At 69.2% G+C, this 227,478-nt stretch carries 193 protein-coding genes, 1 tRNA gene and 1 pseudogene (2 of these 195 cut by a window edge); 83 read left to right on the top strand and 112 right to left on the bottom strand.

Features of this window, described 5'->3' with window-relative positions; translation table 11 throughout:
- Positions 1 to 191: the start of a DNA mismatch repair protein MutS gene (gene mutS, locus V8J36_RS04200; protein WP_336466188.1), read on the bottom strand. 2,434 nt of this gene lie to the left of the window's left edge; only the first 191 of its 2,625 coding nucleotides appear in the window; it begins with the start codon at positions 189 to 191; the stop codon falls past the left edge of the window.
- Positions 192 to 409: 218 nt separating this feature from the next.
- Between mutS and V8J36_RS04195 the strand changes: the two genes are divergently transcribed.
- Positions 410 to 1,129, top strand: coding sequence for a VPLPA-CTERM sorting domain-containing protein (locus tag V8J36_RS04195; protein ID WP_336465985.1), 720 nt, complete (start codon positions 410 to 412; stop codon positions 1,127 to 1,129).
- Between the two features lie 24 nt (positions 1,130 to 1,153).
- Here V8J36_RS04195 and V8J36_RS04190 read toward each other — a convergent pair whose 3' ends face one another.
- A complete protein-coding gene (locus tag V8J36_RS04190) occupies positions 1,154 to 1,990 on the bottom strand; it encodes a hypothetical protein (RefSeq protein WP_336465984.1) in 837 nt (278 codons plus the stop codon).
- Positions 1,991 to 2,106: 116 nt separating this feature from the next.
- Between V8J36_RS04190 and V8J36_RS04185 the strand changes: the two genes are divergently transcribed.
- Complete coding sequence (locus tag V8J36_RS04185) at positions 2,107 to 3,210, top strand: GNAT family N-acetyltransferase (protein WP_336465983.1); 1,104 nt, start codon at positions 2,107 to 2,109, stop codon at positions 3,208 to 3,210.
- On the opposite strand, the gene V8J36_RS04180 is transcribed toward V8J36_RS04185, so the two are convergent.
- Entirely contained in the window at positions 3,200 to 4,492 is a 1,293-nt protein-coding gene (locus V8J36_RS04180) for a polysaccharide biosynthesis/export family protein (RefSeq protein ID WP_336465982.1), read from the bottom strand. The two genes, V8J36_RS04185 and V8J36_RS04180, sit on opposite strands and share 11 nt — an antisense overlap.
- A gap of 116 nt (positions 4,493 to 4,608) precedes the next feature.
- Between V8J36_RS04180 and V8J36_RS04175 the strand changes: the two genes are divergently transcribed.
- From V8J36_RS04175 to V8J36_RS04165, 3 genes are read left to right on the top strand one after another with little or no spacing between them, the layout of a single operon-like run.
- Positions 4,609 to 6,036, top strand: coding sequence for a hypothetical protein (locus V8J36_RS04175; RefSeq protein ID WP_336465981.1), 1,428 nt, complete (start codon positions 4,609 to 4,611; stop codon positions 6,034 to 6,036).
- Positions 6,029 to 6,256, top strand: coding sequence for a hypothetical protein (locus V8J36_RS04170; RefSeq protein WP_336465980.1), 228 nt, complete (start codon positions 6,029 to 6,031; stop codon positions 6,254 to 6,256). Before V8J36_RS04175 ends, V8J36_RS04170 begins: the two co-directional genes overlap by 8 nt.
- A gap of 8 nt (positions 6,257 to 6,264) precedes the next feature.
- On the top strand, positions 6,265 to 6,519 hold the full coding sequence (locus V8J36_RS04165; protein ID WP_336465979.1) for a hypothetical protein: 255 nt from the start codon (positions 6,265 to 6,267) through the stop codon (positions 6,517 to 6,519).
- On the opposite strand, the gene V8J36_RS04160 is transcribed toward V8J36_RS04165, so the two are convergent.
- From V8J36_RS04160 to V8J36_RS04135, 6 genes are read right to left on the bottom strand one after another with little or no spacing between them, the layout of a single operon-like run.
- Positions 6,485 to 7,915: a hypothetical protein gene (locus tag V8J36_RS04160; RefSeq protein WP_336465978.1), complete on the bottom strand. Its 1,431-nt coding sequence runs from the start codon at positions 7,913 to 7,915 to the stop codon at positions 6,485 to 6,487. The genes V8J36_RS04165 and V8J36_RS04160 overlap by 35 nt on opposite strands.
- On the bottom strand, positions 7,912 to 8,928 hold the full coding sequence (locus tag V8J36_RS04155; protein WP_336465977.1) for a glycosyltransferase family 2 protein: 1,017 nt from the start codon (positions 8,926 to 8,928) through the stop codon (positions 7,912 to 7,914). The genes V8J36_RS04160 and V8J36_RS04155 overlap by 4 nt, the downstream gene beginning before the upstream one ends.
- Positions 8,925 to 10,025: a glycosyltransferase family 4 protein gene (locus tag V8J36_RS04150; RefSeq protein WP_336465976.1), complete on the bottom strand. Its 1,101-nt coding sequence runs from the start codon at positions 10,023 to 10,025 to the stop codon at positions 8,925 to 8,927. Before V8J36_RS04150 ends, V8J36_RS04155 begins: the two co-directional genes overlap by 4 nt.
- A 4-nt stretch (positions 10,026 to 10,029) precedes the next feature.
- Positions 10,030 to 11,313 (bottom strand): glycosyltransferase family 4 protein, encoded by a 1,284-nt coding sequence (locus tag V8J36_RS04145; protein WP_336465975.1) that lies wholly within the window; start codon positions 11,311 to 11,313, stop codon positions 10,030 to 10,032.
- 1 nt (position 11,314) lies between these two features.
- Positions 11,315 to 12,460: a glycosyltransferase family 4 protein gene (locus tag V8J36_RS04140; protein ID WP_336465974.1), complete on the bottom strand. Its 1,146-nt coding sequence runs from the start codon at positions 12,458 to 12,460 to the stop codon at positions 11,315 to 11,317.
- Positions 12,457 to 13,371, bottom strand: coding sequence for a PIG-L deacetylase family protein (locus tag V8J36_RS04135; protein ID WP_336465973.1), 915 nt, complete (start codon positions 13,369 to 13,371; stop codon positions 12,457 to 12,459). The genes V8J36_RS04140 and V8J36_RS04135 overlap by 4 nt, the downstream gene beginning before the upstream one ends.
- Before the next feature lie 27 nt (positions 13,372 to 13,398).
- Here V8J36_RS04135 and V8J36_RS04130 point away from each other — a divergent pair, with 27 nt between their 5' ends.
- Positions 13,399 to 14,085: a sugar transferase gene (locus V8J36_RS04130; protein ID WP_336465972.1), complete on the top strand. Its 687-nt coding sequence runs from the start codon at positions 13,399 to 13,401 to the stop codon at positions 14,083 to 14,085.
- Positions 14,086 to 14,096: 11 nt separating this feature from the next.
- Here the strand turns inward: V8J36_RS04130 and V8J36_RS04125 are convergent, their stop codons facing one another.
- Positions 14,097 to 14,951 (bottom strand): hypothetical protein, encoded by an 855-nt coding sequence (locus tag V8J36_RS04125; protein ID WP_336465971.1) that lies wholly within the window; start codon positions 14,949 to 14,951, stop codon positions 14,097 to 14,099.
- 32 nt (positions 14,952 to 14,983) lie between these two features.
- Here V8J36_RS04125 and V8J36_RS04120 point away from each other — a divergent pair, with 32 nt between their 5' ends.
- Positions 14,984 to 16,075, top strand: coding sequence for a cellulase family glycosylhydrolase (locus V8J36_RS04120; RefSeq protein ID WP_336465970.1), 1,092 nt, complete (start codon positions 14,984 to 14,986; stop codon positions 16,073 to 16,075).
- Here the strand turns inward: V8J36_RS04120 and V8J36_RS04115 are convergent.
- From V8J36_RS04115 to V8J36_RS04090, 6 genes are read right to left on the bottom strand one after another with little or no spacing between them, the layout of a single operon-like run.
- Positions 16,057 to 17,334: a GNAT family N-acetyltransferase gene (locus tag V8J36_RS04115; RefSeq protein ID WP_336465969.1), complete on the bottom strand. Its 1,278-nt coding sequence runs from the start codon at positions 17,332 to 17,334 to the stop codon at positions 16,057 to 16,059. The two genes, V8J36_RS04120 and V8J36_RS04115, sit on opposite strands and share 19 nt — an antisense overlap.
- Entirely contained in the window at positions 17,331 to 18,548 is a 1,218-nt protein-coding gene (locus V8J36_RS04110; RefSeq protein ID WP_336465968.1) for a GNAT family N-acetyltransferase, read from the bottom strand. Before V8J36_RS04110 ends, V8J36_RS04115 begins: the two co-directional genes overlap by 4 nt.
- Positions 18,545 to 19,675 (bottom strand): GNAT family N-acetyltransferase, encoded by a 1,131-nt coding sequence (locus V8J36_RS04105; RefSeq protein ID WP_336465967.1) that lies wholly within the window; start codon positions 19,673 to 19,675, stop codon positions 18,545 to 18,547. Before V8J36_RS04105 ends, V8J36_RS04110 begins: the two co-directional genes overlap by 4 nt.
- Entirely contained in the window at positions 19,668 to 20,984 is a 1,317-nt protein-coding gene (locus V8J36_RS04100; protein WP_336465966.1) for a lipopolysaccharide biosynthesis protein, read from the bottom strand. Before V8J36_RS04100 ends, V8J36_RS04105 begins: the two co-directional genes overlap by 8 nt.
- Positions 20,981 to 22,963: an SDR family NAD(P)-dependent oxidoreductase gene (locus V8J36_RS04095; RefSeq protein WP_336465965.1), complete on the bottom strand. Its 1,983-nt coding sequence runs from the start codon at positions 22,961 to 22,963 to the stop codon at positions 20,981 to 20,983. Before V8J36_RS04095 ends, V8J36_RS04100 begins: the two co-directional genes overlap by 4 nt.
- 29 nt (positions 22,964 to 22,992) lie before the next feature.
- Entirely contained in the window at positions 22,993 to 24,039 is a 1,047-nt protein-coding gene (locus V8J36_RS04090; RefSeq protein WP_336465964.1) for a UDP-glucuronic acid decarboxylase family protein, read from the bottom strand.
- 385 nt (positions 24,040 to 24,424) lie between these two features.
- Here V8J36_RS04090 and V8J36_RS04085 point away from each other — a divergent pair, with 385 nt between their 5' ends.
- The 4 genes from V8J36_RS04085 to deoC all read left to right on the top strand — a co-directional run bounded on the left by V8J36_RS04085 (position 24,425) and on the right by deoC (position 29,291).
- Positions 24,425 to 26,689: an NADP-dependent malic enzyme gene (locus tag V8J36_RS04085; protein ID WP_336465963.1), complete on the top strand. Its 2,265-nt coding sequence runs from the start codon at positions 24,425 to 24,427 to the stop codon at positions 26,687 to 26,689.
- A gap of 72 nt (positions 26,690 to 26,761) precedes the next feature.
- Positions 26,762 to 27,664 (top strand): PfkB family carbohydrate kinase, encoded by a 903-nt coding sequence (locus V8J36_RS04080; RefSeq protein ID WP_336465962.1) that lies wholly within the window; start codon positions 26,762 to 26,764, stop codon positions 27,662 to 27,664.
- Positions 27,665 to 27,758: 94 nt separating this feature from the next.
- Entirely contained in the window at positions 27,759 to 28,475 is a 717-nt protein-coding gene (locus tag V8J36_RS04075) for an HAD family hydrolase (RefSeq protein ID WP_336465961.1), read from the top strand.
- 90 nt (positions 28,476 to 28,565) lie between these two features.
- Positions 28,566 to 29,291: a deoxyribose-phosphate aldolase gene (deoC, locus tag V8J36_RS04070; protein WP_336465960.1), complete on the top strand. Its 726-nt coding sequence runs from the start codon at positions 28,566 to 28,568 to the stop codon at positions 29,289 to 29,291.
- Here deoC and V8J36_RS04065 read toward each other — a convergent pair.
- Genes V8J36_RS04065 through V8J36_RS04035 form a run of 7 tightly spaced genes read right to left on the bottom strand, consistent with a single transcriptional unit; the run spans position 29,285 to position 37,435 of the window.
- A complete protein-coding gene (locus V8J36_RS04065) occupies positions 29,285 to 30,247 on the bottom strand; it encodes an ABC transporter ATP-binding protein (RefSeq protein ID WP_336465959.1) in 963 nt (320 codons plus the stop codon). The genes deoC and V8J36_RS04065 overlap by 7 nt on opposite strands.
- Positions 30,244 to 31,209 carry an ABC transporter ATP-binding protein gene (locus tag V8J36_RS04060; protein ID WP_336465958.1) on the bottom strand — a complete coding sequence of 322 codons (966 nt, stop codon included), beginning with the start codon at positions 31,207 to 31,209 and terminating at the stop codon, positions 30,244 to 30,246. Before V8J36_RS04060 ends, V8J36_RS04065 begins: the two co-directional genes overlap by 4 nt.
- Positions 31,206 to 32,687: a chlorohydrolase family protein gene (locus tag V8J36_RS04055; protein ID WP_336465957.1), complete on the bottom strand. Its 1,482-nt coding sequence runs from the start codon at positions 32,685 to 32,687 to the stop codon at positions 31,206 to 31,208. Before V8J36_RS04055 ends, V8J36_RS04060 begins: the two co-directional genes overlap by 4 nt.
- Entirely contained in the window at positions 32,684 to 33,874 is a 1,191-nt protein-coding gene (locus tag V8J36_RS04050; RefSeq protein WP_336465956.1) for an amidohydrolase family protein, read from the bottom strand. The genes V8J36_RS04055 and V8J36_RS04050 overlap by 4 nt, the downstream gene beginning before the upstream one ends.
- Positions 33,875 to 33,883: 9 nt before the next feature.
- A complete protein-coding gene (locus V8J36_RS04045; RefSeq protein WP_336465955.1) occupies positions 33,884 to 34,852 on the bottom strand; it encodes an ABC transporter permease in 969 nt (322 codons plus the stop codon).
- Positions 34,853 to 34,861: 9 nt separating this feature from the next.
- Positions 34,862 to 35,827, bottom strand: coding sequence for an ABC transporter permease (locus tag V8J36_RS04040; protein ID WP_336465954.1), 966 nt, complete (start codon positions 35,825 to 35,827; stop codon positions 34,862 to 34,864).
- Between the two features lie 54 nt (positions 35,828 to 35,881).
- Entirely contained in the window at positions 35,882 to 37,435 is a 1,554-nt protein-coding gene (locus V8J36_RS04035; protein WP_336465953.1) for an ABC transporter substrate-binding protein, read from the bottom strand.
- A gap of 254 nt (positions 37,436 to 37,689) precedes the next feature.
- Between V8J36_RS04035 and V8J36_RS04030 the strand changes: the two genes are divergently transcribed.
- Both V8J36_RS04030 and V8J36_RS04025 read left to right on the top strand, forming a co-directional pair.
- Complete coding sequence (locus V8J36_RS04030; RefSeq protein WP_336465952.1) at positions 37,690 to 38,382, top strand: GntR family transcriptional regulator; 693 nt, start codon at positions 37,690 to 37,692, stop codon at positions 38,380 to 38,382.
- A 35-nt stretch (positions 38,383 to 38,417) separates the two neighbouring features.
- Positions 38,418 to 39,083: a flavin reductase family protein gene (locus V8J36_RS04025; protein WP_336465951.1), complete on the top strand. Its 666-nt coding sequence runs from the start codon at positions 38,418 to 38,420 to the stop codon at positions 39,081 to 39,083.
- Between the two features lie 96 nt (positions 39,084 to 39,179).
- On the opposite strand, the gene V8J36_RS04020 is transcribed toward V8J36_RS04025, so the two are convergent.
- The 4 genes from V8J36_RS04020 to V8J36_RS04005 all read right to left on the bottom strand — a co-directional run bounded on the left by V8J36_RS04020 (position 39,180) and on the right by V8J36_RS04005 (position 42,622).
- Positions 39,180 to 39,563: a hypothetical protein gene (locus V8J36_RS04020; RefSeq protein WP_336465950.1), complete on the bottom strand. Its 384-nt coding sequence runs from the start codon at positions 39,561 to 39,563 to the stop codon at positions 39,180 to 39,182.
- A gap of 175 nt (positions 39,564 to 39,738) precedes the next feature.
- The gene (locus V8J36_RS04015) at positions 39,739 to 40,119 is read right to left on the bottom strand and encodes a hypothetical protein (RefSeq protein WP_336465949.1); all 381 of its coding nucleotides are present in this window, start codon (positions 40,117 to 40,119) and stop codon (positions 39,739 to 39,741) included.
- Between the two features lie 242 nt (positions 40,120 to 40,361).
- Entirely contained in the window at positions 40,362 to 41,585 is a 1,224-nt protein-coding gene (locus V8J36_RS04010; protein ID WP_336465948.1) for an argininosuccinate synthase, read from the bottom strand.
- 122 nt (positions 41,586 to 41,707) lie between these two features.
- Positions 41,708 to 42,622, bottom strand: a complete 915-nt coding sequence (locus V8J36_RS04005) for a hypothetical protein (RefSeq protein WP_336465947.1) — start codon at positions 42,620 to 42,622, stop codon at positions 41,708 to 41,710.
- 145 nt (positions 42,623 to 42,767) lie between these two features.
- On the opposite strand from V8J36_RS04005, the gene ilvA reads away from it, so the two are divergent.
- On the top strand, positions 42,768 to 44,015 hold the full coding sequence (gene ilvA, locus V8J36_RS04000; protein ID WP_336465946.1) for a threonine ammonia-lyase IlvA: 1,248 nt from the start codon (positions 42,768 to 42,770) through the stop codon (positions 44,013 to 44,015).
- A gap of 23 nt (positions 44,016 to 44,038) precedes the next feature.
- Here ilvA and V8J36_RS03995 read toward each other — a convergent pair whose 3' ends face one another.
- On the bottom strand, positions 44,039 to 44,374 hold the full coding sequence (locus tag V8J36_RS03995) for an Hpt domain-containing protein (protein ID WP_336465945.1): 336 nt from the start codon (positions 44,372 to 44,374) through the stop codon (positions 44,039 to 44,041).
- Between the two features lie 226 nt (positions 44,375 to 44,600).
- Between V8J36_RS03995 and V8J36_RS03990 the strand changes: the two genes are divergently transcribed.
- Positions 44,601 to 45,872, top strand: a complete 1,272-nt coding sequence (locus tag V8J36_RS03990) for a PP2C family protein-serine/threonine phosphatase (protein ID WP_336465944.1) — start codon at positions 44,601 to 44,603, stop codon at positions 45,870 to 45,872.
- A 184-nt stretch (positions 45,873 to 46,056) separates the two neighbouring features.
- Here V8J36_RS03990 and V8J36_RS03985 read toward each other — a convergent pair whose 3' ends face one another.
- Positions 46,057 to 46,500 carry an NUDIX hydrolase gene (locus V8J36_RS03985; protein WP_336465943.1) on the bottom strand — a complete coding sequence of 148 codons (444 nt, stop codon included), beginning with the start codon at positions 46,498 to 46,500 and terminating at the stop codon, positions 46,057 to 46,059.
- Between the two features lie 137 nt (positions 46,501 to 46,637).
- Here V8J36_RS03985 and hslO point away from each other — a divergent pair, with 137 nt between their 5' ends.
- From hslO to V8J36_RS03950, 7 genes are all read left to right on the top strand, one after another.
- On the top strand, positions 46,638 to 47,642 hold the full coding sequence (gene hslO / locus V8J36_RS03980; protein ID WP_336465942.1) for an Hsp33 family molecular chaperone HslO: 1,005 nt from the start codon (positions 46,638 to 46,640) through the stop codon (positions 47,640 to 47,642).
- Positions 47,635 to 48,276 carry a CoA pyrophosphatase gene (locus tag V8J36_RS03975; protein WP_442902455.1) on the top strand — a complete coding sequence of 214 codons (642 nt, stop codon included), beginning with the start codon at positions 47,635 to 47,637 and terminating at the stop codon, positions 48,274 to 48,276. The genes hslO and V8J36_RS03975 overlap by 8 nt, the downstream gene beginning before the upstream one ends.
- On the top strand, positions 48,260 to 49,396 hold the full coding sequence (locus V8J36_RS03970) for a CCA tRNA nucleotidyltransferase (RefSeq protein WP_336465941.1): 1,137 nt from the start codon (positions 48,260 to 48,262) through the stop codon (positions 49,394 to 49,396). Before V8J36_RS03975 ends, V8J36_RS03970 begins: the two co-directional genes overlap by 17 nt.
- Before the next feature lie 162 nt (positions 49,397 to 49,558).
- Positions 49,559 to 51,409, top strand: a complete 1,851-nt coding sequence (locus tag V8J36_RS03965; RefSeq protein ID WP_336465940.1) for an ABC transporter ATP-binding protein — start codon at positions 49,559 to 49,561, stop codon at positions 51,407 to 51,409.
- Positions 51,406 to 53,259, top strand: coding sequence for an ABC transporter ATP-binding protein (locus tag V8J36_RS03960; protein WP_336465939.1), 1,854 nt, complete (start codon positions 51,406 to 51,408; stop codon positions 53,257 to 53,259). Before V8J36_RS03965 ends, V8J36_RS03960 begins: the two co-directional genes overlap by 4 nt.
- 4 nt (positions 53,260 to 53,263) lie before the next feature.
- On the top strand, positions 53,264 to 54,493 hold the full coding sequence (locus V8J36_RS03955) for a class I SAM-dependent RNA methyltransferase (RefSeq protein ID WP_336465938.1): 1,230 nt from the start codon (positions 53,264 to 53,266) through the stop codon (positions 54,491 to 54,493).
- Positions 54,494 to 54,603: 110 nt separating this feature from the next.
- Positions 54,604 to 55,104, top strand: a complete 501-nt coding sequence (locus V8J36_RS03950; protein WP_336465937.1) for a L,D-transpeptidase family protein — start codon at positions 54,604 to 54,606, stop codon at positions 55,102 to 55,104.
- Between the two features lie 172 nt (positions 55,105 to 55,276).
- On the opposite strand, the gene V8J36_RS03945 is transcribed toward V8J36_RS03950, so the two are convergent.
- On the bottom strand, positions 55,277 to 55,795 hold the full coding sequence (locus V8J36_RS03945) for a CAP domain-containing protein (protein WP_336465936.1): 519 nt from the start codon (positions 55,793 to 55,795) through the stop codon (positions 55,277 to 55,279).
- Between the two features lie 279 nt (positions 55,796 to 56,074).
- Here V8J36_RS03945 and V8J36_RS03940 point away from each other — a divergent pair, with 279 nt between their 5' ends.
- A complete protein-coding gene (locus tag V8J36_RS03940) occupies positions 56,075 to 56,728 on the top strand; it encodes a L,D-transpeptidase (protein ID WP_336465935.1) in 654 nt (217 codons plus the stop codon).
- Between the two features lie 146 nt (positions 56,729 to 56,874).
- Positions 56,875 to 57,057: a hypothetical protein gene (locus V8J36_RS03935; RefSeq protein ID WP_336465934.1), complete on the top strand. Its 183-nt coding sequence runs from the start codon at positions 56,875 to 56,877 to the stop codon at positions 57,055 to 57,057.
- Between the two features lie 179 nt (positions 57,058 to 57,236).
- On the opposite strand, the gene hemH is transcribed toward V8J36_RS03935, so the two are convergent.
- Positions 57,237 to 58,301, bottom strand: coding sequence for a ferrochelatase (gene hemH / locus V8J36_RS03930; protein ID WP_336465933.1), 1,065 nt, complete (start codon positions 58,299 to 58,301; stop codon positions 57,237 to 57,239).
- Between the two features lie 132 nt (positions 58,302 to 58,433).
- On the opposite strand from hemH, the gene otsB reads away from it, so the two are divergent.
- Together otsB and V8J36_RS03920 are read left to right on the top strand one after the other, a co-directional pair.
- A complete protein-coding gene (otsB, locus tag V8J36_RS03925; RefSeq protein WP_336465932.1) occupies positions 58,434 to 59,180 on the top strand; it encodes a trehalose-phosphatase in 747 nt (248 codons plus the stop codon).
- Positions 59,181 to 59,194: 14 nt separating this feature from the next.
- Positions 59,195 to 60,592 carry an alpha,alpha-trehalose-phosphate synthase (UDP-forming) gene (locus V8J36_RS03920; protein ID WP_336465931.1) on the top strand — a complete coding sequence of 466 codons (1,398 nt, stop codon included), beginning with the start codon at positions 59,195 to 59,197 and terminating at the stop codon, positions 60,590 to 60,592.
- A 248-nt stretch (positions 60,593 to 60,840) separates the two neighbouring features.
- Here the strand turns inward: V8J36_RS03920 and V8J36_RS03915 are convergent, their stop codons facing one another.
- Positions 60,841 to 61,671 carry a methyltransferase domain-containing protein gene (locus V8J36_RS03915; RefSeq protein WP_336465930.1) on the bottom strand — a complete coding sequence of 277 codons (831 nt, stop codon included), beginning with the start codon at positions 61,669 to 61,671 and terminating at the stop codon, positions 60,841 to 60,843.
- On the opposite strand from V8J36_RS03915, the gene V8J36_RS03910 reads away from it, so the two are divergent.
- The 3 genes from V8J36_RS03910 to V8J36_RS03900 are packed head-to-tail and all read left to right on the top strand — an operon-like array spanning position 61,670 to position 63,212.
- Positions 61,670 to 62,428, top strand: a complete 759-nt coding sequence (locus V8J36_RS03910) for a ComF family protein (protein WP_336465929.1) — start codon at positions 61,670 to 61,672, stop codon at positions 62,426 to 62,428. The two genes, V8J36_RS03915 and V8J36_RS03910, sit on opposite strands and share 2 nt — an antisense overlap.
- A 34-nt stretch (positions 62,429 to 62,462) precedes the next feature.
- On the top strand, positions 62,463 to 62,735 hold the full coding sequence (gene grxC, locus V8J36_RS03905) for a glutaredoxin 3 (RefSeq protein WP_336465928.1): 273 nt from the start codon (positions 62,463 to 62,465) through the stop codon (positions 62,733 to 62,735).
- Between the two features lie 21 nt (positions 62,736 to 62,756).
- Positions 62,757 to 63,212 (top strand): MarR family winged helix-turn-helix transcriptional regulator, encoded by a 456-nt coding sequence (locus V8J36_RS03900; RefSeq protein ID WP_336465927.1) that lies wholly within the window; start codon positions 62,757 to 62,759, stop codon positions 63,210 to 63,212.
- 129 nt (positions 63,213 to 63,341) lie between these two features.
- On the opposite strand, the gene ubiG is transcribed toward V8J36_RS03900, so the two are convergent.
- A complete protein-coding gene (ubiG, locus tag V8J36_RS03895) occupies positions 63,342 to 64,094 on the bottom strand; it encodes a bifunctional 2-polyprenyl-6-hydroxyphenol methylase/3-demethylubiquinol 3-O-methyltransferase UbiG (RefSeq protein WP_442902454.1) in 753 nt (250 codons plus the stop codon).
- Between the two features lie 77 nt (positions 64,095 to 64,171).
- Here ubiG and pip point away from each other — a divergent pair, with 77 nt between their 5' ends.
- The 4 genes from pip (at position 64,172) to V8J36_RS03875 (ending at position 68,351) form a co-directional block, all read left to right on the top strand.
- The gene (pip, locus tag V8J36_RS03890) at positions 64,172 to 65,152 is read left to right on the top strand and encodes a prolyl aminopeptidase (RefSeq protein ID WP_336465926.1); all 981 of its coding nucleotides are present in this window, start codon (positions 64,172 to 64,174) and stop codon (positions 65,150 to 65,152) included.
- A 129-nt stretch (positions 65,153 to 65,281) separates the two neighbouring features.
- Positions 65,282 to 66,610 (top strand): hypothetical protein, encoded by a 1,329-nt coding sequence (locus tag V8J36_RS03885; protein ID WP_336465925.1) that lies wholly within the window; start codon positions 65,282 to 65,284, stop codon positions 66,608 to 66,610.
- The gene (locus tag V8J36_RS03880; RefSeq protein ID WP_336465924.1) at positions 66,607 to 67,386 is read left to right on the top strand and encodes a hypothetical protein; all 780 of its coding nucleotides are present in this window, start codon (positions 66,607 to 66,609) and stop codon (positions 67,384 to 67,386) included. Before V8J36_RS03885 ends, V8J36_RS03880 begins: the two co-directional genes overlap by 4 nt.
- Before the next feature lie 53 nt (positions 67,387 to 67,439).
- Complete coding sequence (locus tag V8J36_RS03875) at positions 67,440 to 68,351, top strand: ketopantoate reductase family protein (protein WP_336465923.1); 912 nt, start codon at positions 67,440 to 67,442, stop codon at positions 68,349 to 68,351.
- 21 nt (positions 68,352 to 68,372) lie between these two features.
- Here the strand turns inward: V8J36_RS03875 and V8J36_RS03870 are convergent, their stop codons facing one another.
- Positions 68,373 to 70,682 carry a xanthine dehydrogenase family protein molybdopterin-binding subunit gene (locus tag V8J36_RS03870; RefSeq protein ID WP_336465922.1) on the bottom strand — a complete coding sequence of 770 codons (2,310 nt, stop codon included), beginning with the start codon at positions 70,680 to 70,682 and terminating at the stop codon, positions 68,373 to 68,375.
- Between the two features lie 171 nt (positions 70,683 to 70,853).
- Positions 70,854 to 71,399, bottom strand: a complete 546-nt coding sequence (locus V8J36_RS03865; protein WP_336465921.1) for a MarR family winged helix-turn-helix transcriptional regulator — start codon at positions 71,397 to 71,399, stop codon at positions 70,854 to 70,856.
- A 117-nt stretch (positions 71,400 to 71,516) separates the two neighbouring features.
- Between V8J36_RS03865 and V8J36_RS03860 the strand changes: the two genes are divergently transcribed.
- Positions 71,517 to 73,064 carry an MDR family MFS transporter gene (locus V8J36_RS03860; RefSeq protein ID WP_336465920.1) on the top strand — a complete coding sequence of 516 codons (1,548 nt, stop codon included), beginning with the start codon at positions 71,517 to 71,519 and terminating at the stop codon, positions 73,062 to 73,064.
- 42 nt (positions 73,065 to 73,106) lie between these two features.
- On the opposite strand, the gene V8J36_RS03855 is transcribed toward V8J36_RS03860, so the two are convergent.
- Complete coding sequence (locus V8J36_RS03855; RefSeq protein ID WP_336465919.1) at positions 73,107 to 75,395, bottom strand: arginine/lysine/ornithine decarboxylase; 2,289 nt, start codon at positions 75,393 to 75,395, stop codon at positions 73,107 to 73,109.
- 264 nt (positions 75,396 to 75,659) lie between these two features.
- Positions 75,660 to 75,744 (bottom strand) — tRNA-Leu (locus V8J36_RS03850).
- A gap of 184 nt (positions 75,745 to 75,928) precedes the next feature.
- On the opposite strand from V8J36_RS03850, the gene V8J36_RS03845 reads away from it, so the two are divergent.
- From V8J36_RS03845 to V8J36_RS03815, 7 genes are all read left to right on the top strand, one after another.
- The gene (locus V8J36_RS03845) at positions 75,929 to 76,912 is read left to right on the top strand and encodes a complex I NDUFA9 subunit family protein (protein WP_336465918.1); all 984 of its coding nucleotides are present in this window, start codon (positions 75,929 to 75,931) and stop codon (positions 76,910 to 76,912) included.
- A gap of 84 nt (positions 76,913 to 76,996) precedes the next feature.
- Entirely contained in the window at positions 76,997 to 77,800 is an 804-nt protein-coding gene (locus V8J36_RS03840; protein ID WP_336465917.1) for an undecaprenyl-diphosphate phosphatase, read from the top strand.
- A gap of 156 nt (positions 77,801 to 77,956) precedes the next feature.
- The gene (locus V8J36_RS03835; protein ID WP_336465916.1) at positions 77,957 to 79,393 is read left to right on the top strand and encodes an NAD(P)-dependent oxidoreductase; all 1,437 of its coding nucleotides are present in this window, start codon (positions 77,957 to 77,959) and stop codon (positions 79,391 to 79,393) included.
- A gap of 126 nt (positions 79,394 to 79,519) precedes the next feature.
- The gene (locus V8J36_RS03830) at positions 79,520 to 80,266 is read left to right on the top strand and encodes a hypothetical protein (protein ID WP_336465915.1); all 747 of its coding nucleotides are present in this window, start codon (positions 79,520 to 79,522) and stop codon (positions 80,264 to 80,266) included.
- Positions 80,253 to 84,791 (top strand): glutamate synthase large subunit, encoded by a 4,539-nt coding sequence (gene gltB / locus V8J36_RS03825; RefSeq protein WP_336465914.1) that lies wholly within the window; start codon positions 80,253 to 80,255, stop codon positions 84,789 to 84,791. The genes V8J36_RS03830 and gltB overlap by 14 nt, the downstream gene beginning before the upstream one ends.
- Positions 84,792 to 85,113: 322 nt before the next feature.
- A complete protein-coding gene (locus tag V8J36_RS03820; RefSeq protein WP_336465913.1) occupies positions 85,114 to 86,223 on the top strand; it encodes a glycosyltransferase family 2 protein in 1,110 nt (369 codons plus the stop codon).
- 44 nt (positions 86,224 to 86,267) lie between these two features.
- On the top strand, positions 86,268 to 87,530 hold the full coding sequence (locus tag V8J36_RS03815) for a polysaccharide biosynthesis/export family protein (protein ID WP_336466185.1): 1,263 nt from the start codon (positions 86,268 to 86,270) through the stop codon (positions 87,528 to 87,530).
- On the opposite strand, the gene V8J36_RS03810 is transcribed toward V8J36_RS03815, so the two are convergent.
- Positions 87,531 to 88,979 (bottom strand): lipopolysaccharide biosynthesis protein, encoded by a 1,449-nt coding sequence (locus V8J36_RS03810; RefSeq protein WP_336465912.1) that lies wholly within the window; start codon positions 88,977 to 88,979, stop codon positions 87,531 to 87,533.
- A 600-nt stretch (positions 88,980 to 89,579) separates the two neighbouring features.
- On the opposite strand from V8J36_RS03810, the gene V8J36_RS03805 reads away from it, so the two are divergent.
- From V8J36_RS03805 to V8J36_RS03780, 6 genes are all read left to right on the top strand, one after another.
- Positions 89,580 to 90,317 carry a sugar transferase gene (locus V8J36_RS03805; protein ID WP_336465911.1) on the top strand — a complete coding sequence of 246 codons (738 nt, stop codon included), beginning with the start codon at positions 89,580 to 89,582 and terminating at the stop codon, positions 90,315 to 90,317.
- A 48-nt stretch (positions 90,318 to 90,365) separates the two neighbouring features.
- Complete coding sequence (locus V8J36_RS03800) at positions 90,366 to 91,775, top strand: hypothetical protein (protein WP_336465910.1); 1,410 nt, start codon at positions 90,366 to 90,368, stop codon at positions 91,773 to 91,775.
- On the top strand, positions 91,772 to 93,769 hold the full coding sequence (locus V8J36_RS03795; protein ID WP_336465909.1) for a glycosyltransferase: 1,998 nt from the start codon (positions 91,772 to 91,774) through the stop codon (positions 93,767 to 93,769). Before V8J36_RS03800 ends, V8J36_RS03795 begins: the two co-directional genes overlap by 4 nt.
- On the top strand, positions 93,766 to 95,391 hold the full coding sequence (locus V8J36_RS03790) for a hypothetical protein (RefSeq protein WP_336465908.1): 1,626 nt from the start codon (positions 93,766 to 93,768) through the stop codon (positions 95,389 to 95,391). The genes V8J36_RS03795 and V8J36_RS03790 overlap by 4 nt, the downstream gene beginning before the upstream one ends.
- Positions 95,392 to 95,428: 37 nt before the next feature.
- Positions 95,429 to 96,670, top strand: coding sequence for a glycosyltransferase (locus V8J36_RS03785; RefSeq protein WP_336465907.1), 1,242 nt, complete (start codon positions 95,429 to 95,431; stop codon positions 96,668 to 96,670).
- Positions 96,671 to 96,773: 103 nt separating this feature from the next.
- Positions 96,774 to 97,685 carry a glycoside hydrolase family 16 protein gene (locus V8J36_RS03780; RefSeq protein ID WP_336465906.1) on the top strand — a complete coding sequence of 304 codons (912 nt, stop codon included), beginning with the start codon at positions 96,774 to 96,776 and terminating at the stop codon, positions 97,683 to 97,685.
- Between the two features lie 272 nt (positions 97,686 to 97,957).
- Here V8J36_RS03780 and V8J36_RS03775 read toward each other — a convergent pair.
- The 4 genes and pseudogenes from V8J36_RS03775 to V8J36_RS03760 all read right to left on the bottom strand — a co-directional run.
- Positions 97,958 to 98,251, bottom strand: a pseudogene (locus tag V8J36_RS03775) (transposase); the annotation flags it as partial.
- Positions 98,252 to 98,375: 124 nt separating this feature from the next.
- The gene (locus V8J36_RS03770) at positions 98,376 to 98,630 is read right to left on the bottom strand and encodes a hypothetical protein (RefSeq protein ID WP_336465905.1); all 255 of its coding nucleotides are present in this window, start codon (positions 98,628 to 98,630) and stop codon (positions 98,376 to 98,378) included.
- Positions 98,631 to 98,867: 237 nt separating this feature from the next.
- Positions 98,868 to 100,268, bottom strand: a complete 1,401-nt coding sequence (locus V8J36_RS03765) for a mannose-1-phosphate guanylyltransferase/mannose-6-phosphate isomerase (protein WP_336465904.1) — start codon at positions 100,266 to 100,268, stop codon at positions 98,868 to 98,870.
- A 108-nt stretch (positions 100,269 to 100,376) separates the two neighbouring features.
- A complete protein-coding gene (locus V8J36_RS03760) occupies positions 100,377 to 101,756 on the bottom strand; it encodes a phosphomannomutase (protein ID WP_336465903.1) in 1,380 nt (459 codons plus the stop codon).
- Between the two features lie 351 nt (positions 101,757 to 102,107).
- Between V8J36_RS03760 and V8J36_RS03755 the strand changes: the two genes are divergently transcribed.
- Positions 102,108 to 102,668 (top strand): DUF4202 domain-containing protein, encoded by a 561-nt coding sequence (locus V8J36_RS03755; RefSeq protein ID WP_336465902.1) that lies wholly within the window; start codon positions 102,108 to 102,110, stop codon positions 102,666 to 102,668.
- Positions 102,669 to 102,798: 130 nt separating this feature from the next.
- On the opposite strand, the gene V8J36_RS03750 is transcribed toward V8J36_RS03755, so the two are convergent.
- Both V8J36_RS03750 and V8J36_RS03745 read right to left on the bottom strand, forming a co-directional pair.
- Entirely contained in the window at positions 102,799 to 103,629 is an 831-nt protein-coding gene (locus V8J36_RS03750) for a 3'(2'),5'-bisphosphate nucleotidase CysQ (RefSeq protein WP_336465901.1), read from the bottom strand.
- Positions 103,616 to 104,962, bottom strand: coding sequence for a TldD/PmbA family protein (locus V8J36_RS03745; protein WP_336465900.1), 1,347 nt, complete (start codon positions 104,960 to 104,962; stop codon positions 103,616 to 103,618). Before V8J36_RS03745 ends, V8J36_RS03750 begins: the two co-directional genes overlap by 14 nt.
- Before the next feature lie 148 nt (positions 104,963 to 105,110).
- Here V8J36_RS03745 and V8J36_RS03740 point away from each other — a divergent pair, with 148 nt between their 5' ends.
- The gene (locus V8J36_RS03740) at positions 105,111 to 105,755 is read left to right on the top strand and encodes a glutathione S-transferase family protein (RefSeq protein ID WP_336465899.1); all 645 of its coding nucleotides are present in this window, start codon (positions 105,111 to 105,113) and stop codon (positions 105,753 to 105,755) included.
- Positions 105,756 to 105,909: 154 nt separating this feature from the next.
- On the opposite strand, the gene V8J36_RS03735 is transcribed toward V8J36_RS03740, so the two are convergent.
- The 6 genes from V8J36_RS03735 to V8J36_RS03710 are packed head-to-tail and all read right to left on the bottom strand — an operon-like array spanning position 105,910 to position 117,210.
- Positions 105,910 to 107,541, bottom strand: a complete 1,632-nt coding sequence (locus V8J36_RS03735) for an alpha-D-glucose phosphate-specific phosphoglucomutase (RefSeq protein ID WP_336465898.1) — start codon at positions 107,539 to 107,541, stop codon at positions 105,910 to 105,912.
- Between the two features lie 45 nt (positions 107,542 to 107,586).
- A complete protein-coding gene (gene glgX / locus V8J36_RS03730) occupies positions 107,587 to 109,737 on the bottom strand; it encodes a glycogen debranching protein GlgX (protein ID WP_442902453.1) in 2,151 nt (716 codons plus the stop codon).
- The gene (glgA, locus tag V8J36_RS03725; protein ID WP_336465897.1) at positions 109,734 to 111,212 is read right to left on the bottom strand and encodes a glycogen synthase GlgA; all 1,479 of its coding nucleotides are present in this window, start codon (positions 111,210 to 111,212) and stop codon (positions 109,734 to 109,736) included. The genes glgX and glgA overlap by 4 nt, the downstream gene beginning before the upstream one ends.
- Before the next feature lie 44 nt (positions 111,213 to 111,256).
- Positions 111,257 to 112,531: a glucose-1-phosphate adenylyltransferase gene (gene glgC, locus V8J36_RS03720; protein ID WP_336465896.1), complete on the bottom strand. Its 1,275-nt coding sequence runs from the start codon at positions 112,529 to 112,531 to the stop codon at positions 111,257 to 111,259.
- 24 nt (positions 112,532 to 112,555) lie between these two features.
- Positions 112,556 to 114,748 (bottom strand): 1,4-alpha-glucan branching protein GlgB, encoded by a 2,193-nt coding sequence (gene glgB, locus V8J36_RS03715; RefSeq protein ID WP_336465895.1) that lies wholly within the window; start codon positions 114,746 to 114,748, stop codon positions 112,556 to 112,558.
- 50 nt (positions 114,749 to 114,798) lie between these two features.
- A complete protein-coding gene (locus V8J36_RS03710; protein ID WP_336465894.1) occupies positions 114,799 to 117,210 on the bottom strand; it encodes a glycogen/starch/alpha-glucan phosphorylase in 2,412 nt (803 codons plus the stop codon).
- Positions 117,211 to 117,494: 284 nt separating this feature from the next.
- Here V8J36_RS03710 and V8J36_RS03705 point away from each other — a divergent pair, with 284 nt between their 5' ends.
- Entirely contained in the window at positions 117,495 to 119,093 is a 1,599-nt protein-coding gene (locus V8J36_RS03705; RefSeq protein WP_336465893.1) for an alpha-amylase family glycosyl hydrolase, read from the top strand.
- 106 nt (positions 119,094 to 119,199) lie between these two features.
- Here V8J36_RS03705 and V8J36_RS03700 read toward each other — a convergent pair whose 3' ends face one another.
- A complete protein-coding gene (locus V8J36_RS03700; RefSeq protein ID WP_336465892.1) occupies positions 119,200 to 120,714 on the bottom strand; it encodes a hypothetical protein in 1,515 nt (504 codons plus the stop codon).
- Positions 120,715 to 120,883: 169 nt separating this feature from the next.
- Here V8J36_RS03700 and V8J36_RS03695 point away from each other — a divergent pair, with 169 nt between their 5' ends.
- Complete coding sequence (locus V8J36_RS03695; protein ID WP_336465891.1) at positions 120,884 to 121,495, top strand: enoyl-CoA hydratase/isomerase family protein; 612 nt, start codon at positions 120,884 to 120,886, stop codon at positions 121,493 to 121,495.
- A gap of 165 nt (positions 121,496 to 121,660) precedes the next feature.
- Here V8J36_RS03695 and V8J36_RS03690 read toward each other — a convergent pair whose 3' ends face one another.
- A complete protein-coding gene (locus V8J36_RS03690; protein WP_336465890.1) occupies positions 121,661 to 121,963 on the bottom strand; it encodes an HNH endonuclease in 303 nt (100 codons plus the stop codon).
- Between the two features lie 60 nt (positions 121,964 to 122,023).
- Here V8J36_RS03690 and V8J36_RS03685 point away from each other — a divergent pair, with 60 nt between their 5' ends.
- Complete coding sequence (locus tag V8J36_RS03685) at positions 122,024 to 123,202, top strand: TIGR03862 family flavoprotein (RefSeq protein ID WP_336465889.1); 1,179 nt, start codon at positions 122,024 to 122,026, stop codon at positions 123,200 to 123,202.
- On the opposite strand, the gene alaE is transcribed toward V8J36_RS03685, so the two are convergent.
- The 8 genes from alaE to V8J36_RS03645 all read right to left on the bottom strand — a co-directional run bounded on the left by alaE (position 123,179) and on the right by V8J36_RS03645 (position 133,286).
- A complete protein-coding gene (gene alaE / locus V8J36_RS03680) occupies positions 123,179 to 123,640 on the bottom strand; it encodes an L-alanine exporter AlaE (RefSeq protein ID WP_336465888.1) in 462 nt (153 codons plus the stop codon). The genes V8J36_RS03685 and alaE overlap by 24 nt on opposite strands.
- Positions 123,641 to 123,677: 37 nt before the next feature.
- Positions 123,678 to 124,694, bottom strand: coding sequence for an LLM class flavin-dependent oxidoreductase (locus tag V8J36_RS03675; protein WP_336465887.1), 1,017 nt, complete (start codon positions 124,692 to 124,694; stop codon positions 123,678 to 123,680).
- A 796-nt stretch (positions 124,695 to 125,490) separates the two neighbouring features.
- Positions 125,491 to 125,943 (bottom strand): lytic transglycosylase domain-containing protein, encoded by a 453-nt coding sequence (locus tag V8J36_RS03670; protein ID WP_336465886.1) that lies wholly within the window; start codon positions 125,941 to 125,943, stop codon positions 125,491 to 125,493.
- 174 nt (positions 125,944 to 126,117) lie between these two features.
- A complete protein-coding gene (gene holA / locus V8J36_RS03665; RefSeq protein WP_336465885.1) occupies positions 126,118 to 127,140 on the bottom strand; it encodes a DNA polymerase III subunit delta in 1,023 nt (340 codons plus the stop codon).
- Positions 127,137 to 127,646, bottom strand: a complete 510-nt coding sequence (gene lptE / locus V8J36_RS03660; protein WP_336465884.1) for an LPS assembly lipoprotein LptE — start codon at positions 127,644 to 127,646, stop codon at positions 127,137 to 127,139. Before lptE ends, holA begins: the two co-directional genes overlap by 4 nt.
- Positions 127,633 to 130,194, bottom strand: coding sequence for a leucine--tRNA ligase (gene leuS / locus V8J36_RS03655; RefSeq protein WP_336465883.1), 2,562 nt, complete (start codon positions 130,192 to 130,194; stop codon positions 127,633 to 127,635). The genes lptE and leuS overlap by 14 nt, the downstream gene beginning before the upstream one ends.
- 226 nt (positions 130,195 to 130,420) lie before the next feature.
- Entirely contained in the window at positions 130,421 to 132,604 is a 2,184-nt protein-coding gene (locus V8J36_RS03650; RefSeq protein ID WP_336465882.1) for an esterase-like activity of phytase family protein, read from the bottom strand.
- Between the two features lie 160 nt (positions 132,605 to 132,764).
- Positions 132,765 to 133,286 carry a DUF3576 domain-containing protein gene (locus tag V8J36_RS03645; RefSeq protein ID WP_336465881.1) on the bottom strand — a complete coding sequence of 174 codons (522 nt, stop codon included), beginning with the start codon at positions 133,284 to 133,286 and terminating at the stop codon, positions 132,765 to 132,767.
- 508 nt (positions 133,287 to 133,794) lie between these two features.
- On the opposite strand from V8J36_RS03645, the gene V8J36_RS03640 reads away from it, so the two are divergent.
- From V8J36_RS03640 to V8J36_RS03625, 4 genes are all read left to right on the top strand, one after another.
- Entirely contained in the window at positions 133,795 to 134,790 is a 996-nt protein-coding gene (locus tag V8J36_RS03640; RefSeq protein ID WP_336465880.1) for a porin, read from the top strand.
- A 130-nt stretch (positions 134,791 to 134,920) separates the two neighbouring features.
- The gene (locus tag V8J36_RS03635) at positions 134,921 to 137,068 is read left to right on the top strand and encodes a tetratricopeptide repeat-containing sulfotransferase family protein (RefSeq protein WP_336465879.1); all 2,148 of its coding nucleotides are present in this window, start codon (positions 134,921 to 134,923) and stop codon (positions 137,066 to 137,068) included.
- A 4-nt stretch (positions 137,069 to 137,072) separates the two neighbouring features.
- Positions 137,073 to 137,741 carry a YggS family pyridoxal phosphate-dependent enzyme gene (locus V8J36_RS03630; RefSeq protein ID WP_336465878.1) on the top strand — a complete coding sequence of 223 codons (669 nt, stop codon included), beginning with the start codon at positions 137,073 to 137,075 and terminating at the stop codon, positions 137,739 to 137,741.
- A gap of 6 nt (positions 137,742 to 137,747) precedes the next feature.
- A complete protein-coding gene (locus V8J36_RS03625) occupies positions 137,748 to 138,653 on the top strand; it encodes an AEC family transporter (RefSeq protein ID WP_336465877.1) in 906 nt (301 codons plus the stop codon).
- A 94-nt stretch (positions 138,654 to 138,747) separates the two neighbouring features.
- Here the strand turns inward: V8J36_RS03625 and V8J36_RS03620 are convergent, their stop codons facing one another.
- On the bottom strand, positions 138,748 to 139,263 hold the full coding sequence (locus V8J36_RS03620) for a L,D-transpeptidase family protein (RefSeq protein WP_336465876.1): 516 nt from the start codon (positions 139,261 to 139,263) through the stop codon (positions 138,748 to 138,750).
- Complete coding sequence (gene ribA / locus V8J36_RS03615) at positions 139,260 to 140,351, bottom strand: GTP cyclohydrolase II (protein ID WP_336465875.1); 1,092 nt, start codon at positions 140,349 to 140,351, stop codon at positions 139,260 to 139,262. Before ribA ends, V8J36_RS03620 begins: the two co-directional genes overlap by 4 nt.
- Before the next feature lie 184 nt (positions 140,352 to 140,535).
- Between ribA and V8J36_RS03610 the strand changes: the two genes are divergently transcribed.
- Complete coding sequence (locus tag V8J36_RS03610; protein ID WP_336465874.1) at positions 140,536 to 141,222, top strand: response regulator transcription factor; 687 nt, start codon at positions 140,536 to 140,538, stop codon at positions 141,220 to 141,222.
- A 364-nt stretch (positions 141,223 to 141,586) separates the two neighbouring features.
- Here V8J36_RS03610 and V8J36_RS03605 read toward each other — a convergent pair whose 3' ends face one another.
- The 9 genes from V8J36_RS03605 to V8J36_RS03565 all read right to left on the bottom strand — a co-directional run bounded on the left by V8J36_RS03605 (position 141,587) and on the right by V8J36_RS03565 (position 154,123).
- Positions 141,587 to 144,937, bottom strand: coding sequence for an error-prone DNA polymerase (locus V8J36_RS03605; RefSeq protein ID WP_336465873.1), 3,351 nt, complete (start codon positions 144,935 to 144,937; stop codon positions 141,587 to 141,589).
- On the bottom strand, positions 144,934 to 146,430 hold the full coding sequence (locus tag V8J36_RS03600) for a Y-family DNA polymerase (protein ID WP_336465872.1): 1,497 nt from the start codon (positions 146,428 to 146,430) through the stop codon (positions 144,934 to 144,936). The genes V8J36_RS03605 and V8J36_RS03600 overlap by 4 nt, the downstream gene beginning before the upstream one ends.
- The gene (locus V8J36_RS03595) at positions 146,345 to 146,926 is read right to left on the bottom strand and encodes an ImuA family protein (RefSeq protein WP_336465871.1); all 582 of its coding nucleotides are present in this window, start codon (positions 146,924 to 146,926) and stop codon (positions 146,345 to 146,347) included. The genes V8J36_RS03600 and V8J36_RS03595 overlap by 86 nt, the downstream gene beginning before the upstream one ends.
- 866 nt (positions 146,927 to 147,792) lie before the next feature.
- Entirely contained in the window at positions 147,793 to 149,145 is a 1,353-nt protein-coding gene (locus tag V8J36_RS03590) for a cytochrome c (protein WP_336465870.1), read from the bottom strand.
- Positions 149,146 to 149,156: 11 nt separating this feature from the next.
- Entirely contained in the window at positions 149,157 to 150,926 is a 1,770-nt protein-coding gene (locus V8J36_RS03585) for a GMC family oxidoreductase (protein WP_336465869.1), read from the bottom strand.
- Between the two features lie 3 nt (positions 150,927 to 150,929).
- Positions 150,930 to 151,631 carry a gluconate 2-dehydrogenase subunit 3 family protein gene (locus tag V8J36_RS03580; RefSeq protein ID WP_336465868.1) on the bottom strand — a complete coding sequence of 234 codons (702 nt, stop codon included), beginning with the start codon at positions 151,629 to 151,631 and terminating at the stop codon, positions 150,930 to 150,932.
- Positions 151,632 to 152,009: 378 nt separating this feature from the next.
- On the bottom strand, positions 152,010 to 152,405 hold the full coding sequence (locus V8J36_RS03575; RefSeq protein ID WP_336465867.1) for a (R)-mandelonitrile lyase: 396 nt from the start codon (positions 152,403 to 152,405) through the stop codon (positions 152,010 to 152,012).
- Between the two features lie 4 nt (positions 152,406 to 152,409).
- A complete protein-coding gene (locus V8J36_RS03570) occupies positions 152,410 to 153,066 on the bottom strand; it encodes a peroxiredoxin (RefSeq protein WP_336465866.1) in 657 nt (218 codons plus the stop codon).
- Between the two features lie 148 nt (positions 153,067 to 153,214).
- Positions 153,215 to 154,123: a glycosyltransferase family 92 protein gene (locus tag V8J36_RS03565; protein ID WP_336465865.1), complete on the bottom strand. Its 909-nt coding sequence runs from the start codon at positions 154,121 to 154,123 to the stop codon at positions 153,215 to 153,217.
- Between the two features lie 174 nt (positions 154,124 to 154,297).
- On the opposite strand from V8J36_RS03565, the gene V8J36_RS03560 reads away from it, so the two are divergent.
- Together V8J36_RS03560 and V8J36_RS03555 are read left to right on the top strand one after the other, a co-directional pair.
- Positions 154,298 to 155,737: an aldehyde dehydrogenase family protein gene (locus V8J36_RS03560; protein WP_336465864.1), complete on the top strand. Its 1,440-nt coding sequence runs from the start codon at positions 154,298 to 154,300 to the stop codon at positions 155,735 to 155,737.
- 2 nt (positions 155,738 to 155,739) lie between these two features.
- A complete protein-coding gene (locus V8J36_RS03555; RefSeq protein ID WP_336465863.1) occupies positions 155,740 to 156,489 on the top strand; it encodes a metallophosphoesterase family protein in 750 nt (249 codons plus the stop codon).
- 123 nt (positions 156,490 to 156,612) lie between these two features.
- Here V8J36_RS03555 and V8J36_RS03550 read toward each other — a convergent pair whose 3' ends face one another.
- The 5 genes from V8J36_RS03550 to V8J36_RS03530 form a co-directional block, all read right to left on the bottom strand.
- On the bottom strand, positions 156,613 to 157,269 hold the full coding sequence (locus V8J36_RS03550; protein WP_336465862.1) for a pseudouridine synthase: 657 nt from the start codon (positions 157,267 to 157,269) through the stop codon (positions 156,613 to 156,615).
- Between the two features lie 27 nt (positions 157,270 to 157,296).
- Positions 157,297 to 157,905 carry a LysE family translocator gene (locus tag V8J36_RS03545; protein WP_336465861.1) on the bottom strand — a complete coding sequence of 203 codons (609 nt, stop codon included), beginning with the start codon at positions 157,903 to 157,905 and terminating at the stop codon, positions 157,297 to 157,299.
- 4 nt (positions 157,906 to 157,909) lie between these two features.
- Positions 157,910 to 158,731, bottom strand: a complete 822-nt coding sequence (locus tag V8J36_RS03540) for a GFA family protein (protein WP_336465860.1) — start codon at positions 158,729 to 158,731, stop codon at positions 157,910 to 157,912.
- Positions 158,709 to 159,161, bottom strand: a complete 453-nt coding sequence (locus V8J36_RS03535; RefSeq protein ID WP_336465859.1) for a GAF domain-containing protein — start codon at positions 159,159 to 159,161, stop codon at positions 158,709 to 158,711. The genes V8J36_RS03540 and V8J36_RS03535 overlap by 23 nt, the downstream gene beginning before the upstream one ends.
- Positions 159,162 to 159,366: 205 nt before the next feature.
- Positions 159,367 to 160,545: an acetyl-CoA C-acyltransferase gene (locus tag V8J36_RS03530; protein ID WP_336465858.1), complete on the bottom strand. Its 1,179-nt coding sequence runs from the start codon at positions 160,543 to 160,545 to the stop codon at positions 159,367 to 159,369.
- A gap of 161 nt (positions 160,546 to 160,706) precedes the next feature.
- Between V8J36_RS03530 and V8J36_RS03525 the strand changes: the two genes are divergently transcribed.
- Both V8J36_RS03525 and V8J36_RS03520 read left to right on the top strand, forming a co-directional pair.
- On the top strand, positions 160,707 to 161,312 hold the full coding sequence (locus V8J36_RS03525; protein ID WP_336465857.1) for an STAS domain-containing protein: 606 nt from the start codon (positions 160,707 to 160,709) through the stop codon (positions 161,310 to 161,312).
- Complete coding sequence (locus V8J36_RS03520; protein WP_336465856.1) at positions 161,309 to 161,779, top strand: ATP-binding protein; 471 nt, start codon at positions 161,309 to 161,311, stop codon at positions 161,777 to 161,779. The genes V8J36_RS03525 and V8J36_RS03520 overlap by 4 nt, the downstream gene beginning before the upstream one ends.
- 474 nt (positions 161,780 to 162,253) lie before the next feature.
- On the opposite strand, the gene hspQ is transcribed toward V8J36_RS03520, so the two are convergent.
- Complete coding sequence (gene hspQ, locus V8J36_RS03515; protein ID WP_336465855.1) at positions 162,254 to 162,580, bottom strand: heat shock protein HspQ; 327 nt, start codon at positions 162,578 to 162,580, stop codon at positions 162,254 to 162,256.
- A 190-nt stretch (positions 162,581 to 162,770) separates the two neighbouring features.
- On the opposite strand from hspQ, the gene V8J36_RS03510 reads away from it, so the two are divergent.
- Positions 162,771 to 163,346: a transglycosylase SLT domain-containing protein gene (locus tag V8J36_RS03510; RefSeq protein WP_336465854.1), complete on the top strand. Its 576-nt coding sequence runs from the start codon at positions 162,771 to 162,773 to the stop codon at positions 163,344 to 163,346.
- 59 nt (positions 163,347 to 163,405) lie between these two features.
- Here the strand turns inward: V8J36_RS03510 and V8J36_RS03505 are convergent, their stop codons facing one another.
- The 4 genes from V8J36_RS03505 to V8J36_RS03490 all read right to left on the bottom strand — a co-directional run bounded on the left by V8J36_RS03505 (position 163,406) and on the right by V8J36_RS03490 (position 170,121).
- On the bottom strand, positions 163,406 to 164,011 hold the full coding sequence (locus tag V8J36_RS03505; protein ID WP_336465853.1) for a LolA family protein: 606 nt from the start codon (positions 164,009 to 164,011) through the stop codon (positions 163,406 to 163,408).
- Between the two features lie 162 nt (positions 164,012 to 164,173).
- Positions 164,174 to 167,467: a DNA translocase FtsK gene (locus V8J36_RS03500; protein WP_336465852.1), complete on the bottom strand. Its 3,294-nt coding sequence runs from the start codon at positions 167,465 to 167,467 to the stop codon at positions 164,174 to 164,176.
- 10 nt (positions 167,468 to 167,477) lie between these two features.
- A complete protein-coding gene (locus V8J36_RS03495) occupies positions 167,478 to 168,671 on the bottom strand; it encodes an aminotransferase class I/II-fold pyridoxal phosphate-dependent enzyme (RefSeq protein WP_336465851.1) in 1,194 nt (397 codons plus the stop codon).
- A 121-nt stretch (positions 168,672 to 168,792) separates the two neighbouring features.
- Positions 168,793 to 170,121: an amidase gene (locus V8J36_RS03490; protein ID WP_336465850.1), complete on the bottom strand. Its 1,329-nt coding sequence runs from the start codon at positions 170,119 to 170,121 to the stop codon at positions 168,793 to 168,795.
- Positions 170,122 to 170,208: 87 nt separating this feature from the next.
- Between V8J36_RS03490 and V8J36_RS03485 the strand changes: the two genes are divergently transcribed.
- Positions 170,209 to 171,441 carry a UbiH/UbiF/VisC/COQ6 family ubiquinone biosynthesis hydroxylase gene (locus tag V8J36_RS03485; RefSeq protein ID WP_336465849.1) on the top strand — a complete coding sequence of 411 codons (1,233 nt, stop codon included), beginning with the start codon at positions 170,209 to 170,211 and terminating at the stop codon, positions 171,439 to 171,441.
- A 25-nt stretch (positions 171,442 to 171,466) separates the two neighbouring features.
- Here the strand turns inward: V8J36_RS03485 and V8J36_RS03480 are convergent, their stop codons facing one another.
- The 6 genes from V8J36_RS03480 to V8J36_RS03455 form a co-directional block, all read right to left on the bottom strand.
- A complete protein-coding gene (locus V8J36_RS03480) occupies positions 171,467 to 171,649 on the bottom strand; it encodes a Trm112 family protein (RefSeq protein ID WP_336465848.1) in 183 nt (60 codons plus the stop codon).
- The gene (locus tag V8J36_RS03475; RefSeq protein ID WP_336465847.1) at positions 171,646 to 172,323 is read right to left on the bottom strand and encodes an LON peptidase substrate-binding domain-containing protein; all 678 of its coding nucleotides are present in this window, start codon (positions 172,321 to 172,323) and stop codon (positions 171,646 to 171,648) included. The genes V8J36_RS03480 and V8J36_RS03475 overlap by 4 nt, the downstream gene beginning before the upstream one ends.
- Before the next feature lie 37 nt (positions 172,324 to 172,360).
- On the bottom strand, positions 172,361 to 173,269 hold the full coding sequence (locus V8J36_RS03470; protein ID WP_336466183.1) for a tetratricopeptide repeat protein: 909 nt from the start codon (positions 173,267 to 173,269) through the stop codon (positions 172,361 to 172,363).
- An 84-nt stretch (positions 173,270 to 173,353) separates the two neighbouring features.
- Entirely contained in the window at positions 173,354 to 174,361 is a 1,008-nt protein-coding gene (locus V8J36_RS03465) for a tetratricopeptide repeat protein (protein WP_336465846.1), read from the bottom strand.
- On the bottom strand, positions 174,358 to 174,891 hold the full coding sequence (locus tag V8J36_RS03460) for a hypothetical protein (protein WP_336465845.1): 534 nt from the start codon (positions 174,889 to 174,891) through the stop codon (positions 174,358 to 174,360). Before V8J36_RS03460 ends, V8J36_RS03465 begins: the two co-directional genes overlap by 4 nt.
- A gap of 133 nt (positions 174,892 to 175,024) precedes the next feature.
- Positions 175,025 to 175,813 (bottom strand): exodeoxyribonuclease III, encoded by a 789-nt coding sequence (locus V8J36_RS03455; protein ID WP_336465844.1) that lies wholly within the window; start codon positions 175,811 to 175,813, stop codon positions 175,025 to 175,027.
- Between the two features lie 213 nt (positions 175,814 to 176,026).
- On the opposite strand from V8J36_RS03455, the gene V8J36_RS03450 reads away from it, so the two are divergent.
- Positions 176,027 to 176,581: a hypothetical protein gene (locus V8J36_RS03450; RefSeq protein WP_336465843.1), complete on the top strand. Its 555-nt coding sequence runs from the start codon at positions 176,027 to 176,029 to the stop codon at positions 176,579 to 176,581.
- A 561-nt stretch (positions 176,582 to 177,142) separates the two neighbouring features.
- Here V8J36_RS03450 and V8J36_RS03445 read toward each other — a convergent pair.
- The 7 genes from V8J36_RS03445 to V8J36_RS03415 form a co-directional block, all read right to left on the bottom strand.
- Positions 177,143 to 178,126, bottom strand: coding sequence for an ATP-binding protein (locus V8J36_RS03445; RefSeq protein ID WP_336465842.1), 984 nt, complete (start codon positions 178,124 to 178,126; stop codon positions 177,143 to 177,145).
- Complete coding sequence (locus V8J36_RS03440) at positions 178,123 to 180,486, bottom strand: transposase family protein (protein WP_336465841.1); 2,364 nt, start codon at positions 180,484 to 180,486, stop codon at positions 178,123 to 178,125. Before V8J36_RS03440 ends, V8J36_RS03445 begins: the two co-directional genes overlap by 4 nt.
- Entirely contained in the window at positions 180,483 to 181,226 is a 744-nt protein-coding gene (locus tag V8J36_RS03435; RefSeq protein WP_336465840.1) for a hypothetical protein, read from the bottom strand. The genes V8J36_RS03440 and V8J36_RS03435 overlap by 4 nt, the downstream gene beginning before the upstream one ends.
- 481 nt (positions 181,227 to 181,707) lie before the next feature.
- Entirely contained in the window at positions 181,708 to 182,265 is a 558-nt protein-coding gene (locus tag V8J36_RS03430; protein WP_336465839.1) for a transposase, read from the bottom strand.
- A 638-nt stretch (positions 182,266 to 182,903) separates the two neighbouring features.
- A complete protein-coding gene (locus V8J36_RS03425; protein WP_336465838.1) occupies positions 182,904 to 183,416 on the bottom strand; it encodes a CYTH domain-containing protein in 513 nt (170 codons plus the stop codon).
- Between the two features lie 261 nt (positions 183,417 to 183,677).
- A complete protein-coding gene (locus V8J36_RS03420) occupies positions 183,678 to 184,895 on the bottom strand; it encodes a Zn-dependent hydrolase (protein ID WP_336465837.1) in 1,218 nt (405 codons plus the stop codon).
- Complete coding sequence (locus tag V8J36_RS03415; RefSeq protein WP_336465836.1) at positions 184,892 to 186,100, bottom strand: diaminopropionate ammonia-lyase; 1,209 nt, start codon at positions 186,098 to 186,100, stop codon at positions 184,892 to 184,894. The genes V8J36_RS03420 and V8J36_RS03415 overlap by 4 nt, the downstream gene beginning before the upstream one ends.
- A 95-nt stretch (positions 186,101 to 186,195) precedes the next feature.
- Here V8J36_RS03415 and V8J36_RS03410 point away from each other — a divergent pair, with 95 nt between their 5' ends.
- Positions 186,196 to 186,657 (top strand): Lrp/AsnC family transcriptional regulator, encoded by a 462-nt coding sequence (locus V8J36_RS03410; protein WP_336465835.1) that lies wholly within the window; start codon positions 186,196 to 186,198, stop codon positions 186,655 to 186,657.
- A 140-nt stretch (positions 186,658 to 186,797) separates the two neighbouring features.
- Here V8J36_RS03410 and V8J36_RS03405 read toward each other — a convergent pair whose 3' ends face one another.
- The 3 genes from V8J36_RS03405 to V8J36_RS03395 are packed head-to-tail and all read right to left on the bottom strand — an operon-like array spanning position 186,798 to position 189,750.
- Complete coding sequence (locus tag V8J36_RS03405; RefSeq protein WP_336465834.1) at positions 186,798 to 187,892, bottom strand: flavin monoamine oxidase family protein; 1,095 nt, start codon at positions 187,890 to 187,892, stop codon at positions 186,798 to 186,800.
- Positions 187,893 to 187,915: 23 nt separating this feature from the next.
- Positions 187,916 to 188,596 (bottom strand): cupin domain-containing protein, encoded by a 681-nt coding sequence (locus tag V8J36_RS03400; protein ID WP_336465833.1) that lies wholly within the window; start codon positions 188,594 to 188,596, stop codon positions 187,916 to 187,918.
- Complete coding sequence (locus V8J36_RS03395) at positions 188,590 to 189,750, bottom strand: alcohol dehydrogenase catalytic domain-containing protein (RefSeq protein WP_336465832.1); 1,161 nt, start codon at positions 189,748 to 189,750, stop codon at positions 188,590 to 188,592. The genes V8J36_RS03400 and V8J36_RS03395 overlap by 7 nt, the downstream gene beginning before the upstream one ends.
- Between V8J36_RS03395 and V8J36_RS03390 the strand changes: the two genes are divergently transcribed.
- On the top strand, positions 189,709 to 190,596 hold the full coding sequence (locus V8J36_RS03390; protein WP_336465831.1) for a LysR family transcriptional regulator: 888 nt from the start codon (positions 189,709 to 189,711) through the stop codon (positions 190,594 to 190,596). The genes V8J36_RS03395 and V8J36_RS03390 overlap by 42 nt on opposite strands.
- Positions 190,597 to 190,599: 3 nt before the next feature.
- Here V8J36_RS03390 and V8J36_RS03385 read toward each other — a convergent pair whose 3' ends face one another.
- The 4 genes from V8J36_RS03385 to dsbD form a co-directional block, all read right to left on the bottom strand.
- A complete protein-coding gene (locus V8J36_RS03385; RefSeq protein WP_336465830.1) occupies positions 190,600 to 191,796 on the bottom strand; it encodes an MFS transporter in 1,197 nt (398 codons plus the stop codon).
- A gap of 147 nt (positions 191,797 to 191,943) precedes the next feature.
- Positions 191,944 to 192,570: a DsbA family protein gene (locus tag V8J36_RS03380; RefSeq protein ID WP_336465829.1), complete on the bottom strand. Its 627-nt coding sequence runs from the start codon at positions 192,568 to 192,570 to the stop codon at positions 191,944 to 191,946.
- Positions 192,567 to 193,322: a L,D-transpeptidase gene (locus tag V8J36_RS03375; protein WP_336465828.1), complete on the bottom strand. Its 756-nt coding sequence runs from the start codon at positions 193,320 to 193,322 to the stop codon at positions 192,567 to 192,569. The genes V8J36_RS03380 and V8J36_RS03375 overlap by 4 nt, the downstream gene beginning before the upstream one ends.
- Positions 193,319 to 195,088 carry a protein-disulfide reductase DsbD gene (dsbD, locus tag V8J36_RS03370; RefSeq protein WP_336465827.1) on the bottom strand — a complete coding sequence of 590 codons (1,770 nt, stop codon included), beginning with the start codon at positions 195,086 to 195,088 and terminating at the stop codon, positions 193,319 to 193,321. The genes V8J36_RS03375 and dsbD overlap by 4 nt, the downstream gene beginning before the upstream one ends.
- A gap of 96 nt (positions 195,089 to 195,184) precedes the next feature.
- Here dsbD and V8J36_RS03365 point away from each other — a divergent pair, with 96 nt between their 5' ends.
- A complete protein-coding gene (locus tag V8J36_RS03365) occupies positions 195,185 to 195,850 on the top strand; it encodes a response regulator (protein WP_336465826.1) in 666 nt (221 codons plus the stop codon).
- A complete protein-coding gene (locus V8J36_RS03360; RefSeq protein ID WP_336465825.1) occupies positions 195,847 to 197,202 on the top strand; it encodes an ATP-binding protein in 1,356 nt (451 codons plus the stop codon). The genes V8J36_RS03365 and V8J36_RS03360 overlap by 4 nt, the downstream gene beginning before the upstream one ends.
- Before the next feature lie 287 nt (positions 197,203 to 197,489).
- On the opposite strand, the gene V8J36_RS03355 is transcribed toward V8J36_RS03360, so the two are convergent.
- The gene (locus V8J36_RS03355; RefSeq protein ID WP_336465824.1) at positions 197,490 to 198,395 is read right to left on the bottom strand and encodes a LysR family transcriptional regulator; all 906 of its coding nucleotides are present in this window, start codon (positions 198,393 to 198,395) and stop codon (positions 197,490 to 197,492) included.
- 116 nt (positions 198,396 to 198,511) lie between these two features.
- On the opposite strand from V8J36_RS03355, the gene V8J36_RS03350 reads away from it, so the two are divergent.
- The gene (locus tag V8J36_RS03350) at positions 198,512 to 199,444 is read left to right on the top strand and encodes an alpha/beta hydrolase (RefSeq protein WP_336465823.1); all 933 of its coding nucleotides are present in this window, start codon (positions 198,512 to 198,514) and stop codon (positions 199,442 to 199,444) included.
- A complete protein-coding gene (locus tag V8J36_RS03345) occupies positions 199,392 to 200,486 on the top strand; it encodes an alpha/beta hydrolase (RefSeq protein ID WP_442902461.1) in 1,095 nt (364 codons plus the stop codon). The genes V8J36_RS03350 and V8J36_RS03345 overlap by 53 nt, the downstream gene beginning before the upstream one ends.
- Before the next feature lie 882 nt (positions 200,487 to 201,368).
- On the opposite strand, the gene V8J36_RS03340 is transcribed toward V8J36_RS03345, so the two are convergent.
- From V8J36_RS03340 to V8J36_RS03310, 7 genes are all read right to left on the bottom strand, one after another.
- On the bottom strand, positions 201,369 to 202,286 hold the full coding sequence (locus tag V8J36_RS03340; RefSeq protein ID WP_336465821.1) for a dihydrodipicolinate synthase family protein: 918 nt from the start codon (positions 202,284 to 202,286) through the stop codon (positions 201,369 to 201,371).
- Between the two features lie 23 nt (positions 202,287 to 202,309).
- The gene (locus V8J36_RS03335; RefSeq protein ID WP_336465820.1) at positions 202,310 to 203,302 is read right to left on the bottom strand and encodes an ABC transporter substrate-binding protein; all 993 of its coding nucleotides are present in this window, start codon (positions 203,300 to 203,302) and stop codon (positions 202,310 to 202,312) included.
- 64 nt (positions 203,303 to 203,366) lie between these two features.
- On the bottom strand, positions 203,367 to 204,221 hold the full coding sequence (locus tag V8J36_RS03330) for an ABC transporter permease (RefSeq protein ID WP_336465819.1): 855 nt from the start codon (positions 204,219 to 204,221) through the stop codon (positions 203,367 to 203,369).
- Position 204,222: 1 nt separating this feature from the next.
- Positions 204,223 to 205,032 carry an ABC transporter ATP-binding protein gene (locus V8J36_RS03325; protein ID WP_336465818.1) on the bottom strand — a complete coding sequence of 270 codons (810 nt, stop codon included), beginning with the start codon at positions 205,030 to 205,032 and terminating at the stop codon, positions 204,223 to 204,225.
- Positions 205,033 to 205,056: 24 nt separating this feature from the next.
- Positions 205,057 to 206,286, bottom strand: a complete 1,230-nt coding sequence (locus V8J36_RS03320) for an enolase C-terminal domain-like protein (RefSeq protein ID WP_336465817.1) — start codon at positions 206,284 to 206,286, stop codon at positions 205,057 to 205,059.
- Between the two features lie 42 nt (positions 206,287 to 206,328).
- Positions 206,329 to 207,867 carry a UxaA family hydrolase gene (locus tag V8J36_RS03315; protein WP_336465816.1) on the bottom strand — a complete coding sequence of 513 codons (1,539 nt, stop codon included), beginning with the start codon at positions 207,865 to 207,867 and terminating at the stop codon, positions 206,329 to 206,331.
- A gap of 97 nt (positions 207,868 to 207,964) precedes the next feature.
- Positions 207,965 to 208,873, bottom strand: a complete 909-nt coding sequence (locus V8J36_RS03310; RefSeq protein ID WP_336465815.1) for a LysR family transcriptional regulator — start codon at positions 208,871 to 208,873, stop codon at positions 207,965 to 207,967.
- A 160-nt stretch (positions 208,874 to 209,033) separates the two neighbouring features.
- On the opposite strand from V8J36_RS03310, the gene V8J36_RS03305 reads away from it, so the two are divergent.
- The 7 genes from V8J36_RS03305 to V8J36_RS03275 are packed head-to-tail and all read left to right on the top strand — an operon-like array spanning position 209,034 to position 217,093.
- Entirely contained in the window at positions 209,034 to 210,554 is a 1,521-nt protein-coding gene (locus V8J36_RS03305) for an ABC transporter substrate-binding protein (protein WP_336465814.1), read from the top strand.
- 60 nt (positions 210,555 to 210,614) lie between these two features.
- Positions 210,615 to 211,526 carry an ABC transporter permease gene (locus V8J36_RS03300; protein ID WP_336465813.1) on the top strand — a complete coding sequence of 304 codons (912 nt, stop codon included), beginning with the start codon at positions 210,615 to 210,617 and terminating at the stop codon, positions 211,524 to 211,526.
- A complete protein-coding gene (locus tag V8J36_RS03295; RefSeq protein ID WP_336465812.1) occupies positions 211,523 to 212,437 on the top strand; it encodes an ABC transporter permease in 915 nt (304 codons plus the stop codon). Before V8J36_RS03300 ends, V8J36_RS03295 begins: the two co-directional genes overlap by 4 nt.
- Positions 212,434 to 214,086: an ABC transporter ATP-binding protein gene (locus V8J36_RS03290; RefSeq protein WP_336466182.1), complete on the top strand. Its 1,653-nt coding sequence runs from the start codon at positions 212,434 to 212,436 to the stop codon at positions 214,084 to 214,086. Before V8J36_RS03295 ends, V8J36_RS03290 begins: the two co-directional genes overlap by 4 nt.
- 9 nt (positions 214,087 to 214,095) lie before the next feature.
- Positions 214,096 to 215,160: an Ldh family oxidoreductase gene (locus V8J36_RS03285; RefSeq protein ID WP_336465811.1), complete on the top strand. Its 1,065-nt coding sequence runs from the start codon at positions 214,096 to 214,098 to the stop codon at positions 215,158 to 215,160.
- Positions 215,157 to 216,692 (top strand): aldehyde dehydrogenase (NADP(+)), encoded by a 1,536-nt coding sequence (locus V8J36_RS03280; RefSeq protein WP_336465810.1) that lies wholly within the window; start codon positions 215,157 to 215,159, stop codon positions 216,690 to 216,692. The genes V8J36_RS03285 and V8J36_RS03280 overlap by 4 nt, the downstream gene beginning before the upstream one ends.
- A 59-nt stretch (positions 216,693 to 216,751) precedes the next feature.
- On the top strand, positions 216,752 to 217,093 hold the full coding sequence (locus tag V8J36_RS03275) for an SDR family NAD(P)-dependent oxidoreductase (protein ID WP_336465809.1): 342 nt from the start codon (positions 216,752 to 216,754) through the stop codon (positions 217,091 to 217,093).
- On the opposite strand, the gene V8J36_RS03270 is transcribed toward V8J36_RS03275, so the two are convergent.
- Positions 217,065 to 218,267 (bottom strand): IS256 family transposase, encoded by a 1,203-nt coding sequence (locus tag V8J36_RS03270; protein ID WP_336465808.1) that lies wholly within the window; start codon positions 218,265 to 218,267, stop codon positions 217,065 to 217,067. The two genes, V8J36_RS03275 and V8J36_RS03270, sit on opposite strands and share 29 nt — an antisense overlap.
- Between V8J36_RS03270 and V8J36_RS03265 the strand changes: the two genes are divergently transcribed.
- The 5 genes from V8J36_RS03265 (at position 218,211) to V8J36_RS03245 (ending at position 224,401) form a co-directional block, all read left to right on the top strand.
- Positions 218,211 to 218,924: an SDR family oxidoreductase gene (locus V8J36_RS03265; protein WP_336466181.1), complete on the top strand. Its 714-nt coding sequence runs from the start codon at positions 218,211 to 218,213 to the stop codon at positions 218,922 to 218,924. The genes V8J36_RS03270 and V8J36_RS03265 overlap by 57 nt on opposite strands.
- Before the next feature lie 580 nt (positions 218,925 to 219,504).
- Positions 219,505 to 220,161: a gluconate 2-dehydrogenase subunit 3 family protein gene (locus V8J36_RS03260; RefSeq protein WP_336465807.1), complete on the top strand. Its 657-nt coding sequence runs from the start codon at positions 219,505 to 219,507 to the stop codon at positions 220,159 to 220,161.
- 39 nt (positions 220,162 to 220,200) lie between these two features.
- On the top strand, positions 220,201 to 221,973 hold the full coding sequence (locus V8J36_RS03255) for a GMC family oxidoreductase (protein ID WP_336465806.1): 1,773 nt from the start codon (positions 220,201 to 220,203) through the stop codon (positions 221,971 to 221,973).
- A 3-nt stretch (positions 221,974 to 221,976) separates the two neighbouring features.
- The gene (locus tag V8J36_RS03250; protein WP_336465805.1) at positions 221,977 to 223,299 is read left to right on the top strand and encodes a c-type cytochrome; all 1,323 of its coding nucleotides are present in this window, start codon (positions 221,977 to 221,979) and stop codon (positions 223,297 to 223,299) included.
- A gap of 73 nt (positions 223,300 to 223,372) precedes the next feature.
- A complete protein-coding gene (locus tag V8J36_RS03245; RefSeq protein WP_336465804.1) occupies positions 223,373 to 224,401 on the top strand; it encodes a LacI family DNA-binding transcriptional regulator in 1,029 nt (342 codons plus the stop codon).
- 76 nt (positions 224,402 to 224,477) lie between these two features.
- Here the strand turns inward: V8J36_RS03245 and V8J36_RS03240 are convergent, their stop codons facing one another.
- Together V8J36_RS03240 and V8J36_RS03235 are read right to left on the bottom strand one after the other, a co-directional pair.
- Positions 224,478 to 225,833: an amidohydrolase family protein gene (locus V8J36_RS03240; protein WP_336465803.1), complete on the bottom strand. Its 1,356-nt coding sequence runs from the start codon at positions 225,831 to 225,833 to the stop codon at positions 224,478 to 224,480.
- Positions 225,834 to 226,072: 239 nt separating this feature from the next.
- The gene (locus V8J36_RS03235; protein WP_336465802.1) at positions 226,073 to 226,561 is read right to left on the bottom strand and encodes a fasciclin domain-containing protein; all 489 of its coding nucleotides are present in this window, start codon (positions 226,559 to 226,561) and stop codon (positions 226,073 to 226,075) included.
- A 107-nt stretch (positions 226,562 to 226,668) separates the two neighbouring features.
- On the opposite strand from V8J36_RS03235, the gene V8J36_RS03230 reads away from it, so the two are divergent.
- A protein-coding gene (locus V8J36_RS03230) for a LysR family transcriptional regulator (RefSeq protein ID WP_336465801.1) crosses the window boundary here: on the top strand, positions 226,669 to 227,478 show its 5' portion. Its footprint extends 108 nt past the window's final position; the window shows 810 of its 918 coding nt (coding positions 1-810); its start codon is at positions 226,669 to 226,671; its stop codon lies off the right edge, out of view.

The raw sequence follows: 227,478 nt of genomic DNA, 5'->3' as shown, positions 1-227,478 counted from the left end.
GCGGCGTGGACCGGCACGCCGCACATCGGGATGTCCTGCCCCAGATGCTGGCCGCGCTTGGTCAGCGAGATGTCAAGCGCGGCCGAGGCGGCGACGGCATCATCGAAGAACATCTCGTAGAAATCGCCCATCCGGTAGAAGAGCAGCGCCCCCGCATTCGCGGACTTGATTTCCAGATACTGCGCCATCATCGGCGTGACGGTTCCGTCGGCCACGTCGGTCCCCTTGCTGATCGGACCCGGACCCTAGCCGAGCGGGGCCGCCGGCGAAACCCCGGGACCTGCGCAGGGGAATTGCGGGAAATGCGAAGTCGTCATACCATCCCGGCGTGTGGCTGCCGCCTGGGTTGAGTCGGACTTTCCATTTGCAAGTCCGTGGCTGTCCGCGCCTTTTGAACAGGAGATAGTCCATGGGCTTGACGACGAAAGGCCTTCTCGGGTTCGCGCTTGCCATCGCGACGACCCTTCCCGCACAGGCTGCGGTGATCAGCTTCCTGCCCGGTGATCTTGCCCCCCTCAGCGCCCCCGGCGTCCCGGATGGCGTGGTCGGAGCGTTTTCGCAGAACGGCGTGTCGGGGCAGGTGGCGGGCCTTGCCGCGTGCATGGCCGATGTCACGCTCTTCGGCCTGACCGGCCCGGCCTGCACGCCGGCCTATACCGAGTCCCCTGACGGGCTCGGCGTCACCTACCAGTCGCTGCTGCCCGACATCTTCCTGCCCGACGACGACGATCCGGCGCTGGACGGGCTGATCCCAGAGGCGCTGTTGTTCCATTTCGACAAGGTCGTCCGCGTCGTCTCGGTGACCTTCGGGCTGTGGACCCCGGGCACCGATCAGGCCTTCGTCGGCGCCGCTGTCGCGCCGGGCGGGGCGCTGACCGACAACGGCGACGGCACCGCGACCTATGTCTTCGGACCCGGTGTGCTGCTTGACCTCTTCGCGGTGATCGCGGGCCCCGATCCGCTGACCTGCCTGCAGGAGGTCGGCAACATCTGCGTCCTGACCGGCCCGATGAGCTTCACCGTCGCCTCGATCGAGGTCGCGCCTGTGCCGCTGCCGGCGGCGGGGCTGCTGCTGCTGGGCGGGCTCGGCGGCCTGGCCGCGCTGTCGCGCCGGCGCCGCACCGGTTGAGAGTCGAGCGGGGCGCGGGCTGCCTCAGCCCCGCTCTGCCCGTTCGGCCTGCAGGAACATCGCCAGCGCCGCCATGGCGAGCGAGGTCGTGTGCTGGTTCGACTGGCCCGGCGGCGGCACGTTGCGCCCCCGCCAGCCGCCGTCTTGGCGCTGCGCCGCGACCAGCCGCGCCATCCAGGCAGGAGAGACCAGATCGTGCCGCCCCAGCCATTCCAGCACGAAGATCCGTTCCGCGAACAGGTCGCCGGCATAGCTGGTCGCGCGGTTGGCGCGGGCGACCGGCGCGACCTCGGGCGCGATCATCGCCTCGATCCCCGGATCGGTGCAGCCCGCGCGGCGCATCAGCAATCCGGCGACGATGATATGGGTCGAGCCATAGCCGCCGCCGTCGCTCAGCGCCCGCAGGTAGCGCATCAGATGGGCGGGATCGCCGCCAAGGTCGATGTTGGCGGCGTCGATCATCATCAGCTCGATCACCTGATAGGGGCGCGTCGCGACGATGTCGGGCAGGTGGCGATGGGCCTCGGGGTCATAGCTCCGGTCGACACAGCGCAGGCCCGGGTCCCAGTAGCGTTCGCGATACCGCGCGGTGCGATCCCTGACGAATTCCAGCCGGGCATCGCCGCTTTGCGAATGGGCCTGATCCAGCACCAGCAGCGCCGACATCGACAGGTCGAAATGGTCGGCGAACCACGCGGCGCCGCGCCCGACCGCGGCCTCCATCGCGGCCTGCGCCGCTGCCGGATCGGCGCGATAGGCGGCCTCCAGCGCGCGGTTCCGGCCCTCGGCGAAGCGGCGGTCGAGCCGGTGCGTGGCGGATTGCGCAACGCGCGCGGCAAGACGTGCGGCGAGCGAGCTCACGATGCGGGCCTGCTGGAAAACGGCTTTTCCACGGACTGCGGCTCCGGAAATGCGCGACTGCAATGCGACAAGGGTAGCAGCGCCTCCGGCCGTGCGACAAGCGAAGGTTGCAGGCGATGCTGAGCCTGTCGCGCCGCCCCGATGCCGCGGTCTCGGTCACGCTGCACCGGCCCGATGCGCTGCCGCCGAAGCTGCACCGGGCCTGGGCTGACGCGGCCGCGGCGCAAGGTGCGGCGCTGCCCTATTGCGGGCCGGACTATGTCGGCGCGGTGCTGGCCGCCTATCATGCTGACCCCGCGACGCGCGTGCTGGCCGCATGGCGCGGCGACACACTTGCCGGGCTGCTGCCGCTGGTCGCGCGCGGCCACCGCCGCCTTGGCCTGCCGCTGCGCGAGATGGGGCTGCCGCGCAATCCGAACACGATCAATTCCGATCCGCTGGCCGGCCCGCCCGGCCCGGCCCGGTCCGAGGTGCTGGCCGCGCTGCTGCGCGCGGGCTTCGCGGCCGGGGCAGAGACGCTGATGCTCGACCACCTGCCCGCGGGACTGGGCAGCGCCTTTGCCGATGCGGCGGCGACGCTGGGCGCGGGGACCGATCCCGTCACCCCCTCGCGGCACCTGCATTACGCCCGGCTCGACGGGGGATGGGATGGCTACCTGGCCACCCGCTCGGGCAACCATCGCTGGCAGATCCGCAAGGCGCTCAAGGGCGCGGGGGCCCTGCAGGTGCAGCGGCTCGACCGCCGCGCGGCGCTTCGTGACGCGCTCGACGACTGGTTCGCGGTCGAGGCGCGCAGCTGGCAGGGCACGGCCGGCGCCGGTGCGGCGATGACCGCGGCCGACCGCGGCTTCCACCGCAGTCTGGTCGAGACGCTGCCCGACGCGGCCTTGGGCGAGCTGTGGCTGGTGCGCGACGCGACGGGGCGCGCGCTTGCCGCGCTGCGCATGCTGGCCGGGCCGCGGGGGCGCTCGGTCCACACGATGCATTTCGACGCGGCCGCCCGTGCGGCGGCGCCCGGCCTGCTGGCATTCGCCGCGATGATGCGCGCGGCGGCCGAAGACGCTTTGCCCGAGGTCGACTTCCACGGCCGCACCGCCTTTTTCGAGCGCTGGGCGACGGGGGCGCGGGCGCATGAAAGCCTGCGGATCTATCGCCCGGGGCCGAAGGGGGCGCTGGCCCGGCACGGGCGGCTGGTGCTGCGCCGGCTGGTCACTCGCTGACCACCCGCACCACCAGCGTGTCGCCGGGGCTCAGCGCGGTATCGGCCCCGGCCTCGACCGGGCCGGTGCCGTCGCGCAGCAGCTCGTAGCTGACCAGCGGCGGCAGGTCCTTGCCGGCCGGGGCCGGATCGGTGCCAAGATAGGCGCGGGCGATCCCGGCGCTGCGGTCGGCCTCGCGCAGCCGCAGCGTGGTCTCCTGCAGCGACCGCTGCGCCTCGGCCAGCGTCGCCGCGGCCTCGGCACGCAACCCGCTCGCGAAGCCCGCCAGCGCCCGCGCCTGCGTCTCGCGCGCGATCTCGGTGTCGGTCCGCTCGGACAGCAGGTCCAGAAGGCTTGCCTGCAGCTGCGCATAGCTGGTCTGGGCCGCGTCGACGTCGGGCGCCCGCGCCAGCCCGTCGCGGCCCAGCTTCAGCATCACCTCAAGCCGCGCGTTCGACCGCGACAGGGTCTCTTCCAGCAGGTTCCGCTGGGTTTCCAGCGTCGCGAGCTTGCCGTCGAGCGCCCCCAGCTCGGCCCGGTTGCCGGCGTCATCGGCCAGCGCCAGCGCCATGCGGTCGCGCAGGATCAGCTCTTCGGTCGCGCGCAGCGCGTCGGGCACCTCGAGGTCGAACAGGATCAGCGGCACCCGCCGCGCCACCACCGCCGCGAAGCTGGCGGGGTCGAGCGCGGCCGGCCCGCCCTCGTCGAAGGCCTCGCGGTTCAGCGCCCCCTCGGCCGAGGGCACGCTGCCCCCGAAGCGCAGGTCGATGAACTCGAGCTCGGCGCGAAGCCGCGCGATCCGCGCCAGCAGGCCGTCGCGGGCGACATGCAGCGCCCCCGCCCGCTCGACCGCCGAGGTCGCCTGCAGATAGGTGCCGAACTCGTCGGGCGGCAGCCGACCCTCGCCCCCCGACAGCGCCAGCGCCTGCCGCACCGTCAGGCCCGGCCGCCAGCCATAGGCGCCCGGGGTCGCGACATCGCCGGTCACGAAGACGTCGCGCCAGCGCGCCACCTCGACGAACAGCGCGTCGCCGGTCATCTGCCCCGAGGCGACCAGCGCCCCGCGCAGCGCCTCGGCCAGCGCCTCGGGCGTCAGCCCCGCCGCCGGCACGCGACCGATCGGCGGCACCAGCAGCCGCCCCTCGGCGTCGATGGCGCGTTGCAGCGACAGGTCGGGGCGGGCGAAGGCCGTGACCTCGACCAGATCGCCCGGGCCCAGCAGCATCCCGTCGGCGCGGGCCGGCGCGGCGGCGCAAAGCGCGATCAGGGCAGGGAGGGCAAGCAGGCGGCACGGTCGTGTCACGGACGGTCCCCCGGGGAGAATCCCGTTTTCAACTTACTGTTGTTCCAGCATACTGGTGGCGGTTTCGTTTTACAGCATTTCCTCAACCGCAGGCATTCCTCCGAGGCAGCGCGATCTTGGACGTTCCGCTTCATCAGCACTGGCATGACATCTACCTCAAGCGCTGGCTGATCGTCCTGACGGCGGTGGTCGCGGCCGCGGTCGCCTGGGGGGCCAGCGCCGTCCTGACCCCGGTCTACGAGGCGAAGACGACCTTCTACCTCGCCTCGACCGCGGTGCCCGCCAGCTTCTCGACCACCGCGCCCGAGGCGCCGCAGCCGCCGCTGCTGCCGATGCCGGAAGAAAAGGCCGCCTCGATCGACATCGGCATCCTGCGCGGGACAGAGATGATGGGCCGGCTCGCCGCCGCCACCGGCAGCGCGCGCGACGCGCTGGTGCGGGCGATCGACGTGACGGTGTCGAAGGAATTCATGGTCGATTTCTACGTCCGCGACCCTGATCCGGAACGCGCGGCAGAGATCGCGAACCTGGTGCCCGACCTCTATCGCGGCTTCCACGAAGAGCAGATGCGCCGCGGTGCCGCCGCCGTGGCCGAAGCGTTGGGCACCGAACTTGCCGGCCTTCAGGCGGAACGTGACCGCCTGCGCGGCGCGCTCGCGCAGGCGCGTTCCGACAGCCTGTCGGCCGCCGATGCCGCGGCGCTGGGCGCGCGCGAACGCGACCGCGATGCCGCGCGCGAGGCGCTGGCCGCGCTCGATGCCGATCAGGCCCGCCAGCAGGCGCGGATCGCGGCGATCGGTCAGGCCCTGGCGCAGGAGGCGGCGCTTTACCGGGACGAGCAGACCGCCGACACCACCCCCGCGCTCGACGCGATGCAGCAGCGGGTACTCGATCTGCGGGTGCAGCTTGCCTCGGCCAGCGCAGCGAGCCCCGCCGGGCCGCAGCGCGCGACGCTGGAACAGGAGATCGCCGCGACCGAGGCGGCGATCGCCGACGAACGCCGCCGCCTGCGCGACGCAGGTGCGAAGCCGCAGGGATCGCTGCATGAAGCGCTGCGCCTCGATCTGGCGCGGGCGCTGGCCGATCAGGCCGCCTCGGCTGCCGGCCGCCCCGCCGCCGCCGCCCGGGTGTCCGAGGCCGACGCCCGTTTCGACGCGGTTCTGGCCGCACTCGCCCTGACCGATGCCGATGCGGCCGCGCTTGCGGCGGTCGAGGCGCGGCTCGCCGCCACCCGCCAAAGCCTCGACGCCGCGCGCCTGCAGGCCGCGCATGTCGCGGCGCCGCTGGTGGTGGTCTCGCCGGCACTGGCGCCACCGCGCGCCGCCTTCCCGTTGCCGGTGCTGAACACCGCCGTGGCGGCGCTGACCGGGATGATCCTCGGCGCCTATTACGCGCTCTGGCTCGCCCATGCCGAGCGTGGTGCCGAGGCGCGGCGCACGCAGGTCACGCCGCTGCCCTTCTTCACCCGCGACGAGCGGCTGGCCCTGATCCGGGGCGGGGCGGCGGGCCTGCGCGAGGGCAGCGGAGAGCCGCCACATGGATGACGAATTCGGCGCGCTCGAAGGGACTCTGCGGCGTCGCACCGCGCGCGGCCGCGCCGCCATCGAGGCCGAGCTGTTTCCGCGCCGCACCAGCCGCGCCCGGTTGCGGCGGGCGCTGATGCAGGCGGCGGGCGCGGTGGCGGTCGGGACCTTCGCCGCCGGGGTCTCGGTCTTTCTCGCGGTGGTCATCCTGAACTTCATCTTCCACTACGCGCCCGGCTGATCCCTGCCATGCCCCCGGACCCCATCCCCCCGCCCGAGATCGACGTCATCCTGCGCCAGGCCCTGCGCCGCGAGGCGATCGAGGCGCGGGCGCAGGGCCTGATCCTGCGCGACGGTCGCTGGATCCCCGCGCGCGAGGACCGGGCGCGGGGGCTCGCCCGCGGGGCGGGCGTGACGCTGGCGCTGGTCGAGACCGCGGCGGTCTGCCTGGCGCTGACACTTGCGGGGCTCATGGCCTTCGTGGTGCTGGCGGCGATCGTCTGAGCGCCGCGCCGCCGCCCGGCCGCGCCAGCACCGCCGCCTGCGCCAGCGTCAGCATGATCCAGAGATTGCTCTGTTCCAGGTTCGGCTCGCTCTGGGCCAGCATCAGCAGCGACAGCAGCGTGACCAGCATCAGCTTCGGCCAGGGGCCGCCCCCTGCCGGCGGGTGCAGCATCCGCATCGCCAGATCCAGCGTCAGCCGCACCCAGATCCCGATGAAGATCAGCGGCGCCAGCAGCCCCAGCTCGGTCGCGGCCTGCCCGAACAGGTTGTGGACCGGGCGGTGCCAGAAGTTGCCGTTCGACTCGCCGAAGCCGCGCAGCCCGGTCCCGACCAGAGGCGAGCGCCCGACCTGCTCCAGCCCCAGCTGGAACAGGGTCTTGCGCTGGTCCACGCCCTTGGCGATGCCGGCGTCCCCGAAGCTCAGGTCGTAGACGATCTGCAGGACCCCGGTGAAATACGCGACCGCCACCAGCGCCAGCCCGGCCAGCGCCAGGTGGATCGACAGCCGCGGCCAGCGCAGGAAGGGGAACAGCGCCACCACCAGCGCGCCGGCGAAGATCCCGCCGAAGTTCAGCGACACGCCCAGCCCCAGCCCGATCAGCACCACCGCCGCCAGATCGCGCCAGCGCCAGGCGCGCGCCCATCGCCACAGGGCGAAGGGCAGGGCGCAGACCATGAACGACGAATAATGCTGGGCGGTGATGCACAGGCCCGAGGCGCGCATCACGAAGCCCAGCGGTGTCGGCTTGAAGGCGGTGATCGGCGGGTCGATCAGGGTGAAGTAGAAGATCCCGAAATAGGCCAGCCCGAACTGCACCAGCCCGATCACCGCGCTGGCCGTCGCGACCAGCACCAGCACGGTGAAGGCCCGCTCGAGCGCCGCCTCGTCGCGCAGCAGGTCGGCCAGGATCACCACCAGCAGCACCACCCGGAACATCGAGAACTGGCCGACGAACCACGGCACCGGCCGCGCGACCGGCAGATGGGCGAAGGCCAGGATGAACAGCGCCCCCGCCGCGAAGAACAGCGGCGTCAGCCGCAGGTCGCGCCCGGCGTCCGGCGCGATCGCGCCCGCCCAGACCGCGCCCATCCCCAGCAGCGTGAAGTCGAAGATGTCGAGCGGCCCGGCCCCCAGCCCGTTCAGCTGGCTCGCGGCCAGGATGAGGACCGTGAAGCTTGTCGCGAAGCCCGCGCGCCGCGCCAGCCGCCAGGCCAGCGTCAGCGCCAGCCCCAGCGCCAGCAGCAGTGGCGTCAGCCGCCAGGGCAGGGCGCGCACCGGGTCGGGCAGGCGCAGCCAGTCCGACAGCGGCGGATCGGCCACGACCAGCGCCGCGGCCAGCAGCGGCAGGCCGATCCAGCCCGCGCGGGCGAGGACGGGCGGCGCCGCGCGGATCATTCCGCCGCGGCCCGTGCCGGCGGGGCGGCCGTCCGGTGCCGTCGCCCCAGCCGCAGTTGCACAAGCGCCAGCAGGATCACCGCCGCCCTGAGCAGCACGAAGGCGGCCCCCACCGCCAGACCGGGCCCATAGCCGATCAGGCTGCGCTCGGCCCGCGCCGTGGCGCGCACCAGCGGCCAGCCTAGCGCGACCGCCGACGCCAGCAGCGCCGCGACCAGAAGCGGGCCCACGGGGGGCAGCGCCAGCGCGGGCAGGGCCAGCGCCAGGGCCAGCGCCACGCAGGCGAATTGCAGCTTCAGGCTCAGCGGCGTCCAGCTGTCGCGCCGCATCTTGGCCGGAAACAGCGCGAAGACCCGCAGCCGCCCCAGCGCACGCTGGTGCTTGGCACGCAGGAACTGGCCCCATGTCCGCTGATGGGCATGGGCGACAGGCACGCGGTCGGTGAAGGCGATCCGGTGCCCGGCGGCGGTCAGCCGATAGGCGAATTCCACGTCCTCGGCGGTGCGCAGCCGCGCGTCGAAGCCGCCCAGTGCCCGGAACACCTCGGCCCGCACCCCGCAGGCCGGCGCGGCGATGAAATCGACCCCCCCGGTCGCGGCCGCCATCCCACGATAGCGGTCCTCGACCTCAAGCTGCACGAGCCGCGGCACCACCCCGTCATTCGCGGCGCGGATCGTGCCCATCACCGCGTCGAACCGCCCGGTGACGGCCGCGGCCATCCGCTCGATCCAGTCGGGCGGCGGCACGCAATCGCTGTCGAGGAACAGCAGAAGCGCGCCCCCGGCCGCCTCGGCCCCGCGGTTGCGCGCCGCCGCCGGCCCGGCATTGGCCTGCGTCACCAGCCGCACCGGGGCGGCGACCAGCGCCGGCCCGCCGTCGGTCGAGCCGTCGTCGACGACGATCACCTCGACCCGGCGCGCGGTGCGCTGCGCCGCCAGCGCCGCCAGCACCGCGGGCAGCGTTTCGCGGTCGTTGTAAAGCGGCAGGATCACAGAGACATCGGGCGCGCTCATGCCACGGCCTCGCGCAACAGGGCCGCGGTCGCCCGCCCGGCCTCGGCCCAGTCGAAGGCGGCAAGGCGGCGATAGCCCGCCTCGCGAAGCCGCGCCGCCAGCGCGTCATCGGCCGCCAGCCGTTCCAGCGCCGCGCGCAGCCCGGCCACGTCGCCCGGCTCGACCAGCAGCCCGGCCTCGCCCACCACTTCGGGCAGCGCGGTGGCGCGGGCGGCGATCACCGGCGCGCCATGCGCCATCGCCTCGAGCAGCACCAGCCCGAAGCCCTCGGCCTCGGAGGGGAAGACGAAGGCCCGGCAGCTGGAATAGAGCCTTTCGACCTCGGGCCCCGGCAGGAAGCCCGGCAGGCTGACCCGGTCGGCGGCCGCGGCTCCCTCCAGCAGCGCGCGGATCGCGGGCGCGGCATTGCCGGGCGGGCCTGCGATCACCAGCCGGCAGCCGCGCCGCGCCAGCGCCTCGCTGCCGGTGAAGGCCCGGATCAGGGTCTCGACCCCCTTGGTCCGTTCAAGCTTGCCGACAAACAGGAACAGCGGCGGGCCTTCGCCAGTCGCTGAGGCCGCGCGCGGGCGCGGCGCGGGCCCGCCCTCGTGGATCACTCGCAGCCGGGCGGGCGCGGCCCCGGCCAGGCGCACGGCATCCCCGGCGGTGAAGCCCGAGACCGCGACGATCCGGTCGGCCCGCGCCAGCGCGCGGCGGATCACCAGCCGCAGCGCCGCCGCCTTGGCGCGGCCGAACTTCTCGGGCGTGCGGAACTGCAGCAGGTCATGCGCGGTCAGCACCGTGGGGCTGCGCAGGCCCGGCGTCCAGATCAGGTTCGGCAGGAAGGTCACGTCGGGGGCCAGCGCATTGGCGAAGCGCACGAAGCCGCTGGCCTGCCACAGCAGCCGTGGCAGCGGCCGGCGCGGCGCGGCCAGCACCCGAAGCGCCAGCCGCGGCCCATGGTCCAGCGCCGCCAGCGCCTTTTGCCAAGGCGCATGCACCAGCGTCACCCGCAGCCCGGGATCGGCCTCGAGCATCTGCGGCAGCAGCTGCATCAGGTAGACATCCGGGCCCCGCGGCAGGGCGTTGTCGTTGATCGCGTTCACCAGCACATGCATCGCCTCAGCCCTCCGCCAGCCCGACCGGCCCCGCCGCCCGCAGGTGCGGCTCGGCGCCGAGCGGGGCGCCGATCCGCTCCCATTCGGCGGCCATCACCCGCGCCCAGTCATGCCCGCGCGCCACTTCGGGTCCGCGGGCCGAGGCCGCGGCATAGCCCCCGGCGTCCGCCAGCAGCGCCTGAACCGCGGCCGCGATCCCCTCGGGCGTGCAGGGCGCCAGCCGGCCGGTGCCGGTCGCGGCGACCAGATCGCCGGCCTCCGACCCTTCCAGCGCCAGCACCGGCAGGCCTGCGGCGAAGTATTCCAGCACCTTCAGCGGCGCGGCGTGGCAGCGCAGCGGCACCGGGCGGAACACGGCAAAGCCGATCCCGGCCCGGTCCAGCACGCCGGGCACCTCGTCGCGGGCGATCTCGCCGGGCCAGTCGATGCGCAGATGCGGGGTCGCCGCCGCCGTGATCAGACCGCGCAGCCGGGCGGCATAGCCGGGCTCCGCCGGGCCGATCAGCGTCAGCCGGAGACCCGCAGGCGGCGGCGCGATCCGGGGCAGGGCGGCCAGCAGGTCCTCGATCCCCGACCAGGGCGCAAGCTGGCCCAGATGCAGCAGGTGCGGCTCCGGCAGCGCGCGCAGGCGGGGCCGGAACCGCGCGGCATCGACCCCGGTCGGCGACAGCGCCACCCGCGCGCCCGGCACATCGGCAAAGCGCGCCGCCAGCCGCGCGCCGATCGACAGCGTCAGGTCGGCCCGCGCCGCCGCATGCCGCTCGATCCGCGCGGCCCACAGGCGGCGCGGGGCGGTCGCCATGAAACCGGGCTCGTAATCGCGGTCGACATAGACCAGCCGCCCGATCCGCCCGGCACGGCGCAGCGGCAGCGCCGCCGTCACCGCCCAGGGCCCGAAAGCCTCGCAGAGCGCGGGCCCCAGCCGGGGGGCGAGCGCCCGCGCCGCCGCCCGCCGCAGCGCAAGGATCGTGGCGATGTCGCGCAGGACCCCGAGCCCGTCCAGACCCAGCGCCAGCGCCGCCGCACCGCGCCGCCGAACCGCGGTCAGGTCCCGCGCCAGACCCTCGCGCGGGGTCAGGGGCGGCGTCACCCCGACATAGGTCACGCCCGCCCGCGTCTCGATCCGCGGCGGCGCTCCGGCCAACGCCGAACCCCCCTCCAGCCCGCGGCGGCGATAGACGACCACCAGCCGCTCGACCCGCGACGCCAGCGCGGCGATCGCGTGATGCTCGCGGTTGTTCTGCCGCGAGGCGATGTCGAGCGTGGTCAGGATCAGGGCCTGCCGCATTTCAGGCGACCCTCCGGTGCGGGCCGATCAGGCTTTGGAACAGGGTCTGAAGCGCCTCGGCCGCCACGCCCGGGTCGTGGTTGGCGGCGACCAGCGCCTGTCCCGCGCGCCCCAGCCGGTCGGCCAGCGCGGGGTCGTCCAGCAGCCGGTCGATCGCCGTCGCCAGCGCCTGCGGGCTCCAGCCGCCCGGGACCAGTCCGGTCTCGCCGTCCCGCAGCCAGTCGGCGGCGCCGCCGGCCGGATAGCCGATCACCGGCCGCGCCAGCGCCAGCGCCTCCAGCCCCGACAGCCCCAGCCCCTCGGGCACGCGCGAGGGGAACAGCACCGCCCGCGCGCCGGCCATCTGCCGCGCGACCTCGGACGGCGGCTGCCGCCCGGCCAGCCGCACCCGCCCGGGCGGCAGCGCCGCGGCGCGCGCCCGCAGCGCCTCGCGCGCCGGTCCGTCGCCCAGCAGCAGCAGCCGCGCGGCCGGCGCGCGCAGCCGCGCCATCACCTCGACCGCCAGCACCGCGCCCTTCTCGCGGTCCAGAAGCCCGGCATAGACCAGCAGCGGCGGGCAGGCCGAGGCCGGGACGGGCGCAAGCCCCGGCGCCTCGACCGGCAGCGGCAGCAGGGCGATCCGCCCGGGCGGGAAGCCCGCCTCGGCCGCCAGCCCGGCAAGGAACCGGCTTGGCGCGATCAGGCAGGCGGCGCTGGCGCAGATCTCGGACCAGACCGCCGCGCGCACCGGCGCCAGCCAGCGCCGCCGCAGCCGCGCGGCCAGCCCCTCGCCCCGCGGCGGCAGGAAGGGCGAGACATCGTGCAGGCTGACCGCCAGCGGCGCCAGCGCCGCCGCCCGCCGGATCAACTCGGGCGAAAGGCTGGCGAAGCCGAGGTGCAGATGGATCAGCGCGGCCCCTGCCGCCGCCCGCTCCAGCGCCGCCATCACCGGCGCATCCGGCGCAAGGCGTGGCGCCACGGTCACCGGGGCAAGAGTTTCGGCCGGATCGGCTGGCCCGCCGGCATGGCTGCCCGGACGCAGCAGCCGCAACCGCGTCACCGTCCAGCCCCGCGCCGACAGCGCCGCCGCCTGCAGGCTCACGACCCGGCCGACGCCGCCGTCGCGCGGGCCCTTGTCGGTGATCTGCAACAGCCGCGCGCCGGTCATGGCCGCAACCCCTCGGCCATCGCGGCATAGGCGGCCAGCGTGCAGCGGTGATAGGCTTCGGCCGGCACCGGACGGCCCCCCGCCGCGCCGCGATAGGCCGCCAGCCCGCGCGCCGCGGTCAGGTAGTCGGTGCTGGCCAGCTGGCTTTCATGCGCCGCGATCGCCTGCCATTTCCGCGCCGCGACGGCCGAGATGTCGAACAGCGCATTGGCGGGCAGCGGGCTCCAGACCTCGTAGGCCAGCACCGGCAGCGTCTCTGGCAGGCGCGCGGCCCGCGCCGCCAAGACGAGGATCCGGGCGGTGGCGGCATGGTCGGCATGGCGGTCGGCGGGGAAGGGGGCCAGCACCAGATCGGGGGGGCGGGCGCGCCACAGCGCGGCCAGCGCCCCGGCCAGCCGCGGCTCGTCCCCCGACAATGCCCCGTCGGTGCCGTCGAGCCAGGCCGCCGCCGCCCCCAGAGCCGCCAGCGCCCGTCCGGCCTCGGCCCGGCGCCGGTCGCGGGTGAGGGCCACAAGCCGGGCCCGCGCGCGGCCGTCCAGCGCCGGGTCGCGCAGCGCCGGGTTGCCGGCGCCCCCCTCGGTCAGCAGCACGACCTCGGCCTGCCGGCCCGCCGCGGTCCAGGCCGCGACCAGCCCGCCGGGGCCGATGCTCTCGTCGTCGGGATGGGGTGCCAGCACCGCCATCCGCGCGCCCTCGGGCAGGTCGATCCAGGGCAGCGGGGCGAAGCGTTCGAAGGCCTGCACCCCCAGCAGCAGGCGCAAAGGGTCGCGGATCCAGCCCGGCCGCAGCCGCGCCACCAGCCGGTCGCGCAGAAGTGCCGCCCACCCGCGCTCTTGCGCGAATCGGCTGTCGGGATCAGCCTGCCCGCCATTCAGAAAGACCCTATTCCAGTTCTTTTCGCCGTCGGGCACTGCCCGGCCTTTTCCCGGGGGCACGTGATGTCCTACCTGATTTGCACCTTCGGTCCCGATGTCGCGGACCGCGCCGATTTCGATTTCGTCTCGCGAGATGCGCCCGCGGGACCGGCCTGGGCCCTGCGCGCCGTCGTCGAGCAGATGGCCGCCGTCGCCCTGCTGATCCTGCTGCTGCCGTTCTTCGTGGCGATCACCCTCGCCATCCGGATCGAGACGCCGGGCCCCGCCCTGTTCCGCCAGCCCCGCTTCGGGCGCGACCGGCGCAGCTTCGAGGTGCTGAAGTTCCGCACCATGTGCCGCGAGGGCTGCGACCGCAGCGGCGCCGGCCAGACCGCCGACCGCGACCCGCGCATCACCCGGGTCGGCACCTTCCTGCGGCGCAGCTCGCTGGACGAACTGCCGCAGCTGATCAACGTCATCCGCGGCGAGATGAGCCTTGTCGGCCCCCGCGCGCACCCCTGCGGCATGGAGGTCTGCGGGCGGCTCTGCGACGAGGTCGATCCCCGCTACCACGCCCGCCATGTCGTGCGCCCCGGCATCACCGGCTGGGCGCAGATCAACGGCTCGCGCGGGGCGGTCAAAAGCCCCGAGGCGCTGCGCCACCGCGTCGATCTCGACCTCGACTATGTCGCGCGCTGGTCGCCGCTGCTGGATCTGTGGATCCTCGTGCGGACGCTCGCCGTGGCGATCCATCCCGATGCCGGGGGCTGAGGGGGCGCGGCTCATGGTCCGGGCACTCCCCAGCCCGGGCGCAGATGCCCGCGGCGCGCGGCCAGGAATTCGGCCAGCGCCGCCAGTGCCACGGCGACGGTGTGTTGGTTCGACAGGCCGACGGGCGGCATGTTCCAGCTGGCCCAGCCGCCGTCCGGGCGCTGGGCATCCAGCAGGCGCAGGATCCAGGAAGGGGGTATCAGCGCATGACGGTCGATCCACTGCAGGACCATGATCCGTTCGGCGAAGATGTCGTCGGCCCGCGGGCTGGTGGCGTTGCGGGCAAGGATCGCGGGCAGCGTCGCCTCGATCGCCGCGCGGACCCTGTCCGCGGGCGCACCGCCGTTCATCAGCAGGACCAGCCCGCCGACGATGATGTGGGTGGTGCCGTAGAACCCCTCGTCGTCGAACGCCACCAGCCGTTGCAGGATGTCGGGCTGCGCCCGCACCCCGGCCCAGACCGCGTCCAGCATCAGAAGCTCGACCGGGTGATAGGGCCGCACCTCCATCACGTCGGGCAGATGCGCGTGACGCGGGTCAGCGGGATCGTAGCCCGGCAGCACCACCCGGGTGGCGGGGTCGCGCAGGGTCGCGACATAGCGTTCCAGCTGCGGCACGACATAGCCGAAGCGGCTGTCGCCGGTGCGCTGCAGCGTGCGCTGGGCACAAAGCAGCACCGACATCGACACATCGCGCTGCGGTGCGATCCAGGCCACGCCACGGTCGATCGCGGCATCGACCCGCGCCAGCCAGGCCTGCGGATCGGCGGCGAAAGCGGCCTCGAGCCGGCGGTTGCGCGGCGGCACCACCACCCGGTCCAGCCGCAACCGGGCCGAGATCAGCGCGCGTTTCATCAGCGGCGGCATCGCGCGCTCCTTCCTGCCACGGGGGATGCGCCATGCGTCGACTGACACCCGGCCCGATCCGCCTTCTGCGCGGGGCCGCGCTGACGCTGGGCCTTCTGATCGGCGCGGTCCTGCTGTCGGCGCTGATCATCGAGGCGCTGCAGCCCCGCCGCGCCATCGCCGCCACCCCGGACGAGGCGGTGCGTGCCGCGACCGCCACCTGCCGCCCGGGCGGCACCGCCCCGGCGCGGGGTGTGCTCGGCCTCAGCGATCCCCATGCCGACGAACCGGGGGTGATCGACCTGATCGCCGCGACCGGCGTGCGCTGGGTCCGGGCCGAGCTGTACTGGAGCGAGATCGAGCCTGTCGCCGGCGGCGGCTACCGCTGGGGGCGCTATGACGCGATGATCCGCGCCTATGCCGCGCGCGGGATCCGGGTGCAGGCGATCCTGACCTATGTGCCGCCGGCCTATCTGGGCAAGCCGCAACGGATGGACGCGGCCTTCCAGGCCTTCGCCGCGGCGGCGGTCCGGCGCTATGGCGCGATGGGTGTGCATCACTGGGAGGTGTTCAACGAGCCGAATCTGCCCGGCTACGGCTGGCTGACCCGCCGCTTCGACACCCGCGAGAACCTGCCCGACTATGCGCTGCTGCTGGCGCGGGCCAACCGCGCCGTGCGCGAGAACGATCCGCGCGGGGTGGTGATCCTGGGCGGGCTCGCCTCGGACCAGCACCGCGGCCTGCCGATCGAAGAGACGATGCAAAGGCTCTATGACCTTGGCGTCGCGCCCTGCTTCGACGTGATGGCCTTCCATCCCTATGGCTACCAGGGCCGCTTCCCCGAGGCGCGGGCGCGGGTCGACGCGGTGCTCCGGGCCCATGGCGACACCGGCAAGCCGGTCTGGTTCAACGAATACGGCTGGACGGAACAGGCGGCGATGGACCTGTCGCGCAACCCCGATGCGGGCTCGAACCCGATGCTGGCGGCGCTCGAGCAGGGATCGCGGGCGGCAGAGGCCTTCTTCTGGTTCTCGGCCCGCGACTACAGCGCCAAGCGCGGCACACCGGCATTCGGCCTTGCGACCGCCGACCTCGTGCGCCGCCCGAGTTTCCAGACCTTCCGCCATCACGTCACCGGCCAGTGATCGGCGGCAGAGGCGCTGGCAGACGCGCCGGCGGGCGCTTCGGCCGGCGTCCCGGCCGGGTCGCCGCCGGAACGTGCCCGGCAGATCCGCGCGTAAAGCCGGCCGCGCAGGGTCGGCAGGAAGGCCACGACGTTGCACAGGGTCGATTCCTGGTCGCACAGCGGCCGCAGCCAGTCCTGCGTCGCGTTCATGTCGAAGCGGGTGATCCCGGCGCCGGCGGCCCAGTCGATGACCTCGGTCAGCAGCAGAAGGCCCGGGCTCGCCTCGGGCAGGGCGCCGGTGTGGAAGGTGGCGAAGCCGGTCAGCCGGTCGCGGTGGCGCAGCGCGACCAGCGCGGCCACCGCCTGCCCGTCCGGGGTCTCGCACAGGGCGGTGACCGGGGCGATGGCGGGGCCGGCCAGCAGCGCCTGCAGGAAGCGCGCCTGCGGGCCGGCATGGGGCACGGTGATCCGCCCGCTTGGGCCCGGCTCCGCCTTCCAGCTGGCGGCGGCGACCTCGGCCAGCCGGGGCAGGGCCGCCAGCGCCGCGTCGGGGTCGGACAATACCCGGAACCGCAGCCCGGCCTCGGTCGCCGCCCGCCGCGCGCGTTGCACCCGGCGGCGGAAATTGCGGCTCTGCGCGGCCAGCAGCGCCTCGAAGGGCTGCGGATGCGCCAGCACCAGCAGCGGCCGGTCCAGCCGGTGCAGGAAGGGCTGCAGCCCCGCGCCCGCCAGCGCGCGCAGCCAGCCCGCGGCCTCGGGCCCCTCTTCGCAGGGCAGCACGATCTGGTCGATGCCGCGGTGGCGCGCCATCAGCAGCGCCAGCGCCCCCTGCACCGCACGCCGGTCCTCGGGAAGCGTCAGCAGCGTCGGCCGGATCGAGGCCGCGCGCCAGGACACCGGCGTCGACAGCTGGCGCACCGGGAACAGCCGCCGCGTGCCCGGCGCCAGATCCGCGTCATAGGGCGCGTAGTCGATGCGCGGCAGCAACGCCGGGCCGCGCCAGTTCGTCGCCTGCATCAGCGCGGTCGCCCCGATCAGCCGCGGCCCGCGCCAGACCAGCGCCGCCCCGCCCCGCACCCGCCCGCCGTGCCCGCCGTGCCCGAGCCTGCCGTGTTCCCGCCCGTCCGCGACCGTCGCCGACCAGGCGGCGGCATGGTCGGGGGCGCTGAACACGGCCGCCCCGGGCGCGGTGCGCCACAGCTGGCGCCACTCGGCACCGTGGCGCTGCAGCGCCTCGGACAGGGGCAGGATCTCTGCCAGAAGCGGCGGGCCGTTCATCGCAGGCGCCGGCAGCGCAGGGCCACCGCCTCCATCAGCCGACCCCAGACCCCGTGCGAGAACAGGACGGCGTTCACCACCTCTGTCCGCTCGTTGGCGACATGGCGCACCCAGGGCGCGGTGGCGTTCAGGTCGTAGCGCAGCGCGCCCCGCGCGACCGCAAGGTCGATCGAGCGCCCCAGCAGCAGCAATCCCGGCGAGCAGCGGTCGTAGCGCCCGTCCCAGAAGGTCAGCAGCGCGGTGACCGTTCCGCCGGCCTGCAGCAGCAGCAGCACGTTGCAGGGCCCCTCGGGCCCCTCGGCGATGCCCAGCACCGGCTGGCCCTTCAGCAGGGGCGAGGTGAACAGCCCCTCGACATAGGCCTGCTGGCGCGCGTCATAGGGGATGTTCAGCGGGTTTCCGGCGCGTCCCGCGGCCTTCCAGCTGGCCTCGGCGATGCGGCGGATCAGCGGGAACTCGGCCGCGACCGCGGCGCTGCCCTCGATGAAGCGGAAGCCGACGCCCATCTCGGATGCGAAGCGTTCGGCCCGGCGCAGGTTCTGGCGCACCTTCATCGGCTGGCCGGCGTACAGCGCGCTGAACGGCCGGACCGGGGCCACGTTCTGCACCACGCGGTCCAGCGCCTGCCGGTGCAGCCGGTGGCCGCGCCGCGCGAAAGCCGCCTGCCACAGCGCGAACTCGTCCGGCATCGCGGCCGACAGCACCGCCACGTCCCAGCCGCGCTCTGCCAGGATCGCGCCCGCCACCGCGTCGATCGCGGGGCCAAGGTCCTCGGGGCGGCAGAGCGGCGCGCCCCATGCCAGCGTCGCCGGCATCGAGGTCGCCGCCGCCACTTGCCGCAACGGGAACAGTCGCCGCGCCCCCGGTCCCAGCAGCCGACCGTCCGCCGGGTCGTAATCGAAGCGCGGCGCCATCGCCGGGCCGCGCCGGACCCGGTCGCGCATCAGCGCGAAGACCGCGCGCAGCCGGCCGGCGGGGTCGCGCACGGTGATCAGCGGGCTCGAGTCCGGGCGGCGCAACTGGCGCAGCCAGACGTCGTGCGCGGCCGGCAGCAGGGACCAGTTCGGGGCGGCGACGGCATCGGCCAGCGCCTGCCATTCGGCATGGACGGCGGCGATCGAAGCAGCCCCGCGCAGCGTCTCGGCGCGGAAGCCCTGCGCCGCTGTGCGCGCCGGGGCGTCGGTCATCGCGCCCTCGAGTGCGATCATGCTCATGCTCGTCCTCCCCTCAGCATCGCGGCGGCGCGCACCGCCGCCCCGGCCAGCGCCCCGGCCGCGCCCTCTGCCGGCAGCAGCACCCGCTGCAGCGCGATCCGCTCGGCCCAGATCCGGGCGATCATGGCGTTGTCCGGCGCGGTGCAGCTGTCGACCGCGGCCAGCCGGGGCTCGTCATGGAAGGCCGCGACCGCGTCCAGCTCCAGCAGCACCCCGGGCGAAAAGGCGGCCAGCGTCTCGTCATGCGCTACCTTGAAGGCGAAGCCCTGCCGCCCCGAGACGAGGTTGCACTGCAGCGCCACCGGCCGTCCCTCCAGCCACAGGCCGATCATCCGCAACCGCCCCAGCCGCGCCGCCCCGGTCGCCATCGCCCGGAAAAACCGCTCGCCCGCCGCGCAAGAGGCCAGCGCGGTGCCGGCCCGGCCCTTCCACCCGGCGAGCTCGAGCCGAAGGAAGGCGTCGATCCAGGGCCCCGGGTCCTCGGTCGCGGCCAGCCGGCGCAACTCGAGCGCGCCCTGTTCCGCCAGCCGCCGCCGCAGCCGCCGCCAGTCCTTGCGCGCCCCGGCCGAGGCGCTGGCGGCCAGATAGGCCGCGGCGCCCGCCGGATGCGGCACCAGCGCCGCGCGGGTCAGCGAGGACAGCCGAACCGCGCCCGGCGGCAGCGGCAGCGCCGCGGGCAGGTCGTGCAGCACCAGCGCCCGCGCCCCCTGCGCCGCGCAATGCCGGCCAAGCGCCGCCCAGACCCGCGCCGCCTGTCCGGGCGCGATCAGCGGCGCGCCGAGGAAGGCCTGCCCGTGGCGCCAGCCCTCGAGATGCGCCAGCGGCAGGCCGGCCAGCCGCGCGCGCGGGCGCAGCGCCACCAGCCCCTGCAGCGCGCCACTCCCTGGCGCATGCAGCACGGCCAGCGACGCGCCCTCTGCCGCGCCCCAGGCCTGCAATGCAGGGCCAAGGAACCAGGGCTCGAGAAAGGGATTGACGACCTCGGCCCGGTCGGCCAGCGCCTGCCACGGGCCGGCCAGCGCGGCCGGGTCGTCGATCACCGCGACCTCCAGCCGCGCCTCCGCGCGCCGGGCGGGGGCGGCCTGTGCCGTGCTGGAGGTGCGGCTGTCGCGGATCACCTCAGGCATCGGCGATCCCTCCGGCCGACCCGCACGGCAACCCGCCCGCCGCACCGCCAATCGACCCGCGCGCCCGGCGCAGCGCCGCCAGGATCACGCCCGTGATCAACGCCATCGCCACCAGCCGCCCGAAGATGTCGGCCAGCCCCATGCCGACCCCGCCCATCGCCGGCACCAGCGCCGCCGCCGCCGCCAGCTTCAGCGCCATCTGCAGCCCCGCCGCCAGCGCGATGATCCGCGCCGCCCCGATCGACAGCAGCATCAGCATCAGCGGCGCGCCGACCAGCGTCATCACCGAGCCGAGGAACAGCACCGCGAAGACCCCGGCCGCCGCGGCATAGTCGGGGCCGAAGACCAGCCCCAGCACCGGATGCGCCAGCGGCCAGGCCAACAGCGGCACCAGCAGCAGCGGCCCCGCCGCCCGCGCCGCCGCGCGCAGGAACCCCGCCACCTCGCCCGCCGCGCCGAAGCGCGACACGGTCGGCAGCAGCGTCGTCACCAGCGTCTGGGTGAAGATCCCCATCCCCACGCAGAGCTGCGCGGCCAGCGCGAAGCGCCCGGCCTCGGCCGCGTCGGACAGCCAGCCCACCAGCCAGACGTCGTAGCGCCCCGCCAGCATCGCCAGCGCCGCCACCATCAGCCAGCCGTTCACCGCCATCAGCCGCCGCATCGGCGCCGCGACCGGGGCGGCGGCGCGCAGGAAAGACCAGTCGGTCAGCCAGACGCCCAGCGCGCAGCTCGCCACGGCCGCCAGTCCCAGCGCCATCGCCGCCAGCCGCGGGTCGGGCCCCGCGACCAGCAGCACCGCGCCGACCAGCCCCAGCCGCAGCAGGTTCTTCGACAGGCTCAGCACCGACAGGGTCGCGAAGGCCTCGGCCGCGGTCAGCCGCGCCTGCGTGAAGCCGTACAGCCCGGCCACCGCCGCCGCCGGCCCCGCCAGCAGGATCGGCCCGGCCAGCGCGCCATCCCCGGTCATCGCCACCGACAGCGGATGCGCCAGCGCCGCCACCGCCAGCGCATAGGCCGCGCCGAAGCCCAGCTTCAGCAAGAACCCCGCCTTCAGCACCGCCGCATCCGGCACGCCCCCGCGCCCCTCGCGCGCGGCGACGTTGATCATCCCGGTGTTCACCGTGGCGTCGAGGAACATCTGCCCGCCGTCGATCACCGCCAGCACCGCCAGCACCAGCGCCAGCCCCTCGGGCGGCAGGGCGCGCGCCAGCACGAACAGCAGCACCAGCCCCAGCCCGGCCGAGGCGGCATTGCCCAGCATCACCTGGCCGCCGCCGCGCCACAGCCTGCGGGGGGCGGCGCCGCTCATGCCTGCCGCCCCAGCGCGGCAAGGATGCGGTCGATCTGCGCCACCGTCCCCACCGGCAGCATCACCGACGCGCCGCCGTTGAACTTGTAGGGCGGCACCACGATGCCCTCCTGCTTCAGCGCCTCGAGCGCGGCGTCGAAGCCCTTGGGAGTCGCCGCGAAGACATAAGGCGCCTGACTCGGGATATGCGCGATCCCCAGCGCGGCCAGCCCCGCCTGCAGATGCGCGCGCGCCGCCGTCGCCGCGGCATGGACCCGGTCGCGGTGCGCATGGTCGCGCAGCGCGGCCTCGGCCGCGACGGCCGAGACATGGGGCAGCATGAAGATCTGTTCCGACCGGCGGATCAGCCCGGCCAGCTCGGGCGCGGCATAGGCATAGCCCACGCGCATCCCCGCCAGCGCATGGAACTTCGAAAAGGTGCGCAGCCCGATCACCGAGCGTCCCGACTGCCGCACCAGCGCCGGCACGTCGGCCATCGCCGGGTCGTCGGCGAATTCGGCATAGGCCTCGTCGATCATCACCGGCAGCGTCTCTGGCAGGGCCGCGAGGAACTCGGCCAGCTCGGCATGGCGCAGCACCACGCCCTCGGGGTTCGAGGGGCTGATCAGGTAGACCAGCCGCGTGCGCGGGGTGATCGCGGCCAGCATCCGGTCAAGCCCGTGGCCCGGCGCCCGCCCGGACCCGCCGCGTTCGAAGGGCACCAGCCGCTGGCGGATGCCGTGACGCTCGCAGGTCACGTTGAAGCCGAACCAGCCCGGCCCGCTCGAAACGATCTCTTCGCCCGGCGCGGCGAACAGCGACAGGATCCGCGCGATCAGCTCCCACGACCCGGGGCCCAGCGCGAAATGGTCGGGGGTCAGCCCGTGTTCCTCGGCCAGCGCGCCGCGCAGCGACAGGTAGCGCTCTTCGGGATAGAAGTTCGGCGGATGCGCGGTCAGGCTCTCGACCACCGCGGCGATCGCACGGGGCGAGGTGCCCTGCTGGTTCTCGGCCCGGTCCAGCAGCACCAGCGCCTGCGGATCGCGCGCCACGACCTGCCCGCCCAGCGTCAGCTCTGGATAGAGGATCGGCTGGCGGATCGCGGCCACGCCGGCCAGCCGCGCCTCGGCCCCGGCATCGACAAGGAAGCGCGCCGCCGACAGGCTGCGCCCGTGCAGCTGCGCCGCCGGCCCGGTCGCGGCGAATTCGAAGGCGGGCAGGATCGTCTCGACCGGCGGCAGCAGCTCGGTCGAGGCCCAGTCGGCCGCCCGCTTGCGCTCGGTCTGCACCGCGGGAAGGATCAGCCCGGTCACCACCACCTCTGCCCCCGGCAGGTCCGAGGCCGCGTGCCGGGTGAAGGCCTCGAGCGCGGCCTTCGAGGTCGAATAGGGCACCATCTTCGGATAGCTGCCCTCGGTCGCGATCGACGAGACGTTCAGGATCCGCCCCGGATGGGCATTGGCGCGGAACCAGCGCAGCGCGGCATTGGCGCACAGCAGCGGCCCCTCCAGATTGGCGGCCATCGTGCCCAGCAGATCCCCGGCCGCGGTCTCGCCGATCGGCGCATGCGGCCCGGCGATCGCGGCGTTGTTGATCAGGATGTCGAGCCGGCCCTGCGTGGCGACGGTCTCGGCCACCAGCCGCTCGGCGCCCTCGGGGGTGGCCACGTCGGCCAGCACGCCCTGCGCGGTGACGCCCTCGCGCGCCAGCAGCGCCAGCGCCTGTCCCAGCGCCTCGGGGCGGCGGGCGTTGACCACGACCCGCGCGCCCAGCGCGCCGAAGCGCCGCGCCACCGCCAGCCCGACACCCTGCGTGCCGCCGGTGATCACCACCACCTTGTCGGCCAGCCCCGGCGCGGCCCCGGCCACCACCGGCAGCGCCGCCAGCAGCCGCTCGGTCTGCGAGGGGGTTCGCAATTCGCGCATCACCCGCCGCGCGACATGGATCGAACGGGCCAGAAGCTGGCGGGACCGATGGGTCAGGACAGGGGCGCTGAGCATGGCCGGGGTTCCTTGCAAGGGACGGGCGGTCAGGCGCCGACGAGGCCGGGGGCCGGGCCGGGCAGCCGTGGCCCGCGTCGCGGGGGCAGCGGTCCGGCGGCGCTGCAGCGCGCCGCGGTCTGCGCGGGCGCACGCGGGGCGCAGAGCGCGCGGAAATGCTCCATCGTGCGGCGCAGTCCCTCGTCCAGCGTCACCCGCGGGCGCCAGCCCAGATGCGCCACCGCCAGCGAGATGTCGGGCCGCCGCCGCGTGGGATCGTCCTGCGGCAGCGCCCGGTGCTCGATCAGCGCGGGCAGCCCGCTCAGACCCGCGATCCGCTCGGCCAGCTCGGCGATCGTGACCTCCTCGGGATTGCCGAGGTTGCAGGGCCGGCGCATTCCGGGCCCCGCCTCCATCAGCGCGACAAGGCCGCGGACCAGATCCTCGACATAGCAGAAGGACCGCGTCTGCCGGCCGTCGCCATACAGGGTGATCGGCTCGCCGCGCAGGGCCTGCACCGCGAAGTTCGAGATCACCCGCCCGTCGTCGACCGCCATCCGCGGCCCGTAGGTGTTGAAGATCCGCGCGATCCGGATATCGACGCCATGCATCCGGGCATAGTCGTGGAACAGCGCCTCGGCCGCGCGCTTGCCCTCGTCGTAGCAGGCCCGCGGCCCGAAGGAACTGACCGATCCGCGATAGGTCTCGGTCTGCGGATGCACCTCGGGATCGCCGTAGATCTCCGAGGTCGAGGCCTGCAGCACCCGCGCCCCGCAGCGCCGCGCGAGGTCGAGCACGTTCAGCGCGCCCAGAAAGCTGGTGCGCAGCGTCCGCACCGGGTCGCGCTGGTACTGCACCGGGCTGGCCGGACAGGCGAGGTTGTAGATCTGCGCCACCGGGCCGATCGCGGCCAGCGGCTCTTCGACATCGCCGGCCAGCACCTCGATCCGGTCGTTGCCCAGCATCGCCGACAGGTTGCCAAGGCTGCCGGTCTGCAGGTTGTCCAGCGCGATCACGTGATGGCCCTGATCCAGCAGGACCTGGCAGAGATGGGATCCGATGAATCCACAACCTCCGGTAACTAGAATGCGTGCCATGCCAATATCCGTCCCGCACCAGGAACGGATCGCCACGGCCGTCCGCCGTGACCGGATCCGCCTCCGGCGCCCCTTGAAATAACGGCGAAGGGGCCCCGCACCCCCCCGGAAAGTCCATTAACCAACGAATCGGAACCTGTGGGCCAAAGGTAACACGCGGTTGCGTTTACTGCACCATTCGAGAAGCCCAGTTTCTCCCGTGGGTTGCGCCTCGGCGGCGCCGGACCCCCGGCCGGGGCCGGCCGCGGCCGGGCTGCGGTCGGGCGGTGATCGGGCTGCCGAGCGGGCGCGGGGCGCCGCAGCGCGGCGGGGGAAAACGTTGCCCGCTTCCGGCATCTTGGCTAAGCAGCGCAGGCTTGCTTGACCCCCGGACACCGAGGCCCCGATGTCGAAGACCCGTATCACCCCCGAAGAGGCGCTTGCCTATCACCTCGAGCCGACGCCGGGGAAATACGACATCGTCGCCTCGACGCCGATGGCGACCCAGCGCGACCTCAGCCTCGCCTATTCGCCCGGTGTCGCCGTCCCGGTCGAGGCGATCGCCCGCGACCCTGGCCTCGCCTATGACTACACCGTCAAGGGCAACATGGTCGCCGTGATCTCGAACGGCACCGCGATCCTCGGGCTCGGCAACCTCGGCGCGCTGGCCTCGAAACCGGTGATGGAGGGCAAGGCGGTGCTCTTCAAGCGCTTCGCCGACGTGAACGCCATCGACATCGAACTGGCCTCGGAAGACCCCGAAGAGATCATCCGCGCCGTGAAGCTGATGGAGCCGACCTTCGGCGGCATCAACCTTGAAGACATCAAGGCGCCCGAGTGCTTCATCATCGAGCAGCGCCTGAAAGAGACGATGGACATCCCCGTCTTCCACGACGACCAGCACGGCACCGCCGTGATCTGCGCCGCGGGGCTGCTGAACGCGCTCGAAATGACCGGCAAGAAGATCGGCGACGTGAAGATCGTGCTGAACGGCGCCGGCGCCGCCGGCATCGCCTGCCTCGAGCTGCTGAAATCGATGGGCGCCAAGCACGACAACTGCCTGATGTGCGACACCAAGGGCGTGATCTACCAGGGTCGCACCGAGGGCATGAACCAGTGGAAATCGGCCCATGCCGCCCGGACCGAGGCCCGCACGCTGGAAGAGGCGATGCGCGGCGCCGACGTGTTCCTGGGCGTCTCGGCCAAGGGGGCGGTGACGCAGGACATGGTGAAATCCATGGCCGACAACCCGGTGATCTTCGCCATGGCGAACCCGGACCCCGAGATCACCCCCGAAGAGGCCCACGAGGTGCGTCCCGACGCCATCGTCGCCACCGGCCGCTCGGACTATCCGAACCAGGTCAACAACGTGCTGGGCTTCCCCTACCTGTTCCGCGGCGCGCTCGACATCCATGCCCGCGCGATCAACGACGAGATGAAGATCGCCTGCGCCCAGGCGCTGGCGGCGCTCGCGCGCGAGGACGTGCCCGACGAGGTCGCGGTGGCCTATGGCCGCAAGCTGTCGTTCGGGCGCGACTACATCATCCCCACCCCCTTCGACCCGCGGCTGATCTACACGGTGCCGCCCGCCGTCGCGAAGGCGGGGATGGCCACCGGCGTCGCCCGCCGCCCGATCATCGACATGGAGGCCTACACGCAAAGTCTGCGCGAGCGGATGGACCCGACCGCCTCGATCCTGCAGGCGATCCATGCCCGCGCCCGCTCGGCGCAAAGCCGGATGATCTTCGCCGAGGGCGATGACCCGCGCGTCCTGCGCGCGGCCGTGGCCTGGGCCCGCGGCGGCATGGGCAAGGCGATCGTCGTCGGCCGCGAGGCGGATGTGAAGCAGAAGCTGGAAGCCGCGGGCCTGGGCGACGCCTGGCGCGAGATCGAGGTGGTGAACGCCGCCAACACCCGGCATTTCGAGACCTACAAGTCCTTCCTCTACACCCGCCTGCAGCGCCGCGGCTTCGACGCGCAGGACATCCACCGCCTGGCCGCCCGCGACCGCCACGTCTTCGCGGCGCTGATGCTGGCCCATGGCCACGGCGACGCGATGCTGACCGGGGCGACCCGGAAATCGGCGCATGTGCTGGAACTGATCAACCACGTCTTCGACGCCGATGCGGCGGCCCATGCCGTGGGCATCACCGCGCTTCTGCACCGTGGCAAGGTCGTGCTGATCGGCGACACGCTGGTGCAGGAATGGCCCGAGGCCGCAGACCTCGCCGACATCGCCGAGGCTGGCGCCAAGGTCGCGCGCGGGCTGGGGCTTGACCCGCGGGTGGCCTTCGTCAGCTTCTCGACCTTCGGGCATCCGGTCTCGGAACGCGCGACCAAGATGCTCGAGGCGCCTAAGGTGCTCGACGCGCGCGGCGTCGATTTCGAATACGACGGCGAGATGACCGTCGACGTGGCGCTGAACCCCGAACAGCAGGCGATGTACCCGTTCTGCCGCCTGTCGGGCCCGGCCAACGTGCTGGTGGTGCCGGCGCGGCACTCGGCCTCGATCTCGGTCAAGCTGATGCAGGAAATGGCGGGGGCGACCGTCATCGGGCCGATCCTCGTGGGGACCGAGAAGCCGATCCAGATCTGCTCGACCGTCTCGACGGTGAACGACATCCTGAACATGGCGGCGATCGCGGCCTGCCGGATCGGTCAGGCGAAGTGACGGAAGCCGGGGGGCGTGCACGCCCCCCGGACCCCCCTGCGGATATTTGGACCAATGAGAAAGACCTGAGGCATGGCGATCTGGAACCTTGGCTCGATCAACATCGACCATGTCTATCGCGTGCGGCACCTGCCGCAGCCGGGCGAGACGCTGACCGCCGACAGCCATTCCATGGGGCAGGGCGGCAAGGGCGCGAACCAGGCGGTCGCGGCGGCGCGGGCCGGCGCGAATGTCACGCATCTGGGGGCGGTCGGGCGCGACGGGCTCTGGACGCTCGAGCGGCTGGCGGCGGCGGGGGTCGAGACCGGCCGCGTCGCGGTGCTGGACCTGCCGACGGGCCATGCCAACATCTATGTCGATGACGCGGCCGAGAACGTGATCGTCATCCTGCGCGGCGCGAACTGGGGCTTCGCGATCGACGCGGTCGCGGCGGCGCTGGCCGAGGCGGGCCCGGGCGACACGCTGCTGCTGCAGAACGAGACCGCGCATCAGGTCGCGGCGGCGCGACTGGCCCGCGCGCGGGGGATGCGCGTGGTCTATTCCGCCGCGCCCTTCGAACTGGCGGCGGTCGAGGCGATCCTGCCCTTCGTCACCACGCTGGCGCTGAACGCGGGCGAGGCGGCAGAACTGACGCGGGCGCTGGGCTGCCCGCTCGAGACGGTGCCGGTGCCGGAACTGCTGATCACCCGCGGCGCCGAGGGCGCGGAACTGATCGACACCGCCACCGGTGCGCGGCTGGCGCAGCCCGCGTTCCGCGTCGTGCCGGTCGACACCACCGGGGCGGGCGACTGCTTCGCGGGCAGTTTCGCCGCCACGCGCGACCTTGGCGCCGCGCCGGCCGAGGCGCTGCGCTTCGCCGCCGCCGCCGCCGCGATCCAGGTCACCCGGCCCGGCGCCGGCGACGCGATGCCCGCGCGCGACGAGGTCCTTGCCTTCCTCGCGGAACAGGCTGGCAGCGGCGCCACGGATCGCTAGTCTCGCCTCGAACGCGCCCTCCGAACGCGCGCCCGGTCTGCACGGGGGGTGTACGGGGGGTGTACGCAGGGCACCGGGCAATATTGGGGGAAACATGCGGATCGCGATGTGGTCGGGGCCACGCAACCTGTCGACGGCGATGATGTACAGCTTCGCCGCCCGCGGCGACTGCGCCGTCTGGGACGAGCCCTTCTATGCCGCCTATCTGGACCGCAGCGGCATCGACCACCCGATGCGGGACGAGATCCTCGCCGCCCATGACCGCGACCCGGACAGCGTCGCCGCCGCCTGCGCCGGTCCCGCGCCGGGGGGTGCGGCGCATTTCTACCAGAAGCACATGACGCTGCACATGATCCCGGGGCTCGACCGCGGCTTCATGGCCGAGTGCGAGAATGTCTTCCTGATCCGCCATCCCGCGCGGGTGGTGGCGAGCTATGCCAAGAAGCGCGAGGGGCCGACGCTCGAAGACATCGGTTTCGTGCAGCAGGCGGCGCTTTTCGACGAGGTCGCGGACCGGCTGGGCCGTGCGCCGCTGGTGGTCGACAGCGCCGACATCCGCGCCAACCCTTCGGAAACGCTGGAAAAGCTGTGCACGGCGCTGGGCATCGGTTTCACGGGAAACATGCTGCGCTGGCCGGCCGGGCCCAAGGCCTACGACGGGGTCTGGGCCCCGCACTGGTACGGCGCGGTGCATGGCTCGACCGGGTTCGAGGCGGCCGAGGGCCCGCTGCCGGAGCTGTCCCCCGACTATGCCGCGCTGGCTGCGGCGGCATTGCCGCATTACCAGCGGCTGGCCGCCCACCGCCTGTGACCGCCCCTTCACCCTGACCTCGCGCCATGCTGGCCTTGCGGCCCGCGACATGGGACAATGGGATCAATGACCTCGGGGGAGGACCCAGCCATGACCGACACCACCACCATCGCCCTGATCGGTGCCATCGACCTGACCAACCTCGAAACCGGCGCGCCGTCCGAGGCGATCGAGGCGCTCTGCGTCAAGGCGAACCGTTTCGGCACCGCCGCGGTCTGCGTCTATCCCGAGCATGTCGCGCTGGCCCGCCGCCTGCTGGAGGACAGCGGGGTCAAGGTCGCGACAGTGCTCAATTTTCCGACCGGCCGGGCCAGCCTGCAGCAGGTGCTGGACGAGGCCGCCCATGCCGTGAAACTGGGGGCCGAGGAGCTGGATCTGGTGGTGCCCTATGCGCTGCCGCACCCCGCGCGGGCGACCGAGGCGATGGTGGCCGCGATCAAGGCCGCCCATCCCGAGCTGCCGCTGAAGGCGATCCTTGAGACCGGCGAGATGGAGAGTGACGAGCGCCGCGCGCTGGCCCGCGCCGCCATCGCCGGCGGTGCCGATTTCCTGAAGACCTCGACCGGCAAGACCCCGCACGGCGCCTCGCCCGAGGCGGCGGCGGACCTGCTGGCAGAGATCGCGGCGGCGGATCGCGACCTCGGGCTCAAGGTCTCGGGCGGGATTCGCGACCGCGCCGCGGCGCTGGGCTATCTGGCGCAGGCCCGTGCCGCCTTCGGGCCCGAAAACGCCGGGCCCGACATGTTCCGCATCGGCTGCTCGGGCCTTCTCGATGCGCTGGTGGGCGAGGCGGGCGCGGCCAGCGGCAGCTACTGAGCCAGCAGGCAGGCCACGCGGCCGCCGTCGGCCCGCGGGGTCAGGGCCGGACGCTCCAGCTTGCAGCGCGCCACGGCCTGCGGGCAGCGGGTGTGGAAGGCGCAGCCCGGGGGCGGGTTCAGCGGGCTCGGCGGCTCGCCGCCCGAGGGCGCGCGGTCGCGCTTCGGGGCGCGCAGGTCCGGGATCGTGTCCAGCAGCAGCCGCGTGTAGGGGTGCTGAGGATCGGCGAACAGGTCCTCGGTCGCCGCTTCCTCGACGATCCGGCCCAGATACATCACCGCGATCCGGTCGGCCATGTGCCGCACCACGCTGAGATCGTGGCTGATGAACAGGTAGGTCAGCCCCAGCTGGTCCTGCAGCCGGCGCATCAGGTTCAGGATCTGCGCCTGCACGGAAACATCCAGCGCCGAGGTCGGCTCGTCGCAGACAAGGAATTCGGGCTCTGACGCCAGCGCCCGCGCGATCGAGATCCGCTGTCGCTGCCCGCCCGAGAATTCATGCGGGAAACGCCGCGCGTCGTCTGGCGAGAGGCCGACGGTGGTCAGCAGCTCCGACACCCGTGCGGCGGTCGCGGCCTCGCCCGAGCGCAGGCGGAATTCGCGGATCGGCTCGGCGATGATGTCGCCGACCTTCCAGCGCGGATTGAGGCTGGCATGCGGGTCCTGAAAGATCATCTGCGCCATCATCGGCCGGCCGTCGCGGCCCGGGGCGAAGGTGATCGCGCCCTCGGTCGGCGGGTAGAGGCCGGTCACCAACCGCGCCACGGTCGACTTGCCGCAGCCGGATTCGCCCACCAGCGCCAGCGTGCGGCCCTTCGGAACGGTGAAGGTCACCTCCTGCACCGCGCGCAGGGTCCGGCGCGGCTTGCGCTCGATCATCCGGTTCAACCACGGGTCCGAGACGTCGAAGACCCGGGTCAGGGCATCGACCTCGACCGCGTTATCAAGGCTTCTCATGCGGCTTCTCCTTCCAGAAGGATGCAGGCGGCGCCGGCAGGGCCGAGGCGGGGCTTGGTCAGGGCACAGGCGGCGGTGGCCTGCGGGCAGCGCGGCGCGAAGGCGCAGCCGGGCGGGATCGCGTTCAGCCGCGGCATCGCACCGTCGATCTGCGCCAGCCGCTCGACCCGCGCACCCAGCGCGGGGATCGAGCCCATCAGGCCGCGCGTATAGGGGTGCTTGGGCGCGCGCAGCACCTCGTCCACCGGGCCGATCTCGACCAGACGGCCGGCATACATCACCGCGACGCGGTCGGCGGTCTCGGCGATGACGCCCATGTCATGGGTCACCAGCATCACGCCCGCGCCCTGCTCCTTGCAGATCCGGCGCAGAAGCGCGGTGATCTGCGCCTGGATCGAGACGTCGAGCGCGGTGGTGGGTTCGTCGGCGATGATCAGCCGCGGATTGCCGGCCAGCGCCAGCGCGATCACCACCCGCTGCCGCATCCCGCCCGAGAACTGGTGCGGGTAATGGTCGATCCGTTCGTCGGCGCCGGGAATGCCGACCTGCTTCAGCAGCTCGATGGCGCGGGTGCGGGCGGCGCGGCGGTCGAGCGGGGAATGCAGGCGGATCGTCTCGACCAGCTGCCGGCCGATCGAGAACAGCGGGTTCAGCGAGGTCAGCGGGTCCTGGAAGATCGCGCCGACGGTGCGGCCGCGGACCTGCGCCATCTCGCGCTCCGACAGTCCGTCGGTGCGCTGGCCGGCGATGCGGATCTCGCCGCCCGCGACGCGCCCCGGGGGCTCCAGCAGGCCCAGCACCGCCATGCCGGTCATCGACTTGCCGGCGCCGGATTCGCCGACCACGCCCAGGATCTCGCCGGGCCGGATCGAGAGCGAGACGGCGTCGAGCGCGGTCAGCGTGCCGCGGCGGGTCGGAAATTCGACCGTGAGGTCGCGGATCTCGAGCACGGGGTCGGTCATGGCGTCTCCTCCATCTGGCGCTGGGCGAGGGGGTAGGCGGGGGGGAAGATCTCTTCGACCGGGGGGTGGCCGAAGGTGCGCTCGGGGTATTGCGCGACCAGCCGGTCGAATTGTGCCTGCGCCTGCGCGCGGGCGGCGGGCAGGTCGATCCCGGCAACGGCGCCGTCGCGCATGACAAGGCGGCCGTCGACGAGGGTGGCGCGGGTGATCCGGCCGGTGGCGCCCCAGATCAGGGTCTGCACCGGGTCGATGCGCGGCGCGACGCGGGTGTCGGCCATGTCGAAGACCGCGAGATCGGCCTTGGCGCCGGGCGCGATGCGGCCGAGGTCGGGGCGCTTGAGGGCATCGGCCCCGGCCAGCGTCGCCGCGTTCAGGAAATCTGCGGCCGAGGCGCTGCCGCCCGCGATCCGGTCGGCGATCAGCCCGGTCGCGAGGTTCAGCACCATGTCGGCGGGGGCGGTGTCGGTGCCCATGCCGATGCGGATCCCCATCGCGCGGAGCGACGAGAACGAGCGCAGCACCGATCCGTGCCGGCCCGAGACCAGCGGGCAATGCGCCACCGTCACCCCGTTCGCGGCATAGCGCGCGAGGTCCTCGGGCGTGGCCACGGTCGCATGGGGCGCGATCAGCCGGTCGGACAGCAGCCCCATCCGGTCCAGCCATTCCGGCGCGGTCACCCCGTGCAGGCGGCGGACGGTCTGCAGCTCCATCTCGCCCTGCGCCATGTGCAGCCGCACGGGCAGGTCGAGGTCGCGCGCCCTGTCCATCGTGCGGCGGAGCAGCGTCTCGGTGCAGGTTTCGACCCGGTCGGGCGCGAAGAGGCCCGAGATCAGGCCATCAGCGCGGCCGTGGATGCGGGCGGCGAAGGCGGCGGCGGCCTCGAACTCGGCCAGCCCGCGCGGCTCGTCGAATTCGGGATGCATCCGGCCCTCGGCGTCCAGCCGCACGCCGCCGGTGCGATAGGCGGGGCCCAGCCAGACGCGCAGGCCAAGGTCTTCGGCGGCCTCTGCGGCGGCGTCGAATTCGGGCACCGTCTCGCCCCAGGCGCGGTAGAAGAGCGAGGCGATGGGCAGCGCCGAGGTGATGCCGTTCAGCAGAAGCTGCGCGAAGGCGAAGCGCTTCTGGAAGGCCAGCTCCTCGGGCGCATACATCTCGCGGCCCGCGTAGTCATGCGGCCAGACCCGGCCCTTGCGCCAGCCGGGCTGGTTGTCGAGGCCCAGGACCGTCGTGTCCAGATCCGACAGCGCGTCGAGATCGATAAGGCCCGGCGTCACCAGCACCTCGCCCAGATCGAATCGCGCCGCGACCGCGCCTTCGAACCGCGGGCCGGTCCAGAGCACCCGGTCACGCTCGATGACCACCTCGCCGTTCTCCAGCAGCCGGCGGCCTTCGGGCCGGTCGACGACGATCCAGCGCGCGGCCAGCGCCCAGCGGCCCTCGGGCCGCCGGCCAAGGGGAAGGTCCTGCCAGCGCGTCACGGGATCACCCGCAGCGTCGCGCCGTCGCGGGCGGTGACGCGGCCGCCGGCGACGACCAGCTTGCGGGGCGCGCGGGTGACGATGGCCTCGGCCAGCGTCTCGCCCTCGAGCAGCACGAGGTCTCCGCGCCCGCCGACCTCGAGCGCGTGACCGGCGACGTCGATCGCCCCGGCGCCGCCGGTGGTGCAGATCTGCAGGGCCAGCGCCAGCTCGTCATCCCGGCGCAGGTTGTTGCGCATGCCAAGGAACATGCAGCGTTCCAGCATGTCGCCGTCGCCATAGGGGCCCCAGGTGTCGCGGAACCCGTCGTTGCCCGCACCCATCCGCACGCCCGCCGGGATCAGCCGGCGCACCAGCGGCACATCGCGCGAGGCGGGGGCGGTGGTCAGGATCGGCACGTCAAGCTCGGCGCATGTGTCGATCAGGCCCTGCGTGCGCTCGAAATCGGCGAAGCCCAGGCAGAAGGCGTGGCTGACCGCGACCTTGCCCTGCATGCCCAGCGCGCGGATGCGCTCGAAGATCATCTCCATCGAGAAGGCGCCCATCTCGCCGGGCTCGTGCAGGTGGATGTCGATGCGCTTGCCGTGCTTTTCGGCCAGCCCGAAGACGGTATCCAGATGGCCCTTCGGATCGCGCTCCATCGCGCAGGGGTCGATGCCGCCGATCAGGTCCGCGCCCATCGCCAGCGCCTGATCCAGCAGCCTGTCGGTGCCGGCGCGCGTCATCTGGCCCGATTGCGGGAAGGCGACGATCTGGATCTCGACCTCGCCGGCAAGCTCTTCGCGGGTGCGCATCACGCCTTCGACCGCAGCAAGGCCCTGTTCGGTGTCGACATCGACATGGCTGCGGATCAGCGTGGTGCCGAAGGCCATCGACTGCAGCACCTGCCGCATCGACTGGGTGTAGGGATCAAGACCGTAGGCCTTCTTCACCGCGCGTTCGTTGGTGATCTTGTCGATCAGCCGCGGCCCGACCTCGTTCACATACCAGGGCCAGCCCAGCAGCGACTTGTCGACATGGGTATGGGCATCGACGAGGCCGGGGATCGCGATGCGGCCGTCCGCATCCTCGACCGTGGCGCCGGGGGCGGTCAGGCCCGCGCCCATCGCGGTGATGCGGCCGTCCTCGATCAGGATGTCGGTCGGCGCGAGGCCGAGGGGACGGCAGTTGCGGATGATCAGGGTCATGGGTCGGTCTCAGCGAAGTTTCGGGTTGAGGGCGTCGCGCAGCCAGTCGCCGATCAGGTTGATCGACACGACCAGAAGGCAGAGCTGCACGGCGGGGAAGACGACGATCCACCATGTGCCCGAGAAGAGATACTGGTTGCCGATGCGGATCAGCGTCCCGAGCGAGGGCTGTTCGGGCGGCATGCCCACGCCAAGGAACGACAGCGTCGCCTCGATCAGGATGCCAAGGCCGAAGTTCAGCGTCGCCGCGACCAGCAGCGGCGTGGTGCAGTTGGGCAGGATGTGGCGCAGCATGATCCGCCGCCCCGGCACCCGCAGCAGCCGCGCGGCCTGCACGTATTCCTTGTTGCGCTCGACCATGCATTGCGCGCGCACGGTGCGGGCATATTGCACCCAGGCCGAAAGCGAGATCGCCAGCACGATGACGGCAGAGGCGCCGGCCTCGCGCCAGTCGGCGGGAAGCGCGTTGCGGGCGATGGCCGAGACGAGGATCGCGATCAGCATGGTGGGCATCGACAGCAGGATGTCGCCCACCCGCATCAGCGCGCCATCGGCCCAGCCGCCGTAATAGCCCGCGACCAGCCCCAGCGCCGCGCCGACCGCCAGCGAGACCGCCACCGAGGCCGCGCCGATCAGGATCGACGAGCGCGAGCCATAGAGGATCGCCGACAGCATGTCGCGGCCCTGCAGGTCGGTGCCCAGCAGATAGGGCCATTGGCCGCCCTCCTGCCAGATCGGCGGCAGTTCCGCGTTCCACAGCTCGAGCGCGGCGAGGTCGTAGGGGTTCTGCGGCGAGATCAGCGGCGCGAGGATCGCGCCCAGCAGCAGCAGCGCCAGCAGCACCGCCGCGACCATGGCCGAGGGCGTGCGGGTGAAGCTGTACCACAGGTCGCTGTCGCGCAGCCGGGCCAGGCGCGAGGGGCGCTTCGGGGCGGCTTGGATGGCCGGGGACTCGGGGCGGGTGTCGGTCATGGACATGGGGCCTCCTCAGGCGGCGCGCAGCCTTGGGTCGATCAGCGCATAGGCGAGGTCGACGACGGTGTTCAGGGCGACGAAGATGAAGGAGACGATGCAGAGGTAGGCCGCCATCACCGGGATGTCGACGAAGGTGATCGCCTGCATGAAGAGCATGCCCATGCCCGGCCACTGGAAGACGGTTTCGGTCACCAGCGCGAAGGCGATCAGGTTGCCGACCTGCATCGCGGTCATCGTCACCACCGGCATCAGGCAGTTCTTCAGCGCGTGGCGGAAGTGCAGCGCGCGGGCCGGCACGCCGCGGGCGCGGGCGAACTTGATGAAGTCGGTGCGCAGGGTTTCCAGCATCTCTGCCCGCACGAGGCGCATCACCAGCGTGATCTGGAACAGCGACAGCGAGACCGCCGGCAGCACCAGCGCCGCCCGCCCCGATCGGGTCAGAAGCCCCGTCGACCACCAGCCAAGCTGCACCGTGTCGCCGCGCCCATAGCCGGGCAGCCAGCCGAGGCTGACCGAGAACACGAGGATCAGCAGGATGCCGACGATGAACGAGAGCAGCGAGACGCCGATGATCGAGGTGGTCTGCAGCGCCTCTGCCCACCATCGCCCGCGGCCGATGGCGGTGAAGACGCCCAGCGGGATGCCGACGACCAGCGAGATGATCGTGGCGATCAGCACCAGCTCGAAGGTGGCGGGGAAGCGCTCGCCGATCAGGCCGATGACCTCCTGCTGGTTGCGCCACGAGATGCCGAAATCGCCCTGCACTGCGCGGGTGACGAAGCGGGCATATTGCTCGACGAAGCTCGCGTTCAGGCCAAGGCGCTCGCGCAGCTCGGCGCGTTCCACCTGCGTGGCGCTTTCGTTCATCATCATCTCGACCGGGTCGCCGAGGAAACGGAAGACCATGAAGGCCAGGAAGGCGACGGCCAGCATCACGAGGACCGCGTTGCCGATGCGCTTGATCAGGAAGACGAGCATCGCTGGGGCTCCTAAGGCGGGAGAGGCCGGCCCCGGGCGGGGCCGGCGGGGCGCTTACTTCGTGGCGAGCCAGAGCCGCGGCAGGTTGTCGGCCATCAGCGGCAGATGCTCGACCTTCGACGAGGTCGCCCAGGTCAGCGGCTGCTGGTGCAGCGGGATCATCAGCACGTGGTCCTTGGCGATCTTCAGCGCCTCGGCGTTCATCGCCTGCCGCTTGCCGTTGTCGAGCTCGGTCGCCGAGGCCTCGACCACCTTGTCGAACTCGGCATCCGACCAGCCGCCCCAGTTGAAGATCCCGAAGGTGCCGCCCTTGCTGTGCAGGACTTGGCTGGTCAGCGAATAAGTGTCGAGCATCGGCAGCGTCGCCCAGCCCAGCGTGTAGACATCGACCTTGCCGCCCGAGCGCTTCGGCGTCTGCACCGCGCGCGGCCCCTGGTCGAGCCGCGGCTTCAGGCCGATCCGGCTCCACATCGAGGCGATGGCCTGGCAGATCTGCTCTTCGTTCACCAGCGTGTCGGCGCAGTTGAAGTCGAAGGTCATCCCCTCGGCCCCGGCCTCTTTCAGCAGCGCCTTCGCGGTCTCGGGGTCGGCCTTGGCGGGGGTGTCGAGCGCCGCGTCATAGCCCGGGATCTGCGGGGCGACGAGGGTGCCCGCGTTGCGGGACTTGCCGCGCATCACCTTCTTCTGGATCAGGTCGAGGTCGATCGCCATCTGCAGCGCCTGACGCACGCGGATGTCCTGCATCGGGTTCGGGCTGCCGTCGATCAACGTGTCGCGCTGCGAGAAGCCCAGCATGACCGTGCGCAGGTCGGTGCCCTCCAGCAGCTTCACGTCGGGCGAGGCTTCCAGCCGCGGGATGTCCTGCACCGGGGCCTTGTCGGTGAAGTCGATGTCGCCCGCCAGCAGCGCCGCGACCCGGGTCGCGTCCGAGGCGATCGGCGTGAACTCGATCCGGTCGATGTTGTGCTTCGGCGTGTCCCACCAGCCGTCGTATTTCACGAACACCGTGCTGGCGTCGGGGGTGCGGCTTTCGATCTTGAACGGGCCGGTGCCGTTCTCGTGGTAGGTGGCATAGCCCTCGACACCCGAGCCGACATCGGTCGGCGCCTCGGCGTTGTTGGCTTTCAGCCAGCCCGCGTCGAAGACGTAGATCGTGGTCAGGTCGTTCAGCAGCAGCGGATAGTTGGCCGAGACCTCGATCTCGATCGTGTGCTCGTCGACGATCTTCGCGCCCTTGTAGGCGGGGATGTTGCCCTTCAGCGGCGATTTCGGATCGCTGGCGCGGGTGAGCGAGGCGAGGACATCCTCGGCGGTGAAGGTGGCGCCGTCGTGGAAGGTCACGCCCTCGCGCAGGTGGAAGCGCCAGGTGGTGGGCGAGACGATTTCCCAGCTGGTCGCCAGCGCCGGCTCGATCTTAAGGTCGCCGTCATAGCGCACCAGCCCTTCATAGGCGTGGTTGAGCACGCCCAGCGTGAAGCTGTCGCCATAGCTGTAGGGGTCGAGCGAGCCCATGTCGCGCGATGCGCCCCAGCGGAAGGTGTTTTCGGCGAGCGCGGGCGAGGCCGCCAGCAGCGCCGAGGCGAGAAGCAGGGATCCGGTCTTGGTCATGTTCGTCAACTTCCCTCAGGAGTGCATGCAAAATGTTTGGGCGGTGAATGCATTCCGGTGGGGGATTCTGGGTCCGGAACGCGAAATGGCTTGCCGTCCCGGCCGATTTTCCCCGTTAAACTGGCAAAACCGGCCGATGCGTCCAAGTGATGCAGAATCACGAATGCAATATCAAGACAAAATTGCATGCAGTCTTGACGGTCGATTGTTCGCCTACTACTAAAGGACGCAGAAACGGCGACCGGATACGCCCGATGTCCACGAACACCACCAGAAGCGACGCGATCTATGCCTCCCTGCGGCGCGCGATTCTCGAGCAGGCGCTGAAGCCCGGCGTGAAGCTGCCCGAGGATTCGATCGGCGACACCTTCGGGGTCAGCCGCACCTCGGCGCGCAACGCGCTGGTGCGCCTGGCCGGCGACGGGCTGGTCGAGATGCGCCCGAACCGCGGCGCCGCGGTCGCCATGCCCAGCTTCGAAGAGGCCGAAGACATCTTCTCGCTGCGCCGCTGCCTCGAGCGCGAAGTGATCGAGCGGCTGTGCAAGCGCATGTCGAAGGATGCCATCGATGCGCTGGAAAGCCATGTGAAGGAGGAAGAGCGGGCGGTGCGCGCTTCGTCGCCGCGATCGATCCGGCTGGCGGGCGAGTTCCACATCCTGCTGGCAGAGCTGACCGGCTCGGCCGAGCTGACCGGTTTCGTCGGTCGCATCGTGTCGCGGTCGTCGCTGATCCTTGCCCGGTTTGGCCGCCCGCATTCGGCGGAATGCGGCATCGATGAACACCGCAGCCTGATCGCCGCGCTGAAGGCGCAGGACCGCACCCGCGCGGTCTCGATCATGGATGCCCATCTGCACGCGGTCGAGGACCGCGCCAATTCCGACGACAGCGGCAGAGAGCCCGACGTGGGCGCGATCCTGTCCCGCTATCTTTCGCCCACCGACCAGTAGTTCCGCGCATCGCCCCGCCCGAGGAGGGCTTCCCCATGCAGATCCGTCTCGACCCGCCGCCGGCGGCCGGTTTCACGCGCTTCGATTTCGCCGAGCTGACCCCGCGCGAGCGCTACAAGCTGCTGATCGGTGCCGTCGTGCCGCGGCCCATCGCCTGGGTGACCACGCTCTCGCCCGAGGGGCGGGTCAATGCCGCGCCCTTCAGCTTCTTCAACGTCCTGTCTTCCGACCCGGCGATCCTGGCGCTGGGGGTCGAGAACCACGGGGACGGCACCTTCAAGGACACTGGCCGCAACATCCGGATGACCGGCGAATTCACGGTGAACATCGTCGATCACGCCTGTCTCGAGGCGATGAACGCGACCGCCGTCCCGTTCCCGCCCGAGGTGGACGAACTGGCCGAGGCGGGGCTGACCGCCGCGCCGGGGGTGAAGGTCGCCTGTCCGTTCATCGCCGAGGCACCGGTGGCGCTGGAGTGCCGCCAGCATGTGACGCTCAACATCGGCAGCAACGGGCGCGAGATCGTGCTGGGCGAGGTGCTGGCGATGCATGTGCGCGCGTCGATCGTGAACGAGCGTATGCATATCGACCCGGCCGGGCTCGACGCGCTGGGGCGGATGGGCGGGCACGGTTACAGCCGCTCGAACGAGACCTTCGATCTGAAGACCATGTCGCTGGACGAGTGGCGCGCCCGCGCCTGACGAACCCACGGGCCAGACACGACGAAGGGCGGCCCCGCGGGGCCGCCCTTCTGCATCGCATCGTCACCCCGGGGAGTTGGGTGCGCCCGCCGCGGGTCAGCGGCGGCCGGTGACGAAGGCGGTGTCCTTGAGCACGATCGGGCCCTTGCCATAGGTGGCCGAGGTCACGAACGACACGACGTGGTTGCTGTTGTCGAGGGCGACATACAGGCGGTGGGCGTCGCCGGTGCCTTCCTTGGCGAAGCCGCGGACGGTGCCGATCTGCTCGCCGGCCGAATTGACCACGGCGCGGCCGTGCAGCCCGGGATTGCTGGCCTCGAAATCGGTCGAGGCGCGCGAGGCGACGGCGTTCGAGCGCGGGGCGAAGGGAATCGGGTCGTCGCCGGCGCTGAAGTCGAGCGCGAAGGCCGAGCCGGCCGACAGCGACAGCGCGGCGAGGGCGGCAAGGGCGGGGGCGGTGCGGTTGAAACGTGCGGACATGATGTCTTCCTTTGGGGATATGTCGGCAGCCCTTCGGGATCGGCGTCCGTCATCGGCGCCGGGGGCTGCGGTGGTTGAAAGCGGACCCTTTTCCGGTGGCGGGCCGCAAACGGCCATTGCCTGGGGCAGAAGGGGGGGCACCGGGGCGTCGACCGCCCGCGGCGCCTGCGGGCCGTCAGCGGCGGCCGGTCACGAAGGCGTTGTCCTTCAGCACGATCGGACCCTTGCCATAGGTGGCCGAGGTCACGAACGAGATCACGTCCCGGCTGTTGTCCAGCTGGACATAGATCCGCTGCGCGTCGCCGGTGCCTTCCTTGGCGAAGCCTTTGACGTGGCCGATGGTCTGGCCGGCGCCGTTCACCACGGCGCGGTTGTCGATGCCGGGGACGCCGGCATGGTAGTCGACGTCAAGGCGGGTCGCGACGCTCGACCGCGGGGCGAAGGGGATGGGGTCGTCGCCGGCGCTGAAGTCGAGTGCGAAGGCCGAGCCGGCCGACAGGGCGACGGCGGCGATGCCGGTCAGGACCGGGAGGGTGCGGGTGATGCGAGCGGACATGGTATGCTCCAATGCGTCTGAGGCTCTGTGTCTGGCGGGGCGGCGCCAGCTGGCGTCGTCATTGTTCCGTGACACTGATCTAGGCGCTTGATGGGCAGACAAAACTGTCCGAACTGAACGGTTCAGTGTGCGAAAATGCACCGACGGCAAACCGCTGTGCAGATGCCGGGAAACCGGCGCACGAAAAGGAAGGGCCGGTCCCTGCGGACCGGCCCCTGACTTCAGAACCGCTCGAAAGGCGCTTACTTGACGCGGGCGTTGCGCGTCGCGATCAGCTTCAGGCGCAGGGCGTTCAGGTGGATGAAGCCCGCAGCATCGCGCTGGTCATAGGCGCCGGCGTCTTCTTCGAAGGTCACGTGCTTCTCGGAATAGAGCGAGTGATCCGACCAGCGGGCGACGGTGCGCGCTGCGCCCTTGTAGAGCTTCAGCCGGACGGTGCCGGTGACATGCTCTTGCGTCTTGTCGATCAGCGCCTGCAGCGCCTCGCGTTCGGGGCTGAACCAGAAGCCGTTGTAGATCAGCTCGGCATAGCGCGGCATGATCGAGTCCTTGAGGTGACCCGAGCCGCTGTCGAGGGTGATCTGCTCGATCCCGCGGTGGGCTTCCAGCAGGATCGTGCCGCCGGGGGTCTCGTAGACGCCGCGCGACTTCATGCCGACGAAGCGGTTTTCCACGAAGTCGAGCAGGCCGATGCCATGCTTGCCGCCCAGCTCGTTGAGCTTGGTCAGGATCGTGGCCGGGCTCATCGCCTCGCCGTTGATCGCGACGGCGTCGCCCTTCTCGAAGGTCACTTCGATGAATTCGGCCTCGTTCGGGGCATCCTCCACCGCGACGATGCGCTGGGCGACATAGTCGGGGGCTTCCTCGGCCGGATTCTCCAGCACGGTGCCTTCCGACGAGGTGTGCAGCAGGTTCGCGTCGACCGAGAACGGGGCCTCGCCGCGCTTGTTCTTCGCGATCGGGATCTGGTTGGCTTCCGCGAATTCGATCAGCTTGGTGCGCGAGGTCAGATCCCAGAGCCGCCAGGGGGCGATGGTCTTGATCGAGGGGTCGAGGGCGGCGACGCCCAGCTCGAACCGCACCTGGTCGTTGCCCTTGCCTGTCGCGCCGTGGGCGACGGCGTCGGCACCCGACTTCTGCGCGATCTCGACGAGGTATTTCGAGATCAGCGGCCGCGCGATCGAGGTGCCAAGCAGGTAGAGCCCTTCATAAACTGCGTTCGCCCGGAACATCGGGAAGACGAAGTCGCGCACGAACTCTTCGCGCAGGTCGACGATGTGGATGTTCTCGGGCTTGATGCCCAGAAGCTCGGCCTTGGCGCGGGCCGGTTCCAGCTCTTCGCCCTGGCCGAGGTCGGCGGTGAAGGTCACGACCTCGCAGCCGTATTCGGTCTGCAGCCATTTCAGGATGATCGAGGTATCGAGGCCACCCGAATAGGCGAGCACGACTTTCTTGGGCGCGGACATCGGCGGCTCCGTCTGGGCAAGGTCAACTGACCCGCCCGCTTAGTGCCTTTTCGCCAATGGGACAAGGCTCGCGAGCGGGGAAGGCGCCGGCAAATTGTATCCGGCGCAATCCCTCGCCGGGGTTACAGCCCCAGCGCCGTGCGCAGTTCGTCCATCGCCTCGTCCGACAGGATGCGCCCGCCGGTCGCTTCCATCAGCGCCGCCTGCTCCTGCGCCTCGAGCGCGCTCACGTCGCCCGAGAGCGCGGCGTATTCCGCCTGCTCTGCCGAAAGCGCGGACTGCGCCTCGGCAAGATCTGCGGTGGCGGCCTCGACCTCGGCGGCGTGGGCCTGTGCTTCCTCCATCTCCTCCGCGAGGCTGGCGGCAGAGCTGTCGTAGTTCGGCGCCGCCGCGTCGAGCGCGTCGATATCGGCCTGAATCACTGCCGCCGAGCGCCCGGCGTAATCGGTGGTCAGGGCATCGAGATCGGCCAGTGCCGCGTCATAGCCGGCCTGTGCCGCGGCAAGCTCGGCCTCGGCCTCCTGCGACGTGGCAAGGCTGGCCGAGGTCGCCAGCGCCGCGGCGCGATAGGCGGCGATGCGCCCGACGCGGCTGTTCGGGGCGGCATTGGCCAGCGCGGTCGGGCTGGCATGCATCGCGTTCAGCCCCTTCAACTCGGACGCGACCTTGCCCTTGGCGCCCTTGGTCTTGCCGGTCTCTTCGACGGTTCCACTCGCGGTGCTGCTGACCTCGACCGCGTTCCTGACGGCGTCTCTGGCCGCGGCACGTTCGGCCTTTTCGGCGGATTTCGAGGCTTTCTCGGCCCCGCGATCGGCACTCTTGTCCGACCCTTTGCCCGATCCTTTATCCGACCCCTTGTCGGAGCCTTTCTCCGACCCTTTGTCCGATCCCTTGTCGCTTCCGCCATCCTTGTCGCCCTTGTCGCCTTTGTCGGCGAAGGCGGGGGTGGCAGCGAAGGGCGACAGGCTTCCCTTTCCCGGGGCCATCAGCGCTGCGGCGAGGCTCAGGGACAGGGTCAGGCGAAGCGCATGGTTCATGATGGGATCCTCCGCATCGGTTTGTGCCTCAATGCCGGGGGAAGATGGCGTAACTATGCCCGGACCGGGATCGCCGCCTTGCTTGACATGACCCGATTATCGTGGCGCTTGGCGACAATTCTCAGCGCCGGGAGCCAGACAGACCATGACCGACGTCCTTTCCGCGGCACGCGCCGCCACCGAGGCGCTGCGCGACCTGTTCGATCCGACGCCGCTGCAACTGAACGACTACCTCTCGCAGAAATACGGGGCCGAGATCTGGCTGAAGCGCGAGGACCTGACGCCGGTGCGCAGCTACAAGCTGCGCGGCGCCTTCACCGCGATGCGCAAGATCCGCGCCGCCGACCCCGCGGCCGACCATTTCGTCTGCGCCAGCGCGGGCAACCATGCGCAGGGCATGGCCTATGCCTGCCGGCATTTCGGCGTGAAGGGCACGATCTTCATGCCGGTGACCACGCCGCAGCAGAAGATCGACAAGACGCGCACCTTCGGCGGCGCCGGCGTCACGATCAAGCTGACCGGCGACTATTTCGACCAGACGCTGGCCGCCGCGCAGGCCTTCTGTGCCGAAGCGGCCGCGCGGTTCCTGGCGCCCTTCGACGATGCCGACGTGATCGAGGGCCAGTCTTCGGTCGCGGTCGAACTGCTCGACCAGCTGGGCCGCGCGCCGGATCTGGTGGTGCTGCCGGTCGGTGGTGGCGGGCTGTCGGCCGGGGTGACCGGCTATCTGCGGCAGGCCGCGCCGGACACCGCCTTCCGCTTCGTCGAACCGGCCGGGGGCGCCAGCCTGAAGGCCGCGCTGAGCGCGGGCCAGCCGGTGACGCTGCCGCGGGTGGACAGTTTCGTGGACGGCGCCGCCGTGGCGCGGATCGGCGCCCTGCCGTTCGCGCGGCTGGCCGGCACCTCGCCCGGACATGTGCTGCTGGCGCCCGAGGACCGGATCTGCACCACGATGCTGAAGATGCTGAACGTCGAGGGCATCGTGCTGGAGCCGGCTGGCGCGCTGTCGGTCGACGCGCTGGCGGACCTTGCCGAGGAGATCCGCGGCAAGACCGTGGTCTGCGTGACCTCGGGCGGCAATTTCGACTTCGAGCGCCTGCCCGAGGTAAAGGAGCGCGCCCAGCGCTTCGCCGGGCTGAAGAAATACTACATCCTGCGCATGCCGCAGCGCCCCGGCGCCCTGCGCGAGTTCCTGGCGATGCTGGGCCCCGAGGATGACATCGCCCGCTTCGAATACCTGAAGAAATCGGCGCGCAACTTCGGTTCCGTGCTCATCGGGATCGAGACGTCGGAGCCGGGCAACTTCGCCCGGCTGACCGATCAGCTCGACGCCGCGGGCTTTAGCTACCGCGACATCACCGAGGATGCCCTGCTGGCCGAATTCCTGATCTGACGCCGCATCCGAAGCCGGGCCGCTCAGGCGGCGGCGGTGATCCAGTCGGGGCCGAGCCCGGTCAGGAAGGCCGCGCGCGACTCGGCCCAGATCCGGCGCACGTCGCCCAGATCCACGGCCATCGGCGCGCCGCGCGCGGCCTGCCGCTCGCCCTCCTGGCAGATGTCGGCCAGCGCGGCGAAGCCGATGTTCCAGGCACTGCCCTTGAGGAAATGGAAATCATCCTCGCGCCGCTCGGGGCGGTTCGGGCAGCGGTCGAGAAGACCCTCGACCTCTTCCAGAAACAGCTCCGTCACCTCGCGGAATCCCTCTGCGCCGAGTTCTGAGCGCAGCTCTTCGACCCGATCCCAATCGATCATCGAAAACCCCTTCAACCGGCGCCCCCACGCCGTCTTCGACCCTAGCGTCGGCGGTTGAAGACCGGGTTAAGCGATACCGGGCTGCGGCGCGGGATTTCGAAAGGAATGCTTCACCTTGCCGGGCGAAGATCGCACCGGCTGAAGATCGAGCCGGGCAAGGATGGCCTGTGCAATCCCGGGCCATGGCAGACAGAGGCAGGCGGGGGGCAGGGGCATCGCGGGCACCATGGGGCAGGGCACGGCGGGGGCCGCCCCCGAACCGGCGGCAGATGCCCTGCCGGATCTTGCCGCGGGGGGGCGGGGCGGGCGCGCCGATACCGTGCGCCGGGTGCTGGTCGTCGACGACAGTAGGATGCAGCGGCGCTTCATCGCCCGCCTGCTGGCCCCGCACGGCTTCACCGTGGACGAGGCCGGCTCGATGGGCGAGGCGCTGAAGATCGCCGCCGCGACCGCGCCCGATCTTGTCCTGTCGTCCTGGATGATGCCCGATGGCGACGGGCTGACGCTGTGCGGCCGGCTTCGGCAGGCGGGGTCGGGATACCTGTATTTCATCCTGATGAGCTCTCGGGTCGAGAAGCACCAGATCTCGGCCGGGCTCGAGGCCGGGGCGGACGACTTCCTGACCAAGCCCGTGCATGTGCAGGAACTACTGGCCCGTATCGCCGCCGGAGCGCGGGTCATCGACATGGAGCGGCGGCTGCGGCGCAAGGCGCGGGTCATCGCCGAGACGCTGGCCGACCTGCGCCGCGCGCAGGAGGCGATGGAGCGTGACCTGCAGGCCGCCCGCCGCCTGCAGGAGCGGCTGCTGCCCGAACGCTTCCGCGACTTCGGCGGGACCGAGGTGTCGCTGCTGCTGCGCCCCGCCGGCCATCTGGGCGGCGACCTCGTCGGGTTCTTCCCGATCACGGCGCGGCGGATCGGGCTGTTCTCGCTGGATGTCTCGGGACATGGGGTCGCCTCGGCGCTGGTTGCGGCGCAGCTGGCGGGACGGCTCTCGGCCGGCGCGCCGGAACGCAATCTCGCACTGGTCGAGACCGAGCTTGGCATTCACGACGGCCGTCCCCCGGCCGAGGTGGCGACGCTGCTGAACCGGCTGATGCTGGACGAGTTCGGCGGCGAAAGCTACGCGACGCTGCTTTACGCCGATGCCGATCTGGTCACGGGGCAGGTGCGCTTCGTGCAGGCCGGCCATCCGCATCCGCTGTGGCTGCGCGCCAGCGGCGAGGTGCTGGCGCTGGGCGCGGGCGGCTTTCCCATCGGGCTGGTCGAGGGCGCGGACTATGCCGAGGCGACGGTGACGCTGGCGCCCGGAGACCGGCTGCTGCTGCTGTCGGATGGGCTGGCCGAGGCGGTCGACGACCTGCGCTGGCTGGGCACCGCGCCCGGCCCGCAGTTCCTCGCGGCGCTGGGCGAGGGCGTCGCAGGGCGGCCGGCGGCCGAGGATGACGACGTCTCGGCGGTGCTGATCGACTTCCGCCGTCCCAAGCCCGAGGGATGAGGTGCTGCCCGGCCCGCGCACCCGCGGGTCTCGAGCCGACCGGTCGAATGCCGGCGTTCGCGCGGATCGCGCGGTGCCGGTTGCGGCGCGCCGCGGAAGCGGCCGCCTGACGCGACACGGCACTTGAGAAACGACGGGGCCGCGGCTGGCGCGACAGGCCGTGCGGGCGCAGGCTGGCGAAGCGTCAGCCCAGCCCGAGCGCCCGGATCAGGAACATCCTGTCGCCGTCGTTGCCCACCGCCGCGATCGCGTCACCGGGGCGCATCCAGACCGCCTCGTGCCCGGCCTCGGTCGGCGGGCCGCGGCGCAGCACCGGGCGGGCGAGGTAGACGGTGCAGAGCTTCTCGGCCCATCGGTCGTACTCGGGCATGTAGGTGAAGCGGCGGAACGCCCCGAGCCGCCGCTCGACCGCCGCCGACCAGCCGGTTTCCTCGTAGATCTCGCGGGTCAGGGCGGGGATCGGCTGCTCGCCGGGGTCGATGCCGCCGCCCGGCAGCTGGAATTCCGGCACCGGCGCGGACTGGTGGGTCAGCAGCACCATCCCCTCGCGCAGCAGCACCGCATAGGCACCCGGCCTGCGGCGATAGGTCTGGTCCGCGCGCGGCGGCTCTCCGATGCGCCTGATCATGAGACCCCCTTGGTTCCCCGATTGCCCCTGCCTATATGGTCGCGGTATGCCAAGGCCCGGATGCCGAGGAAACCCCCCTTGATCCCCGATTGCCCGCGCGCGCCCCTTGGTGCCGCAGCCCCCGGGAAGGAATTGCCATGACCACGCTGTCGCAGATCGCCTGGGACGATACCGTCCTGCCCTTCCAGCTTGACCGGAGCGACATTCGCGGCCGGGTCGCGCGCCTTGACGGCGTGCTCGAGAAGGTGCTGTCCCAGCACGCCTATCCCCCGGCCATCGAGGCGCTGGTCGCCGAGGCCGCGCTGCTGACCGCGCTGATCGGCCAGACCGTCAAGCTGCGCTGGAAACTGTCGCTGCAGATCCGCGGCGACGGCCCGGTCCGCATCATCGCCACCGACTATTACGGCCCCGAAGCCGAGGGCGAACCCGCGCGGATCCGTGGCTGGGCCAGCTTCGACGAGACCCGGCTGGCCGAGGCGGCGAATCCCTTCGACCTGATCGGCAAGGGCTATTTCGCGATCCTGATCGACCAGGGCTCGGGCATGCAGCCCTATCAGGGCATCACGCCGATCGCCGGCGGCTCGCTGTCCTCCTGCGCGGAGACCTATTTCGCGCAGTCCGAGCAGCTGCCGACGCGCTTCGCGCTCAGCTACGGCCGCTCGACCCTGCCGGGTCAGGCCGAGCGCTGGCGCGCGGGCGGGGTGATGTTGCAGCACATGCCCAAGGCCTCGCCCTTCGTGGCGTCCGAGGGCGGCACCGGCGAGGGCGGGCTTCTGGCCGCGAACGACATCCTCGACGGCGACGAGGGCGAGAACTGGACCCGCGCCAACCTGCTTCTGGACACGGTCGAGGATCTGGAACTGATCGGCCCGACGGTGCAGCCCACCGATCTTCTGGTCCGGCTCTTCCACGAAGAGGCGCCGCGGGTCTATGACGCGCAGCCGGTCGAGTTCGGCTGCACCTGCTCGGACGAGAAGGTGCGGCAGTCGCTGTCGATCTATTCGGCCAAGGACATCGGCCACATGACGACGGACGAAGGCATCGTCACCGCCGACTGCCAGTTCTGCGGCGCGCATTACGAGTTCGACCCGCAGACGCTGGGCTTCGAGGCGGTGAAGACCCCCGATGGCGACGATGCCTGACACGTCCGGCCCGCGCGTCCGGTTCACCGAGGCCGCCCTGCGCGCCGCGGTGGCGGGCGCGCGCGCCGATGCCGCGGGCTCTTCCGATTACGATATGACGGCGGGGCTCGCGCCCCCGGCCAACCGCAAGCTGCGGCCCGCGGGCGTGCTCGCGGCCTTCCGCGACGGCCCCGCGGGGCCCGAGGTGCTGCTGACCAAGCGCTCGTCGCGGCTGAAGCACCACCCGGGCCAGATCGCGTTTCCGGGCGGCAAGGTCGACCCGTCGGATGCCGACCCGGTCGCCGCCGCCCTGCGCGAGGCCCGCGAAGAGATCGGCCTGCCGACGCCCGCGGTCGAACTGCTGGGCACGATGCCCGCGCATGAGACAGTGACAGGCTTTCTCTGCACCCCCGTCTTCGGCTGGATCGACGCGCCCTTCCGCCCCGCGCCCGAAGCCGGCGAGGTGGCCGAGGTCTTCGCGGTGCCGCTGTCGCATGTCGCGGACTTGTCGCGCTACCGGCTGGAACGTCGCCGCTGGCTCGGGGAATGGCGGGCCTATTGGGCGGTGCCTTACGGGCCATATTACATCTGGGGCGCCACGGCGCGGATGCTGCGGGCGCTGGCGCTGCGGATGAATGATGCGGATCGCGGCTGAGATCCTCGCGCGCCCCGGGCTCATGCCGGTGATGGCGGCGCTGGCGGCGGGCGGCCACCGGGCGCTGCTGGTCGGCGGCTGCGTGCGCAACGCGCTGCTGGGCGAGCCGGTCACCGACATAGACATCGCCACCGACGCGCTGCCCGAGTCGGTGATCGCCTGCGCGCAAGCGGCGGGCCTGAAGCCGGTGCCGACAGGCATCGAGCATGGCACGATCACCGTCGTCGCCGCCGGCGCCCCGCACGAGGTCACCACCTTCCGCCGCGATGTGGAAACCCATGGCCGCCATGCCACCGTCGCCTTCTCGACCGACGTGGCCGAGGACGCGGCGCGGCGCGATTTCACGATGAACGCGCTCTATGCCGAGGCTGACGGCACCGTTCTCGACCCGCTTGGCGGCTTGGCCGACCTCAGCGCGCGCCGCCTGCGCTTCGTGGGCCGGGCCGAGGACCGGATCCGCGAGGATTATCTGCGCATCCTGCGCTTCTTCCGCTTCCACGCCTGGTACGCCGATCCCGAGGGCGGGATCGACCCCGAAGGCCTCGCCGCCTGCGCCGCGCAGTCGGAAGGCATCGCGACCCTGTCGCGCGAGCGCATAGGCGCCGAGATGAAGAAGCTGCTCTCTGCCGCCGATCCCGCCCCGGCGCTGGCCGCGATGGCGCAGGCCGGCTGCCTCGCCCCGGCGCTGCCCGGCGCCGATCCGCGCGCGCTGCCGCTGCTTGTCGCTTTTTCGCCCGAACGCGACCCGATCCTGCGCCTTGCGGCGCTGGGTGGTGAGGACCCGGTGCGGGACCTGCGCCTGTCGAAGGCCGAAGCTCGCCGCCTTGCCGCCCTGCGCGAGGCCGCGACCGGCCTCGAGAGCCCCGCGGTCCTCGGCTGGCGCCTCGGCGCGCAAGATGCCGCCGGCGCCCTCGCCCTGCGCGCCGCGCTGCTCGAAATGCCGCCCGAAGACGCCGGCGCCGAGATCGCGCGCGGCGCCGCCGCCACCCTCCCGGTCTCCGCCGCCGACTATGCGGCCCGTGGCCTCGCCGGTCCGGCGCTGGGTCAGGCGCTGAAAGACGCCGAGGCCCGCTGGAGCGCCTCGAACCTGACCGCCACGCGCGATGACCTGCTGACCTGAGCCATTCTCATTGGCCCAAATATCCCGGGGGAGTCGCGCGTCCCGCGCGACGGGGGCAGCGCCCCCGCCACCGGAGGTTTTCCTTTCCCGCCCGCCCGCCTATATCGAAGGCGCGTCCCGCCCGGCCCCCGATCCCTTTCGCGTCCCCAATCCGGCAGACCGATGTTCCGCTTCTTCGAAACCCTCGTCGACCCGTTCCAGCCCTATGCCGAGACCGACGCCCCCTCGCGCCGGCTCTGGCCGTTCATCCTGACCCATGCCCGCCCGTTCCGCGGCGTCTTCGTCGCCACGGGCCTGCTGTCGATGGTCGCGGCCTTCATCGACGTGGGCATGATCTGGTACGTCGGCCGGGTCGTCGACCTGCTGGCCGAGGGCCGCCCGGCCGAGGTGCTGGCCGCGCACGGGCTCGAATTCCTTGCGGTCGCCGCCTTCGTCCTGCTGATCCGCCCGTTCCTCGTCGTCGGCACCGTGGCGCTGCTGCACAACACGATCCTGCCGAACTTCGCCACGCTGGTGCGCTGGCGGGCGCACCGCCACGTGCTGCGCCAGCCGGTCGGCTGGTTCGAGAACGACTTCGCGGGCCGCATCGCCAACCGGATCATGCAGGCGCCCACCGCCGCCGGCGACGCGGTGTTCCAGACCTTCGACGCCGTGGCCTTCGCGGTCACAACCGTGCTCGGCTCGCTGGTGATGCTGGCCGGCACCGACCCGCGGCTGGTGATCCCGGTGCTGGTCTGGCTCGGCGCCTATCTCGCGCTGATGCGCTGGACGATCCGCCGCGCGGGACCGGCCGCGCAGGCTTCGTCCGACGCGCGCTCGGCGATCACCGGGCGGGTGGTGGACAGCTATTCCAACATCCATTCCGTCAAGCTCTTCGCCCATCACGACCGCGAACTGGCCTATGCCCGCGAGGCGATAGAGACCGCGCGCGAAAAGGTGCAGGTCGAGATGCGGATCATCACCCGCATGGACCTGGTGCTGACCGCGATGAACGGCGCGATGATCGTGGGCGTGATCGCGCTCGCGATCTGGTTCTGGACGCAGGGCTCTGCCACCGTCGGGCTGGTGGCCGCCGCCGCGGCGCTGGTCTTGCGGCTGAACAACCTGACCTACTGGATCATGTGGGCGACGACGAACCTCGTGAACGCGCTCGGCACCGTGGCCGAGGGGATGGAGACGATCACCGCCCCCGTCACCCTGACCGACGCGCGCGGCGCCAAGGCTCTGGCCCTGACGCGGGGCGAGATCGCGGTGAAGGGCGTCACCCATCACTACGGCCGCCGCCGCGGCGGGCTCGAGGCGCTGGACCTGACCATCGCGGCGGGCGAGCGCGTGGGCATCGTCGGGCGGTCGGGCGCGGGGAAATCGACCCTCGTCAAGCTGATGCTGCGCTTCTACGACGCCGAGGCCGGCCGGATCGAGATCGACGGGCAGGACATCGCCCGGGTAACGCAGGACAGCCTGCGCAGCGCGATCGGGATGGTCCAGCAGGACAGCTCTCTGCTGCACCGCACCGTGCGCGAGAACATCCTTTACGGCCGCCCCGACGCGACTGAGGCCGAGATTATCGCCGCCGCGACGCGGGCCGAGGCGCATGACTTCATCCTGACCCTGCAGGACCAGCACGGCAACCGCGGCTATGACGCGCAGGTGGGCGAGCGCGGCGTGAAGCTGTCGGGCGGCCAGCGCCAGCGCATCGCGCTCGCCCGCGTCATCCTGAAGGACGCGCCGATCCTGATCCTGGACGAGGCGACCTCGGCCTTGGACAGCGAGGCCGAGGCCGCGATCCAGCAGACGCTCTATGGCGTGATGCAGGGCAAGACGGTGCTGGCTATCGCGCACCGGCTCTCGACCATCGCCGCGATGGACCGCATCGTGGTGATGGAGGAGGGCCGCATCGCCGAGATCGGCACCCATGACCAGCTTCTGGCCGCCGGCGGTCTTTACGCCGGCTTCTGGGGCCGCCAGTCCGGCGGCTTCCTCGGCACCGACGAAGACGAGACATCCGCATGAAGCATCCCGCGACCTTCATCGACGCGTTCCAACCGGCAGAGGGCCCGCCGCCCGCCACGCTGGGGCGCTTCTTCGCCTGGTGCCTGTCCGGCGCCTGGCCGGCGCTGACTTGGGGCGCGGTCTTCTCGGCCGCGGCCGGCACGCTCGAGATCATCTCGGCGACGATCCTCGGCTGGGTGATCGACGCGGTGATCGCGACCCCGGTGGGCGAGGCGTTCAGCGCCCATGGCTCGCTGCTGCTGGGGGCGCTGGTCTATTTCCTGATCCTGCGCCCGGCGGTCTTCGGGCTGAACTCGGCCTCGAACGCGCTGGTGGTGCAGCCGAACATCCTGCCCCTGGTGCTGTCGCGCCTGCACCGCTGGACGATGGGCCAGTCTGTCACCTTCTTCGACAACGACTTCGCCGGCCGCATCGCCCAGAAGCAGATGCAGACCGCGCGGGCGGTCACCGATGTTGCCTCGGAATTCGTCAACACCGTCTGCTTCGCGCTGGCCTCGGTCGTGGGCTCGGCGATCTTCCTGATCGCCATTGACGGCTGGATCGCGGTCGCGCTCCTGGCCTGGCTCGCGGTCTATCTCACGATGATCCGCTGGTTCATGCCGCGCGTCCGCAAGCGCTCGGCCGCGCGTGCCTCGGCCCGCGCGATGGTGACGGGGCAGGTCGTCGACACGATCACCAACATCAAGACCGTCAAGCTTTTCGCCCATTCCGAGCACGAGGACCGCGCCGCGCTGGCCGCGATGGCGGGCTTCCGCGACCGGGCGATGGATTTCGGCTGGGTCTCGGCTGGGTTCCGCGGCTCGCTGATGCTGGTGTCGGGCCTGCTGCCGGTGATCCTGATCGGCGGCACGATCTGGCTCTGGAACCAGGGCGTCGCCACCGCGGGCGAGATCGCGGCCTCGGGCACCATCGCGATCCGCATCGCGCAGATGACCGGTTGGGTGTCGATGTCGCTGATGAACATGTATGGCTCGGTCGGCGAGGTCGAGGACGGGATGAACACCCTCTCGCCGCAGCACAGCCTGACCGATGCGGCGGATGCGGGCAGCCTTGCGGTGCCGCGGGGCGAGGTCGCCTTCGACCATGTCACCTTCGCCTACGGGCGCGAGGAGGGCGGGCTGTCCGACATCGACCTGACCATCGCCCCGGGCGAGCGGCTGGGGATCGTCGGTGCCTCGGGCGCGGGCAAGTCGACGCTCGTCTCGGTGCTGCTCAGGCTTTACGACGTTGAACAGGGCGCGATCCGCATCGATGGGACCGACATCCGCGGCGTGACGCAGGAAAGCCTGCGCCGCCAGATCGGCATGGTCACGCAGGAAACCGCGATGTTCAACCGCTCGGCCCGCGACAACATCATGTACGGCAACCCGCTGGCGACCGAGGATCAGATGATCGCCGCCGCCCGGGCCGCCGAGGCGCATGAGTTCATCCTCGGGCTCAGGGACCACGCGGGCCGCAAGGGCTACGAGGCGCATCTGGGCGAGCGCGGCGTGAAGCTGTCCGGCGGGCAGCGCCAGCGGATCGCGCTGGCGCGGGCCTTCCTGAAGGACGCGCCGATCCTCGTGCTGGACGAAGCGACCTCTGCGCTGGATTCCGAGGTCGAGGCCTCGATCCAGGAGGCGCTGACCCGGGTGATGGAGGGCAAGACGGTGCTGGCCATCGCCCACCGGCTGTCGACCATCGCCGAGATGGACCGGATCGTGGTGCTGGACCGTGGCCGGATCGTCGAGCAGGGCACCCATGCCGAGCTGCTGGCGCAAAATGGCCTTTACGCGCGCTACTGGAACCGGCAATCGGGCGGCTTCATCGGCACCGAGGACGAGGATGCCGAGCCTTCAGCCGCCGAGTGAACCCATGACCGTCACCATCGACCGCCTTTCGCTGCATGCCGAGGGCATCGCCCGCACCGAGGCCGGGCCGCTCTATGTCCCCGGCGCGCTGCCGGGCGAGGTCGTCGACGGCGCGGTCGAGGGCGGCCGGATCGCCACGCCGAAGATCGTCACGCCCTCGGCCGACCGGGTGAGGGCGCCCTGTCCGCATTACCGCGCCTGCGGGGGCTGTTCGTTGCAGCACGCCTCGGACCCCTTCGTCGCCGGCTGGAAGCGGCAGGTGGTCGAGGTGGCGCTGGCCGGGCAGGGGCTGCAGGCCCCGGTGCTGGAGACGATCACCTCGCCCGCCCGCTCGCGCCGCCGCGCGACCTTCGCCGGCCGGCGCACCAAGACCGGGGCGCTCGTCGGCTTCCACGCCCGCGCCTCGGACACGGTGGTCGAGATCCCGAACTGCCTGCTGCTCGACCCCGCGCTGATCGCGGCGCTTCCGGTGCTGCGCGAGATCGTGCTGGCGGGCGGCTCGCGCAAGGGCGGGCTCGACCTGACGCTGACGGTGACCGAGGGCGGGCTCGATCTTGCCGTCACCGGTGGCAAGCCGATGGACCCGGCGCTGTTCCAGTCGCTCTCGGCCGTGGCCGAGACCGCCGACCTCGCCCGCCTTACCTGGGAGGGCGAGACCGTCGCCGGTCGCCGCCCGCCGGCGCAGCGCTTCGGGGCGGGGCTGGTCGAGCCGCCCGCCGGTGGCTTCCTGCAGGCCACCCGCGCCGGCGAGGCCGCGCTGGTGGCCGAGGTCCTGAAGATCACCCAAGGCGCCGACCGCATCGCCGACCTCTTCGCCGGGGCCGGCACCTTCACCCTGCCGCTCGCCGCCGGGGCCGAGGTCCATGCCGTCGAATCCGATGCCGCGGCCCTTGCCGCGCTCGACCGCGGCTGGCGCCGGGCCCCCGGTCTGAAGCGCGTCAGCACCGAGACCCGCGACCTCTTCCGCCGCCCGCTGCTGCCCGACGAGCTGAACCGCTACGATGCCATCGTCATCGACCCGCCCCGCGCCGGGGCCGAGGCGCAATCGGCCGAGCTCGCCGCCGCGACGGTGCCGGTGATCGCCTATGTCTCCTGCAACCCGGTGACCTTCGCCCGCGACGCGGCGCGGCTGGTGGCGGCGGGCTACACGCTCGAGCAGGTGCAGGTCGTCGACCAGTTCCGCTGGTCGGCGCATGTCGAGCTGGTGGCGCGCTTCCGCAACAGCCGGCGATGACGCTTGCGTGAGCGCCGACGCAGCGTCTAGGCGAAATTTACCTGTCGGTGTATCTGCTCGGGCAAAAGACCTCCCACGATAAATCCTCCCCCGAGCAGTTACGGTAGACGATGCGCATGATCGCGGTATGCATGTTGATGGCGAGCCTCGGCCTCGTGTCGGGCTGTGGCGACTCGAAGTTCAAGACCTATCGCGGTCCCGACGTGACGGGCATCTACGTCGACAAGTCCGATCGCAAGATGTTCCTGATGCACGGGACGCAGGCGCTGAAGGTCTACAACGTCTCGCTGGGCAAGCAGCCTGTCGGCCACAAGGAATTCGAGGGCGACGGCAAGACGCCCGAGGGCACCTACCTGATCGACCGCCGCAAGCCCGACAGCCCCTTCCACCTGTCGATCGGCATCTCCTATCCGAACGTGATGGACGCGGACTTCGCCCATGCGCAGGGCAAGGAGCCGGGCGGCGCGATCGTGATCCACGGCGTCGGCCGTGCGCGGCCGCCGAAGGATCTCTGGGACTGGACCGACGGCTGCATCGCCGTCACCGACGAAGAGATGGAAGACGTCTACGCGATGGTCCGCAACGGCACGCCGATCACCATCGTCCCCTGAGGCGCCGCGCGTCTTCGGCTTGGCGAAAATACTCCGGGGGAGCCGCCGGAGGCGGCGGGGGCGGAGCCCCCTCTTCCCGGCTTTCGCACTGGCAAAAATATCCCGGGGGTGAGCGGGCAGGGCCCGCGAGGGGGCAGCGCCCCCTCATCCGTCCGGCATCATCGCGCGCCGCTCAGTTCCCGGTGACCATCGTCCACCAGATCTTGCCGTTCGGCTCCTGGTACCAGGACAGGCCCACGGCGCGTGCGTTCGGGTCGGTGACGACGCGCGCGGTGTTCGCATCCTCCATCCAGGCCGACAGCGTTTCCAGCTCGGTCTCGTAGCTTTCCGAGATGTTCTCGCCCTGCGCGATGCCCGGATAACCGGTGCGGCGCACCCGCTCGACCGGGGACGAGCCGTCCGAGCCGAAGTGCCAGGGCCGGTTCTGCACCGCCATGTCGCGCGCATGGGTCGCGGCGGCGGCGGTCAGCTGGGCATCCAGCACCATCGGCGCCGCGCCGCGGGCCTGCCGCAGGGCGTTCACCGCGTCGAGGAAGCGGTACTGGATCACGCTCTCCTGCCCGGCGGCGATCTTGTAGACGCGCGGCAGCGGCTTGCCGTCGGCGCCGAGCTTCACGGGCGTGCCGCCACAGGCGGCCAGCGCCAGGGCAGAGACGAGCAGGGCAGAGGTGGTGAGGCGGCGGGTGATCATGGCAGGGGCATCGCATCAGGGGCGCACTGGCGCGCAGCCATACAGGCCCCGCGCGCCGGGATCAAACCCCCATCGGGCCCCTTGCGGGTCTCGGGCGGGTCTAGGGCGGGCCGCAGGCGATCACCCGCGCGCGATTACGCGTGCGTGAGTTGTCGCAGGACCGGCTTTCCGGTAGGGAAGGGCCCATTCGGCCGAAGACCGCCCGGTCCCCGGCCCAAGGCGCGCCCGCAGAAATCCGCGCGTCCCCCGAGAGACAGGTCAGTCCAGGAGAACCCGATCATGGCGCAAGGTCCGCGTCACCCCTTTGCCCCCAGCAGTCCTGTTGCCGGCAGCCCTGTGGCCAGCCGCCGCACCTTCCTGTCGACGGCCGCCGCCGCGCTGGCCACGGGCCTTGCCGCGCCGGCGCTGGCGCAGTCGAACCCGATGGCGAACTCGACGGTGATGGAAGCCGCCGTGCAGCCCGGCGCCCGCCGCAATGCCTCGGCCTTCCGCACCCTGCGCTGGCAGGACTATTTCTCGAACACCAAGAACGGCGTGATCCTTGTCGATATCGACAGCCGCGCGCTGCACTACTGGTCCGAGGATGAAAGCATCTATCGCCTTTACCCGACCTCGGTCCCGGCGACGGACGAGCTGACCCGCAAGGGCCAGACCTCGGTCACGCAGAAGGTCACCGCGCCGCCGTGGCGCCCGACCCCCTCGATGCGCGAGCGCTATCCCGACTGGCCGGAGTTCGTGGCGGGCGGCGATCCGATGAACCCGCTCGGTCCCTATGCGCTGTACCTGTCGTGGCAGTATTACCGCATCCACGGCACGCATGACACGCGCAAGATCGGCCGCCGGTCGTCGAACGGCTGCATCGGACTTTATAATCAACATATCACGGAACTTTTCGGCTTCGCGAAAGTAGGCACGCAGGTGTTGCTAATTTGACGACATCTGGCGGCCGTCTGCCGCCCCGCGCTGAGGATGCCGTTGCAAATCACGCGGGAACTTGGTTAGACGGTTTCACGAGGTACAGACTTGAGAGCCTTTGCCGTCCTCACAAAATTCGGCCAAGGGCGTAACTGGAGGTTACTATGAAGAAACTCGCGCTCGCCGCTGCCCTGTCGGTTGCTGCTTCCTCGGCCTTCGCCGGCGGCTATGTTGAGCCCGTCGTCGAGCCGGAAGTCATCGTCGAAGACACCTCGTCCTCGTCGGCCGGCATCGTTGTTCCGCTGCTGCTGCTGGTTCTCGTCGCTGCCGTTGTGGCCGCTGACTGATCCAGACCGCAAGGTCATAGGAAAAGGCGGCAGGGTGACCTGCCGCCTTTTTCATATTCGGGCCAAGGGTTTGGCCCTCGAATGATTGGCCCTCGACCAGAGTGACGCCCCGGCACTCGCCGCGTCCGGGCGACCCGGGACCGAAGCCCCGGATCCGTCCCGCGCCGCGTGCCGCGCCCTCAGGCGATCCAGCCCGCCAGCCCCTGCGCGATCTCCTCCATCAGCGCCGCGATATGCGCGTCGTCGTCGTTCAGGCAGGGGATGTAGGTGAAGCGCTCGCCACCCGCGTGCTCGAAGGCCTCACGGATCTCGCCGTTGATCTCCTCCAGCGTCTCGATGCAATCGGCCGAGAAGGCCGGCGAGATCACGGCAATGTGTTTGACGCCCTGCTTCGCCAGTTCGGCCACGTGCTCGACGGTGTAGGGGCGCAGCCATTCCTCGGGACCGAAGACCGACTGGAAGGTCGTGTCGATCCGCTCGGGGCCCCAGCCCAGCCGCTCGCGCAGCAGGCGCGAGGTCTTCTGGCACTGGCAATGGTAGGGATCGCCCTCCATCAGATAGCGCTTCGGCATCCCGTGATACGAGGCGACGAGCTTCGCCGGCTGGTCGTCAAGCGCCGCGAAGGCCCGCTCGACCGAGCCCGCCAGCGCATCGATATAGCGCGGCGAGGCGAAATATTCGGGCGCGGTGCGCGCCGCGGGCTGGCGCTTCTGTTTCATCAGGGCGCGGAAGAAGGCGTCGTTCGCCGTGGCGCTCGTGGCCCCCGCGTATTGGGGATAGAGCGGCAGGAACAGGATCTTCTCGCAGCCGGCTTTCACCATTCGGTCCACCACCGACTGGGTCGAGGGATTGCCGTAGCGCATGCAGAACTCGACCTGCACCCCGGCGCCCCAGCGGGCCTCGCAGGCGGCGCGCAGCTTGGCGGTCTGCGCCTTGGTGATGGTCATCAGCGGGCTCTCGCCCAGATCGTGGTTCCAGATCGACTTGTAGTTCGCCCCTGACGAGAACGGGCGCTTGGTCAGCACGATCGCCTGCAGGATCGGCTGCCATTTCCAGCTAGGGTAATCGATCACCCGCTTGTCCGAGAGGAATTCGTTCAGGTAGCGCCGCATCGACCAGTAATCGTAATTGTCCGGCGTGCCGAGATTGGCGATCAGCACCCCGATCTTCGGCCGCGTCACCGCCGGGTGATCGGCCGGGGCATGGGCGGGTCTCGCTGCTGCGCTGCTCGTGCTGGCGTCCATCGTCCTGTTCCCCATCGTTCTGTGCGGACCTCTGCCCACCACCGGGCGGCGGCGGAACCGAGGCCGAGATAAACCGTTTTGTCACGGGGTCAAAGGCGACGATGCGCCACCCCGGCTTCCTCGGAAAGAGACATGATCCGGCATACCGACACAACGCCCGACGTCCCGGCGCCGCCGCGGCTCGACCCTGCGCGCCATGCGCTGCTGCTCGATTTCGACGGCACGCTGGTCGAGATCGCGCCGCGCCCCGACGCGATCCTCGTGCCGCCCGCACTGGGCCCCTTGCTCGACGCGCTGTCGCGCCGGCTGGACGGGGCGCTAGCCATCGTCTCGGGCCGCAGTCTGGCGGAAATCGAGCGATTCCTGCCGGCCTTCGACGGCCCCGTCATCGGCTCGCACGGGGCCGAGACGCGCGGGCTGCCGAGGCTGCCCGGCGGCGCGGGCCCGCGCGATCTAGCCGCGCTGCATGCCCGCTTCGCCGGTTTCGCGGCAGAGCATGACCTGCTGGCAGAGCCGAAGCCCCATGGCGCGGCCCTGCATTTCCGTGCCCGGCCCGAGGCCGAGCCCGAGGTGCGCGCCTTCGTCGAGGCGGTGCTGGCCGGGGAACCGGGGCTTGAGCTGCAGCCGGCGAAGATGGCCTTCGAACTGCGCCCCAAGGGCGCGACCAAGGACGCCGCGCTGGCCGCCGTCGCGCATCTGCCGCCACTGGCGGGCCGGCTGCCGGTCTTTCTGGGCGACGACGCCACCGACGAGCCCGCCATCGCCTGGGCGGCGCGCGCGGGCGGGTTCGGCGTGAAGATCGGCTGCGGCGAGTCCGTCGCGGCGCATCGCCTGTCCGGCCCGGCCGAGGTGCTGGGCTGGCTGGCCGAGCAGTGTTGAGGGAGGGGACCGAAATGGACGGAAGCGGGGGCTTGGGGCGCGGGCGGCTGATCTGCCTGTCGAACAGGATACCGACCGGGGCAGAGCCCTCGGGCGGGTTGGTGGTGGCGCTGGCCGACGTGCTGGAACGCTCGGGCGGGATCTGGATCGGCGCCGCGCCTGAAACCACCGACCAGCCCGAGGACGACCTGACAGAGATCGAGGGCGGCGCCTTCCGCCGCCTCGCTTTCCGCCTGACCGCGGCCGAGCAGGAAGGCTATTACGCCGGCTTCTCGAATTCCGTGCTTTGGCCGGTGTTCCACGACCGCGCCGACCTGATGGAATTCCGCCGCGAGGATCACGAGACCTACCGCGCCGTCAACCGCCGCATCGCGCGCATCGTCGCCAAGGTGCTGCGGCGCGAGGACCGCATCTGGATCCACGACTACCACCTGCTGCCCCTGGCGGCCGAGCTGCGCCGGCTGGGCGTCGAGAACCCGATCGGCTTCTTCCTGCACACGCCGTTCCCGACCGCGCTGGCGTTGCAGTCCATGCCGCAGGGCAACGAGATCTGCGGCTGGCTGATGGCCCATGACCTCGTAGGGCTGCAGGCGCAGCGCGACTGCGTCCATGCCCGCGGCGCGCTGACCCGCCTTGCCGGGGCCGAAGAGCTTGAAGAGGGTCTCTATGCGCTCGACGGGCGCCGGATGCGCCTCGCGGCCTTCCCGATCGGCATCGACACCGCTGATTTCACGCGGCTGGCCGGGCAGGCCTTCGACCGCCTGCCGCCGGGGATCGTCAAGCCGCCGCGCCAGCTGATGATCGGCGTCGACCGGCTGGACTATTCCAAGGGCCTGCCGAACCGCTTCCGCGCCTTCCGCCATTTCCTCGACCTGCAGGAGGATTGGCACCGTAGGGTGTCGCTGCTGCAGATCGCCCCGCCGACCCGCGAGGGGGTGAAGGCCTATGACGACATCCGCGAAGAGCTGGAAGGCCTTGCCGGCAAGGTCAACGGTGCCTTTGCCGACATCACCTGGACACCGATCCGCTACATCCACCGCCCGGTCCCGCGCGAGACGCTCGCCGGGCTCTACCGCGCCTCGCATATCGCGCTGGTGACGCCGCTGATGGACGGGATGAACCTTGTCGCCAAGGAATTCGTCGCGGCGCAGGACCCCGAGGACCCGGGCGTGCTGATCCTGTCGCGCTTTGCGGGCGCTGCCGAGCAGATGCCGGAAGCGCTGATCGTCAACCCGCATGACGAGGGCGAGATCGCGGCCCAGATCCTGACCGCGCTGACCATGCCGCGGTCAGAGCGCCGCCGTCGCCACGCCGCGCTGATGGAGGGGCTGGGCGCGCAGGACGTGCACTGGTGGTCCGACGCCTTCCTGACCGCGCTGACCGGGGCCTCGGCCGCGCGGGTCGGGCGCTAGCCGCGCCGCCGCCCGTGCAGGCTGCCGCCCGCGGCGGACGGGCAGGGGCGAGGCCGGGGCGCGCGAAGTGGATGCGCCCGGCCGATCGGCTTTTACAGGGCGCCACCCGCGACACTGACGCAGGCAGGTCTTCGGTCGCGCAGCTTCGTGCGGAACGCAGACCGCTTGCCGCACTTCGGGGCGGCCGCGTGCGAGATCGCGGCCAGCGGCGCCAGTGGAACGGGCGCGCTGACGCGATCATCGGCGCACTAGGCTCCGCCGGGCAGCTTCGTCTCGGGCACCTTCAGCGCATCGGCCAACCGCTGCTTGGCCGAGCCGGGGCGCAGCGGCTGCTGCTGGCTGTCATGCGGCGCCCAGCCGGTGAGGAAGATCAGCTCGAAGGTCGCGCGCAGCCGACCCTCGGGTGTGGCGAAGGCGCGGGCATAGGCCTCGGCGAAGGCGGCCAGCATCGCACGGCTCATCGGCCGGCGCAGGCGGGCGGCCAGCGCATTCGTCTCGCCCATGCCGCGCAGGTCGCGGATCAGCCCGGACAGGTCGCGGTACTCGATGGTCTGCACGGCGCTGTCGGCCACCGGCAGCGCCAGCCCCGCGCGCTGCAGAAGCGCGCCGAGGTCGCGGATCTCGCCCATCGGCAGCACGCGCGGCGACAGCCCGCCCGCCACCGCGATCTCGGCCTCGGCCAGAGCGCTGCGCGCCTCGTTCAGGGTGCGGCCGCCGAACATCACCCCCAGGAACAGCCCGTCCGGCGCCAGCGCCCGCCGGCACTGGATCAGCTGGCCCACCGGATCCTCGGCCCAGTGCAGGCCCATGGCATGGATCACCAGATCCTGCGCACCCTCCTGCAGGTCCAGCACCTCTGCATCCGGGATCACCCGCACCCCCGGCAGGATCGCCTGCCACGGCCCGGCGAAGGGCGCGACCACGACCGGCGCCATAAACGTCCTGTTAACCTCGGCCAGCCTTTCCTCGATCTCGGCGGCGGCGGTCTCGTGCAGGAACAGTTCGGGCCCGGCGCGGCGGGCGCGGGCGCGATGGGCCAGAAGGGCGGCGCGGTCGGTGAGGGCAGGGGGGCTCGACATGGTCGCGGACACTAGCCTCATGCGCGCGCAGGGGAAAGCGCTGGCGCGGCGGGCGCTGCGGCTGGCCTTCCCGCCGGCCTGCGCCGGCTGCGGCACGCCCGTGGCGGACGAGGGCGCGCTCTGCGGCAGCTGCTGGCAAGAGACGGTGTTCCTGACCGGCCTCGTCTGCGACCTGTGCGGCGCCGCGCTGCCCGGCACCTCCGACCGCGCCGAGCAGTGCGACGACTGCCGCCGGATCCCACGGCCCTGGGCGCGCGGACGGGCAGCGCTGGGCTATGCCGGGCGCGGGCGCGACTTGGCGATGCAGCTGAAACACGGCGACCGGCTCGAGCTGGTGCCGATGCTCGCCGGCTGGATGGCGCAGGCGGCGGCACCGCTGATCCTGCCCGGGATGGTCGCGGTGCCGATCCCCCTGCACTGGCGCCGTCTGCTGCGCCGCCGCTTCAACCAGTCGGCCCTGCTCGCCCAGGGGGTGGCGCGCAGGCTGCATCTGCCCTGCTGCCCCGACGCGCTCCTGCGCTCGCGCGCCACCCCCAGCCAGGAGGGCCGCTCGCCCGACGAGCGATTCGCCAACCTCGCCGCGGCGATCGCCCCGCACCCGCGCCGCCAGTCCGCGATCGCCGGCCGCCCGGTGCTGCTGATCGACGACGTGATGACCTCGGGCGCGACCTTCGCCAGCGCGACCGAGGCGCTGGGCCGGGCCGGCGCCGGCCCGGTGCATGTGCTGTCGCTGGCCCGCGTTGCGAAGGACGGCTGAAAGACTATAGTCCCGGGGTCGAAAGGAACCCCGCATGCCTGCTGCCGCCCGTGTCGAGATCTACACCACCCCCTGGTGCCCCTACTGCCTCTCCGCCAAGCGGCTGCTGACCGGCAAGGGGGTGCTGTTCGAGGAAACCGACGTCTCGGGCGACCCGGCGCTGCGCCGCGCGATGACCGAGCGCGCGGGGGGCCGCACCTCGGTTCCGCAGATCTTCATCGACGGGCTGCATGTCGGCGGCTCGGACGACATCCATGCGCTGGATCATGCCGGCAAGCTCGACGCGCTCCTGGGGCTCGGCGCGTGAGCGCGCGGCAGGACGGCTGAGATGGCCACTCCCGTCGATCCGGGCGCCGATCCCCTGGCCGCGGCGCTTTTTGCCGAGGTGTTCATGGCGGACCAGCTTGCCCGCACCGTCGTGTCCAAGGCGCTGCCGAAGGGCATGGAGATCTCGCATTTCTCGGTGCTGAACCACCTCGCCCGCGCGCAGGAGGAACGCACCCCCGCGCAGCTCGCCCGCACCTTCCACGTCACCCGCGGCGCGATGACCAACACGCTCTCGAAGCTCGAATGGGCCGGCCACATCCACATTCGCCCCGACTGGGACGATGCACGACGCAAGTTCGTGGCGATCAGCCCCGCCGGCCGCGCCGCCCGCGACGCGGCCCTGGCCGCCCTCTCGCCGGTGATCGGCGAAGTGGTGAAGGCCGTGGGCGTCGAGAAGGTCCGTGCCGTCCTGCCGGTGCTGCGCGAGCTGCGCCTCCGCCTCGGCGCCGAGGACTGACCGCCCCATCGACTTTGACAAAATATCCCGGGGGTGAGGGCGCAGCGCCCCCTGTCTTCCCGCTTTCGCATTGGCGAAAATATCCCGGGGGAGTCCCGGCACGGGACGGGGGCAGCGCCCCCTCTGCCCTCACCGCGGCCGCAGGCTCGCGGTCACGTAGTTCACCGACAGGTCGCGCTCCGACAGCGACCAGCTCCAGCTCACCGGGTTGAACACCATGCCCTGCCGGTCGACCGGCTCCATCCCCGCCCCGCGCAGAAGCCCGTAAAGCTCTTCCGGAGTGATGAACTTCTGCCAGTCATGGGTGCCCTTCGGCAGCCAGCGCATAACCCATTCCGCGCCGATGATCGCCATCAGGAACGACTTCGAATTGCGGTTCAGGGTCGAGCACAGCATCAGCCCGCCCGGTTTCAGCAGGTCGTGGCAGGCCCGCAGGTACGAAGGCGGATCGGCCACATGCTCGACCACCTCCATGTTCAGCACCACGTCGAACCGCTCGCCCGCCGCCGCCAGCGCCTCGGCGGTGGTGTGGCGGTAGTCGATCGCCAGACCCGACTGATCGGCATGGATCCGCGCCACCGGAATGTTGCGCTCGGCCGCGTCGGCGCCCACGACCTCGGCCCCCAGCCGCGCCATCGGCTCGGACAGAAGGCCGCCGCCGCAGCCGATGTCCAGCACCCGCAGCCCCGCGAAGGGCGCGGGCGCCGACAGGTCGCGCCCGAACTCGCCCGCGATCTGCGTGGTGATGTAGTCCAACCGGCAGGGGTTCATCAGGTGCAGAGGCTTGAACTTGCCATGCGGATTCCACCAGTCGGCCGCCATCGCCTCGAACTTCGCGACCTCTGCCGGATCGACCGTCGACATGGGGCTGGCATCGGACATGAGGGGCTCCTTCGGTGGCGCGGCCCCGGCGCCTGATCGGGTGGCGGGGCGGATCGTTTCGGTTATATAGTCCGCTCATGGACAGGAACGCAGGCCAAAAGCGCAGCGGGATCCCCCCGCTCTATCAGGCGACCGAACCCTTCGACCAGCGCATGCTCGCGGTCGGAGAAGGTCACACGCTTTACGTCGAACAATGCGGTCTCCGGGACGGGATCCCGGTGATCGTGCTGCACGGCGGCCCGGGTGGCGGCTGCTCGCCGGCGATGCGGCGCTATTTCGACCCGAGCACGTTCCGCGCCGTCCTCTTCGACCAGCGCGGCTGCGGCCGCTCGCGGCCCCATGCCTCGGTCGAGGCCAACACCACCTGGCATCTCGTCCGCGACATCGAGACGATCCGCCAGACGCTGGGCATCGACCGCTGGATCGTCTTCGGCGGCAGCTGGGGCGCGACGCTCGCGCTGGCCTATGCGCAAAGCCACCCGGAACGGGTGATGCATCTCGTGCTGCGCGGCGTCTTCCTCGCGCAGCGCTCCGAACTCGACTGGTTCTACGGCGGCGGCGCCGGGGCCTTCTGGCCGGATCTCTGGCGCGATTTCTGCCGCCCGATCCCCGAGGACGAGCGCGGCGACATGATCGGCGCGTATCACCGCCGGCTGTTCTCGGGCGACTACGGATCCGAGGCACGCCACGGCCGGATCTGGGCCAACTGGGAAAACGCGCTGGCCGCGATCGAGCATGACGGCCCACTGGGCGAGGCCGCCTCGGACTATGCCCGCGCCTTCGCCCGGATCGAGAACCACTATTTCCACAATGGCGCCTTCATGGACAGCGACGGGCAGCTTCTGAAGAACCGCCACCGCATCGAAGAGATCCCCGCCGACATCGTGCAGGGCCGCTACGACATGATCTGCCCGCCGGTCTCGGCCCACCGGCTTGCCGATGGCTGGGCGCGGGCGGAGCTGCGCATGGTGCCGATGGCCGGGCATGCGCTGTCGGAACCCGGCATCAGCGCCGAGCTGGTGCGGATCATGGACGGTCTCGCCCAAATCCACGGCTGAAATCGCTGACATTTGCGCGAGCGCGGGCGCTTCGGGGCCCCTGCTATGTCCTGCGACGATTGTGCGGCTTTAATGATTCCTTAAGTTCCCTCGGTCCGGCGCTGGGGCCGGACCCCCGGGGAACCACCCATGACGAGTGACGGACAAACGACCGCACCAAGCCGCAGCGAGGCGCGCGGCCTGTCCCATGCCCGCGAGATCGAGGGCCACCTGACCGCGCTCGACAGCTTCGCGCCGATGGCGCTGGGCGTCCTTTCGGTCGCCTCGGGGATCTACACCTACCTCGGCGTGCGCTCGCAGCTCGACGGCACCGGCGGCATGACCTTCTTCGCCGCCGTCGCCTATTCGCTGGCGGTCTCGGTCGCGATCTTCGTGTTCTGGAGCTACATGGTCCGGCTGGTGCCCGCGATGCGCTCGGCCCGCGACCGGCTGGGGATGCTGCTGACCATGGGCCTCGGCTCGGCGGCGATCATCGCCATGTCCAGCTGGCTGAACGCCGCGGCGCTGGCCGGCGCGGCGGCGGTAGAGCAGCACCTGGCCGAGACGGTGCAGGACTACCAGACCGAGCTTGAACTGGCGAACCGCGTCGCCGTCGCCGGCCAGTCGCTGCAGCTCGACGTCGCCCGCGCGCGGCAGAGCTTTCAGGACCTCTCCGCGCAGGAGGCCACGGGCGATCTGTCGGGGACCGCGGGCCGGGGCGCGGTGTTCCGGGTGCTGACCCAGAAGGCCGACGAGCTGTCGGGGCTGGAAAGCCAGATCGAAGGGCAGGGGCCGCAGATCACCGCCGCTTTTGAGGAGGGCAACGCGATCCTCAGCCGCATGCGCGAACTAACCGCGGGGGCGGGCGACGTCAACGAACGCTCGGTGCGCTTCGCCGAGGAATCGGTGCGCCTCGCCGGTCTGATCGCGCAGCTGCGCCAGCTGTCGGTGGCGCCGCTCGTGGACCGGGCGGCGCAGGACCTGTCCGCCTCGGTGGTGCTGCCGGCTCTGGACGGCTCGACCGAGGCGATCCGCTCGGGCCAGCAGACGACCATCGATTCGGTTCTGGGCCTGCTGAAGCAGCGCGCCGACACGCTGCGCGCCGCAGCGCAGGCGGTGATGGCGATGCCGGTGCCGGAAGAGACCACCTATCAGCCGATCTCGACCGCCGAGGCCGTGCTGCGTTATGCGGGCGACTTCATCCCCAGCTGGGCGGGCGCCATCGCTATCGACCTGCTGCCGGCGGTGCTGGTCTTCATGATGATGGTCGCGCAATCGGCGATCCGTGCGCATCGCGATCCGATCGACCCGCGCGAGACGATGACGCTGGCCGAACTGCGCGCCGCGATGGCCGCGCTGCGCGAGATCGAGGGCGCGGGCGCCCCGCCGCCCGCGTCGCCACAGCCGCCGGGCGACAGGCTGCAGCCCGAGACGCCGGACAATGTCGCCTCGCTCGACCGCGGGCAGCGCCGGCCATGACGGCGCTCGCCCGGGGCTGGACGCAGGCCCGCGTGCTCAAGGCGATGCTCGGCCTGCAGATCGCGCTGGCGGGCGTCATCGTCGCGGGCGACGTGATGACCGCCTATCCGGGCCTTCTGCCCGGCGGCGACCCGGCACCGGCGACCGAGGTGCCGGTGCGCCCCGGCGACCAGACGCGGCGCTTCAGCCCCCGCCTGTTGCCCACCGACCGCCCCGCCGGCCCGGGCTTTCCGCGCCGCGACGCGGTGCCAAGCCGGCTGAGCTTCGAGCGCGCGACCATCGCCGGTGTCCCCGACACGCTGCTGCTGACGGGCGCGATCGAGCCCGGCGACGCCGCCCGCTTCACGCGCGAGCTCGAGGGCTGGGCCACGCCCCCCGCGGCGGTGGCGCTGCACAGCCCCGGCGGCTCGGTCAGCGACGCGCTCGAGATCGGGCGCGCGATCCGCGCCGCGGGCCTGCCGACGGTGATGGCGGCGGGGGCCTCGTGCTTTTCGGCCTGTCCCTACATCCTTGCCGGCGGCACCGAGCGGCGCGTGGACCGCGCGGCGCGCGTCGGCGTGCACCAGCACTATTTCGGCGAGAACAGCCTGATGCCGGCCTTCACCGCGGTGTCCGACGTACAGGCGGGGCAGGCCGAGGTGATGGGCTACCTGCACGACATGGGCATCGACCCGATGGTGATGTCGAAGGCGCTGGCGACGCCGCCCGACGACATCTACATCCTGCTGCCCGAGGAGCTGACCGACTGGCGCGTGGCCACCCAACTGGTCGAGTGAGCTTGCCTTCGCCGCCCCCGCGCGCCAGCCTGCCGCCAACCAAGGAGGCTGGCATGGCGAAGATCGCGGTGATGGGGGCAGGGGCCGTCGGCTGCTACTACGGGGGCATGCTGGCGCTGGCCGGCGAGGCGGTGACGCTGATCGGGCGCCCGGGGCTGGTCGCGCAGGTCCGCCGCGAAGGGCTGATCTTCGAGAAGGGCGGCGAGACGCGTCTGCTCCCGATGGCCGCGACCGAGGGGCCCGAGGGCGTGGCCGGGGCCGAGATCGTGCTGTTCTGCGTGAAAAGCGCCGATACCGAAGCCGCCGGGCAGGCGATGCTGCCGCATCTGGCGCCGGGCGCGGTGGTGCTGAGCCTGCAGAATGGCATCTCGAACGCGGAACGCCTGTCGGCAGTGCTGGGCCGGCCGGTGATCCCGGCGGTGGTCTATGTCGCAAGCCAGATGGGCGGCGCGGGCCATGTCGTTCACCACGGCCGGGGCGAGCTGGTCCTGGGCGAGGAGCCGGGCGCGGACGGGGCGGCGGCGGTGCTGAATGCCGCCGGCATCGGGACCGAGGTTTCGGCCGGGGCCGCGGTGGCGATGTGGACCAAGCTGGTGATCAACTGCGCCTTCAACGCGCTCTCCGCCTCGACCCTGCAGCCCTATGGCCGCATCGGGGCCGAGCCCGGCGCACTCGAGACCATGCGCGCGATCGTCGCCGAATGCCGCGCCGTGGCCGGTGCCGAGGGGATCGCGCTGCCCGACACGCTCGAGGCGCAGGTCGAGGCGATCACCCGCTCGATGGCCGGTCAGATCTCGTCGACCGCGCAGGACGTGACCCTGCGCAAGCCGACCGAGATCGCCTTCCTGAACGGCGAGATCGTCGCGCGCGGCGACCGGGCCGGGGTGCCGGTGCCCCTGAACCGCGCGCTGAGCGTGATCGTGCGCCTGATCGAGGCGCGCTACCGCGAGCCTCAAACTTCCTGATCGGGTCGCGCTACCGCGCCCTCAGGCCTCCTGCGCGGCGGCCTGCAGCGCCTCCCAGACGCGCAGCGGCGTCGCGGGCATCGCGAAATCGCGCACGCCCCGGCCCGCCAGCGCGTCGCAGACCGCGTTCATGCCCGCGGCAAGCCCGCCCACCGATCCGGCCTCGCCCACGCCCTTCACCCCCAGCGGGTTCAGCGCGGTCGGCACCGATTCGAAACCGGTGCGATAGACCGGCAGGTCGGTCGCGCGCGGCATCGCGTAATCCATGAAGCTGCCCGACAGCACCTGCCCGTCGTCCGACAGCCGCACCTCTTCCGCCAGCACCTGGCCAAGCGCCTGCGCGATCCCGCCGTGCAGCTGCCCCTCGGCCAGTTGCGGGTTCAGCACGCGGCCCACGTCCTCGACCGCGGAATACGAGCAGATCGCGACCTGCCCGGTCTCGGGGTCGATCTCGACCTCGCAGACATGGCAGCCATTCGGGAAGGTGGCCTGCTCGGGCTTGAAGCTGCCCCGCGCCAGCAGCGGCGTGCCGCGCCCGGCGGCCAGCCGGCCAAGCTCGGCCAGCGTCATCGAGCGGTTCGAGCCGGGCAGGCGGAAGGTGCCCTCGTCGAACTCGAGCGTCTCGGGCGCTGCGTCCATCTCGGCCGCGGCCAGCGCGCGGGCGGTGGCGATCAGCCCGGTCGAGGCCTCGAGCACGGCCGAGCCCGCGACCAGCGTGCCACTCGACCCGCCCATGCCGCGGCCCTCGGGCAGCAGGTCGGTGTCGCCCTGCACGAAGATCGCGCCCTCGGTCGGCAGGCCCAGCCGCTCGGCCGCCAGCCGGATCAGCGTCGTGGCCATGCCCTGCCCGGCCGAGAAGCTGCCGCCGCCGACGCGCAGCCGCCCCTCGCCGTCGATCTCGATCAGCGCGTGGTCGCGGCCGGGGGTGTTGTAGGGGCCGCCCGCCGTCTCGATGCAGAAGGCAACGCCCAGCCCGCGCAAGAGGCCCTTCGCCTCTGACGCCAAGCGGCGGGCCGGGAAGCCCGCGACACCGGCCTGCGCGAGGCCCGCGTCCAGCACGCGGGCGAAGTCGCCGCTGTCGTAGTCGAAGAGGAACGGCGATTTCCACGGCATCGCCGCGGCGGGGATCAGGTTGCGGCGGCGCAGTTCGACCGGGTCGATGCCGGTCTGGCGCGCGGCCAGATCCACGAGACGCTCCATGACGAAGGTGGCCTCGGGCCGGCCCGCGCCACGATAGGCCGCGACCGGGACAGAGTTCGACAGCACGCCCGTCACCGCGCCGAAGATCACCGGCGTGGTATAGGGGCCGGCGACGCCGCCGAAGTTCAGCACCGGCGGCAGCGAGCGGGCGCTGGCATAGGCGCCGATATCGGCCTGAAGCTCGACCGACAGCGCGGTGAAGCGCCCTTCGGCATCAAGGCCCAGCGCGGCCTCAACGTCGAGATCGCGCCCGGCTTCGTCCGACAGGAAGCTGTCGGCGCGGTCGGCCTGCCAGCGCACGGGGCGGCCAAGGCGGCGGGCGGCCCAGAACAGCACCATCTCTTCGCGCAGCGGGCCGGCCTTCATGCCGAAGCTGCCGCCGACATGGCCGGTGCGGACGCGGATCTGCTCGGCGGGCAGGCCGAAGGCCGCAGCCAGTGATCCGCGCAGGCCCTGCGGCGCCTGATGCGAGGGGAACAGCTCCCACCGCCCGTCGGGCAGCGGCGCGGCGGTGGCCGCGCGCGGCTCCATCGGAACGGCGGTCACCCGGGTGACGCGGGTCTGCATGCGCACGACATGCGCGCTTTCGGCCAGCGCGGCATCGACCCCGGCCCTGTCGCCCGCGGCCCAGCGATAGCCGATGTTGCCGGGTCGCCCGTCATGGACAAGGGCCGCGCCCTCGGCCAAAGCCGCCGCGGTGCCGATCACCGCCGCGCGGTCGATCCAGTCGAGGCCGATCGCCTCGGCCGCGTCCATCGCCTCGGCCCGGGTGGTGGCGACGACGATGGCCAGCGGCTCGCCGACGAAGCGGATATTGCCGGCGGCCAGCAGCGGGCGCGGGGTGCTTTCCCAGACCTCGCCCTCGGGGCCGGTCAGGGCCATGGGAACCTGCACCGGGCCCACGCCATCCGCGGCCAGATCCTCGGCGGTGAACACGGCCGCAACGCCGGGCATCTCGCGCGCGGCGTCAGCGTCGATCGACAGCCCCTCGGCGGCGGCGACCATGCTGCGCAGGAAGACCGCGTGCAGCGCGTCGCCGGCAGGAAGGTCTGCCGCGTAAAGCCCGGTGCCCTGCACCAGCGGGCCATCCTCGAGCGCCCGCCCCAGCGGTGCCGATCCCGGTGCTGCCATCATCGCCTCCTGTGGTCTGTCCGGCGGGGCCCTTGGAAAAAGGGGGGAACAGCCCGCGTGCCGGCGCGCGCACCCTGACGCCGCGGCACGGCGGGTGCAAGGCCGCGGGGCGGGAAATGGTGTCGCGGGTACAATGCTGTCCGAGGGTCGTGCTGGCGGCTGGCGAAGCCGTCAGGCGGCGCCGCGGCGGGGGCTTTCTGCAACGTCGTCTCGCCCTGCCTCCGCCTGCCCTGCCTCCGCCTGCCCGGACAACCGCTGTTCCCAGCGTTCCGTGAAGCGGGCGAAGAGCGTGGCAAAGGCCGCGACTTCGTCGGGCGCCCAGTCCGCGGTGATCTCGGAGATCACCTCGTGCTTCACGCGGCGGATCTCGGCCACGAGCCTTTCGGCGAATTCGGTGCGGTGCAGGACGCTGCGCCGGGCATCGGCCTGCGAGGCCGCGCGGCACAGAAGCCCCTTGTCCACCAGATCGCTGACCAGCCGGCTTGCCCGGCTGGGGTCGACGCGCAGCCCGCGGGCGACATCGCCCACCGTCACCTCGTTGCCCTCTCCGGCGCCTGCCGGCGGCACGAGGCCCAGCACGTCCAGCACCGACAGCTCGAGCCCCGGCGCGACATTTGCCAGCGCCGCGCGCCCGATCAGCCGGCGTCCGATCAGCAGCCGCAGCCGCCCCATCGTCGCCGAGATGTCGTCGGTCAGCGCCTCGCGTGCCTCGTCCATCGGTTTCCGTTCCGTCCAGTTGTGTGCCATTGACAAATACATGACTTTGGCACAGATATGCAATCATCCGGTCGCGCCAGCCCGCCCTCCGGCCCATCCCCTTCGAAAGATGCGCAGATGACGTTCGGAGACTCCAGCGAAACCCCGTCTGGCCTGACGCGGCAGCGCCGCCTTGCCGTGTTCTGCTTCCTGATGGTGAGCATGTTCATGGCCACGCTCGACAACCAGATCGTCTCGACCGCGCTGCCGACGATCGTGGGCGAGTTCGGCGCGATCGAGCGCTTCGGCTGGATCGGCTCTGCCTACCTTCTGGCAATGAGTGCGACGATGCCGCTTTACGGCAAGCTTGGCGACATGTTCGGGCGCAAATACGTGATGATGGCGGCGGTGACGATCTTCACGCTGGGCTCGCTGGCCTGCGGGATGGCCTGGTCGATGGAAAGCCTGATCGCGGCGCGGGTGCTGCAGGGCCTGGGCGGCGGCGGGATCATGGTGTCGATCTTCGCGGTCAATGCCGACCTCTTCGCGCCGCGCGAGCGGGCGCGGTACCAGAGCTTCTCGAGCCTCGTGATCATGGCCTCGGGCAGCGTCGGGCCGTTCATCGGCGGCACACTGAGCGAGGCCTTCGGCTGGCGGTCGATCTTCCTCGTGAACCTGCCGGTGGGCATCCTCGCGCTGAGCGGGCTGTTCCTGCTGCTGCCGTACCGCCGGCCGGACCGGACGCCGAAGATCGACGTGGCGGGAGCGGCGCTGCTGGCGCTGGCGATCTCCTGCGTCGTGCTTTTCGCGGATGCCGGGCAGGTGCTGGGCGGCTACTTCAGCCCGGCGGGGCTGGGGCTGATCGTGCTGGCGGCGGTGTCGGTGGGACTGTGGATCCGGGTCGAGCGGCGCGCGGCCGAACCGATCGTGCCGCTGGCGCTGTTCCGCGATCCGACCTTCCCGCTGATGCTGCTGGTGGCGATGTGTTCGGGCGGGGTGGCGATCGGGATGGTCAATTACCACGTGCTGTTCCTGCAGATGACCACCGGGCTCAGTCCGGCCCATGCCGGGCTGTTCTTCATCGCGGTGACCGGCGGGATCGCTGCCGGCTCGCTGAGCGCGGGGCGGATCATCGAGGCCTCGGGACGCTACAAGCCGGTGCTGCTAGTGGGGATCACGCTGAGCGTGGCGATGCTGGCGGTGCTGTCGCAGCTGCATGCGGGCACGGCGCTGTGGGTGATCGCGGCGGTGCTGACGGTGCAGGGCGTGGCGATCGGGCTGGGGCAGCAGGCGCCGATCATCGGGGTGCAGGCCTCGGCGCCGCGGCGCGACGTGGGCGCGGCGACGGGGGCGGTGACGCTGACGCGGATGGCCGGGGCCTCGCTGGCCATCTCGATCTACGGGGCGATCGTGGGGGCGAGCCTTGCCGGGCAGCGCGGGGCGGTGGCCGGGGTCGAGGATATCGCGCGGCTGACGCCGGACCGGATCGCGGCCCTGCCCGAGGCGGCGCGGCTGGCGATCGCGGGGATCTATTCGGGCGCCTTCACCCATGTCTACCTGGCGGCGGCGGGGATCGCGGCGCTGGGGCTTCTGGCGGCGCTGATGCTGCGCCCGGTGACGCTGGCCGCGGCACGTCCCGCGGCGGCTCCGGCGTCGGCGAAGGCCGAGGTCGCGCCCGCGGAATAGGGGCGGAGTGCCGGGGGGAGGGCTCCCCCCGGACCCCCTACATCACTGGCGGGCGACGCAATCGGCGAAGTGGTGGATCTGCCCGTCGGCGCCGACCTCCTGCACGAGGCCGTGGATGTCGGTTTCGAACCCCGGGCATTCGCGCGCGAATTCGCGGTTGAACTTCAGGTATTCGACGATCTTGCGGTTGAAGACCTCGCCCGGGATCAGGAGCGGGATCCCCGGCGGATAGGGGGTGACGAGGCTGGTGGTGATCCGGCCTTCCAGATCGTCGATCGCCACGCGTTCGGTCTTGCGCGCCGCGATGCAGGCGAAGGCATCCGTCGGCTTCATCACCGGCGACAGATCGCTGAGATACATGTCCGTCGACAGCCGCGCCACGTCGTACTTGGCATAGAGCCGGTGGACATGGGCGCAGAGGTCCGCCAGCCCCATGCCTTCGTAGCGCGGGTGCTTCTGGCAGAACTCGGGCATGATCCGCCACATCGGCTGGTTGCGGCCGAAGTCGTCCTTGAACTGCTGCAGCGCGGTCAGGAGCGTGTTCCAGCGGCCCTTGGTGATGCCGATGGTGAACATGATGAAGAAGGAATAGAGCCCGGTCTTTTCCACCACCACGCCATGCTCGGCGAGGTACTTGGTCACGATCGAAGCCGGGATCCCCCATTCCTCGAACCGGCCGTCCATGTTCAGCCCCGGCGTCACGATCGTGGCCTTGATCGGGTCGAGCATGTTGAACCCGGGCGCCATGTCGCCGAAGCCGTGCCAGGCATCCTCGCCGTCGCGCTGCACGCCATCGGCATCGGTGCGGCGCAGCACCCAGTCCTTGGTGCGGCCGATCCCTTCCTCTTCCAGCTCGTCCGGGCCCCAGACCTGGAACCACCAGTCGTTGCCGAATTCCTCGTCGACCTTGCGCATCGCCCGGCGGAAATCGAGTGCCTCCATGATCGATTCCTCGACCAGCGCGGTGCCGCCCGGCGGCTCCATCATCGCCGCGGCGACATCGCAGGAGGCGATGATCGAATATTGCGGCGAGGTCGAGGTGTGCATCAGGTAGGCCTCGTTGAAGAGGTGACGGTCGAGCTTCACCTCCTGGCTGTCCTGCACCAGCACATGGCTGGCCTGGCTGATGCCGGCCAGAAGCTTGTGCACCGACTGCGTGGCATAGGTGACCGACTGGCGGGTGCGGCCGCGCTTGCGGCCCATCGCGTGATAGGTGCCGTAGAACGGGTGGAAGGCCGCGTGCGGCAGCCAGGCCTCGTCGAAATGCAGGTTCTCGACATAGCCGTCGAGCAGGCCCTTGATCACCTCGGTGTTGTAGAGGACGCCGTCATAGGTCGACTGCGTCAGCGTCAGGATCCGGGGTTTCACCGTGTCCGCATCGACGCCTTCCAGAAGCGGGTTGGCGCGGATCTTGGCCTTGATCGTCTCGATCTCGAATTCCGAATGGGGAATCGGGCCGATGATGCCGAAATGGTTGCGCGTCGGCTTCAGGAACACCGGGATCGCCCCGGTCATGATGATCGAATGCAGGATCGACTTGTGGCAGTTGCGGTCCACGACCACCACGTCGCCGGGCGCCACGGTGTGGTGCCAGACCATCTTGTTCGAGGTCGAGGTGCCGTTGGTGACGAAGAAGCAGTGGTCGGCGTTGAAGATCCGCGCCGCGTTGCGTTCCGAGGCACCGATGGCGCCGTTGTGGTCCAGAAGCTGGCCCAGTTCCTCGACCGCGTTGCAGACATCGGCGCGCAGCATGTTCTCACCGTAGAACTGGTGATACATCTGCCCGATCGGCGACTTCAGGAAGGCGACGCCGCCGGAATGGCCGGGGCAGTGCCACGAGTATGACCCGTCCTCGGCGTAATCCAAGAGCGCCTTGAAGAACGGCGGCTGGATCGATTCGAGATAGGTCTTCGCCTCGCGGATGATGTGACGTGCCACGAATTCGGGCGTGTCCTCGAACATGTGGATGAAGCCGTGCAGCTCGCGCAGGATGTCGTTGGGCAGGTGCCGCGAGGTCTTGGTCTCGCCGTAGATGTAGATCGGCACGTCGGCATTCTTCCAGCGCACCTCCTCGATGAAGCTGCGCAGGTTCAGCACGGCGGGATCGAGGTCGGGGCCGGGGGTGAATTCCTCGTCGTCGATCGACAGGATGAAGGCCGAGGCGCGCGACTGCTGCTGGGCGAATTGCGAGAGGTCACCGAAGGAGGTGACGCCCAGAACCTCGAAGCCCTCGGCCTCGATCGCCTCGGCCAGGGCGCGGATGCCCAGGCCCGAGGTGTTCTCGGACCGGTAGTCCTCGTCGATGATCACGATCGGGAAGCGGAATTTCATGAGCCTCTCCTGGCCGGTGGCGCGAGTGAGTCCGGCGGGGCCGGGGGCTGCGGGGGCCGGGCGGTCGCGGGCGGCCGCCGGGTCGGGTGTTTCTTTCCCTATGTGCCGGGACAGTCAAGTTGCGTCCCCTCAACGGTGTGAGAGGCCGGCGGGTCCGCGCGATGTGACAGGAGTTCGTGACGGGAAGACGAAGATGGCCGTCGGGCCGCCGTCGCCGCCAAACGAAAAACCCCGGATGCATCGCTGCATCCGGGGCTTTTCGACTGGTGCCCAGAAGAGGACTCGAACCTCCACGCCTTGCGGCACACGGACCTGAACCGTGCGCGTCTACCAATTCCGCCATCTGGGCCGATGTCGTGGGGCGGTATTTACGGAGGGCGCGGGGGGGTGTCAACGGCATCCGTGACGAATTTTTGCGCGACCTTAGGGAAGGCAGGCTAGGACAGGGGGCGCCACGGGCTTTGCGCCTTGTCCGTCTGGTGCGATCGGGATAAATCACACGCAATTGCAAGGCGTCACGGGGGGTCGCGCCCATGTCCAAGCTTGTTACCATCTTCGGCGGGTCCGGTTTTGTCGGGCGGTATGTCGCCCGCCGCATGGCCAAGGCCGGCTGGCGCGTCCGCGTCGCCTGCCGCCGCCCGAACGAGGCGCTGTTCGTGCGCCCCTATGGCGCTGTCGGCCAGGTCGAGCCGATCCTGTGCAACATCCGGTCCGAGGCCTCGGTGGCCGCGGCGCTGGCGGGCGCGGATGCGGTGGTGAACTGCGTGGGCATCCTGGCGGAAGCCGGCAAGAACCGTTTCGACGCGATCCAGGCCGAGGGCGCGGCGCGTGTCGCGCGGCTGGCGAAGGCCGCGGGCGTGCAGCGTCTGGTGCAGATCTCGGCGATCGGCGCGGATGCGGGCTCGGCCAGCGCCTACGGCCGCTCGAAGGCCGCGGGCGAGGCTGCGGTGGCCGAGGCCTTCCCGGGCGCGGTGATCCTGCGTCCCTCGATCATCTTCGGGCCCGAGGATCAGTTCTTCAACCGCTTCGCCTCGATGTCGCGCTTCGGGCCGGTGCTGCCGCTGGTGGGCGCCGAGACGAAATTCCAGCCGGTCTTCGTCGAGGACGTGGCTGCGGCGGCCGCGCAGGCGGTTCTGACCGGGGTGCCGGGTGGCGTCTACGAACTGGGCGGGCCCGAGGTGATGACCTTCCGCCAGATGATGCAGCTGATGCTGAAGACCATCAACCGCCGCCGGCTGATCGTCGACATGCCGCGCCCGGTCGCCGGGCTGATGGCGGGCGTGCTGGACGGAGTGCAGGCGGTGACCGGCGGGCTGCTGGCCAACGGCACGCTGACCCGCGACCAGCTGAAGAACCTTGGACATGACAACACCGTGAGCGCGGGCGCCCGCGGGTTCGAGGTCTTCGGCATCGTGCCGGCCACGGCAGGCTCGATTCTGCCCAGCTACCTGTGGCGGTTCCGGCCGTCGGGGCAATACGACGCGATCAAGGCCTCGGCCAAGAACCTGCGCGCCTGAGACCCCGCGGGGCTGGACCTTCGCGGGTCCGCCCTACATGCTGCGCCGCGGCGGTTGCGCCGTTGACGACAGAGCAGGGTTAGAATGAGCGATACATTGCTGGTGGCCGCCTTCCTGGGCATCCTTGAAGGCCTTACCGAGTTCATCCCCGTTTCCTCGACCGGGCACCTGCTGCTGGCGGCGCATTTCCTGGGCTTCGAAAGCGCCGGGAACGCCTTCGAGGTGGTGATCCAGCTGGGCGCGGTGCTGGCGATCCTGGGCGTCTATGCCGCGCGGATCGTGCACATCCTGGCCACCGCCGGCTCCGACCCGCGCTCGCGCCGGTTCATCGCGGCGGTGCTGATCGCCTTCGCCCCGGCGGTCGTGATCGGCGTGCTGGCGCATGACTTCATCAAGACCGTGCTGTTCGAGACGCCGATGCTGATCGCGGTGATGCTGATCCTGGGCGGGATCGTGCTGCTGGTCGTGGACCGGCTGCCGCTGAGGCCGCGCTATCACGCGGCCGAGGACATCCCGCTGAAGACGGCGCTGGGCATCGGCTTCATCCAGTGCCTGGCGATGATCCCGGGCACTTCGCGCTCGGGCTCGACCATCGTGGGCGCGCTGCTGCTGGGCGTCGGCAAGCGTGCGGCCGCCGAATTCTCCTTCTTCCTGTCGATGCCGACGATGGTCGGCGCCTTTGCCTATGATCTCTACAAGAACCGCGATGTGCTCGATTCCGCGGCACTCGGTGAGATCGGGGTGGGTTTCGTCTGCGCGCTGATCGCTGCGGTCTTCGTGGTGCGCTGGCTTCTGGGGTATATCTCGAAACACGGATACGCGCTGTTCGGATGGTGGCGAATCATCGTCGGTGGCGCCGCCCTTGCCCTTCTTTTGGCGGGGTTCTGAGGGATAGGTTAGCAATGCTGACCTGATTTCAGGCCGATCGGGGTGGGGAGACGCCTCGAGGGGCCAAAAATCCGCAGAATAGGTCAGCACTGCTTACTTTTCATCGCGGGCAGGCCAGTGTAGCAAGGCGCGGATACTCCCGAGGAGGCGCAGCCAATGGCCCAGCAACGCATGCTCCAGTTCGTCACCGTGGCGAAGGAAACGCCCGAGAAGCGCGATGCCAGCGTGCGGTCTCAGGATTTCAACGAGATTTACCGCGAGTACGCCGAGCGCAAGGCCGCCGAACAGGCCGGCCGCTGCAGCCAGTGCGGCGTGCCCTACTGCCAGGCGCATTGCCCGCTGGGCAACAACATCCCCGACTGGCTGCGGCTGACCGCCGAGGGCCGCCTGCAGGAAGCCTATGAGCTGAGCCAGGCGACCAACACCTTCCCCGAGATCTGCGGCCGCATCTGCCCGCAGGACCGTCTGTGCGAAGGCAACTGCGTGATCGAGCAGTCGGGCCACGGCACCGTCACCATCGGCTCGGTCGAGAAATACATCACCGACACCGCCTGGGACATGGGCTGGGTGAAGCCGCCGAAGCCCCATACCGAGCGCACCGAAAGCGTCGGCATCATCGGCGCGGGCCCCGGCGGGCTGGCGGCGGCGGACATGCTGCGCCGCAAGGGCGTGCAGGTCACCGTCTATGACCGCTACGACCGCGCGGGCGGGCTGCTGACCTATGGCATCCCCGGCTTCAAGCTGGAGAAGGACGTGGTGATGAACCGCGTGAAGCAGCTGGAAGACGGCGGCGTGCAGTTCGTGCTGAACTGCAACGTGGGCGTGGACCTGAGCTTCGACGCGATCCGCGGCAAGCATGATGCAGTGCTGATCGCCACCGGCGTCTACAAGACCCGCGATCTGACCGGCCCCGGCGCCGGCGCGAACGGCATCGTCCGCGCGATCGACTACCTGACCGCCTCGAACCGCAAGAGCTTCGGCGACGAGGTCCCGGAATTCGAGTCGGGCGAGTTGAACGCGACCGGCAAGCGCGTGGTCGTGGTCGGCGGCGGCGACACCGCGATGGACTGCGTGCGCACCGCGATCCGCCAGGGCGCGACGAGCGTGAAGTGCCTGTACCGCCGCGACCGGGCGAACATGCCGGGCTCGCAGCGCGAGGTGCAGAACGCCGAGGAAGAGGGCGTCGAGTTCGTCTGGCTGGCGGCGCCGAAGGGCTTCACCGGCGGCGCCGATGTCGAGGGCGTGATGGTGCAGAAGATGCGCCTGGGCGCCCCGGACGCCAGCGGCCGCCGCAGCCCCGAGATCATCGAGGGCGGCGACTATCTGGAAGAGGCCGATCTGGTCGTGAAGGCGCTGGGCTTCGAGCCGGAAGAGATCCCGGCGCTGTGGTCGGTGCCCGAGCTGGAAGTGACCCGCTGGGGCACGATCAAGGCTGATTTCCGCACCCATCAGACCAGCCTGCCGGGCGTCTATGCGGTGGGTGACATCGTGCGCGGCGCGAGCCTTGTGGTCTGGGCGATCCGGGACGGCCGCGAGGCCGCCGAGGCGATCCTGACCTACCTCGCCCAGCCCTCGACCGTCGCCGCCGAGTGAGCGAAACCGGGGGGTGATCCGCGTACAGCGCGCGTACACCCCCTGTACACCCCCCGCGCGCGGGGGCGGAGCCAAGTCTTAAGCCATTCCGTCAGCCCTGCTGACCTGTCCTGCGAGCGCCGCGACATGCACCTGGCCCGAGCCCTTCCCAGCCTGACCCGCGCGGCCGCCGCCGCGCTGGCCGCGCTGTGGCTGTCGGCGCCGGTGGCCGAGGCCGCGAAGTTCACCCCGCCGCAGGGCTGCACCGCGAAGATGACCGTGCAGATGCGCGGCTGCGTCGTGGGCCATTACTTCACCTGCCAGGGCGAGCCCGCGGGCATGCAGCACGACGTGCTCTATGACAGCGACGGGCCGTTCTATTCCTCGACCGTCGATGCGGAATACCAGTGGATCCGCAGCCAGGACTTCGGGACCGGCACGACGAGCTGGCTGGAGGAGCCGTCGCGGGACGCGGCCTCGTTCTCTGGCCTGCTGACCACGAGCGAGGACAGCTACGATTTCACCACGCTCTCGGACACGGGCGAGCGCAACCGATACCGCGGCGTCGACCGGCTGACCGGCCAGACGCGGGTGATCGACGGCGTGACGCTGGAGATGACCGAGTTCGCGATGGAGGAACAGACCGAGGACGGGACCACCAGCGCGCGGCGCTGGGGCAACCAGTTCATCCAGCGCGACTGGCGGCTGTTCTTCTCCGGCCCCGAAACCTATGCCGACGAGGCCGGCCAGCTTCCCATCGACAATACGCCGATGGATTTCATCTTCCCCGGAGAGCCGGGGTACCTGTCGACCGTGCCGCTGTTCGACTGCGACGGACTCATGTCGCGTGCCGAGCCGCCCCTGATGGAGGATCTTCCCCATGACCACCTATGATCAATCCTGGGTCGAGGCCGAAGAAGCCAAGCGCAAGTGGATGGCCGAAAACTCGCTGTACCGCGAGGATGACGAGCATGCGTCCTGCGGCGTGGGCCTCGTGGTGGCACTGGACGGCAAGGCCAGCCGCAAGGTCGTGCAGAACGGCATCGACGCGCTGAAGGCCGTGTGGCACCGCGGCGCGGTGGATGCCGACGGCAAGACCGGCGACGGCGCGGGCATCCACGTGCAGATCCCGGTTCCCTTCTTCTACGACCAGGTGCGCCGGACGGGGCACGAGCCCGATCGCCAGAAGCTGATCGCCGTGGGCCAGGTCTTCCTGCCGCGCACCGATTTCGGCGCGCAGGAACGCTGCCGGACGATCGTGGAAACCGAAGTCCTGCGGATGGGCCACTACATCTACGGTTGGCGCCATGTTCCGGTGAACACCGAGGTGCTGGGCGAGAAGGCGAACGCGACCCGCCCCGAGATCGAGCAGATCCTGATCCGCTGCGAGAAGGACATCGACGAGGAGCAGTTCGAGCGCGAGCTCTACATCATCCGTCGCCGGATCGAGAAGGCGGCGATCGCCGCGCAGATCTCTGGCCTCTACCTGTGTTCGCTGTCCTGCCGGTCGATCATCTACAAGGGGATGATGCTGGCCGAGTCGGTGTCGGTCTTCTATCCGGACCTGCAGGACGACCGGTTCGAGAGCGCCTTCGCGATCTATCACCAGCGCTATTCGACCAACACCTTCCCGCAGTGGTGGCTGGCGCAGCCGTTCCGGATGCTGGCCCACAACGGCGAGATCAACACGCTGAAGGGCAACCTGAACTGGATGCGCAGCCACGAGATCCGCATGGCCTCGTCGGCCTTCGGGGACGCGGCCGAGGACATCAAGCCGATCGTGCCGGCGGGGTCGTCGGACTCGGCCGCGCTCGATGCGGTGTTCGAGGTGATGGTGCGCGGCGGCCGCTCGGCCCCGATGGTGAAGACCATGCTGGTGCCCGAGGCCTGGTCGAATTCGGCCGTCGATCTGCCGAAGCCCTGGCGCGACATGTATGCCTATTGCAACGCGGTGATGGAGCCCTGGGACGGGCCGGCGGCGCTGGCGATGACCGATGGCCGCTGGGTCTGCGGCGGGCTTGACCGCAACGGCCTGCGCCCGCTGCGCTATGTGGTGACGGGCGACAACCTGCTGATCGCGGGCTCGGAAGCCGGGATGGTGCCGGTCGACGAGATGCGCGTGAAGGAGAAGGGCGCGCTTGGCCCGGGCCAGCTGATCGCCGTCGACATGAAAGAGGGCAAGCTCTACCACGACCGCGAGATCAAGGACCGTCTGGCCGCCAGCCAGCCCTTCGGCGAGTGGATCGAGAAGGTCACCGACCTGAACGCGATCATGAAGGACGTGCCCGAGAAGGCGCTGTACGAGGCGGGCGAGCTGCGCAAGCGCCAGATCGCGGCGGGCTTCACCGTCGAGGAGCTGGAGCAGGTTCTGGCGCCGATGGCCGAGGACGGCAAGGAGATGATCGCCTCGATGGGCGATGACACGCCCGCCGCGGTGCTGTCGTCGGTCTATCGGCCGCTGTCGCACTTCTTCCGCCAGAACTTCAGCCAGGTGACCAACCCGCCCATCGACTCGCTGCGCGAGACGCGGGTGATGAGCCTGAAGACCCGCTTCGGCAACCTGAAGAACGTGCTGGACGAGAACTCGGGTCAGGCCGAGATCCTGGTGCTGGAAAGCCCGTTCATCGCGAATGCCGAATTCGACGAGATGGTGCGCCAGTTCGGCGAAAGCGTCGCCTTCATCGACTGCACCTTCGCCGCCGGCGCCGGGCAGGAAGCCCTGCGCGAGGGGCTGGAGCGGATCCGGGCCGAGGCCGAGGATGCCGTGCGCTCGGGCGCCGGGCATCTGGTGCTGTCGGATGCAGAGCAGGGCGAAGGCCGCGTCGGCATGCCGATGATCCTTGCGACCTCGGCCGTGCACAGCTGGCTGACCCGCAAGGGGCTGCGGACCTTCTGCTCGATCAACGTCCGCGCGTCGGACTGCATCGACCCGCATTACTTCGCGGTCCTGATCGGCTGCGGCGCGACGACGGTAAACCCCTATCTGGCGCAGGATTCGATCGCCGACCGGATCGGGCGCGGCCTTCTGGAAGGCTCGCTGATCGAGGCGATGCGCAAATATCGCGATGCCGTTGACGCGGGTCTGCTGAAGATCATGGCGAAGATGGGGATCTCGGTCATCTCGTCCTATCGCGGCGGTCTGAACTTCGAGGCGGTGGGCCTGTCGCGCGCCATGGTGGCCGAGTATTTCCCGGGCATGCACAGCCGCATTTCGGGGATCGGTCTGCACGGCATCCAGCACAAGATCGAGGAAACCCACGGCAAGGGCTGGCTGGGTGGCCAGGACGTGCTGCCGATCGGCGGCTTCTACAAGGCGCGCCGCTCGGGCGAGAAGCACGCCTGGGAAGCGCAGACCATGCACATGCTGCAGGCGGCCTGCGACCGCGCGTCCTATGACCTGTGGAAGCAGTATTCGGCCGCGATGCGGGCGAACCCGCCGATCCACCTGCGCGATCTTCTGGACATCAAGCCCTTCGGCAAGCCGGTGCCGATCGACGAGGTGGAATCGATCACCTCGATCCGCAAGCGGTTCGTCACGCCGGGCATGAGCCTTGGAGCGCTGGGCCCGGAGGCGCACAAGACGCTGAACGTCGCGATGAACCGGATCGGCGCCAAGTCCGACTCGGGCGAGGGCGGCGAGGATCCGGCGCATTTCGTGCCGGAGCCGAACGGCGACAACCCGTCGGCGAAGATCAAGCAGGTGGCGAGCGGCCGGTTCGGCGTCACCGCCGAATACCTGAACAACTGCGAAGAGCTGGAGATCAAGGTCGCGCAGGGTGCCAAGCCCGGCGAGGGCGGCCAGCTGCCCGGCATGAAGGTGACGAAGCTCATCGCCCGCCTGCGTCACTCGACGCCCGGCGTGACGCTGATCTCGCCGCCGCCGCACCATGACATCTACTCGATCGAAGACCTTGCGCAGCTGATCTACGATCTCAAGCAGATCAACCCGCGCTGCAAGGTGACGGTGAAGCTGGTCTCGTCCTCGGGCGTGGGCACGATCGCGGCCGGCGTGGCGAAGGCCAAGGCCGACATCATCCTGATCTCGGGCCACAACGGCGGCACCGGCGCCAGCCCCGGCACCTCGATCAAATACGCGGGTCTGCCGTGGGAGATGGGCCTGACCGAGGCGCATCAGGTTCTGGCGATGAACAAGCTGCGCGAGCGGGTCACGCTGCGCACCGATGGCGGGCTTCGCACGGGCCGCGACATCGTCATCGCCGCGATGATGGGCGCCGAGGAATACGGCATCGGCACCGCGGCGCTGATCGCCATGGGCTGCATCATGGTGCGCCAGTGCCAGTCGAACACCTGCCCGGTGGGCGTCTGCACGCAGGACGAGCGCCTGCGGGCGAAGTTCACCGGCTCGGCCGACAAGGTGGTGAACCTCATCACCTTCTACGCTCAGGAGGTGCGCGAGATCCTGGCCGCGATCGGGGCGCGGTCGCTGGATGAGATCATCGGCCGGGCGGACCTGCTGACGCAGGTGAGCCGCGGTGCGGCGCATCTGGACGATCTGGACCTCAACCCGCTGCTGATCACCGTCGATGGCTTCGACAAGATCGTCTACGACCGTTCGAAGCCGCGCAACTTCGTGCCCGACACGCTGGATGCGGAGATCGTCAAGGACGGCAGCCGCTTCTTCGAGGAAGGCGAGAAGATGCAGCTGTCCTATGCCGTGCGGAACACCCACCGCACGATCGGGACGCGGGCGGCGAGCCACATCGTGCAGAACTTCGGCATGCGCAACCAGCTGCAGCCCGACCACCTGACGATCAAGCTGTCCGGTTCCGCCGGCCAGTCGCTGGGCGCCTTCGCGGCCCCGGGCCTGAAGATCGAGGTGCAGGGCGACGCGAACGACTACGTCGGCAAGGGCCTGTCGGGCGGCATCATCGTGGTGCGTCCGCCGATGGCCTCGCCGCTGGTCGCGGCCGAGAACACGATCATCGGCAACACCGTGCTCTACGGGGCGACCGACGGGTTCCTGTTCGCGGCCGGCCGGGCGGGCGAGCGCTTCGGCGTCCGCAACTCGGGCGCGACGGTGGTGATCGAGGGCTGCGGGTCGAACGGCTGCGAGTACATGACCGGCGGCAAGGCGGTCATCCTCGGGCGGATCGGCGCGAACTTCGGCGCCGGCATGACCGGGGGCATGGCTTATGTCTATGACCCGGAAGGCACGGCCGAGGACATGATGAACCTCGAAAGCCTCGTGACCTGTGGCCTTGGCCACCCGCATTGGGAAGCCGAGGTGAAGGGCCTGATCGAGCGCCACGCACGCGAGACGGGCTCGGTGAAGGCCGCGCAGATCCTGGCCCACTGGGCCGAGGAGCGGGCGAACTTCATCCAGGTCTGCCCGAAGGAGATGCTGGTGCACCTGCCGCACCCGCTGACCGACGAGCCGCAGGCCGTCCCGGCCGAGTGACATTGTCGCCCGGGTGAGATCGTCAGGGGGCGCGGCGCAGGCCGCGCCCCTTTTCGCATGGCGCCCGGTGAGAGGCCGAGCGGGGCGTGACTGGCTGTCGGCATCGTGCGGCAGAGGCGCCGTGTCGTGCGCGGAGCGTCAGTGGCTGATCTCAAATTGGGCATCGGCGGGATCGACGCCGTGCGACACATTAAATTTGGATGAACCAATTGCGATCGACTGCTGCGACTGCATAAACTCTCAGGCATTGTGCCGGACCACTGAGATCTGGCGACGTGCGAGTGTGGCGGCTGATGCCGTCGGTGGTGAAGGTATTAGGTCGATGCGTTTCCAGTCGAGGCGGTTCCCGTCAGTCAATCGCGCTCGCGACGAAGCACTAGAGGCATCCGTTCTCGAGGAGGTCGGTGCCGGAGACCCTCCGGCCGCGCCGCGTCTCGCCGTGATCATCAGCTGCTACAATTACGAACGCTATGTGCGCGAGGCCATCGACAGCGTCCTGCAACAGCAACGCGACGATTGCGAACTTGTGGTCGTCGACGATGGTTCGAAGGATCAGTCCTGGGCGGTCATCACGGCGTCGGGCGTACGCGCGGTCCGGCTGCGCAATCTTGGCCAGATCGGCGCGTGCCGCGTCGGACTTTCCCGCACGACGGCACCGTTCGTGCTGTTTCTGGATGCCGATGACATTCTGAAACCGGGCGCTCTCGAGACTATCATCGGACTGCTCGACGACGAGGTTGCCAAGCTGCAGTTTTCCTTGAGCCGGGTCGGTGCCGATGGCGAATACCTTGGAGAAGCGCTTCCCTCGCTTCGGGCGTTCAGGGATCGCGCCGCGCTTCAGGAAAGCGTTTTCAGCACGGGAACCTATACCTCGCCGCCGACCTCGGGGAACGTCTTCAGGCGCGATCTGTGCGCCGTGCTGGCGGAGGTCGATTACGACACCGCTCTTGATGGGGTGATCCTGTTCATGGCGCCGTTCTTCGGCGATGTCGTGAGCCTGACCGACGAGCTGGGCAGCTATCGCATTCATGGCGGGAACTATTCCGCCCAGGGACAGCGTCCGCAGAAGCTGGTGATGGAGCGTGATATCGAGAGATTCGCGCGTCGCACCGAGCACCTCCGGGGCATCCTAGATGACCTCGGCGTTGCGGCGAAGATGGTCCCGACCGACAGGATGTACTTCTACATCGAGCGCAGGATCTGCGCGAACCTCGCAGGAGATCTGCGGCCGGGCATGGGGGAAGTGTGGCGGGCGTTTGCCGCCGCGAAGCACCTCAGCTGGAGCGCGAAGACCCGCGTCGCGATGACGGCCTTCTATCTGATGGCAGCAGTGCTGCCGCTGCGACGGGCGCAGAATCTGATGGCGTACCGGTTCACCTACGGTCAGCGCTCGGTCCGCGGGATGATCAGCGCCATGCTGCTGAGATCCTGAGGCATACGGTGTTGCAGAGCAGACTTTCTTTTACCCGAGGGCCAATGAAACACTCGATCACTGCCGGCACGATCCTGATCGCAATCGCACTGCCGATCATTGGGCATGCTGAGGATGGCGCCGCGGCGAATGCCTATGTTCTCGGGCCCCAGGATCAGCTCGCGATCCGGGTGAACTCGCTGCGTCGCGATACCGGCGAGATCTACACATGGACGCCGCTCAGCGATACATTCGCGGTCGGCGCCGACGGGTCGATCTTCCTGCCGCTGGTGGGGCAGGTTTCTGCCTCGGGCAGCACACCGGACCAGCTGGCGCAGAGCATCGCCGAGGCGCTGCGCCGCACCGCGAACCTTGCCGAAACGCCCTTCGCCACGGTCGAGGTGACCAGCTATCGCCCGGTCTTCGTCATCGGCGCCGTGCAGCGACCCGGCCGCTACGAGTTCCAGCCGGGCATGACGGTGCTGCAGGCCCTGAGCACCGCGGAGGGTTTCCTGCGCGCCCCGGATCTGCCGGGAACGCAGCGGCAGGCCATCTCGGCCGGGGGCGACCTGCGGCAGCTTGAAGCCGAGCGCATTTCGCTGCAGGCGCGCATCGCGCGATATACCGCGGAAAGCGCCGGTGACGGTGCCGGGATCGTCTTTCCGACGGAGCTGACCGACCCGGCGCAGGACGATCCCCGCGCGACCGAGGCGATGCGGCACGAGATGGATCGCTACCGTGCAGGGCGCGAGGCGCTGACCGCCGAACTTGCGGCGATTGCCGACGCCAAGGCGCTGCTTCAGCAAGAGCTCGGCTCTTTGGCGGAGCGGTCCGAGGCGCTGACGCGCCAGCAGGCCTTGTACGACGAGGAAGTGAAGGTCGTGAGCGATCTTCGCGAGCGTGGCCTTGCGGTTTCGAGCCGGCAGATCGCGGCCGAAAGTTCGCAGCTGTCGGTGCGCAGCAGCCTTCTGGACGTGCATGTCGCGACCCTGCGCGCGCAACAGAACCTGCAGCAGGCGGATCGCGATATCATCGAGCTGCAGACCCGCTATCGCACCGCCGCGCTCGACAGCCTTGCCACGGCCCGTGATGCGCTGGAGCGCAATGGTCAGGCGAGCCGCACTGCCCGCTCTTTGCTGACCCTCGCGCTGTCGCAGTCCATGGACATGGTCGATACCTCCGACCTCGGCGGCTTCGCACCGGAATACCATCTGGTCCGGACCGGCACCGCCGGACGGCAGGAGATGGTGGTGGGTGACAGCTTCGCGATGCGGCCGGGCGACGTGCTTCAGGTTCAGCTGACGACGGTGCAGGCCCCCGGTCAGTGATCAACCGTATCGCAGGCCGAATCTCTTCGCCGGCAGCCGGATGCCAAGTGCCCTGAGCACGAGCCCGTAGGTTGCGGCGCCGACGATCATGCACAGCGCGAGCTCGATGACCGGGGCGAGGGCGAGGTCCTCAAGTTCGTTGCGCAGCAGGGTCACGGCGATCGCCATTGCCACGGCCGCCAGCGCGACCGGCCAGAGATTGCCGAGTTGCGCGCGCATGCCGATGCCGCCGAGGCGTCGCAGCGTGAGCATGTAGAAGAGGAACATGGGGGCGGCGATCAGGAGCCGCGCATACAGCATCCCGGTGACGGCCATCAGGTGGATGGCGACCGGGACGATCAGCAGGCGGATCGCAAGTTCGACCGAGCCGATCTTGAACAGGGCAGAGGGTTGACCGCTTGCCATGCAGAAGGCGCTGAGGATCTGGAGGTAGGCCGAGGGCAGGATCGCGATGGCGAGCAGCTGCAGCATCGGGGCCGCATCGAGCCACTTCTCGCCAAGCACGAAGCGGATCGCCAGATCGGAAGTCACGAAGATCCCGATGCAGACCGGTGTGGCCACGAGCATCACGAAGCGGCTGGCCTTGAGGAAGGCCGATTTCAGCCTTTCGGCATCCTTATTGATGCTTGAGAAAGCCGCGGTTGCGGCCTGCATCGCGGGGCTTACGACGCTTTGCACGGGGAAGCCGGCCATGTCCGAGGCAAGCACGTAGGTTCCCAAGGTCGCCTGGCTGACGGAGCGGCCGAGCAGGAATCTGTCGAGTTGCCAGTTCAGCGCGGCGACGATCTGGCTGAGCGTGTGCCATCCCGCGTAGCCCGCGAAGGTCGAGAACCGTGCGAAGGTCAGACTGGGCCGGTACGGCATGATGATGTAGCTGCCAAGTGTCGTGACGAAGGCCGCCACGACGCTGTTGCTGGCGATGGCCCAGTAGCCGCTGCCCGACAGCACCAGCGCGATCGCGGCAAGGGTGCCCGCGATCTTGCCGCCCATCTCGATCGTGAAGGTCTGCCGGAAGCTGAGCTTTTGTGCGAGGACCACCATGGCCGGATTGATGAGCCCGCGCAGGAACGGTCCCAGCGACATCAGCAGCAGCAGGCTGAACAAGCGATCGTCTTCGTAAAACTGCGCGAAAGGCCATGCCGCGGCCAGGATGAAGAACGCGAAGGCGGTTCCGCGCGCAAGGCTCAGCGTAAAGGCCGTGTCGAGATCGGCTTTGTCCATGGTCTGCTGGCGCAGGAGTGCGTGAAGCACCGGGACTTCCAGCACCATGTCGACGACGGATATCAAAATCAGCGCCAAGGCCACGAGGCCGAAATCGGCAGGTGTCAGGATGCGCGCCAGGACGATGAGGGTGCCGAAATCGATGAACTTGCCAAGGAAGCGCGAGAGAACCAGCCAGATCGCGCCTTTTAAGGCTTTGCCTGTAAGCATCAACTCTGCCCCACTCATACACACTCGCCACGGCGCGGCCGGAACCATGCTGCAATGCAGCATAGGTGCCCGCGACAAAGGCCCGCCGCATCGTCCGATTCGGCAGGGCGACTCTGGAAGAGGTTCGCCGCCCTGGCCGGCACCCGCTCGATAGTTGCATGCGGAACGGCGGGCCGCAATGTGCAGCATCGAAGAGTGGTCGCGCAGTCGCAAGCCAAATCAGTCACATGGCTCTGTCGGTGCTTCGGGATCGGGACCGGCGAATTTCCTGTTGCACGGGGCGAGGGTCGGGGGATGGCGAATCACAAACTCGTCATCGACGCCGCGCCCGGTTGCGGATCTGCCCTGTTGGCGGGCGCAAATGAGTGCTGCGGTGCGTCATAATCGGGCACAAGTCATGCAATAATGGAATTCCGGATATGCTCTCCGGTCAACACACACCCCTTAGGGTTGTGATGCGTGCTGCGCTTGGGGATCGGCGGAGGCTAAGCGACTGGATACGCTCGACGTCATACCACTTAACAAGTCCTTGCGCTCTGAGTGACCCAAAAAATTCACACGGGAATAGGCGGGAACATGCCGTATGCTGGAATGGTTAATTGGTAGACGGGGTATTAGATGCAGCCGGATTTTGCGCGTAGCCAGCTCGCTTCGCCCGAGAAGCCGTCGTATTCTCGCGATATCTGCGCGCCCGAAGTCTCTGCAAGAAGTGCCCGCGAGCCCTCCAAAACCTCTGTCGAGGGCGGATTTTACGGTGCGGCAGGGAAGCGCCTGTTCGATATCTCTCTGGCGCTGATCATGCTTCCGATCCTGGCGCCGACGATCCTGATCCTGCTGATCCTTGCATCGATGGATGGCGGCTGGCCGATGTTCCGCCATCGCCGGATCGGACGGAACGGGGAAACCTTCGGTTGCCTCAAGATCCGGTCGATGGTCGTGGATGCCGACGTGCGGCTTGCCCGTCTTCTCGAGAGCGATCCCGCTGCGGCCGCGGAGTGGGCGCTGTCCCAGAAGCTCACGGACGATCCCCGGATCACGGCCTTCGGACAGTTCATCCGCAAGACCAGCCTCGACGAGCTTCCGCAGGTCTGGAACGTGCTCATGGGCGAGATGAGTTTCGTCGGGCCCCGGCCGATCGTGCGCGACGAGATGATCCGCTACGGCATGTCCATCGGTGCCTACCTTCAGATGCGGCCGGGACTGACCGGCCCCTGGCAGGCTTCGGGCCGCAACGACATGTCCTATGACGAGCGGGTGACGCTCGACGTGGAATATTCGCGAAGCTTCGGCTTCGCCAAGGATGTGAAGATCATCCTCGCCACCGGCATGGCCGTCCTCAAGCGGACCGGCAAGTGACCCCGCTCTTCGCAGCCGTCGGACCCTTCCAGCGGAAGGAGTGAGCCCATGAGCATCGAGCCCATCGGCCTTGCCGCGCTGGCGGTGGTCGCGATCAGCTTCTTTCTGGACTACGGCACGATGGTCATCGTCCTCGTCACCGCTTCGGTGCTTGGCGCGGCGGCCGCTATCATCATCGGCGGGGCAAACATCCAGCCTGCCCATCTCTTCCTGGGCGCGGTCGGTCTGAACGCGCTGATGCGTCCGAGGCAGTGTGCCGGCATGCTGCTTGCCCTGCGTCCCGGCAAGCCCGGGTTCTGGCTGCTGTGCCTTGTCGCCTACGCGCTTGTCAGCGCCTTCTTCTTTCCGCGGATCATGGCGGGAAGCACCCTGATTTTCCCGATCGGCTCGACATCGTTCGACGCGACAGGCTCGACGGTCCCCTTGGCGCCGGTGTCCGGAAACATCACCCAGAGCATCTATATCGTCGGCAGCTTTGCCGTGTTCCTGATCGTCACCAGTTGCGCCTCTGACCACTCGGGCTTCAGGACGGCGGTCGCGGCCATTCTCTCCTATGCGGTCGCGAATGCCGCTTTCGGTCTGCTGGATCTGGCGACCTACCTTACGGGGACACAGGGCCTGCTCGAGGTGATCCGCAACGCGAAATACGCGATGCATACCGAGACAGAGATGCAGGGTCTAAAGCGTGTCGTGGGATCGTTCACCGAGGCGTCCTCGTTCGGCCGCTCGTCGATCGGGGCGCTGGGCTTCGTCGCGACACTCTGGCTGTGCGGGATCCGCCCGCTGTACACCGGCGGGCTTGCGATCCTGACCTTCCTTCTGGCGGTGATGTCGACCTCGTCGGCGGCCCTGGTCTCGTTGCCGGTGATGATGGCCTTGCTCTATCTCACGGTCCTCTCGCGGTCGGCGCGCGGGCTGGGGACGCGCGGCGGGCTTGTCCTGATTGTCGCGCTGCCATTGGTCGCGCTGGCCGCAGTCCTGGGGGTGCTGGCACATCCCGGGCTTTCGGCGGTCATCGGCGACTATCTCAACGCGCTCGTCTTTTCGAAGGCCGGCAGTGACTCGGGTGTCGAGCGCAGTTCGTGGAACGCGGCGGCACTGCAGAATTTCATCGACTCCGGGGGGCTTGGGGTCGGCCTGGGATCGATCCGGACGTCGAGCCTTGCGATGGCGCTCGTCGGTGGCGTCGGCGCCATCGGAACCCTCTTCTACCTTGGCTTCGTCGCGATGGCGTTCCTGCGCAATCCAGGCGTGCCGGGCGGCTACTTCACCGATGTGCGCACGGCGGCGCGCAACGGGTGCATCGGGATGGCCGTCGGCGACCTGATGCTCAGTTCGAATGTCGATCAGGGGATCCTGTTCTATGCGCTGGCGGGCCTTGCCGCGGCGCGACCGGAGTATCGTGGCGCCAGTCGGACGCCTGTCGCCCCTTCCCCTTCCAGCACGGTGCTTGCATGACTGCCGACTTCGCGATCAACGGACGCTTTCTCAGCCAAGGCATGACCGGGGTGCAGCGCTACGCCAGCAATGTCGTGGAGGCGCTTCACACCGCGCAACCGGGCAGCATCGCCATTCATGCGCCAAGGCAAGGCGCGCTGCGGCTGCCAGAGGGGCTGACGGTCCAGCGCGGCGGGCGCTTCACGGGCCAGCTGTGGGAGCAGCTCGACCTGCCGCGGCTGCAGCCCGGCCCGCTCCTGAACCTGTGCAACACCGCACCGCTGCGCAAGGAGAACCAGGTCGTCTGCATCCACGACGCCAATGTCTTCGTCGCACCTGAAAGCTATGGCGCAGCCTTCCGCCGCGCCTACCAGCTGATGCAGCCGATGATCGCGCGACGGGCGATGCGCGTCGCCACGGTGTCCGAGGCCTCGGCGCGGCAGCTGGCGCGGCACCTGCCGCTGCGGGCCGCGGAGATCGCCGTGCTGCCGAACGGTCACGAGCACGCGCTTGCCTGGGATCCGGACCGCGCAGAGATCGCACCGGCGCAGATCGCGCCGGCACGTCCCTTCATTCTCGCGATCGGGTCGCGCGCGCGACACAAGAATCTGGACCTGCTGACCAAGATCGCGCCGGAACTGGACGCACTGGGAATCGACGTCGTCATCGCGGGCGGCGGCGGTGCGATCTTCGCCGAGGAATCATCGGGCGGACCGCGCCTTGCCTCGAATGTCAGGATGCTCGGGCGGCTGTCGGACGATGACCTGGCGTGGCTGATGGACCGCGCGCTTTGCCTGGCCTTTCCGTCCTGGACCGAGGGCTTCGGACTGCCGCTGGTCGAGGCGATGGCGCGCGGCTGCGCGGTCGTCTCGTCCGACCGCGCCAGCATGCCGGAAGTCTGCGGTGCGGCGGGGCTTCTGGCCGCTCCGGACGATCCTTCGGCCTGGGTCGATCATATCGCGGCCCTCGCAGGCTCGACGCAGCTTCGGGCCGATCTGGTCGGCCGCGGGTTCGAGCAGGTGAAGCGCTTCAGCTGGGGGCGCAGCGCCGCCGGTTACCTCGAGCTGATGCAGGCCGGTGTCGCGCAAACCGTGCCTGCGCCGGCACCCGCCGCGCAGCCCGCAGGCAACATGGCTGTCGTCGTCGCGACGCGCGGCCGGCCGGCGGTGGTTTCGGCCACGGTGCGTCATCTGCTGGCAACGCAGACCCTCAAGCCCCGGGTGGTCTTCATCTCCTGCACGGATCCGCAGGATGCCGGCGATCTGGCGGCGCTCGACGAGGTCGTCGTGCTGGTGGGGCCGCCGGGATCCTCGGCGCAGCGCAACACCGGCATCGCCGCAGTTCCGAAAGGGATCGACGCGGTCGCCTTCTTCGACGACGATTTCGTCGCCGATCCGGGCTGGCTGGCCGCAGCCGCGCAGGTGTTCCGCGACGAATCCTCGGTGACGACGCTGACCGGGCATGTCCTTGCCGACGGTATCAAGGGCGCGGGCATCAGTTTCGAGCGCGCTTGCGAGATCGTCGCCACCGCGTCGCGCGAAGATGGTCCTGCGTGGATCGAGCCCTTCAGCCCCTATGGCTGCAACATGGTCTTCCGCGCTTCGGCGATCCGCGACATGGCCTTCGACGAACGGCTCGTTCTCTACGGTTGGCTGGAGGATCGCGATTTCGGCGCGACGCTTGCGCGCCGCGGCGGTCGGATGGCCAAGTCCGGCGCGCTGCGCGGCGTGCACATGGGGGTCAAGAGCGGCCGGGTCGCCGGCGAGCGGCTTGGATACTCGCAGGTGGTGAATCCCGTCTACATGCTGAGAAAGCGGACGATGACCGCGAGGCAGGTGGCCGGCCAGATCTTCCGCAACATGGCCAGCAATCTGGTGCTGGCCTTCAGGCCCGAGCCCTTCATCGATCGGCGTGGACGGTTGCGCGGCAACTGCATGGCGGTCGCGGACCTCCTGCGCGGCCGCATCGAGCCCGAGAGGGCGGCGCAGATCGCTTCTGCGAGGAAGACAGCATGATCTATGGAAAGAATGGCATCGGTGTGATCAGGACATCCGACCGGCAAAGCGCCGATCGCAAGCGCAGCGCCGAGGACAATCCGATGGCGCTGCTGAGGCCGATGATCGCGGCGGTGAACCGCCGTCTTCTGCCGCTGAGCCTCTGGGTACTGGTGTGCCTGCTGACGACGTACTTTTACGCGCGCTTGCTTCCTCCAACCTACACGGCAGCCTCGACGCTGATCCTCGAGACCACGCGCCAGCTTGCCGGGACGGCCAACGCCTCTGCGGCGGACAGCTCGCTCGACCTCAACCGCGTGGACAGCGAACTGCAGGTCATTCGTTCGGAGCGCATGCAGAGGCTGGTGTTCGATGCCCTGGGCCTTGCGAACCATCCCGAGATCGCAGTGCCTGCCGCTGCCGGCGATCCGGCTTCCGACCCCGTGGCCCAGCGCGCGACCGAGACAGCCTTCGCGCGGTTCCGCGACCGTTTTTCCGCGCGTCGCATCGGGCAGTCCTATGCGATCGAGATCAGCTACTCATCCTCGGATCCCGTGCTGGCGGCGCGTGTCGCCAATGCCGGTGCCTCGGCCTATCTGCTGCAGTCGGTGACGTTCCGCGAGGCCGTCGCCTCGGGAGGCGCGGAATTCATGCAGGGCCGGCTCGACGCCCTGCGCAACGAGGTCGCCGCCGCCTCTGCCGCCGTGCGCGACGGCACGTTGCCCGCGATCCAGATCCCGAATGCGAATGCGCGGATCATCGGCGCCGCCCTGGTGCCGCTCGCGCCCTCGGCGCCGCGGGTCAAGATGCTTGCCGCGCTTGGCGGGGTGCTTGGCCTATTGGGTGGCCTGCTGGCGATGGCGATGAGCGCGGCCCTCGATCGCAGGGTCGGCGACGGTCGCAGCATCCGCGCGGCCTACGACCTCGACGTGCTGGCGAGCCTGCCGACCGCGCGTGCGGCGCAGCTTGGCGAGGCGGGGGTGCGCTACACGATGGCCCTGCGCGACCTGCGCACGGCGATCGAGCTCGCCTTCGGCGCCGACGTCCAGCAGCGCAGCCGCAGCATCGCCCTTGCGTCCTGGACCGCCGGGACAGGGTGCAGCATGCTGGCGATGAACCTTGCGAATGTCATGCGCCACGGCAACGACCGGACGGTCGTCGTCGATGCCGACATCCGCGGCGGCGCGCGTGGGCTGACGGCGCAGCATGCCCCGCGCATGGCGCCGTCCCAGGACGATGCTCTGCCGGTCGTGGCGGCGGGCGCGGTCGATCTTCTGCCGACGCAGGCCATCGATGCCTTTTCGGAAAGCCTGGCGAACGCACGCAACCCGGCAATTGCCGAGCTGTTCCGCGCCGTCCAGTCGCGGGGGGACGTCCTGATCGATTTGCCGCCGCTGTCGGAATCGGCCGATGCCCGTGCCTTGGCGCGGCAGGCGGACGCGGTGCTGATCGTCGCTACGCCCTACAGCCTGATGGACGAGATCGCCCTGGCGCGTCACCAGCTCGAACAGAGCGGTGCGACGATCCTGGGTGTCGCGATCAATGATCCGGGGCACCACGGGCTGCGATCGCGCCTGCGCGGGCTGGGGCTGCATCGCTGGCTGCGGCGCACCCTGACGCGCAGCGGCGTGCCCCAGTCATGAAAGCCTATCGTTTGCCGCCCGAATGCGAGTTCCGCCGATGAAGATCGTCTCTGCCGCCGACCTCCGGACTGCCGCGCGTCCGGACCCCAAGGCCGATCCTGCGTTCGCAGGGCTGCGCGTCGCGCTGATCCACTACTGGCTCGTGACGATGCGGGGCGGCGAGAAGGTGCTGGAATCGCTCTGCGAGATGTTTCCGCAGGCCGACATCTTCACCCATGCCTACGATCCCGAGGCGGTCTCGCCGACCATCCGCCGCCACAAGGTCACCACCAGCCTGATCAGCCGGCTGCCGCGGGCGAGCCGCAACTACAAGTCCTACCTGCCGCTGATGCCGCTCGCGCTCGAGGAACTCGACCTGCGCGGCTACGACCTGATCATCAGCAGCGAGTCCGGCCCGGCAAAGGGCATCATCCCGCCCGGCGACGCGGTGCATGTCTGCTATTGCCACTCGCCCATGCGCTATGTCTGGAACATGTACCACGACTATGGCGAGCGCAGCGGCCGGGTGAAGCGGCTGCTGATGAAGCCCTTCAGCCATTACATCCGCAACTGGGATGCGGTGAGCGCGCTGCGCGTCGACGGTTTCGTCGCCAATTCGGACAATGTGCGCCGGCGGATCTCGCGCTACTACAACCGCGATGCCGGGGTGGTCTTCCCGCCGGTGGCGGTCGACGATTTCGCGCCGGTGCCCGAGGCGGGGCTGGGCGACTATCACCTGATGGTCGGCGAGCTGGTCGCCTACAAGCGCCCCGACCTGGCGATCGAGGCCTTCAACCGGATGGGTCGCAAGCTGGTGGTGATCGGCGGCGGCGAGATGCTGGAGACGGCCCGGCGCCTGGCGGGCCCGACCGTCGAGGTGCTGGGGCCGCAGCCCTTCAACATGCTGAAACATCACTACGCCCGCTGCCGTTCGCTGATCTTCCCGGGCGAGGAGGATTTCGGGATCGTCCCGCTCGAGGCGACGGCCAGCGGGCGCCCGGTGCTGGCCTATGCCCGCGGCGGCGCGCTGGAGACGGTGGTGGACGGGGTCACCGGCCTGTTCTTCGACACCCAGTCGGTCGAGGCGATCACCGAGGGCGTCGAGCGGATCGAGGCGGCGCTGAATGCGCGGCAGTTCGAGACCGCTGCGATGCTGGCCCATGCGGCAAGCTTCTCGCCGGCCGAGTTCCGTCGGAAGATGGGCGCGGAAATCCGCAGATGCCTTGATGCTGCCCAGCGTGACAAGCCGCAGGCCCAGCCATCGCCGGCCGCGCCGGCCACTTGGGCGCCGGCGGAATGACGCGCTGTTGCCAATCGCCGGCGCGGCCGCGGGCAGGTGCCTTGTCAGGCAGTCCGCGCGGATGAGCTCGGGACGATCGAGGCAGGGGCCATCGCGGCGCGCTGTGCTGGCAGGGGCCGGTGCGGCGGGCCTTGCGGGCGCCGGTGCCGTCTTCGCCTCGCTCGACGCGCGCGCGGCGGAACTCGACCGGGACCCGACGCTGGGCCGCGACCTGGTCTTCGAGGACCAGTTCGAACATCTCGATCGCGAGATATGGAATGCCGGGCCGAAGGTCAGCAATGCCGACCCGGGGTACTACGGTCGCTCGGCCTTCGCACGGTTTGGCGGCGAGGAGGGCTTCGACCCCTATGCCATCGTCGACGATCCCGATGCGAGCGGCGGGACGGCACTGCAGATCTCGGCCAAGTTCATCGGCCGGACGATGACTGTCAGAAACTACTACGGCAATGACCAACCCGAATTCCAGTGGATCAGCGGAAACCTCCAGACCTCGCGGCGTGATGGGACGGTCACCCGGGCCTGGCGCCACGGGTATTTCGAGACGCGCATGCTGTTCCCGCGCCACCCGCTGACCTGGCCGGCGTTCTGGCTCATGAACCGCTGCACGATCCTTGCGCCCTCAAGCGCGATCGAAGTCGATGTCGTCGAGCACAAGGGGTTCGAGCCGCATGACTACGGCGCCTATCTTCACGAGTGGGGCGAGCCCGGAGCGCGGCACGACGGCAGCGCGATCCGTGTCTCCGAGGACATGACCGCGGGGTACAACCGGTATGGCGTGCTGCTGGTCGATGATCTCTGCGCCGTCTATTTCAATCGCCGGCTCGTGCGAAACCATGCGACGGGCGTGCCAGCGGTCTGGGCCATAAGCCGGTCCGCGGAAATGGACCTGACCGACGATGCGTTCTGGCCGCTCATAACGCTGGCGATCCTGCCGGATTATCCGTTTCCGGATCCGTTGATGGCAGAGCACCGCGAAACGCGGATGCGCGTCGATTATTTTCAGGTCTATGCGTGACTCAAGGCCGTGAGGCAATGGACACGTCCTTTGCGAGCGATCGCCAGCGCATGCTGCCGAGCGAGGGGTCGCGATACTTGCCGCCGAGTGCGGCGTTGTTGCGGTGATAGGCTGAAGGCCGATCTCTCCCTTTCCCGCTCCTACTCAGCTCACGGCAGTGATCTCGGCGGTGCCGGGGGTCCTTTATCCGTTCGTGGATGAGCCATGTCGCGCCGTCGATCCGGGCGACCATGGCGAATGATGCGGATCTGGATTTCTGCGGTCTGCCGATCCGGGCCGCGGTAGGGGATCTGTACCGCAATCCGTCCCTGACATCGGCACAGGCTGGAACGGGTCAGTCCAGCCCCGCCATCTCTCTCAGGCTGGCGATAAGCCAACCGTCCGCCGTTGCGGCAGGCCGAGCAATACCTTCAGCGTGAGGCAACTTGGGTAGCGGTCCCCGAGAAGGTCTCGGGACGACGACGCTTGCCCGTCCTGGCGGTGAGCCAAGCCATCGTCGGGTCGAACGAGAACCAGAGCGACCCGCGGCGGCGAAGAGCGGCCTTGCAGGCGGACCGGTTGGTCATGCGATGGCGCGGGGTAGAGGGCTGCGGCTTGGCCCAAGACTAACGCTCCGGACTCACGAGACGCATCCGCCTCACCGCCTGCTGCAACAACTCCGACAACATGCGAGAATCGCTAGAGCCGTGGTCAGCGATCAATATTGGCAGTGCCGGGATCGGGTGTCTCGTCCACGGAGTCCGCTCGCTTCGCGCGCCCATTGGCGCCGCTGGTCATGGCCAGAAGGGCAAGCACGGCGACATAAACCGCGGGAATCAGCATTCCAACAAGGAAAAAAATGCCGATCACCGACCAGAGCGGCATGCCCATCGCATAGCCTGTTCCGGCCGCAGCAGCGGCGCCCAGCAGACCGAACAATCCCAAGAATATATGCACGATGCGCAACACCCGTAACAGCGGCCGAGGTCTTGGTCGTGCTGGATGATGTAGACAGATCATACGTGAAGGCAAACGGAATCCCGGGGATGCCGCCTGCGTAGGTTCGGATTCCGAATCTCGGCATCATGGCTGCCGGATCTGGGAGAGGATCAGTCGCGTATTGCGAAGTTGACGTGGTTGGCCCGGGCGCGCCAAGAGACGATCTGCGCGCCGGACGGGGCGCGCAGGAGGGCAGCGTCCGGTTCAGCTGCGGTTGTAGATGTCCTCGTAGCGGACGATGTCGTCCTCGCCGACATAGGCGCCGGTCTGCACCTCGATCAGGTACATCGGCACCTTGCCCGGGTTGGCCATCCGGTGCTTCTCGCCCAGCGGGATGTAGACCGACTGGTTCTCGGTCACCAGCTGCACCCTGTCGCCGATCGTCACCTCGGCCGTGCCGGCGACGACGATCCAGTGCTCGGACCGGTGCATGTGCGATTGCAGCGAAAGGATCCCGCCCGGCTTCACCATGATCCGCTTCACCTGGAAGCGGGTGCCGAGGCAGAGCGTCTCGTACCAGCCCCAGGGGCGGTGGAAGCGGGGATAGTCCTCGGCCTGCGGGGCGCCGGATTTCTTCAGGGCCGCGACGGCGGTCTTGACCTCCTGCAGGCGCGCGCGGTCGGCGATCAGCACCGCATCGCGCGTGGCCACCGCCACCACGTCGCGCAGACCCAGCGCCACCAGATGCACGCCCGGCTCTTCCGAGCGCAGGTAGGATCCGCTCACGTCGATCGCGGTGACGGCGCCGTGGGTGGTCACGTCCTGCCCGGGCGCGATCAGCGCGTCCCAGCTGCCAAGGTCGTTCCAGCCGCAGTCGACCGGCACCGCGGTCACGTTCGCGGCCTTCTCCATCACCGCGTAGTCGAAGGAGATCGACGGCGCTTTGCCCCAGGCCCGCGCGTCGAGCCGGGTGAAGCCCAGATCCTCCTTGCCGCCGGCCAGCGCCAGGCGCACCGGGGCCACCAGCTCGGTCGCATGGGCCTCGAAGGCGGCGATCAGGTCGCCGGCGCGGGCCAGGAAGATGCCCGCGTTCCAGAGATAGCGGCCCGAGGCCACGAATTCGGCGGCGGTCGCGGCATCGGGCTTCTCGCGGAAGCTTTTCAGCGGCACCGGGCTGCCGGTGACCGCGGGCTCTGCCAGCTCGAGGTAGCCGTAGCCGGTCTCGGGGCGGGTGGGCGCGATGCCGAAGGTCACGAGCCGGCCGGCATTGGCGGCCTCGGCCCCGGCGGCGACCGCCGAGAGGAAGGCGGGGGCGTCGGCGATCACGTGGTCGGAGGGCGCGATCAGCAGCAGCGCCTCGGGCGTGGCCTCGTGCATCAGAGCCGCCGCCAGAACCGCGGCGCCGGTGTCGCGGGCCGAGGGCTCGATCAGCACGCGCGCGTCCTCAAGTCCGATGGCCTGGGCCTGGTCGATGGCGATGAAGCGGAAATCCTCGCCGGTCAGCACCAGCGGTGCACCGAAGGCCGGGCCGGACAGGCGGCGCAGCGTGCCCTGGAACAGCGTCTCGGTGCCCACGAGCGGCAGGAACTGCTTGGGATAGGACTTGCGCGACAGCGGCCATAGCCGGGTGCCGGAACCGCCGCAGAGGATGACGGGCGTGATCATGGGATATGCCTTCTCAAATACCGCGACGGGTCGGGAGATGCGCCGTCGCCAACCTACAAAACCTGCCGGGCGGCGGGAACGGGCCCGCGCTCCGCCCGGCGAAAGCGCTCAACCGGTCGCCAGCAGCGCCCGGATTTCGTCGACGCGATCGGCCACCAGCGCGCGGTCGCCGCGCGATTCGACGTTCAGCCGCACCACCGGCTCGGTGTTCGAGGACCGCAGGTTGAACCGCCAGTCGGGGAAGCTGAGCCCGATGCCGTCGGTCTCGTCGCGGTCGCGTGCCTCGGGGGCGAAGCGGTCCATGACCCGGGCGATGGCGGCGCGGGGATCGTCGAGACGGAAGTTGATCTCGCCCGACGAGGGGAAGGCCGCCTGACGTTCTGCCACCAGCGCGGCCAGCGACGCGCCGCGCCGGCCCATCAGCTCGACCACCAGCAGCCAGGGCACCATGCCCGAGTCGCAGCAGACGAAGTCGCGGAAGTAGTGATGCGCCGACATCTCGCCGCCATAGACGGCGTCATGGTCGCGCAGCGCCTGCTTGATGAAGGCGTGGCCGGTCTTCGACTGGATCGGGGTGCCGCCGGCGGCGGTGACGACGTCGCGGGTGTTCCAGATGATCCGGGGATCGTGGACGATGCGCGCCCCCGGCTCCTTGGCGAGGAAGACCTCGGCCAGCAGGCCGACGATGTATTCGCCGTCGATAAAGCCGCCCTCGGCGTCGAAGAAGAAACAGCGGTCGAAATCGCCGTCCCAGGCCAGTCCGAGATCGGCCCCCGCCTCGCGCACGGCATCGGCGGTGGCGGGGCGGTTCTCGGGCAGGAGCGGGTTCGGGATGCCGTTCGGGAAGCTGCCGTCGGGGACGTGGTGGATGCGGATGAACTCCAGCGGCGCACCGCGCGCGGCCAGCGCCCCGGCGATGGCGTCGAAGGTCGGGCCGGCGGCGCCGTTGCCGGCATTGACGACGATCTTCAGCGGGCGCAGCGCCGCGACTTCGACGAAGCGCATGACACCCGCGACATAGGCGGCGCGGGCCTTTGCGGCGATGTCGGTCAGCCGGCCGCCGGGCTTCGGCGGGCCGAAGCTGTCCGCCTCGGCAAGGTCGTGGATCGCCTGCAGGCCCGAGGCCGCGTCCAGCGGCGCCGAGCCGCGGCGCACCAGCTTCATGCCGTTGTAATCCATCGGATTGTGCGATGCCGTGACCTCGATCCCGGCATCGGCGCCGAATTCGGTGGTGGCCCAGTACATCTCTTCGGTGCCGCAGAGCCCGAGGTCCAGCACCTCGGCGCCCTCGTCCATCAGCCCGCGCGCGACCGCCTCTGCCAGTTCGACCGACGAGGCGCGGATGTCGCGGCCAAGGACCACCTTGGGGCTGTCGCCGGTGGCAAGCGCCCGGGCCGCGGCACGGCCGATCCTGTAGGCGATGGCGGCGTCCAGATCGACGCCGAGACGCCCGCGGATGTCATAGGCCTTGAAACAGCTCAGGGTCATACCACGGCAACTCCCTTCTCACACAACCGTGTGCAGGAAGCCCGAAGAAGCGCAGGGCGGTCAAGCGCTGCCGTGCAGCGAAAGGGGCTGTGCCGCGCAAACTGCCGCATTGCTGCCACAACAGGCGATCCCGGTGAAAAGCAACGATTTTTCCGCGTTACAATAATCCACTCATGGTTGTTTTGCGCCTGTTCCGGCGGCGGTGCAAGCCCGATTGCGGGCGATCCGGGGCGGCGCGGGGAATCGAGGCCGCGGACGGACCAGTGCGGGGGCGGTGCGGGGGCGGTGCCCGTGGACAAGCCCGGCCCGATCGGCGAGGCTCGGCCCGATGCCAGCCGAAAGGAGCCCGCCATGAGCCGTCTTGCCCAGGTCCTCGCCAGAATCGACGCGGCCAACGACCAGGACCCCAGCCTCGAGGACGGCCAGCCCGCGAACCGCCTGTATGGCGAGCGGATGAGCGCCGAGCTGGCACGGCTGTTCCCCGAGGCGTCCGAGGTGCTGCAGATCTGCGCGCGCGGCCAGCATGTCGAGCGCTGGCTCTTGCCGCGCGAGGACTATCCCGAGGGGCGCGCCGGCTATCTGGCCTGGCGGCAGGAGCAGGGCCGGCGGCATGCGGCGCGGATCGAGGAGTTCATGGCCGACGCGGGCTATGGCGCCGAAGAGATGGCGCAGGCCGGGCGGATGCTGCGCAAGGAGGGGATCAAGCGCGACGCCGAGGTGCAGGCGCTGGAGGACGTGATCTGCTTCGTGTTCCTGCGCTGGTATTTCGGCGATTTCGCCACCGAGCGCGAACCGGCGGGGCTGTTGCGCATCGTCGAGAAGACCGCGCGCAAGATGTCGGCCGAGGGCCGCGCCCGCGCGCTGGCCGAGTTCGAGCTGCCCGAACCCTTCGCCGCCGCCTTCCGCGACTGACCGCCCAAGGGCCGTTCCGCGCCGTTCCGGGGCGGGCGCGTCGCGCGAGGCGTGGCTGAGGACGGGGGGCAAGCCGCCTGCCGGTGTTATGCTGGCAGGCCTCGATCCCGCACGGCGCGCCGGTTCGGGGTCAGGGGGCGGCAGGGGTGTCGATCGGCGGCTCGTCGCCGTCGTTGGGCCGCCAGGCGAGGTCCGCGGCCAGCCGGTCGTGCAGGCGCGGGGCCGCGGCCACGAGGCCCGCGGCGCGCCGGCCGGGGGTGTTGTAGGTGACGCCCGTCCCGGTCGCGTCGGTGACGCGGCCGCCGGCGCGGGTCACGATCAGGTCGCCCGCCGCAAGGTCCCATTCCCAGATCCGCCGGAAGGACAGCACCGCGTCGGTGCGCCCTTCGGCCAGAAGGCACATCCGCCAGGCCAGCGCCGCGCGGAAGCCGCGGGTCAGCGCCGGCACACGGCCACCCTGCCAATGCGCGGGGTCGAAGGCCTGCCGCACCGCCAGCGCACGCGCGCCCTCGGGCTCGGCCGCGTCGGTGACGCGGATCGGGGCGCCGTTCAGCAGGGCCGGGCCGACCTCGGTCGCGGTGAACAGCTCGTCGCGCACCGGCAGGTAGATCGCGGCGGCGGTGATCCGGCCGCGCTCGGCCACCGCGAGCGCGTGGCAGAAGCCCTCTTCGCCGGCGATGAAGGCGCGGGTGCCGTCGATCGGGTCAACGATGAAGACGCGCTCGGCGGCGAGGCGGGCGGGGGCCTCGTCCTCGGTCTCTTCCGACAGCCAGCCATAGTCGGGACGTGCGGCCAGCAGCTCGTGCTTCAGCATCCGGTCGACGGCGAGGTCGGCCTCGGTCACCGGGCCGGCGCCGCCGGACTTCTCCCAGGTCTCGGGGCTGGCCTGCCAGAAGCCCATCGCGATGCGGCCGGCGGCGCGGGCCGCCTCGGCGAGAAGGTCGAGATCACGCGCCGGCAAGGGTGAGGCCTTCGACCAGCAGGCTGGGGATCACGTGGCTGAGATGCGCGCGGCCGTCATTGGCGGCGACGATGGTGCGCAGCATCTCGGGCAGGGACCCGGCGATGGTGCATTCGTTGACCGGATAGGCGATCTCGCCGTTCTCGACCCAGAAGCCGGAGGCCCCGCGCGAATAGTCGCCGGTGTTGGCATTGATCGAGGCGCCGATCAGCTGGGTCACCACCAGCCCGGTGCCCATGTCGCGGATCAGGTCGGCGCGACTGGCGGAGCCTTGGGTCAACGCGATGTTCGAATGGCCGGGTGCGGGCGGCGAGCCGGTGCCGCGGCTGGCGTTGCCGGTCGAGGGCAGGCCGAGCTTGCGCCCCGTCGCCAGATCCAGCGTCCAGCCGGTCAGCACGCCATTTTCCACGATGGTGCGGGTCTGCGTCGGCAGCCCCTCGCCGTCGAAGGGGCGCGAGCCGGGGATGCGGATGCGGAACGGATCCTCGATCACCGAGAGCGTTTCGGGCAGCACGAGCTTGCCGTTCAACTCGCGCGCCCATGACGCGCCGCGGGCGATGGCGCTGCCGTTGATCGCGCCCAGAAGGTGGCCGATCAGCGAGGACGAGATGCGCTCGTCGTACAGCACCGGGAAGCGGCCCGTCGGCGGCTTGCGCGAGCCCTGGCGTTCGGCGGCGCGCTGGCCGGCGCGGGTGCCGATCTCTTCGGGCGAGGGCAGGTCGGACTGGAAGATCCGGCCCTCTGCCGCCCAGTCGCGCTCCATCGTGGTGCCGGACCCCGAGATCGCGGTCATCGAGATGTGGCGCGAGGTGCGGGCGTAGCCGGCCGAGAAGCCGTTCGAGGCGGCGATCCAGATCCGGCGCGCCGAATAGGCGGCCGAGGCACCCTGCGATTTCGACACGCCCGCGACGGCGAGGCCGGCGGCCTCGGCGGCCAGCGCATCGGCCTGCAGCGCGGCGGCGTCGGGTTCGGCCGCGGGATCGGCAAGCTCGAGCCGCGCGGCGTCGGTGTCGCGGGCTAGCTGCGACGGGTCGGCAAGGCCCGCGGTCGGGTCCTCGGGCGCCTCGCGGGCCATGGCGATGGCGCGTTCGGCCATTTCCGCGATGGTGCGGGCCGAGACGTCCGAGGCCGAGACGCAGGCCTGGCGCCCGCCGATCAGCACGCGCAGGCCGATCTCGATGCCTTCCGAACGTTCGGCCTGTTCAAGCTTGCCCTCGCGGATGTCGATCGAGAGCGAGGTGCCATCGACGGCCATGGCATCGGCGGCGGTGGCGCCGGCTTTCAGCGCGGTGTCGATGAGGGCGGCGGTCAGGGTCTGCAGCTGGTCGGCCAAGGGAAGCTCCGGGTCCGGGTCACTGACAGGACTTATCCATTCGGCCCCGAATGGCAAGGCCAGTGGCCGTCCGATGGGGACCGGAGGGGCGGCGTGCTGGTCGCGGGGCGGGTTTCGCGCGATGATGGGGCCAGCTTGGGAGGGTGGAATGACGGAAGTGTTGACGATCTGGACCTTCGACTGGGTGCCGAGCGGCCCGCGCGGCTATGTGCGCGACCTGCGTCTGCGCTGGGCGCTGGAAGAGGCGGGGCTGCCCTACCGGGTCGAGACGGTGCCCTTCGCCGACCGCGGCGCCGCGCATCTGGCACGCCAGCCCTTCGGGCAGGTGCCCTTCCTGCAGGACGGCGAGATCCGCCTGTTCGAAAGCGGCGCCTGCCTGCTGCACATCGCCGAAAAGTCCGAGGCGCTGATGCCGCGCGATCCGGTGGCGCGGGCCGAGGTGCTGCAATGGGTGATCTCGGCGCTGAACTCGGTCGAGATGGTGACGGTGCCCTGGTGGGTCATCGGGTTGTCCAAGCCCGACGTGAACCCGCTGGCCGAGTGGATGGGCCAGCGCTTCGCCCGGCTCGAGGCGGTGCTGGCGGGGCGCGACTGGCTGGCCTGCGGGCGGTTCAGCGTGGCCGACATCCTGATGTCGGACGTGCTTCGGGTGCCGATGGATCTGGGCGCACTGGCCGGATACCCGGCGCTCTGCGCCTATGTCGAGCGCGCGCGGGCGCGGCCGGCGTTCCGCAAGGCGCATGACGACCAGATCGCCCAATACGCGGCCGCCGATACGGCGCGGCAGGGCTAAAGGGCGCCCGGCACGATGCTGGGAGCTGTTCCGGCGGTCGGCGGCGCCTGGCTTGCGCACGGGCGGGCTATATACGGGACAGGACTCGCTGTCGGCAACGAAACGGCGGGCACCCCGGGGGCGCCCGCCGCAGATCTGGCGTCGTGTCAGGCGCTCAGGTGATCACGTCGGGCGCGGTGCGGCCCGTGGCCTGCGCGAGGCCGGCAAGATCCTCGGCCGCGGCGATGACCGGGGCCAGCGCCTCCTGCACCTCCATGCCCTGCTTGGCCGCGTCGGGCTCGTAGCGCTCGAGATACAGCCGGATCGTCGCGCCCTCGGTGCCGGTGCCCGAGAGGCGGATGACGAAGCGCGAGCCGTCCTCGAACAGCACCCGGATGCCCTGCTTGGCCGAGGTCGAGCCGTCGACCGGGTCGGTGTAGGCGAAATCGTCCGCCTCTTTCACCGTCAGGCCCTGCACCTGCGTGCCCGGCAGCGTGGCGAGGCTGGCGCGGAGCCTGTCCACCATCGCCTCGGCCGCGGTCTTGTCGACGGCCTCGTAGTCGTGGCGGCTGTAGTAGGTGCGCCCGAAGCGCGCCCAATGGTCGGCCAGCAACTCTTTCACCGACTTGCCGGTGGCGGCCAGGATGTTGAGCCACATCAGCACCGCCCAGAGCCCGTCCTTTTCGCGGACATGGTCCGAGCCGGTGCCGAAGCTTTCCTCGCCGCAGATCGTGGCGCGGCCGCCGTCGAGGAGGTTGCCGAAGAACTTCCAGCCGGTGGGGGTTTCATAGGAGCCGATGCCCAGCGCCTCGGCCACGCGGTCGGCGGCGGCCGAGGTCGGCATAGAGCGGGCGACGCCCTTCAGACCCTTGGCATAGCCCGGCGCGAGGGTCGCGTGTTCGCAGATCACCGCGAGGCTGTCCGAGGGCGAGACATAGACGCCGCGGCCAAGGATCATGTTGCGGTCGCCGTCGCCGTCCGAGGCGGCGCCGAACTGCTTCGGCCCCTCGCCCATCATCTCGTTCATCAGGGTCCGCGCCCAGGTCGGGTTCGGGTCCGGGTGGCCGCCGCCGAAATCGGGCAGGGGCTTGCCGTTGATCACCGTCCCCGCGCGGGCGCCAAGGCGGTTTTCGAGGATCTCGGTCGCGTAGGGGCCGGTCACGGCATGCATCGCGTCGAAGCGCAGGCGGAAGCCGCCCTCGATCATGCGGCGGATCGCCGGGAAGTCGAACAGCGTCTCCATCAGCGCGGCATAGTCGGTGACGGGATCGACGATCTCGACCACCGTCTCGCCCAGCCGGGTCTCGCCGATGGTGCCAAGGTCGATGTCCTGCGTCTCGGCGATCTTGAACTCGCCGGGGGCCTTGGCGGCGGCGAAGATCTTTTCGGTCACCGATTCCGGGGCCGGGCCGCCGTTCGGCATGTTGAACTTGATGCCGAAGTCCTCGTCGATGCCACCGGGGTTGTGGCTGGCCGACAGGATGATGCCACCATCGGTGCCGCGCTTGCGGATCAGATGCGACGCCGCGGGGGTCGAGAGGATCCCGCCCTGGCCGACGATCACGCGTTTCGCGCCGTTCGCGGCGGCCATGCGCAGGATCACCTGCACGGCGCGGTCGTTGAAATAGCGCCCGTCGCCGCCGACGACATAGGTCTGGCCCGCGGCGCCGCCGGTGGCGTCGAAGATCGCCTGCACGAAGTTCTCGAGGTAGAGCGGCTCCATGAAGGCGCGGGTCTTCTTGCGCAGGCCGGAGGTGCCGGGTTTCTGATCCGGGAAGCCGGCCGTCTGGTGGGTCGTGATCTTCATGATCGCTCCTGGTGTCGTCTTGGCGTGTCGTCTGGGGGCCGGCCGTCAGGCGGCCGCCTGGGTGAAAAGCGTCACCGACTGCGCGGCGACGGGGATGACGGGGCCGGAGACGCGCGCGGGCGCGGCCTCGGGCAGGGCAGTGTCGAGCATCCGCGTCCAGCCCCGGCCCGGAAGGCAATCCGGCAGGGTGACATCGGTTCCCTCGCCGGCGTTGAAGACGATGAAGACGACATCGTCGGTCATCGAATAGGCCGGGGTGAAGGACGAGGCGCGCAGTTCGACGCAGAGCGTCTTCCACGACGGGTCCTGCCAGTCCTCGGGCGCGGGCGTGGCGCCGTCCGGCTTGCGCCAGAAGATGTCGGGGATACCGTCCTTGTGGCGGGGCAGGGCGTGCAGGAACAGCCGCTGGCGCAGCACCGGATGGGTGCGGCGCAGGGCGGCGAGGCGGCCGGTGAAGGCCGCCAGCGCCCGGTCGGGCCGGTCCCAGTTCACCCAGGAGGTCGGGTTGTCCTGCGCATAGGCGTTGTTGTTGCCGCCCTGCGAATTGCCGATCTCGTCGCCCGACAGCAGCATCGGCGTGCCCTGGGACAGGAACAGCGTCGCCAGCAGGTTGCGCTTGCGCTGGTCGCGGGCGGACCGGATCTTCGGATCGCCGCTCGGCCCCTCGACCCCCATGTTGTCGGAATGGTTGGGCTCGTGGCCGTCGCGGTTTTCCTCGCCATTGGCCCAGTTGCGCTTGGCGCCGTAGCTGACGGTGTCTTCCAGCGTGAAGCCGTCATGCGAGGTCACGAAGTTCACCGACGAGGTCGCGCCGCGGCCCTGCCGGTCGAACAGCTCGGCCGAGCCGGTGAGGCGGCCGGCCAGTTCCCCGATGGTGCCGGCCTCGCCCTTCCAGAAGCGGCGCACGCAGTCGCGGTAGCGGTCGTTCAGTTCCAGGAAGGGATGCGGGAACTGGCCCAGCTGATAGCCGCCAAGGCCCACGTCCCAGGGTTCCGCCACCAGTTTCACGCGGTTCAGGACCGGGTCCTGCCGGATCGCCGAAACGAAGCCGCGCGAGGCGTCGAAGCCCTGCGGGCCGCGGCCGAGCGTGGTGGCAAGGTCGAAGCGGAAGCCGTCGACATGCATCGTCTCGACCCAGTAGCGCAGGCTGTCCATCACCATCCGCAGCACCGCCGGGTGGTCGATGTTCAGCGTGTTCCCGGTGCCGGTGACGTCGTCGTAGAAGCGCGGGTTCTGGCCGAGGCGGTAGTAGCTGCGGTTGTCGAGCCCGCGGAACGACAGCGTCGGGCCAAGGTGGTTGCCCTCGCCGGTGTGGTTGTAGACCACGTCGAGGATCACCTCGATCCCGGCCGAGTGGAAGCGGCGCACCATCGTCTGGAATTCCCAGAGCTGGTTTTCACGCAAAAACCGCGGATCGGGGGCGAAGAAGCCTATGGTGGAATAGCCCCAGTAGTTGGTCAGGGCCTTTTCGGTCAGGAAGCGTTCGTCGACATGGGCCTGCACCGGCATCAGCTGCACGGTGGTGACGCCAAGCTTGTTCAGGTGGTCGAGCACCGGCGCCGAGGCGAGGCCCAGGAAGGTGCCGCGCTTGCGCCGGTCCACGCCCGGATGCTGGGCGGTCATGCCCTTCACATGCGTCTCGTAATGCACCGAAAGCGAGCGGCGGTGGCGCGGCGGGCGATCCTCGCCCCAGGCGAAGCCGGGGTCGGTGACGATGGCCTTCGGGACGGCGAAGGCAGAGTCGCGGGTGTCGAAGCTGAGATCGGCGCGCGGGGATTTCGCGATGTAGCCCAGCGTCGCATCCGTGTGGCGCAGGGGCCCGGTCAGGCGCTTGGCATAGGGGTCGATCAGAAGCTTGTTCGCGTTGAAGCGGAAGCCCTCTTCCGGCAGGTAGCGGCCATGCGCGCGGTAGCCGTAGAGCGTGCCGGGCGTCAGCCCCGCGACGTAGACATGCCAGACGTCGCCGTCGCGCTCGCGCAGCGGGATGCGCGCAAGCTCGGTGCGGCCGTCTTCCGAGAACAGGCAAAGCTCGATCAGCTCGGCATCGGCCGAGAAGATGGCGAAGTTCACGCCCTCGCCGTCCCAGGTCGCGCCCAGCGGGTCGGGGCGGCCGGCAGAGAGGCCGTGGTGGGGCAGCTTGGCCGGGATCGTGCGGGGCTTGACCGATCTGGGCTGCGGCTGCGGCGGTGCGTTCACGCGCGGATGTCCTCGTAAAGCCTTGCATAGGCCGCGGCAGAGCGCCGCCAGCCCATGTCCTGCTTCATACCCGCGCGCTGGATCGCGCGGAAGACCCCCGGCTGGGCGTAGAGATCGACAAGGCGGTCGAGTGCCTGCGCAAGGCCAAGGCGATCGACCTGCGTGAAGACGACGCCCGTCGCGCAGCCCGCGTCGAGGGCTGCCTTGTTCGCGTCGATGACGGTATCGGCCAGACCGCCCACCGCCGAGACGACCGGCACCGCGCCGTAGCGCAGCCCGTACATCTGGGTCAGGCCGCAGGGCTCGAACCGCGAGGGCACCAGCACCGCGTCGCCGCCGGCGAACATCCGGTGCGGCAGCGCCTCGTCATAGCCGGTGCGCACCGCGACGCGGCCCGGATGGCGGGCGGCGACGGCGGCGAGGCCGGCCGAGATCTCGGCATCGCCCGCGCCCAGCACCGCCAGCCCGCCGCCGCGGGCGACGAAGCCGTCGAGAACTTGGGGCAGCAGGTCGAGGCCCTTCTGCCACGACATGCGCGACACGACGACGGCCAGCGGCCCCGGCACCTCGCCCAGCCCGAAATCGGCGCGCAGCCGGTCGCGGTTGGCGGCCTTGCCCTTCATCTGGCGCGTCGAATAGGGCAGCACGCCGGGGTCGGCCTCCGGGTTCCAGGCGATCTCGTCGATGCCGTTCAGGATGCCGGTCATCGCGGCGCCGCGGTCGGCGATCACGCCCTGCAGGCCCATGCCGACCTCTGGCCGCATCAGCTCGCGCGCATAGGTCGGCGAGACGGTGGTGACGCGGTCGGCGGCGGTGATGCCGCCCTTCAGGGCCGAGATCTGGCCCCAGTATTCGAACATGCCGGAATGGAACGCGTCCCACGACAGGCGCAGGGCGCCCATCTTCTCTGCGGGCGCGAGACCCTGGAAGGCGATGTTGTGGATGGTGACGACGGTGCCCACGGACAGGCCCTGCAGCCGGGCATAGACCGGGGCGAGGCCGCCCTGCCAGTCATGGGCGTGGATCACGTCGGGCTTCCACCCCGTCGACAGCCCGTCGCGGGCGATCGCGGCCGCGGCCCAACTGAGCGCGGCGAAGCGTTCGGCATTGTCGGGGTGGTCGAGCCCGTCGGGGCCGAGATAGGGCGAGCCCGCGCGGTCGAAGAGGTGCGGCGCGTCGAACATCAGGAAATCGATGCCCTCGAGCCGCCCGGCCAGCACCTGCGCCGGGCCGCCCATCACGTCGGGCTCGCCCCAGACCGGCTCGAGCGCCGCGAAGCGCTCTTTCAGGCCCGGATAGGCGGGCATCAGCACGCGCATGTCCCAGCCCTCGGCCCGAAGGGCGGCGGGCAGGGCGCCGGCCACGTCGGCCAGCCCCCCGGTCTTGATCAGCGGCACGCATTCCGAGGTGACGGAGAGCACACGCCCCTTTGCCGGCAGAACCCCGTTTTCCGCCTCGGCCATGATGGTCGTCATCCGTCCCGCCGTCCCCTGTCGTTGATCCTGTCGTCGATCCGGTGTCAGCCTTCGAGCGTCGCGGCGCGGCGGTCGAGCATCGGCTGGGTGATCAGCACCACGCCCCCTTCCGAGACGCGGAACCACTTGCCATCCTCGACCGGGTCCTCGCCGACCACAAGGCCTGCGGGCACCTGCACGCCGCGGTCGAGCACGACGCGGCTGAGACGCGCGGATCGGTGCACCTGTGCGTAAGGCAGCGCCACAACCTGATGCAGCTGCGAATAGCTGTGGCTCTGCACGCCGGTGAACAGCAGCGACTCGCGCACCTCGGTGCCCGAGATGATGCAGCCCCCCGCGACCATCGACGAAATGGCCGAGCCGCGCCGGCCTTCTTCGTCATGGATGAACTTCGCGGGCGGCGTCAGCTCGCCATAGGTCCAGATCGGCCAGCGGGTGTCGTAGATGTCGAGGTCGGGCGTGAAGTTCGTCAGGTCGATGTTGGCCTGATGGAAGGCGTCGATCGTGCCGACGTCGCGCCAGTAGGCCGGGCTTTCGTCGGTCGAGGTGACGCAGCTTTCCTCGAACGGATGCACCATGGCCTTTCCGTTCTTCACGATGGCCGGGATCAGGTCGGTGCCGAAATCGTGGGTCGAGTTCGGATCCTCGGCATCTTCCAGAAGCAGTTCGCGCAGGAAGGACCAGGTGAAGACATAGATCCCCATCGAACACAGCGTGCGGTCGGGATCGCCGGGCATGCCGGGCGGATCCTTGGGCTTTTCGAGGAACTTCAGGATCCGCCGGTCGCGGTCGATGTCCATCACCCCGAAGGCCGAGGCTTCCTTGCGCGGCACGGTCAGGCAGCCCACGGTCACGTCGGCCCCCGTCTCGACGTGCTGCTTCAGCATCACCTCGTAGTCCATCTTGTAGATGTGGTCGCCCGCAAGGATCACGACGTAGTCGATGTCGTAGCTGTCGACGATGTCGATGTTCTGGGTGACCGCGTCGGCGGTGCCGCGATACCAGCGGTTCTCGTCCACCCGCTGCGAGGCGGGCAGGATGTCGAGATATTCGCCCCGCTCGGCGCGGAAGAAGGTCCAGCCGCGCTGCAGGTGGCGGATCAGCGAATGCGCCTTGTACTGCGTGGCCACCGCCATCTTGCGGATGCCCGAGTTCAGCGCGTTCGACAGCGCGAAGTCGATGATCCGGGTCTTGCCGCCGAAATAGACCGCCGGTTTCGCGCGGCTGTCGGTCAGTTCCTTCAACCGGCTGCCGCGGCCGCCGGCCAGCACGAAGGCCATGGCGCGGCGCGAGAGCCTGTCGTTCGGTTGTGCCTGCATGTCGTCCCCCTCCCCCTTCTTCCGTCAAGCCGTCGCGCGTTCGCGGCGGAAGATCATTGCCGACAGCGGCGGCAGCGTCAGGCTGGCCGAGGCCGGCTGGCCGTTCCACGGCTCGGGCCCGGCGAAGACGCCGCCCATGTTGCCGCGATTGCCGCCACCGTAAGGCGCCGCATCCGTGTTCAGAACCTCTGCCCAGCGGCCTTGTTCCGGGAACCCCACGCGAAAATCGTGACGTTCCATCGGCGTCATGTTCACGATGACCACCACCGGCGCGTCGTCCTCGGCGCCGTGGCGCGCGAAACTGAACACCGACTGGTCGGCATTGTCGGCGTCGATCCAGTGGAACGCCGTCGGATCGGTCTCGCGCCGCCAGAGCGCGGGCGTGTCGCGGTAGAGGTGGTTCAGATCGCGCACGAGGCGCTGGATGCCCGCATGCTCGGGGATGTCGAGCTGGTGCCAATCGAGGCTGGCGTCGTGATTCCACTCGCGCCCTTGCGCGAATTCCTGGCCCATGAACAGCAGCTTCTTGCCCGGATGCGCCCACATGAAGCCGTAGAAGGCGCGGAGGTTGGCGAACTGCTCCCAGCCGTTGCCGGGCATCTTGCCCAGCATCGAGCCCTTGCCGTGCACGACCTCGTCATGGCTGATCGGCAGGATGAAATTTTCCGACCAGGCATAGGCGGTGGCGAAGGTCATCTGGTTGTGGTGCCAGCGGCGGTGGATCGGGTCGCGCTCCATGTAGGACAGCGAGTCGTTCATCCAGCCCATGTTCCACTTGAACCCGAAGCCCAGACCCCCGTGATGGGCGGGGCGCGAGACGCCGGGGAAGCTGGTGCTTTCCTCGGCCGCGGTCAGCGCGCCCGGCACCTCGCCGTAGACCGCCACGTTCATCTCGCGCAGGAAGTCGATGGCCTCGAGGTTCTCGCGCCCGCCGTGGACGTTCGGGACCCATTCGCCATGGGGGCGGGAATAGTCGCGGTAGAGCATCGAGGCCACGGCATCCACGCGCAGCCCGTCGACGCCGTATTCCTTCAGCCAGTAGATGGCGTTCGCGATCAGGTAGTTCCTGACCTCGCGCCGGCCGTAGTTGTAGATCAGCGTGTTCCAGTCACGATGGAAGCCTTCCTTCGGGTCGGCATGTTCGTAAAGCGCGGTGCCGTCGAACTGGCCAAGCCCGTGGGCGTCGGTCGGGAAATGCCCCGGCACCCAGTCGAGGATCACGCCCAGGCCCGCCTCGTGCGCGGCGCTGACGAAGGCCTTGAACTCGGCGGGCGTGCCGTGGCGGATCGTGGGGGCGAACATGCCGATCGGCTGGTAGCCCCAGCTGCCGTCGAAGGGAAACTCGCTGACCGGCAGCAGCTCCAGATGGGTGAAGCCCATGTCGCGGGCATAGCCCACCAGCTCGCGCGCCAGCTCCTTGTAGCTCAGGCGGCGGTCACCCTCTTCCACCCGTCGCTTCCACGAGCCCAAGTGGACCTCGTAGATCGAGATCGGCGCGTCGACCGCATTGGCCGCGGCGCGCTTGGCCTGCGCGGCGGGGCCGGCGGGCGCGGGCAGGCGGCGGATGACCGAGGCGGTGGCCGGCGGATGCTCGGCCCCGAAGCCGACCGGGTCGGCCTTCTGCGGCAGGGCCACGCCGCCCGGACCCAGCAGGTCGTATTTGTAGGTCTCGCCCTCGGCGACGCCGGGCAGGAAGATCTCCCAGATCCCCGTCGCGCCGCGGCGGCGCATCGGCGCGCGGGCCGGGTCCCAGAAGGTGAAGTCGCCCACGACCGAAACGCGCGTCGCGTTCGGCGCCCAGACGGCGAAGGCGGTGCCCTCGACCCCTTCATGGGTCATCGGATGCGCGCCCAGCCGCTGCCAGAGCCGCATGTGCCGGCCCTCGGCCATCAGGTGCTCGTCGATCTCGCCCAGCACCGGCGGGAAGCGGTAGGGGTCGTCCCAGTCCCATTCCGCGCCATAGCCCTGCGCGTGCAGCCGGTAGGGGCCGGGTATGGGGCCAAGCCCGGCGATCAGCCCGGCGAAGACGCCGGGGATCACCTCGGCCAGATCGGCCTCGATGCCGCTGGCAAAGACCGCGCGCACCCGCTCGGCCCCGGGGGCGAGACAGCGCAGCGCATGATCGAGGCCGAAGGGATGCAGGCCCAGCACGGCGAAGGGCTCGCCATGGCGGGCCGCGGCAAGAGCCTCGGCCTCCGCCTTCTCGATGAGCTGCATGAACGTCTTCTCCCCGTGCCTTCCAGTCTTCGTCCCCCGATCCGATCCTATCAGATGGCGGGGGTCACGTCCCAGACCTCGGCCATGTAGCCGCGGATTGTCCGGTCAGAGGAGAAGTAGCCCATGCGCGCGGTGTTCAAGGCCGCCATCCGGTGCCAGTCGGCCGGGCTGGCGAAGGCGGTGTCCACCTCGCGCTGCTTCTGGAAGTAGCTCTCGAAGTCCGAGGTCACGAGGTAGTGGTCGTGGTTCCACAGGATGTCGGTCAGCTGGTGATAGCGCCCCGGCTCGTCGGGCGAGAAGCGCCCCTCGGCCAGCATCTGCAGCACGTCGCGCAGGCGCTGGCTGGCGGCGATCGCCGCCTTCTCGTGACCGAAGGTGGCGCGGGTCTTCTCGACCTCGTCCACGGTCAGGCCGAACAGGAAGAAGTTCTCGGCCCCGACCTTCTCGCGGATTTCCACGTTGGCGCCGTCGAGCGTGCCGATGGTCAGCGCGCCGTTCAGCGAGAACTTCATGTTGCCGGTGCCCGAGGCCTCGGTCCCGGCGGTCGAGATCTGTTCGCTGAGGTCCGCCGCGGGGGTCAGCTTCTCGGCCATCGAGACGTTGTAGTTCGGCGGATAGACGATCTGCAGCCAGTCCTTGGTGATCGGGTCGGCATTGATCACCGCGGCCGCGTCGTTGATCAGGCGGATGATCAGCTTGGCGGTGAAATAGCCCGGCGCCGACTTGCCGCCGAAGATCTTCACCCGCGGCACCACCGCCTTCGAGGGGTTGGTGCGCAGCTCGTGCCAGAGCGCGATCGCCTCGAGGATGTTCAGAAGCTGGCGCTTGTATTCATGAAGCCGCTTCACCTGGATGTCGAACATCGCGTCGGGGTTCACCTTCGTGCCCGTCGTCTTCGCGATCCAGTCCGCGAGCCGCACCTTGTTCGCGCGCTTGGCGGCGGCGAAATCGCCGAGGAAGCCCGCGTCGCCGACATGCCCTTCCAGCGCCTCGAGCCGGTCGAGGTCATGCTCCCACCCTTCGCCGATCGTGTCGGTGATGAGCGTGGACAGCGAGGGGTTCGCCAGCTTCAGCCAGCGCCGCGGCGTGATGCCGTTGGTCTGGTTCACGATCCGCTCGGGATGCAGCGCGTTCAGGTCGTGGAACACCGTCTTGCGCATCAGGTCGGTGTGCAGCGCCGCAACGCCGTTCACCCGGTGCGAGGTGGCGAAGGCCAGCGGCCCCATCAGCACCTGCCCCTCGTCGATCAGCTTCACCGATGCGGGCCGCGTCGGGTTCATCCGGCGGTGCCAGTCGTCGATGCGCTCGATGATCTGCATGTGGCGCGGCAGGACGGTGCCCATCGTCCAGCTCGACCAGCGCTCCAGTGCCTCGGGCAGAAGCGTGTGGTTGGTGTAGCCCAGCACCTTCAGCGCGATCTCGCAGGCCTCGTCGAACTCCAGCCCGTCGGTGTCGACGAGGATCCGGATCAGCTCGGGCCCGGCGATGGCGGGATGGGTGTCGTTCATCTGGATCGCGACCATGCCGGCCAGCTTGCGCACGTCGCCGTCCTGTCCGCGGAACCGGCGCAGGATGTCCTGCACCGAGGCGGCGGTCAGGAAATATTCCTGCTTCAGCCGCAGCTCCTTGCCGGCCTGCGTGCCGTCATTGGGATAGAGCACCCGGCTCAGCGTGCGGGCCAGCGCCTCGGGCTCCGACGCGGCGGTGTGGTCGCCCGCGTTGAACCGCGCGAGGTCGAACAGCTCGGTCGGCCGCGCCTGCCACAGCCGCAGCGTGTTGGCCCAGCGGCCCTGCCAGCCGACGACCGGCATGTCGCAGGCCTCGGCCAGCACCGTCTCGCCGGGATGCCAGATCGCCTTCTTGCCCTGTTCCTCGACATGGCCGCGGAAGCAGATGGTCTGGATCGCCTCGGGCCGCTCGAAGATCCAGGGGTCGCGGCGGATCAGCCAGTCCTCGGGCGTCTCGACCTGCCGGCCGCCCTCGAAGCGCTGGCGGAAGATGCCGTGCTCGTAGCGGATGCCGTAGCCGTAGGCCGGGCAGCCGATCGTCGCCATCGAATCCATGAAACAGGCCGCGAGCCGCCCGAGCCCGCCGTTGCCCAGTGCCGCATCCGGCTCGTCCTCGACGAGGCTGTCGAAGGCCGGGCCGATGCCGGCCAGCGCCTCGACGCAGGCCTCGCGCAGGCCGAGGTTGATCACCGCGTCGTCGAGCATCCGCCCGATCAGGAATTCCATCGACAGGTAATAGACCCGCTTGCGCTTCTCGGCATAGGCGCGCCGCGTCGCCTCGAACCAGGGCTGCACGATCAGGTCGCGGATCGAGAAGCTCAGCGCCATGCGCCAGTCATAGGCCGAAGCGTGTTCGGGATCCTTGCCCAGCGACGAGCGCAGGTGATCGAGGATCAGCACCTTCAGCGCGGCGGCATCGGTCTGCGGAACCGCAGGGAGAGCGGTGACGGTCATGGGAGGGCCTCTCGTCTTGCTTGCCCCAAGTCTTTCCACAGGCTTGGTCCCCGCGCCAGCACCTTGGCGCGCATCCGCCCCTGTCACCGCCTTTCGCTCATTTGCGCGGCACTCCCCGGCTCGTCCGCCTGTGCGGTTTCTCATTGGCACAAATATCCCGGGGTCCGGGGCAGAGCCCCGGCCCGCGCGTCGGTTCCGCGCTTCCGCCCGGCAAAAGCCCCGCCTAACCTGTGCCTCGTCCCGCCGCGCCTTAGGTCAGGGCAGGCAAACCCCGAGGAGACAGCATGAACGAATGGTGGCGTGCCGCGGTGATCTACCAGATCTACCCACGGTCCTTTCAGGACGATTCGGGCGACGGGATCGGCGACCTGCCCGGCATCACCCGCAGGCTCGAGCATATCGCCCATCTCGGCGCCGACGCGATCTGGATCTCGCCGTTCTTCCGCTCGCCGATGAAGGACATGGGCTACGACATCTCGGACCCCTGCGATGTCGATCCGCTGTTCGGCGACCTTGCCGATTTCGACGCGCTGATCGCCCGCGCGCATGAGCTTGGCCTGAAGGTGATCATCGACCAGGTGCTGTCGCATACCTCTGACGCCCATGCCTGGTTCGTCGACAGCCGCGCCTCGCGCACCGGCGAGAAGGCCGACTGGTATGTCTGGGCCGATCCGAAGCCCGACGGCAGCCCGCCCAACAACTGGCCCTCGGTCTTCGGCGGTCCGGCCTGGACCTGGGACACGCGGCGGCGCCAGTATTACATGCACAACTTCCTGTCGACGCAGCCCGACGTGAACATGCACAATCCGGCGGTGCAGGACGGGGTGCTGGCGGCGCTGAAGTTCTGGCTCGACCGCGGCGTCGACGGTTTCCGGCTGGATTCGATCAACTACTGCTTCCACGACCGGCAGCTGCGCGACAATCCGCGGCTCGAGCCCTTCCCGAAGGTCGAGCCGCACAATCCCTACGACTTCCAGGACCACAAGTATTCCAAGTCGCAGCCCGAGATGCTGCCGCTGCTGGAACGGGTGCGGGCGCTTCTGGACCGCTACGACGACCGCATGACGGTGGGCGAGGTCGGCGACCACAACCACGCGCTGGAGCTGATGTCGCAATACACCGCCGGCGAAAAGCGGATGAACATGGCCTACAGCTTCGACATGCTAGGGCCGGACTATTCCGCGCGGCATTTCCGCGGCGTGATCGACCGGTTCATGGCCGGGGCGAAGGGCGGCTGGCCCTGCTGGAGCTTCTCGAACCACGACGTGCCGCGCCATGTCTCGCGCTGGGCGGGGCAGGACGCGGGGGGGGATGCGCTGGCGCGGCAGGCGATCGCGCTGCTGCTGGCCTTCGAGGGCGCGGTCTGCGTTTACCAGGGCGAGGAGTTCGGCCAGACCGAGACCCAGCTGGCCTATGAAGAGCTGACCGACCCGGTCGGCCTGCGGTTCTGGCCAGACAACAAGGGCCGCGACGGCTGCCGCACGCCGATGGTCTGGGAGCGCGACATGCCGGCGGCGGGCTTCACCTCGGGCGTGCCCTGGCTGCCGATCAAGCCCGAGCAGCGGGTGCGCGCGGCCTCGGAACAGATGGGCGTCGCGGGTTCGGTCTTCGAGCACTATCGCGACGTGATCGCCTTCCGGAAGCAGACCGAGGCGCTGAAGACCGGCGGCACGCGCTTCCTCAACCTGCCCGAGCCGCTTCTGGGCTTCCTGCGCGGCGAGGGGCCGGGGGCGGTGCTGTGCCTGTTCAACCTCTCGGCCGAAGAGGTGGCGCTGCCCGAGGGGCTGATGACCGAAGCCTCTGGGCGGCCCGTGGGCCCGGCCGAGGGCGTGGGCGTCGCGGGGCGGCTCGGGCCCAATGGCTACGTGTTCCTGCAGTCCTGAGGGGGGCTCGGGAAACAGGGTCGGGGGGCCTGCGAGGCCCCCACTGCCATCGGTCCTCGGACCGATGGCGCACCGATGGCAGTCCCCCCGGCTCTGGCGCCTCTGATCAGCGCAGGCGCTGGCCGTTGGCGTAGAGGCCGCCGTCGGGGCGGACCTCGATCCTCGAGCTGAGCTCGTCCTCGCCGGGGCCGGATTTCGCGAAGAGCCCCGCCATCATCCGCACGCCCATCCCCTGCTCGGCCGGCAAGAGGCCGAGCGCGATCAGCTTGTCGAGAAGCCCGTTGCCGCCCAGCAGGTGCAGATCCACCGCGCCCTCGGGGCGGGGCATGCCCTCGAAGGTGGTCATGTCGGAATTGTCGAAGGTGAAGGCGCCCTTGCCGGTCAGCGCGGCCCCGGCGATGGTCAGCTTCAGCTCGTTCAGGTCGAGCGCCTCGATCTCGCCCGGCACGGCGTCGGGCGGGCTGGCGGGATCGGGCATCAGCAGGTTGCCCATCACCTTCGCCATCCCCTTCAGATCGACGATCAGCGTCGCTGGGTCGCGCGGCAGGCTGGCCTGCGGATCGATCAGCGCCCAGACCGCGTCGTTCACCGTGAGGTCGATCAGCCGGGTTTCCAGATGGAAGGGCTGCGCCGCGCCGGTGTCGGACAGCGGCAGGCCAAGCCCCGCGACCATCCGCCCCAGCGACAGGTCGACGGGGAAGGGGATCTGCGCGCCTTCCAGATGGATGGTGTTGCCGGCGTTTTCCAGCCGGTAGTCGAGGGCCGCGCCGGTCATCGACATGCTGCCGGTGCCCGACTGGCTGGCGAGGCTGCCCTTCGCCGAGTTGCCGGCATCGTCCAGCGCGAAGTCCATGCGGCTTTCGCCGTAGCTGTAGCGCCCCTCGACGGTCAGTCCGGCGGCCAGCGCCGCGGTCATGTCCTTAAGGTCGGTGGTGCCCGCCGGCTGGCGCATCGCCCCGCCGCCGGTCACCTGCGCCACATCGCCGGTGATGCCGAAGGTGCCGCCGTTCTCTGGGTCGGTGACGTCCATCGCGAAATCGACGCGGTCGGCGGCGCTGCTGTAGTCGATCGCCCGGTCATCCTGCCCGGCCATCATCGCGCGTGCCGTGGCCCGGTGCGCGGTCGCCCGCATCGTCATTTCCAGCGGCTTGCCGTCGACCGTCACCTGGTCGAGCGTCGCGGCGATGCTGTCGGCGGCCATGTCGTAGGCGATGGCATCGGGATTGCCCGAAACGCGCAGGTCGAGGCCGGACTGCGTCGCCGTCATCCGCGATTCGACCGTCTCGCCCTTTTCCGAGGTGCCGGAGGTGACCAGCGGAATGCTGGCCGGCAGCATCACCTGCACCGCGCCGCGCTGCTCGATCATCCGCACCCGGTCGAGGGTAGCGGTGGTGGTGCCCTCTGGGCCCGAGAGCGTCATCGTGACATCGCCCAGCGTCAGCGTGTCGCCGGCGCGCTCGGTCGAGCCTGCGTCGATGCTGCCCCCGACCGAGGTGTAATAGTCCTGCCAGCTCTGCCAGACCTGCTCCGCGGTGAGGTCGGCGCGCGCGGCGGTGCCGCCCAGCAGGGAGGCGAGAATCGGCAGCGCGAAGGCCGTGCGCCGTGCGGTGTGGAAGGCCATGAACATCAACCCTTGGTCCCGAGCGAAACGGCCTGCATCCTCGGGGCGCGCGGCGGGCCGGTCAAGGGTGGCTCGGCGGTCGCGCGGTGACATTGGCGTAAGGGCGCATTGGCGGACCGGGGTCCGGGCTGCTAGCGCGGGGCTTCGGGTGTGTGAGGGGAGGGCGGGAATGATCCGGCTGGAGAAGGACGAGGGCATCTGGCGCGCGGTGATCGACCGGCCGGAGAAGGCGAATTCGCTGACCGGGGCGATGCTGGCCGAGCTGGCGGGCATCGCCGAGGCGGCAGCGGGGGGCGACGCACGGGCGCTGGTGATCACCGGCACCGGCAAGGTGTTCTCGGCCGGGGCGGATCTGGACGAGGCGCGGGCGGGGCTTGCCACCTCGGACCTGTGGGAGCGGCTCTCGGGCGCGGTGGCGCGGCTGCCCTGCCTGACGGTGGCGGCGCTGAACGGCACGCTCGCCGGGGGCGCGATGGGCATGGCGCTGGCCTGCGACCTGCGGGTGGCGGTCGAGGGGGCGAAATTCTTCTACCCGGTGATGCGGCTGGGCTTCCTGCCGCAGCCCTCTGACCCCGGGCGGCTTCGGGCACTGGTGGGACCGGCGCGGGCGAAGATGATCCTGATGGCCGGGGCCCGGATCGAGGCCGCCGAGGCGCTGGACTGGGGGCTGGTCGACCGGGTGGTGCCGGCGGCGATGCTGGCCGGGACGGTCGCTGCGCTGGTCGCGGATGTGCAGGGGGCGGCGCCTGCGCATGTCGCGGCGATCAAGGCGATGATCTGAGCGGGCGAGTGAAGCGGGAGGGCAAGGGGGCGCTGCCCCCTCGCGGGCGAGGCCCGCTCACCCCCGGGATATTTGAGCCAATGCGAAAGCGGGAAGAAGGGGGCTCTGCCCCAGCCCCTGCGGGGGTCCCCCCGGGTTGTGCGGGCAAAGTCGAAGCAGAGGGCGTCAGCGGCGCTTGCGACGGGGGCCGCCGGGGGTGCGGCTGGTGAAGCCGGGCGGGCGCTTCGCCACCCAGGCGGCGAAGGCCGCGAGCCTGGGGTGGCTGCGCAGGCGCTCGGGCGTCGCGTAGTCGCGGGCGAGTTCGGCCTCGGTCAGGGTGGCGTGGATCTCCTTGTGGCAGAGGTGGTGCATCAGCACCGTCGGGCCGCCCTTGCCGCCCTTCAGCTTCGGGATCAGGTGATGCAGGCTTTGCGGCACGCCCCGTGGGATCGGGCGCAGGCAGAGCGGGCAGATCGGTGCGTCTTCCATGGCTTTCGTCTTTCGCCGTCCCGGCCTAGAGGTGGGGCCTCAGCAACCCGGGGGCAAGCGATGGACGAGGTCGAGGCACTGGTGATCGGCGCGGGGCCCGCCGGGCTGATGGCGGCCGAGGCGCTGGCCGGGGAGGAGGTGGGCGTGCTGGTGGCCGAGGCGAAGCCCAGCCCCGCCCGCAAGTTCCTGATGGCCGGCAAGTCCGGGCTGAACCTGACCAAGGACGAGGATCCGCGCGCCTTCGCCCGCCATGTCGACGGCTGGATGAGCGGAATCCTGGCGGAGTTCGGTCCGGTCGAGGTCATGGCCTGGGCCGAGGACCTTGGGGTGCGGCTTTTCACCGGCTCGTCCGGGCGGGTGTTTCCCGAGGAGATGAAGGCCTCGCCGCTGCTGCGCGCCTGGCTTGCACGGCTGGAGGCGGCCGGCGTGCAGCTGGCGCGGCGCTGGCGCTGGGCGGGCTGGCGCGACGGGGCGGCGGTCTTCGAGACGCCGGGGGGCGAGCGGCTGGTGAAGGCGCGGGTGACGGTGCTGGCGCTGGGCGGCGCGAGCTGGCCGCGGCTGGGCTCGGACGCGGCCTGGGTGCCCTGGCTTCAGGCCGAGGGCGTCGAGATCGCGCCGTTCCGGCCCGCGAACATGGGGCTGGCCGTCGACTGGTCCGAGCATATGGCACCGCAGTTCGGCCAGCCGGTGAAGGGGGTGGCGCTGATCGCCGGATCCTTGGTCGAGCGCGGCGAATTCGTCGTCTCGTCCCGCGGGATCGAGGGGGGCGGGGTCTATGCCGTCTCGGCCGCGGTGCGCGACGGGGCGGAGCTTCGGCTGGACCTGGCGCCCGGTCTGGACGCGAAGGCGCTGGTGCAGCGGCTGAACGCGCGCAGGGGCGACAGCCTGCCGAACCGGCTGCGCAAGGCGAGCCTCGATCCGGTGAAGATCGCGCTTCTGCAGGAATGGGGCCGACCGCTGCCCGCCGAGGCGCGCGATCTGGGGGCGCTGATCAAGGCGCTGCCGGTGCGCCATGCCGGGCCGCGGCCGCTGGCCGAGGCGATCTCGTCGGCCGGGGGGATCACGGTGGGCTCGCTGACCGGGAACCTCGAGCTCAAGGCGCGGCGCGGCGTTTTCGCGGCGGGCGAGATGCTGGACTGGGAGGCGCCGACCGGGGGCTATCTGCTGACGGGATGCCTCGCGACCGGTCGGCATGCGGGGCTGGCCGCGGCGGCCTCAGCCCGGCGTGCCCGGCGCTGAGCCCGGTGCTGAGCCCGGCGCTGACGCGGTGCCGGCAAGGCGGCGCGCGGTCTCGAGCACAAGGCCGAAGGGCCGGCTGACCGCGGCCATCAGCACCACGGCAGAGCCGATGGCGGTCGCGATCTGGGCGGGGGCGGCCCCGGCCAGCGCCAGCGTCGCGGCATAGACCGGCACCTGGAAGCCGAGGAAGGCCGCGATGTCGGTGGCGATCACCGCGAGGCGCCCGCGGGGGGCCAGCCGCGCGAAGACCCGGTCGCGCCAGAGGCCGTAGGGGCGGCCGGTCAGCACCATCACCGGCACCATCAGCGCCCGCGTCGCCAGCACCGCCCGCGGCTCCATCCCGACGATCAGCAGTTCGACCGCTGTCGCCAGCGTCGTGAAGAAGCCGATCGTGGTGAGCGTGTCGACGAGGAACCGTCGCGAGGGGCGCAGGCGCATGGGCCGAGCCTGCCAGACACGGCCCCGCCTGTCATCCTCAGGCCGCGACGGGGGCGGCGATCCGCTGCATCGCCTCGGCCGCGATCTCGAAGCTGCGCTTGCGCTTCGCGTGGTCGTGGATCTGCCCGGTGAGGATCACCTCGTCGGGCTCGAACCGGTCGACCAGCGCTTGCAGTTCGCGCGCCACGGTGGCGGGGCCGCCGACCGCGGTGATGGCGAGCTGGCTTTTCACCGAGGGCAGGATCGCGCGGGGCAGGACCTCTTCGACATTCTCGACCGGCCGCGGCAGCTTGCCGGGCGTGCCGAGCCGGAGATTGGCGAACTGCTGCAGCGCCGAGGAGCGCAGGTAATGGCCCTCGGCATCGTCCTCGCCGGCGAAGACGTTGATCGCCAACATGAAATGCGGGCGCTCGAGGCTGGCCGAGGGGCGGAAGCTGCGCCGGTAGATCTCGATCGCCTGTTCCAGCGCGGCCGGTGCGAAATGCGAGGCGAAGGCATAGGGCAGGCCGAGCATCGCGGCGAGCTGGGCGCCGTAGAGGGACGATCCGAGCATCCAGACCGGGACATGGCTGTTCATGCCGGGCTGGGCGATGATCGGCTGGCCGGGCTGTCGGTCGCCGAGGAAGCCCATCAGCTCGACCACGTCCTGCGGGAACTGGTCCTCGTCCTGCATGCCGCGGCGCAGCGCGCGCATCGTCATCCCGTCGGTGCCCGGCGCCCGGCCGAGGCCGAGATCGACGCGGGGGCCGTAGAGCTCCGCAAGCGTGCCGAACTGCTCGGCGATCTGCAGCGGCGCGTGGTTCGGCAGCATGATCCCGCCCGAGCCGACGCGGATCTTCGACGTCTTTCCAAGCACATGGCCGATCAGCACCGAGGTCGCCGCAGAGGCGATGCCTTCCATGTTGTGATGCTCGGCCAGCCAGAAGCGGCGATAGCCGAGCGCTTCGGCATGGGCGGCGAGGTCGGCGACATTCTGCAGCGCCTGCGACACGGCCAGCCCCTCGGGGACGGGGGCGAGGTCGAGAAGCGAATAGGGAAGGGTCTCGGACGACATGGGCGGGTCTCCTTTCCCCCGGAACATAGGGGCGGGAGCGGCGCGCGAAAAGACTGAACCTGTCAGTTCATTTCGTCCCGGTCCGCGGCGGGCCCGAAGGGGGTGACCGGCGTGCACCCGCCGTACACCCCCCGTACACCCCCTGCGCGCGGCGGGGCAGGGTCGTGGTAACCAAGGCACCGGCGGGCGGGGCCGCTGCCGGAGGCTGGCGCGCGTGCCGCCTCGGGCCGAGACCGTTTCCGGCGCGGGTCTGTGGTCCGGGAGTGGCGGCGGCATGTCAGGCCGGCAGGACCGTCCTGATCGGTTGTCGAGCGGGCGTTGGTGTGGATCCCGGGTGGCGCGGCGGGTGGGTCTCTGCGTGGGCTGAGCCTTGGGGGGCGTGGAGGACATCGAGGGCCGCGAGGTCATCCACAGATGCTGTGGCGATGTGCCGGTGTTGGCGGGCGCGGCTGGCCCGGTCTCGCCGGGCAGGCTTTTGGTATTTTGTCAGGGTTCGGGGGCAACGTCCGGAACGTCAGGACCGGGCGGCCCGGTGACGAGAATCGAACGCCGCGCTGGCACGTCGGGTCCGGCAGGACGGTCTTCGGCACGCATATCGCAGAAGCTGCTGGGCGGTGTCCGGGCAGGGCGCCCTGAGGGAACATCCCGCGATCGGCGGGTCCGGTCCGGGTCGAAGAGACAGGGATACTGCGCCGGGGCTTCGCGGCGCGCGTCGGCGGCGGATTTCGATGACGCCTTGCGGTCGCTGCGTGGTGCTGGCCGTGTCCGCGGCCCCGCAGCGGCGCGAGGGGCGGGCTCAGCGCAGGCCGGCTTCCTTCAGCAGGCCGCGCTTCTTGGCCTCGTAATAGTAGCCGCGCGAATACCAGCCGACGGCGGCGTCCTCGCTGCCGTCCGAGACCAGCCAGGCGCCGCGCAGGTATTTGACGGCGTATTTCAGGTTGGTCGCCGCGTCGAGAAGCCCCTCGGGGGCGCCGGCATAGCCCATGGTGCGGGCGGTCGGCGGGGCGATCTGCATCAGGCCGTAGTACTGGCCGTTGCGCGCGGCCGGGTTGTAGCCGCTTTCGCGCTGCACCACCCGGTGCGCCAGCGTGCGCGGCACGCCGTACATGTCGGCATAGTCGTCGACCATCCGCTGGACGGTGCCGCCCGAGGGCGGGTTCGGGCGCAGGCTGTCGGGAGTGCCGGATCCGCAGGCCGTCAGGGCCGAGACGGAAAGCAGGGCAGCAAGCGCCAGCGCTGTCGATTTCATGGTGTCCCCGACTGTCCCGTGATGGCCGTTCTCGACCTTGGCAGAAGTGATGCCAGCAGCTTCGTTAACGACAAACCGGGATTTGTTCCGAAGCATTTCGGGGTCGGCGGTATTTCGCGCATGAGGGTGCAAACCGGCGGGAATCCGCAAAAATCCGCCGGTCGCCTGGCTGGGTCAGCGCCGGCGCAGGGTCGCGATGCGCACGAGCGCCCGCTCGATCACCGCGCCAAGCGGTGCGCGGGTCGAGGAACGCAGGGTGAGATCGGTTTCCACGATCTCGGCCAGCGCGCGTTCGAGGGCCGGCAGGCTCCAGTCCTGCGCTTGCCGCAGCAGGCGGTCGCGGCGGGGGCCGAAGACCGGGGGCCGCATCCGGGCAATGCCCGAGGCCGGGCCGCCGGGGTCGGACGAGGCCGCGTGCAGCGCCCGGAAATGGCGCAGCGCGGCGATGCAGATGGTGACCGGCGAGGTGCCCTGGCCTTCCAGCCGGCGCATCATCGGGCCGAGCTTCGCCAGCTGCCCGTCGGCGACGATGGCGAGCAGGTCGTCGACATCGGCCTCGACCGAGGCGGGGGCGAGGGCCGCGACATCGGCGGGGCTGAGCGGCGCGGGATCGCCGTGCTTGTAGAGCGCGATCTTCTCGACCGTCTGGCGGAAATCGCCGGGGTCGAGCTCTTTGGCCAGCGCCAGGAGGTCGGTCATCGCCTCGCGGTCGATGGCGGCGAGGCCCGCCTTGCGCAGGGTGTCCTCGATTTCCTCGCGCGAGGGGGGATCGTCGTAGATGCCGATGGCGTAGCTGTTGGCGTGATCCTCGAAGACCTTGCGCAGCGCGGATTTGGCGGTGAGCGAGCCGGCGGTGACGACGATCGCGGCGTCGCCGGGGCGCCAGTCGGCGATGGCGGCGGCGACCAGCGGCGCAAGGCCGTCGCCCGCGTCCTCGAGGAAGGCGACGCGGAAGCCCGGGAAGAAGCCCTGCGCCTTCATCGCGTCCATCAGGAGCGCCCCGTCGCGGCGCAGGTCGGCGGCGGGGATCCGGGTCAGGCGCATCTCGGCCTCGCCCTCGGGGCCGATCAGGGCGGCGATCACCTCTTGCCGGCGCAGGGCCACGCGCATCGCGTCGGTGCCGAAGATCAGCAGGCCGGTGCGCGCGGGATCGGGCTTCGCGAAATAGCGGCTCGCGGCGGGGCCGGACAGCTTCACTTCCCGCTCCAGCGTCCCGAGGAGGCGAGAAGCTCGTTGACGATCTGGTCGGCCAGCAGGCGCATCAGGCGCTGGTAGGCATCGCTCGAGGCGGCCGCGGTGGCGACGGTGGTGCCCGACGAGGAATAGGAGACGAAGGTGCGCACGAGGCCCGAGGTCAGGACCTTGCCGTCCGCCTCGTCGACCAGCCGGTAGTTGACCGTGCCGTCGATGTTGTAGCGCGTCACCGCGTTCTCGCCGGTGAGGCCGAGGCCGGTGCGCTTGACGTTGACGTTGTAGGCCAGCCGGTAGACCGGCTGCCGGCTGCGGCCGAGCCGCTCTTCCAGCCGCTCGACCAGATAGAAGTCGTTGCCGGTGACCGGATCGTCGACGCGGACCTTGTCCATCAGGCTCTGTGCCGGGCCGCCGGTGCCGTAGACCGGGCGGAAGCCGCAGGCGGCCAGCGGCAGCCCGGCGAGCATCAGGCCCGCCGAGGCCAGGAAGGTGCGACGATCAGATGACGACATTGACGATGCGCCCCGGGACCACGATCAGCTTCTTCGGCGCCCGGCCCTCGAGCGCCCGTGCGATACTTTCCTCGGCCAGCACCAGCTTTTCAACCTCGGACACGGGCATGTCCTTGGGAACGGTGATCTCGCTGCGGCGCTTGCCGTTGACCTGGATCGGCAGCGTCACGCTGTCCTCGACCAGCATCGCCGGGTCGGCCTCGGGCCAGCGGGCCTTGGCGACCAATCCTTCACCGCCGAGCGTCGCCCAGACATCCTCGGCCAGATGCGGCACGAAGGGTGAGAGAAGCTGGGACATCACGCCCATCGCCTCGCGCTTCACCGCGCAGCCGGCGCCGGATTTGGCGATGGCGTTGGCGAAGCCGTAGATCTTGGCGATCGAGGTGTTGAAGGCGAAGCCCTCGATCCCCGCGGTCACCTCGGCGATGGCGCGGTGGGTGGCGCGCAGGAGCGCCTCGTCCTCGGCCGGGGTGCCGGCGGTGTCCGAGCCCGCGATCTCGTCGGCCATGCGCCAGACGCGGGCGAGGAATTTCGAGGCCGCGGCGGCGCCGTCGGCGGTCCATTCCACGTCGCGGTCGGGCGGGCTGTCGGACATCACGAACCAGCGCGCGGTGTCGGCGCCGAAGGCCTCGATGATCGCGACCGGGTCGACGACGTTCTTCTTCGACTTCGACATCTTGGCCGAGGGGATGATCTCGACCGCCTCGCCGGTGGCCTTCACGCGGCCGTCCTCGATCGTCTCGGGCAGGTGGTAGACCGGGCGGCCCTGGCCGTCGCGGGTCATGTAGATCTCGTGCGTGACCATGCCTTGGGTGAAGAGCGCGTCGAAGGGTTCGCGCGATTTCTCGGGCAGGTGGCCGGTCTTCACCATCGCGCGGCAGAAGTAGCGCGAATAGAGCAGGTGCAGGATCGCGTGCTCGATGCCGCCGATATATTGGTCGACGTTCATCCAGTAGGCCGCGTCCTCGGGGGCGGTCGGCGTCGGCGCATGGGGCGAGGTGAAGCGGGCGAAATACCACGAGCTGTCCACGAAGGTGTCCATCGTGTCGGTCTCGCGCTTGGCCGCGGCGCCGCAGGCGGGGCAGGGCACGTCGCGCCAACTCGGGTGGCGGTCGAGCGGGTTGCCCGGCTGGTCGAAGGTCACGTCGTCGGGCAGGCGGACGGGCAGGTTCGCCTTCTTCTCGGGCACCACGCCGCAGGAGGGGCAATGCACGACCGGGATCGGGCAGCCCCAGTAGCGCTGGCGCGACAGGCCCCAGTCGCGCAGGCGGTAGTTCGTCACGCCGCGGCCGATGCCCTTGGCCTCGCATTCGGCGATGGCGGCGGCGACGGCGGCCTCGCCGGTCTGATGCGCCTCGCCGGCGAAGCCGCGGATGTAGCGCACGGTTTCGGATTTCAGCGGCACATAGGCCTCGGCCAGCGGCGCCTCGTCGGACCAGGCGTCCGAGGCGGCGGGGGCGAAGACCGGGTTGATCGGCAGGCCGTATTTGGTGGCGAATTCGAAGTCGCGGGCGTCATGGGCCGGGCAGCCGAAGATCGCGCCGGTGCCGTAGTCCATCAGGATGAAGTTCGCGATGTAGACCGGCAGTTCCCAGGCGGGATCGAACGGGTGGCGGACGCGGATGCCCGTATCGAGGCCGCGCTTCTCGGCGGTTTCCAGCGCCTCGGCCGAGGTGCCGGTGCGGCGGCAGTCGGCGACGAAGTCCGCGATCTCGGGGTTGGTGGCTTCCAGCGCCTTGGCCAGCGGGTGGTCGGGCGAGATGCCGGCGAAGCTGGCGCCCATCAGCGTGTCGGGGCGGGTGGTGTAGACCTCGAACCGCTCGAAGCCCGCGGGGGCGCCGACGGTGTCGAAGGCGAATTGCAGCCCGCGCGACTGGCCGATCCAGTTGGCCTGCATCAGGCGCACCTTCTCGGGCCAGTCCTTCAGCCCGTCGAGGGCTTCCAGCAGGTCACCGGCCATTTCCGAGATCTTGAAGAACCACTGGGTCAGTTCCTTGCGCTCGACCAGCGCGCCCGAGCGCCAGCCGCGCCCGTCGATCACCTGTTCGTTCGCCAGCACGGTCATGTCGACCGGGTCCCAGTTCACCTGCGCCGACTTGCGGTAGACGAGGCCGGCGTCCAGCATGTCGAGGAACATCGCCTGCTGCTGGCCGTAGTATTCCGGGTCGCAGGTGGCGAATTCGCGGGTCCAGTCGATCGACAGGCCCAGCGGTTTCATCTGCGCCTTCATGTCGGCGATGTTGCCGTAGGTCCAGTCCTTCGGGTGGCCGCCGCGTTCCATCGCCGCGTTCTCGGCCGGCATGCCGAAGGCGTCCCAGCCCATCGGGTGCAGCACCGAGAAGCCGCAGGAGGATTTGTAGCGCGCGACGACGTCGCCCATCGTGTAGTTGCGCACATGCCCCATGTGGATCCGCCCCGAGGGATAGGGGAACATCTCGAGCACGTAGAACTTCGGCTTCGCCGGATCGCGGCGCGCAAGGAAGGCGCCGGCCTCGTCCCAGGCGGCCTGCCATTTCGGTTCGGTGACGGCGGGATCGTAGCGCGACATGGGGGGTTCTCTCGGAAATCTGCCGCGGCCGGTTATACAGGGCAGGGCCGTGACGTCCAGTGACGACCCCGCCGCCCGCCCGCCGCCCGCCGCTCAGGGGCACCAGAGCCGGGGGGGAGCGGGGGGACCCGCGGTCCCCCCGACCCTGTTTCCCGACTCTGTCTCGGGCCAAACGAAAGCCGCCGCCGGACCGGTCCGGCGGCGGCGATGGGCCCTGTTCAGGCGCTCAGTTCGAGGCGGGGACCATCGCGCCCACCGACCAGAACAGCGTCTCGCCCGAGCTGTCGTCGACGCCGTCATTGTCGGTGACCACGAAGCCCGTGCCGGCGGCGTCGATGGCGAAGCCTTCGACCTTGTCGAGCACATAGCCGTTGGTGGCCGATTTCAGCTCGGGGATCAGGTCGCGGACCTCGGTCTTGGCGACCACGGGCAGGGGCTCGCCCAGCTTCACCGGCGTCAGGTCGGCCAGCGGCACCGAGAAGATCTTCTTCACCTTGGCCGCGTCGCCCAGCAGGTTGTCGCGCTCGATCACATAGGCCAGATCGCCATGCACGGTCAGTTCCGACAGGCCCATCCAGCCCTCGCCCTTCGGCTCGAGCGGGTAGGCGGCCGCGCCCCACTCTTTGCTGTCGAGGTCATAGGACAGCAGTTTCACCTGGCCCTTGGCATCGTCGGCCCATTCGCGCTGGACCGCCATCCAGAGCCGGTTGCCGACCTTGGCCACGCCTTCGAAGCCGAAGCGGGTTTCCGACCCGGCCAGCGCCTGCGGCAGGGCGACCTCGTCCTTGATCTCGCCCTTGGCGTCGACGTGGTAGAGCGCGTGGGGCACGAGCTTCGCGGTGTTGCCTTCCGAGGCCAGCCAGAAGCCGCCCTCGCCATCCAGCGTGATCCCTTCCAGGTCCAGCTTCTGCGCCGGCTGGCCGCCGCGGGTGACGACGGTCTTCTTCACGATCCTCGCCGGGGTCCGGGTGGCGTCGATCTCGAAGATCGCGGGCTGCATCGCGTAGAAGCTGTCCGAGATCGCGTAGAGCTTGCCCGGGGTGGTCGCGTCGGCCACCAGACCCGAGAGCGCGCCCCAGCCGATCGGCTCGGCAGCCCCGGCCGAGGTGATCATCGGATAGGCGGCCGGGCCCTCTGCGCGTTCGTAAAGCATGACATGGGCGCGGGCGCCGCCGTCCTCGCCAAGGTCGGCCTCGTTGGCCGAGGCCAGCAGGTTGCGCGCGGGGATCGCGATGGCGCCTTCGGGGCTGACGCCCGAGGGCAGGATCTGCAGGAGCTGCGGCTGGGCGGGCTCGGAAATGTCATAGACACCGATCACCGAGGCGCGTTCGGACACGACGAAGAGAACGGGCGTGTCGCCATAGAGGCCGTATTCGACCGACTCGAGCTCGACCCCCTTCGACTTGGCGCGCTTGTCGGGGAAATGGCCCATTTCGGCGATCGCGCGTTCGAGCTTGCCCGCGTCTTCATAGACGACCTTGCCCGAGCGGTCGAAGAGCGTCCAGCCGCGGCTGCCGCCCTGCCAGTCGCCCTCGTTGGCGGTGGCGATCAGGTCGGTGCCGATCCACTGCACGCCGTCGGGCTCGCGCGCGACGTCGTCCTTCTTGCCGGTGAAGTCGAGCTTGCCGTCCGACTTGGTGTCGATGCCCTCGAGCGAGACGGTGCCGGCGCTGAAATGCGAGGCGACCTTGCCGTCGGCGCCGATGACGACGATGTGGTTGTTTTCCTGCAGCGAGACCACGATCTCGCCCGCGTCGTTGATGTCGACGAATTCGGGCTCCGGGTCCTCGGGCGCGATCTCGGCGAGGCCGGTCATCTCGATCTTCTGCATCGCGGCGCAATCGACCGCGCCGCCCTTCAGCGGCAGCTTGACGACATAGCCCGCGGGCATCTGCGGCAGGGCGCCGTCGTTCACGTCTTCGTCGCGCTGGTTCTCGATCGCGACGGCCAGGAAGCTGTCGTCCTTGGCCTTGGCCACCGAATCCGGCTGGCCGCCGAGATCGCAGGAGGTGACGACCTGTTCGGTCTTCAGGTCGATCATCCGCAGCGCGCCCGAGGGGGCGGTGAAGCTGTCCGAGGTGTCGACGCCGACGAAGACCTTGTCGCCAATGATGACGGCGGTGGTCGGCTCGCCGTCCATCGCGACATTGCCGAGCGGCTTGGGATCGCGCGGGTCGGTGATGTCGACGAAGCCCAGCACGCCCAGCGGGCTGTCGGAATAGACCAGCGTCATGCCGTCTTCCGAGGCCGAGATGATCTCGGCCGAGGTGGCGCGGGCGGTGTCCTCGCCGGCGGCCATGTTCTTCGTCACCGGGAAGGAGGCGATGCGGTTGAATGTTTGCTCGGCCAGCGCCGGAACGGCGGCGGCGAGGGCGATGGCGGAGGTCAGAAGGCCAAGCCGGCGGTTCATGTCAGGTCCCCATGGATCACGTCGCGCGCAGCCATCGCCGTTTCCGGTAACGGGGCCGTGATCCGTTGGTGAACCTATTGTGACGCCCGGTGTGGCGCGAGCCGGAGCGGCATCAACGAAAAGGGGCCCGTAAGGGGCCCCGTGTCGCGACCGCGCCGGATCAGAGCCGGCTGTCGCGGACGCGCAGCTGGCGGGCGCGGGTGAGGATCGCATCCTCGACGGCGCGGGTGGTCTCGGCCGAGACGGCGCCGCCGCCCTGGGTCTGCAGCGCGACCTTCAGGCTGCGCGCGTCGAGCGCGGGGTCCTGCACGTAGACGGTGGCGCGATAGGCGCGGCCGCCGCCGGGCGGGGTGCCGAAGCCGGTGGTGATCACGCCCGAGAACGGATCGACCGACTGCACCGGCAGGAAGTTCAGCACCTCGAGGCTGGCCTGCCAGAGATAGCGGTTCACTTCGACGGTGATGTTCGGGTCCTGGTTGGCGCCGAAGATCTCGAAGATCGAGCCGCGCTTGAACTCGGGCGAGTTGTAATCGAAGCGCTCGGAGGATTCGTTGACGCGGTTCAGCCCCTCGCGCTGGTCGAGGTTGGCATTGCGCGAGGCGCAGGCGGCGAGGGGCAGCATCAGCGCGAGGGCCAGGAGCGGTCGCCGGGCGCGGGCGACCGGAAAGGCGTTGGCAGGCATGAAGACTGTCCCCGTTCGTCGTTTCCCGTTGTCTAGACCATGGCAGGGAGGGCGACAAGCCTCTCGGGCGCCTCGCGCGGGGGGGCTGCGCGAACCTCTGCAGTCGGGAGCGCGCGAGCGGGCATGCGAGCGGGTGCACGCGGGACCGGGATCGGGGCGCCGTCCCCGGTGCGGCTGGCGGGATCGCGGGGGTGCGGGGCGGGCGGGCCGAGTCGCCGCGGCGCCGCCGTGGGCGGGGCCGGGGTGGAGCCGGGGCGGGCCCCAAGGATGCACCCGCAGAAGGAATACCGTGATTTCGCCGCAGGATGGGCCGCCGGGCCCCGTCGGATGGCACGAAGCGGCGGGGGCCGGTTCGGTCACTGTGGCAAGTCTGCACCATGGCGGGCCATCATTCCCCCCGCCGGGTCCGAGATCGTTGCAAAGGGGCACTGGAAAGCGGAAAGAGTCGAAGCATACCCAGATCGGATTCCCCTGAACTGGGCGCAGCTTTGAGACAACGAGGGAAGCGATGAAAAAGATTCTGCTTGCGACGACTGCGCTCTGCGCTTTCGCTGGCGCCGCCGCCGCTGAAGTGACCGTTCAGGGCACCGCCGAAATGGGCGTGACGAGCACCGAATATTCGGACAACTCGAAGACCCAGTTCCACAACTCGTACAACATCAACTTCAAGATGTCGGGCGAGACCGACACCGGTCTGGCCTTCGGCGCTAGCTACCGTCTCGACGCTGATGCGAACTCGGAAGAGAACCAGAACCCGGTCGGCGACAACGGCACCGCCTGGATCTCGGGCGCGTTCGGCAAGCTGACCCTCGGTGACACCGACGGCGCTCTGGATTGGGCTCTGACCGAGACCGCCATGGGCACCACCATCACCGACGAAGGCACCATCGGCGTCGGCTACTCGGGCAACTCGGACGGCTACTACGACGACCAAGTTCTCCGCTACGAGTACTCGTTCGGTGACTTCGGCTTCGCCGCGTCGCTCGAGCAAGACGACGGCAACTCGACCTCGGGTGAAGGCGACGAGATGATCGGTCTCGGCGTGAAGTACGCCACCTCGATGGGCGGCGTCGACCTCGGGTTCGGCCTCGGCTACCAGACCGGGCAGACCACCCGTGACGAACTGGGCAACGGCGCGCCGATCATCTTCGACGCCGACTACGACGGTGAGTACACCGACCTCGACGTCATCGGTCTGAGCGCCTCGGCTTCGGTCGACGCTGGCTTCTCGGCCGTCCTGAACTACGTCGACTACAGCTTCGGCGACGCGGAAGACATGCAGCACTACGGCGTGGGCCTCGGCTACGAAGTCGGCGCGCTGCTCCTGCACGCCAACTGGGGCAAGTGGGAAACCGACAACAACGACAGCTTCGACTCGTATGCCGTGCTCGTGAACTACGACCTCGGCGGCGGTGCGATCCTGGCTGCTGGCTGGACCAACGACGTCTCGTTCGACGACGGCGAGCAGGACCAGTGGTCGGTCGGCATGTCGATGTCGTTCTGATCCTTCCGGATCTGGACTATGGAAAGAGCGGGCTTCGGCCCGCTCTTTTCATTTTGGCCAAGGGGTTGCGCCTGCCTCGACAGGGCCGGACGAGGGGTCTATGGTCCGCCAGACCCCAAGGATCCGGCAGATGACCCCCAATACCGAGGCCGATCCCGCGGCCCTCTACGACAGCGCGATGGCCCTGCAGCGCGCCCGCCGCTTCGAGGAGGCGCTCGGGATCTATGACGGGCTGCTGCGCCTCAGGCCCTCGGCCGAGGTGCGCTTCCAGGTGGCGCGCATCTATCAGGAGGTCGGCCGGCCCGCGCAGGCGGCCCAGCACGCCGCCGCCGCCGCCGAGCTGCGCGGGACGGAACCCGCGATCTGGACGCTGTGGGCCGAGGCCGTCGCCCTGACCGCCGATCCCGCCGCCGAGACCGCCTTCCTGTCCGCCCTGAAATCCGCCGCGATCCCGCCCGAGGCGCGGCTGGCGCTGCAGGACCGCTTCCGCGGCGCCCGGCGCGCGCCGGGACTGCCGCCGCCGCTGCTGGCCGAATTCCGCCGGCTGGGTGCCGCCCTGGCCGCGGGCCGGGCCGCCGAGGCCGAGGCCGGGGCCCGCGACCTGCTGAGGCGGGTGCCGAAGCTGGCCGCGGCGGCGAATCTTCTGGCCACCGCGCAGGCCGCGCGCGGCAACCGTGACGCGGCGCTGCAAAGCTACCTGCTGGCCGCGCGGCTCGACCCTTCCGACCCGCAGCCGGCCGACAACCTTGCGCAGCTGCTGTCGCAGGCCGGCCGCGAGGACGAGGCGCTGGCCGCGGCCCGCCGCGCCGTCGCCGTCGGGCCGGCGCATGTCCCGGCGCTGCTGCGGCTGGCGCAGCTGACCAACCGCCGGGGCGAGCATGCCGCGGCGCTGCCCTTCGCGCTGAAGGCGGCCCGGCTGGAGCCGCGCAACGGTGCCGCGCAGATGACGCTGGGCTCGGTCCAGACCCGGCTGAAGGACTTCGCCGCCGCCGAGGAAAGCTTCGCCCGCGCCGCGCGGCTGGATCCGAAGCGGCCCGAACCGCTCGACCAGCGGGCGCAGGCGCTGGCGCGGCTGGACCGCGACGACGAGGCGCTGGCGCTTTACGACCGCGCGCTGGCGCTGGCCCCCGATCACGTCCCGGCGCTGACCGGCAAGGCGAGCGTCCTGCAGACCCTGGGCCGGTTCGAGGCCGCCGAGGCGCTGTTCCGCCGCGCTTTGGCGCTTGATCCGGCCAATGGCGAGACGCATCGCAGCTTCCTTGCCTCGCACCGGATGGTGGCGGGCGACCCGCTGCTGGAGCAGATGATCGCCCGGTTCGAGGACCCGGCCACGCCCGAGGCGCAGCGCTCGAACTTCGGCTTCGCGATCGCCAAGGCGCTCGAGGACATCAAGGCGCATGACAGGGTCTTCCCCTATCTGAAGGCCGCCAACGACATCGCCCATGCCGCGGCGCCCTATGACATGGCGCTGCGCCACCGCGAGGTCGCGGCGCTGAAGGCGGCCGTCGCGGGCTTCGACTGGGGGCGGGCGCTGCCCGGCGCCTCGGACTTCGCGCCGATCTTCGTCACCGGCATGCCGCGTTCGGGCACGACGCTGATCGAGCAGATCATCGCCAGCCATTCGCGCGTCGGCGGTGCGGGCGAGGCGAATGTGGCGGCGACGCTGGCGACGAAGGTGATGTTCACGCGCGAGGCGGCGCGGCCGCTGGCGGGCATTCCCGAGGCCGAGCTGGTCGCGCTGGGGCAGGACTACGCGGCCGAGATGCGTCGCCGTCTGCCCGGAGTGCCGCAGGTCAGCGACAAGTCTATCCAGAGCTACATGTATCTGGGCCTGCTGAAGCACGTGCTGCCTAGCGCGCGTTTCGTGGTGGTGCGGCGCGACCCGCGCGACAACCTGCTGTCGATCTACCGCAACAAGTTCGTCGAGGGCACGCATACCTATTCGACCAGCCTGCGCGATCTTGGCGAGTATTACGCGACCTTCGTCGAGATGATCGACTTCTGGCGCGCGGAATGCCCGGGCAGCTTCCACGAGATTGAATACGAGAAGCTGGTGGCCGAGCCCGAGGCCGAGACCCGGGCGCTGATCGCGGCCTGCGGGCTGGAGTGGGAGGATGCCTGCCTGTCGTTCCACGAGACCGACCGCAAGATCGACACGCTGTCGGTGTTCCAGGCGCGGCAGCCGATTTCCAAGGGTTCGCTGGCCGCCTGGCGGCGCTACGAGCCGCATCTGGGCGAGCTGTTCGAGGCGTTGGGCCCGCTTTGTCCGAAGGATTGAGACGATGACGCAGACCGGGGGACTGATGGAGATCAAGGCGCGGATCGCGGCGGCCGAGGCGGCGGCGGGGCGCGCGGCGGGATCGGTGAAGCTGATCGCGGTGTCGAAGATCCAGCCCGCGGACCGGGTCGAGGCGGTGCTGGCCGAGGGGCATCGGCTGTTCGGCGAGAACTACGTGCAGGAATCGGCCGCGAAATGGCCGGCCTGGCGCGAGCGCTTCCCGGGCTGCGAGGTCCACATGATCGGGCCGTTGCAGACCAACAAGGCCAAGCAGGCGGTCGAGCTGTTCGAGACGATCCACACGCTGGATCGTCCGAGCCTGGCCGAGCGGCTGGCGCGGCTGGCGCAGGCGCGGGGCGCGACGCCCTCGGTCTTCGTGCAGATCAACACCGGCGAGGAGCCGCAGAAGGCGGGCGTGCTGCCCGGCATGGCCGACGAGTTCGTGGCGGCGGTGCGGATGATGGACCTGCCGCTGGAGGGGCTGATGTGCATCCCCCCCGATGGCGAGGACCCCGCGCCCCATTTCGCGATGCTGGCCAGGATCGCCGAGCGCAACGGGCTTGCCGGGCTGTCGATGGGCATGAGCAGCGATTTCGAGACCGCGATCGCCCATGGCGCCACCCATGTACGGGTCGGCAGCGCGATCTTCGGGTCGCGCGCGCCGAAGGCCTGAGGCGCCGTGCGGCAGATCTTCCTGACCATCGCGCCGGATTTCCTGCTGATCCTGCTGGGCGGCGCGGTCCGCTCGCGGCTGACGCCGGAAGGCTGGCGCGGCATCGACCGGCTGAACTTCGAGGTGCTTTTCCCGGCGCTGCTGTTCGTCGCCGCCTCGTCGCGGCCGATTGCGATGTCGGAACTGGCGGGGCTGGGGCTGCTGGTCTGGGGCCTGCTGTTCCTGGGCTTCGGTCTTGGCTGGCTGATCCGGCCGCTGGGCCCCGAGCGCTTCATCGACTTCGCCGGCAGCTGGCAGGTGGCCTGGCGGTTCAACACCGCGCTCGGCTTCGTCTGCGCGGCCTCGCTGCCTGAAACGGCGCGGGCGCTGATGCCGGTGGCGATCGGCATGGGGGTGCCGCTGGCGAACCTGCTGGCGGTCTCGGCCCTGTCGCGGGGCGGCGGGCTGGGATTGGCCGCGACGGTGAAGCGCGTGGCGCTGAACCCGTTCCTGCTGGCGACGCTGGCGGGGCTGGCGGTCGGGCTGTCCGGCGTGGCGCTGCCGCAGGTGCCGCTGCACGCGGTCGAGCGGGTGGCGCAGGCCGGGATCCCGGTCGCGCTGATCTCTGTCGGCGCGATGCTGGACTGGGGGGCGCTGGTGAAGCCCTCGGCCTTCACGCTGGCGATGAACGCGATCAAGCTGGTGGTGCTGCCGGCGGTGGCGCTGGGGGTGGTGCTGCTCTTCGGGCTCGACCCGGCGCGGGGGGCGGTGCTGATCCTGTTCGCGGCGCTGCCGACGGCGGCCGCCAGCCATGTGCTGGCCTCGGTCTTCGGGGCGGATCCTCGCGGGGCGAGCACGCTGGTCGCGCAGACCACGATCTATTCGGTGGTGACGCTGCCGGTCTGGATCGCGGTGGCCCAAGGGCTGTTCTGAGGGCTGTTCTGAGGGCTGAACCGGGGGCGGCGTCTCTGGGGACGGAGGACCGGGGCTCTGCCCCGGGCCCCGGGATATTTGCGCCAGTAAGAAATCAGGAGGCGAGGGCTTCGGGGACGACCAGGCGGCTGCCCTCGGCGAGGTGGCGGGCGATCCAGTGGAGGTCGCGGCGCGCGAAGGCGACGCAGCCGGCGGTGGGGCGGCAGGGGGCGCGCCATTGGTGCAGGAAGATCGCCGAGCCCGCGCCGGGCAGCGCATCGGGCCAGTTCCAGTCGGTGACCAGGATCAGGTCGTACATCGGATCGGCGCGGCGCAACCTTTCGTGGCTGGCGGCGAAGGGGGCCGAGACCATCTGGTTGTAGTCGGGGTGGTCGGGCGCGTCGCACCAGAGGTCGAAGGGGCGGATCGGGCGCGCCCAGCGCGGCAGGGTCGCGCCGTCGATCCGGTCGGGGCGGTAGAGCATGCCCACGATCTCGTGCCTGCCGGTGGGGGTGGCGCCGTCGCCCTCGCGCTTGTCCGCGCGGATGCCGCCGCGGCCATGGGTGCAGGGGATCAGCCGGCCCCGGAAGCGCAGGCCGGCGGGGGTGAGGATCAGGTCTTGCGCGTTCACAGCAGGTGCCCCGACTTGGCGGCCTTGGTGTCGAGATAGGCGCTGTTCCAGCGCGAGCGGCCGACGGCGAGGGGGACACGCTCGGCCACCTCGATGCCGTTCGCCTCCAGCATCCGCACCTTGGCCGGGTTGTTGGTCAAAAGGCGCACGGAGCGGAACCCCATCTGGCGCAGCAGCGCCGCGCCGATGCGGAAGTCGCGCTCGTCATCCTCGAAGCCCAGCCGATGGTTGGCCTCGACCGTGTCGAAGCCCTGATCCTGCAGCGAATAGGCGCGCATCTTGTTGGCAAGGCCGATGCCGCGGCCCTCCTGGTTGAGGTAGAGCAGAACGCCCTCGCCTTCGGCGCCCATCTGGCCGAGCGCTGCATGCAGCTGGGGCCCGCAGTCGCATTTCAGCGAGCCCAGCACATCGCCGGTGAAGCAGGCGGAATGCAGGCGGGCGAGCACGGGGCGGTCGCGCGGCGGCTGGCCGATCTCGATCGCGTAATGCTCGTCGGCGCCATCATCGGGGCGGAAGATGTGGACGCGGCCCTTTTCCGCGGCCTGCATCGGCAGGCGGGCGTTGACCACCGGCTGCAGGGGGGCCGCGAGGTCGAGCGCGGGGCCGGCCTCGGCCATGTCGACGAGGGTGAGGCCCTCGGCCAGGGCGAGGCCCGCGGGATCGGTCACGGGCAGGACGAGGGCCGCGGGCAAGAGGCGCGCGGATTTCGCCAGCCGGATCGCGGCGCGGTGCAGGTCGGCGGAACCGTCACGCGCGGTCTGGAACGGGCCCTTCATCGGGTTGGCGAGGTCCTGCGCCGGGTCGGCCACGGCGCGGATCCAGGCGAGGCCGGCCTCGGCCGGGATCTCGATCCGCGCGACATCGCCGTCATAGGCGCGGGCCTTCAGCGTCGCCGCGCGCCGTTCGGTGAGCGCGATGGTCAGCCCGGGGCCGAGGGCGCGCAGGCTGGCGAGGCGGGGGGCGTCCAGCGCCTCGGCCGCGACGGCGAGCACCGCGGCGCCGGGCCGCGTGAGCACCACCGGCACGCCCATGCGCAGGTCGGCGCGGGCGCGGTTCAGGCGTTCGAGGATCGTGGGGCCGAGCGGCATGGGGCCAAACTCCATCAGGCCCGGGTTAGATAGTCGGACCTGTCGGAAATTGAAACATTTCCCGCGCAGGCGACACGTGCGCGTGAGCGCGGTGTAGCAAATCTTGCCGGGGATGGTGCGCGAACGCATGTCGCGGCTAGCGAAAAGACACAGATGCCCACGAGACAGAGAGCGGAGACGCGCGATGCCCAACCTGAAGAAGCTGCTGCTGGTCGATGACGACGAGGACCTGCGCGAGGCGCTGAGCGAGCAGCTGGTGGCGACCGAGGATTTCGACGTGTTCGAGGCCGGCTCGGGCCATGACGCGATCGAGAAGGTGAAGGGCTCGATCTTCGACCTGGTGATCCTCGACGTGGGCCTGCCCGACACCGACGGGCGCGAGCTGTGCCGGCGGATGCGCAAGCAGGGCGTCAAATGCCCGATCCTGATGCTGACCGGGCATGACACCGATGCCGACACCATTCTGGGGCTGGATGCGGGGGCGAACGACTACATCACCAAGCCGTTCAAGTTCCCGGTGCTGCTGGCGCGGATCCGCGCGCAGCTGCGCCAGCACGAGCAGTCCGAGGACGCGGTGTTCCAGCTGGGCCCGTACACCTTCCGCCCGTCGATGAAGATGCTGATCGACGCCAAGGACCGGAAGGTGCGGCTGACCGAGAAGGAGACGAACATCCTGAAGTTCCTCTATCGCGCGCCGGACGGGGTGGTGCCGCGCGACGTGCTCTTGCACGAGGTCTGGGGCTACAACGCCGGGGTGACGACCCACACGCTGGAGACCCACATCTATCGCCTGCGCCAGAAGATCGAGCCCGATCCCTCGAACGCGCGGCTTCTGGTGACCGAGGCCGGGGGCTACCGGCTGGTCGCCTGAGGGGGTCGGGCGGGGTGCGGTGAATTTTCGGAAGGGGGCGCGGAACCGACAGGCGGGCGCCACGTTCTGATCTCACCGGGCCGGCACAACCGCCCGAGACGAATTACCCAAGCCCTCCCGCGACGGGGTCATGTCGCGGCTTCCCTCCCTGTCGGACTGACCCGGGCCTCGTGCCCGGGTTTTTTTTGTCTGGCGGGTCGGGGTCGGGGAGAGGGGGCGGAGAGGGGGCGCTGCCCCCTCGCGGGCCTTGCCCGCTCACCCCCGGGATATTTGGACCAATGCGAAAGCGGGAAGGAAGGGGGGGCTCTGCCCCCGCCCGTGCCGGGCTCCCCCGGAGTATTTCGGCCAAGCCGAAACGGGCGGGTCAGTGGAAGTCGCGGCTGCGGAACATGGCTTTCGCCTGTTCGCGGGGGTGCATCGGCGAGCGGATCGAGCCGCCGGCGGGGCGGCGCGTCTCGTCGGCGCGGCCGTCGTTGACCGCGATCAGCACCGGGCGGCCGAGGGTCAGCAGAAGCGGCGTCAGGTCCTCGACCGTCTCGGCGATGACATGGGTGACGGGGCCGTCACGCTCGATCCGGCCGGTGACGCGGACGAGGCGGCCGCCGATCACCGCGCGGCGGAAGGCCTCGTAGATGCGCGACCAGATCACCACATTGGCCACGCCGGTCTCGTCCTCGAGCGTGAGGAAGATCACGCCCGAGGCGGTGCCGGGGCGCTGGCGGGTGATCACGAGGCCGGTCAGCACCACCCGGCCCGTGGCCTGCGGCAGGCGGTCGTTGGGCAGGCTGTCGGTGAGGCCGGTTTCGGACAGGCGGGGGCGCAGGAGTTCCATCGGGTGGGCGCGCAGCGAGAGGCGCAGCGAGAGGTAATCCTCGATCACCTCCTGGCCGAGGGTCATCGAGGGCAGGGCGGTTTCGGGTTCGCGGGCGCCCTCGCCCTCGGCGCCGAAGAGGGGCAGGGGCTTCGGCGCGCGCAGCGCCTTGGCCGCCCAGAGCGCGTCGCGGCGGCCGAGGCCGAGGGCGGCGAAGGCATCGCCTTCGGCGAGGCGTTCCAGCGCGTCGGGGCGGATGCCGGCGCGGCGCCAGAGGCTTTCGACATCGGGATAGCCGTTGCCGCGCGCCGCGACGATCCAGCGGGCGTCCTCTTCGCGCAGGGACCGGATCTGGCGCAGGCCGAGGCGCAGGGCGAGGGCGCCGTCGGGGCGTGGCTCGACCGTGCAGTCCCAGTCGGAGCGGTTGATGCAGACCGGGCGCACCTCGACCCCGCGGTCGCGGGCGTCGCGCACCAGCTGCGCCGGGGCGTAGAAGCCCATCGGCTGCGAATTGAGCAGCGCGCAGGTGAAGATCGCCTGATGGTGGCGCTTCAGCCAGGCCGAGATGTAGACGAGGCGGGCGAAGCTGGCGGCGTGGCTTTCGGGGAAGCCGTAGCTGCCGAAGCCCTCGATCTGCGCGAAGCAGCGTTCGGCGAAATCGGCGCCGTAGCCGCGCGAGAGCATGCCCGAGACGAAGCGCTCGCGGAAGCCGCCGATCGTGCCCATGCGCTTGAAGGTGGCGAGCGAGCGGCGCAGGCGGTCGGCCTCGGCCGGGGTGAAGCCGGCGGCGACCACGGCGATCTGCATCGCCTGTTCCTGGAAGAGCGGGACGCCGTAGGTGCGGCCCAGCACCTCCATCATCGCGGGGCCGAGATCCTCGACCGGTTCTAGCCCGCGGCGGCGGTTGATGAAGGGATGCACCATGCCGCCCTGGATCGGGCCGGGGCGGACGATCGCCACCTCGCACACGAGGTCGTAGAACTGGCGCGGCCGCATCCGGGGCAGGAAGTTCAGCTGCGCCCGGCTTTCGACCTGGAACACCCCCACCGCATCGGCGGCGCAGAGCATGTCGTAGACGGCAGGATCCTCGGCCGGGACGCTGGCCAGGTCGTAGCGGCGGCCGCGGTGGTCCGCGATCAGTCCGAAGGCCTTGCGGATGGCGGTCAGCATGCCCAGTGCGAGGATGTCGACCTTCAGCAGGCCCAGCGCGTCGATGTCGTCCTTGTCCCATTCGATGACGGTGCGGTCCTCCATCGCCGCGTTCTCGATCGGGCAGAGCTCGTCGAGGCGCCCGTGGGTGATGACGAAGCCGCCGACATGCTGGCTGAGATGGCGCGGGAAGCCGATGATCTCGGCGATCAGCCGCGCGGCGAGGCGGATGCGGCGGTCGGCCGGGTCGATGCCGGCGTCGCGGATCCGGGCGTCGTCGGGGGCGGCGGCGGACCAGCCCCAGATCTGGCCCGAGAGCCGGGCGATCACGTCCTGCGACAGGCCCATCACCTTGCCGACCTCGCGGATCGCGGCGCGCGAGCGGAAGTGGATCACGGTGCCGGTGAGGCCCGCGCGGTGGCGGCCGTAGCGCTCGTAGATCCACTGGATCACCTCTTCGCGCCGCTCGTGTTCGAAGTCGACGTCGATGTCGGGCGGCTCGCCGCGGTCCTTCGAGATGAAGCGCTCGAAGATCAGGGTGATCGAGTCGGGGGGAACCTCGGTGATGCCCAGCAGGTAGCAGACCACGGAATTCGCCGCAGAGCCCCGTCCCTGTGCAAGGATGCCCTTTTCGCGCGCGGCGGCGACGATGTCGTGTACGGTGAGGAAATAGGGGGCATAGCCCATCTCTGCGATCAGGCGCAGTTCCTTGGTGACGCGGTCCGAGATGTGCGGGCTGGCGCCGGCGGGGTAGCGCCAGGCGAGGCCCTCGCGGCAGAGGCGGTCGAGGCGGGTCTGCGCGGGTTCGCCGTCGCGGGTCTCGTCGGGGTAGTGATAGCGCAGGTCGTCGAGGCGGAAGGCGCAGCGTTCCGCGATCTCGACCGAGCGGCGCAGCGCCGCGGGGAAGCGGTGGAAGAGCCGCGCCATCTCGGCCCCGGATTTCAGCCGCCGCTCGCCGTTCGGCAGGCGGCGGCGGCCGATCCGGTCGATGGTGCAATGCTCGCGCAGGCAGGTGAGCACATCGGCCAGGGGGCGGCGCGCGGCGCGGTGCATCAGCACGTCGCCGGCCGCGACGAGGGCGAGGCCGGTGGTCTGCGACACCGCCGCCAGCCGGTCGAGCCGCGCCTCGTCGCGCCCGTCATAGCGCGGGGCGGCGCCGAGGAAGCTGGTGGCGGGGAAGCGGGCGCGGATCTGCTTCAGGTCGGCCAGGACCGCGGCGGTCCAGCCCTCGAGCGGGTCGGGGGGGAGGGCGATCAGCATCATCCCCTCGGCCGCGTCGAGAAGATCGCGGCGGTCGAGATGGCATTGGCCCTTTTCCGCCCGGCGCTTGCCCAAGGTCAGCAGCCGGGTGAGCCGCGCCCAGGCGGCAAGGTCGGTGGGCAGGGCGATCCAGTCCACCGCGCTGTCGCGCAGCACGATCCGGGCGCCGGGGATCAGCCGCGGCAGCGGGGTCTCGAGCGGCGCGAGCGGCGCGGGGGCGGGGGCGCGGCTCTGGCGGCTCGCGCCGTCGGTCACGCGCTGCGAGCGGATCTCGGGCGCCTGTTCGGGCTGTTCGGCCGCGGCTTCGGCCCGCATCCGGGCAAGCTCCTTCAGGGCCGAGAAGGCGCGCACCACGCCGGCCACGGAATTGCGGTCGGTGATCGCGATGGCCTCCAGCCCCAGCTCGGCGGCGCGGATCATCAGCTCTTCGGGATGCGAGGCCCCGGTGAGGAAGGTGAAGTTCGAGGTGACGGCAAGCTCGGCATAGCGGGTCATGCGAATTCCCCTTGCGCGAACCAGCCGGGGTCCTGGGGGGTGAAATAGAGCCAGAGCCTGCGGCCCTCGCGCGTTTCGATCCGCCAGTAGTCGCGCAGGCCGCGGCGCCAGTCGGGATCGTCGAGCCACCATTCCGGGGCGATGCGTTCGGGTCCGGTCGCGCGCAGCGTGGTCAGCCGCATCCGGCGCCAGCGGAAGCGGTGCGGCGGGTGCGGGCCCGGTTCTCGGGTGGCGGCCTCGATCGGTTCGGGAGGGAACAGGCGCAGCGGGCGCGGGCGGGGGGCGGACCAGCCGCCCGCGGGCTCGGACCAGGCGAAGGGCGCGCGCAGGAAGGCGCGTTCGGGGATGTGGCTGTCGGCGGGCAGCAGGCGCTGGACGTTTTCCAGCCCGATGCGGTTGCCGATCCGGGTCACCAGATCGTCGAGGGCGGCAGAGCGGGCCCGGTTCTGGCCGGCGCCGCGCTGCGTGAGCTGGCGCGGCGGCATCGGCTCGACCAGCGTGGCCTGAAGGCGCAGCTGGTCGATGCCGAAGCCCGAGTCGACCGCGTCGATGCCACGGTCGAAGAGCGGCAGGATGCGGGCCGGGTCGACCATCGGGCTGGCCAGCCGCAGTTCCACCTCGGTGTCGCTCTGGTCGACGCGGCGCAGGGTCAGGCGCAGGCTGCGCGCGCCGGCCTCGCGCGCGGCGAGCCTGGCGCAGAGCCGCTCCAGCAGCCGGGCGGTCAGGCCGCGCAGGTCGTCGGTCAGGCCGATCGGCTCGGGCAGGGTCAGGCGCACCGCGTCATGGGGCGGTTCGGCCAAGGGCGAGATCTGTTCGCCGCGGTCGCCGGTCGCCTGGTCGAGCCGGGTGATCAGCGCCGGGCCGAAGCGGCGGGCCAAGGGCGCGCGGGGCTGGGCCATCAGCTGGCCGAGCGTTTCCAGCCCCATGCGGCGCAGGCCGGCGGCGGTGTCGGGGTCGATCCGCAGCGCCTCGACCGGCAGGGGGGCAAGGGGGCCGTCCGCGACGTCCGTGCCCGTGCCGTAATGCGCCAGTGCCCAGGCGGCGCCGCGGCTGCCGGCAAGGCCGAGGCGGGCGGTGATCCCGCCGCGCGCGAGGCTGGCGCGCAGCCGGTCGAGCGTCGCGGCCTCGCCGCCGTGCAGATGTGCCGCGCCGGTGAGGTCGAGCACGATCCCGTCGGGCGCCTCGAGCCCGACCCAGGGGCACCAGCGCGTGGCCCAGCGGGCGAGCATGGCAAGGAACCGCGCCTCGGCCTCGGGCGCGGCGGGGCGGGTGATCAGGCCGGGGCAGAGCGCGCGGGCATCGGCCGCGGCCATGCCGCGCGCCAGCCCCGCGGCCTCGGCCGGGGCGTTCAGGCAGTGCAGGCGGTCGGTGTTGCCGGCGCGGGCGATCAGGGCGAAGGGGCCGGGCTCAGCGGGCCAGCGGCGCAACACCCGGTCGCTGGGCAGCCGGGGAAACCAGATCGAGACGATGCGCCGAGATCGACCACCGGACATGCCAGCCCCCAAGAGTTCCTGATTTGTTCTTGGTAAGCTTCCATTCGGCCAGAGTCGAGTCTTCTACCCCCGTGTCTGCCAAGGGCTTGCAATCCCAGCGGGTTTCGGCGGCGTTGCAGCCCGCGCCCTCGGGAATCAGGCAGATCGAGGTGCTGTTGCCCGCCCCGGCCGCCAGTTGCAAGCGGCGGCCCTGGGTCAGGTCGGGGGCCTCGGACAGCTCGGTCACCACCAGCCGGCTGGCCCCGTGGCGCAGCGCCTCTTCGGTGACGGCCAGCGCCTCGATGCGGTCGCGGGCGAAGGCCAGCAAGAGGCGCGAGGGGTCGAACCAGAGCGCGAGGCCCAGCGGGTTCAGCGGCTCGGCCCGCCAGCCCTCCGCGACCCAGAGCACCGGGCCGGGCAGGGCCGCGGCTAGCGCCGCGGCAAAGGCCGTGGCGCCGGGGCCCGAGACCTCGTGCATGCGGCCCGGGCGGGGCGGGAAGGGAAGGGCGTCGGTCATCGGGGCGCGCGGGGTTCGGGGGGCCGGGGGTCCGGGGGGGGATTCGGATCCCGATCATAGCGCGGATGCGCGGCGGATGCAGCGGGGGGCCGGGCCTGCGCCCGGCGGCCTCGGCGGACAGGGGAGAGGTGGGGGCCTGTCCAGCGTCGCCCGGTATCGGGATCGGCGCCTGTCGGGACGGGCGGAGGGCAGACCACACCGCGCCCGCTTTGTGCCAGCCCGGGCATCGCCGGGCGCATCGGAAGATCATGGCGGAGGGACGCGGGCGCCGTTCGCCACCGGCACGCGATGGCGGAGGGTCGGCTGGGCCGTGATCCGGGAAAACCTGTCGCTCGCGCCGATGCGGGCCGGCTGGTCCGAGCCTCGCCTGTCAGATCAACCGGCTGCCCGCTGCGCCGCGTTCCGGCAGCCCGAGCGGGCCAGTCGGCGGGCAGGCGGTCCGGGAGGGGCAGGACGATCTGCCCGAAGGGTCACAGGGCGGTCCGGCGCGGCGTGCCTGATGGCGGGTCGCGACCGCGCATCGCGCCCCGGACCCACGCTCAAGACCCGCAAGGTAGCCCGAATGGGCCAATCATTGGGCCGGTCATTGGGCAAGCGGTCCGGGAGGGTGGCACGGTCCGCCGCCCGAAGGTTTTGAAGCGGTGTTGTGCAGCGTGGCCGCTGGCCGGTTGTGGCGGCGTATCACGCCGGGGGCCAACGGCTCGCGATCCTGTGGCGCGCTCGAGGCCCGGGATCTGGCCGGGCATGGTCCGCGTCCGGCAGCCGCCAAGCGCCCCGGCCTGACGAGATCGGGGGACGGAACCGCGCCTGCCGCAATGCAAAAGGGGCGCCCGAGGGCGCCCCTTCCGATCGTTGCGGCGTGCCGTTCAGTGCGTGGCGGCGCCACGGACCTTGGCGACATCGGCGGCCGTCACGGCGCCGGCGTCGTTGCCCCAGGCCTTGCGCAGCCAGCTGGCCAGCTCGGCGACCTCGTCATCCGACAGGCGGTCGGCGTAGCCCTGCATCACCAGATGCATCGGCCGCTTGGCGGTCGGCGGCACGTCGGCGCCGTTCAGGATCACCGAGACCAGCGGCCCGACTTCCGAACCGGTGACCAGATGGTTGCCCTGCAGTTCGGGGAAGATCCCCGGGGCGCCCTTGCCGGTCACGAAGTGGCAGGCCGAGCAGCTGTCGAGGTAGAGACGCGCGCCCAGCGGCATGCCCGGATCGGCCTCGGTCAGCATCTTCGTGGTGGCTTCGCCCGCGGCATCGGCCTTGGCCGGTTCCATCGGGGTCGGGCCGGGGTTCGCGAAGCTCGAGGGCAGCGCGACCTTCTCGCCGTCGATCCCCTTGAGGAAGGCGGCGATCGCGATGTTGTCCTCGTCGGTCAGGTGCTGCAGCGAATGCTCGACCACCAGACCCATCTCGCCGTTGGCGGTCGAATGGGCGTTGCGGCCGGTGGCGAGGTACGAGGCCATTTCCTCGACCGTCCACTGCTGCGGGGCAGAGCCCGCACCGCGCAGCGCCGGCGCGTTCCAGCCGCCGACGACGCCGCCGGTCAGGAACTTGCCGTTGTCGGCGGTCACGCCGTCCTGGGCCATGAAGGTGTTGCGCGGGCTGTGGCAGGCCGCGCAGTGGCCCGGGCCCTCGACCAGATACTGGCCGCGGTCCTCGGCTTCGGTCTTGCCCGCGGGGGTGAAGCCCGGCCCGTGCGACAGCGCGAGCCAGTTCCAGGCGCGGATGCCGAAGCGCAGGTTGAACGGGAAGGACAGCTCGGTCTCCTTGTTGGCGACCGCGACCGGTTTCACGTCCTTGAGCAGGTAGTCGTAGAGGGCGCGCAGGTCCTCTTCCGACATCAGGCGGTAGTTCTCGTAGGGCATCGCCGGGTAGAGATGCTCGCCGCCCGGCGCGACGCCGTCGATCATCGCCGCGCGGAAGTCCTCGAAGGACCAGGCGCCGATGCCGTTCGCCTTGTCGGGCGTGATGTTGGTCGACCAGATCGTGCCCATCGGGCTTTCGATCGCGCGGCCGCCGGCCAGTTCCTCGCCGCCCGGGGCGGTGTGGCAGGCGACGCAGTCACCGGCGATCATCGCGTATTTGCCCTGGCCCTCGGCCGGCTGCCAGTCGGCGGCAAGCTGGGTCGCGGGCTGGGTGCGTTGCACCGGCACGAAGATGAAGGCGAGCAGGCAGATCAGGCCGAGGAGGACCAGACCGGCCAGGATGCGGAGTGCTTTGTACATCCTTCAGCTCCTCAGACCAGCGGACGCGGGTTCGACAGGTACTGCGTGCGGATCGCATGCACCGTGTGATAGGCCAGACCGCCGACGAGGCCCGTCGGGTTGTACTGGGTGTTCTGCACGAAGTTGCCCGCGCCCATGGCGAAGACGTTGTGCTTGTCCCAGGCCTGGCTGAACTTGTTCACCGCGCCGGTGGTCGGGCTGTCGGACATGATGTGCCCGCCGGTGTTGTGCGTCGTCTGGTAGGGCCGCACGTCGTATTGCGCGCCCACGTCCTTGAAGCCGATGTCGGTGATGTTGGCGCCCATGGTCTTGGCCAGTTCCTCGGCCTTCCGCTTCTGGAACTGGTTCATCCGAAGGTCGTTCGGGTTCCAGTTGAAGGTCATGCGCATCAGCGGACGGCCGTGCGGATCCGTGTAGGTCGGATCGAGGTCGAGGTGGTTCGTCTTGTAGGACATGTGCGAACCATGCGTGCCGATCGACATCGCGTGGCCGTACCACTCGCCGATCGCTTCCTTCCACTTGCCACCCCAGCTCGCCGTGCCCTTGGGCAGCGGCATCGAGCGGATCGGCTGGCCGTTGAAGGTGCCCGCGCGCCAGTAGGCGCCGCCGATGAAGCCTTCCTTGCCGAAGTCGATCTGGCTGATCGAGTAGTCGTCGATCGCGATGCCGTTGGCGCCGTGACCCACGAAGGGGTTGAAGTTCGCGTCCTTGAAGAACAGCGTCACGCCGCCGTTCATCTGGTAGGCGTAGTTCTTGCCCGTCACGCCCTCGCCGGTCACCGCGTTGTACGGCTGGCCGATTCCCGAGAGCAGCATCAGGTGGACGTTGTTCAGCTGGTACGAGGCCAGGATCACGATGTCCGCGGGCTGGAAGACCTCTTCCTTGGTCGCGTAGTCGTAATAGGTCACGCCGGTCGCGGTCTTGCCGTCCTGCGCCATCTCGACCCGCAGGACCTCGGCCCCGGTGCGGTAGGAGAAGTTCGGATAGGCCTTCAGCGCGTCGAGCGTGCAGGTCTGCGGCATCGACTTCGAATACTGGTAGCAGCCGTAGCGCTCGCAGAAGCCGCAGAAGTTGCACGGGCCCATCTGCATGCCGTAGGGGTTCGTGTAGGCCTGCGAGGCGATGCCGGCCGGGGCCGGGAACGGATGCAGGCCGGCGGCCTTGGCGGCCTTCTCGAACAGCGAGGCGTCATAGGTCGTGGGCAGCGCGGGCATCGGGTACTCTTCCGACCGCCAGCCCTCGAACGGGTTGCCGCCTTCCTGGATCTGACCCTTGATGTTGCCGGCCTTGCCGGAGATGCCGGCGACCTTCTCGAAGCGGGTGAAGAAGGGCTCCATCTCGTCATAGGTGACGGGATAGTCCTGCAGCACCATGTCGTCCGGGATGATCTGCTCGCCCCAGTTGTCGCGGACATAGGAGCGCAGGCTCAGCTCCTGCTCCTGCGGGCGCCAGTTCAGGCCGTTCCAGTGGGTGCCGGCGCCGCCGACGCCGTTGCCGGGCAGGAACGAGCCCAGCGAGCGGTAGGGCAGCGCGGTTTCCGCCTCGTTGCGGCGGACCGTGACGGTCTGCATGCGCGGATGCTGGAAGTTCTTCAGACGGACGCCGTATTTCAGCTCGTCGATCTGGTTGGGATACTGGAAGTTCGGCACGACCGACTGGTCATGGCCGCGCTCGAGCGCGACGATCTCGAGGCCTTCCTGCGCCAGTTCGATCCCTGCGATCGAGCCGGTCCAGCCGAGGCCGACGATGACGACGTCCTTTTTCTTTTCCTGACGTGCCATGGATCAGGCCCTCTCGCCTTTGATGGAGACCGGACCGAGCGGATACTTGATGTTGTGCCGCGTCGGCCATTCCCGGAAGGCGGCGCGGGCGCCGGGGAAGCCGATGTAGACCCAGGAGGCCATGCCGTGGTTGCCGCCGTACATCGGGTCGGCAAAGTAGCCTTCCTTGGTGTTGGCGAGCAGGGTGGTGAAGAAGATCGTGACGTCGGGCGGCAGGGTGACCTCGCCCTTCTGCAGCGCGGTCAGCGTCGCGTCCTGCTTGTCGGCCTCGAGCTCGGCGAAGATCGCGCCGTGGGTGGTCCGGCACCAGTCGTCGACCAGCGGGATCGCCTTGCGATAGACCTCGGCCGGGTTCAGCGGCGTCTGCCAGCCGCGGTCGGCGGCAACGGTCGGATCGTGCGGACCGGCCATGTACCAGTCTTCGGCGGTGCCATAGTCACCGGCCAGCTGCAGGTCGATGAAGACCGGGACGCGCGCCTCGAGGGCGCCCGGGCCGTCGCCTTCCGACGGGATCAGCCGCGCGGTCGCGGCCATCACGAACGCCCATTCGACGGCGTTCAGATATTCGGGTTTGTATTCGTCCAGCGGGACCGCGGCTGCGGTCTCTTTCGCTTTCGCCTGTGCCGCAACCCCGACGAGGGCGACCGTAGCCGCCGATGCCTTGAGGAAGTTGCGACGGCTTGGAATACCGGGGAGATCGGTCATGTCCATTCCTGCCGTTTGGTGGGATGCCAATAAAAATATCTGGCAGTATGCCGTAGACCTCCCCTGCGGCAAAGTGAAGCCGTATTCGTATATCGACCGTATTCAGACGCATGCCGAACGTCGGAAGGTCTTCAAATACTTAGGGATTGCATGTGTTCTTTCTGCGGTGTTCCGGGCCCGGCAGGCGGGCGCAAGCACTGCGCCACAGGCAAAACGTCGCATTCGACGCCCCCTCCACCCGCCGCCGCCGCCCGCCGAGTCTGTGACCCGGCGGCCACGTCCGCACGAAGTTTGCCGCATCCGCCGCGGGGGGCTGGCGCGCAATGCAAAGGGGGCGCGGCCGGTCGGCCACGCCCCCTTCCTGCGATCGCTTCCGCCTCAGCCGAGGTAGTCGGCCTCGGACACCGGGTCGGCCCAGTCCGCGGTGCGGCCGTCCTCGGCCTCCTGCATCGCCAGATGCGCCATGGCGGTCGTCGGGCCGGCGCCGTGCCAGTGCCGCTCGCCGGGGGCGAACCAGACGGTGTCGCCGGCGCGGATCACCTCGACCGGGCCGCCGGCGCGCTGGCAGCGGCCCGTGCCCTGCGTGACATGGATCGTCTGGCCCAGCGGATGCGTGTGCCAATGGGTCCGCGCGCCGGGCTCGAAGGTCACCAGCAGCGCGCGCAGCCGTGCGGGGGCGGGCGCCTCGATCACCGGGTCCTGACGGACCCGGCCGGTGAAGTAGCTTTCGGGCGCCGCGGCCGAGGGCCGGTCGCCGGCGCGGAAGATCTCCATCCGCTCAGCCCGGGTGCTTGGCGAAGCGCAGGTAGGGCAGCTTGATGTCGAGCGCGCCGTATTTCGCCTCGGCATCCGCGGTCGGGACCGAAAGCGCGACGATGACGTCCTGCCCGGGCACCCAGTTCGCGGGGGTGGCGAAAGGCACGCCGTCGGTCGCCCGCACCGCGTCGAGCGCGCGCAGGATTTCCGCGAAGTTGCGGCCGACCGACATCGGGTAGGTCATCGTCAGGCGCACCTTCTTGTCGGGCCCGATGATGTAGACGGTGCGCACGGTGGCGGTATGGGCCGGGGTGCGGCCCTCGGTGGGGGTGTAGTAGTCGGCCGGCAGCATGTCGAAGGCCTTCGACACGGCCAGCGTGCTGTCGTCGATGATCGGGAAGTTGGCGGGGGCGCCGGCGAAGGTCTCGATGTCGCGCTTCCACTTCACGTGGTCCTCGACCGAATCGACCGAAACGCCCAGCACCTTGGTGCCGCGCTTCTCGAATTCCGGGGCCAGCTGGGCCACGGCGCCGAATTCGGTGGTGCAGACGGGCGTGAAGTCGCGCGGATGCGAGAAGAGGATCGCATAGCCGTCGCCGATCCAGTCGTGGAACTTGATCGTGCCTTCCGTCGACTCGGCGGTGAAGTCGGGGGTCACGTCGTTGATGCGCAGGCCCATGGGGAACTCCCTCCAGTAAATACCCGAGACCCGACATAACCCCCTGACGCGACGGTTTCATCCCCCCTGTGCGGGGCGCGCGGAAAAGAGGACCGGTTTCCGTCAGGCGCGACGGATCGCGAAGGCGGTTGCCGCCCGGCGCCCGGCGCTAGACGATGGTTCCCGCGCCGATCCGGGCGAGGAAGTCGAGCGCGCTGCGGTCCTCGATCTCGCCGGCCTCGATGTTTTCGACCTTGCGCATCACCCGGCGCAGGTGGTCGGCGTCCGGCGTGGTCAGGTTCGGGCCGCGGGCGATCTTGGCGCGCAGCTCGGCATCCGATCGGGTGTAGTAATGATTGAGCTGGATCCGATCGGCGGAATAGAACGCTTGCGCCTCGCGCCCCTGTGCGCTGGTGCGCTGGCCGCGGTCGTTGATGCTGTCCGCGCGGCCGTCGGTCTCGATCGAATGCACCTTCATCGCGGTCACCCGGCAGGGGTCGACGATCATCTTGAAGTTCCTGAGGCCCTTCGCGTCGCTCATCGGGTCGGGGTTGCGGCGGGTGTAGTTCGCCAGCACCCCGCCCGCGGGCATCGCCTGATGCCCGTTGCGCCCGAACATGTGCCAGGGCAGCGAGATGTTGGCCTCTGCCTCAAGCCCCTCGAGCGCCTCGGGCAGCGAGGCGGCGGCGACCGGCACCAGGAATTCGTCGACGTCGATGAAGGTCATCCAGCGGTAGCGGGCGCCGAAATTGCGCACCGCATGGGCATAGGCCAGAACCTGGTTGTGGATCTCTGCGCCGGAGCGGGCATCGGTCAGCTTCTGGTCCCAGGGGATCACCGTCGCCATGCCCGGCACGGCCGCGTGCAGCGCGGCGAGCGTGCCGTCGGTGCAGCCGTTGTCATAGACATGGAAGGCCCGCACCCCGGCCAGCGCATGGAAGCGCGCCCATTCGGCGATGTGGGTTTCCTCGTTGCGCACGATCAGCACCACCGCCAGCCCGTGGCGGTCGGCTGCGGGGCGGGGCGGGGTCAGCCCCAGGCGGGTGATGTGTCGCGCGCGGCGGAAGAGCCTGAACATGGCCGCAGCCATAGCAGCCCCGTGGCCCGCCCGCAAAGGTCCCCCCCCGCAAACGCTCGCCGAAGCGCGCCGCCGGAATGCCGTGATGGGCGGTTTGCGGCATCGGGCCGTCGCGGAAGGCCTTGCGGGGGGCGACAGGGCGCCTAGGCTTCGGCCGAAGCCAGGAGGTGCCCCATGATCGAGAAACGCGACTTCTACATCGACGGCCGCTGGGTGGCTGCGCAGCAGGGGCAGGACTGCCTCGTGATCGACCCCTCGACCGAGGAACCCTGCGCGGTGATCGCGCTTGGCGGCACCGCCGACACCGAGGCCGCGGTCGCCGCCGCCAAGGCCGCGCTGCCCGGCTGGCGCGCGACCCCGCCGGCCGAGCGGCTGGCCTTCGTCGAGCGGATCCTCGAGATCTACAAGCGCCGCGCGCCCGAGATGGGGGCGGCGATCAGTCTCGAGATGGGCGCGCCGATCGACATGGCGGTGGACGACCAGGCCGCCGCGGGCACCTGGCACATCGAGAATTTCATCGAGGCCGCGAAGCATTTCGACTGGTTGAAACCCTTGGGGCCGCAGGCCCCCGGCACGATGATCGCGCAGGAGCCGGTAGGGGTGGTGGCGCTGATCACGCCCTGGAACTGGCCGATGAACCAGGTCACGCTGAAGGCGATCCCGGCGATGATCGCGGGCTGCACGATGGTGCTGAAGCCTTCGGAGGTGGCGCCGCTCTCGTCGCTGCTGTTCGCCGAGATCGTGGACGAGGCCGGCCTGCCGCCCGGCGTCTTCAACCTGGTGAACGGAGACGGGGCGGGCGTGGGCTCGCAACTCTCCAGCCACCCGGACGTGGCGATGGTCAGCTTCACCGGCTCGACCCGCGCGGGCATCGCGATCACCAAGGCCGCGGCCGACACGCTGAAGAAGGTGGCGCTGGAACTGGGCGGCAAGGGCGCGAACCTGATCTTCGCCGATGCCGACGAGGCGGCGGTGAAGCGGGGCGTCACGCATTGCCTCTACAACTCCGGGCAATCCTGCAACGCGCCGACCCGGATGCTGGTCGAGCGCCCGGTCTATGACCGCGCCGTCGAGATCGCGCGCGAGGTGGCCGAGGCGACCCGCGTCGCGCCCGCCTCCGAGCCCGGGGCGCATATCGGCCCGGTGGTGTCCGAGGTGCAGTACGGCAAGATCCAGGCCCTGATCGAGAAAGGCATAGCCGAGGGCGCGCGGCTTGTCGCCGGTGGCCGCGGCCGGCCCGAGGGGCTCAATCGTGGCTATTTCGTGCGCCCGACGGTCTTTGCCGACGTGGTGCCGGGGATGACGATCGAGAAGGAAGAGATCTTCGGCCCGGTGCTGTCGATCATTCCCTTCGAGACCGAGGCCGAGGCGCTGTCGATCGCCAATGACACGGTCTACGGGCTCACGAACTACGTTCAGACGCAGGACGGGGCGCGGCGCAACCGGCTGGCGCGGGCACTGAACGCGGGCATGGTCGAGACCAACGGCAAGTCGCGCGGGCGCGGCGCGTTCTTCGGCGGCGTCGGCGCCTCGGGCCGCGCGCGCGAGGGCGGGCACTGGGGGATCGAGGAGTTCTGCGACTCGAAGGCGATCTCGGGCTGGGCGGCCGAGTGACGGTGTCCGGGGTCGGGGCCGATCGCTTCGCCGCGATCGCCGACATCCACGGCAATGCCGACGCGCTGGCGGCGGTGCTGGCCGACATGGAGGCGCAGGGCGTCGCGGCCTCGGTCAACCTTGGCGACTGCCTGGGCGGGCCGCTGTGGAACGCGCGGACGGTCGGGATGCTGCGGGCGCGGCCGATGCCCACGGTGCGCGGCAACCACGACCGCTGCATCGTGGCGCCCCCCGGCGGGCGCCACAGCCGCTGGGACGCCTGGGCGGCAGAGGAACTCGACGCCGGGGCGTTGGGCTGGCTGGCGGCGCTGCCGGCGGTGCTTGATCTGGGGGACGTGTTCCTGTGCCACGCGACGCCCGCCTGCGACCTGACCTACTGGCTGCACGAGGCCGGGCTCGGGCGGATGATCCCGCGCCCGCTGTCGGTCATCGAGGCGCTGACCGGGACGACGGACGCAGGCCTGATCCTGTGCGGGCACACTCATCAGCAGGCGGCGGTGACGCTGCCGGACGGGCGGATGGTGGTGAACCCCGGCTCGGTCGGCAGCCCCGCCTACGAGGATGATGTGCCAGAGCCGCATGTCTCCGAGGCCGGCAGCCCGCATGCGCGCTATGCGATCCTGACCCGCAGCGGGCAGGGCTGGTCGGTCGCGTTCCGCCTGATCCCCTACGATGCCACCGCCGCGGTCGCCCGCGCCCGCGCACGCGGCGCGGACGACTGGGTCCGTTCCCTGACCCTTGGCCGCGTCTAGCTTTCGCATTGGCCCAAATATCCCGGGGGGCCCGCAGGGCGGGGGCAGCGCCCCCTCCGACGCCGGATCAGAGCGGGTTGATCAGAACGGACCGATCAGAACGGACTGGTCAGAACGGACTGGTCAGAATGGGCAGGGCGCCGAGAAGCTCTGCATCCGGCCGCTGTCCGGGTGACGGAAGCCCAGCGTTTCGGCATGCAGCATCAGTCGCGGGAAGGCGCGCGCCGGGCCCTCGGCGTAAAGCGGATCGCCAAGGATCGGGTGCCCGGTCTCCATCATATGGACGCGCAGCTGGTGGCTGCGCCCGGTCTTCGGGTAGAGCCGCACGCGGGTCGTGCCGTCCTCGTCCAGCCGCACCACGCGCCAGTCGGTGACGGCGGGCTTGCCGGTCTCGTGGTTCACGTGCTGGCGCGGCCGGTTCGGCCAGTCGACGATCAGCGGCAGGTCGACAGTGCCGGTCGGCGGCGCGAGGTGCCCCCAGAGCCGTGCGACATAGACCTTCTTCGTAAGCCGCGCCTCGAACTGCTGGCCGAGGCTTTTCTGCGCCGCGGGCGTCAGTGCGAAGACGATCACCCCCGAGGTGTCGAGGTCGAGCCGGTGCACCAGCAGCGCCTCGGGGAAGGCCTTCAGCACCCGCGCCTGCAGGCTGTCGGCGCGCTCGGGCCCGCGGCCGGGCACCGACAGCAGCCCCGCGGGCTTGTCGAGCACCAGCACCGCGGCATCGCGATGCAGCACCGCAAGCGGCAGGTCGGGCGGGGCGTAGACGAAGTCCTCGGTCATGGCAGCCCTCTAGCGCGGCGCGCGCGGTCAGTCGAGCGCCAGCCGCGCGGCAAGGCCCGCGTAGATCACCGCCGAGACCCGCGTGAGCCCGGCGAGCCGCCGCGCCACGGCGCGCTGCGCAAGGCCCGCGGTCAGGCCGTAGCCCGCGGTGATCAGCGTGCCGGTCAGGGTGAAGAGCCCGCCCAGCAGCAGGATCTGCAGCGTCACCGGGCCGCGGGCGGGATCGGTGAACTGCGGCAGGAAGGCGAGGATGAAGAGCACGGGCTTGGGGTTCAGCACATTGGTCAGCGCGCCGCGGGCGAAGGCCCGCGCCACGGTCGATGCGCCGCCGGTCGCGGCGGGCGCCGCGTGGGCCTGCCAGCTTTTCCACGCGAGCCAGGCCAGGTAGGCCGCGCCCGCCCAGCGGATCGCGTCGAGCGCCCCGGGATGGGCCGCGATCAGCGCCGACAGCCCCAGCGCGGCCAGCCCGACGTGCCAGAGCCCGCCGAGCCCGACCCCGAGCCCCGCCGCAATCCCGGCGCGCGGGCCGCCCGACAGGCCGCTGGCGGTCGCGAACATCACGTCGGGGCCGGGCGTCAGGTTCATCACGATGCCGGCGGCAAGGAAGGTCAGCAGGTCGGGCAGCGGCACCAGCATCCTGTCAGGCCTCCCCGGGGTGTTGCGGCAGGCCGTCGCTCAGCCGGTGCCAGCGGCCCTGCGTTGCGGTGAAGATGTGCCGGGTCAGGCGGCCACCGGTGCGGGCGGGCAGGGCGCCGGCCTCGACCGCGGTCTCGCCGTCGCGGGCGAAGGTCATCGGGCTGCCGCAGCGGGTGCAGAAGCTGCGCATCCCGCCGCCAGGGCTGACATGGTGGGCGAGGCTGTCGGTTTTCAGCCAGTCCAGCCGGCCGGTCGCGTCGAAGCTGACGGCGTAATGGCCAGAGACGCGGGCGCATTGGCGGCAGTGGCAGGCCGTGGCCTCGCCCGCGGGGCCGTGCAGGCGGAAGCGGTTTGCCCCGCAGAGGCAGCCGCCCTCGAGCATTGGTGGCGGATCGGGGTCGGGGGGCGGCGGCGGGCCCTCGGGCGCGGCATAGTCGGCGGCGTCCTCGAGGAAGCAGGGATGCGGGGGGCCGAGATCCGGTGCGTCGTCGAGCGATCCGGCCGAGGGGCAGATCCGCGCCTCGCCGATCGGGGCCCAGAACAGGGCCGATCCGCAGAAGCGGCAGAAGCCGCGCCGCGCGTGATCGGACGAGGCATACCAGCGCAGGCCGCGGTCTTCGGTCAGGACGAAGCGCGCGAGGGGGACGGTGCCGGCGGCCGAGGACGGGCCTCCGCCGAAGCGCTGGCATTGCCGGCAATGGCAGACCGAGAGCCGGCCGAAGCTGCCCATCACCCGGTAGCGCACCGCGCCGCAGAGGCAGCCGCCGGTGAGCGTGCCGGCGGTGCGCCTGTCGTCGGGGGCCTCAGGCGGCGTCGGCGAAGACATCGGCGAGGATCGCGGCAAGGGCCGTGGCATCGGCCTCGCTGAAGGCGGCCTCGGTGTCGCTGTCGAGATCGAGCACGCCCAGCAGCGTTCCGGCGCGGTTGCGGACCGGCAGCACCAGTTCCGACCGGGTCGAGGAGGCGCAGGCGATATGGCCGGGGAACAGCTCGACATCCGGGACGATCTGCGCCGCGCCGGTGCGGGCCGCGGCGCCGCAGACCCCGCGCGAGAAGGGGATGACGAGGCAGCCGTGGCCGCCCTGATAGGGGCCGATCTTCAGAAGCTCGGGCGCGACGACGCGGTAGAAGCCGGTCCAGTCCGACAGCGGATGGGCGGCGTGCAGTTCGCAGGCGACCGTGGCCATCAGCGCGACGGTATCGGTCTCGCCATGGGTCAGGGCGGCGAGGTCGCGGGCGAGGGCGGGGTAGTCCATGGGGCGGCTCCGGAGGCTTGCGGTGCCGGCAGTCTAGCGTGGCGCCGGGGGCGGCGGAAGGGAGGGGGGCGCTGCCCCCGTCCCGTGCCGGGACTCCCCCGGGATATTTGCGCCAATGCGAAAGGGCGGGGGCGGGGAGGGGGGCGCTGCCCCCGCGCGTGCCGCGCGCCCCCCGGGATATTTCGGCAAGGTCGAAAGGGCGGGGTCAGTCGCGTTCGAGGGCGATCGCGGTGCCTTCGCCGCCGCCGATGCAGATCGCGGCGATGCCGCGTTTCGCGCCGCGCGTCTCCATCGCGTTCAGCAGCGTCACCATGATCCGCGCGCCCGAGGCCCCGATCGGATGGCCGAGCGCGCAGGCGCCGCCATTCACGTTGACCCGGTCGTGGGAGAGGCCGAGTTCCGACATGAAGGCCATCGGCACCACCGCGAAAGCCTCGTTCACCTCCCAGAGGTCGACGTCGCCGGGGGCCCAGCCGAGGCGCTCCATCAGCTTGCGCGCCGCCGGAACCGGGGCGGTGGGGAAGAGGCCGGGGGACTGCGCATGGCTGGCATGGCCGCGGATCCGGGCGCGGACCGGCAGGCCGTGGCGGCGCGCGGCCTCGGCCCCGGCAAGGACCAGCGCCGCGGCCCCGTCCGAGATCGACGAGCTGTTCGCCGCCGTCACCGTGCCGCCGTCGCGGAAGGCGGGCTTCAGGGTCGGGATCTTCTCGGGCCGGGCCGAGAGCGGCTGTTCGTCGAGCTGCACCAGCGTGTCGCCGCGCCGGGTCGAGACGGTGATCGGCACGATCTCGGCCGCGAAGGCGCCGCTGTCCTGCGCGGCGCGGGCGCGGGTCAGCGAGGCGGTGGCGTAGTCGTCCTGCTGGGCGCGGGTGAACTGGAAGGCCTCGGCACAGTCCTCGGCGAAGGTGCCCATCAGGCGGCCCTTGTCATAGGCATCCTCGAGCCCGTCGAGGAACATGTGGTCGATCACCTGCGCATGGCCGAGCCGCGCGCCGCCGCGCATCTTCGGCAGCAGGTAGGGGGCGCGGGTCATGCTTTCCATGCCGCCCGCGACGATCACCCCCGCCGTGCCCAGCGCGAGCCGGTCCCAGGCCATCATCGCGGCCTTCATCCCCGAGCCGCACATCTTGTTCACCGTGGTGGCGGGCACCGCCTCGCCCAGGCCCCCGGCGAACCCCGCCTGCCGCGCCGGGGCCTGACCCTGGCCTGCGGGCAGCACGCAGCCCATCAGCAGTTCGTCCACCAGCCGGGGATCGGCAGAGGCGGCCTTCAGCGCGGCCTCGATCGCCGCCCCGCCGAGCGCCGCGGGCTCGACCCCCGCGAAGACGCCCTGGAAACCGCCCATCGGCGTGCGGACCGCCCCCGAGATCACCACCTCTTCCATCGCGGTCTCCTTCGTCGCCTGCGTTTGTCACCGTGCCGGGGACAAGGTTACGCTTCGCTAACCCTCCGGGTCTAGGCTGCGCCCCGAGGCAGAGGCAGGCCGGTCCAGCGGGTGACGCGAAGTCATGACGTCCCGGGGCCGCCTTGGGCAGGAGCGGACGGATGAACCTGAGCACGAGGCAGGAGGGCGCGGCGCTGGTCGTGCAGGTCGCCGACCCGCGGATCGACGCGGCGGTGGCGATCCAGTTCAAGGACAGGATGCGGGCGCTGGCGGCCGGGCTGCCGTCGCCGGAACGCGTGGTGCTGGACCTGCGCGCGGTGGATTTCATCGACAGTTCGGGACTGGGGGCGATCGTCGCGGTGAAGCGGGCGCTGGACCCGGTGCCGCTGGAGCTGGCGGCGCTGACCCCGCCGGTCGAGCGGTTGTTCCAGCTGACGCGGATGGTCGAATTCTTCCACCTGCGCCGGGAGGCGGATGCCCCGGACATGGGCGCGCCCGAGGGGCGGGACACAGATGCCGGCGCGCCTGCGGGGCGCGGGCAGGTGGGGGAGGAGCCTGCTGGCCCGGTCTCGGGCGGGGCGGGCGGTAAAGGGACTGCCCGTGCCGAGACCGCTGATCGCGGGGCCGGCGATGGAGCATCCGGTGATCGGATGCCGGATGAGCGGGCATCTGATGGGCGGACGTCCGGCACGACTTGGGATGGCGATCCTGTGCCCCGCGCGGGGGGCCTGTCAGGCACCGCTGCGCCGGCCTCCGGGAGGAGATGACCGGCGCGCCCGGCTCTGCGCCGCCGCAGGCCGCGGCGGCTGGGCAGGCCCGGGCCGGGCCGATCCGGCTTTGCGCCAATGCCGATGCGCGCTCGGTCCGGCAGGTGCTGGGGCTGGTTACGCACCGGGTCTCTGGCCGCCTGTCGCATGGCGCTGCGGAAATCGCGCAGATGGTCATCGCCGAGGTGCTGAACAACATCGTCGAACACGCCTATCACGGACGGGGCGGGCCCGTGGTGCTGCGTATCCGCCAGCACGGCGGCGTGTTGGTCGTGTCGATCGCCGACCGCGGTGCGCCGTTGCCCGACAGCCTGCTGGGCCCGCAGGGCGCGCCCATGGCGCGGCTGGCCGAGGGCGGCTTCGGCTGGCCGATCATCCACCACTTCGCGCGGCGGATGTCCTATCGCCGGATCGGATGCTGGAACCGGCTGCGCTTCTGCCTGCCGCTGGAGGCGGCCGTCAGCTGAGCCAGATCTTGTGGTCGCCGGGCCCGGGCTGCGGAATTCGCCACGAACTTTCCCAAATCCGTGCATAACCGCGCCGGATTGGCGGGCGAAAACGTCCCTGTAGCTGCACAGGCTTCCCTCGGCGTCGCGGTTCAACAGCCCCCACCCAGTTCGCGACGTCGAGGACTTTCCCGTGCATAGGCCGCATCCCGGTCAGAGCAATGCTCGGCTGCCCCCCCCTTCAAACCCCCTGACGGTTCCGCTGGCCGAGGTCGGCCGCGAGAGGCTTGGTCCGCCGCATCCGTGGCGGGGCGCCAGCCGCAGTCGCGTCATGGGCAGCCGCGCGATCGCGCGACGATCGGCGCGGTCCCCCGGCACTTACCGTTCCGCCGACATGTTGCCGCCCGACTTGCGCCCGATTCCGACGCGAAAGTGATCCTGTCTCCGGTGGCCGGCGCATCAACGCCCCCACAGCGCCGGTCGCCGGGGCGGACCTCAGTTCAGCTGGAAGTGCAGGGGGTAGCGGCCGTCCTCGAAATCGCCGAACAGATCCGGCAGGTCGGGATGGTCCACAGGTTCGCCGGTCTCGTCCGGCATCAGGTTCTGCTCGGAGACGTAGGCCACGTAGTAGCTGTCGTCATTCTCGGCCAGAAGATGGTAGAAGGGCTGATCGCGCGAGGGCCGGCTGTCTTCGGGGATCGCGTCATACCATTCCTCGGTGTTCGAGAAATGTGCGTCGACGTCGAAGACCACGCCCCGGAACGGATGTTTCCGGTGCCGCAGAACCTGTCCGATATTGTACTTGGCGCGGGTTGTCTGCATCAGGTGCTCCTGAACGATTACCTAATCCTGCGCGGGCCCCGAGTCCACAGGGCCGGTGCCGCGTCGCCGCATCCCGGGCGAAACAGTGTGTGGCGGAGATCCGACAACCCCAGCGTTTGCAAGCGGAATCGGATTTTCTCGGGAAACGGATTCAGGTAGGCTCCCGGCAAAATAAAACATGCGAGGGGCTATGAGCAGACTTCTTCGCGCATCGGTATTTCTTCTGGTCGCCGCCTGCGGCGGAAACTACTCCGCGCCGTCGCGGCTGGATGATGCCTGCGCCATCGTGAACCAACGTCCGGAATACCTGAGCGCCATGCGCAGCACCGAGGCCCGCTGGGGCGTGCCGGTGGCGATCCAGATGGCGACGATCTATCAGGAATCGAAGTTCGTCGGCAATGCGCGGACCCCGCACACCTATGCGCTGGGCATCATCCCGATGGGGCGCGCGAGTTCGGCCTATGGCTATTCGCAGGCGCTGGACGGGACCTGGGACGATTACGTCGCGCAGACCGGCCGCTGGCGCGCGCGGCGCGACAACATCGCCGACGCCACCGACTTCATGGGCTGGTACATGGACCAGAGCGCGCGGGGCCTCGGGATCCCGAAGACCGATGCGCAGAACCAGTATCTTGCCTATCACGAGGGGCGCACCGGCTATGCCCGCGGCAGTCACCTGCAGAAGGGCTGGCTGATGGGCGTCTCGAACCAGGTGGCGCAGCGCGCGGTGCTTTACGACACCCAGCTGCAGTACTGCCGCGGCTGAGCCACTCGCCGACCGCAAAGGAAAACGCCGGGCCCGAGGGCCCGGCGTTCTTGTGTCGTTCAGCGCCGGGCCGCCTCGTCCGAGATCGAGAAGGTCGAGGGCGGGAAGTCGGCCTCTGTCAGCGGGCCGAGCTTCACCAGCGTGCGCCCGCCGGCCTCGTCGGTGACGATCCACTGCGCAAGACGCAGGGGCGAGGGCTCGAAATACATCGTCATCGTGCCGATCTCGGGCCGGTTCGGGTCCTGCACCGTGACGGTGGTCATACCGTTTTCCTCGCCGTGCCCCACGACCGAGCGCGAGACGCGCCAGTCGACGGTCGAGCGCAGGATCAGGTTCAGCGGTGTCTGCGACAGCGGATACTGCTCGGGCGGCTGGTTCGACTTGGCGTCGAAGATCGCGACCTGGCCCGCGCCGGCCAGCACAAGCGAGTTGTCCGGCTTGGTGTATTCGAAGCGCATCCGCCCCGGCCGCTTGATCTTGATGATCCCCTCGGAACGGGTCCCGTCAGGGTTCAACTGGCTGAAGCTGCCCTGCACCGAGTCGATCCTGTTGATGTAGTTCGACAGGGTCGCGAGCGGCACGGGCGCGGCCAGCGCCGGCAGGGCTGCAGCGAGAAGGGTCGCGAGGGCGAGGGCGGGGCCCCGAAGGGCGCGAAGCGGTGTCATGCGCCCCAAACTAGGCGCTTGGCCCTTCGGTTCCCAGCGCCCTTGCATCACGTCTGAGTGGAGGGGGAGGGGGGCGCGGATCACGGGGCTGCGTCAAAGAAGAAGGTCCGGGGGGATCCGATCCCCCCGGACCCCCCGGTTCCGGTGCCTCTGTCCCGCCGATCACTGCTCGGGGACGAGGATCTCGCGCTTGCCGACATGGTTCGAGGCCGAGACGACGCCCTGTTCTTCCATCTGTTCCACCAGCTTGGCGGCCTTGTTGTAGCCGATGCCGAGCTTGCGCTGGATGTAGGAGGTCGAGACCTTGCGGTCGCGCAGCACCACTTGCACGGCCTGGTCGTAGAGAGAGTCTTCGGCATCGGTGTTGCCGCCGAGGCCCAGCACCGCGTCGATGTCCGAGGCGCTGTCGTCATCGGGACCCTCGACCACGCCGGCGAGGTACTCGGGCGGGCCGAAGCTTTTCAGGTGGTTCACGATCTCTTCGACTTCCTCGTCGCTGACGAAGGGGCCGTGGATCCGGGTGATGCGGCTGCCGCCGGCCATGTAGAGCATGTCGCCCATGCCCAGCAGCTGTTCCGCGCCCATCTCGCCCAGGATCGTGCGGCTGTCGATCTTCGAGGTCACCTGGAACGAGATCCGGGTGGGGAAGTTCGCCTTGATCGTGCCGGTGATGACGTCGACGGAGGGCCGCTGGGTCGCCATGATCAGGTGGATCCCCGAGGCCCGCGCCATCTGCGCCAGACGCTGGATGCAGGCCTCGATCTCTTTCCCCGCGACCATCATCAGGTCGGCCATCTCGTCGACGATGACGACGATGTAGGGGATCGACTTCGGCTGGAATTCCTCGGTCTCGAAGATCGGGTCGCCGGTTTCCTCGTCGAAGCCGGTCTGCACGGTGCGCTTGAACATCTCGCCGCGGTCGAGCGCTTCCTTCACCCGGCCGTTGTAGCCGTCGATGTTGCGCACGCCCATCTTCGACATCTTGCGGTAGCGCTCTTCCATCTCGCCCACGACCCATTTGAGGGCGACGACCGCCTTCTTGGGATCGGTGACGACCGGCGAAAGCAGGTGCGGGATGCCGTCATAGACCGACAGTTCCAGCATCTTCGGGTCGATCATGATCAGCCGGCATTCGTCGGGCGTCAGCTTGTAGAGCAGCGACAGGATCATGGTGTTGATCGCGACCGACTTGCCCGAGCCGGTGGTGCCGGCGATCAGCAGGTGCGGCATCTTCGCGAGGTTCGCCACGATCGGCTCGCCGGCGATGTCCTTGCCAAGAGCCAGCGGCAGCTTGGCGTTGCCGTCACCGAAGTCGCGCGCGGCGAGGATCTCGCGCAGCACGACCTTCTCGCGCTGGGCGTTCGGCAGTTCGATCCCGATGACCGAGCGGCCCGGAACGGTCGAGACGCGCGCCGACAGCGCCGACATCGAGCGGGCGATGTCGTCGGCCAGACCGATCACCCGGCTGGCCTTCAGGCCCGGCGCGGGTTCGAGTTCATACATGGTCACGACCGGGCCCGGGCGGACCGAGACGATCTCGCCCTTCACGCCGTAGTCGTCGAGCACCGATTCCAGCATCCGCGCGTTCTCTTCCAGCGCCTCGTCCGACAGCGTGTGGCGCTGAATCGTGGCAGGGCTGGCCAGAAGCGAGAGGGGAGGGGTCTCGTAGTCATGGCCCGCCTCTTCGAAGCGCAGGCGGGGCTGGGCTTCGGCCTGGGCCTGGCGCGAGGGCGCGGCGGGCTTCTTGGCGACGTGCTGCACGACCTTCTTCGGCTCGGGCACCCGGTTGAAGGCCCGCGGTTCGCGCGCCTCGAGTGCTGCGAAGGCGGCGGCCTCTTCCTCGCTCTCTTCGGCGTCGTAGTCATACTCTTCCTGCGCCAGCGCGACCGAGGCCGGGGGCAGGGCATCCTCGCCGGGGGCGGGGGCCGCGAATTGCGCGGGGTCGAGATCGGCGTCGAAGGCCTGGATCGGATCGGCCTCGTCCCAGTCCTGTTCCGACCACTGGTCGTCCTGCCACATCGGCTCGGCGGTCAGCGGCGCATGCTCGACCGGTGGCATCGCGGCGGCGCGACGCTCGCCCAGTTGGCGGGCGGTCAGCGGCGGTTCGGCGACGCGCGGGGCAGGGGAGGGGGCCCCGCGGGGCATGAACCGCGGCTCGGCCGAGAAGGCGCGCTTGGTCTGGGCGGCAGCGGCGGCCGCCGGGGCGGCCGAGGCGGCAGCTGCAAACAGCGGCCCCGCGGCGGCGGCGGCACGGCCGAGCAGGCCCTTGGCGGGCGCGCTCACCGGCGGCTCGGCCCGGGCGGCGCGGTGCTGGGGCGCGGGCTCGGGGTCGCGGGCATGGCGGGCCTCGGCCACGAGGCGCGAGCGGTTCTGCACGGCATCGGCGATGCGGGCGCGGATCCGGTCCTCGGTCGGCTCTTCCTCGGCGTGAAGCGCGCGGGGGGCGGGGCGTTCGACCAGCTCGGGCTCGGGCTCGTAGGCGGGTTCGGGGCGGCGCATCAGGCCGGGCACGCGGGCCAGCAGGCCGCCACGGGCGGGGGTGGCGGGCGCGGGTTCGGCGTAATCCTCGAAGATGTCGTCTTCCTCGGCCTCGATGAAGCCGGTGGGCTGGGCGGCGCGGTGCACGGCGGCGGTCCGGCGGGCGGCGACCGGGGCGGCAACCTGCGCGCGGGGCGCCGGGATCCGGGCCTCGGCCTCGGCTTCCTGCTGGGCCCAGGCGCGGGCGTCGGCGGCGCGGTCGCGGGCGGCGTCGCGGCGCTCGCGGATCCGGTCGGCGGCGCCATGGGCGGTGCGCATCGACAGCGCGGCGCCGATGCCGGCCAGCTGCAGCAGGCGGCTGTAGAGCAGGATCGAGCCGATCATCAGGAAGCGGCCGATGACCTGCAGCTCAAGCTTGTCGAAGCCGGTGACGAAGGCGCCGACGCCCAGCATGCCCACGCCCACGAACAGCGACAGCACCTTCAGCCCGAAGGTCGCCTTCACCGGGGCCACGTCCAGCATCACCGCCAGCACGGTGTCGCCGAACAGCCCGCCGAGGCCGAAGCTGTGCGTCCAGTCGGGGCCGGGGATCAGGGTCGAGCAATAGACCGACATCGCGGCGATGCCGATCGGGGCGAAGATCACCCGGCCGATGGCGCGCTCTTCGCCGCGGTGCAGGATGAAGCGCGTGCCCCAGGCGAAGAGGCAGATCGCCAGACCCCAGGCGCCGTGGCCCGCGATCACATAGAGCGGCGAGGCGATGGCCGCGCCGATCCGGCCCAGAAGGTTCGAGGCCGGCGCGTCGGTGGCCGAGAGGAACGAGGGATCGTCCGGCGAATAGCTGACCAGCATCAGGGACACGAGAATGCCCAGCGCGACGAGGCCCGCGCCAAGCAGTTCCTTGCCGCGCCGTTCAAGCGCCGCCTGCATGTTCTCGTCCAGAAGCGGATCGCGTTGCCTGATGTGATAGGACGCCATTCTCTTCTCCTTAGCCATAGAGGCAGTCGCGCAGGCGGGTCAGACCGGCCTTCAGCTCTGCCTCGGGGGCGACGAGCGCCACCCTGATATACTGGTCGCCGGGATTGCCGGCCGCGGTGTCGCGGGACAGGTAGGCGCCCGGAAGCACCCTGACCCCGGTTTCGGTCCAAAGTTTGACGGCCGCCGCCTCGCCATCGGCGCAGCCCTCGGGGACCGGCAGCCACAGGAAGAAGCCGCCTTCGGGCAGCTGGAAGCCCTGGATGCCGGCGAAGACCTCTGCCGTCATCCGGAATTTCGAGGCGTAGAGCGCGAGGTTCGCGCGCACATGCTCTTCATCGTCCCAGGCGCGGCGGCTGACCGCCTGCAGGGGCAGCGGCACCGGCGCGCCCTGGTACGAGCGCAGCTGCTTCACCCGCGCCATCGCCTGCGGCCCGCCCGCGACGAAGCCCGAGCGCAGGCCCGGCAGGTTCGACCGCTTGGAAAGCGAGTTGAAGATCATCACGCGTTCGGGGTCGGTGCCGGTCGCCTGCATCACGGCCAGCGCGCCGGGGGGCGGCTCGGCCGAGTAGATCTCGGAATAGCATTCGTCGGCCAGCACGCGGAAATCGTGCTTTTCCGCCAGCGCCATCAGCCGGGCAAGGTAGTCGGCCGGCGCGATCGCGCCCTGCGGGTTCGCGGGGCTGCAGATATAGGCGGCGGTGGCGCGGTCGAGGATCTCGGGCGGCAGCGCCTCGTAATCGGGCAGGAAGCCGGTGGCGGCGGTGGCGGGCACGAAGACCGGCTCGGCCCCCGACGCGATCGCGGCCACGGCATAGACCTGGTAGAAGGGGTTCGGCATCAGCACGACCGGGGTCTTGCCGTGCTTGAGTTCGGGCGCGGTCGCGATGCAGGCGTTGAACAGCGCCTCGCGGGTGCCGTTCACGTTGCAGACCTGCGTCGCCGGGTCGATCGTCACGCCATAGCGGCGCTGCACCCAGCCCGCGATCGCGGCGCGCAGTTCGGGCGTGCCTTCGTTCGGCGGATATTTCCCGAATCCGTCCAAGGTGGCGGCGATGGTCTCGCCGACCCAGTCGGGGAAGGGATGACGCGGCTCGCCGATGGTCATGGCGATGGGATCACCGCCCGCGGGCAGGTGATCGATCAACGCCCGCAGGCGCGGAAACGCGTAATCCGGCAGGTTCGAGAACCGCTCGGGAAATGCCATGACTGCCTCTCGTCGGGGTCTGTTTCGATGCCCCGTTTTGCCGCGAGACTAGACGAGGGGCGGGCGCCGGTCCAGCGAAAGCGCCACACCGCGCGGGCGTGACGCAAGCTGTTGTGGCTTTTCAGCAAAGCGCCGCTTCTGCCGCGACGCCAAGCCGCAGCAGGCGCTCTTCCGACAGGGGGGCGCCCATCAGCGAAATCCCGGTGCCCGGCACCCCGGTCGGCAGGGTCAGCACTGCCAGCCCGAAGAGGTTCCCGATCCGGGTGTTGCGCAGCGCCAGCAGGTTTTCCGTCGCGAAATAGGCGGCGTCGTCCAGCAGCCGCCGGGCATCGGGCGGCGCGATCGGCGAGGTGGGCAGCAGCACCGCGTCATAGCCGGCCGTCGCCGCGGCATAGTCGCGCCGCAGCCGCTCGAGCTTCGCCCAGGCGCCGACGTAATCGGGCGCGCTGACCTGCGCGCCGCCCCGGAAGCGTTCCAGGATCGGGGAATACATCTTTTCGGGCGCGGCCTCGATGACGTCCTTCCACAGGCCATAGGCCTCGGTCGCGAACAGAAGCGGCGACAGCGCCAGCGCCTCGGCGGTGCAGGGCAGGGCGCGCCGCTCGATCACCGCGCCGGCAGCTTCCAATGCCGCGACCGCCCGTTCGAAGCCCTTGGCGGGGGCCTCGCGGATGTCCTCGAAGGGGGCGCCGTCCAGCACCAGCAGACGGGTGCCCGCAAGGCTCGCGCCGGTCAGGTCGGCGGGCTTGCCGCCTTCCAGCGCCGCCAGCATCAGCGCGCAATCCTCGACGGACCGGCAGAGCGGCCCCACGGTGTCGAACTTCGCGGCCAGCGGCACGACGCCGTCCAGCGACAGCCGGCCGGGCGTGGTCTTCAGCCCGGTCAATCCGTTCCAGGCCGAGGGCACCCGGACCGAACCGCCGGTGTCAGAGCCGACGCCCGCCGCGGCCAGCCCCAGCCCGACCGAGACCGCGGCCCCCGAGGACGAGCCTCCCGGCGCCAGCGCGGGGTCGAGCACGTTCGGCGGCGTCGCGGTCGAGGGGTTCAGCCCGAGGCCCGAAAAGGCCAGTTCGGTCATGTGCGTCTTGCCAAGGCAGACGAGCCCCTGCGCGGTGGCATTGCGCAGCACCAGCGCGTCGGTTTCGGGCACCCGGCCTTCAAGCAGTTTCGAGCCGGCCTCGGTCGCGACGCCCGCGGTGTCGAAGAGGTCCTTCCAGCTGACCGGCACCCCGTCCAGCGGGCCGCGGCGCAGCCCCGCCTTGGCCCGCGCCGCCGCGGCCCCGGCCTCGGCCAGCGCGCGCTCTTCGGTCAGGCGGGCATAGACGCGGGCGTGCTCGGGATGCGCCTTGATCGCGGCAAGGAAGGTTTCGGTCAGGGCGACCGGGTCGATCTCTTGCCGTCCGATGCCGCGGCCCAGATCCGCCGCCGTCATGGTGAGCCATTGCTGCATCGCGCCATTCCCTTCCTGCTGTCGCGGCGACGCTAGCGGCCCCGCGACGCATGGACAATCCCGCGCGGACCGCCATATTCCCCTGCCATGGATCGCGACGTTCTCATCGTGGGCGGGGGCCTCAACGGCCCGGCCCTGGCGCTGGCGCTGGCACAGGCGGGGATCACCTCGGCGGTGATCGACGCGCGGCCCGCGCGCGCCCGCGCCGAGGCGGGCTTCGACGGGCGCGCCTATGCGCTGGCGCTGGCCTCGGTCAGGCTTCTGGCCGCGATCGGCATCTGGCCGGCGCTGGCCGACAAGGCGCAGCCGATGCTGGCGGTCGAGGCCGCGGATGCCCGCCCCGGCGAGGCGCCCGCACCCTTCGGCCTGCAGTTCCTGTCGGCCGAGATCGAAGAGGGTCCGCTTGGCCAGATGGTCGAGGACCGGCACCTTTACGCGGCCTTCCTGAACGCGATGGCGGCGGCGCCGGCGATCCTGCACCTGCCCGGCGCCACCGTCACCGCGCAGGCGATCGGCCCCGCCTCAGCCACGGTGACGCTGGCGGACGGGCGCGCGCTGACCGGGCGGATGATCGTCGGCGCCGACGGTCGCGCCTCGGGCACCGCCCAGCGCGCCGGGATCACCCGCACCGGCTGGGGCTACGGGCAGACCGCGCTGGTCGCGGCCATCGCGCACGAGCATCCGCATGGCGGCGTCGCGCGGCAGGTGTTCCTGCCCGGCGGGCCGCTGGCGATCCTGCCCCTGACCGGCAACCGCTCGTCCATCGTCTGGAGCGAGACCGACGCCAATGCCGCCCGCATCGCGGCGCTGGACGACGCGGGCTTCCTCGAGGTGCTGCGCCCGCGCTTCGGCACGGGGCTGGGAGAGATCTCGCTCGCCGGTCCGCGCTTCAACTATCCGCTGGGCCTGACGCTGGCCGACAGCTATGTCGCGGACCGCTTGGCGCTCGTCGGCGACGCGGCGCATGGCGTGCATCCGATCGCGGGGCAGGGGCTGAACCTCGGGCTGCGCGACGTGGCGGCGCTGGCCGAGACGCTGGCCGATGCGCATCGCCGCGGCGAGGACATCGGCGCGGGCAACGTCCTTGACCGCTATCAGGGCTGGCGGCGCTTCGACGCGACGACGCTGGCGCTGGGCATGGACGGGGTCAATCGGCTGTTCGCGACCGACAATCCGCTGGTCCGCGCCACCCGCGATCTCGGAATGGGCCTCGTCCAGTCGATCCCGGCGCTGCGCCGCACCTTCATGCGCCAGGCCGCCGGCCTTGCGCCCTCGCCGGGCACGCGCCTGCCGCGGCTGATGGACGGCCGCCCGCTCTGATCGCGTCGGCTCGGACTCCGGCGCCTCAGTCGAGGTGCCGCGCCTCGTCGACCAGCAGGATCGGGATCCCCTCGCGGATCGGGAAGGCCAGCTGCGCAGGGCGCGAGATCAGCTCCTGCCGCTCGGCGTCATAGTTCAGCGGCGCGTGGGTCAGCGGGCAGACCAGCGCCTCGAGCATCCGTCGGTCGGCCTTGGGCGCCTCGCTCATTGCAGCAACTCCTCTCCGTCCCCGCCCGCCCGCAGCGCGAATTCGATCAGCGTCACCAGCGTCTCGCGCCGCGTCACCAGGTCGGGGGCTTCCAGCAGAGCCTGCTTTTCCTCGGGCTCGAAGGGCAGCAGCATCGACAGCGAGTTCAGCAGCAGCTCGTCCTCGGCGTCCTTCAGCGTCTCCCAGTCGGTCGCCAGCTGTTCGTTGTCGAAGAACCGCCGCAAGAGGCCAAGGAACGCGGCGCGGTCGAAGCCGGGGTCGGCCTCGGTTCGGCCGAGGTCGCGGCCGAAGCCCGACCAGTCGACCGCCGCGCGCAGGTAGGGGGTGAAGCCCTCGACCTCGGACAGCACCCGGAAGCGCGAGATGCCGGTCAGGGTGATCATGTAGCGCCCGTCCTCGGTCTCGGACATGGCGGTGACGCGGCCGGCGCAGCCGATGGCGTTCAGCCGCCGCGGCAGCGGCAGGTCTTCGGGGCGTCCGGTGGGATGGCCGGGGGGCAGGGCGCGGGGCTGGACCATGCCGATCAGCCGCTCTGGCGTCTTGAACGCGTCTTCCAGCATCTGCAGGTAGCGCGGCTCGAAGATGTGCAGCGGCAGGCGGGCGCGGGGCAGAAGCAACGCGCCCGGAAGCGGGAACAGCGGCAGCTTGTCCGGAAGGTCTGCGGGCTTGATCATGCGCATCGACCTAGCCCGCCTGCCAAGGGTGACAACCTCAGAGATAGATCATCGAGCTGAGCCGGCGGCGGCCCTTCGCCGCCAGCGGATCGCCCGGCTTCAGCGCGTCGAAGATGGTGAAGAGCTGGGCCTTGGCGGCACCTTCGTTCCACTCGCGGTCGCGCTTGAACAGTTCGAGCAGCTGGTCGATCGCCTCTTCGACCCGCCCCGCGGCATGCAGCGCCAGCGCCAGATCGAAGCGCGCCTGATGATCGGCCGGATCGGCCTCGACCGCCGCGGTCAGCTCGGCCACGGGGCCGGCCTCGGCGGCCTGCCTCGCCAGCGCAAGCTGGGCGCGCGCGGCCTCGACCGGGGCGGCGGTCGCGATCTTCGCGGGGACGCCCGCCAGCATCGCCTCGGCCTGTTCGAGATTGTCGAGCGCCAGCTGCGCCCGCACCAGCCCGCCGAAGGCCGCGGCATTCTCGGGCTCTTCGCCAAGGATCGCCGCGAAGGTTTCGGCCGCGTCGACCGCGGCCCCTTCGGCCAGCATCGCCTCGGCGGCTTCCAGCGCCTCGGTCAGCCCGCCGTCGCCCGACAGCGCCGCCAGCTTCTCGACGAAGGCCTTCACCTCGGAGCCGGAAACCGCGCCCTGGAAGCCGTCGACCGGCTGGCCCTGCCAGAAGGCATAGACGGTGGGGATCGACTGGATGCGCATCTGCGAGGCGATCATCTGGTTCTGGTCGACATCGACCTTGACCATCACGACCTTGCCCTTGGCGGCCACCACCGCGGCCTCGAGCTGCGGGCCCAGCGTCTTGCACGGCCCGCACCAGGTCGCCCAGAAGTCGACGATCACCGGCACCTCGCGCGAGCGGTCGATGACCTCGGCCATAAAGTCGCGCTCGGTCACGTCCTTGATCAGGTCGGTGGCGGCGGGGGCCTGGGGTTTCTGGCCGAGTTCGAGCATGGCGTCCTCGCGGGGTGTCTGCATTCGCAGCCCTATATGAGCGCCCCCGCCGCCCTTGCCAAGCCTCGCGAGGCGCAAGCGCGCTCAGTCCTCGGCCGCGGGGAAGCGCGCCGTCACGTCGCGCCACTGCGCAAGCCCGCTGACATAGCCGCCCGGGAAGCGCCGGGCGAAGGCCGCGTGCTGCAGCGCGGTGGCCTGCGGCAGGCTCGACCAGGCCGACAGGACCAGCACGTAGACATCGGTGCCGGTCTGGAAGACCGAAAGCTGCGGCGGCTCCGGCGGCGGCTCGGCCGCCGGCCGGCGGTCGCGCTGCCGGTCGCGGGCGGCGCGCGCCTCGCGGCGCCGCTCGTCGTCCAGCGCGCGGGTCGCCGCCTGCAGCATGTCGCGCGCCTCGGCTTCCGTCCTCGCGCTGGCGAGCACGGTGCCGAACAGTGCCGGTCCCTCGGCCCCGGCCGCGTCGAGGTCGCTGCGCAGCGTCGCCAGCGTCTCGAGCCGGCGCAGCGCCAGCGTGCTGCCTTCTTCGGCGGCATCGGCCAGCCGCTGCTCTGCCGCGTCGAACTGGCCGGCCAGCATCAGCGTCGTGCCAAGGTTGTTCAGGACCCGCACCCGCATTTCTGGCGTCAGGGTGTCGGGCCGGTCGAGCTGTTCCTCGAACCGCTGCCCGGCGGCATCCAGCGCCCCCACCTGCATCAGCGCGTAGCCCAGCGCGTTGCGGGCCGCGAGGCGCGCATAATGGCGGTCGGTGCCCTCGAGCCGCACCGCGGTCTGCAGCGCGGCGATCGCCTCGTCCGGCCGGCCGGTGCTGACGTAGAACCGGCCCAGGTCGAAGGCCGCGCAGAAGTCCGAACGTTCGGCCACCAGCGTCTCGACGGCCTGTTCGGCCCGGGTGAGGTTGCCGGCGCTGGTCCGCTCGACATAGGCGCGCACCACGCGGCGCGAGATGTCGGTCCGGGTCGGGCCGGCAAGGGCTGCGGCCGGGTCGCAGGGGTCGGGCTCGGACGCCGTTGCCGGCGGTGCCGCGCAGGCCAGCGCGAGGACGAGCGCGCGGGCGATGGCCGCGGCGGCGCGACGGTCGGCGGAAACGGCGCTCACAGCCCGTCCTCCCCGTGCAGGCGCGGGTCTGCCGCGATCGGCTGGCGACTGCGCGCCAGCAGCAGCATCCGCGCGAATCTCGCCTGCCCCTCGAGCCCGCGCTGCAGATCGGCGACGCTGCGCGCCAGGGGCTCGATGCGCAGCTCCAGCCGGTCGCCGGCGGCGATCGGCACCAGCAGCCCCGGCCGCGCCCGCCAGCTCTGATCGCCCACCGCCAGCTCGACCATGCCCAGCACCGCCCGGTCGCTGACGTCGAAGCCGACCGGGACCGAGATGCGGCTGGCCGCCAGCGCGACATGGATCGCAAGGCTGAGGCTGAGCGCGAGCCCTGCCAGCAGCGCATAGACGGTCCGTTCGCGGGCGCGGATCAGGGCGCGGGGGGCGCTGGGCGCGGACAGCAGCCCGCGCACGATCCGATGGGCGCTGACCACGCAGATCCCCGCGAACAGCAGGAACCCTGCCTGGACGAGGAAGGAGATGATCCGTTCGAGCGATGAGGCGACGGGGTCGCCGGTCAGTGCAACGTCCATTGTCCTGCCAACCGATTGCCAGCGCCGCGCCGGGCCCCGATTGGTAATAGATCGTTAAACGATTAACTCAGGGTAAACGAAACCTTGTCCGGCGGGGCTGCGGCGCCGGTGTCGCCGCGTTGCGGCGCCCCGGTCAGAGATCGAAGGTGGCAAAGACCGGAACGTGGTCCGAGGGCTGCTCCCAGCCGCGGGCGGCGCGCAGGATGCGGCTGGAATGCGCGGCGCCGGCGATGTCGGGCGTCGCCCAGACATGGTCGAGCCGGCGGCCCTTGTCGGCCGCATCCCAGTCGGCCGACCGGTAGGACCACCAGGAATAGAGCTGGCCCTTCGGAATGTCGGCGCGGGTTACATCGACCCAGCGCCCGGCCTCCTGCGTCGCGGCCAGATGCTCGACCTCGATCGGGGTGTGGCTGACGATCTTCAGCAGCTGCTTGTGGTTCCAGACGTCATCCTCGCGCGGGGCGATGTTCAGATCGCCCACGAGGATCGCCTTGTGCGGCCGGTTCGCGCCGAACCACTCCTTCATGTCGGTCAGGAAATCCAGCTTCTGCCCGAACTTGGCATTCTGTTCGCGGTCGGGGATGTCGCCGCCGGCCGGGACGTAGAAGTTGTGGATCGTCACCCCGTTCTCGAGCGTCGCCGCGACGTGGCGGGCATGGCCCAGCGTGGCGAAGTCGCGGTCGCCGGCATCGGCCAGCGGCAGTTTCGACAGGATCGCCACGCCGTTGTAGCCCTTCTGCCCGCGCGCCACGCAATGGGTGTAGCCAAGCGCCCGGAAGGTCTCGAGCGGCAGCTTCTCGACCGGGGCCTTGCATTCCTGCAGGCACAGGACGTCGGGGGCCTCTTCGCCCAGCAGCCGGCCGACAAGGCCCGCGCGCAGGCGGACCGAGTTGATGTTCCAGGTGGCGAGGGTGAAGGGCATGGGCATCTCCGCTGGGGCCCGGTCCGGGCGCGGCGCGACCTTAGCGGCGGGGGCGGACGAGGTCCACCGCGGGCGGCGCGGGCGTCGCGGATGCCGCGCTGCCGCATCGCTCCGGGGCCGGCGCGGCCTTGCCTGCTGGCCCGATCGTGACTTGAGACTTGCGCCGGACCCGTGTCAAAACCCCTCCAAACGGACCGGAAGGAACGACCAGACATGCGCGCCATCGCCCCGCTCGCCCTCAGCCTCACCCTCTCGCTTGCCGCCGTGCTGCCGGCCGCCGCCCGGCCGATGGATGCCGGCGAGGCCCGCAAGATGGAGACCGCGGTGAATGTCTATCTCGGCGCCATCGGCCGCGGCGAGGCGGATCGTGTGGTCGGGGCGCTGCCGCCGCGGATCAAGAACATCTTCGCCGGTTCGGCCGGGATCGAGGCCGGCCAGCTTGAGCGGACGCTGACCGCGCAGACCGCGGCCCTGCTGAAGGCGGCGAAGTTCGCGAACTTCAGCGCGGATTTCGCCGGGGTCGAGGCGACGGATTCGGTGCTGACCGATGGCAGCAAGGTGACCTGGGTGATCGTGCCGACCAGCTTCACCGCCGCGACCGCGAAGGGCAAGACGCTGAACGAGCAGCCGCTGCTGGCGGTGAACGAGAACGGCCAGTGGTACATGATGCGGGTCGAGGGCGCGCAGCAGAAGCAACTGGTCTCGATCGCCTACCCGTTCCTGCAGAACGTGACCTTCCCCGAAAGCCGCGTCTCGCCGGCCAAGTGACCGCGCCACGGCGTGAGACCATGGCGGCGTGACACCCAGACGGCACTGGCGCCTCGCCCCGAGGGGGCGCCGGGTGCGAACGGGTCTCGGGCGCGGACCGGGGTCGAAAGCCCAAGGCGGGTCGTCCGCCCGAGCCCGCCTCCGTGAGCGTCAAGCGCGTCCCATGCCGCGTGACCATAAGCTCGTGGCTGCGCGCGGGCGTTGCGCCGTTCCCGTCTTGACCCTGCAACGGCTGATGCCCGAAGACCGCGCCCGACAGGTCCGTCGTCAGCCGGCGGGGCGGCCCGGGTCGCGCTAGGCTCGTCTGCAGCAGCGGTGTGGACGGTGAAGCTGCAAACGAAGCATATGAGTGCACACCCTGCGTGATTCGGAGAATTTTCCGGATAATTATTCATTTTAAATCAGTGCCTTGCGCGGCGACTATCAGCGACATGACCCATAAGCGCGCACACCCGCAGCATATCCGCGCACACCTGACCTCCTCCTGTGGCAGCGAGGGGCCAGAACGCAGAAAAGCCCGCACGAGGCGGGCCTTCGGTCGTCTGCTAAATTGGCTTGGCGTCAGCCCAGATCGTCGGACAGCTTGAAGAGCCGGTCGGGGTCGAATGTCTCCAGGTAGTCGTCGACGTCGAACGGGGTGAACCCCGCCGGCTGAGAGAACTTCTTCGAGAACGCTCGCGAGAAATCCGCAAGTTCGACCGCCAAACGGTCGGCCAGCTTGCAGTTCGTGAATGCCTCGATCATCAGCTGGATCACGTAGCCCCACCGATACAGCCCTGCGTGGGCGAGACGGTGCAGGAAGTCGACATCGAAGACGGCCTTGAGATTGACACCTGCCTTCGCCGCGAAGGTCTGGGTGAGCATCCCGAGCTCCTGAACGTGCTCATTGTTGCGCGGGTTGATCATGTCGAAATGGACATGCGAAAGCAGGAACCGGAGCTGCTTGCGCTCTTCGGCGGCGACGTCGATCTCCAGATGTGCCTGGAGGACGGGCACGCCGGAAAGAATGAGGATGAAGGGCCACTTCGTGTCCTTCAGCAGGCCCTTGAACGAGTCGAGTGTCGCCCGGTTTGCCGCCTTCCCCGTGTCGGTGAACATGTGCTGCGCCTCGTCGACATGGATGCCGATCACCCCTCGGATTTGCGCCTGCTGGCGGATCCGATCCCAGAGGTGTTTTGCGGTGCGATTGCCGTTCGTGGGATAGTCGAGCTCTGCGCAGACCACCTCGCCGAGCTCGCGAAAGGTCATGGGCGCTGGAAGCTTCACCGAGATGAAACGGGCGGGCAGCCCGCTCGGCATCGCGGTGTTCGATCCGTTGATCTTCCTCACCAGTTGCTCGATCTCGCGGGTCTTGCCGATGCGTGAAGCCCCGGTGACGAAGACGCCCGATGCCTCGAACGGCTTTCCGAGGTTCTGGCCGATATAGTGGTCGGTGATGCAGTCGCTGACCGCTTGCTGAAGGGCGGCCGCGCGCGGGAACGGGTAATAGGCGCCGACCATCGAGGTCGCAGCCTGCACCTTCGCCATGTTGATGATTTCGGTCATTCCAGTCGCCTCATCTGCGTCGGGTCGAGCAGGAGCGCGGGGGCTGCCTTCTGCTTCGCCGGCCTCGGTTTCCTGCTCGTCTTTTTCTTGGGTGTCGGCTCGGGGCGCAGGTCCAGCTCAGGCACCACTGATGCGTCGTCGTCCCAGGCCACATGGCCGCCCTCGATGTGGTCGAAGGCCTCTGTTTCCGGCTTGCCCTCGGCGGCGATGACACCGTCGATAAGCATGTCGTCGTCCCCGATCTGGTAGACATGCTGGCCGGACGACATGTCCATGATGGAGCCCGCCGCGGCGGTGGGGAGCATAGCCTCGCGATGAAGGATGCGCGCGCCGCGAAACAGGTCACGCGCCTTCCGCTGGCACTCGGCGACCGTGCTGTAGCTGCGACCCAGCTTCCGCTCGACGCCGATCGCGTAGAGGCGGTCGTAGCGCTCGCGGCGCACCGTTGCGAGAAGGTCCTCGTGGATCTCAGTGGTCGCCGGGTTCTCGCGCCGCCAGATCTCAAGCAGCTCGAGGACCTCGGGCAGTGACAGGTCCGCGAAAGCCGTGATCTGCAGCGGCACGGCCAGCGGATCTTCGACCCCGGGGATGAGGACCGTCGCGCAGGTCACGTCGTCAGGATCGACAAAAATGCGCAGCTTGCCGCGGTGGCCCTTCGCATCGAGCCTGGCCTGCAGCTCTTCGGAGTTATACCAAAGCCCGCTGAACGCACGGACGCCCTCGCTCGTGGGTGTCGCGGCAACCTCCCAACCGAGGTGGATCCGGCGCTCATCGGGGTCCTGCGGTCGGAAGGCACCGCGGGTTTCCATGAGCTCACGCCACACTTCGATCGGACGTCGGCCGTGCATGCCGATGCCGTAGTGCCGCATCGACGGATACTCGTCGATGTAGAACCGGGTCACCAGCTCCATCAGGTCCTCGATGTTGAGGACGCCATTCGCCTGCGCGTCGTAGCCGGGGACGTCGCCGGGTCGCCGGCCGGTGTAGCCATGCACCAGTCGAAGGACGACGTTCTCGATCGTGCCGAACCCCCGTTCGATGAACGTCCGCTCGGTTGGCACATGCGCCCTCGCGAAGGTGAACATGCCATCAGACCCCACGACCGCAGCGACGCTCGTGGCATTGCGCAGGCCGGGGCCATTGTCGGATTTGATGTGGCCCAGACCGATGCCAGGCACTGGCTCGTTGCGACAGCCGAAGCGGCGTGCCTCCCGCTCCTTGCTCCGGGTAGCCATCCGCAGCAGGGCGAGCGTCGCCTCGGCCCGCGGCTGATCGGAGACCACCCAGGCCAAAGGCATCCGCGTCGCGACGTCGATCATCACGAGAATATGGAGGCGCTGTCGGATCTCCTCGTCGATCTTCTCAAGGATCTTCTTGTCCTTGTTGCCGAGATGCTCCCACCGCCCCCCTGCCTTCGCCGTGACGACGAGCGACAGCTTGCATTCGTCGATCTCCACGTATTCGCCAGGCAAGAGGGCGCGAATGTCGGTGCTTCCTGCACCTTGCCGCTTCTTGCCCTCGCGTTCGCCGACAGTGGCGACGAGGTAGGCGGTATCGCCTATGATCGACTGACGATGGTTGCGCAGCGTCGTTTCCGAGGGCTTGACCAGCTCCGGGAGGCCGTTGCGCACGCGGATGCGGTTCCGCTCGGTGATGAGCATGTCGAGATGCCGCTTCACGTTCGCCGCCGACGGCTTCTTCGTGTCGAGACCGCACTCTTCCCACGCCTGAGTCATCAGCTCACGGACCTCGTAGGTAATCCGCGGGGTGGGGTTGCCCTTCTTGTGATGGAGCGGAACGAGCTCGTCCTTCGCGCTCTCGCCCTCGGCGAGCGCTTCGTAGGCTGTGAGCATTTCCACGATCTTCCGACCCCTGTAGAGCTGCGGTCGCGTTCCTGAAAAGCGGCCCCCACGTTCACAGTTGATCTGGACCTTCTGGCCAATCAGGGCCGAGACTATGCCGGCGATCTCCTTGCGCGCAGCAGTCGCTTTGCGAATCGAGAGTGTGAAGGCCGGATTGCCGGTCGCCGCCCGGAACTGTTCCTGAATCCGCTGTGCCGCGAGGCAGATCGCCACGTGGAAATCTGCTTCCAATCGCTGAGCGTCAGGGAGCAGATCGGCCGATGCGTAGCCGCCCAGTCGCTGCCTCTGCCGGTTGCCGGTCTTCGCCTGCTGGTAGTCGAGCTTCGCACCGGGAAGCTTCAGCTGCTCCGCGAAGGAGCGGAAGCTGACGACACGCGTTTCGCCGGTGGCGAGATCCTGCGCCCAGTAGCCCACATCATCCGTGCGGGACAGCACGATGCGGTTGCCGCCGAGCGTGACCTCAGTGCCGGCGGGAAGGTGGAAACGGGGCGCGCTCATGCTGCAAGCTCAAGGCGCGAATGCTCCCAAAGGACATGGTTCAGGTTAGCCTGCATCCGCTTGCGCGCGACCAGGCGATGGCAGGCTGCGAAAACGCGGCGCTGCTGGATCGGCGCGACCGGAAACAGGTCACGCATGAGGTAGGGACGACGGCGCTGCGCGACTTCCCAGACGATCTCGTCAGCTTCCGGGTCGGGCTCGAGCACGAACCGATGCATGCGAAAAAGGTTGTCGCGGCGCTGGCGCGGGTAGTCGACGGCGTTCGCGACGACGAGATCGTTGGCCTCGGACCTCGGCGTTGCCTTCACGATTGCGGCGATCTCGCGCTCGGTCGAGGGTTTCGAGAGGCTGTGATCATGGCGCACGAACACCATCCGGCGATGACCGGTGTTCGAGGTGATGCGGAGATCGTGCGTGTAAGGCACCTTCCGGCCGTCGTCGCCCGTGTAGAACACCTTCAAGGGCTGGAATTCCAGGTCGTAGGTGGTTTCGGCCATGAGGGCCTCGAGGGCGACCGCCGCCTCGACCGCGCTCTCGGCCATGCCTACCTTGCGCTTGATGCCGCTGGCCCGCGTGCGGTAGCCAAAGATGACCTTCTGCGACATGGACGAGCGGCTGCTCGGATTGCGCACCCCGTCGAACGGCAGGGTTCCGTGGATGTCGCCCAGATCGATCTGCGGCGCGCGCGGCGTCTTGGGCAGCGAATAGTTCCAGGTGTCGTGGTCAATGGTCTCAGGCATGGCTTCTCCATTCCCGACCAGCATGCTGATCGGGCCGTTCTCGGCTACCAAGGGCTGGAGATGCGGCCTTGCCCGGACCCTTCTGGGCCTCTATCAGGGCAGGTGAACACTGGGCATCTCAGCCCCAACTTCTGTCGCGCGCCAGCTCAGTCCGGCGCGCGTTTTTCTTTCTCGGTTCGATCCCTATCTGCGGCTTGAGCGTGGATCGACGCATGCCGGAACACCCGGCCGCGCGACCATTCATGCGCCCGCAGGACTGTCAACTACGTTTGATTTCAGTTACTTGCGCCGGCATGCGAAAAGCCGGCCGCTTCGCCTTCTCTCCGTCCTGCCCGCGCGTCCGCCTCAGCGGTCACAGCACTTGATGTCTCCTTGCACCGGTCCGTTCTTCGCAATCTTCGCGTTTGATGAGGGCAGGATACAGGGCACGTCCGGGGCATGGAATACCGCCGCGGGAGAGCTCTGGGGACACATTATCTGCTTAGCTCAGCAGCTTCGCCCACTTCATTTCGAGCAGCCAGCCGAGATGGTCGAAACTGTTTCTCGCGATGTCCGGGGGCAGTTCGAGAGCGCCCCCGCAGACGCAGGCGCGAAGCAGGCCGGTGCCGCCCCTGCGAATATCGCCGACGATGAGCCCGCGCACGCGGTAGGCCCCGGCGTAGCTCCAGCCCATCTTTTCCCTGAGCTGGTGGGTCGTGATGTCGAAGTCTACGCCGTCACGGGCCCGATGCTGGATGATCAGCTCGGTCGCGCGGAACCAAGCGCGAATCCCGATTCGGCTTTTGTGGAGAACCGTGCTCGATGTCAGAGAGAACTGGTGACGGCATTTTTCGCATTGATGCGTCCCGCGCTCGCCGAGCGGAACACTGCCGCGGTGCTCGCAGCGAGGACAGACCTCACCGCCCGGCCATCGAACCTCCCGGAGACGCGCGAGGCAGGCGGCTTCGTCAGGGTAGGCCGCGTCGATGCCCTCTGCCGGCAGTTTCATCGACAGGGTCAGGTAATGGATCTTGTCCAGCTCGCTCCCGGACGCCTCCATCGGGCTCCTCCACAATCGTTCGCGCCAGACACCTGCGGGCGCGCAAGTTCTCGCGGCATCGATGAGGTCGCGAACGCCTCAGGCTTAGGAAAATCTGACAGGAAGATCGAGCGCTTATAGCTCACCCGAACGGAAGCCTGCCCATCAGCGCATAGGGCGAGCATCGCGGTCATCGTGTGGCCCTACGCGTCTGTCCAGGAGGAACAGTGGCCCACTGGCTGTGATTGCGTGTGAAAAATGAACCTATGGGGACCAAGCACATATTGCGCATCAATGGTCGCAATGCCTGACAAGGCTTCGCTTCAGGCTCCGGTGCGCCATCTGGTCCTCGGATATCGTGATCGGCCAGACATCGCTGACGATCGCCGCGAAGCCCGCCTCAACCTACAGCCGTGCAACGCGACCGTTGCTTCGCTCGTCGATCGGGTCCGACTTATGGCAAGTTATTTCTCGCTCCATAACTTATGGAACGGCAAATAACTCGGCATAACTCTGCCCCCACCCGTTAGGAGGCCCTCCGAAGGGGAAGGTTCTCAAGGGCTCGCGAAGCGTGTGGGTCGGCTATGCGGACGAAGCCGCCGTTCGTGGTCAACCAAGACATCATGCATTCGCGGCACCGCGGCGAAACGGTATGGCCTTCATTCTCCGGCGGCGGCGCCCTCGGGAAGTGCTGCAGCTGCCCTTGCGTTCTTCTCCCGGCGCGCCTTGATCAGATTCACCTGACGGTATTTCTGCACACCGGTGACTTCTCTGCCGAGCCATTCCGGTCGCGAAAAGATCGCGTCTTCGCTGCGCAGCTCGATCTCCGCCAGAACGACCCCGGCAAGCAGGTCGAAATACTCGTCGACGACCCAGTCGAACCCGTCAAACTGGATGTGGTGGCGGGTTTTCACCAAGACGTCGCGCTCGCAATGCTGCTCTAGAAGGATCAGACCATCGCTTCGCGGGATGTCATATTCGAACTCGTCGCGGGCGATGCCTTTGCGCTTGCCCTTCACCGTCAGGGTCGCGTGGTCGTCATAGAACCTCACCCGAACCTTTCGACCGTCAGAAAATGCCAGCAACCCGTCTCGGATGCGGACCTGCTTGTGCGCCTGGTCTCGCCAAGCGGCGGTCTTGACCAGAAATTTACGCTCGATCTCTCTCGCCATCTTCTGACCTCCTCGATAGCGCCTCATTGGCGTGCTCGGACGCCACCTTGCGCAGTCAGATGTGGAAGCTCCATCCCAAAAAGCGCAAAAAGGCGAGCATACGCCTACACTTATCGATGAGGGCGCTGATGGCGAATATGTTCGACACGCCATTGGCGCGCCGACCGGCTCGTGCTGTCGGCAGCGGCCCGCCGGGAAGTCATGCCCTGCGGAGCTCTAAGAAGCAGCCTGGGGCTGCTGTCGCCCAGTCAACGGCTCTGGTCACGCCAAAAGCCGTCGCGCGGTGTCGAGCAGAACATTTGCACCAGCGATCAGGGCAGCAGGATCGGTGAACTCCGCCGGGTTATGGCTGATGCCGCCGCGGGAGGGGACGAAGATCATCGCCGCGGGCGCGATACGCGCGACCATCTGCGCGTCATGTCCGGCACCAGAGGTCATGCGTCGGCAAGAGAGCTGCCGCTCCGTTGCGGCGGTCTCGATGGCTGTGACGATCTCGGATGCGAAGCGCACCGGTTCGAAGCGGGCGAGGCGAGTGGCGGTCACTTCGAACCCATCCCGACGCAGATCCTCCAGAGCGTCTGCCAGTGCCTCCTCCTGCGCTTGGAGCCGCTCCTCGTCGGGATTGCGCATGTCGACGGTGAACCGCGCCGCCCCTGGGATGACGTTGATTGCACCGGGCTCGAAACGCAGCTGGCCGACCGTGGCCACGCCACCCTCGGTGCGCCGTGCGAGTTCATCGAGGAATACCAACAGCCCCGCGGCAGCCACCCCGGCATCGCGACGCATCCGCATCGGCGTCGTGCCTGCATGATTGGCAGTGCCGCGGATCGTGACCTCCTGCCATGAAATACCTTGCAAGGTCTCGACCGCACCAAGTGCCACGCCCTCGGCCTCCAGCACTGGCCCCTGTTCGATGTGCAGTTCCAGATATGCATGCGGGCGGATCGCGCCCGGCTGCAGCGTCCCCGCATAGCCAATCCGCGCCAGCTCGGCTCCGAGTGTGATGCCGTCGGTGCCGCGGATCGCCAGCGCCTCCTCCACCGCCATGCCGCCCGCCATCACCAAACTGCCGAGCATATCGGGCGCATAACGCACACCCTCCTCGTTGGTGAAAGCCACGACAGCGAGGGGTCGCGCAGGGGCGAGACCGACCTGCATCGCCTCGATCACCGACAGTCCCGCAAGCACGCCATAGCAGCCGTCAAACTGACCGGCGTCGATCACCGTGTCGATATGCGAACCGATCATCAGCGGATCGCCCGTGGCCCCCTCAGGGTTCCAGATCCCATAGATATTGCCGATCGCATCGATCTCGACCCTCAGTCCCGCTGCATGCAGCCAGCCGCTGAGCAGATCGCGCCCCGCGCGATCTGCATCAGTTCCCGCAAGGCGGGTCAGCCGCCCCTCGGCATCCCGCCCGGTCGCACCCAGTTCCTCGATCCGCGCGATCAGGCGCGCGCCGTCAATGCCAGCGATCATGCCGAAACCTCACGCACATCTTCAGGGGTCTTCCCGACAAGCCTCCAATAAAGTGCCGGATCCGTCGCGCCTTCGGTATTGATCACCAATACTCGCGCCTGCGGTCCGAGGCCCACTGCGGCCGCCAGCGCCGGATCGCGCGCGACCTTCAGCGCACCAGCCAGCCCCGCGCTACCGCTTTCGCCCCCGACCACCCCCGGATCCCTGCCCACTGGAGTTGCGAGCCTGCGCATTGCTTCGACCGCATCCTCTTCAGCCAGGGTCAGGAAGGCATCGGCGACCCGTTCCAGCACCCGGAAGGCGACCGGTGACGGCTCGTGGCATTCGAGCATTGCCATCACGGTGGAGCGGCTGTCGTCGACCCGCACCGGTGCGCCCGCTTTGGCGCTGGCGAAGAGACAGGCGGCGCGGTCCGGCTCCACGATCGTCACACAGGGCCGCTCATCGCCCAGCACCAGCGCCAGATGCCCGGCAACCGCCGCTGCGAAGCCGCCAACGCCCGCCTGGAGGAAGACATGTGTTGGCGGCTTCGGCACCTCTGCGAGAATTTCGCGCACCATGGCTGTGTAGCCTTGAGAGACGAGGCCAGGTATATGCTCATAACCCGGCCAAGAAGTGTCGGAGAGCACGGTCCAGCCTTCCTCTCCCGCAATCCGCGCGGCCTCCTGCACCGAGAAATCGTAGCCGCCCGCGACCCGTTCGATCCGGGCGCCGAAGCGGGCAATTGCGTCGATGCGCGGCTCGCTGACGCCCGCATGGACGAAGATCACCGCCCGTGCGCCCAGGAGTTCGGCACCTTGTGCAACCGAGCGCCCGTGATTGCCATCCGTTGCGCAGGCGAAGGTCATCGTCGCAGCGACCGCACGAACTTCCGGCCCCAGAAGTTCTGTGATGGCCACTTCACGCCCCAGGCGTCGCGCCGCTTCCTCCTGCACGAGGATCATCAACGCATAGGCCCCGCCGAGTGCCTTGAAGCTACCAAGCCCCAGCCGAAAACCTTCATCTTTCATGTGCAGCGCGCCAACGCCCAGCTCTCGCGCAAGCTCCGCCAGATCATGGAGCGGCGTGGGCGCACTGTTCTCACGCAAGGCCAGAACCTGCGCCGCTCGGTCTGCGGCCGCGGGCCCCAGCGTCTGTGCGTCACGCGGATCGAGCGGCTGGCGATGGCCAGATAGAGTGTTGAGAAGAAAATCTGGGCGGTCCATCGCAAGCATCCTTCAACGCAGTTCGGTGAATTTATATTTCAACCGCGATGAAATTTGCGTTGAATTTGGCAAAGCCTCATGAAAGTTTCGCTCGCATGACCGATCTCGACAGCTTCGATCTCGCCATCCTGCGCATCCTCCAGCGCGACAACGCCACTCCTCAGCGCGAGATCGGCGAACAAGTGCATCTGTCCGCTCCATCTGTGCAGCGCCGGATCCGGCGGATGGAAGCGACGGGTGTGATCGAGGCAAACGTGGCCCGTGTGTCGCCCGAAGCGGTGGGTTTGGCACTTACCGTCATTGTGCAGATCGAACTGCTGAGCGAGACGCCGGCCGACATCGACGCGGCCAAGCGCACATTCCGCGATGCACCTGAGGTTCAGCAGTGCCATTACGTCACCGGCGAGGCCGATTTCGTCCTGGTCTTGCAGGTCGCATCAATGGCGGCTTACGAAGACTTCACGCGCCGCACCCTTTTCGCCTCCGGCAATGTAAAGAAGTTCCGCACAATGGTCTCGATGGACAGTGTGAAGACCGGGACAGCGCTTGGGTTCTGATGCCTGCCATGGGACGCGGTGGTGCGCATAGCCCGTCCCGAATGAGCTTGACACCTTTTAGCGAGACGGTGGGGACCCGTCCCGCGAGCTTCCGTGGCTGCGGCTCAGCACGTCTGGGTTCGTTTCCAAGGGCCGGCCTTTCACCTGCCCAGCAGCCGGGCAAGTTCTGCAGCAGTCCGCGCCGACGCCTCTACTGCTCCTGCCAGATAGCCGGGTTCGCTGGCGCTGCTCTCGCTACCTGCCATGTGAAGTCGCCCCTCCCAGTCCCCAGAAGGCTCACAGCTCGCCCCGGAAGGATGCCCCGGCGCGTCAATGTCCGCAAATGCGGCGGTCATCGTATCGCGCGCCCAATCCTTCACAAGGGTCGAGGAGGGTGTCGAGGCCATGGGCCCGAAGAGGCGCACGAGCTGTGCGACGCAAGCATCGGTCAGGCCCGCTTCTCCAGCGGTCACGCGTTGCGACGGCCCCATTCCGACAAACCCGAAGAGCGCCGCACCGCAAGTCCCGCTCGCATCGTGGATTTCCGCCATCGGACCTACCATGCTCTGCGCTGTTCCGCACAAGCCTGCGTCGCGCCAGAATGGCCGGTCATAGAAGGCGACGAACTTGGCATGGGGAGCCATCCAGGTTGGCGTTGCTTCCCATCGCGCGCGGGTCGGTGCATCGATATCCGGGACGAAACGCGCCGACTGGGCGAATAGACGGGGCGGCAGGGCCGCAATCACATGCTCTGCCTGCACCTCGCAAGGGCGCCCCGCTTTCTCCGTGGAGATCGAAAGGCTCACCCCGCCTTGGCGAAGTTCGATCTGCCGCACCAGAGACATCAGATGGATGCGGTCCGCAGGAACCTGCGCCGCCAAAGCATCGACGATGGCGATGGTGCCGCCGTGCATCCGCATCGACTGGCCTTGGTGATTGACGGGGGCGTAGCGGTGCGGCCGTTCCCGGGACATGCGTTCGAACAGCACGTCGCCCTCGCTGCACTGAGCGAAGCTTTCGATGCCGAGATCGGACACGAGCGCGGATATCGCAGGCTGCGCATCCGGCCAGAACCAAGATGGACCCAGATCCACGCCGCCGGTGCCAGGGCTGCCCTGCTGGTCGACGGTCAGGATCCGTCCCCCAAGGCGGTCGCGCGCCTCGAAGAGCTGGAAGTCCACGCCTGCACGATGCAGGAGGCGTGCGGCGTTGAGGCCGGCGAGACCGCCGCCGATGATGGCAACCTGGGTTTTCATGGGTTTTTCCTGAGCACGGCTTTTCACGCCGGTATCTTGAGGATGTCGGGGTGATGCAGCGGCGCGTCCTTGATCCAGACCACCGCGCCGTCATCCCCGGCCGTGGCGGTCAAGGGCAGGCCCGGAGGCCAGCGGAGCCAGCTTTGCGCAGTGAGAAGCTCTGCCCCGATCCGGGCCGATCCCGACACGACCAGCAGTTCCAGCCCCCGCGGGTTCGCTGTCTCAACCGCAGCGGCTGGCTGCCATGTTTCGAGAACCACACGCTCTGCGCCGTCCTCGAATAGCCGGATCGCCTCGGCCACGCCGGGGCGCGGGGCGAGCGCATCGCCCTCTCCCGGTCGCCGCACGATCTGGGCGCCATCCCCGGCGCGATGCTGCCAGAGACGCACGAAGATCGTGCAACCTTCCGCAGCCGCCGGGCTGTGAGATGTGCCGGGCGGATTGCGGAAGTAGCTGCCCGCCGGATAGTCGCCATGTTCATCCTGGAACGTGCCGTCGAGCACGAGGATCTCTTCGCCACCGGTATGGACATGGGCGGGGAAGGCGCTGCCTTTCGCGTAGCGCACGATCGAGGTCGCGCGGGCGACCTCGGCCCCTTCGCGGTAAAGCATTTTGCGGTCTACCCCGGCGGCGGGGCTGGCGATCCACTCAAGACTGCTGCCGTGAACCGTCACGGGCTGTGTCAGATCGGCGTTAATCAGCATTGCGTATCTCCCATCGTCAGCACCATCCTGAATTTCGCTTCGCCCGACAGCATCCGCTCGTAAGCGGTCTGCGCCTGTGCAAGCGGCATCGTTTCGATCCAGGGGCGCACTTCGGTCAGCACGCTGAAGCCCAGCGTGCGTTCGTTGTCATAGGGAGATCCGGTGATCGAGCCCTGAACTGCGCGTTCGCCACCGACTAGAAAGCCGGAGGCTATGGCCAGCGGATCCTTCCCGACACCGAGAAGAACCAGCCGTCCCCCGGGCGCCAGCCCCTGTGCCAGCGCGGCAACCACGCCCATGTCGCCGATCGTCGACAGAATGGCTGTGGCGCCACCCATCGACCTGAGCGCGGCGGCTGCATCCTCGGCCTCGGTGTCGATGTAGCGATGCGCGCCCAATGCGGCTGCATCCGCCGCGATGTCCGGCCCGCGACCGATCGCCACGACGCGCAGGCCCATCTTCCGGGCATATTGGACCGCCATGTGCCCAAGGCCGCCGATGCCGACGACAGCGACCGTATCGCCCGGCGTGGCGCCGCTGCCCCGCAATCCGTTGAACGTCGCGATGCCCGCGCAAAGGATCGGCGCGGCCTCGATCGAGGACAGTTCGTCGGGGATCGAGACAAGGCCGGTCGCACGGGCGGTCATCATTTCGGCATAGCCCCCATCGCGGGAAGCCCCCATCACCGGCTGTTCCCGGCACAGATGGAACTGGCCACGGCGGCATTCGCGGCAAGATCCGCAATGCCCGCCGAAGCGGCCGATGCCCACGCGCTGGCCGACCTTCCAGATCGACGGAACATCGGCGCCGAGTGCGACAAGGCGACCGACGACCTCGTGGCCGGGGATACGCTTCGCCTCGGGGGTGGCCCCTTCGATATCGCCCCGGTCCGCGCCGCAGATACCGCAGGCTTCGACTTCGATCAGAACCTCACCGGCCTCAGGCACGGGCACCGGGCGGCACACCGCCGTCAGGCGTCCCGGCGCGGTGATTTCCATAGCGCTGAAAGTCCTGCCCATTTTCGTCACCTCATCGTTGTGACGACCGGAATAGCCGCGTAGATACATGAGCGGAAATGGTTTGATCTCATATATGGATGCAGGAGATTCATGATGCTTGATCGCAACCACCTGCAGATCATCCGCGATGTCCATCGCACCGGCAGCGTCACGGCGGCGGCGGAACGCATCGGTCTAAGTCAGTCCGCGGTCAGCCACGCAATCTCGAAGCTGGAAGATTTCCATCAGCTCAAGGTCTGGCGGAAAAAGGGGCGCAGCCTCGAATTCACGCAGGCCGGCGCATACCTGCTGAGCCTTGCAGAGCGGATGGTGCCGGAGCTTGAACATGCGGAGCAGGTGCTGGCAGACATGGCGCGTGGCCGCAGGGGGGCGATGCGCCTTGGGATGGAATGCCATCCCTGTGAAAAGTGGCTGATGCGGGCAACCGGGCCGTATCTGATCGACTGGCCCGACGTCGATCTGGAGATACGGACGGAATTTAGGTTCGATGGTGTCGCCGCACTGCTGGGGCACGAAATCGACGTGCTCATCACCCCCGATCCCGTGCATCTGCCGGATCTGCAGTTCGAACCGGTGTTCGATTACGAGATCCGGCTCGCGGTGCATGCCGAGGACCCGCTGGCCGAAAAGGTCCATCTCGCCCCATCCGACCTGCTCGACCGCGACATCATCACCGTGCCTGTCGAAACCGAGCGCCTTGATATCTACACGCGGTTCCTCGTTCCGGCGGGGTGCCGTCCGCGAAGACGTGTCGAGATCGAAAATGTCGAGCTGATGCTTCAACTTGTCGCCGCGGGTCGCGGGCTGACGGTCCTGCCCGACTGGATCATCCGCGAGGCGGGCGCGGACTTGCCGATCCGCAGCCTGCGCATTGGGGCCGAGGGCTTGCGCAAGGCGATCAATGTGGGAATGCGGAAAGCCGACCTTGAAACCGATTACTTGATCGGCTTTCTGGACAGGGCGCGCGGCACCAGCGCTTGATGCTCAGGCCGCCGCCGCGCCCCGATCGCCACGTGCCATCCGCCAGATCAGCGGCGCAAGCACGAGGGCGATGGCCGGGAAGATCAGCAGATTGATCAGGCTCCAGCCTGAGGCCTGAAGCAGCGCGCCAGAGAAGAACGATCCCAAGGCGACGGTCCCGAAGACGATGAAGTCGTTCAGACCCTGCGCTCGGCTCCGCTCATTTTCTGCATGCGCGGCGGCGACCATGGCGGTCGCACCGATGAAGCCAAAGTTCCAGCCCAATCCCAGCAGGATCAGCGACAGATAGAAATGCGTAATGTCGAGTCCGGCAAGCGCGACGGCACCCGAGCCGCCGATGATCACCAGCCCCGTTGCGGTGACACGTTCCTTGCCGAACCGGGCGATGAGCTTGCCGGTGACAAGGCTCGGGGCGAACATCGCCAGCACATGCCACTGGATGCCATGCGCGGCATGATCGACCGAATGGCCGTGACCGACCATGGCCATCGGCGCTGCGGTCATGACGAAGGCCATGAGCCCATAGGAAACCGTTCCCGCCGCAACCGCCAGCAAGAAGCTGGGCGAGGCGAGCAGTTGCCGGACGCTTCGTCCCCCCTCTGTCTGCGCAGATCCGGCAACGGGTCGCGGGGAGCGCAGCAGTAGCAAGATCGGCAGTGCGAGCAGGGCAAGCGCCGCTTGGCTGATGAAACTGCCCGCGTAGGCGACGCCGGGGATCGCCAGTCGCGTGGCGATCACCAGTTGCGGGCCGATGATCGCGGCGATCAGTCCCCCCACCATGACCCAGGAGATCGCACGCCCGCGCGCACCGTCGGTCAAACCGTCTGCGGCCGCGAACCTGTAGGTCTGAACGTAGGACGCATAGAGCCCCGCCGTGAAGGTTCCGCAGCAAAAGAGGGCGAATACACCCAGTGTGATCGCGCCTGCGGCAAGCAGGCCAGACAGCACACCGATGGTGGCGCCCAGCAGATAGCCCGTGCGCCGGCCGAACCTGCGCATGATTGCCGCTGCCGGAAGCGTTCCCAGCGCAAGCCCCAGATTGTAGACGCTGACCGGCAGGGTCGCGATGGCCGCGTTCGAGGACAACTGCTGGCCGACGAGTCCCCCGAGCGAGATCACGATCGGGCCGCTCGCGGCACCGAGGGATTGCGCCGCAACCAGCACTGCCAGATTGCGCGTCATGCCGAAGGATCTGTCCATTTGCTGCTTCCACTGTCGATTGCCGGGCCGTGCCTGATCAGGCCAGCTTGCCCGGGAAGCACGTCGGTCGATTAACCGCCAAAACCCATGAAGAAAAATGGGAATTTTGCATTAATTCATGCAGGTAGTTCATGGTTTGGGCGCGCGTCACCTGTTGCCCGCTTCCACCCTTGTGCGCTCAACGGCCAAGCGCAACTCTGCCAACGGGAAAGCGCCGGCGAACAGGTCACGACCGATGATGTAGGCGGGTGTGCCCCTTATCCCCAAGGCGCCGACTTGCATATCGTTTCGCGAAAGCAGTCCCATCCAGAGATCCGCATCCGCCTCAAACGAGGCCAGTGCATCCTTCGGATCGATCCCCGCCTTACCGAGGGCCGCGTCGAAGTCGCGGTCGCTCAGCCGCCGTCCTTTTAGGGCCATCATAGCCTCATGCGCCTCGGGATAGGTGCCGAGCCTGACCGACCCCAAGGCCATCTTTGTCGCGCGTTGCGAAGGTGGCCCGAAGACCGGCCAATCCTTCATCAGAAGCCGGATCCCGCCATCGGCTTCGACCAGCTTGAGAAGTGCCGGATGATCGCGGCGGCAGTAGGGGCATTGATAATCGAAATACTCGACGATCGTAACATCGCCATTCGGGTTTCCGAGCACCGGCTGGTCGGGATCATGCAGGATCTGGTCAGGGCCCGGCCCCATGATCTGACCGATCCCACGCGTGGGAAAGACCGCCGCCGTCAGGCCCGCGGCAAGGAACGCTCGCTTCGTGATGCGGCTCATGCATTCGTCTCCTGCCGGGGGGCGACTTGTGACGCGATTGCGGGTGCCTGCACCGGATCCGGGAAGCCGCCGTTGTCGAGGATCGACTGGCGCGACTGTTCGGGCGTCAGAACGACAACGCGCGTCATCGACTTCACGCGATCGCCGAGGTCAATCACGTCCTGATGGAACATGCGGATGCAGCCGGCAGAGGTTGCGCTGCCGATGGACCCCATGTCGCTGGTGCCGTGGATGCGGTAATAGGTGTCGCGGTTGCCCTGATGCAGATAGAGCGCCCGCGCACCGAGCGGATTCCAGACCCCGCCATCCATCCCGTCGGCAAGACGCGCGTAGGTTTCGGGAAATTCACGGATCATGTTCTGGGTCGGCCGCCAGCTTGGCCAGTGGCGCATATAGGGGATATGCGCCTCGCCTGCGAAAGCCCGCCCCTCGTCCCCTACAGCGACCCCGTAGCGGACCGCCTGTCCCTCCGGCAGGATGAAGTAGAGATAGCGCTGCCAGGGATCGACGACGACGGTTCCGGGCTTTTCTGCGGTCACGAAGCCGATGGTCTGTCTCACGTTGTGGTCGGTCAGGAAGTTGTCCGGCACGGCCGGGACCGCGAAACCACCGTCTTCGCGGGCTCCATACATCGACTTCACCTCTGGACTGACCTGCGGTCCCGGATCCGGCGTTTCAGTTGGCAATGGCGCGGCACATGCGCCGAGCAGGGCAAGTGCCAAAAGGCCCGCGAGAGGGCGGATCGGGATCATTGAAGTGTCCTTTCGGGAACGTGGCCGTCGCGTAGTGCGGAAACGGAAGAGAGGATGTCCTCGGCGCCGATGGCGCCGATCAGGCGGCTGCCTTCGGGTTCGCGCTGCGCAGGGTCGAGGAAGATCAGTGTCGGCGGTCCGACCGTATCGAGATCGGCGAGCAGGGCGCGTGATGCGGCATCGGTCCGGGTCACGTCGATCTTTAGCAATGTCAGGTCGGACAGCGCGGCCGTGACGGCGGGTTCGGCGAGCGGACCGCGTTCGAGGCTGCGGCAGGTCACGCACCAGTCCGCCGATACATAGAGAAGCGCGGGCTTGCGCGGCGCTTCGGCCAATGCGGTTTTCAGCTGCGCCGGAGCATCGATGGGGCGGAAAGATAGCCTGGCCTGTTCCGGCACAGCCGAAAGCCGCTGCAGGGGGCGAAGCGGATCGCCCGCGCCCGAGGCCGCGCCCAGAGCCATAATCGCGCCGAGGATGATCGCGAGGATGCCGACGGCGGGCCCGACGCGGCGCGCGGGGGATGTGTCGCGGTCAAGCCGGTCCAAGGCGCCGAGCATCACCCCGGCAAGGACCAGATAGGCGGACCAGACCCCCAGCACCGCAGGGCCGGGCAGGATCCTGGTCGACACCCAGACCGCCATGCCAAGGAAGGTCAGCCCGAACAGCCGGTTCACCCCCTCCATCCAGGCCCCGGTGCGCGGCAGTAGGCCCGCACCGAACGTGCCTGCGACGAACAGCGGCACCCCTTGCCCGAGGCCGAGGCAAAAGAGCGCGGCGGCCCCAAGGGCGATGTCGCCGCTCCGTGCGACATAAAGGAGCGCGGCGGCAAGCGGCGGCGTCACGCAAGGGCCGACGATGAGGGCGGAGCCGAAGCCGAGCGTCGCGGCCCCCGCCATGGTGCCGCGCCGGGTCTGGGACGGGCCGGTGCCGCGCATCGGCAAGCGCAGCGAGATAGCGCCGAAGCTCGACAGCGCGAGCGCGACGAAGATCAACGCGGCACCGATCAGCGCGGCCGGGTGCTGCAGGACCATCTGCAGGTTCTGCCCGGACCAGCCCGCGACCGCCCCGATGACGCCGAAGGCCGCGGCCATCGACATGACATAGGCCCCGGAGAGCAGCGCACCGCGCCGCGCCGTCAGCCGCTCGCCCTGTCGCAAAAGCAGCCCGGTCAGGATCGGCACCATCGGCAACACGCAGGGCGTCAACGACAGCAGCACGCCAAAGCCGAGGAAGGTTACGAGAACCAGCGCCACACCGCCCCGAGCCGCGAGTCGCTCCAGCAAGCCATCCTGCTGTGCGATGTCGGGGTGGGCCGTTGCCGGGCCAGCCAAGGATGCGGCGTCGGACACCGCCGCAGCGTGCGATGTGCCCAGCTCTTGCGTCACCGGCGGGTAGCACAGGCCTGCCTCTTGGCAGCCCTGCCATGTGACCGTGAGCGCACGCGGGTCAGCCACGGTAAAGCTCACGGCATCATGATAGACCTCGGTCACGCCGAAGGTCGGGTCGTCCTTGGTCACGCCCTTCGGCATGTCGAGTTGAAGCGGCTGCCCGTCGGCTCGCACCTCGAACCCGTCGCGATAGAGGTAATACCCTGGTGCGATGCGCCAGCTGAGCCGCACAGCACCGGGTTCAGCAGCCGCCGAGAAACGGAAGGCCTGGTCCGCCGGCAAGGGCTGGCGCCCGCTGCTCGTTAGCCGAAGTTCCTGAGCCAGCGTCGGAAATGCCAGCAGCGTGATTGCCAGCAAGGTCAGGGCAAGCTTTCGCAAATTATCCGTCCGAAGTAGTTTCCGGACGCCTCTCGCCCAACAGCCTTAAGCCAATCTTAAGCTTCGGTTGCGACCGGGCGGGCAAAGGAGATCTGTATGCGCCTGCTGATCGTCGAGGACGACCCCCTGCTTCGTGACGGCCTCGTCGTCGGCCTGCGGCTCGCCGGATTTTCGCCGGAGGCGGTCGAAACCTGCGCCGACGCGACCGCTGCATTGCGTGACGGGAAGTTCGAGGGGATGGTGCTAGACCTGATGCTGCCCGATGGATCGGGTCTGGATCTGCTTGCAAGCCTCAGGCGGCTGGGAAGTCCGCTGCCGGTTCTGGTGCTCACAGCGAACGATGGCACCGATCAGAAGGTGGCCGGACTGGACGCCGGCGCGGATGACTACCTCGGCAAGCCCTTCGATCTGTCCGAACTTTCCGCTCGCCTGCGCGCCATTCTACGCCGGGCGGAAGGGCGTGCCACGCCGTTGATCGGATGGAACGGGTTGGTGCTGGATCCTGCCAGAATGGACGGAAGACTAGGCGACCGCGCCCTCCGGTTCTCGCGACACGAATTCACCATCCTGCGCGCTTTGATCGAGCGACCGGGGACGATACTCAGCAAGTCTGATCTCGAAGAGCGTCTCTACGGGTGGCAGGAGGATGTCGAGAGCAACACAGTGGAGGTCCATGTCCACAAGCTGCGTAACAAGCTCGGCGCTGGGTTCATAGAAACCGTGCGCGGCGTCGGCTATCGGCTGGCGGAGGGCATCGCATGACGTCGATGCGTGTCCGGCTGTTTGCCATCCTTCTGCTCGCCACCGGCGTCGTCTGGGCATCGGCCGTGATCTGGATCCACAATTCGACCCGCGCCAAGGTTGAGCGTGTTCTGGACGCCAGGCTCGCTGAATCCGCGCGGATGGTTTCCTCGCTGCTGTCGGACCAGAAAATCGAGGTCGTAACTGCGGTCCGTGCCGTTGCCGCACAGACTGCCGAGTTTCCCGAAGAGGGCGGCACCTATGTCCATCAGCTTTCCTGTCAGATCTGGGGGCTGGACGGGCGACGCGTGGCCGGCTCCGGTAACGCACCTGACCTGCCCCTTACCGGCACGCGCACCGGGTTCAGCATCAGCGAGGTCGGCGGCGTGTCCTGGCGGGTGTTCTCGGTCGTTAACGAAGAGCGCGGCGTGCGAGTCATGGTTGGTGACAGCATCGCAATCCGTGACCGGTTGGTGCGCGATGTGACCACTGGCCTGATCCTTCCCGCCGCGCTGATCCTTCCCGCACTGGCGCTTCTGATTTGGGTGAGCCTCGGGAAGGGTATGGCCCCTCTTGCGCATATGGCCGACGCGCTCCGCTTGCGGTCCGCAACAGACCTCGGGCCGATCACGCAGCTCTCGCCGCGAGAGATCGAGCCGATCCGCGATGCCTTGAATTCGCTGTTTGATCGGGTCTCGCAGGCGCGGGATCGGGAGCAGGCGTTCACTGCCTATGCCGCGCATGAGCTGAAGACACCGCTTGCCGGTCTGAAACTGCAGGCCCAGATCGCGGTAGCCGCGCCAGAGGCATCGATCCGGGACCGCGCTTTGGCCCAGATCTTGGCCGGCGTCGACCGGACGGATCGGCTGGCGCGCCAGTTGCTCGACATGGCGGCGGTCGATGCCGAAACCTTGCCGACGCATCTTCCGCCCACCAGGCTCAGTGCCATCATCGATGACACGATCGCGGACACCGCCGCGCTTTGGCGGGGCCGCGAGATCCGTATCGAGGTTGATGTTTCGACGGACACTGTCGTTTCCGGGGCTCACCGTTTCCTGCTGTTTTCGGCGATCCGCAACCTGCTAGAAAATGCCGTGAATGCTTCACCAAAGGGTGAGGTCGTCACGATTCATGCGGACATGCGGGTCAGCGAGGCCGTGCTTGCCGTCAGCGATCGCGGCCCCGGCATACCAGCCGCAGATCGGGCGACGGTCGTCGAGCGATTTTTCAGGTCGGGACCAGGCTCGGGCAGCGGCCTTGGCCTCTCCATAGTCAGCTGCGCAATACAACGGATCGGCGGGTCACTAATTTTGAGCGAACGGCCGGGGGGAGGTGAAGTTGTGCTGTTGCTATGGCCAGAGTGCGTCACTTAGACCTTGCTGCAGAAGCAGCGCATTCGCTGCGATACGCATGAATGACCGCAAAGGGCTCGAAATGGTCATGCAGTGCCGTGACGTGCTCGCGCCTGTCGGGTCGCATGACGCGACAGGCCCTCAACCGACAGACGATAGTCTGGCTCTCACGGCATCTCAGCTTCCCCGAGCCGGCTCTACGCGCAAAGTCCAGCAAAGTTCACGACCCGAGGTCGACCAGCGCAGACGGCGCTACCATAGCCAGCCGCGATCATCTCTCCGACTGATGCAAGACAGCAGGCTTCCATTCAGCCGAGCTTGCGAAGCCGGGCCTTCAGCGCCTCCACGACCACCCGGAACGCCGGTGAGCTGTGCCGCCGGTTCGGGTAGTAGAGGTGATAGCCCGGCAGCGGTGGCGTCCAGTCCGCCAGCACTTGGCTCAGCGCGCCCTGCGTGAGGTCGTCCTCGACCTCGTCCCGCGGGAGGTAGGCCAGACCCTGCCCGAGAAGCGCGCTTTTGCGGATCAGTTCGACCGTGTTGAAGCTGAGCGCGCCCTCGACCCGCACCCGCTTTTCCGCACCGTCCTTTGCCAGCCGCCAGGCGTTGATCGTGTCCGACGAGGGCAGGCGCAGATTGATCGCCCGGTGCTCGACGAGGTCTTCGGGCGACCTCGGCACGGATTGCTGCGCGAGGTAGGCGGGAGCGCCGACGATCGCCATCGGCACGTCCGGGCTGATCCGCACCGAGATCATGTCCTTTGCCACATGCTCACCCAGCCGGACCCCGGCGTCGAAGCGGTCGGCCACGACATCGACGAGCCCGTAGTCGACGATGACCTCGACCTTCACGTCAGGATAGCCCGGCAGCACCTCGGCCAGCGCGGGAACGAGAATGGTCTTCGCCGCATGCTCGACGGATGTGATGCGGATATGGCCGGCCGGTGTGTCCCGGAACTCGCTCAGCTCGGCGAGATCGCTGTCGATCTCCCGCAGCAGCGGCCCGAGCCTACGGACCAGCCGGTCGCCTGCGGGCGTGGGGGCGACGCTGCGCGTCGTGCGGGCCAGAAGGCGCAGCCCGAGGCGATCCTCGAGACGGCGGACAATCTGGCTCAGCGCGGACTGCGAGATGCCCAGACGGGTCGCGGCCCTGGTGAAGCTGCCCTCTTCGGCGACCGTCACGAAGGCCGTCAGATCGGCGATGTCCTCGCGCCGCATTCATCATCTCACTTATAGGTTCGAGAAGAACTTACCGCCTAATCACTGAGCGGCTCAAGCGTCATATTGGCTCCATCGGCAGCGGATCGGTTCGATCCCAACCCAAGGAGACGACCATGACCAAGATCACCTTCGCCAACAGCAACAACTCCACCATCGAGATATCGGCCGTCATCAACCTGCCCGAGGGCTACCAAGAGGGCACCAGATACCCGGCCATCGTGGTCTCGCACCCCGGCGGCGGGGTGAAGGAACAGACCGCCGGCACATATGCCGCGGAACTGGCCCGGCAGGGGTTCGTGACCATCGCCTATGACGCCTCCTACCAGGGCGAGTCCGGCGGCAGCCTGCGCCAGCTGGAAAACCCCTACATCCGCACCGAGGATGTCAGCGCGGTGATCGACCACCTGACCACGCTGGACTGTGTCGACGCCGACCGGATCGGCGCGATGGGGATCTGCGCGGGCGCAGGCTATACCGCCAATGCCGCGATCAACGACCACCGGATCAAGGCCGTCGGCACGGTCAGCGCGGTCAACATCGGCGCGATGTTCCGCAACGGCTGGAACAATGACGTGGCCGATGCCGACGCGCTGCCCTTCCTCGAAGCCGGTGCCGCCGCCCGGACCGCTGATGCGCGGTCGCTCGCCGCGGGCGGTGATCTGGCGCAGATCCCGATGGCCCCGCTGAAGGAGGAGGACGCGCCCAACGAGGAGCTTCGTCAGGCCTGGGAATACTACCACACCCAGCGTGCGCAATGCGCCACCGCCCCAGGCTACGGGCTGGCCCGCAGCCTGACCCAGCTGATCAGCTACGACGCCTACAACTTCGCCGAGGCCTTCCTGACCCAGCCGCTGCAGATCGTGGCCGGCAGCGCCGCGGGCAGCAAGTGGATGAGCGACGACCTCTACGCCCGGGCCGCAAGCGGCGACAAAGCGTTCCACATCGTCGACGGTGCCAATCACATGGACCTCTACGACGTCGCGAAATTCGTCGATGAGGCGGTCAGCGTGCTGGCGCCCTTCTTCCGGGAAAAGCTCGGCGCCTGATCCGGCGCGGACGACGCGTGCCCGCCCGGATCCCGGGCGGTGCAGTCTCTGCCAATTCAACTCTCAGGGAGATCACACCATGGAAAGCGTGACATTCCAGAACACCGACATGGCCTGGCACATTGCTGCGGACATTCACCTGCCGCCGGCCTTCGATGCGGGCCGTCGCTACCCGACGATCGTCAGCATTCACCCCTTCGGAAGCTGCAAGGAGCAGACCTCGGGCAGCGTCTACGGCAAGGCGCTCGCCGCGCAGGGCTATGTCGTCATCGCCTTCGACGCGAGCTATCAGGGCACGTCCGGTGGCAGCCCCCGCTGGACCGAGAGCCCGAGCCAGCGGGTCGAGGACGTCAGCCACGTGATCGACCATGCGGTGACGCTGCCTTTCGTCGATGCGGAGCGGATCGGAGTCATCGGCGTCTGCGGCGGCGGTGGCTACGCCCTGAATGCCGCGCTGACCGAGAAGCGGATCAAGGCGGTGGTCGGGATCACCCCGGTGAACCTCGGTCGCCTCTTCCGGGAAGGGTTCAGCGGCTTCGATCCGGTCGGCGCGCTGACTGCCATGGCCGCGCAGCGCAGCGCCGAGGCGCGCGGCGCAGAGCTGCAGGTCAGTGAGCTGCTGCCTGCAAGCCCCGAGGTGGCGCGCGAGGCGGGGATGACCGAGCGCGACGTCTTCGAGGCGACGGACTACTACAAGACGCCGCGCGGCCAGGCGCGTGGCGGCGCGACACGCATGGTCTTCAGCCATGCCCAGCAGACCCTGTCCTGGGATGCCTTTGCCTTCGCCGAGACGCTGATGACCCAGCCGATGATGGTGGTCATCGGCCAGAAGGTCGGCGCCTTCGGGGCCTATCGGGACGGCATGGAAATCTACGGCCGCGCGATGGCATCAAAGGACCGGCAACTGGTCGAGCTTCAGGATTGGTCCCATTACGATCTCTACGATCGGGAAGAGCCGGTCGGCCTGGCGCTGGAGAAGATCATTCCGTTCTTCAGAAAGCATCTCGCTGTAAAAGGCGCCGCCGCTGCCGAAGCTGCCTGACGACAATACGGCTCGGTCCTGCGCTGCGGGATCGAGCCGCAGAATGCGGAACGTCTCGGCTCCGGTCTTTTGGTCCGCCGCTGATCTGAATGTCCCGGGGCTGTGTGGCACCGTTTCGTGCTCCTTGCTGCCCGACACCTTGAGGCGGCATCCCTCTAGTTCGCACCTGCTCCGAATGCATCCGCCCCGATGACTGGAAGAATGAAGGACAAGGCCGGCCTGCTGGGCGCGACGGGGCCATGCGCCGGCTTGAAGAGGCTTCGGATCGAACGACGGGCACACGGCACCTTGGTTTCGGGGGCTTTCGCACGGGAGATGGGCCGATGCACTTCGCCGGCTCTGACGTCTCGATGCACTGACGGCATGTCGGCATCCCGATCTTCGCACTGGTGACGCTGGGCCGAAGATGCGAGGAAATGGGCAACGCCGACGCAGGTCGTCGATGACTTTCCAGAGGTTCCTCCTCCTCCCTGAGCCTCGGAAATCTGCGGGGATCCCCTCCTCCTCCCCCAGCCCCTCAGGTAAATGTTGATCAGCACAAGACGCCGTCCCGCCGGGGCGGCGTTTCGCGTTGCTGGCTTAGCAAAATGTCCACCTCGCCCGTCGCGTGGCCTCGAAGAAATCCTCGGGAGGTCAGCTATGCGGACGAAGCAGACGGTCGCTAGTGGCTCTCACTCGGTCAATCGGCGCGACAGAGTTGGGGAAAAAGTTGCCAGTCGCGGAGGCAAACCACCGGTGGAGATCCTTAGAAATCGCCGCTCGCGGTTCGGGAGATAAGAATGGGCACCGCTGAAAAATCGGGGCGCCCCCTTCGGCTCTGACAAAAAGCGTCCATGCCAATGGCTGCTGCGAACCCGGCGATACACCGGGCTCGCATTAACGTCAGGCCGCTTCGATCTGCAGCAGCTTTTCCTGTTCCAACAGACCGCGGATCTTGGCGGCTTGTGCAGAGGTCAGCGGCCAGGCTGCGGGCGGTCGCGCCGCACCGCAATCCTGCCCGATCATCGCCAGCGCGGTCTTCACACCGCTGACATTGGTGCCGTTCATCTCTTCCGCGCGGACCTCCTCAAAGGCGCTCATCCGCTCGATCAGTTTGCCAGCCGCGACATAGTCGCCCCGGTCGAGCGCGGCATGGATCGCCACCGAGTGCTCCGGCCAGACGTTGATCAGGCCCGAGGTGAAGCCGCGTGCTCCGACGGCATAGAGCGGCGGCGCCCAGGTTTCGGCAAGGCCGCCGACCCAGACGATCGACGGATCGGTTTCCCGGATCGCCTCGGCCAACTTCATCGGATTCGGGGTCGCCCATTTGACACCGATGACGCCGTCGAGCGCGCAGATCTCCTCGATCGCCTTCAACCCGATCGCGTCGTTACGCAGGTAAAGCACCAGCGGCAGGCCGCCTGAGGCGTCATGGACGCGGCGGATGTATTCGACGATCCCGCGCGGGGCGACGAAGGGATCCGGCGGCTGATGAATCATCAGCGCGTCGGCTCCCGCCTTGGCCGAGACCTTGGCCAGACGGCAGGCATCACCGATGCCGCGGCCGATCCCGGCCAGAAGCGGCACACGACCGCCGATGATCTGCGCGCCCTCGATAACCGCGCGCTCTGCTTCATCGACGGTCAGCGCGTAGAATTCGCCGGTATTGCCGTTCGAGACGAGGATATGCACCCCGGCAGTGACGGCCCGATCCACGATCGGCTTCAGTCGCGCCATGTCCAGATCGCCGGCGTCGTCATAGGGCGTGACGAGGATGCCAGAGATGCCGGTCAGGGCCTTGCGCAGGCGGTCGAGTGTCATTGTCTGTCCTCCTTGGGATTGTCTTAGCTGCCCTGGCGCGCGGCGATCTCGGGGTAGTAGAGATCTTCCATCGCTTCGGGGCGCATCGGGATCAGGCCGCTGTCAGCCATGTATTGGATGACCTTGAGCGTGCCTTGGGGCTTCGTGGAAAAGATCGTGCCCGGATCGGCGAGCAGCGCCACGACATCGGCTTTCTCGATCTTGTCGCCGCTGATCTGGAGATAAAGGTCGGCCGCCTTTTCGGGATCAGCCGCAATCATCTCATTGGCCTCGTCCAGCGCGGCGATGATCGCCTTCACTGCAACCGGATGGCCGTCATGGGTCGCGGGCATCGCGAACATGATGTTGCTGTTCAGCGGTTCACCGAACAATTCGTTCGTGTCCATCACCTTGTGAACGCTCGAGTTCTTCAGTGCGAGGATCGAATAAGGCGGGGTAGAGAAATGGCTGTTGACCTCATGCTGCGGGTTCAGGAGCGCCTGCAGTGCGTCACTGTGGCCCAGCTGCACGGTCTGCTGGTCGAGCTTCGTGCGCCCTTCGGGACCGTAAAGCTTGTCCAAGGCCATCGACAGCATCACCGCCTGGTTGGACACCTTTACGGTCGGCACCGCGATCCGGTCGTTCGGGCCGAAATCGGCCAGCGTCTTTACATGCGGATTACGGGTCAGCAGCGGCAGGGCGACACCGCCGACGCCGGTCACGCCTTTGACTTGCCCCTTGGTCCGCGACCAGAGCACACCAAAATTGGTCAGCCCCGCGCTGACGAATTCGACATTGCCCGAGATCAGCGCATCGACCGCCGCCCCGCCATTGGCAAAAGTCAGCCAGACCGCAGTCAGGTCGGGTTCACCGAGTTCTGCCGCATGCTTTTCGAAGAGCTTGTCGTGCTCGACGATCATCGAGGGCAGGTTGTTGATCTGAAGCTGCTTGGCGAAGCGCACTTCCTCGGCCGCGGCGGGCAAAGCAATCAGCCCAGCCAAGACTGCAGCCATCATATATTTAACAGATTTCATCATGTTTTCCTCCCCATGAACCGGATCGCCCGCCGCCTCCCGCGTCGGGTCGCCCGGCGGTCAATCCTTAGTTCTGGACGCCCCATTTCTGGATCGTGTGGCGCTCGATCGTCTTGAAGATCACGTTCTCGACCAAAAGCCCGATCAGGATCACGGTCAGCAGCCCCGCGAAGACCGCTGGAATGTCGAGCACGTTGCGGTTCTCGAAGATATACCAGCCAAGTCCGCCCTGACCGGATGATACGCCAAAGACCAGCTCCGCCGCGATCAAGGTCCGCCACGCGAAGGCCCAGCCGATCTTCAGACCCGTAAGGATCGTCGGGAAGGCCGCGGGGACGAGGATGCGCGAGACATAGCGCAAGCCGGTCAGCCCGTAGTTCTGCCCGACCATCCGCAGCGTCTGCGAGACCGAGCGGAAGCCCGAATGCGTGTTGAGCGCCACGGCCCAGAGGACGGAATGCACCAGCACGAAGACAAGGCTGCCAATGCCGAGACCAAACCAGATCAGCGCCAGCGGGAGAAGCGCGATGGCGGGCAGCGGGTTGAAGGTCGCGGTCAGCGTTTCCAGCAGGTCGGTGCCGAGGCGGGTGTTGATCGCGACGATTGTCAGGACGGCGGCTAGAGATACACCAAGCCCGTAGCCGATCAGCAGGACTTTGAGCGAGGCGGCCGTGCGGGCGAAAAGCGTCCCGTCCATCAGCGCACTCCAGAGCGAAGTCAGCGTATCGACCAACGTCGGGAACAGCAGCGGGTTGTTCAGGTGGCGGGCATAAACCTCCCACACCACCAGAAGCACGACGAGGATCGCGCCCTTGCGCACCGCGCCGTTGTTCCAGACCTTCTGGACGGCACTCAGGCGGATCGACAGGTCCTCGGGCCGATCGTCGAAGCGGTCGTCCCGCATCAGGATGGTCGCAGGCATGTCAGTGATCCTCCCCGGCTTCCGCGAAGAGCAAATCGTGGATCTGCTTTTCGAGCTGTGCGGCGGACCCATCCGCGAATTTCACCTCGTCCACGCCTTGAACCTCGGCCTTCACGCGGCCGGGATGGGGCGACAGCAGCAGGATGCGATTTCCTATCTTGATGGCCTCGGCAATCGAATGGGTGACGAAGAGCACCGTGAACCGGGTCTCTTCCCAAAGCCGCAGCAATTCATCCTGACAGGTGCGCCGGGTCAGTGCATCAAGCGCTGCGAAGGGCTCGTCCATCAGCAGCACATCAGGCTCCATCGCCATACCGCGGGCGATAGAGACGCGCTGTTTCATGCCGCCCGACAGCATGTGCGGATAACTGTCGATGGCCCGGGTCAGACCCACCTTGTCGATGTAGTGGCGCGCCTTGGCTTCGGCCTCGCGCGCCGAAAGTTTCCCGGTGACGAGCATCGGGAACATGACGTTCCCGAGCACCGTCTTCCAGGGCAGCAACTGGTCGAACTCTTGAAACACCATCATCCGGTCCGACCCGGGTTTCGTGACCTTGCGCCCGCCGACGGTGATCGACCCCTCCTCCGGGGTCAGATAGCCGCCGACGGCCTTGAGCAGCGTGGACTTGCCGCAGCCCGAGGGGCCGAGCAGGACGAAACGGTCGCCCTTGTTGACCTGAAAGCTGACATCCCGCGTTGCCGTGACCAGCGCCTGGTCGGTGCGGTAGCGTAGCGTGACGTTGTCGACCGTCACCAGCGCCTCTCCCAGCGCTGGTGCTTGTGCCCGCATGGGCATCGTAACCGCGTTCATCCTGTCTCCTCCCCTCTGCCGCGCTCAGTCGTCGAGCGTGATCGTCTGGGTTGCCACCGTGTTCCGGCGGATCAGATCCCAGTCGTAGCTGACACCGATCCCCGGCCCCTGCGGAACAGGCAGCATGCCGTCCTGACCGATGGCATTGACGTTGTCGGAGTAGCCGCAGGTGTAGATCTCGGGCGACGGGTCATCCATGGCTGGGGAGACGTTGGCGACCTCATACATTGCCGTCTGCTGCATGGCCGCGATCAGATGGCGGTGGACCGGCGATGGCCCGTGCATCTCAACCGTGGTGCCGACGCTTTCGGCGAAACCGATGGTCTTCAGCGCGCCGGTGATCCCCAGATCGTAGTGGATGTCGAAGCGCAGCAGATCGGTGCCGCCGTTCAGGAAGAAGTCGGCTTTCGCTTCGGGCGCGGTGACATGCTCGGTCTGCAGGATCGGGATGTTCAGCGCCTCGCGCAGAGCCTTGTGCTGGGCGATGCCGACGCCCAGCGGGCGCAGAGGATCCTCGAACCAGCGGAAACCGGCTTCCTCGCAGGCGCGGCCGACGAAGATCGCGTCAGAGATGCTGTCGAAGACGCAGGCGGGGTCGAGCATCAGTTCGGTCCGCTCGCCCAGGGTGGCACGCATATGGGCGACGTTCTCCGCCTCTTCCCATTTGTCGCCCTCGTGCCAGGAGTGCATCTTGAACCCCTTGAAGCCCTTTTCCTTCAGGCCCAAGAAGAAGTCCGACACCGCTTCCTTGGTCGGCAGATTGTCGAGCCGGTCGCCGTTGTGGCAGGAGGCATAGGCTTTGACGCGCTTGCGGTCGCCGCCGAGCATCGTGGTCAGGCTGGCGCCGTAAGCTTTGCCCGCCAGATCCCAAAGGGCCGTGTCGATGAACGACAGGCCATAGGCATTGCCCGGACGGCAGGCACGACGGGCAGAACGCCAGATCAGTTCCCGCTCATGCCATTGGTTGCCAACGGCGATCTTTGCGGCAGCAGCGGCGATGTCGAAGCTTCCGGTGGTGCCGTAGTTCGCATATTCGCCGGTCTGGCCGTCCTTGGCGGTGATCTTCACCATCAGGATCGGGCGTTTGTAGACCGCACCCGGCGTGTAGACCATCGAGCCCGCGATGATGTTCGACTTGTAGTTCCGCTGGAAGTTCGGGACGTCGACGGTGAAAGAGGTGATCTCCACCTTCTCGATCGCCGCGCCGGGGGCCGGATCGGCCCGCATCTCGCTGCCCTTGTGCTGGATGACCATGTGTTCCTCCTCATCCGTGAATTGTCTTTGGGGTTCGTGCGCTCAGATCACCGGACCGATGACCCAAGGCGCGAATTCGGGGGCGCCGAAGTCCAGCGCCTCGCTCTTCGACGCTGCGCCACCCGCCAGCGCCAGAAGCTGCTGGAAGATCCGCTCGCCGCATTGGTCGATGGATTCCTCGCCATCGAGGATCGTGCCGCAGTTGATGTCCATGTCCTCGGCCATGTGCCGATACATTGCGCTGTTGCTGGCAAGCTTCAGGGTTGGCACGGGTTTCGAGCCGAAGACGCTGCCACGGCCGGTGGTGAAGGCCACGAGGTTCGCACCCGAGGCGATCTGCCCGGTCACCTGCACCGGATCGTAGCCGGGGCCGTCCATGAAGACGAGTCCGCGGGATGTGACCGGTTCGGCATATTCGACAACCTGCTCCAGATTGGTGCGCCCCGCCTTGGCGATGGCGCCGAGCGACTTTTCAACGATGGTGGTCAAGCCCCCAGCCTTGTTGCCCGGCGTTGGATTGGCGTTCAGCGAAACGCCCTGCGAGGCTCCATAGGCCTCCCACCATTTGATCCGCTCGATCAGCCGCTCACCCACGGCCTGCGTCGCTGCGCGGCGCGTCAGCAGATGTTCGGCGCCGAATGTCTCGGGCGTTTCCGACAGGATCACCGTGCCGCCGTGCCGCACGATCAGATCGCTTGCCGCCCCAAGCGCGGGGTTCGAGGTGATCCCCGAATACCCATCCGAGCCGCCGCAGATCAGCGCAACTTTCAGCTCGCTCGCGGGCACCCATTCGCGTTCGATCCGGTTGGCTTCTGCCAGCACCGCCTCGACATCCGCGATGGCGCGTTCGATGGTTTTCCGCGTGCCACCCTCGCCCTGCACGGTGATCCGCCGCAGCGCTGGATTGCCGCCGTCGAACAGCCCACCGACCTGATTGACCTCGCAGCCGAGGCCCACGACCAGCACATGAGAGAAATTCGGATGCCGCGCGTAGCCTTCGATGGTGCGGCGCAGCAGTTGCAGCGGCTCCCCGGCGCTCATCCCGCAGCCGGTCTTGTGGGTCAGCGCGACGACTCCATCTACATTCGGATAGGCCGCCAAGGGGTCATACCCGGCGCGTTCGTTCCGTTCGAAGGCACGGGCGACCGACAGGGCCACATGGGCAGAGCAGTTCACGGTGGTGAGGATGCCGATGTAATTGCGCGTCCCTACCCGCCCGTCGGCACGGCGGTAGCCCAGAAATCCCTTGCCGGTCACATGCGGCGCACGCGGCGCCCGGTCGGCGCCGATGGCATGGTCGCGGTCGAAGGTTCCCAGAGCGAGGTTGTGCTCATGGACATGTTCGCCGGGGGCGATGGCGGCAGAGGCGAAACCGATGATCTGCCCGTAGCGAAGCACCTTGTCGCCGGGTGCATGGGCGCGTCGCGCAATCTTATGGCCCGGAGCGATGACTGAGGTGGTGACAATCCCGCCCGGCAACACGGTGCCCGCAGGCACGGCGCGGCGGGCAATCGCGACGCTGTCTTCCGGATGCAGGACGATCACCGGCGGGGTCTGGGTCTCCATCAGCGTGTCGGGCATGGCAGGCATCGCTTCTTGCTTCGGTGAAGCCAGAGCTATCCCGCCGGATCAATTCACGTCCAATTCTTGATGACTATTGTCCGATACCTAAAATATATCAGTCCGCCGCGACCGTCGCGCCGAAGAGCTTTAGAAGCTCATCTCGCACCCGCAACACGGCCGCATCCGGCGACAGGCTCCGGCTCCAGGCCAGATAGTATTCCGAGAAGGCATAGGCTGGCAGATCGATCGGCCGCAGCACGACATTCGGGAACAGGATGTGGCGCGAGGATTCCGGGACCAGCGCGATCCCTTCGCCTGCATCGACCAGCGACAAGAGCGTGATGCTCTGCCCGAGGAACTGCACGTAGTTCGGTTGCACGCCTTCCGACAAGAACAGGCTGTTCAGCATCTCGTAGGAATACCAGCCGTTCGAGGGCGCATACATGATGAAGTCCTGCCCATGCAGGTCCGAGAGCGCGAAGCGCGGCCGCTCTGCCAGCGGATGGTCGCGGTGTAGCGCCAGCATATAGGGTTCGCGCACGATCCGCGCGACATGTAGACGACTGCGGTCGCGGGGCAGCCGCATGACCCCAAGGTCGATCTGACCGGCAGGCAGCGCCTCTGCCTGGTCGATGGTCAGCATCTCCTTCAGCACCAGATCGATCTCGGGAAGCGCCCGGCGCACCGTGTCGATAATCACCGGTAACAGCCCAAGTGCCGCCACCGGCACGAAGGCAAGCGAGACATTCCCCTCCAACCCCGACTGCGCCCGCCGCGCAGACAGGGCTGCGGCTTCAGCCCGGCGCAAGAGATCCTGCGCTTCGGGCAGGAACCGCCGCCCGGCCTCGGTTAGCCGGATCGACCGGCCGCTGCGGTCAAAGAGATCGACACCGATGTCGCGTTCGAGCAGCTGGATTTGCCGGGTCAACGGTGGCTGGGTCATGTTCAGCGTCTCGGCTGCCCTGCGAAAGCTCATCTCGGTAGCGATCGCCACGAAGCTGCGAAGCTGGTTCAGTTCAAACATCGGCCTCTCCCGGACTGATACCGCAAGTGTATCAGTTGCATCAGTCAAAGCAATGGACCGGCAATCAGTCGCGGGTCTAGCTTCCCCTCAGCGGCTTCGGCTGCGGCGTCTGGAGGAGGCGCAACCAAAGCGGCGGCAAGGCCCGCCCGAGGGAGGGAACATGACTTTTCAGCATCTGCGGGGCGCCACGGCGCTCGGCCTGATCCTGTTCGCGCTGACCGGCGTGCCGGTCGCGGCGCAGAGCACCGGTGCCGTCACCATCGTCTTGCCGGAAGAGCCGCCATCGCTGGAACCCTGCGACGCGAAGCATTCGAGCATCGGCCGCGTGGTGATCCGCAACATCACCGAACCGCTGACCCGGCTCGACCCGTCGAACGGCGAGGTGATCCCGGTTCTGGCCACCGAATGGAATCAGATCGACACCGACACCTGGCGCTTCAAGCTGCGCGAGGGCGTGACGTTTTCGGACGGGACACCCTTCGATGCGAAGGCCGTCATCGCAGCCTTCACCCGGCTCGACCGCACCGACATGGTCTGCAACACCAAGCAGCAGACACTGGGCGGTATCGATCTGACCGTGACCGAGATCTCCCCGACCGAGGTCGAGATCACTAGTTCCAAACCCTCACCGATCCTGCCCACGATGCTGACCGTGGTGCAGATGTCCTCGCCCTCGATGGAGGTGAAGGGCGCAAGCCGCGCGCCGATCGGCACCGGCCCCTATGCGCTCGGCACCTGGCGCGCGGGGCAGGACATAACGCTGGATCGCCTCGATGGTTATTGGGGCGACGCGCCGCAGGTGGCGAAGGCGACCTTCGTCTGGCGCTCCGAATCCGCCGTCCGCGCCGCAATGGTCGATCAGGGCGAGGCCGACGTGGCGCTGATCATCGCCGCGACCGATGCGACCAACCCCGACATCGACTTCGCCTATCCGAACGGCGAGACGACGCGCCTGCGGATCAATACCAGCACCGCGCCACTGAACGACGTGCGCGTGCGCAAGGCGCTGAACATGGCGCTGGATCTCGACGCGCTGAAGCCGATCGTGGGTGATGAGGTGACGCGGGCCGAACAGCTCGTTCCCCCGAACACGCTCGGCTACGACGCGGATCTGAGACCCTTCGCCTATGACCCGGCAGGCGCGAAGGCGCTTCTGGAGGAGGCGAAGGCCGATGGTGTCCCGGTCGATACCCAGATCGACCTGATCGGCCGCGACGGGATTTATGTCGGCGCGGCAGAGATGCTGCAGGCCATGCAGGCGATGTGGGCCGAGGTCGGCCTGAACGTGAACATCCGCATGTTCGACACCGGCAACTGGCTGCGCTACCAGAACCGCCCTTTCCCGGAGCCGAATGTGCCGATGCTCGGTCAAGACCAGCACGACAACCTGCTGGGCGATGCGAGCTTCACACTCTTCAACAAATACGACAGCGATGGGGTGAATTCGGGCCTCTGGGACGAAGAGGTCGACAAGCTGATCGCCACCGGCGAGAACACGACCGGGGCCGAGCGTGAAACTGCTTTCAAGCAGGCTTTCGCCCGGATCCATGACGATCTCGTTGCCGATGTCTTCATGTATCACATGGTCGGCTACACTCGCGTCGGCCCCCGGGTCGACTGGAAGCCGACGATCGCCGCCAACAGCGAAATCGCCATCGCCGACATGAAGCTCGCCGAGTGATCCTGCACGCCGCGCGGGTCTCATCCGCGCGGCACCCTCGTCCCCGAGACGGAGGCCGAAATGGCTATCTTTAAAAGATCTCTTCTGACCCTTTTATCACTCGTGATCCTGCTGGTGCTGGTGTTCTTCCTGTCGCGCCTGACCGGGGACCCGTCCTATTTGTTCCTGCCCGTCAACGCGACGCCCGAGGCCCGCGCCGCCTTTGCCGCGCAGAACGGCTTCGACCAACCGCTGATGGTGCAGTTCCTGCGCTACGTGGGCGACGTATTCACCGGCGAATTCGGCACCTCGCTGCGCCAGCAGCGCCCGGCCATCGACGTGGCGCTCGAGGCCTTCCCGGTTACGCTGAAGCTCGCCGCGGTGACGCTTGCCATCGCCATCGCCGCCGCAGTGGTCGCAGGCTCGCTCGCGGCCTATCGCCCGCGGGGGCTGGTCGACCGCACCATCGGCGTCACCTCGCTCGCCGGGGCCTCGGCTCCCGATTTCTGGGTGGCGATTACGCTGGTGCTCGTGTTCTCGGTCGGGCTGGAAATCCTGCCCACCTCGGGCATGGGCGGGCCGCTCACCTGGATCCTGCCGGTGATCGTGCTGGGCCTGCGCCCCTTCGGCCTGCTCGTGCAGGTCGTGCGCGGCTCGATGATTGCGGCGCTCTCCGCGCCCTACACCAAGACCGCCCGGTCCAAGGGCGCGTCCGAAGGCCGGGTGATCTTCGTCCATGCGCTCCGCAACTCCACCCTGCCAGTCATCACCGTCGCCGGAGACATCGCGGCGAGCCTGATCAACGGCGCGGTGATCGTCGAGACGATCTTCGGCTGGCCCGGTATCGGCGGGGTGATGATCAACGCCATCTTGCAGCGCGATTTCGCAGTGATCCAGGCGACCATTCTGGTGACTGCCATCGCGATCCTGATCCTGAACATCGGGATCGACCTGCTCTACCGCTTCCTCGATCCAAGGGTCCGTTTCGCATGAGCCAGATCGACCATCCCATGACCATGGCAAAGCCCGCCCGCGCCTCGACATCGCGCATCCTCGGCTCTCTGATCCAGGACCGCCCGGCGCTTGCCGCCTGCGCCTTCCTGATCCTGCTCGCCTTCTCCGCCACGCTTGGTGCCGCACTGATGGCACCCCAGGCCACCGGCGTGAACATGGCGATGCGCAATGCCGCCCCGCAGCTGGGCGAAGGCTTCGCCTATCTTCTGGGCGGCGACAACCTCGGGCGCAGCGTGCTCGCCCGGCTCGTCACCGGCGCGCGCACCACGCTCGGCATCGCTACCGCCGCCGTGCTCTGCTCGCTCACCATCGGCGCGACGCTCGGTCTCTTCGTGGGCCTGCGTCAGGGCCTGATGAGCGACATCATCATGCGCCTGACGGATGTGATCATGTCCTTCCCGGCACTGCTGACCGCCCTGATCGTTCTCTATCTGCTGGGTCCGAGTCCGGTGAACCTGGTCATCGTCCTCGCCATCACCCGCATCCCGGTCTATCTGCGCACCGTCCGGGCCGAGGTGCTGGAACTGCGCCGCCGCCCCTTCGTCAACGCAGCCCGCGCGATGGGCGCCTCCGAAGGCTGGATCACCCGCCACCACCTGCTGCCGCTGGTCGCGCCGACGCTGCTGACCATCGCCTCGGTCGATTTCGCCGCCGTGATCATCGCGGAATCGGGCCTGTCGTTCCTCGGCCTCGGCATCCAACCCCCGAACTTCACCTGGGGCGCGATGGTCGCCGCGGGCCGCCCCTACATCGCGCAGGCCTGGTGGGTCACCTTCTTCCCCGGCCTCGCGATCATGCTGACCACCCTGTCGCTGACGCTGCTGTCGAACTGGCTGCGGCTGGTGACCGACCCCAACCAGCGCTGGCGCTTCACGAGGAGCGAGGGATGAACGCCCATCTGAAAGACAACACCCTGCTGTCCGTCGACGGTCTGCGTGTCAGCTTCACTTCCGAAGGCGGCCGCGTCACGGCAGTTGAGGATGTGAGTTTCGAGGTCGCCAAGGGAGAGACACTGGTAATTCTTGGGGAATCCGGTTCGGGCAAAAGCGTCAGCGCCTCGGTCATCATGGATATTCTCGACCGCCCCGCAGGGCAGATCGAAAAGGGCCGCGTGACGCTCAACGGTGCCGATCTCCTGACCCTTCCAATCCGCCAGCGCCGGACAGTCAACGGCGCGAAGCTTGCGATCATCTTCCAGGATCCACTGTCCTATCTGAACCCCGCCTACACAATCGGCTGGCAGATCACCGAGACCCTCCGCATCCACGGCCTGCCTGCCGGCAATCGCGCGGTGGAGCTGCTGACCCGCGTCGGCATTCCCGATCCCGAGCAGCGCCAGCACTGGTATCCGCACCAGCTGTCGGGCGGTCAGCGCCAGAGGGTGATGATCGCCATGGCACTGGCTTTGTCGCCGGACCTGCTGATCGCGGACGAACCCACCACCGCGCTCGACGTGACCGTGCAGCGTCAGATCCTCGATCTGCTGAAGGAACTGCAGGCGGAAACCGGCATGGCGATCCTGATGATCACCCATGACCTATCGGTCGCCGCCCGCATGGCGGATCGAGTGATCGTTATGCGGCAAGGCCGGGTGATCGAGACCGGGCGGTTGCAGGACGTGGCCGCCGCGCCGAAACACCCCTACACCCGCGAGCTTCTCTCCGCGATCCCGCGGCTGGAGACGGTGCGGCGGGCCGCAAAGACCGATACCGCCGCAAAGCCGTTCCTCGAGGTGCAGGGGCTGTGCAAGGATTACGAGCTTTCCGGTGCGGTCTTCGGCAAGGGCAACGCCCTGCGCGCGCTGGACAATGTGAGCCTGACCCTCGCACCCGGCCGCACCCTTGGGGTCGTTGGCGAATCCGGCTCCGGCAAATCGACCCTCGCCCGCGTCCTGATGCGGCTTGAATCCGCCACCGCGGGCCGGGTGCTCTACAAGGGCGCGGACGCGCTGACGTTCAAGGGGGAGCCACTTCAGGCCTTCCGCCGCGACGTGCAGATGGTGTTTCAAGACCCGTTCGGCTCGCTCAATCCCACGATGAGCGTCGAGCGGCTGATCTGCGAACCGCTGGCCCTGCATCCGGCGCTGATGCCGAAGAAGGACTGGCGCAACCGCACCGTCGAGCTGCTGGAACTTGTCGGTCTGGAGGCCGCCCATCTGACACGCCTGCCGCACCAATTCTCCGGCGGCCAGCGCCAGCGCATCGCCATCGCCCGTGCTCTCGCCACCAACCCGAAGCTGCTGATCTGCGACGAGGCGGTGTCTGCCCTCGACGTCTCGATCCAGGCACAGGTGATCGAGCTGCTGGCGGATCTGCGCAACCGTCTCGGCCTCGCGCTGATCTTCATCACCCATGACCTGCCCGTGGTCCGCAGCCTCGCCGACGAGATCCTGGTGATGAAGCAGGGCAAGGTCGTCGAAGCCGGGGAGACGGAACAGCTCTTCACCGCCCCCGCCCATCCCTACACGCGCGATCTGCTCACCGCCTCGGCCATCCCGGACTGGATGTCGCAGGCGGTCCGGGCCAGCGCCAGCCTCTGAGGTCCCCCGATGCCGAAGATCCCCGCCCCCGAGCTTGAAACCCTCGCTCGCGATCTACTGACCGCTGCCGGGCTGCCGAAGCCCCGCGCGGGCGCGATGGCCGAGGTCATGGTCACCACCGATCTCATGGGCCATCACACCCATGGCGTGGCCTTCCTGCCCCAGTATCTCGACCGCATCGCGTCGGGCGTGATCGCCCGCGAAGGCGAGATCGCGGTGCTCTCCGAAGGCCCCGCCCATCTTGCCTGGCGCACCCCGCGCCTGCCCGGCGCTTGGGTGATGCAGCAGGCCATCGCGCGGCTACTGGAGATGGTGAAGACCCAGCCCGTCGTCACCGCAACCATCGCCAATTGCTCGCATATCGGCAGCTTGCAGACCTACCTTAAGGGTATTGGCGAACGTGGCCTGTTGGCGCAGCTCATGGTCACCGACCCAGGCGTCGCCTCTGTCGCGCCCTTCGGCGGGGCCGATCCGGTGCTGACCTCGAACCCGATCGCGGTGGCGATCCCGACCCATGGCGACCCGGTGCTGATGGATCAAAGCACGTCCTTGGTTTCGAACGCGATGATCGCCGGGTTCGGGCGCCGGGGCGAGACTCTGCCCGGCGACTGGATTTTGGACGGCGTGGGGAACCCCTCCCGCGATCCGAAGGTGATGGAGGCCGATCCGCCCGGCACGATCCTGCCGTTGGGCGGATTAGACTTCGGCTACAAGGGCTTCGGCTTCGGCCTGATGGTGGAGGCCTTCTCGTTGGCCCTGTCCGGCCACGGTCGCCGCGACCCGCAGCAGCGCGGTGGCCAAGGTGTCTACCTCCAGATCGTAGATCCCGCGATGTTCTCGGGCCGCGAAGCCTTCCTGGATGAAACAACCGAACTTGTCCGCCGCTGCCGCGCCGCCCGCCCCTCGGGCGACCGCCCCGTGCGCCTGCCCGGCGAGCGCGCTTATGCGGAAGCCGCGCGTCAGAGCCGCGAGGGGATCGAGGTCACGCCCGCACTTCTCGACACGATCACCGCGCGTTGCGCGACGCTTGGCGTATCGCTCCCGGCCGGAATGACAGAACTGGAGGCCAAATGAACATCGAAAACAACAGCTTCATCTTCACTCCCCATGGGAAGCATCTGATCGCGGGCAATTGGGTCGCGACCGATGGCAAATTCTCGTCGGACCCGGCGCATGGGCCGGTGCATGAGTTTTCAACCGGGACAGTCGAGCTGGTGAACGAGGCCTGCGCGGCGGCGGAAGAGGGGTTCTGGTCCTTTGGCTATTCGACCCGGGACGAGCGCGCGGCCTTCCTTGATGCCATCGCGGATGAGATCGAGGCGCGAGCGGAGGCAATCACGCTGATCGGTTCGCAGGAGACCGGACTGCCGGAGGCGCGTCTGCAGGGTGAGCGCGGGCGCACGACTGGGCAGTTGAGGCTCTTCGCGCAGCATATCCGCGATGGCGGCTATCTGGATCGGCGCACCGATGCAGCGCAGCCCGACCGCAAGCCCGCGGCGCGCCCCGAAATCCGCATGGTGCAGCGCCCGATCGGGCCGGTGGCGGTGTTCGGCGCCTCGAACTTCCCGCTGGCGTTTTCGACCGCGGGTGGCGACACGGCGGCGGCTCTGGCGGCGGGCTGTCCGGTCGTCGTGAAGGGCCATTCGGCCCATCCCGGCACTGGCGAGATCGTCGCGGAAGCCGTTGCGGCGGCTGTGAAATCCTGCGGCCTCCATCCGGGCGTGTTCAGCCTGATCCAGGGCGGCAACCGCAAGGTCGGCGAGGCGCTGGTGACGAACCCGTTCATCAAGGCCGTGGGCTTCACCGGATCTCTCGGCGGGGGCCGCGCGCTCTTCGATCTGTGCGCCAGCCGCCCGGAGCCGATCCCGTTCTTCGGCGAGCTGGGGTCCGTCAACCCGATGTTCGTCCTGCCCGAGGCACTGGCCGCGCGCGGGGCCGAGATGGGCAAGGGCTGGGCCGGGTCGCTCACCATGGGCGCGGGCCAGTTCTGCACCAACCCCGGGATTGCCGTGGTTCCTCAAGGGCCTGAGGGCGACGCCTTCGTCGCCGCGACCGCCGAGGCGCTGGCGGGCGTGGCCGGGCAGCAGATGCTCACCGGCGGCATCGCCAAGGCCTATCGCGATGGCAAGGAGCGGTTCGACACCCGCAATTCGGTGACGCCGGTCTTCACCACCGAGAGCGCCGGGCGCGAGGCCAATCCGAACCTTTATGAAGTGTCCTCGGAGGCTTTCCTCGAGGATCACGCGCTGGGGGAAGAGGTCTTCGGGCCGCTGGGACTGGTCGTGCGCACCACGTCCGTGGAAGAAATGGTGCATCTTGCCAAGGGCTTCGAGGGTCAGCTGACCGCGACGATCCATATGGACAAGGGCGACACCCCCGCCGCCAAGGCGCTGTTGCCGGTGCTGGAGCGCAAGGCGGGCCGGGTGATGGTCAACAACTTCCCGACCGGGGTGGAAGTGGTCGATTCGATGGTCCATGGCGGGCCCTATCCGGCCTCCACGAACTTCGGCGCGACGAGCGTCGGCACCCTGTCGATCCGCCGCTTCCTGCGCCCCGTGGCCTTCCAGAACCTGCCGCCCGAACTGCTGGAAGGCGATCTGCTCTGAGAAGCACGAGATGGGGAGTGCTCGCTGGGCACTCACCTTTACAACGATCGGTGACGAAAATGCTGACTGCTATCCCCAATCGAGTTGCTTTGGTCACGGGCGCCGGATCGGGGATCGGTCGCGCAGTGGCGATCGGGTTGCTGGCTGCCGGTTACTCGGTCGTTCTGGCCGGGCGGCACCAACACACCCTCGATGAAACTGTAAGCCTCGCCGCAGCGGATGAGCGCCAGGTATTGGCTTTGTCCACGGACGTGACCGTGCCTTCTGACGTGGTGCGCCTGTTCGAAGCGATTAAGCAGCGCTTTGGCGATGATGTCCCAGCTGGTGGTGTAGCTGGTGGCGGGCCTCGCGCTCTGATGCGGGCCGAGCAGGTCAGTCGCGCTGCGCCGCAGGCAGGCTGACGATGGCATCATCGCAGACGGGCGCGAGCGTTTCCAGCGTCAGGTAGCGACCACGCTGAACGGTCCATTCCTCGGTCTGCTCCATCAGGATCGCCCCGACCAGGCGGCGGATCGAGGCCTCGGTCGGGAAGATGCCGACGACATCGGTGCGGCGCTTGATCTCGCCGTTGAGCCGCTCGATCGGATTGGTCGAATGCAACTTGGCGCGATGCTGGGCGGGGAAGGTCATGTAGGCCAGCACATCCTCCTCGGCCGTATCCATGAGCGTGGCGAGCTTCGGCAGCTTCGGGCGCATCTGGTCTGCCACCAGCCGCCATTGGGCCTTGGCCGCGGCGTGGTCCGGCTGAGCGAAGGCCGTTGCGATGAAGGCCGACACCACTCTTCGGCTGCTCTTGCCGGCATGGGCCAGAGCGTTGCGCTGGAAGTGGACGCGGCAGCGCTGCCAGGTGGTGGACAGCACCCGCGCGGTCGCGGCCTTGATGCCCTCGTGCGCATCGCTGACCACCAGCTTCACACCGCCCAGGCCGCGGCGCACGAGGTCACGCAGGAACGCAGTCCAGAAAGGCTCGGCTTCGGAGGCACCGATCGCCATGCCCAGAACCTCGCGCCGACCGTCGGTGTTCACCCCCACGGCGATGGTGACGGCTACCGACACGATCCTGCCGCCTTGGCGCACCTTCAGGTAGGTCGCATCGATCCAGAGATAGGGCCATTCGCCCTCGATCGGTCGGGTGAGGAAGGCGTCGACGCGCTCGTCGATATCTTCGCAGAGCCGGCTGACCTGACTCTTGGAGATGCCGGTCCCGCCCATCGCCTGCACCAGGTCGTCCATCGACCGCGTCGACACTCCGTGAACGTAAGCCTCCTGGATCACGGCCGTCAGCGCCTTCTCCACCGAGCGCCGCGGCTCGAGAAACGAGGGGAAGTAGGAGCCGGTCCTCAGGCGCGGGATGCGCAGCTCGACGCTGCCGGCCCGGGTCTGCCAATCCCGGTCGCGGTAGCCATTGCGCTGAGCCAGCCGCTCGCCGCTCTTCTCGCCATACTCGGCACCAGTCTTGGCACCGACCTCCAGCTCCATCAGCCGCTCGGCGGCGAAGCCGATCATCTCGCGCAGCAGATCCGCATCGCCGCTCTTCTCGACAAGCGCACGGAGATCCATCATCGGTTTGGTCATCGGGGGCATCCCTCGGTTCAGGTCTCGCCGGTTCTCTCGAACCGGTGGCGTTCACCGGCTCGATGTCAGCAACCCGACCCTACCGAGAAACCCGATGGCCACCGCCAGCTACACCACGCCCAGGGACGTCACCGCTTTGGCCGTATCGATCTGGTCTTCAATAACGCTGGCATTAACGCCCCCGACGTCGCCTTCGAAGACTTGGAACCAGAAACTTGGCGGAATGTGGTGGATGTCAATCTGACCGGCAGTTTCCTGATCGCCCAAGCCGCGTTCCGCATGATGAAGGATCAGATCCCTCAAGGCGGACGGATCATCAACAATGGCTCCGTGTCCGCGCATGCGCCCCGTCCTGACAGCGCACCGTATACCGCGACCAAACATGCAATCACCGGTCTTACGAAGTCGATCAGCCTTGATGGGCGCAAGTTCGGTATCGCCTGTGGCCAGATAGACATCGGAAATGCTGCGACGTCGCGCGCGGAGAGGATGCAGCGAGGCATCCTCCAGCCGAACGGTGAAACGCTCATAGAACCGACGATGGAGGTCCGAAACGTCACCGAGACGGTCCTGTTCATGGACCGGCTCACCCGAGACGCGAACGTCCAATCTGTCATGGTCCTGGCGACGCATATGCCGCTGGTGGGACGCGGATAGCTTGGGTTTGGGTGGCTGACAGTTGCAGGTTCAGCCCGCAGGTTGGGGCTATCAATCCCGGTTCGGAAATCCCGGATCGCGACGTCACCAGCTCGACGTCAGAGACTCAGATGTCGTTGCCCACGAGCCGCGGCGCGGTCTATCGCAGCGTTTGTCATGGCGAAAGTATCATGGAACCAGTGCCGTGGCAGTCGCCTAACATTCATCCATCAGGGCCGCTTCCGACGATCACGAGGCGGTGGCCGACACAAAGCACTCCCACCGAATATGTCGAAATGACAGGTTCTGATGTATGCCGTTGTGCGCCATCTTGCCGCGCCCGGATACGGCACCGTAAGAGCGGTGTGTCAGTGCAGATGACCTTTCGGCCCTCCCTGCAGCTGTAGAACCACTCATCTCCCCGGCTCCTTCGGAGTTCGCACGGCCTCCCCCGGCTGAGCGCGCGATTACGGTCGCGCGTCCGTCGATCCGTGCCGCCGGAGCATATCGGAAAGGGACAGGCATGAACCGCAGGGAAGCCCTGTTTTCGTTTGGCGCAGCGGCTGCGGCCACAGCGGCGGTCACCCACCCCGCAGGCGCGTTGACGCTCGAGAAATATCCGACGCAGATGGCGCTCGACCCGGCGTTTGCGCCGCGTCCCGCGCCGCGCGTCGGCGGGCAGATGCGCGTCCTGGTCAATGACATCGACCGCCGCACGCTGGCCGCGGCCTTCGACCGGCTGATGCCCGAAGACGAATACGGCCCCTCGGCCACGCAGGCGGGCTGCATCGAGTTTCTCGACGACCAACTGGCCGGTCCCTATGGCGCGGGCGACGTGCTCTACCGCGAAGGCCCGAAGATGGCGGGAGAGGATGCGCTGATGCAGGCCCCGCAGTTCATCGCCACCCCGCGTGAACGCTACGCCACCGGCCTTGCCGCGCTGGAAGCCTATGCCAAGGAGCATGACGGTGCAAGCTTCGCCGATCTGCAGCCGAACCGTCAGGACGAGATCCTGCGCGGGCTGGAGGAGGGCGCGATCAGCCTCTCGCCAGAAGTCCATTCCAAGGCCTTCTTCGAGCTGATGCTGAACAACGTCCGCGAAGGCTACTTCTCGGACCCGATCTACGGCGGCAACAAGGACATGGCGGGCTGGAAGCTGATCGGCTTCCCCGGCGCGCGCTATGACTACCGGCTTTATGCGGATCGGGTGGGCGAAAAGCTCGACCTCGAACCCGTCAGCCTGATCCCGCGCGACTGATCGCGCCCTCCCCGGACTTCACGAGACAAGGCAGCTACAATGGCAACCAATGGCAAGGCCGACGTGGTGATCGTCGGACTGGGCTGGGCCGGTTCCCTCATGGCCGAGGAACTGACCCGCGCAGGTCTGAATGTGATCGCGATCGACCGCGGTCCCTGGATGGACACCTCGACCCACACGCCGCCCGCGGTGGATCCCGACGAATTGCGCTGGGGCATCCGCAAGGAGCTTCTGGCGAAGCCCAAGGACAACACGCTCACCTTCCGCAACCGCACCGATCAGGTCGCGGCCCCGCAGCGCGAGCATGGTATTTTCGAGCTGGGCGGCGGCGTCGGCGGCGCGGGCTTCCACTGGGCGGGCATGGCCTGGCGCTTCTCCCCCTGGGATTTCGAGATCCGCTCGAAGACTATCGAACGTTACGGCATCGCCCGCGCCGATGACGGCGAGATGCAGCTCCAGGACTGGGGCGTCACCTATGACGAGATGGAACCCTTCTACGACCGCTTCGAGCGGATTGCGGGCATCTCGGGGAAGGCGGGCAATATCGACGGGGTGATCGACCCCGAGGGCAACCCGTTCGAGGGTCGCCGGACCCGCGACTATCCGACCCCGCGACTGAAGACTCTGCGCTCGATGGAGGTCTTCAACGAAGCCACGGCGCGGATGGGCTATCACCCGTTCACGATCCCAGCCGCGAACCTGTCGCAACCTTACGTCAACCCGCTCGGCGTCAGCATGGGCGCCTGCACCTATTGCGGCTTCTGCCTGGCCTATGGCTGCGGGAACTTCTCCAAATCCTCGCCGCAGGCCTGCGTGTTCCCTGTGCTGATGCGCCGCCCGAACTTCAAGGTCATCACCGAAAGCTGTGTCATCAAGGTCAACAAGGCCGCCGACGGCAAGACCGTGACCGGCGTCACCTATGTCGACAACCAGGGCCGCGAGCAAATCCAGGACGCCGACATCGTCTGCGTCACCGCCTTCCAGGTGGACAACGTGCGCCTGATGCTGACCTCCGGCATCGGCCAGCCCTATGACCCCGCGACCCAGACCGGCACGGTGGGCCGGAACTTCAGCTTCCAGACCATCTCGGGCGTCGACATGTGGATCGAAGGCGAGGTGATGAACCCGTTCATCGGCGCAGGCGCCCACGGCAGCCAGATCGACGACTTCAACAGCGACAACTTCGACCACTCGGAGCTGGATTTCATCGGCGGCGCGGGCATCCTGACGCTGGCGCGCGACGGTGCCCCGATCTCGAAAGCCGGAAAGCTGCCCGCAGGCTCGCCGCGCTGGGGGTCGGGCTTCAAGAAGGCCTATCAGGACAACTACCAGACCTACACGACGATCTTCAATCAGGGCTGCTCGATGCCCGTGAAGGGCGGCTATCTGGATCTTGATCCGAACTACAAGGACAAGTTCGGCGTGCCCCTGCTGCGCCTGACCTACGACTATGCGCAAAGCGACCGGAACATGGCGAAGTTCACCATGGACCGCTCGATCGAGATCGCGCAGGAGATGGGCGCCAAGCACATCACTCCGTTCAACTTTGCCGACAAGCCTTTCACCACGGCGATCATCGCGTCGGACCATGTGATCGGCGGCGCGGTGATGGGCGCGGATCCCGCGACCTCGGTCGTGAACCCGTTCCTGCAAAGCTGGGACTGCCACAACCTCTTCGTCGTCGGTGCCTCCGCCTTCCCGATGAACGCGGGCTACAACCCGACCGCCACGGTCGGCGCGCTGGCGATCCGCGCGGCGCAGGCGATTCACCAGACCTATGTCCACAATCCCGGTTCGCTGGTGGAGGGCTAAGCCATGACCACGATGCGCAAGATCCTCACCGGCGTCGTCGGGCTGACCGCGCTTGCCGCCATCGGCGGCGGCGCCTGGGCTTGGAATACCCTGTCCACCACGCGCAATGCCGTGGCCGATTACAGCACCCGGTTGGCCGATTTCCGGTCCACAGACGAGGCCGCGATCAAGCGCGGCGAGTATGTGATGCATGCCGCCGACTGCTCGGCCTGCCACACCAAGGGCAATGGCGACTTCGCGGGCGGCTACGAGATGCCGACCCCGTTCGGCACCCTCGTATCTTCGAACATCACCCCCGATGTCGACACCGGCATTGGCGCGATGACCGAAAAGGACTTCTTCGACGCCGTCCGTCATGGTCAGGGGTCGAAGGGCCTGCTCTATCCGGCGATGCCCTACACGGCCTATGTCAAGCTGACCGATGCCGACATGCATGACCTCTGGGCCTACATGTCCACCGTGCAGCCGGTCGCGCAGAAGATCGACGAGAATGCGGGGATGCCCTTCCCGTTCAACATCCGTCTGGCGATGCTGGGCTGGGACATGCTGTTCTTCAAAAACGCCCCCCTGCCCGTAGTCGCGGGCGAAACGGCAGAGATCGAACGCGGCCGCTATCTGGTCGAAGGCCCGGGCCATTGTTCCGCCTGCCACACCCCCCGCAACGCGCTGGGGGCAGAGATCGCGGCGCAGAACCTCGAAGGCGCGCGCGTCGGCGCCTGGTTCGCGCCCGAGATCACCGGAAATCCGCATGTCGGTCTGGGTGAAAGCACGGTTCAGGAGGTCGCGGCCTATCTGGGCACCGGCACCGATGGCAAGGCCATGGCCTCGGGCCCGATGGCCGAAGCGGTGGAGCATTCGCTGCAATACATGACCGAGGACGACCGCCTCGCCATGGCCGCCTATCTGAAGTCGCTCCCCGGCTCGGGCAAGACGGCCCCTGCGCCGCTGGCCGCCAGCACCCCGGCGATGGCCCGCGGCGCGCTGGCCTATGAGGTCAACTGCTCCGCCTGTCACGGCGTCGCGGGCGAAGGCATGGGCCTGCTGGCCCCGGCCTTTGCGGGCAACCACGGCATCCTCGCCGATGACGTGACAAACCTTGCGCATGTGCTGCTGGTCGGCGCGCGGGCGGCGGCCACGAATGTGACACCGACGAGTGCGGGCATGCCGTCCTTTGCCTGGAAGATGGACGACCGCCAGATCGCCGATGTGCTCGACTACATCCGCAACAGCTGGGGCAATGCCGCGGCCCCGGTGCGGCCCGAAGACATCGGCGCGCTGCGCAGTGAACTTGACGCGGCGACGAAGCTAGCGACGCCGTTGCAGTAACGGTGCTGCTTGCCCGGTCCACCCCGGATCGGGCAAGCCTTTTTGCAATGCCTCCGACACCACGGACCAGATGATGACGAAACGCGCGACCATGCAGGATGTGGCGGATGCCGCGGGCGTCAGCTTGTCGACGGTCGATCGCATCCTCAACCGAAGGGCACCGGTCAAGCGCGCGACGATGGATCATGTGCTCTCCGCTGCGGAGCGCGTGGGGTATCACGGCGTCCCGTCGATCCAAGGGTCGCTGTCGGACAACGCGCCGCCCGCGACCTTCGGCTTTCTGCTGAACGGGCAGGAGCGTGCGCTTTACCGCGATCTGGCCGGGATGCTTGCAGCCCGCACGCGCGCATCGACGGTGATCCATGGGCGGCCGATCTTTCATCACCTGTCGCACCTCGACCCGACGGAGACGGCCGACGCGATCTATCAGCTTGGCAAGACCTGCGACGCCATCGGGATCGTGGCAGTCGATACGCCCGAAACCAACGCGGCGGTCGAGGCGCTGACCGCGCGCGGCATCGCGGTGTTCACGCTGCTGTCGGACCTGTCGACGCCGAAGCGCACCGCCTTCATCGGCGCGGACGGCAGGAAAATGGGGCGCGGCGCGGGTTGGATGATCGACCGGCTGACGCCGAGGCAGGGCACGGCGGCGGTTCTTGTCGGATCGGATGCCTATCGTGCGCATCTGGCGTATCGCCACGGGTTCCGCAGCTATCTGGCAGACGCAGGCAGCCCGCTGCGCATTATCGAGGCCGGCGCGACGCTGGAGAGCGACGCCCTCGCTGCCGAGCTGACACGCAAGCTGTTGCGAACGACACCGGATCTGGTGTCGATCCTCGTGGCGGGCGGCGGCATCTCCGGCGTGATGCAGGAACTGCGGGCCGCGGGCCGGGCGGATCTGGTGCTTGTCGGAACCGAACTCAGCAGCGAGGTCGACCGCGCGCTCTCGGAGCATCTGGTCGACGCCGTCCTGAGCCATCCAGCCGCCGAGGTCGCCGATCATGTGATCGACTTGATGGAACGCGCCGTTCTGGCGGGGTCGAGAGCGAAGCTGGAGGATCAAATCGTCCCGATTGCGATCCGTATCAGCGAAACTGTCTAGCCGACGCGGCTACATCGCGCGCCCGAGTTCAGCGTCGAGCGGCAGGTTTCATCGGCGGATCTCTCGGGCCCCCGGCTCACCGACTGCGCTGGATCAGCCCCTGGATCATCTCGTCGGCTTCCGCCGCTAAGCCGGCCACGTCCATTCCCACCACCTGCCCGGCACGCTTGCGCAACACTCCTGCACAGAAGACCGTGTCGACATTCCCTGGATGCGCGGCATGGGTGAGCATGAATTCCGGCGTGCCGGCCGGGCGCGTGTTCTCGCGGTCGATCCGCACCGCGACCAGATCGGCGGCCATGCCCGGCGCGATCAGGCCGACATCGCTAAGCCCAAGCGTCGCCGCCCCACCGGCCGTCGCCCAGTCGAGCACCTGCGCATCCTTCACGATGCCCTGTGTCTCGGTCTGGCCCGCGGCCAAATCCGCCGTCACCTTCATGATCGCGAACATGTCGGCATTGCCCGCGAGCACCATGTTGTCGACCGACAAGCCCATAGGAACGCCGGAGGCCGCCATCCGCGCGACCGGTGGGATGCCATAGCCCACCTCCATCTCGGTCCAGGGGCTGATAGAAATCGGCGTTCCGGTTTCGGCCAAGATCTTCAGATCAGCGTCCGTCGCATGAGTGGCATGGACGATCTGCACATCGGGGCCGAGATAGCCGCCGTCTGCCATCTTGCGGATATTGCCGAGCGCACCCCCCTTGCGGTCGGATGCGATGTGCGAGGTGATCGGCAGGGACAGGGCGCGGGCGCGTTGCCATTCCTCGGTCCAGATCGCCTCGTCGCTGCGGTCCGGTCCACGCGTGCAAAGACCGAGGTGCAGCAGAGGATCCTCTCCGAATGCAGCGGCGAAGCTTTCGAGCGCGGCGAAATCCATCCGCTCGCCCGGCCGCAGCGCCTGGGGATAGCCGTAGGAGAAGCGGCCGCGGATGCCGCCCTCGCGCATCGCCTGCAACTCGGCCTGCGCGAACTCGACGCTCTTGGTGTTATGCGCCCAGTTGTTGACGGTGGTGATGCCCGCCGCCCAGGCCTCGGCCAGCGCGAGGCGCACCGACAGCGCGGCGGCCTCGGGCGTCCAGGCCGCGGACAGCGGCTTCATTGAAGCCGCGAAGCCACCGAATTCGGTCTGGCCCATACCGCGGGCAATGGTGTTCCACATGTGCCAGTGGGTGTCGACGAAGCCCGGGATCAGCAGGCAGCCCGACAGGTCGATCACCTCGGCCCCCTGCGGATCGAGCGCGATGCCCACATCGGTGATGGTTCTGCCCGTCAGCCGCACATCCGCCGCGCGGGCCGGGGTGCCGTCCATGGCCAGAACCGTCGCCCCGGTCAGCAGATAGCTGGCGTCAGTGGATTGCCCTGCGGCGAGACCGGGCAGGAGCGTGGCGGCGGCGCCGGTGGCGAGGAAGCTGCGTCTGGTCAAGATCATTCGTCGTCCTTCTGATGGTGAAGTGCTTTTGATGCGAGGCAACACCAAAGCCCTGTCGTCTTGTGGTGATCGGACAGGTTGCCGATGCCGCCAAGGCTCTTCGGCGTAATGCGGCCCCGCGGGGCCGCATCGTGTTGGGGTTCGCCATGTCGCAGGAGCCGATCCTGTTGCTGCGAAAGCAGTCTCTGCAAACGACCAAGGACAGGCTGGAGAGACTGCCGTCGTGTCCCACTCGCCCCTTAGGTCGCTGGCATCAGCACGCGGTCGATGACATGGATCACGCCGTTCGACGTCTCGATGTCGGCCTGAGCGACATTCGCGTCGTTGACCTTGACCCCACCTTCGAGGTCGAAGGCGACCGTCCCGCCCTCAACCGTCGCAGCCGTCATCCCATCCGTTAGGTCGCCCGACTGAACCGCCCCCGGCACGACATGGTAGGAGACCAGCTCGACCAGCTGGGCCTTGTTTTCCGGCAGCAACAGACTGTCGAGCGTGCCCGCGGGGAGGGCGGCGAAAGCTTCGTCCGTGGGCGCGAAGACCGTATAGGGGCCTTCGCCCGCCAGCGTCTCCGACAGCCCCGCGGCCTCCACCGCCTGAAGGAGCGTGCCGAAGGTCCCGGCCGCAGCCGCGGTCTCGGGGATGTTCTTTGCAGCGGCGCTCATATGATGGTCGGCCAAGACGGGGAAGGCCATCAGGGACAGCGCAGCGGCGGTGAGCATGGTTTTCATCGTCGTTCTCCTATCAGCGCCCCAATGGCACCATGCGGTTCGAGGTAGCCGCGCTGCCACGGCCGACTACATCCAGAAGTGAAATGCGGAATTTCATGGATGGATGAATGAACACCTCCGAACTCGATGTCTTCGTGCATGTCGCGCGGCAGGAAACATTTGCGGCCGCCGCGAAAGCTACGGGTCTTTCACCGGCCACAGTCATGAGGACGATCAATGCGCTGGAGGCACGGCTGAACGTGCGCCTGTTCACCCGGACCACCCGACAATGCCGCATGACAGAAGAAGGAAGACGCTATCTGGCCAGATGCGAGCCGCTGCTGGCGGATCTACGTGATGCAGAGGATGAACTGACGTCGGGCCGCATGAGCGCCAGCGGCACGTTGCGCATCGCGGCGCCGATCTCCTTCGGACGCCGCCATATCGCACCGCTGTTGCAGGAATTGCGCGCCGCCCATCCCCAAATCGCCGCCTCGCTGACGCTTTCGGACGAGAGCGACGATCTGTCGGCCGCAGAATACGACTGTGCGATCCGGGTCGGCCTGCCGCGATCCGGCAGCTACATCACCCGCAGGCTTCTGAAGGCGCGCCGGATCGTCTGCGCCTCTCCGGCCTATCTGGCGGCACATGAACGACCCGAGCATCCCGCTGATCTGCTCCAGCACACGATCATCGCACTTCAGCGCGATGGCCAGGTTCAGGATCGCTGGATGTTCGAGGTCGACGGTGTGATGGAGACGCGGCGCATCCCGGCGAGCCTGTCGAGCAACAGCGGCGAGGTCACGCAGCGATGGGCGCTCGACGGGGCCGGGATCGCGCTGAAGTCGCTCTGGGATGTCGAGGACGAACTGGCATCCGGCGCGCTGGTCGAATTGCTGCCCGGTTATGCTGCCGACCGGGCCGACATCTTCCTCGTC

The organism is Frigidibacter sp. MR17.14 (assembly GCF_037095735.1).
In the GTDB taxonomy this organism is placed as follows: Bacteria; Pseudomonadota; Alphaproteobacteria; order Rhodobacterales; family Rhodobacteraceae; genus Frigidibacter.
This window is presented reverse-complemented; position numbering and strand designations above follow the sequence as displayed.

Bases quoted from the DNA above. Each gene is read 5' to 3' on its own strand.
- V8J36_RS04195 (WP_336465985.1), top strand. From the start codon at position 410: ATGGGCTTGACGACGAAAGGCCTTCTCGGGTTCGCGCTTGCCATCGCG.
- V8J36_RS04185 (WP_336465983.1), top strand. From the start codon at position 2,107: ATGCTGAGCCTGTCGCGCCGCCCCGATGCCGCGGTCTCGGTCACGCTG.
- V8J36_RS04170 (WP_336465980.1), top strand. From the start codon at position 6,029: ATGGATGACGAATTCGGCGCGCTCGAAGGGACTCTGCGGCGTCGCACC.
- V8J36_RS04165 (WP_336465979.1), top strand. From the start codon at position 6,265: ATGCCCCCGGACCCCATCCCCCCGCCCGAGATCGACGTCATCCTGCGC.
- V8J36_RS04160 (WP_336465978.1), bottom strand. From the start codon at position 7,915: ATGATCCGCGCGGCGCCGCCCGTCCTCGCCCGCGCGGGCTGGATCGGC.
- V8J36_RS04155 (WP_336465977.1), bottom strand. From the start codon at position 8,928: ATGAGCGCGCCCGATGTCTCTGTGATCCTGCCGCTTTACAACGACCGC.
- V8J36_RS04150 (WP_336465976.1), bottom strand. From the start codon at position 10,025: ATGCATGTGCTGGTGAACGCGATCAACGACAACGCCCTGCCGCGGGGC.
- V8J36_RS04145 (WP_336465975.1), bottom strand. From the start codon at position 11,313: ATGCGGCAGGCCCTGATCCTGACCACGCTCGACATCGCCTCGCGGCAG.
- V8J36_RS04140 (WP_336465974.1), bottom strand. From the start codon at position 12,460: ATGACCGGCGCGCGGCTGTTGCAGATCACCGACAAGGGCCCGCGCGAC.
- V8J36_RS04130 (WP_336465972.1), top strand. From the start codon at position 13,399: ATGTCCTACCTGATTTGCACCTTCGGTCCCGATGTCGCGGACCGCGCC.
- V8J36_RS04125 (WP_336465971.1), bottom strand. From the start codon at position 14,951: ATGCCGCCGCTGATGAAACGCGCGCTGATCTCGGCCCGGTTGCGGCTG.
- V8J36_RS04120 (WP_336465970.1), top strand. From the start codon at position 14,984: ATGCGTCGACTGACACCCGGCCCGATCCGCCTTCTGCGCGGGGCCGCG.
- V8J36_RS04115 (WP_336465969.1), bottom strand. From the start codon at position 17,334: ATGAACGGCCCGCCGCTTCTGGCAGAGATCCTGCCCCTGTCCGAGGCG.
- V8J36_RS04110 (WP_336465968.1), bottom strand. From the start codon at position 18,548: ATGAGCATGATCGCACTCGAGGGCGCGATGACCGACGCCCCGGCGCGC.
- V8J36_RS04105 (WP_336465967.1), bottom strand. From the start codon at position 19,675: ATGCCTGAGGTGATCCGCGACAGCCGCACCTCCAGCACGGCACAGGCC.
- V8J36_RS04100 (WP_336465966.1), bottom strand. From the start codon at position 20,984: ATGAGCGGCGCCGCCCCCCGCAGGCTGTGGCGCGGCGGCGGCCAGGTG.
- V8J36_RS04095 (WP_336465965.1), bottom strand. From the start codon at position 22,963: ATGCTCAGCGCCCCTGTCCTGACCCATCGGTCCCGCCAGCTTCTGGCC.
- V8J36_RS04090 (WP_336465964.1), bottom strand. From the start codon at position 24,039: ATGGCACGCATTCTAGTTACCGGAGGTTGTGGATTCATCGGATCCCAT.
- V8J36_RS04085 (WP_336465963.1), top strand. From the start codon at position 24,425: ATGTCGAAGACCCGTATCACCCCCGAAGAGGCGCTTGCCTATCACCTC.
- V8J36_RS04080 (WP_336465962.1), top strand. From the start codon at position 26,762: ATGGCGATCTGGAACCTTGGCTCGATCAACATCGACCATGTCTATCGC.
- V8J36_RS04075 (WP_336465961.1), top strand. From the start codon at position 27,759: ATGCGGATCGCGATGTGGTCGGGGCCACGCAACCTGTCGACGGCGATG.
- deoC (WP_336465960.1), top strand. From the start codon at position 28,566: ATGACCGACACCACCACCATCGCCCTGATCGGTGCCATCGACCTGACC.
- V8J36_RS04065 (WP_336465959.1), bottom strand. From the start codon at position 30,247: ATGAGAAGCCTTGATAACGCGGTCGAGGTCGATGCCCTGACCCGGGTC.
- V8J36_RS04060 (WP_336465958.1), bottom strand. From the start codon at position 31,209: ATGACCGACCCCGTGCTCGAGATCCGCGACCTCACGGTCGAATTTCCG.
- V8J36_RS04050 (WP_336465956.1), bottom strand. From the start codon at position 33,874: ATGACCCTGATCATCCGCAACTGCCGTCCCCTCGGCCTCGCGCCGACC.
- V8J36_RS04045 (WP_336465955.1), bottom strand. From the start codon at position 34,852: ATGTCCATGACCGACACCCGCCCCGAGTCCCCGGCCATCCAAGCCGCC.
- V8J36_RS04040 (WP_336465954.1), bottom strand. From the start codon at position 35,827: ATGCTCGTCTTCCTGATCAAGCGCATCGGCAACGCGGTCCTCGTGATG.
- V8J36_RS04035 (WP_336465953.1), bottom strand. From the start codon at position 37,435: ATGACCAAGACCGGATCCCTGCTTCTCGCCTCGGCGCTGCTGGCGGCC.
- V8J36_RS04030 (WP_336465952.1), top strand. From the start codon at position 37,690: ATGTCCACGAACACCACCAGAAGCGACGCGATCTATGCCTCCCTGCGG.
- V8J36_RS04025 (WP_336465951.1), top strand. From the start codon at position 38,418: ATGCAGATCCGTCTCGACCCGCCGCCGGCGGCCGGTTTCACGCGCTTC.
- V8J36_RS04020 (WP_336465950.1), bottom strand. From the start codon at position 39,563: ATGTCCGCACGTTTCAACCGCACCGCCCCCGCCCTTGCCGCCCTCGCC.
- V8J36_RS04015 (WP_336465949.1), bottom strand. From the start codon at position 40,119: ATGTCCGCTCGCATCACCCGCACCCTCCCGGTCCTGACCGGCATCGCC.
- V8J36_RS04010 (WP_336465948.1), bottom strand. From the start codon at position 41,585: ATGTCCGCGCCCAAGAAAGTCGTGCTCGCCTATTCGGGTGGCCTCGAT.
- V8J36_RS04005 (WP_336465947.1), bottom strand. From the start codon at position 42,622: ATGAACCATGCGCTTCGCCTGACCCTGTCCCTGAGCCTCGCCGCAGCG.
- ilvA (WP_336465946.1), top strand. From the start codon at position 42,768: ATGACCGACGTCCTTTCCGCGGCACGCGCCGCCACCGAGGCGCTGCGC.
- V8J36_RS03995 (WP_336465945.1), bottom strand. From the start codon at position 44,374: ATGATCGATTGGGATCGGGTCGAAGAGCTGCGCTCAGAACTCGGCGCA.
- V8J36_RS03990 (WP_336465944.1), top strand. From the start codon at position 44,601: ATGGGGCAGGGCACGGCGGGGGCCGCCCCCGAACCGGCGGCAGATGCC.
- V8J36_RS03985 (WP_336465943.1), bottom strand. From the start codon at position 46,500: ATGATCAGGCGCATCGGAGAGCCGCCGCGCGCGGACCAGACCTATCGC.
- hslO (WP_336465942.1), top strand. From the start codon at position 46,638: ATGACCACGCTGTCGCAGATCGCCTGGGACGATACCGTCCTGCCCTTC.
- V8J36_RS03975 (WP_442902455.1), top strand. From the start codon at position 47,635: ATGCCTGACACGTCCGGCCCGCGCGTCCGGTTCACCGAGGCCGCCCTG.
- V8J36_RS03970 (WP_336465941.1), top strand. From the start codon at position 48,260: ATGCGGATCGCGGCTGAGATCCTCGCGCGCCCCGGGCTCATGCCGGTG.
- V8J36_RS03965 (WP_336465940.1), top strand. From the start codon at position 49,559: ATGTTCCGCTTCTTCGAAACCCTCGTCGACCCGTTCCAGCCCTATGCC.
- V8J36_RS03960 (WP_336465939.1), top strand. From the start codon at position 51,406: ATGAAGCATCCCGCGACCTTCATCGACGCGTTCCAACCGGCAGAGGGC.
- V8J36_RS03955 (WP_336465938.1), top strand. From the start codon at position 53,264: ATGACCGTCACCATCGACCGCCTTTCGCTGCATGCCGAGGGCATCGCC.
- V8J36_RS03950 (WP_336465937.1), top strand. From the start codon at position 54,604: ATGCGCATGATCGCGGTATGCATGTTGATGGCGAGCCTCGGCCTCGTG.
- V8J36_RS03945 (WP_336465936.1), bottom strand. From the start codon at position 55,795: ATGATCACCCGCCGCCTCACCACCTCTGCCCTGCTCGTCTCTGCCCTG.
- V8J36_RS03940 (WP_336465935.1), top strand. From the start codon at position 56,075: ATGGCGCAAGGTCCGCGTCACCCCTTTGCCCCCAGCAGTCCTGTTGCC.
- V8J36_RS03935 (WP_336465934.1), top strand. From the start codon at position 56,875: ATGAAGAAACTCGCGCTCGCCGCTGCCCTGTCGGTTGCTGCTTCCTCG.
- hemH (WP_336465933.1), bottom strand. From the start codon at position 58,301: ATGGACGCCAGCACGAGCAGCGCAGCAGCGAGACCCGCCCATGCCCCG.
- otsB (WP_336465932.1), top strand. From the start codon at position 58,434: ATGATCCGGCATACCGACACAACGCCCGACGTCCCGGCGCCGCCGCGG.
- V8J36_RS03920 (WP_336465931.1), top strand. From the start codon at position 59,195: ATGGACGGAAGCGGGGGCTTGGGGCGCGGGCGGCTGATCTGCCTGTCG.
- V8J36_RS03910 (WP_336465929.1), top strand. From the start codon at position 61,670: ATGGTCGCGGACACTAGCCTCATGCGCGCGCAGGGGAAAGCGCTGGCG.
- V8J36_RS03915 (WP_336465930.1), bottom strand. From the start codon at position 61,671: ATGTCGAGCCCCCCTGCCCTCACCGACCGCGCCGCCCTTCTGGCCCAT.
- grxC (WP_336465928.1), top strand. From the start codon at position 62,463: ATGCCTGCTGCCGCCCGTGTCGAGATCTACACCACCCCCTGGTGCCCC.
- V8J36_RS03900 (WP_336465927.1), top strand. From the start codon at position 62,757: ATGGCCACTCCCGTCGATCCGGGCGCCGATCCCCTGGCCGCGGCGCTT.
- ubiG (WP_442902454.1), bottom strand. From the start codon at position 64,094: ATGTCCGATGCCAGCCCCATGTCGACGGTCGATCCGGCAGAGGTCGCG.
- pip (WP_336465926.1), top strand. From the start codon at position 64,172: ATGGACAGGAACGCAGGCCAAAAGCGCAGCGGGATCCCCCCGCTCTAT.
- V8J36_RS03885 (WP_336465925.1), top strand. From the start codon at position 65,282: ATGACGAGTGACGGACAAACGACCGCACCAAGCCGCAGCGAGGCGCGC.
- V8J36_RS03880 (WP_336465924.1), top strand. From the start codon at position 66,607: ATGACGGCGCTCGCCCGGGGCTGGACGCAGGCCCGCGTGCTCAAGGCG.
- V8J36_RS03875 (WP_336465923.1), top strand. From the start codon at position 67,440: ATGGCGAAGATCGCGGTGATGGGGGCAGGGGCCGTCGGCTGCTACTAC.
- V8J36_RS03870 (WP_336465922.1), bottom strand. From the start codon at position 70,682: ATGGCAGCACCGGGATCGGCACCGCTGGGGCGGGCGCTCGAGGATGGC.
- V8J36_RS03865 (WP_336465921.1), bottom strand. From the start codon at position 71,399: ATGGACGAGGCACGCGAGGCGCTGACCGACGACATCTCGGCGACGATG.
- V8J36_RS03860 (WP_336465920.1), top strand. From the start codon at position 71,517: ATGACGTTCGGAGACTCCAGCGAAACCCCGTCTGGCCTGACGCGGCAG.
- V8J36_RS03855 (WP_336465919.1), bottom strand. From the start codon at position 75,395: ATGAAATTCCGCTTCCCGATCGTGATCATCGACGAGGACTACCGGTCC.
- V8J36_RS03845 (WP_336465918.1), top strand. From the start codon at position 75,929: ATGTCCAAGCTTGTTACCATCTTCGGCGGGTCCGGTTTTGTCGGGCGG.
- V8J36_RS03840 (WP_336465917.1), top strand. From the start codon at position 76,997: ATGAGCGATACATTGCTGGTGGCCGCCTTCCTGGGCATCCTTGAAGGC.
- V8J36_RS03835 (WP_336465916.1), top strand. From the start codon at position 77,957: ATGGCCCAGCAACGCATGCTCCAGTTCGTCACCGTGGCGAAGGAAACG.
- V8J36_RS03830 (WP_336465915.1), top strand. From the start codon at position 79,520: ATGCACCTGGCCCGAGCCCTTCCCAGCCTGACCCGCGCGGCCGCCGCC.
- gltB (WP_336465914.1), top strand. From the start codon at position 80,253: ATGACCACCTATGATCAATCCTGGGTCGAGGCCGAAGAAGCCAAGCGC.
- V8J36_RS03820 (WP_336465913.1), top strand. From the start codon at position 85,114: ATGCGTTTCCAGTCGAGGCGGTTCCCGTCAGTCAATCGCGCTCGCGAC.
- V8J36_RS03815 (WP_336466185.1), top strand. From the start codon at position 86,268: ATGAAACACTCGATCACTGCCGGCACGATCCTGATCGCAATCGCACTG.
- V8J36_RS03810 (WP_336465912.1), bottom strand. From the start codon at position 88,979: ATGAGTGGGGCAGAGTTGATGCTTACAGGCAAAGCCTTAAAAGGCGCG.
- V8J36_RS03805 (WP_336465911.1), top strand. From the start codon at position 89,580: ATGCAGCCGGATTTTGCGCGTAGCCAGCTCGCTTCGCCCGAGAAGCCG.
- V8J36_RS03800 (WP_336465910.1), top strand. From the start codon at position 90,366: ATGAGCATCGAGCCCATCGGCCTTGCCGCGCTGGCGGTGGTCGCGATC.
- V8J36_RS03795 (WP_336465909.1), top strand. From the start codon at position 91,772: ATGACTGCCGACTTCGCGATCAACGGACGCTTTCTCAGCCAAGGCATG.
- V8J36_RS03790 (WP_336465908.1), top strand. From the start codon at position 93,766: ATGATCTATGGAAAGAATGGCATCGGTGTGATCAGGACATCCGACCGG.
- V8J36_RS03785 (WP_336465907.1), top strand. From the start codon at position 95,429: ATGAAGATCGTCTCTGCCGCCGACCTCCGGACTGCCGCGCGTCCGGAC.
- V8J36_RS03765 (WP_336465904.1), bottom strand. From the start codon at position 100,268: ATGATCACGCCCGTCATCCTCTGCGGCGGTTCCGGCACCCGGCTATGG.
- V8J36_RS03760 (WP_336465903.1), bottom strand. From the start codon at position 101,756: ATGACCCTGAGCTGTTTCAAGGCCTATGACATCCGCGGGCGTCTCGGC.
- V8J36_RS03755 (WP_336465902.1), top strand. From the start codon at position 102,108: ATGAGCCGTCTTGCCCAGGTCCTCGCCAGAATCGACGCGGCCAACGAC.
- V8J36_RS03740 (WP_336465899.1), top strand. From the start codon at position 105,111: ATGACGGAAGTGTTGACGATCTGGACCTTCGACTGGGTGCCGAGCGGC.
- V8J36_RS03735 (WP_336465898.1), bottom strand. From the start codon at position 107,541: ATGAAGATCACGACCCACCAGACGGCCGGCTTCCCGGATCAGAAACCC.
- glgA (WP_336465897.1), bottom strand. From the start codon at position 111,212: ATGACGACCATCATGGCCGAGGCGGAAAACGGGGTTCTGCCGGCAAAG.
- glgC (WP_336465896.1), bottom strand. From the start codon at position 112,531: ATGCAGGCACAACCGAACGACAGGCTCTCGCGCCGCGCCATGGCCTTC.
- glgB (WP_336465895.1), bottom strand. From the start codon at position 114,748: ATGCAGCTCATCGAGAAGGCGGAGGCCGAGGCTCTTGCCGCGGCCCGC.
- V8J36_RS03710 (WP_336465894.1), bottom strand. From the start codon at position 117,210: ATGACCGTCACCGCTCTCCCTGCGGTTCCGCAGACCGATGCCGCCGCG.
- V8J36_RS03705 (WP_336465893.1), top strand. From the start codon at position 117,495: ATGAACGAATGGTGGCGTGCCGCGGTGATCTACCAGATCTACCCACGG.
- V8J36_RS03700 (WP_336465892.1), bottom strand. From the start codon at position 120,714: ATGGCCTTCCACACCGCACGGCGCACGGCCTTCGCGCTGCCGATTCTC.
- V8J36_RS03695 (WP_336465891.1), top strand. From the start codon at position 120,884: ATGATCCGGCTGGAGAAGGACGAGGGCATCTGGCGCGCGGTGATCGAC.
- V8J36_RS03690 (WP_336465890.1), bottom strand. From the start codon at position 121,963: ATGGAAGACGCACCGATCTGCCCGCTCTGCCTGCGCCCGATCCCACGG.
- V8J36_RS03685 (WP_336465889.1), top strand. From the start codon at position 122,024: ATGGACGAGGTCGAGGCACTGGTGATCGGCGCGGGGCCCGCCGGGCTG.
- alaE (WP_336465888.1), bottom strand. From the start codon at position 123,640: ATGCGCCTGCGCCCCTCGCGACGGTTCCTCGTCGACACGCTCACCACG.
- V8J36_RS03675 (WP_336465887.1), bottom strand. From the start codon at position 124,694: ATGTCGTCCGAGACCCTTCCCTATTCGCTTCTCGACCTCGCCCCCGTC.
- V8J36_RS03670 (WP_336465886.1), bottom strand. From the start codon at position 125,943: ATGAAATCGACAGCGCTGGCGCTTGCTGCCCTGCTTTCCGTCTCGGCC.
- lptE (WP_336465884.1), bottom strand. From the start codon at position 127,646: ATGTCGTCATCTGATCGTCGCACCTTCCTGGCCTCGGCGGGCCTGATG.
- leuS (WP_336465883.1), bottom strand. From the start codon at position 130,194: ATGTCGCGCTACGATCCCGCCGTCACCGAACCGAAATGGCAGGCCGCC.
- V8J36_RS03650 (WP_336465882.1), bottom strand. From the start codon at position 132,604: ATGAACCGCCGGCTTGGCCTTCTGACCTCCGCCATCGCCCTCGCCGCC.
- V8J36_RS03645 (WP_336465881.1), bottom strand. From the start codon at position 133,286: ATGCCTGCCAACGCCTTTCCGGTCGCCCGCGCCCGGCGACCGCTCCTG.
- V8J36_RS03640 (WP_336465880.1), top strand. From the start codon at position 133,795: ATGAAAAAGATTCTGCTTGCGACGACTGCGCTCTGCGCTTTCGCTGGC.
- V8J36_RS03635 (WP_336465879.1), top strand. From the start codon at position 134,921: ATGACCCCCAATACCGAGGCCGATCCCGCGGCCCTCTACGACAGCGCG.
- V8J36_RS03630 (WP_336465878.1), top strand. From the start codon at position 137,073: ATGACGCAGACCGGGGGACTGATGGAGATCAAGGCGCGGATCGCGGCG.
- ribA (WP_336465875.1), bottom strand. From the start codon at position 140,351: ATGCCGCTCGGCCCCACGATCCTCGAACGCCTGAACCGCGCCCGCGCC.
- V8J36_RS03610 (WP_336465874.1), top strand. From the start codon at position 140,536: ATGCCCAACCTGAAGAAGCTGCTGCTGGTCGATGACGACGAGGACCTG.
- V8J36_RS03605 (WP_336465873.1), bottom strand. From the start codon at position 144,937: ATGACCCGCTATGCCGAGCTTGCCGTCACCTCGAACTTCACCTTCCTC.
- V8J36_RS03600 (WP_336465872.1), bottom strand. From the start codon at position 146,430: ATGTCCGGTGGTCGATCTCGGCGCATCGTCTCGATCTGGTTTCCCCGG.
- V8J36_RS03595 (WP_336465871.1), bottom strand. From the start codon at position 146,926: ATGACCGACGCCCTTCCCTTCCCGCCCCGCCCGGGCCGCATGCACGAG.
- V8J36_RS03590 (WP_336465870.1), bottom strand. From the start codon at position 149,145: ATGTACAAAGCACTCCGCATCCTGGCCGGTCTGGTCCTCCTCGGCCTG.
- V8J36_RS03585 (WP_336465869.1), bottom strand. From the start codon at position 150,926: ATGGCACGTCAGGAAAAGAAAAAGGACGTCGTCATCGTCGGCCTCGGC.
- V8J36_RS03580 (WP_336465868.1), bottom strand. From the start codon at position 151,631: ATGACCGATCTCCCCGGTATTCCAAGCCGTCGCAACTTCCTCAAGGCA.
- V8J36_RS03575 (WP_336465867.1), bottom strand. From the start codon at position 152,405: ATGGAGATCTTCCGCGCCGGCGACCGGCCCTCGGCCGCGGCGCCCGAA.
- V8J36_RS03570 (WP_336465866.1), bottom strand. From the start codon at position 153,066: ATGGGCCTGCGCATCAACGACGTGACCCCCGACTTCACCGCCGAGTCG.
- V8J36_RS03565 (WP_336465865.1), bottom strand. From the start codon at position 154,123: ATGTTCAGGCTCTTCCGCCGCGCGCGACACATCACCCGCCTGGGGCTG.
- V8J36_RS03560 (WP_336465864.1), top strand. From the start codon at position 154,298: ATGATCGAGAAACGCGACTTCTACATCGACGGCCGCTGGGTGGCTGCG.
- V8J36_RS03550 (WP_336465862.1), bottom strand. From the start codon at position 157,269: ATGACCGAGGACTTCGTCTACGCCCCGCCCGACCTGCCGCTTGCGGTG.
- V8J36_RS03545 (WP_336465861.1), bottom strand. From the start codon at position 157,905: ATGCTGGTGCCGCTGCCCGACCTGCTGACCTTCCTTGCCGCCGGCATC.
- V8J36_RS03540 (WP_336465860.1), bottom strand. From the start codon at position 158,731: ATGTCTTCGCCGACGCCGCCTGAGGCCCCCGACGACAGGCGCACCGCC.
- V8J36_RS03535 (WP_336465859.1), bottom strand. From the start codon at position 159,161: ATGGACTACCCCGCCCTCGCCCGCGACCTCGCCGCCCTGACCCATGGC.
- V8J36_RS03530 (WP_336465858.1), bottom strand. From the start codon at position 160,545: ATGGAAGAGGTGGTGATCTCGGGGGCGGTCCGCACGCCGATGGGCGGT.
- V8J36_RS03525 (WP_336465857.1), top strand. From the start codon at position 160,707: ATGAACCTGAGCACGAGGCAGGAGGGCGCGGCGCTGGTCGTGCAGGTC.
- V8J36_RS03520 (WP_336465856.1), top strand. From the start codon at position 161,309: ATGACCGGCGCGCCCGGCTCTGCGCCGCCGCAGGCCGCGGCGGCTGGG.
- hspQ (WP_336465855.1), bottom strand. From the start codon at position 162,580: ATGCAGACAACCCGCGCCAAGTACAATATCGGACAGGTTCTGCGGCAC.
- V8J36_RS03510 (WP_336465854.1), top strand. From the start codon at position 162,771: ATGAGCAGACTTCTTCGCGCATCGGTATTTCTTCTGGTCGCCGCCTGC.
- V8J36_RS03505 (WP_336465853.1), bottom strand. From the start codon at position 164,011: ATGACACCGCTTCGCGCCCTTCGGGGCCCCGCCCTCGCCCTCGCGACC.
- V8J36_RS03500 (WP_336465852.1), bottom strand. From the start codon at position 167,467: ATGGCGTCCTATCACATCAGGCAACGCGATCCGCTTCTGGACGAGAAC.
- V8J36_RS03495 (WP_336465851.1), bottom strand. From the start codon at position 168,671: ATGGCATTTCCCGAGCGGTTCTCGAACCTGCCGGATTACGCGTTTCCG.
- V8J36_RS03490 (WP_336465850.1), bottom strand. From the start codon at position 170,121: ATGCAGCAATGGCTCACCATGACGGCGGCGGATCTGGGCCGCGGCATC.
- V8J36_RS03485 (WP_336465849.1), top strand. From the start codon at position 170,209: ATGGATCGCGACGTTCTCATCGTGGGCGGGGGCCTCAACGGCCCGGCC.
- V8J36_RS03480 (WP_336465848.1), bottom strand. From the start codon at position 171,649: ATGAGCGAGGCGCCCAAGGCCGACCGACGGATGCTCGAGGCGCTGGTC.
- V8J36_RS03475 (WP_336465847.1), bottom strand. From the start codon at position 172,323: ATGATCAAGCCCGCAGACCTTCCGGACAAGCTGCCGCTGTTCCCGCTT.
- V8J36_RS03470 (WP_336466183.1), bottom strand. From the start codon at position 173,269: ATGCTCGAACTCGGCCAGAAACCCCAGGCCCCCGCCGCCACCGACCTG.
- V8J36_RS03460 (WP_336465845.1), bottom strand. From the start codon at position 174,891: ATGGACGTTGCACTGACCGGCGACCCCGTCGCCTCATCGCTCGAACGG.
- V8J36_RS03455 (WP_336465844.1), bottom strand. From the start codon at position 175,813: ATGCCCTTCACCCTCGCCACCTGGAACATCAACTCGGTCCGCCTGCGC.
- V8J36_RS03450 (WP_336465843.1), top strand. From the start codon at position 176,027: ATGCGCGCCATCGCCCCGCTCGCCCTCAGCCTCACCCTCTCGCTTGCC.
- V8J36_RS03445 (WP_336465842.1), bottom strand. From the start codon at position 178,126: ATGACCGAAATCATCAACATGGCGAAGGTGCAGGCTGCGACCTCGATG.
- V8J36_RS03440 (WP_336465841.1), bottom strand. From the start codon at position 180,486: ATGAGCGCGCCCCGTTTCCACCTTCCCGCCGGCACTGAGGTCACGCTC.
- V8J36_RS03435 (WP_336465840.1), bottom strand. From the start codon at position 181,226: ATGCCTGAGACCATTGACCACGACACCTGGAACTATTCGCTGCCCAAG.
- V8J36_RS03430 (WP_336465839.1), bottom strand. From the start codon at position 182,265: ATGGAGGCGTCCGGGAGCGAGCTGGACAAGATCCATTACCTGACCCTG.
- V8J36_RS03425 (WP_336465838.1), bottom strand. From the start codon at position 183,416: ATGGCGAGAGAGATCGAGCGTAAATTTCTGGTCAAGACCGCCGCTTGG.
- V8J36_RS03420 (WP_336465837.1), bottom strand. From the start codon at position 184,895: ATGATCGCTGGCATTGACGGCGCGCGCCTGATCGCGCGGATCGAGGAA.
- V8J36_RS03415 (WP_336465836.1), bottom strand. From the start codon at position 186,100: ATGGACCGCCCAGATTTTCTTCTCAACACTCTATCTGGCCATCGCCAG.
- V8J36_RS03410 (WP_336465835.1), top strand. From the start codon at position 186,196: ATGACCGATCTCGACAGCTTCGATCTCGCCATCCTGCGCATCCTCCAG.
- V8J36_RS03405 (WP_336465834.1), bottom strand. From the start codon at position 187,892: ATGAAAACCCAGGTTGCCATCATCGGCGGCGGTCTCGCCGGCCTCAAC.
- V8J36_RS03400 (WP_336465833.1), bottom strand. From the start codon at position 188,596: ATGCTGATTAACGCCGATCTGACACAGCCCGTGACGGTTCACGGCAGC.
- V8J36_RS03390 (WP_336465831.1), top strand. From the start codon at position 189,709: ATGCTTGATCGCAACCACCTGCAGATCATCCGCGATGTCCATCGCACC.
- V8J36_RS03395 (WP_336465832.1), bottom strand. From the start codon at position 189,750: ATGGACATCGCGGATGATCTGCAGGTGGTTGCGATCAAGCATCATGAA.
- V8J36_RS03385 (WP_336465830.1), bottom strand. From the start codon at position 191,796: ATGGACAGATCCTTCGGCATGACGCGCAATCTGGCAGTGCTGGTTGCG.
- V8J36_RS03380 (WP_336465829.1), bottom strand. From the start codon at position 192,570: ATGAGCCGCATCACGAAGCGAGCGTTCCTTGCCGCGGGCCTGACGGCG.
- V8J36_RS03375 (WP_336465828.1), bottom strand. From the start codon at position 193,322: ATGATCCCGATCCGCCCTCTCGCGGGCCTTTTGGCACTTGCCCTGCTC.
- V8J36_RS03365 (WP_336465826.1), top strand. From the start codon at position 195,185: ATGCGCCTGCTGATCGTCGAGGACGACCCCCTGCTTCGTGACGGCCTC.
- V8J36_RS03360 (WP_336465825.1), top strand. From the start codon at position 195,847: ATGACGTCGATGCGTGTCCGGCTGTTTGCCATCCTTCTGCTCGCCACC.
- V8J36_RS03355 (WP_336465824.1), bottom strand. From the start codon at position 198,395: ATGCGGCGCGAGGACATCGCCGATCTGACGGCCTTCGTGACGGTCGCC.
- V8J36_RS03350 (WP_336465823.1), top strand. From the start codon at position 198,512: ATGACCAAGATCACCTTCGCCAACAGCAACAACTCCACCATCGAGATA.
- V8J36_RS03345 (WP_442902461.1), top strand. From the start codon at position 199,392: ATGAGGCGGTCAGCGTGCTGGCGCCCTTCTTCCGGGAAAAGCTCGGCG.
- V8J36_RS03340 (WP_336465821.1), bottom strand. From the start codon at position 202,286: ATGACACTCGACCGCCTGCGCAAGGCCCTGACCGGCATCTCTGGCATC.
- V8J36_RS03335 (WP_336465820.1), bottom strand. From the start codon at position 203,302: ATGATGAAATCTGTTAAATATATGATGGCTGCAGTCTTGGCTGGGCTG.
- V8J36_RS03330 (WP_336465819.1), bottom strand. From the start codon at position 204,221: ATGCCTGCGACCATCCTGATGCGGGACGACCGCTTCGACGATCGGCCC.
- V8J36_RS03325 (WP_336465818.1), bottom strand. From the start codon at position 205,032: ATGAACGCGGTTACGATGCCCATGCGGGCACAAGCACCAGCGCTGGGA.
- V8J36_RS03320 (WP_336465817.1), bottom strand. From the start codon at position 206,286: ATGGTCATCCAGCACAAGGGCAGCGAGATGCGGGCCGATCCGGCCCCC.
- V8J36_RS03315 (WP_336465816.1), bottom strand. From the start codon at position 207,867: ATGCCCGACACGCTGATGGAGACCCAGACCCCGCCGGTGATCGTCCTG.
- V8J36_RS03310 (WP_336465815.1), bottom strand. From the start codon at position 208,873: ATGTTTGAACTGAACCAGCTTCGCAGCTTCGTGGCGATCGCTACCGAG.
- V8J36_RS03305 (WP_336465814.1), top strand. From the start codon at position 209,034: ATGACTTTTCAGCATCTGCGGGGCGCCACGGCGCTCGGCCTGATCCTG.
- V8J36_RS03300 (WP_336465813.1), top strand. From the start codon at position 210,615: ATGGCTATCTTTAAAAGATCTCTTCTGACCCTTTTATCACTCGTGATC.
- V8J36_RS03295 (WP_336465812.1), top strand. From the start codon at position 211,523: ATGAGCCAGATCGACCATCCCATGACCATGGCAAAGCCCGCCCGCGCC.
- V8J36_RS03290 (WP_336466182.1), top strand. From the start codon at position 212,434: ATGAACGCCCATCTGAAAGACAACACCCTGCTGTCCGTCGACGGTCTG.
- V8J36_RS03285 (WP_336465811.1), top strand. From the start codon at position 214,096: ATGCCGAAGATCCCCGCCCCCGAGCTTGAAACCCTCGCTCGCGATCTA.
- V8J36_RS03280 (WP_336465810.1), top strand. From the start codon at position 215,157: ATGAACATCGAAAACAACAGCTTCATCTTCACTCCCCATGGGAAGCAT.
- V8J36_RS03275 (WP_336465809.1), top strand. From the start codon at position 216,752: ATGCTGACTGCTATCCCCAATCGAGTTGCTTTGGTCACGGGCGCCGGA.
- V8J36_RS03270 (WP_336465808.1), bottom strand. From the start codon at position 218,267: ATGACCAAACCGATGATGGATCTCCGTGCGCTTGTCGAGAAGAGCGGC.
- V8J36_RS03255 (WP_336465806.1), top strand. From the start codon at position 220,201: ATGGCAACCAATGGCAAGGCCGACGTGGTGATCGTCGGACTGGGCTGG.
- V8J36_RS03250 (WP_336465805.1), top strand. From the start codon at position 221,977: ATGACCACGATGCGCAAGATCCTCACCGGCGTCGTCGGGCTGACCGCG.
- V8J36_RS03245 (WP_336465804.1), top strand. From the start codon at position 223,373: ATGACGAAACGCGCGACCATGCAGGATGTGGCGGATGCCGCGGGCGTC.
- V8J36_RS03240 (WP_336465803.1), bottom strand. From the start codon at position 225,833: ATGATCTTGACCAGACGCAGCTTCCTCGCCACCGGCGCCGCCGCCACG.
- V8J36_RS03235 (WP_336465802.1), bottom strand. From the start codon at position 226,561: ATGAAAACCATGCTCACCGCCGCTGCGCTGTCCCTGATGGCCTTCCCC.